We start from the raw sequence: 226,135 nt of genomic DNA, 5'->3' as shown, positions 1-226,135 counted from the left end.
GCCAACCCGCGCTCGGTGCGGGGCAGCGGAGTACGCCGCAGCACGGCTTCCAGGAAGAGGCGGCTCTGCCGGAACCGCGACGAGGTGTCCTGGACGAGCTCGGTCTCCTCGGGCAGCAGCGGCGTGATGTCTTCGAGATCGGTGAAGAAGGTCGCCTCGACGTCCTGCACGAACTCGGATACGCCGACCGCTTTCACCATCGTGCCGTCCGCGGTGCCGGTCTTCACGCTGCGGATCAGCCACTCCTCGTCGCGTACGACGATGCGGGAGCCTGGGGCGAAGGTCGCGGCCTGGGTGGTGGTCATCGGGTGGTGCCTTCCTACAGGGTCGAGCGGCGGGCGTACTGGCGGCGCATCTTGTCGACGAGCCACGACACGTCGGCAGGCGCTTTGGTAGGCCGCTCAGGGTCGACCTTCGTGGGCGTCGGCTTCAGCACCGGAGGGTTGTCCTCCTCGACGACCGGCGTGCTCTCCGGGTCCTGTCGCGGATCATCCAGGTCCGGAGGGACCAGAAGTTCCGTGCCACCGTCGTAGGTGAGGTCGGCGACTTCCTGGCGCAGGGCGTGGACGCTCTTGCCGCTGGTGGCGGTGGCGACCGCGAGCAGCCGGGCACGCACGTCAGTCAGGCCAGGTCGGGCGGTGGGGTCAAAGGCGAGCATCGTGCCGAGCAACTGCACCAGCTCGGCCGGCACCTCGGAGAGGTCGGGAAGGTCGCTGGGCTCGCTGATGCGCAGCAGCAGATTCCAGGAGTTCGTCGACGGGTAGAGCCCTCGTCCGGTCAATGCGAAGACCAGCGTCGCGCCGAGGCCGTAGATGTCGACCGCCGGGGTGAGGTCCCGCTCCCCCTTGACCTGCTCGGGCGACATGTAGGCGGGAGTACCGACCATGGCGCCAGGCTCGGTCAGATAGTCGTTCCGCTCGATCAGCACTGCCAGACCGAAGTCGATGAGCTTGGGCCCGTCGGGGCCGAGGATGATGTTCTGCGGCTTGAGGTCGCGGTGCAGCAGCTTGACCTGATGCACCTTGGCCAGACCTTCGGCGAGCATCGCGCCGGCCATGGCTGCCAACGGCAGCGGAAGTGGCCCCCGCGCGTCGACGTGCTGGCGCAGCGTGGCCCCGGGAACGTACTCCACGGCGAGCCAGGCCGGGTTCGCGTACGGGTCGGCGCCCTCGAGGCGGGCCACCCGGGAGCCGAAGACCAGCTTGAGGCTGTCGACCTCGGCGGCGAAGCGCTCACGCACCGTTGGTGCCTCGATGAGGTGCTGTTTGATCACCTTGACGGCGACCCGCTCGGCGGTCGGCGACACCGCGAAGAACACGTCGCCCATGCCACCCGAGCCGAGCGGCCGGACCACCTCGTAGCCGCCGATTCTACTCAGCGTCATTCGTCCCCCTCACGATGACACCTGCCCGAACTGCCGGTCCGCCATGTCGGCTCCACGCCTGACGGACGCATGACCGTACAACGTTGAACTTTCAACGAGGAAGTGTCCGAATGGCGGTTCCTGCTGGGCACTGAATTCATACTTCGTTAGGCTCCGGTGTATGAGTCGGCGTGTGACGATCTCCGTTCCTGATGACGTGGCCGAGCAGCTGGACGCGCTCCCGGCTCGTCAGGTTTCCGCGTATGTCACCGAGGCGCTGCGTCGGCGTCGGGTATCCGACGACATGCGCGCCGCTCTGCGGGCTGCGGGCCATCGGGAGTTCCCGTACGACCCGGCGGGCGCGGTGCGACGGCTGGCGACTCGCCAGGTGACGCCGGAGATGCGCGAGGCGGCGATCGCCCGCGCGGCGGAGCTGTTGGATCGCCCGGTCGACGAGGTCCGTGCCGACTTCGACCGACCGAACGCCGCGTGAGCGCACCGGTCTACGTGCTCGACACCGGCGCCCTGATGGCCTACGCCCAAGGCGTCGACGCCGTCGGCGAGGCGGTGGTGGAGGCAGCCGACGCCGGTGCGACGGTGGCGGTACCGCTGGTCTGCCTGCTCGAGGCGTACAGCCTGCTTGACCACGCCGAGCATGAATTCCTGCGGATGTTGCGGCGGAACCCGTCCGTCCAGGTCGTCACGCCTGCCCTGCGCGTCGACCGGGCTGACGACTGCCCGGTCATCGGTGGCATGGCGCGGCAGACCGGCCGGCTGGGTGCCGGTCATGCCGTCTTCGTGGCGATCAGCAGCGCCGCGGGCCTCATCACCTCTCGGGCCGATCAGGTCCGCAAGGTGCTCGGCGACGATTGGCCGATCATCGAGGTCTGACGTCACCGCGTCCTCCGGTCGGGACGGACAATCCCCCGGGCGAGACCGTCGGCGGTGAGCTGGACCAGTTCCGCGCCCAACGAGGCCGCCTGTCGGATTGCCGACTCGAAGGCGTCCAGCCGCCGGAACGCCTCCCCGTGCGACCGCTGCTCGTCCAGCGGCAGCCGCCGCACCTGGGCCCGCCGAATGTCGAAGCGCAGCGTGCCAGACAGACTCGACGCCTGCTTCTCGTTGGCCGACGTGCGCAACTGCCCCGCAAGGAACCACGGATCGAGCGCAGCCGGGTTGGGGCGCAGCAGGTAGAGGTTGCGGCCGAGCAGCGCTCCCTTGGTGGTGATCACTCGGGCGGTGAGCGTCCGCGCGATCATCGGCACCACCACATCGCCGACGGCGAGTGGGATCTCCTGGCCGAGCCGCTCGTCGACCTGCCCTGAGGCGTCCACGCCGGCCAGCACGTCCGGCACGGTGAGCACGGGCGGCCCGCCGGTTGACCCGCCACCGTCTGAGGATGAGCCGGCCCGGACCGGGCCGATGAGCTGCAACGCTCCGCTGCGGGCCAGCTCAGCGACCGTCAGGACAAGTGTTGTCGCCCCGTCGGGCGTGGGTGTGACCTGCGGCATCAGCGCCGGCAGGTCACCGACGATGGCGGCCAGCCGCTCGCGGGTGCGTACCAGATGCTCGCCGCTCTGCTCGCCCCCGACGGCGGGTTGCCGGCGCGCGGGGGTGAGGTCGATTTCCTCGTCCAGCAGTTCGATGACCGGCACCGCCCGAGCGAAGCCGATCTCCTCGACCTCGGCGTCGGGCGCGGCGGCAAAGGCCCGCCAGGTCGCCAGCACCCGCGCCGCCACCTCGGATAGCTCGCCCTCGGCGGCGTCCACCAGCAGCGCCCGCGCGGGTGCTGGCGCGTCGGCGGCAGGCCGCCGCAGCACCCACAGGTGCAGCGGTACGCCGTGCGGCGCGGCCACCCCGCTGGGCAGCGCGATGACAGCCCGCAGCGCGCCACCGCGCAACAGTTGGGCACGGATCCGCCGGCCCGCGCGTCGACCGGCCGCCGCTGGCGGCATCAGCAGTACGGCGAGCCCGCCGGTGCGCAGGTGAGCCAGGGCGTGCTGCACCCAGGCCAGCTCCGGTTCGGTACGCGGTGGTGCGCCGTACTCCCAGCGCGGGTCGTAGCCGAGTTCCTCGTTGCCCCAGTTCGTGACGCCGAACGGGGGGTGGCAGATGACGGCGTCGACAGAGCGGCCGGCAAAGGCGTCGGCGCGTAGTGAGTCGCCCGGGCAGACCTCGCCGGGCACCTCGCGCAGGGCGAGCCAGAGCCCGGCCAGCCTCGCGAGGTCCTCGTCGAGCTCCTGCCCGTACGCCGAAGTGCAGCCGGCGCGGACGGCGGCCCGCAACGTGGCGCCGGAGCCGGTGGCCGGGTCGAGGACGGACCCGCCGCCAACGCCGGCGAGCCCGACCATCAGGTCGGCCAGCTCGTCCGGAGTGGCCCAGGGGCGACCCGGGCCGGGCGCGGAGAAGCGTAGCCAGAGTTCGTCGAAAGCGGCCTGCGGCCCCAGTTCGTCGGCGAGCGCCTCGATCTCCGGTCGCAGGTCGGCGACGGATGTGTCGACGCCGCGTGGTCGTTCGCCGCGTTGACGGGCGAGGAGCAGCGCGCCGACGGCCGCCAGGCCGGTCGCCGGTGTTTCCCCGGCAGCGGCGAGGTGGCGCCAGAGGCGGTCGGCCCGGGACAGCTCGGGGAGCTTGCCCTGGCCGCGTAACCACTGCTCGACCTCGACGAGGTCGAACTCGGGGCTGGCGGTGGTGCCGCCCACCGGGGTCGGGAAGTCGGGATGGCGTTTGCGCCAGTTACTGACGGCCGCGCGACCGACCCCGGCGAGCCGGGCGATCTCCGCTGCCGTGATGGTCGGGTTCACCTGCACCTCCGAAGTGTGTCACACCCGTCAAGCATCATGTGTGTTGACAGAGTTCACAGACAATGCTCTTATTGACGCCGCCACGTTCACAGCAGGAGGAAAACGATGCGCAAGACCACGACCCTCGCCCTGATCGCCACCGGCCTCGTCGCCCTGGGCTGCGGCTCCGGTGCCACCGACGACACCACCGGCAGCAAGGCCAGCGCCGGCAGCAAGGCAGAGGCCGGCGGCGCCAAGGGCGAGGACAAGCCGGCGAAGACCGCGAAGATCGGCCAGGCGGCCCGGGACGGGAAGTTCGAGTTCACGGTCAAGTCGTCGAAGTGCGGCGTCGCGAAGGTCGGCACCTCGATGATCGGCGACAAGGCCCAGGGCCAGTTCTGCCTGGTCACGATCAACGTCAAGAACATCGGCAAGGAGCCGCAGACCCTCGACGGCAGCAGCCAGAAGGCCTACGCCGCTGACGGCACCGAGTACTCGTCCGACACCGAGGCTGGCCTCTACGCCAACAAGGAGGCGAGCACCTTCTTCGAGGAGATCAACCCCGGCAACCAGGTGACCGGCGTGTTCGTCTTCGACATCCCGAAGAACGTGAAGCTCACCAAGCTCGAGCTCCACGACTCGATGTTCTCCGGCGGCGTGACCGTCTCCCTCGCCTGATCCACCGCTCGGCCCGGGGCGGGCGCCACCGCCCGCCCCGCTCTCCCCCCGCCCTCAAGCCTGTTCACCGAGGAGATCGCCATGACGGACCCGACAAACCCGTCGCCGCCCGACCAGACACATCTGCCGCAGCCGATCACGACGAGCGACAGGGACTTGGCCGACGTGCCTCCCATCGCGCAGCCCGCCAAGCGTCGCAAGGCCCTGCTCGTCGCCGTGGGAGCCGCCACTGCCGTGCTGCTCCTCGGCGTCGGGATCGTTGCCGCGCTGGGTGGTGACGAATCGCCGGCCGCTGGCCCCGGCCAGAAGGACCAGACCCGTCTCGCCGCCGCCCGCCAGCAGTGCAGTTCCTCTGCGTCTGCTCGCCTGGGTGACGACGACCGGACGTTGACTCTCCACGGTGACGGCAAGGAGAGTGCCGGGCTCGATTACAACGTGTTGGAGTGCTTCTGGCGTGCACTCGACGTTCCCGATTCGGTCGTTGCCGAGATCGAGGCGACCCGGGCCCTGGACGGACGGCAGACCGGCGACTGGGACGGCATGCACGGCTCCTGGAGCTACCACCCGGACAGTGGCCTCCAGATGGTGATCACCCTCACCGACTGAAACCGGCGCCCTACCAGGCGCCGATCCTCCGCCTAATTGCCCGATATCGCCTCCACTCGATCAACCACTGATTCGTCTGCAACATCAGCTCGCAAGCGTCCTTGTGGCTACTCCACCGCCCCGACTCCGCTTCCTCACGCGGGACGGCACACCTGTTCCAGCCAGCTCTTCATCCCGGAGATCTCCATGGCTCGCTCCGACCACCATCACCCGGCCGCTTCGACGGTCACCCGATCCACCAGCCCGATCGATCCTGCCCTGCGCGTCAGCCGTTCGGCCCGGATCCTCTTGGGCACCCTTCTGCTCACGGCTCTCACCCTGACCGGTTGTGGGGACGGTCGGAAGGCCGCCGGGAGTCCAGTGACGCCTTCGACCAGTCCGTCTGCCTCGGCAAGCCCGTCCCCGACGCCGAGCCCGACGCCTCCCGCCGACCGGGACGGCGACGGCATCCCCGACAGCAGCGACACCTATCCCGAGGACCCGAAGAACGTCCCGCAGCAGGCGCCGGTCAACCTGACGTGTGAGACCGACAACGAGTTGAGCGGCTCGCTCTTCGCTGTGCATGGCGGCAAGGACGGCCGGCCGGACTTCGCGGAGGTCTGGGCGGCCAAGCCGAGTTCGTGTGAGTTCGTCGGCAGCTTGAACATCGTCACGGCCATTGAGAAGCAGGCCTACAAGGTCTCCAAGTACGACGACCAGGACATCTCGACGCTGTACGAGATGTGCGCCGCGGTCGACCCGGACGACGTCTACGCCGAGGCTGGGTTCGCCGCCAGCAGCGAGCAGATCCCCGAGATCAACGGAGCACTCACCCTCTGCCCCACCCACCCATACGCGAAGAGGTGGCGGCAGGCGGTGCAGCGCGGCCAGGCCGACGCGGACCTGGAGGCCCAGGGGCGGCTGTTCGGCTCCGGGACCTACCGGGTCGGCAAGGAGATCAAGCCCGGCACGTACGTCGCCACTGACGTGGACGGCTGCTACTGGGCGCGGCAGAACAGCTCCGGCGAGATCATCGACAACTACTTCACCAACGGTGCCCGCCGTGTGCAGGTCACCATCCGCTCCTCCGACTACGCCTTCAACTCCGAGCGTTGCGGCGAATGGCGCCCGGCCCGCTGAGGCGAGTCCCCAAACGAGACGTCAGGAGGCGTCGTGCGTCCCGATGAGTTTCTCCGCGCCCTGGACCGGCTTCCCGCTCCCCTGTACGACCGCGCGCTCGCCCTCCGGGGCTACGTCAAGCCCCGGAACTGCGAGACCTGCCAGGCCGTCGGCGACGCCGTCCGGGTGGCGCTGACCGCCGCCGACTACGACCAGGTCAGCTCGGCGGCGGAACTGCTCGACACCGCCGAGCAACTCGCCGCCGAGCACAACCTCGCCTGCCGGCCGGAACACCAGCCGGGACGCGGCCAGGTCCGCCGCTGGGCAGAGGCGTCGGCGCCGCTGATCGCCGCGACCGACGCCAGCTGGAAGGGGCGCGCCGGCGGCATCGGATACGTCGCCAGCGATGGCCGCTACGGACTGCGCAGCCGTCGCCCGGGCCGTGTCGACCCGACCGGTTCCTCCCGGGTGCTGGTCAGCGAGCTGCGGGCGGTCGAGTTCCTGTTGACCGCATACGACACCCCGCCGGTCGGCATGACAGTTCTGGTAGACAGCCTTCCGGCCCTGAACTACCTGCACTGCTGGCAGGGCGGCGAGAACAGGCAGATGCCCGCCCGCTACGACCTGCGCCCTCGTCACGGGGGCAGGCAGCCCACCCTGGTCCGGCTCGCCGAGCTGGTCGCCGGGCGCCCGGACCTGACGTTCGCGCACGTCAAGGCACACGCGCACCACGCCCTGAACGAGGCGGCCGACAGCCTGGCGCACATGGCGCGCCGCCGGGTCGAGGAGCCGTTCGACGTACGCCCCCGGGCGCACGACCTGGTCGTGGCGTTCCTGCGCGAATGGCATGTTGCGCTGCCGGTCTGACCGTCGATTTATCAACGACAGCAACTTCTCAAGCCTTGCCGCATCACCACCGCCGACGAGCCGGCACAAGCCGCAACCGTCGGCCCCGCACGCCCTCCCCCATTCCGCATCAGCACCCGTCGGAGGTCGCCTGATGAACCGCACCGAACCCCTGGTCGAGCTGATCTTCGAGCGGCTCGCCGTCGACCGCGTACCCGATGACACCGCCGAGGTGGTCCTCGCTGCACTCAGCGACGAGGCCGACCTGGACGCGGCACTCGCCGGCGAGCCGACCACGCTGGAGCCGCAGGTCCCGGCGGCGGACGAGCCGCCGGAGCGGATTTGGCTCTCCTCGATCACCGTGGCCGGCTTCCGTGGCGTCGGCCCCGAGCGCACTCTCGAGATCGGCCCCGGCCCCGGCATCACCCTGGTCGTCGGCCGCAACGGCTCCGGCAAGTCGAGCTTCGCCGAGGCGGTGGAGCTGGCGCTGACCGGCGACAGCGCCCGCTGGGCCGACCGCAACAGCGTCTGGCGTACGGGCTGGCGCAACCTGCACCACCCCGATCCGTGCTGGATCGTGGCGAAGCTGCGGATCGACGGCGTGGCGAAGCCGGTGACGGTGACCCGGTCATGGCCGCTCGGCGCGGGACTGGCCGACGCGGAGGTGACCGTCGCCAGCGAGCGGGGGCGGCACGGCGGCCTCGCCGAGCTGGGGTTGGCGCGTCCGTTGGAGCTGTACCGGCCGTTCCTCACCGCCGCGGAGCTGGGTCGGCTCACCGCCGGCACGCAGAGCCAGCTCTTCGACGCGATCTCCGCGATCCTCGGCCTGGAGGCGATCACCGACGCCGACCAGCGGCTGTTGGCCGCCGCCCGGCCCGTCGACGCGGCCATCAAGGAGGTACGCGCGCAGCGCGCCGCCCTCGCCGCCGGCCTGGCCGAGGTGGACGACGACCGGGCCCGGCGGGCCACGGCACTGTTGCAGGGCCGTGGCGCGGTCGATCTCGCCGCGCTGACCGCGATCCTCGACGAGCCGGACGAGGTCACCGCCGACGGGTCGCTCCTGCTGTGCCGGCAGTTGGTCGAGCTGACCCTGCCCGCGTCGGAGGAGGTGACGCGGCTCGCCGCGCAGCTGGTGGAGGCCGCTGCCGAGGCGCAGCGGTACGACGGGGGCCGTTCACGGGCGGCGCTGCGCAGCGCGGAGCTGTTGCGTCTGGCCATCGAGCACCACGAGGACGCCGGCGACGTCCCCTGCCCGGTCTGCGCCGCGGGCAGCCTGAACGGCAACTGGCGGACGGCTGCCGGCGCGTCGCTGGCGCAGTTGCGGGACCGCAGTCTCGCCGCGCAGGCGGCCACCGCCCGGCTGACCGCGCTGCTGCGGCAGGCGCACCACCTGGTCGACGACGTCGCTGTGCCGGAGGGTGACGCGGCGGAGGTGCCGCTGGACGCGCTGCGCGCGGCGGTGGGCGAGCTGCGGCGCGTACCTGGTGATCCGACGGACCTGGCGGCGCACCTCACCGCGCGGTACCCGGCGGTCGTGGCGGCGGCGCGGGCCGCGCGGGCGTACGCCGAAGGGTTTCTGCGGCAGCGGGACACCGGATGGCGGTGGGCGGCGGCCGAGCTGCGGGCCTGGGTCGACGCCGCGCACCGGCTGCCGGAGCGGGAGGCGACGCTGGCTCGGGTGAAGGCGGCGCGGAGCTGGTTGAAGACCACCGCGGTGGAGCTGCGCAACGAGCGGGTGGCGCCGTTCGCGGAGCACTCGCAGCGGATCTGGGCGCAGCTGCGGCAGGAGAGCAACGTCGAGCTGGGTGCGATGACGCTGGAGGGCACGAACACCCGTCGTCGGGTGGTGTTCCCGGTCAGCGTGGACGGCGCCGACAACGGTACCGCCCTCGGGGTGATGAGCCAGGGTGAGATGCACGCGCTGGGGTTGGCGACGTTCCTGCCGCGCGGGTGCGCCCCGGAGAGCCCGTTCCGGTTCATCGTGGTCGACGATCCGGTGCAGAGCATGGACCCGGCCAAGGTGGACGGGCTGGCCCGGGTGCTCGCCGAGTTGGCCGAGGATCGGCAGGTGGTGGTCTTCACCCACGACACCCGGCTGCCCGACGCGGTCACCCGGCTCGGCCTCGGTGACGCCCGCATCGTCGAGGTGCACCGCGCGGAGCAGTCGGTGGTGACGCTGCGGGCCGGCTCGGATCCGGTGACCCGCTACCTGGACGACGCGCACGCGCTGGCGCGTAACGAGGAGATCCCGGCCGAGGTGCGCGGGCCGGTGGTGGCGGAGCTGTGCCGCTCGGCGGTGGAGGCGGCGTGCCACCGGGTGGTCTGGCGGGTACGCGTCGCCCGAGGTGTCCCGCATGACGACATCGAGAAGGCGATCGAGGCGGCGTCGCGGCGGCTGGCCACCATCGTCGCGTTGGCGCTGTTCGACGACGCCGATCGGGGCGGTGACGTGCTCGGTCAGCTGAGTCGTCGGCACGGGCGGCGGGCGGTGGACGCGTACCAGGCGTGCCGGGAGGGCGTGCACGGGGCGTACCGGATGGACCTGCCCGGCCTGGTCGCCGATGCCCGCCACCTCGCGGCGGTCCTGCCGTGACCGCCAATGGACGTGCCGGGGCGGCCACGCCGACGCCACAGCGCTGCCTCGCGGCGGCCGACCAGCTGCTGCGCGGCGCCGGCGCCCTCGGCTCGGCCGCGGTGACCGCCGGCTGGTGGCCGCGGGCGTGCGCCTGCCTGATCCGGCTCGCGCTCGAGGGCGGCGTCGACGCCTACTGGCGGCGGGTCAAGCCGACGGTTGCCTCGTGCCGGCAGGGCCGGGCGAAGCAGCTGATGCTGCGCGGCCGGCTCGGGCCCGGCGGCGGCGTCGCCCGCCGCGTCGCCTTCACGTGGGCGACCCTGTCGACCGCCGCCCACCACCACTGCTACGAGCTGGCGCCGACCGCCGCCGAGCTGCGTCGCCTGCACACCGAGGTGAGCATCCTGCTCACCCAGCTCAACGGAAGAACGGACCCCGAACGATGACGTACCCGCAGCCCGGACCCGACCCCACCCGCCCGTACCCGCCGGTGTCCGGCGTCCCGGGGCCGTACCCCCCGCCGGTCTCCGGCGTCCCGGCTCCGTACCCGCCGGTGTCCGGCGTTGCCCGCCCGTACCCGCCGGTCTCGGCCGTGTCCTATCAGCCGGGCGGGTACGGGCCGCCGGTGCAGCGGATCGCCGTGCAGGCGCCGCTCATGTCGGGCATGGCGACGGCGTCGCTGGTGCTCGGGATTCTCGGAGTGCTCGGCGGCTGGTGCCTGTTCGGGCTGCCCTGCGTCCTGGCGGTCATTCTCGGCCACGTCGCCCTGCGGGAGACCCGGGACGGCACGAGGTCGGGGCACGGCATGGCGGTCGCCGGTCTCGTCCTGGGCTACGTCTTCGTCGGTCCGATGATCGCCTTCACGGTCATGGTCTTCTTCGGCAGCATCGTGGGCGCGGCCACCCCGACGCCGACTCCCTGATCCCTGCCGTAAACCGGGCTGAGCAGAGGAACACCCGCCGCTGCGGCCAGGCAACAGGTGCCCCCGAGGTGCCGGAAGGACAGACACGCATGTTCCAGGAGAACCACCCTCATCCAGCGCCCGGCCGGGCCGTTGAGCTGTCGCGCCCGGACGAGGGCTACGTCATCACGGCGCGGTGGCACACCGACGTCGAATCCACCGCCATCATCGGGCCGGACGAGGTGGTCATCCGCGTCGCCGATGACGTGTCGCCCGAGGTCCGGGAACGTGGGGTCACGTCGGCGGACCTGCAGCGGATCAGCCGGCAGGTCGACGACATGGTGGCCGAGTTTCACCTCCTGCCGAGCGTCGGGGCGTACCAGGTGATGGTGCGGCGCTACATCGAGGGACGCCTCATCGAGCTCGCCCAGGCACGGGGTGCTGCGGCGGATGGCTTCGAGTCGGATCTGCTCGCCGTCTTTGTCGACCTGGCCGGGCGCGGGGATGCGGATCCTCTCGGAGTGCTCGCCACGGCTACCGGCCGGTCGCGGGAAGACCTCGGTCGTCTGCTCGACGTGGCCCGCCTGCGGACCGATCATGACGGGCACCCCGCGTGAAGGGCCCGACCACGGGTTCGGATACTTCCCGCGTGACATCTTCGAAGCCGCGCCGGGCCTGGTCGGAGGTCTTTCGCCGCAGCCGCATCTCGCCCTACGTGTTCGTCGTCGCTGAGGACGCCGCGAAGGAGGTCGACCGGGTCGTCGCCGGGCTCGGGCTGCCTGAGGCGTCCTCGAACAGCCTGTTCGACAACGCCCACCGGGTTACGCCGTTGCTCGACGGCGCCGTGGCGCGGCTGCTCACCTACGGTTGGTCCACCCTGCCGAGCGGCACCCGGGTGTACGGGCATGGGCCGTTGCGGCTGCTCTGCCACCTCATGGACCTCCGGCCACCCGCCCGCGCGCTGTCCGGGGAGCGGTCGGTGCCGGAGGTGGACCAGTTGCTGGCCGACCTCGACCGGCAGCGGCAGGCGGATAGCGCGGCGCTGCTCGCCCAGGCGGGTACGGCGATGGCCAACGATCCGCAGGAGGTCCTGGCGGCGGTTCGGGCGCTCCTCGGCGACGAGGCGGTCGACACCGTCGCCGAGGCTGGCGCCTAGCGCCGCAGGAGCACCTGCGGAGCAGTGCGTGTCCGCGCCCGGTAAGGGGTGGTGACGGCGTCGCCCTCAAGACGGGGCTCCGGCCCGGCGGAGATCCGCCGGGCCGGAGCCGTCATGCTGTTGACCAGCCGTGCTTCAGCTCGTCGTCACCGAACCATTGACCTTGCTGTCCCGCACGGTGCCGCCGAGGGCGTGCACCGAGCCGTTCACACGGCTCTCCACGATCGACACCACCGAGGCGTCGGTCGCGGTGACCGAGCCGTTGAGGGTCGAGTTGAAGGCGATCAGCCCGGCGCCCGGAGCGACCTTGGTCTTGCCGTTGACGGTCGCACCGTCCAGGCAGGTGATGCCGGACGTGACGGTGAGGTCGCCGTTCTGCCGCTCGCGCATGACGGTGGTGCAGGCCGGGTAGCTGGGCTGGGTCTGCACGTTCAGCTCGGCGAAGGAGACCGCCCGGGCGTTGTTCGTTCGCGGGTCGTCGAGCTTGAGGACGTCCAGGCCCTTCTGGATGTCGTTGGAGTAGATGTATCCGTTGTGGTAGTACGTCGACCACGCCCCACCGAGGATGCGGCGGGTGTCGGAGAGCGGGCCCCGCTCCCAGTAGGCGATCTCGACCGGGTTGGCCGAGTCGGTGAAGTCAATCACCGAGATGCCGCCCTGGTACCAGGCCTGGACCATGACGTCGCGACCCATGGCGGGGATCAGCGAGCCGTTGTGCGCGACGCAGTTCTCCAGGGTCGTGTTCAACCGCGGGATCTTGAAGTAGCTCTTGAAGACCAGCTCACGGTCGGCACCGGAACCCACGATGTCGTAGATCGCGTCCGCGCCCTGGTTGGCCCGGTAGGTGCTGGTGCAGATCGCGCTGCTGCCGCCGCCGAGCTCGTCGGTGAAGACCACCTTGGTGCCGGCGTTGTTGAACGTGGCCGAGTGCCAGAACGCGAAGTTCGTGTCCCGGACCTGGCTGATTACCACCGGGTTCTCCCGGTCGGAGATGTCGAACAGGACGCCGTCACCCATGCAGGCGCCGGCGGCCAGGTCCAGCTCCGGGTAGGCGGTGATGTCGTGGCAGCCGCTGGTGGAGCCGGCGCCGCTGGTTCCCGGGAAGAGAACCGGGGTGGCGACCACGGAAGCGTCGGCCGGGTTGTCCACCGGCACCTTGATGATCGAGATCTTGTCGTGCGGCGGCTTGCAGTAGAAGGCGCCGCTCGACGGGCCGTAAGACTGGACGTAGACGTAGACGCTCTTCCCGTCCTTGCTCGGCACCAGCGTCTGGGTGTGTGAACCGCAGTCGGTCCGGACCGACTTCACGTACCGCGGATTCGCCTTGTCGCTGATGTCGAAGATCCGGACGCCCTCCCACGAGCTCTGCTGGGTGGAGGAGCCGCTCGTGCTGTTGCACGAGTCGTTGCTGCGGGGCGCGTCGACCGCGAGGAACAGCAGGTTGCCCATGACGGACGGGTCGCCCTGCGAGCCCGAGCAGACCACCTGGCTGACCACCTGAGGCGAGCTGGGGTTGCTGACGTCGAAGACGTTGAAGCCTTCGTAGTTGCCGGCGAAGACGTAATTGCCCTGGAAGGCCAGGTCCGAGTTGTACGCCCCCTCGCTGGCGAACCCGCCGAACTTGGGGATGTTGGCGATCTGCCGGATGTTGGTGGTGCTGGCGATCTCGTCGACGCCCGGAGTGGTGTTCGCCGCGGCCACGTCGTTGGCGGCCTCCTCGGCGATGCAGTACTCGGCGAAGTTGTCGCCGGCGGCCTCGAACGATTCGCAGATGCCTGTGCTACCGCTCGAATCGGTGGCGCCGCTCGCTGGCGCCGCGGCCACGACGGCCGTGAGGAGAAGGGCGCCCGTGGCGGCCAGACCGATGGCCAGCCTCCGGCTCTCTTGTGGAGTTCGTCTTAACATTGTGGACACCCCTCGTTCATCCGGTCGATACAGTAACGGGACGATAACCCGGTGTCCGGCGCGAAGTTGTGACCGCTCTCACATATTGGCCGGGCTTCTGATCACGGTTACGCAAACCTGGTACGCGTGGGGCGGCACGAATGACCGCAGGTGGGACCAATAGAACCTTTTCGCTGCCGTGATCTTCCCGGTGCAGGTCACGTTCGCGCTAACATCCCGGCCAACCTCGGTCGGATGGCGGGAGTCGAGTTGTGCTAGTTGTGCGGATCCGAGCGCTTATCAGACGCTCGCGGGCGATTCTCCTCGTCGAGTTGGCGGTGCTCGCCGTGCTGGCCGTCGGGACCGCGGTGGTCGTCTGGTGGCCCGAGGGACCCCCGAAATCGCCGGCGACGGCCAACCCCCAGGCAACTCTCGACCTGCCCGGTCTGCCGGACGCGACCGCGCCGGTGCTGATGCCCGCGGCGCCCGGTGAGCCGGCGAAGACCGTCCGGGCGAACGAGAAGTCGCCCGCGCCGCGCCCGACGCACAACAACGCCGACATCCGGTTCGTCACAATGATGATTCCGCACCACGAGCAGGCGCTCGTGATGGCCCGACTGGTGGCGGAGCGGGCAGCGAACCCGCAACTCAAGATCATTGCCGACCGGATCCTGGCGGCCCAGGAACCGGAGATCAAGACGCTGGAGACCTGGTTGACGGACCGGGGCCTGGACCGGAACTCCGGCGGCGGCCACCAGCACAGCATGGCCGGCATGCAGACGGCAGAGGCGCTGGAACTCCTCACCGCCGCCCGAGGCGCCGAGTTCGACCGGATGTTCGTCGACATGATGGTCGAGCACCACCAGGGCGCGATCGACATGGCGGGCGAGGTGCTGGCGCTCGGCGTCGACATCATCGTCAACGAGACAGCCAGCAGCGTCGTCGTCGAGCAGGGTGCCGAGATCAACCGGATGCGGCAGGCACTCACCGGCGCGAAGTAGCCCCTTCTCCGACACCGATTTATCGCTGATACATCACCGGTCGCGCCCTCGGCGACGGCGGGGCCTGCATCGGCCCTTTCCTTCCACGCGTCTCACCAGGTGTGTCATGTTCGCCCATCCCTGGGCGTCGCCTCGTCCGCCGGCTCCGGCGGCGTCGGGCCGTCCATCCGTTCCCGCTCCCGGCGGTCGCGCCGTTTCTCCACAAGGGCGGCGAGCAGCAGCGACCCGATGGCCGTCGCCCGGCCCCAACGGCGCAGGGCGGCGCGGATCGGCCCGGGCGGTGGCGCCGGCGGCCGTCCGGGCACCACCACCCGGTCGACCCCCGGGTACGCGAGCCGGGAGGCTGAGATCGCTTCCTCCTCCGAGCGCAGGGCCCGGTTCCCGCCGATGACGAGGTTCCGGGCCTCGTCGCGGTAACGCCAACGCCACAGGTCGCCCTCCGGCCACAGCTCGATCCGCTCCCCCGGCTTGTCCAGGGCGGGTGTTTCCGGTTCACCCTCGCCCTTGGACGGGTGAGGCGGGCGGTGGGCGCCCCGCCGCAGGTCCGCGCGGGTGAGTTCGCCGACGCCGGCTGCGCCGCCGCGGTGCAGCGCCCGCGCGGTCAGGAAGGCGAGCGCCCCGGCCAGGATCGGCAGGACGAACGCCAGCACCTGGAACAGCGACAGCAGGTCGAAGATCGGCACCCGCAGCAGGCGGGCGATGATGTCATCGCCGGCCGCCACCGTGAGTACCGCGTAGAAGGTCAGCGCGGCCACACCGATGCCCATCCGGACGGGATGGTCGCGGGGCCGGTCGAGCAGGTGGTGCTGCCTGCGATCGCCGGTACACATCCGTTCGACGAACGGCCACGCGTAGAGGGCGAGGAAGGTCAGCCCGCCGAGCACCACGCCGGGGAAGAACGGTGCGGGCACCAGATGTCCGGCGACGCGGAACTCCAGCGGCGGGAACAGCCGCAGGGCCCCATCACCCCAGGCGACGTACCAGTCGGGCTGGGCCGGCGCGGTGGACTGGGCCGGTTCGAAGGGCCCGTACAGCCAGACCGGGTTGATCTGGATCAGGCCGCCGAGGGCGAACAGTACCGCCAGCACCCAGGCGAACAGGGCGAGTGTGCGCAGGGTGTAGCTCGGCCACAGCCGGGAGCCGACGACGTTGTGCTCGGTCCGCCCCGGTCCGGGGAACTGGCTGTGCTTCTGCCGCACCAGGATGCCCATGTGCAGCGACACGAGGGCGACGAGGATTGCCGGCACCAGCAGCACGTGGGCGACGAACATCCGGGGGATCATCTCGTCGGAGGGGAACTCCCCGCCCAGGGCCAGGGAAACCAGCCAATCCCCGACCAGGGGGATCGACGCCACCACCGAGGTGATGATCCGCAGGCCCAGCCCGGAGAGCAGGTCGTCCGGCAGGGAGTAGCCGGTGAAGCCGTTGGCCAGGGCGAGGGTCAGCATGGTCACGCCGATCAGCCAGTTGAGCTCGCGGGGTTTGCGGAACGCCCCGGTGAAGAAGATCCGCGCCAGGTGCAGCACGATGGCCGCGACGAAGACCAGCGCGGCCCAGTGGTGGGTCTGCCGGATCAGCAGGCCGGCCCGGACGTCCCAGCTGAGCCGCATCGTCGAGGCGTACGCCGCGGAGGTGGTGGCGCCGTCCATCGGGGCGTACGCACCGCGGTAGACCGTGTCGGCGGAGCTGGCGTCGAAGAAGAAGGTCAGGTAGACGCCGGTGAGGATCAGCGCGATGAACGAGTAGAGCGCGATCTCGCCGAGCATGAACGACCAGTGGTCGGGAAAGACCTTCACCAGCGCCCGGCGGGAGATCGGCGAGAGCCGTAGCCGGTCGTCCAGGGCCCGGGCCAGCCGGTCGGTGATCATGGCGAGTCCCAGGAGCCCGCGCCGGGCGGCGCGGTGAAGTCACCGGTCGCGCGGAGGAAGCCGTCCGATCCGACGTCGATCGGCAGCCCTGGCAGCGCCCGGGCCGCCGGACCGGCCACCGGCCGGGCATCCGCCAACAGGTCGAAGGAGGACTGGTGGCAGGGGCAGAGCAGCTGCCCGGTGCCCTTGAGGTAGATCCGGACCGGGCACCCGGCGTGCGTGCAGAGCAGCGAGTAGACGACCAGCCCGTTCAGGTGACCGCCGGAGGGCGGGCGGGAGAAGCGTTCCGGATCAAGGCGGACCGCGAAGGCGGGGCCGTCCCCGGTGTCGAGGTGGCCCTCGGGAAAGATCCCGACCGCGGTGCCGGCGGGCACGTCCTGCGGCCGCAGTGGTCGTCCGTCCGCGGTGACCAGCCGCACGCCGGGTCCCCACGGGGTGTCTCTGCGTGCCTTGAGCGGGTTGGCCCGTCCGGAGGGCAGCAGGGAGCGCAGTGGGAACAGCGCGGCGGCGCCGAGCGCGCTCAGCGCGAGCCCGAGCGCGGCGAGCAGGCCCCGCCGCCGCACCGGGCTGTCCGGCGCGGCGAGCACCGCGGCGGTCATCGCCTGCTCGGCCGGAGGCGGCGCGAAGCCCTCGTGCTCCTCGACGTACCCGCCGACCGGCACGAGCCGCCGACCCCAGATGGCGAGGCCCACGGCCAGCCCGGCGAAGGCCACCGCGAGACAGACCCCCTCCCAGCGGGTGTCACCGCCCACCGCGTACGTCACCGCGAAGCCCACCGCCCCGGCGGCACTGACCAGACAGGCGGCGGTGATCCGGCGACTGGCCGCCCGCTCGCTCGCCGAGGGACGCCGCGCGCTCACTCCCCCGCCCTCCTGCCCAGCCACCGCGCGGCGGCCACCAGCAGAGCCAGGACGGCCACCCAGGCGACCAGTCCCTCGGCCATCGGGCCAAGCCGGCCGAGGGGGTTGCCGCCCCGGTCCAGCCGCTCGCCGCGGAGCCGCTGCACGTAGGCGGTGAGGTCGTTGACCTGCTGGTCATCGAGCACCTGGCTGGGGAAGACCGGCATCAGCCCGGGGCCGACCCGGACCGCCTCGGCGACCTGCGTCGCTGTGGCGTCGTACAGCGGCGGGGCGGTCCAGCCGTCGATCAGCGCGGCGCCCGCGCCGGTGGCCCCATGGCAGGGTGCGCAGTTGGCGGCGAAGATCTCCTGACCGGAGGCCAGGTTGCCCGGGGCGACCCGGGGTATCTGCGGACCACCCCCGCCGAAGCTGCCAACGTGGCCCACCAGTGCCGCGACATCGTCGGCCGAGAACACCGGTTCCCCGCGCCGGGCCTGCTGCTCCTCCCGCGACAGCGGCATCCGTCCGGTGGAGACCTGGAAGTCGACCGAGGCGGGGCCGACGCCGATCAGCGACGGGCCCCGCTGCGTGCCCCGCCCCTGCTCACCGTGGCAGCTCGCGCACTGCTGCAGGTAGAGCTCGGTGCCCCGGTGCGCCGGGTCGGACGACGGCGCGGACGCGGCCGGGGTCACCGCCCCGGGGATCGGCTCGGGGGCGAGCGCCACCGGACCGGCGGCGAGCACCAGCACGGCTGCGACCGCGAGCATCCGGCGGGGATGCAGGGTGAGCCGCCGGGCCGCGGCTCGTGAGTGCCGCATCGGTCAGTCCAGCGTGTAGAGGTAGGCGGCGATGTCCTGGGCGTCAATGGCACTGACACCGAGGTTCGGCATGGCGGTCCCGGGCTCCACGGCCTGCGGATCGGCGATCCAGCGTCGGAGGTTGTCGGCGTTGTTGGGCAGTTGACCGGCGATGTAGGAGCGGGCGCCGAACCGGGTCAGGGGCGGGCCGACCAGGCCGTCGGCGCGGTTGATGCCGGGGATGGTGTGGCACGACCCGCAGCCGTACTGGGCGATCAGCCCCGCGCCCCGGTCGGGCCGTCCGTTGCGCGACTCCGGTGGTGGCGGTGGGGCCGTCGAGGCGCAGGCGGTGACCGCGATCATCGGCAGGATCATGAGGGCCGCACCGAGTGCCCCGAGCCGGTGGGGCAGCATCATGGCACCATCCCTTCCGCTTCAGCTGTGGTCGCCATCGGGCGGGTCCCTCCGGGTGGCGGGCCCCCGCGCAGGCCGTCGGGCCGGTCGCGGTCCATCTGCAGCAGCCAGCCCAGGAACACGGTCAGCGCCACGGCCAGCACGGCCAGGTCCATCGGCGCCCACATCAACACGCCGGCGAGTTGCTGGTCGGCCAGCGGGTCGGCGCCGAACACCCGCCGCGGATAGATCGGTTGCGGGGCGAAGGTGAGCACGGCGCCGAGGGCCGAGGCGGGCAGCATGGTGCCGGCCAGCAGCAGCACCGTCACCGGGGCGGGGGCGCGGTGCCGTGGCGAGCCGAGCACCGGCGCCCAGAACAGCCAGGCCGTGGCCAGGAAGCACAGATGCTCGGTGGCGTGCACGGCGGGACGGTCGACCGCGGCGGCGTACGGCCCGGGCAGGTGCCAGAACCAGAGCACGACGGTCTGCCCGCCACCGGCCAGCAGGGCGTACGTGCCCGGGTGGCGCAGCCGGCGCATCGGCGGCGCCACCCGGCAGCGGGCGAGCAGCCGGCGCAGCGGAAGCGGCACGGCCATGCTCAGCGGCAGCCCCGCCGCGCCGGCCGCGAGCAACGGGCCGGCCACCAGCAGAAGCAGCATGTGCTGAGCCATGTGCCCGGCCAAGGAGGACTCCGCCATCTCGTGCGCCGGCCCGTGCTCAGTGCCGAGCACCACCAGCAGTCCGGCGCCGAACGTGGCCACCCGCCAGCGGGGGACCACGTGCCCGGCGCCGCGGCGCGACCACAGCTCCTGGACGCCCCGCCCGTAGCCGGCTGCCAGCAGGCAGACCGTGACGACGATGAGCATCGCCAGCAGGCTCTCGGCCAGCGGGCTCTGGCCGGGCCCGTGTGCCTGGTGGACGCTCAGAGCTGACATGGCGGCAGCACCAGCACGGCGACCCCGCCGAGCACGATGATCGTCAGGAACAGCAGGTTGGTCCAGACGCCCACCACGGCGAGCATCCGGGACCGGCCGTACGCCCGGTCCTGGGTGCCCGTGGCCTGCGCGCGGGCGGTGCGTCGCCACGCCAGGACGGCGACCGCCAGCGAGCCCGCGGTGACCAGGGCCGGGACGATCACCGCGAGCCCGACGACCCGCCCGAGCGGCATGGCGAGGACGCGGTCGGAGCCGGCGGCGCAGGCGAGTTCGTCGAGGCCCCAGGCAGCGACCACGTGTACGGCCCAGGCGACGGCGCCGCCGAGGACGCCGTACCAGAGCAGCAGCCCGCCGGTCAGACGGGTTCGTGGCCCGGGTGGTGTGGTGGTCATAGTCGTGGGGAGAGGTAGATGGTGAACAGGATGGCGGCCCACACCGCGTCGACGAAGTGCCAGTAGATGGCGGTGTTGCGGACCCGCTCGCGCCGGTGGGCGTCGATGGTGCCGCCGCTCAGGGCGGCGGCGAGCAGCCAGCCGATCATGGTCAGGCCGACCAGGACGTGCAGCCCGTGGAAACCGGTGATCAGGTAGAACAGCGACCCGTACACGTCGGTGGTCAGGGTGAAGTGCCGGAGTTTCTCGGCGTACTCGGCGGCCTGCAGGCTCAGGAAGGTCAGCCCGAGCACCATGGTGGCGCCCAGGCCGCAGCGCAGCTGCCACCGCCGGCCGTGCCGGCTGCCGCGTTCGGCCCACACCATGGGCAGGCTGCTGGGCAGCAGCACGGCGGTCATGATCAACGGCTTGAGCAGCTCCGGGGCCCCGATGGCGCCCGGCGGCCACTGGGCGCCGTACTGGAAGCGGAGGTAGAAGTAGCTGCCGAGCAGGCAGGCGAAGAGGGTGGCCTCGGTGGCCACGAACATCACCATGCCCCACCAGCCGGTCGATCGACCGGCTGGCAGCTCGGTGCTCAGCGCCTCGGCGCCGGTGGCCGCCATGATCCCGCCCCGATCCGTCATGGTGTCGCCACCCCGCTCGTCCGGCTCGGTCCAGCTGGCCAGAGCCAGACCGCGATCGTCAGGGCCACCACCACCGCGGCGACGGCCGCCACCGGGTACCAGGCGACGAGCAGAGCGGCGAAGAAGACCAGCAACGCGGCGGCGAGCACGAGGGGCTTGAGCGTTGACTCCGGCATCGGCACCGGGCGTTCGACGCGGGCGTCCAGTTCGCTGGTGAGCAGTGTGTCGCGTCCCTCGCTGAGGATGCGGTCCGCGGTCGCCCCCTCGCTGGTCGACTCGGCGGTCCGTTCGTCCCACACCGGGTGCAGGCTGTGCACCCGAGGCAGGACGGGGAAGTTGTACGGCTCGGGCGGTGACGTGGTGGCCCACTCCAGGGTGTCGGCGTGCCAGGGGTCCGGCGGGGCGGGCCGACCCCGGCGGACGGCGTGCACCACGCCGACGAGCACGAGCAGCAGTCCGAGAGCGAGCACGTAGGAGCCGATGGTGCTCACCAGGTTCCATCCGCCCCAGCCCGGCTCGCTGGCGTAGGTGTAGACCCGGCGGGGCATCCCGAACAGGCCGTAGAGGTGCATGGGGAAGAAGGTGACGTGCATGCCCGCGAAGACCAGCCAGAACGCCCAGCGCCCCAGCCCTTCGTGGTACATCCGCCCGGTGATCTTGGGCAGCCAGTAGTAGATGCCGGCGAGCATCGGGAAGACCGCGCCGCCGATCAGCACGTAGTGGAAGTGCGCCACCACGAAGTAGGTGTCGGTGACCTGCTGGTCGAACGCGGTCAGGGCGAACATCGTGCCGGTGACGCCGCCGAGCACGAAGGTCACGATGAAGCCGACGACGAACAGTAGCGGCACCCGGATGACCAGCCGGCCGAGCAGCATGGTGGCCAGCCAGGCGAAGATCTGCAACCCGGACGGAATGGTGATGATCGTGCTGGCCGCGCTGAAGAAGCTGTAGGACAGTTGCGGCAGCCCGGTGGCGAACATGTGGTGCACCCAGACCCCGAACGAGATGATCGCGATCGCGACGATGGACAGCACGACCAGCAGGTAGCCGACCACGCCCCGCCGGGTGAAGGCGGGTAGCACCGCCGAGACGATGCCCAGCGCCGGCATGACGATGATGTACACGTCGGGGTGTCCGAAGATCCAGAACAGGTGCTGCCAGAGCAGGACGTTTCCGCCGGCCGACGGGTCGAAGAAGTGGGTGCCGAACCGGCGGTCGAAAAACAGCAGCGCGTTGTCGAGGTTCAGCGCCGGCAGCGCGAAGATCACCATGAACGCAGTAGCGACGATCGCCCAGACGAACAGCGGTACCCGGTTGAGCGACATTCCCGGTGCGCGCAGCTTGAGCGCGGTGACGATGAAGTTGATCGAGGCGGCGGTCGTGGATATGCCGAGGAAGAGCAGACCGAGGGCGTAGACGTCCATGTGCAGGCCGGGGTTGTGCTGCGCGGAGTTCAACGGCGCGTACGCGAACCAGCCGTTGTTGGGGGCGGCGCCGAAGGGCAGGCTCGCCCACATGAACAGGCCGGCGAACAAGAAGACCCAGTAGCCGAAGGCGTTCAGTCTCGGGAACGCCATGTCCCGGGCGCCGATCATCAGGGGTACGAGGTAGTTCCCGAAGCCGAAGAGCATCGGTGTGGCGAACAGGAAGATCATCGCCGTGCCGTGCATGGTGAAGAGCTGGTTGTACTCCTCGGGCGACAGCAGTCCCGCCTCGGGTCGGGCGAGCTGGGTGCGCATGGCCAGGGCGCTGAGTCCGGCGAGGACGAAGAAGACCCCGGCGGTGACCAGGTAGCGCCGGCCGATCCTCTTGTGGTCGACCGTGCTGAACCAGCCGCGTAGCGAGCGCGGCTCCGCCCAGTGTTCCGTCAGCCGGGCCAGGTCCACCCGGCTGACGCCGGGCGGCGTGGTGGTCGCGGACATGGTTCCCCTCTCCCCGACCTACTCCAGCGACCGCAGGTACGTGATCAGATCGGGCAGCACGGCCGCGCTGACCGGCTGTGGGGGCATCGCGTTGCCGGGCTTGACCGTCTGGGAGTTGACGATCCAGCCGCCGAGGTGTCCGGCGTCATTCGGTACCGCCCCGGCGCCGAGGCTCCATCGGGAGCCCACGTTCGACAGGTCGGGCCCCACCTGCCCCTGTGCGCCCGTGCCCCGCACCGCGTGGCAGGCGGCGCAGGTGCCCTGCAGGAACGCCTGCTGGCCGCGGCGCTCGGCCTCCGTGCGCGGCTGACGGGCCGGGGCGTTCAGGCGGGTCAGCCACGCGTCGAAGTCGGCGCGGGGTTCCGCCACGACCAGGAAGGCCATGTGAGCGTGCTGGGTGCCGCAGTACTCGGCGCACTGGCCGCGGTAGCGGCCGGCCCGCTCCGCCCGCAACCAGGTCTCGCGGGTCTCACCGGCGATCAGGTCCGTCTTCGGCATGAGCTGCGGGACCCAGAAGCTGTGCAGCACGTCGTCCGTGCGCAGCCGGACCTTCACCCGCTCCCCCACCGGAATGTGGATCTCGTTCGCGGTCGCCCCGGACGCCCCCGCATAGCGCACCTCCCACCACCACTTGTGGCCGGTCACCTCCACCGTCGGGGCGTCGGGGTCGGGATCGGCGGCGAGCGCGGCGAGGTCCCGCAGCCCCACCCCGTAGACGGCGACGAGAATGACGAACGGCAGCCCAGCTCCGGCGATCGCGACGAAGCGGAGCGGCTGCCCGTGGCGCACCCGGACGTTGCCCCGCCGGAACACCAGCGCCCAGACCAGCAGCGCCATGACCTCGGCGACCACCGCCAGCGAGATCCAGAAGAGCAACCACCACAGGTTGGCGACCCGGGCGGCGCCCGTGCCGGCGGGGTTGAGGGCGGAAGGCGGGTCACCACCGCATCCGGCGAGCAGGGCCAGGCCGCACAGGGCCGTCAGCACCGGGAGCGGACGCGGTTGCCGGCGCCACCCGGCGGGCCGGGCGGCGCTCATGGTCATCCCTGCTGTCGTGTCCACCGAGAGCGACACTAGGCCCTTGCGAACCCCGTTCGTCCCTGTTTGCGGCTGATAACCCGACGAGCGCGACCGGACCGATTTATGGTGATACCGCAACTCGATCCGCAAAGCGCCCCGGGGGCGCGGACAGGGAGATCATGCGAGCTTCCACCGTGGACCTTGTCGCGGACACCGGCAGAGCGGCCGCCGGCCGCCGGACCATGGCGTGGCTCGCCGGCGGGCTCACCGCGGCGGCGACGGTGGCCGGCGGATGGCTGGCACCCCCCGACGAGGTGCAGGGTCAGGCGCAGCGGCTGATGTATCTCCACGTCCCCGCGGCCTGGGTTGCCTACTGCGCGTTCGCCGTCGTGCTGACCGCCAGCGGCGCGTACCTGATCGGGGGCGACCTTCGCTGGGACCGGTTCGCGAGGGCGGGCGCGGAGGTCGGTGCGGCCCTGACCGCTTTCGCGATCGCCACCGGGTCACTCTGGGGGAACCTGGTCTGGGGTTCCTGGTGGGCGTGGGACCCCCGGCTGGTCAGCACCGTCCTGCTGCTGCTCGCGTACGCCGGCTACCTGGCCCTGCGCCGCTCGCTGGCAGAGCGGACCGGCGCGCGAGACGGAGGCGACCACCGGGTGGCGCGGCCCGCCGCGGTCGTCGGGATGGCCAGCTTCCTGCTCGTCCCGGTGGTGCACTTCTCCGTCGTCTGGTGGCGGTCGCTGCACCAGCAGGCGACCGTGCTCGCCCCGCACCGCCCGACGATCGATCCGCGGATGGGCGCCGCCCTGCTGCTCGCCGTGGCCGCCGCGACCCTTGCCGCGCTCTGCGTCCTGCTCTACCGGGTGGTCCGGCTGGAACGCCGGCTGACCCCCGAGACGGCCCCCGACCGCGTCCCGGTCCGGGTCGGATGATCCGTCGCCGTGCGGGCCGCACCGCCGTTGCCGCCGTGCTCCTCGCCGTCGGCGCGCTGCTGGTCACCAGCGCGCTCCGGGAGACCCTGACCTATTACCGCACGCCCGGCGAGGTGCTCGGCGATCCGGACGCGACCCGGGAACGGGTACGCCTCGGCGGCGACGTGGTGCCCGGGTCGCTGCGCCGCAGTGGAGAGCTCGTGGTGTTCAGCCTCGCCGAGGGCGGCCACGAGATCACCGTCGAGCAGCGGGGCGTGCCGCCGGAGACGTTCCGGGAGGGCGAGGGGGCGGTCGTCGAGGGCACGCTCTCGGCGGACGGGGTGTTCCGCTCGGATTACGTCGTGGTCCGGCACGGCAACGAGTACGGCCCGTCCACCTCGCCGACAGGGCCGGTCGATGCTCGGTGACCTCGGCACCGCCAGCCTCACGGTCGGGCTGCTCTGCGCCACCCTGACCGCCCTGCTCTGGCTGCGGGTGGCCCTGTTCGCCACACCCACCCGAGCGGCCCGCCTCGGCACCGCCGCGACCCTGGCAACCGCCGCCGCCGCCGGTGGCCTGCTCGAGGCCGCCCTGCTCCGGCATGACTTCAGCGTCCGCTTCGTGGCGGAGAACGGCGGACGCCAGGTGCCGTTGTACTACACGCTGACGAGCCTCTGGTCCGCACTTGACGGGTCGCTGCTGCTCTGGCTGCTGATCCTCGGCGGGTACGCTGCGCTGCTGTCGCGTCGCCGGTACCCGGCCCGGCTGCACGCGTACGCGATGGTGGTCGTCAGCACGGTGACCATGTTCTTCTTCGCGCTGTCCACCTTCGCCACGAACCCGTTCCGAGAGGTGAACCCGGTACCCGCCGACGGCCCGGGTCCGAACCCGCTGCTGCAGCAGCACCCGGCGATGGGCGTGCACCCGCCCCTGCTCTACGCCGGCTACATAGGCCTGGTCGTGCCGTTCGCCTTCGCGATCGCCGCACCACTGGCCGGCCAGCAGGGGCGGGGCTGGCTGCGGGCCGCCCGACCCTGGGCCCTGGCGGCGTGGGCGGCGCTGACCGCCGGCATCGGGCTCGGGGCCTGGTGGTCGTACGCGGTGCTGGGCTGGGGCGGCTACTGGGCGTGGGACCCGGTGGAGAACGCCTCCCTGCTGCCCTGGCTGACCGCCACCGCCTTCCTGCACGCCACCCTGGGCCGCGCCGCCGGCCGGGCCGGCTGGACCCTGGCCCTGGCGTGCGCGAGCTTCGTGCTGGTGCTGCTCGGCACGTTCCTTACCCGGTCCGGCGCGGTGGCCAGCGTGCACGCCTTCACCGACTCACCGTTGGGGCCGATGTTGCTCGGCTTCGTGCTGCTGACGGTCGTCGTGTCGGCGGTCCTGACCGGATGGCGCGAGCCCGAATCCACCCACGGCAGGAGCACACCGCTGCTGTCCCGGACCACGGCCGTGCTGGTCAACGGCGTGCTTCTGGTGACGATCGCGGCGGTGGTGCTGATCGGCACGATCTTCCCGTTGCTCTCCGAACCGCTCGGCGGTGTGCGCACCTCGGTCGGACCCGGCTACTACCAGCAGACGGCGGTACCGCTGGCGATCGTGGTGCTGCTGATGATGGGCGTGACGCCCGCCCTGCGGGTCCGCGACCGGACGCAGGCGCTGCGGCGTCTCGCCCTACCCGGCGCCGTGGCGCTCGCCACCGTCGCCGTGGTGGGGCTGCTCAGCCGGCCCGGCGTGCCCGCACTCACCGCGTTCGGCGCCGCTGCGTTCGTGCTCACCGGCGTGGCCGCAGACCTGGCCGGCCGTCTGTCGCGCTCCGGCAGGAACCGGAGACCGGGCCGGGCCGCCGGACTGGTCGCGCACGCCGGGATCGCCTTGGTTGCGGTGGGCGTGGCGGGATCCTCCGCGTACGGGCGCGACACCGAACGAACCATCCGCACCGGTCAGGCGCTGCGGGTGGGCGACGTGTCCGTGCGCCTGGTCGGCGTGGACCGCAGCGGCGGCAGCGGGGGTATGACGGTACGGGCGCGGCTCCAGCTCACCGAGGCGGGCGGCGGGGAACGAACGGTCCGGCCCGCCCTGCGCTACCACCCCGCCCGGGACACCGCTGTCACGGTGCCGGCGATCCAGACCGGACTGCTGCGGGACACGTACGTCACCCTGATCGCGGTCGCCCCGGACAGCGGCAGCGCAACCGTACGGCTCGCGGTGAATCCGCTCGTCGGGCTGCTCTGGGCCGGCGGCACGCTGACGGCCGCGGGGGGCCTCCTGGCGGCGATCCGCACCGCCCGTCCGCGACGCCCGGACGTCGTCGCGGCGTCGCCTGACCCGGTCGCCGCCGGGGCCCGGTGATGACCGCCCGCCGCCTGCTGCGACCTGGGCCGGCGCTGGCGCTGGTGCTCACCGTCGCCGTTGGCACCGTGGTCGCCCTCGGCCTGCGCTCACCGTCGACGCCGCTCGACGCCGGCGCCGCCAGCGGCGTCACCCCCGCGCCGGCCCCGGCGCTCACGGGCACCACCCTGGATGGTGGCCGGTTCGACCTGACCGACGCCCGTGGCCACGTGCTGCTGGTCAACGTGTTCGCCTCCTGGTGCGGCCCGTGCCGCGACGAGCTGCCGCTGATGGTCGAGACGGAACGGCAGTGGTCGCCCCGTGGGCTGCGGCTGGTGGGGCTGAACGTCCGGGACGGCGCCGAGGCGGTCCGGGCGCTACTTGACGAGACCGGCGCACGGGAGTTGACCGTGCTGCCCGACCCGGAGGGCACCCGGGCGGTCGACTGGGGCGTCCGGGGAGTGCCGGAGACGTTCGTGGTGGACCGGGACGGCCGGATCGTCGACCGGCAGCGGGGTGTGGTCACCCGGCAGTGGCTTGAGCAGCGGGTGGCGCCGTTGCTGGCTCGATGAGGTGGCGCGCGGCCGTCGTCGGGGCACTCGTCCTCACGGCGCTGATCGCCGCAGCGGGCGCCGGGCTGGCCCGGTCGGCCACCGGCACCGGTCCGGACGACCCGGTGCGCACCGTGGCCGCCGGTCTGCGCTGCCCGGCCTGCCAGGGTGAGTCGGTGGCGGACTCCCGGTCGCCGATCGCGGCGGCCATGCGGCAGGTGGTGGCGGACCAGCTGGCCCAGGGGCGCGACCGCGACGAGATCCGCCGCTGGTTCGTCCAGCGCTATGGCCCGCAGGTGCTGACCGACCCGCCGACCCGCGGGGCGGAGCTGCTGCTCTGGGCCGTACCCGCGCTGACCTTGCTGGCCGGCGGCTACGCGGCCCTGCGCACGCTGCGTCCCCGCCCGACCCCGTCCGCGCGGGCCACGGCGGTGCGGGCGGCGCCCACCGGTCGGGCCGCGCGCCGGGCGTGGCGGGCGGTGTCGGTGGGAATGGTCACCCTCGTCGTGTCGGTCGCGGTGGCCACCAGCCGCCTGGACCGGCCGGCCCCGCGTCCCGAACCGGCCGACCCCGTGACGGTCGCCGTGCAGTTGGCCCGCGACCTCGAGGGGCAGGCCCGCTACGACGCCGCGGCGCGGATGTACCGGGAGGCGCTGCGGGAGCACCCCGACGACACGATCCAGCTGCGGCTCGCCTTCTCGCTGCTGCGGGCCGGCGACAGCGCCGGCGCGGAGCAGTCGGCCCGGGAGGTGCTGAGCCGATCCCCGGACGCCCCGGACGGCCTGCTCGTGCTCGGGCTGGCGCAGCGCGACAGACGGTCCGCCGAGGCGGCGCGCACCCTGCGACGATTCCTGACCATCGCTCCGGAGCATCCGGCCGCCGGAGAGATCAGCCGGCTGCTGGCCACCGGCCCGTGACACCCCACCCGAACCCCATGAATCCACGTTGAGCCGGGTCCCGCAAGCATGGGTGCTGGCCCGCACCGATCGCGACCGATCCTTCGAGATGCTGCTGACCGCACTCGGCACCGACCTCGCGGATCCGGAGCACAGCTCGACGCGGAACGCCAAACTCTCATGCTCTGCCCCGGTACGACCGTAACCGTCGCGCTGCACGGCCGTGGCGAGCCGGCGAGTCGACCGGATCAGGGCAGTGCACCGCCCGACGCGGCGAAATCGTGACGAGACCTGGCACGGGCAGCAGGCCGCCCGGTGTCGGCGGGATGGCGCTTCCCGGACGCAGTTGATTTGGGCCGATGCTCAGGTGTTCTGGGGGAATCCGAGGTTCACGCCACCGTGGGACGGGTCGAGCCACCGGCTGGTGACGACCTTGGACCTGACGAAGAAGCTCACTCCCTCCGGCCCGTACGCGTGAGCGTCACCGAACAGTGAGTCCTTCCAACCCCCGAAGGAGTAGTACGACACCGGGACCGGGATCGCGACGTTCACCCCGACCATGCCGATCTCGACCTCGTTCTGGAACCGGCGAGCCGCGCCACCGTCGTTGGTGAAGATCGCCGTACCGTTGCCGTAGCGGTTGGTGTTGACGAGTTCGACGGCGGCGTCGTAGCTGGGCAGCCGGAGCACCGAGAGGACCGGTCCGAAGATCTCGTCGGTGTAGATGGACATGTCGCTGTCGACATGGTCGAAGAGGGTCGGTCCGAGCCAGAAGCCGGCTTGTTCACCGTCGATCGGGTGGCTGCGCCCGTCGACCACCAGCTGCGCTCCCGCGGAGCGACCCGCGTCCAGGTATGACATCACCCGGTCGCGGTGAGCGCCGGTGACCAGCGGCCCCATCTCGCAGCCCGGGCGACGGCCGTCGCCGACGTGCAGTGCGGCGATCCGTTCGCTGATCTTGCCGACGAGCTCGTCACCGACCGGGTCGACGGCCACGACGACGGAGATGGCCATGCAGCGCTCGCCGGCGGAGCCGAAGCCGGCCGAGACGGCGGCGTCGGCGGCGAGGTCGAGGTCGGCGTCGGGCAGGACGACCATGTGGTTCTTCGCGCCGCCGAGCGCCTGCACCCGCTTGCCGTTACGGGTGCCCGTTTCGTAGACGTAGCGGGCGATCGGAGTGGAGCCGACGAACGAGATGGCTTTGACCATCGGGTGTTCGAGAATCCGATCGACCGCCTCTTTGTCGCCGTGCACGACGTTGAGGACGCCGTCGGGCAGCCCGGCCTCCGCGAACAGCTCCGCCAGGAAGTTCGACGCGGACGGGTCCTTCTCGCTCGGCTTGAGCACCACCGTGTTGCCGCACGCGATGGCGTTCGGCACGAACCACAACGGCACCATGGCCGGGAAGTTGAAGGGGGTGATCACCCCGACCACGCCGAGCGGCTGCCGGATGGAGTACACGTCCACCTGGGTCGAGGCGTTCTCGCTGAACCCGCCCTTGAGCAGTTGCGGGATCCCGCAGGCGAACTCGACCGCCTCCAGCGCACGCTGGATCTCCCCCGCGGCGTCGGAGAGCACCTTGCCATGCTCGGCGGTGATGATCTGGGCGAGGTCGGACTTTCGGGCGTTGAGCAGTTCCCGGAAGGAGAACATGACGCTCATCCGCGCAGCGAGGGAGGCGGTACGCCATCGGGCGAACGCCTCGTCGGCGGCGGCGACGGCCTCGTCGACGACCGGGGCGGTCGCGAAGTCGACCTGTCCGCAGACCTGGCCGGTGGCGGGGTCGTAGATGTCGCCGGTGCGCTCGGCGACGCCGTTCCAGGGCTTGCCGCCGATCCAGTGCGTGGTCCTCATCGCTGCTGCACCTCCTTGGTCACGGCCTCGATCGACTGGGTGAGGATCTCGAGGGCTTCCTCGGCCTCGGCCTGGGTCAGGGTCATCGGCGGCGCCAGGCGGATGACGTTGCCGTACAGGCCGCCCTTGCCGACGAGCAACCCACGTTCCCGCGTCTCCTCCAACAGCGCCGCGGCGGCCGCCGGGTCGGGTGCGCCGTCGGGTCCGACGAGCTCCAGCGCGATCATCAGGCCCTTGCCGCGGACGTCGCCGACCACGGGGTGCGCCGCGGCGACCGCGCGCAGACCGTCGAGCAGGCGGCCGCCCAGCTTCGCGGCGTTGGCCTGGAGGTCGTGCTCCAGCAGATAGTTCAGCGAGGCGAGAGCGCCGGCGGTGGCGAGCGGGTTGCCACCGAACGTGGAGATCGAGTTGGCCCGCAGGCAGTCCATGAGGTCAGGGCGGGCGACCACGCCCCCGATCGCCAGGCCGTTGCCCAGGCCCTTGGCGAAGGTGATCGCATCGGGCACGACGTCGTGCGCCTGGATGCCCCAGAAGTGCTCGCCGGTGCGGCCCCAGCCGGTCTGCACCTCGTCGGAGACGAGGAGGATGCCGTACTCGTCGAGCACCTTCTTGAACTCGCCGAACAGCCCGTTGGGTGGGGTGGTGAAGCCACCGACGCCTTGGATCGGCTCAACGATCATGCACGCGACGTCTCCCGCCGTCGTCGTCTCGATGATCTCGCGCAGGTCGGCGACGCAGGCCTTGATGTAGTCCGGGTCGGACAGATCCCGGAACGGGCTGCGGTAGCGGTAGCCGCCGTGCACCCAGCTCACCTTGATCGGGCTGAGGGCGCTGGCCGACCAGCCGCGGATGCCGGTGATCGCGACGGTGGCGAATGCGCGACCGTGGTAGGAGTTGCGCAGGGCGAGCACCTGCTCGCTACGGCGGTACTGGGTGGTGAGCATCAGGGCGGTCTCGTTCGCCTCGGTGCCCGAGTTGGTGAAGAACACCCTGGCGTCCGGGATGCCGGACAGGTGCGCGATCTTCTCGGCGAGCTCGACCTGCGACTTGATCAGGTACAGCGTGGAGGAGTGCAGCACGCCGGTGTCGAGCTGTGCGCGGATGGCGTCGCTGATCTCGGCTATGTCGTAGCCGATCGCGTTGGTGAGGATGCCGGCGAAGAAGTCGAGGTAGGTCCGTCCCTCGCGATCGGTCACCCGGCGGCCCTGCGCGGTGGCGATCTCGATCGGCTGCTCGTAGTACAGCGCCAGCCATGTCGGCATCACGGACCGGTGTCTGGCCAGCAACTCGCGGTGCGCCATCGCGTCCCCCAATCCCGTTCCTACGGCGAGTGTGGACGCATTCGTTGTCCAACCGCTATGCACAACCTGTGCCGCTCTGCGAGCAATGCCATTACGTTGTGTACATTCCCGCCAATGGGGAGGCAGCGATGTACCCCTCCGTCGCAGACGCCATCGCGCTGCCGGTGATCCGGCACGCGAAGCCGCAGGTGGTGGCCGGGTCGGCCGGCATGCAGGGCCGCGTCCGCTGGGTCCACGTGGCGGAGGTCGCCGACATCGCGAACCTGCTCCGCGGCGGAGAGCTGGTGCTGACCACCGGAATCGCGCTGCCGGACGAGGCGGCGGCCCTCACGAGGTACGTCGACGACCTGGCCGCGGTGCACGCGGCGGGACTGGTGATCGAGTTGGTCCGGCGGTGGCGTGACCACCTACCGGAGGCGCTGGTGGCTGCGGCGAACCGGCACCGGCTCCCACTGATCACGCTGGCGGAGGAGACGCGGTTCGTGTCCGTGACCGAGGCGGTGGTGGCGCTGATCGTCGACGCGCAGCTCGCCGAGCTACGGGCTGCCGAGCAGGTGCACGAGACGTTCACCTCGCTCACCGTGGCCGGAGCGGAGCCGGCGGAAGTGCTGCGCGAGGTGGCCAGGATCTCCGGACTGCCGGTCGTTCTCGAAACGCTGGGGCACGAGGTGCTCGCCTACGACGCGGCCGGGCAGGATCCCGCCGAGCTGCTGGCCGACTGGGGTCAGCGGTCCCGGTCCGTGGCGGCGCCCGAGCGGACCGCCCACGACGAGGAGGCCGGCTGGTTGGTCACGATGGTCGGCGCGCAGGGCGCCGACTGGGGACGCCTGGTCCTGCTCTCACCGGATCCTCCGCCGCACCGGCACGTGGTGGTTGCCGAGCGGGCCGCGTCGGCACTGGCGGTGCACCGGCTCGTGGCGCGCGATCGCGAGAGCCTGGAGCGGCAGACGCACCGCATGTTGCTCGCGCAACTGCTCGGTCAGGCAGTACCGCCCCCGGATCTCGCCGCCCGGACGGCCGCGCTGGGCGTCGGCCTCGACCGGCGGCAGCTGGTCGGGGTCGCGATCCGGCCCGCGACCGTGACGCCACGCGCCCCCGCACTGGCCACGCAGGAGGTGTTGCGCGACCTTGCGGAGGCGACCGCGTTGGCCGCGCGGCGGGTGGCCGTGCCCGCCCTGGTGGGCATCGTGGACGACACGAGCGTTCGCGCGTTGTTGTCGCTGCCCACGCAGGCTGGAGTGGACGGGGTACTGCGCCGGCTGGCCAGAGAGGTACACCGCTCCGCGTCCGGTCCGGTGCTGGTGGCGGTCGGCACCACAGTTTCACACGTCGCCGAGGTGCGCCGCAGCCTGAGCGAGGCCGCCCACGTGGCGGGGGCGGCCCTACGCTCCCCCGGCACCCAGCTCTACCACAAGCTGGACAATGTGCGCCTGCGCGGCCTGCTGCATCTGTTGCGGGAGGACGAGCGGGTCCGGGCGTTCGCGAACCGCGAGCTGGGTCCGCTGTTGGCGCGCGACGCCAACCAGCGCACCCGGCTCGTGGAGCTGCTGCGCTGCTTCTGCGAGCAGGGCGGGAACAAGTCGGCGGCGGCCGCCGCCGCGCACCTGTCGCGTACGGCCTACTACCAGCAGCTGTCGCGGATCGCGCAGGTGCTCGGGGTGTCGCTGGAGGACCCGGAGTCGATGCTGTCGCTGTACGTCGCGCTTCTGGTGCACGAACTCGACGACGCCTGACCGGTCAAGGGGCCAGCAGGAGGCCCCAATCCATCCGCCGCGCCGATTGACAGCCCGGTGCGGGCGTGCCGTGGACAGAGTGTGCCCCGATCATGCCAAGCGTGGACACTTTGCCGCTGCCCGTGGCGGGTCCGTGACACCCACCATTCCGAGATAAAGATCGAGCTGATCCGCCCCCACCCGCAGCACCCGCGCCGGTCGGCCGGCCACTGTTGCGGCAGCGTAACCGCGAGGTGAGCGATGGCCGTTGAACCCCTGCCCCCCGCCGAAACCACCGCGGTCCAGCCGGGCACACAGATCACGCATCCGGATGGCCGAGTCGAGCTGCGTGACTTCTCCACGATCGCCGACAGCCCGTACTTCAACGACGAGCTCGCCCCGGTACCCATCGAGAAGCGCACCTGGACCACATACAACTTCGCGGCGCTGTGGATCGGGATGGCGCACAACATCCCCACCTATCTGCTCGCCGCCGGGCTCATCCAGCTCGGCATGAACTGGGTGCAGGCCTTCCTCACCATCACCCTCGGCAACCTGCTCGTCCTGATCCCGATGCTGTTGAACAGCCACGCGGGCACGAAGTACGGCATCCCGTTCCCGGTCTTCGCCCGCGCGTTCTACGGAGTCCGCGGCGCGAACTTCCCGGCCCTGCTGCGCGCCTTCATCGCGTGCGGCTGGTTCGGCATCCAGACCTGGATCGGCGGCGAGGCGATCTACGCCATCGCCGGCAAGCTGCTGGGCTCCTGGTGGGTCGACGCGGCGACGGTGATGGACTACCCGTGGACGCTGTGGGCCTCGTTCTTCCTGTTCTGGGCGATCGAGATGGCGATCATCTGGCGGGGCATGGACACGCTTCGTCGCTTCGAGAACTGGGCGGCGCCGTTCGTCATCGTGGTCGCCGTCGCCCTGCTGATCTGGGTCCTGGTCGAGGCGGGCGGGCTCGGCCCCATCCTGTCCGAGCCGTCGAAGCTGGGCTGGGGCGCCGACTTCTGGAAGTTGTTCGCGCCGTCACTGATGGGCATGATCGCCTTCTGGGCGACGCTGTCGCTGAATATCCCCGACTTCACCCGGTTCGGCGGCAGCCAGCGCCAGCAGGCCTACGGCCAGGTCCTCGGCCTGCCGACCACGATGTCGTTCTTCGCCATCCTGTCGATCATGATCACCTCGGGCACGGCCGTGATCTACGGCGAAGCGATCTGGGACCCCATCCAACTCGCGGCCAAGTTCGAGAACCCGCTGGTCGTCGCGCTCGGCCTGTTCACCGTCGTGGTCGCCACGCTGTCGGTGAACGTCGCGGCAAACACGGTCAGCCCGGCGTACGACTTCTCCAACGCCGCGCCCCGACTGGTGAGTTTCCGGACCGGGGGCCTGATCACCGGCGTGCTCGGCATCCTGATCCAGCCGTGGCGCCTGGTGCAGGACCCCAACATCTACATCTTCGTCTGGCTCGGGTTCTACGGCGGCCTGCTCGGTGCGGTCGCCGGCGTCCTCATCGCCGGGTACTGGATCCGCTACCGCACCAGCCTCCAACTGCCGGCCCTCTACCGCCCCGAGGGCAGGTACTGGTTCTCCGGCGGGTGGAACTGGGCCGCCATCATCGCCACCGTCGTCGGCGCGGTCCTCGCGGTGGGTGGCGCCTACTCCGCACCCGGCAAGGGGCCGTTCCCGTCCGACGGGCTCATCCCGTTCCTCAAGCCGCTCTACGACTACAGCTGGGTGGTCGGTCTGATCGGCGGGTTCCTCGTCTACCTGGCGCTGTCGATGCCGCGCACCGCGCACGCGAAGGGGGAGCAATGAGCAACATCATCCGAGCCGGGCTGGTGCAGCAGAAGTGGACCGGCGACAAGGAGTCGATGATCGCCAACGCGGTCGAGGCCATCCGCAGCGCCGCCTCGCAGGGCGCACAGGTGGTCTGCCTGCAGGAGTTGTTCTACGGCCCGTACTTCTGCCAGATCCAGGACGCGGACTACTACTCGTACACCGAGGCGATCCCGGACGGGCCCACGACCGCGCTGATGTGCGAGGTCGCCGAGCAGCACGGCGTGGTGCTGATCGTGCCGATGTACGAGCAGGAACAGCCGGGCGTCTACTACAACACCGCTGCCGTGATCGACGCCGACGGCACCTACCTCGGTAAGCACCGCAAGAACCACATTCCGCAGGTGAAGGGGTTCTGGGAAAAGTTCTACTTCCGGCCGGGAAACCTCGGCTACCCGGTGTTCGACACCGCGGTGGGCCGCATCGGCGTCTACATCTGCTACGAGCGCCATTTTCCCGAGGGCTGGCGGGCGCTCGGCCTGGCCGGTGCAAAGATCGTCTTCAACCCCTCTGCCACCAGCCGCGGCCTGTCTGAGTACCTCTGGCGGCTTGAGCAGCCCGCGGCCGCGGTCGCCAACGAGTACTACGTCGGCACGATCAACCGCGTTGGTGTGGAGCCGTTGGGCGACAACGACTTCTACGGCCAGTCGTACTTTGTCGACCCGCGGGGGCAGATGGTCGGCGACGCCGCGTCCGACACGGAGGAAGAGGTCGTCGTCCGCGACCTCGACATGGACAAGCTGGCCGAGGTCCGCGACCTCTGGGCGTTCTACCGCGACCGCCGGCCCGACACGTACGAATCCCTGGTGAAGCCGTGAGCATCGTCATCCGCAACGGAACAGTGGTCAACGCCACCGGGGCGTCCCCGGCGGACGTGCTGGTGGAGGGCGAGCGGATCGCCGCGCTCGCCGCGCCCGACTCGGGTCTGGCCGAGCAGTGGGCGGCTGGTGCCGAACGCGTCATCGACGCCGCCGGGAAGTACGTGGTGCCCGGCGGCATCGACGGCCACACCCACATGGAGATGCCGTTCGGCGGCACGTTCTCGGCGGACAATTTCGAGACCGGGACGATCGCCGCAGCCTGGGGCGGCACGACGACCATCGTCGACTTCGCCGTACAGGCCAAGGGCACGTCACTGCTGTCCGCGCTGGACAAGTGGCACAGCAAGGCCGACGGCAACTGTGCGATCGACTACGCCTTCCACATGATCGTCTCCGACGTCAACGACACGTCTCTGAAGGAGATGGAGGCCTGCATCGACGCGGGCGTCAACACGTTCAAGATGTTCATGGCCTATCCGGGGGTCTTCTACGCCACGGACGGCGAGATCCTGCGGGCCATGCAGAAGGCCCGGGACACCGGGTCGATGATCATGATGCACGCCGAGAACGGCATCGCCATCGACCAGCTCGTCGCGCAGGCACTCGCGAGCCAGCGCACCGACCCGGTGCAGCACGGCCTGACCCGGCCGCCCGAGTTGGAGGGCGAGGCCACCTCGCGGGCGATCGCGCTGGCCAAGGTCACCGGCTCGCCGCTATACATCGTGCACCTGTCCGCCGCGCACGCCCTGGACGCGGTCACCCAGGCCCGTGACACCGGGCAGAACGTGTTCGCCGAGACCTGCCCCCAGTACCTGTTCCTGTCGTTGGAGGATCTGGCCAGGCCGGACTTCGAGGGCGCGAAGTACGTCGCCTCTCCCCCGCTGCGCCCCAAGGAGCACCAGGCCGAGCTGTGGCGGGGCCTGCGCACCAACGACCTGTCGCTGGTGTCCACCGACCACTGCCCCTTCTGCTTCAAGGACCAGAAGGAGCTGGGCCGGGGAGACTTCTCCAAGATCCCGAACGGGATGCCCGGCGTCGAGCACCGGATGGACCTGCTCCACCAGGGCGTCGTGCGAGGCGAGATCACTCTGCCGCGCTGGGTGGAGATCAGCTCGACCACGCCCGCGAGGATGTTCGGCCTCTACCCGCGCAAGGGGGTGATCGCGCCGGGCGCCGACGCGGACATCACGGTGTACGACCCCACGGCCCAGCAGACCATCTCGGCCAGCACCCACCACATGAACGTGGACTACTCCGCGTACGAGGGCATGGAGCTGACCGGAAAGGTCTCCACCGTGCTGTCCCGTGGTCGGGTCGTGGTCGACGACAACGCCTTCCACGGCGCAGCCGGGCACGGCAGGTTCCTCAAGCGCGATCTCAGTCAATACCTGGTTTGACAAGGAGGAGCCGTGGACTTCGGTGTCGTACTCCAGACCGACCCGCCGGCTCGCGACGTGGTCGCGGGCCTCACCGCCGCCGAGGACAACGGGTTCCGCTACGGATGGACGTTCGACTCCTGCGTGCTGTGGCAGGAGCCGTTCGTCATCTACTCGCAGGTCCTCGCCGCGACCAAGCACCTGATCGTCGGGCCGATGGTGACCAACCCGAGCACCCGCGACTGGTCGGTCACCGCGTCGCTCTTCGCCACGCTCAACGACATGTTCGGCAACCGCACGGTGTGCGGGATCGGCCGCGGCGACTCGGCCCGGCGGGTCATCGGCCAGCCGCCGGCGAGCCTGGCCACGCTGAAGGAAGCGATGCACGTGATCAAAGAGCTGGCCGAGGGCAACGAGGTCGAACACCACGGCACGGCGGTGCGCATTCCGTGGGTGCGCGACGGCAGGCTGGAGATCTGGATGGCCGCCTACGGCCCGAAGGCGCTGCGGCTGGTCGGCGAGCAGGCCGACGGCTTCATCCTGCAGACGGCCGATCCCGACATCGCCCGTTGGACGATCGGCTCGGTACGCGACGCGGCCACCGCCGCAGGCCGAGATCCCGATTCGATCACCATGTGTGTCGCCGCACCCGCCTACGTGGGGACGAATCTCGCGCACCAACGGGATCAGCTGCGCTGGTTCGGCGGCATGGTCGGCAACCACGTGGCCGACCTGGTCGCCCGCTACGGCGACTCAGGAGTCGTGCCGACGGCGCTCACCGACTACATCAGGGGCCGCGAGGGCTACGACTACGCCCACCACGGCCGCGCCGGCAATCCGTCCACCGACTTCGTGCCCGATGCGATCGTCGACCGGTTCTGCCTCGTCGGCCCTGAGTCAGCCCATGTCGACCGGCTGCAGGAGCTCAAGGAGATCGGGGTCCACAACTTCGCCCTCTACCTCATGCATGACGACAAGGAGAAGACCCTCTCCTCGTACGGCAAGGACGTGATCACCAACGTCTGATCCCGACGCGTCTGCTGCCCGACCAAGTGGACAGGGCCCAGCCTGCCCACGATCCGTGTCAGCGGTGTGGCAGCTACGCGGCTGAACCGTGGCCTGGCGGACGCACGAGACGAATCCGCTGGTGCACTCGTTCGTCGAGGCGTGCCGCGGCGCGGCGAAGGCGCTGGTCCCGTCCCACGCTGACATCTGGTCGCCGGTCTGACCCCCGCCCGCCGCCAACGGGCGGCGATCAGTAGGAGTCGGCCAGCTGCGTGCGGAGCTTGGCCAGCGCGCGGGTCAGCAGCCGGGACACGTGCATCTGGGACACGCCGACCTGCTCGGCGATCTCGCTCTGCGTCTGGTTCCCGTAGAAGCGCAGGGTCAGGATCTTCTGCTCCCGCTCGTCGAGGGTGGCCAGCGCCGGGCCGAGCGCGACCCGCAGCTCGGCCAGCTCGAACTCGCTGTCCTCGCCGCCGAGCATGTCGCCCAGCTCGGTGGCCCGCTCACCGTCACCGACCGGGGTGGACAGCGACACCGCGTTGTACGCGCGGGCGCCTTCCAGGCCTTCGAGGACCTCTTCCTCGGTGAGCTTGAGGTGGGCGGCGATGTCGGCGACCGTCGGCGAGCGGCCGAGGGTCTGCAGCAGCGAGCTGTTGGCGTCCGAGATGGCCAGGCGCAGCTCCTGCAGCCGGCGGGGCACCCGGATGTCCCAGGTGCGGTCGCGGAAGTGCCGCTTCAGCTCACCCACGATGGTGGGGATCGCGTAGCCGGCGAAGTCGACGCCGCGCGACGGGTCGAACTTGTCGATCGCCTTGATCAGGCCGACCGCCGCCGTCTGGATCAGATCGCCGGTCGGCTCGCCGCGGCCGCTGTAGCGCCGGGCCAGGTGGTTGGCCAGCGGCAGCCACGCCTCGATCGCCCGGTCCCGAGCGGCGGCACGCGACGGGTGGCCTGCGGGCAGCGCCGCCATCGCGAGGAGGGCCTGCGTGGCCGGGGAGTCCGCCGACGCATGGTGCTCAGCGCGATCGTCTGTCCGAACAGGCCGGTCAGTGGTCGTGGTGATCATGGCGTTTCCTCCGCATCGCACCGGCCGCGCTCCACCTTGCCGGCGCCAACCGTATGAGCCGAGACTAGGCCATTGGTCGCCGAAAACCTAACCGAAAGGCTGATTTTCACCAGGTGTCGGTGGCTCCACCTCCCGCACCGTGATGCAGCGCTGCGGGTAGGTCACGGGCGGCGACGGAATCACTCGGGCGGCTGCGTCCCCCGCTGCCTCTCGTTCTGTCGAAGGGCTTCCTCGAGCTGGTCTTCGAGGATGATGATCCGGCAGGCGGCCTCCAGGGCGGTGCCCTGATCGACCATCTCCCGGGCCCGGGCGGCCAGGCGCAGTTGGTAGCGGGAGTAGCGGCGGTGCCCGCCGGCGGAGCGGTGCGGGTGGATCAGTTTCGCCTCGTCCAGGCGGCGCAGGAACTCCTGCGACGTGCCGAGCATGTCGGCGGCCTGGCCAATGGTGTAGGCGGGGTAGTCCTCGTCGCCGAACATGTCATCGGGGTTTCGCCCCATGTCACCTCCACGTCGAGGGCCCCGGCGCTCGCGCGCCGGGGCCCAGGGTTACGGGGTCAGAACACCATCTGCCGACAGGAGCGTCGGCTTGTCGTATCCGCACCAGCCATTCGTGAAGGCTGCGGGTGCGGGGATCGCGTATGCGTGACCGAAGACCACCTCTCGTTCGATGGAAGCTACGGTGTCCGCCCGGCCAGCGTCGACGGCCGGCGGCGGGCGATCCAACGGTGTACGGCCCTCCCCTTCCTCTTCCTTCTCTGGCATTGCTGACGTACGGCTCACCGGTGCCGGAGCCCCACTCAACCTCATGGCCCCACACACGTACGGCGAGCATCAGCTGGAGCCCCGAACGCGCCCTGGCCCCACCTGCGGCGCCCCGTCGCGCATCACTTCGGGGCTGACGTGCTTCTTCTCTTCCGCGCCCGTCGTGACCTCACGGCCGGACGGTTCGTCTGCGTCTTTTGGGACTCTCTGCTCTCGACGTGAAGAAGGCTACCTCCTGAGTTCGAGGATATCTAGTTCTTCGGCCATAGATTTCCTGGTCGGTTCGGAACAGGGTCAGCGGGTCAGCGCCAATGACCGCTCAGGCCTTCAGCCAACGCTGGAGGCACTGCGGGAGGTCGTGGGCGTCCTCCGGCAGCCGTGTGCCGAGGTTACCGCCGGGCACAGCCCTGCCTTAATGGGCTGTTTACGCCAATAAGGCCCGTTTGTACGGTCGGGCATGGAAAAGTCCGATTAAGTACACCTGCAATCTGATGTGGCCTCAACCGTCGCGCTCTCGGCGCTGGTGAGACGCATTCGCGAAAGGGCATGTCGTGACAGTTAATCCATTCCGCCATCCTCGACGGGCGGTCCTGGCGGCGTTGACGGCCGTCGCCGCCAGCGGCACGGCCGCCGCCGTGCTGATCTTCAGCGGCACCGGCGCGAGCGCCGCCGAAGCACCGGTCGCTCTGGGGACGGCAGCGGACTTCTCCGTGCTGGCCGGCTCCACCGTGACCAACACCGGCCCGAGCTTCCTGGCACAGAGCCTCGGTGTCCATCCCGGCAACACCGCGCCCGGCTTCCCACCCGGAATCGTCGGCGGGGAGATCCACCTCGCCGACGGCGTCGCCCTTCAGGCCAAGAACGACCTGACCACCGCCTACAACGACGCGGCCGGTCGGACTCCGACCGCCAACCTTCCCGCTGAACTGGGCGGCCGGACGCTGACTCCGGGGGTGTACCGGATCGGCGACGCGCAACTGACCGGAACCCTGACGCTCAACAGCCAGGGCGACCCGGCGGCGGTCTTCATCTTCCAGATCGCGTCGACGCTGATCACCGCGTCCAACAGCAGCGTCGTCTTCATCAACGGCGCCTCGCCCTGCAACGTCTACTGGCAGGTGGGCAGCTCGGCCACGCTCGGCACCGGTACCCGGTTCATGGGCAACATCCTGGCCCAGACGTCGATCAGCATGAACACCGGCGCCACTCTCCAGGGCCGCGCGCTGGCGCAGACCGGCGCCGTCACCCTCGACACCAACACCATCAACGCGCCCGTCTGCCTGCAGCCGACGGGAACACCCACCGCGACCCCCACCGGCACGCCGACCGGCCAGCCCACGGGCGGCCCGACCGGCGGTCCCACGGGCGGCCCCACGGGCGGCCCCACCGGCGGCCCCACGGGCGGCCCGACCGGCGGCCCCACGGGCGGCCCCACCGGCGGCCCCACCGGCGGCCCCACCGGCGGCCCCACGGGCGGCCCCACGGGCGGCCCCACGGGCGGCCCCACGGGCGGCCCCACGGGCGGCCCCACGGGCGGCCCCACCGGCGGCCCCACCGGCGGCCCCACCGGCGGCCCCACGGGCCAGCCCACCGGTTTCCCGACTCCCACCCGCACCCAGCTACCCGTCACGGGCGGCAGCGGCGGTAGTGCGCTCATCCCCGTCCTGACCGGAGTCGGCAGCATCGCCGTCTCCATTGGCGCAGCCCTGCTGCTCCTCTACCGACGCCGAACGACCGAGTCCTGATCGACAGGCCCCGGCGGTCGGTGACGGCCGCCGGGGCCACCGGGCGGGCGCGCGCTGGTGATCAGTCGCGCCCGTCCGGCGATGGGGATTCGGCCATCGCTGCGATGAGGGCGGCCACCGGCACGGTGGCGAAGCCGACCCGGGCGTCGCTGGCCCCGTACGGTAGCCACAGCTCACCGGCGTGAACGAGTCCGCCGCAGGAGTAGACGACATTGGGTACGTAGCCGTCCCGGCCCACGTCGTCCGGTGTGAGCAGCACACCGGGAAGCTGCGCGATGACCCGCTCCGGTCTGCGCAGGTCGAGCAGCAGGGCGCCGATGGCGTACCGGCGCATCGGGCCGACCCCGTGGGTGAGCACGAGCCAGCCGTCGTCGGTCTCGATCGGGGATCCGCAGTTGCCGACCTGGATCAACTCCCAGCCGTCGGTAGGGGCGTGCAGCGGCACCGGCTCCAGCCACCGGTTCTCGCCGTCCAGACAGGTCAGACCCATGGTCTCGCCGTCGGCGCGGCACAGTGCCAGGTGACGACCGCCGACGGTACGCGGGAACAGCGCGACGCCCTTGTTGCGGGCGCCCGGTCCACGCATCGGGGTGATCTCGAAGCGGCGCAGGTCGCTGCTGACCAGCGCGCGGGTCGCGATGCGCCGTCCGTCGTAGGCGGTGTAGGTGGCCCGGTACACCGGCCCGGACTCGTCGGTGAACCTGACGAACCGGGCGTCCTCCATGCCGTTGCTCTCCGCCGGGGTGGCGGGCCAGAGCACCCGCTGGTGCAGAGCGGTGTCGGCGGGGAAGGTCGTGGCGTAACTGGCGGCACTGGCGCGGCGCAGGTGTGCGAGGGTGTCCGGGCTGGTGCTGCGGGACAGCAGGTCCAGTGGCAGGTTGGCGAGCACCCGCTCGAAGGTGGCCTCGTCGTACCGGTCGGGCAGGGCGTCCAGCACGGTCGCGGTGACCTCGTTGTCGCAGTCCTCCTCGACCAGGCCGGCAGCGAGCAAGTCCCGACGGTGCCGTACGCCCACCCGCTGCCCGACGACCAGGGGACCGGACCGGTCGGCGACGGTGAGCCGGCGCCCCGGACCGAGGACCGCGGTGGCGAACCCGATGGACGACAGGTGCCCCTCGCCGATCTGGCGCAGGCTGACCGCGACGCGCAACTGCCCGGCGCCCAGAGCGCTCTGGTCGGGATGGACCACCAACGACGGGTTGCACAGCGCGGCGGCCTCGACGGCGTACTCGTGGCTGAAGTAGGCGCCGAGCAGGAGTTGGGTGGTGAAGGAGAGGTCCCGGGCCCGGGCGATGCGGTGCCGGACGAGGTCGTAGTGGTGGTGGAACGTGCCGTCCAGGTCGCGATGCCGGGATCCGAAGCGGTCGAAGGTCTCCCTCAGCAGCCTGCCGGTCTCCTCGTCGTCGAGGTGCGCCACGCGGTCGATGAGCGCCCGCGCGCGGGTGCGGACCACGGCGGCGTCCTCACCCGGGACGAAGAGCTTGACGATGACCCGGCTCGGGTCCGGGGCGAGGGTGAGGTCCTGCCGGACGGCCAGGGTCACCGTCACCACCACGGCCGAGCGTGCTGCAGCGTGGAGATGAGGGCGAGGGTGGATTCGGCGCCCTGGTTGAGGTTGGGTCCGTGCGGGGTCAACCCGTCGTAGCCGCCGCCGGTCGCGGGATCCCACATCCGGGTGCCGACGTCGTTGTCGCCGAGGAACCACCCGACCGCCTGCCGTACGCCGGTTTCCCAGCTCGGGTCCCCGGTGACGGTGGCGGCGGTGGCGCAGGCGTCGGCGAAGGCGGCGACCTCGATCGGCTGTTGGTCGTGGCGGGGCCGTGCCGCGCCGCGCCGCCACCCCCCGGCCGGTACGACCGACAGCCGTCCGTCGAGGAGTTGGATGTCCCGCAGCCAGGCCAGCATCCGCAGACCGTCGTCGAGGGCCGAGCCGTCGTGGCGTAGCTGGCTGGCGGCGATGACCACCTCGGCGAGAGCCGCGTTGGCGTAGGTCAACTGCTGCCGTGGCCAGGGCCAGTCCGGGTCTGTTCCGGGGGCGCCGACCGTGGTGGCGGCGTCGGCCAGCAGCGCGGCCGCGGCGGCATGGGCCGGGTGGCGGCGTAGCACCTCGGCGGCGCCGAGCCCGGCGAAGGCCATCGCGTGCGGGGCCGGAGAGCGCCGCGCGGCGGCCCTGCCGAAGGCGACCAGCGCCTCCTCCCGGATCCAGCTGGCCGGACTGCGGGCAGCGGCGGTGCCCAGCCCCCACAGCGCCCGGCCCCACCAGTCGCCGAGACCGGGCTCGTCGCTCCAGCGCCGGTCGTGGCCCAGCCGGTTGTGGAAGGCGCCGCGGGCGTCCTGCGCGTGGGTGAGGAAGGCGAGGTAGCGCTCGGCGAGCCGGAGCACCTCCTCGGTCGGCTCCGGCTGGCGGCTGATGACGACCAGGCCGCGCGCGACGTCGTCGGTGCAGTATCCGTGCTCGCGGCGGACGATGGCGTGCCGGGCGTGCTCGAACAGGCCCGTGTCGTCGCTCAGCCGCGCGAGGTGCGCGAAGCTCGGCTCGGGCGCGGCGAGCTGCCGTCCGCCGTCCGCCGTGGATGGGCGACCGGTGGTCGCGGTCACGCCGACGCCGCGCTGGCCGTGAGCGGGCGGGCGGCGATGAGCCGCTCGGCGAGAGTGCCGTAGCGCGCCGCCACCGCCGGCCACCGCAGGTCCGCGGCGAGCGGCCGGACGCGGCCGGCCAACCGGTGGGCCAGGCCCGGTTCGATCAGGATCCGCCGGACCGCCGTGGCCAGCGCCGTGGGATTCTGATGGGGTACGACCAGGCCGGGGCCGCCGGTGAGCAGCTCGACGGCGTGCGGGAACGCCGTGGCCACGACGGGCACCCCCGCGGCCACCGCCTCGATGAGCACGCCGGAGGTGACCTGTTCGCGGGAGTCGTAGGGCAGGACGACCACGTCCGCGGAGCGGATCAGCCGGCCCAGGGTGGGCTGGTCGTGGTAGATGTCCTGGTAGTCCACGGCGTGCGCGACGCCCAACTGCGCGCCGAGCCGGTGCAGTCCGGACCGGTACGCCTCACCCTGCTGCTCGATCACCTTCGGGTGGGTCCGGCCCGCGACGGTGTAGGTGGGTGTCGGTTCGAGGTCCTGCAACCGCGCGAGGGCCCGCAACGACCACTCGATGCCCTTGCCGGGGCCGAGCAGCCCCCAGGTCAGCAGGTGTGGGCGGGTACGGCGGTCGGCGGGTGCACCGACGTGGTCGGCGGCGCCGTGCGGGATGACTGTGACCTTCTCCGGGGGGACGTCGTAGCCGATGAGCAGCCGGTCGCGGGCCGTGTCGGTCATCGTGACGACCATCGTGGCGGTGGCGACGATCTGTTCCAGCAGGGACTTCTGCCGGGCGGAGGGCTGGCGGAGCACAGTGTGCAGGACCACGATGCTCGGCACGGTGAGCCGGCGCAGCAACGGCAGGACGTCCTCGCCGTCGGCGCCGGGGTAGATGCCGTACTCGTGCTGGATGACAGCCACGTCGAAGCTGTTCAGCACGGTCGCGGCGTCCCGCCAGCCCGCCGGTGTGCGCGCCGACCAGGTGTGCACGACCCCGGGCGCGGGCCGCTGGTCGTCGCCGTGGTCGGTCATTCGCACGATTCCGCCGCGCGTCCCGTCGGCGGTCAGGTGGGCGGCGAGGGCGGAGTTGAAGGTGGCCAGTCCGCACCGGGTCGGTGGGTGGGAGCTGAGGAATCCGTAGCTGGGCATGTGGTGCCTTCCGGTTGTCGATCGCTCGACGGGTTCAGCGTCGACGGATCAGCTGGTCGTAGACGGACAGGTAGTCGGTGACCATCCGGTCCGCGCCGAAGCGTTGCCGTGCCCGCTCCCGGCAGCCCGCCCGATCGAGCTCGGCGGCCCGGGTGACGGCGTCGACGGCCTGCTCGACGGTGTGCACGAGATAGCCCGTCACCCCATCGTCGACGACCTCTGGCATGGAGCCCCGCGCGTACGCCACGACCGGCGTGCCGCAGACCATCGACTCCACCACCGACAGTCCGAACGGCTCGTCGAAGGCGATCGGGTGCAGCAGGGCGGTGTTGGAGCCCAGGACCTCCGCGCGTCGTCGCGGACCCACCGATCCGAGGAAGACGACCTGTTCGCCGTCGATGTGGGGGGCCACCTGTTCGGCGAAGTACTGCTCGTCCTGCACGATGCCGCAGATGGTCAGGGGCCGGCCGGCACGGCGGGCGATCTCGATGGCGGTGTGGGTGCCCTTGTCGGGATGGATCCGGCCGAAGGCGGCGAGCCCGGGGCCGGCGTCACGCGTGAACGGCAGCCCGGTGAGGTCGACGCCGTGGTGCACCGTGGCCACGTAGTCGAGCCCGGCGGCCCGGTCCGCGTCCGAGATCGACACGTAGGACGAGCGCGCCCGGGCGTAGGCGGGGAGGATCCCTGCGCCGGAGAAGCCGTGGACGGTGGTGAGCAGCGGAGCGCGGCAGTGCTCGGCGAAGGCGAGCGGCAGCCAGTCGAGGTGGCTGTGTACGAGGTCGAACTCCCCCGAGCGGGCCATCGCGTGGGAGATGTGCATGGCCTCCCACACCCGCCCGTCCAGGTCCGGATCGTCGGCGTACCCCCGGGGGCACACGCCGTCGAGGGTGGCGGAGGTGACGGAATCCAGCGTGGCGAAGAGTGTCACGTCCACGCCACGGGTGGTCAGCCCTTCGGCGAGCAGGCCGGTCACCTGCTCCCAGGGGCCGTAGTGGTGCGGTGGTGTGCGCCAGGCGACCGGTCCGAGCAGAGCCACCCTCACGGGGATGGCGCGCGGGCGAGGTCGGCCGGATCGAGGTGCAGGGTGGCGAGGAGCCCGGTGTGCTTGTCGGCGTCCACCCGCTCCGGTAGCTCGCGCTCGACCCAGTCGGCCCTGGCCTGCTGGCCGCGTTCGCGTAGAGCGTCGACGATCCTGTGCCTGGCGATCTTCATTCGGTACTCCCTGGTTGAGCCGGCCGGAGCGGTCGTGCTCCTGGCTGGCGGTATGGACGCGCGGGTCGGATTCCCCCACCGGCCGTCGGGGCGGGCCCGAACGTGCGGTGATCGGCGGATGCAGCGGCCGGAAGGTGATCGGTGATAGATCAACACGACGAGCACACTGCGGCGATGGGGATGGTCACGCCCCTTGCGGGCTGGTGGCGACGGCATCTGGCGGCCACCGGGGACCCGGGCGACATGCTCACCGTACGCCCTCACGCTGTGGAACCGCGCCGCACCGGCGGCGGGGCTGGCCGAAAACTGCCCGCACGGCGTTGTGGGCTCAGGAGGCGTACGCTTGCGGCGTCGCACGGGACCCGGGTGACGGACGGTCCGCTTCCGGCGGACGCGCCGCACCGGTCGGGGTCACCGCCTCGTCCACCGCCGCACGTCCATCGGCCAGGTCGCCCCCTCTCCGTCGCGCCCCGGCCGGCCCCTCCCCCACACCGGTACGCCCCCATCGACGACGGGCCTCGCCCAGGCTTCGCCACCGCCCCGACAGGAAGGCTGAGCCCAGCCATGTCCGTCACCCGGCAAGACGCCACCACGATCACCGCTTCGACACCGGCCGCACCTCGGCTCGTTCTCGCCACCACCGGGAAAGGGGCGGTGCTGGACGGCGGCTGGTGGCCGCGGTCCTGGGATCCGGCCGCCGAACTCCCTGACCTGCTCCTCGCCCTGGCCGAACGACATGGTCGGATCCGGCACGTCATGCTCAACATCCGCGCCTGGGACAGCCGGTTGCGCCGGTTGACCGTCGGACCGGACGTGGTACGGCTCGGCTGGTTCGACACCCTCGACCCTGCCGTGCTGGTCGCCACCACCGGCAAGGACGCCCAGGTGGACCTGCTCGTGGTGCCGCCCGCCACCCCACCGGCGGCGGCCGAGTGGGCGATGGCGACCGCCGCCGACCCGGCGAATCTCAGGCGCGCGCCCGAGATCCTGGCCGCTGCCCGGGCCATGGGTGATCGGCGCCGGCCGGAACAGGACAGATAGCGCTTTTGCCCTCATCGCCCATGAACCTTCCCTAACATCGGCCAGGGGCCCCGGAGTCAGCAGACGGGCATCTGATGACGACCGACGAAGCGGTGGGGCTGACCCGCGAGGGCGAGGGCCCCCAGCGGGCAACCCTGCTGGAGCTGTTCCTCGATCTGGTGTTCGTCGCCGCGCTCGCCCTGGCGTCACGAAACCTGGCGCAGCGTCTCGAGTGGGCCGGGGTGTTCGAGACCGTGGTGCTGCTGACGGCGGTCTGGTGGGTCTGGTCCGTCACCGCGCTGGCAACCGACCTCTACCACGCGCAGCGGCCTCCCATCTTCGTCATGACGCTCTGGGTGATGCTCGGGACCATCCTGATGGCCGGCTCGCTGCCCGAAGCCTTCTCCGACCGCGCCCTGGTGTTCGCCGGCGCATACGTGGCGATCCACCTGGGACGTGGCATCTTTCTCGTTGCCGCGCTGCCCGACCGCACGACCCAACTGTCCGCCTGCCGGTTGATCTTCTGGTTCGTCGTGTCCGCCTTACCGTGGCTCGTCGGCGGCCTCGTGGCCGGCCCGGCGCGGGGCCTGCTGTGGACCACGGCGCTCGCCATCGACTACGGCTCGGCCTGGCTCCGCTACCCCACGCCCCGGCTCCGCCGGGTACCCACGTCCCAGTACGCCGTGGCGGCCGACCATCTGGCGGAGCGGTACCAGCAGTTCTTCACGCTCGCCCTCGGTGATCTCATCCTCGTCACCACTCTGACCTACGCCGACAACGACGTGACGATCGACCGGACAGTGGCGATCCTGGTCGCCTTCGCCGCCACGGTGCTGCTGTGGCAGATCTACGTCCACCGCGCCGGGGCGCTGCTGCAAGCCGCCATCGAGGCGTCGCGGGATCCGGGCGGATTCGTACGGTCCGCGCCCAACACCCACCTGCTCATGGTGGCTGGCGTGGTCGCCGCCGCCGCGGGTTTCGAGGTCGTCATCGCCGACCCCACCGAGCACACCACGCCCTGGCTGGCCGGCGTCATTCTCGGCGGACCCGCGCTGTTCCTGGTCGGACGAGCCCGATTCGAGTACGAGGTGTTCAGCCGCGTATCGCCGTCCCGACTGGTCGCCCTGCTCGTGCTGGTCGTCGTGGGACCCGCTCTGCTGCTCACGCCCGCACTGGTGGCCGGCCTCGCCGCCACCCTCGTCCTGGCCGGGGTTGCCGTCTTGGACGGCATCCGGGCCCGCGGAAACCCACCCGAGCCACCGGCGCCCAGCCTGTAGCTGGAGTTGGCGGACTGGCGATCAGCCCCAGCCCCGCGCGTGCGCCGTCAGCTGAGCGGTGATGGGGACTCGGCGCCGGGCATCAGCAGGCTCGGCGCACCGGACCCGTCCGCCCGGACGGTCCACACGTCGGGGTGACCGTCGCTCTGGCGCAGCGTGTAGGCCAGCGTCCGGCCGTCCAGCCAGGCCGCCTGGTCGTCGACGCTGGTGGTCTCCGCCGTCGCGGTCACCCGCATCGTCGCCAGGTCGAGGACCGACAGTCTCCAGCCCTTCGCGGGGTGGGCGTCGAGCGCTTCCTTGAAGGCGATCCGGGTGCCGTCGGGCGACAGCGACGGGCACTCGACGTTCTCCCTGACCGTCTCCACGCTCCGGGCGGCGAGGTCGCCGCGGACGAGGTACCGCTTGCCGGCCGTGGACATGGTCGCGTAGAAGACGTTGTCGTCGGCGGTGAAGGTGACGCCCCAGTAGTTGACGTCGGGGTTGCGGTAGGCCCGGCCGTCCCGCCTGACCGCGAACTCCTCCAGCGAGGTCACGGTCGCGCCGGTGGTGGTGTCGAGAATTCCGGTACGGGTGGAGAAGCCGCTGCCGACGTAGGAGTCGCCGCCGACGAACGTGGTCCAGGAGACCATCCGGCCCGACGCCGAAACCCGGGCCCGGTTGGGCAGGCCCGGCACGGCGAGCTTGCGCGTCGGGCGCAGTGCGGCGTCCAGCACGACGACCTGGTAACTCCAGGCCGTCTGCGGGGCGAGGCAGACGCCGGTGCCGGCCGCCGCGTACACCCGCAGGCATTCCAGGCCGGACACCGCGCGCGGCCCGGCGGGGTCGGTCGCGGTCACGGAGGAGACGTGCCGGTCGGTGATGGCCAACAGGCGTGGCCCGGGCGCCAGGGTGACCGCCTGCTCGCCGCCGGCGGCGCGCGGCGTGCTGCGGTCCGGTCGCGCGGCGGTGGCGGCGTAACCGGCTGCCCCGGCGGTGAGCAGCACCGCCGAAGCGGCCACCACGCCGAGCTTGGCTCGCGTCGACATCGCGGTCATCGGGACATCCTCCGGGGTACGAGGCGGGAGGCGGGAACGAGCAGGAGCACCGTGCCGACGAGGACGGCGACGACGGCCACGGCCGCGGCCCGGACCGCGCTGGCCGGCCCCCACGCCTGCCAGGCGAGGCCGAACAGGATCGAGGAGACGAGGTACGCCAGCGCCTGCCCGGTCTGGACGAGCGCGATACCGGTGGTCCGCAGCCGCTCCGGCAGCACCGGGCCGGCGAGCGCGATGAGCACCCCGTCGGTGGCCGCGTAGAACGTGCCGTACAGCGCCAGCGTCAGCGCGAGGGACGGCCAGCCGTGGACCGGCCTGCACAGCAGCAGGTACGTCACGCCGAGGGCCACGTATCCGCCCACCACCACCGGCAGCCGACCGATGCGGTCGGCGAGCACCCCGAGCGGGGCGGCGAGCAGCAGGTAGGCCAGGCTGGTCCCCACCGCCAGCAACGGGAACCACCGCAGGTCGAGGTCCTCCCGGCGCTGCAGCAGCAGGTAGACGAAGCCGTCGCCGATCGTGGCCAGCCCGAGCAGCGCCGCGGCCAGGACCAGTCGGCGGGCCGGCCGGTTCCGCAGCAGACCGAGCGCCTCGCGGACGGAGACCTTCGGCTCGCCCGCACCGTCCGGTGCTGCGGTCGGTTGGCGTTCGCGGACGAAGAGCACGAGCACGACGACGGCGAGCGCGGCGACGCAGAAGCTGGTGACGAAGACCGCGTCGTAGGACTGCCCGACGGCCAGCAGGACCGCGAGCGCGGCCAGCGGCCCGAGGAATGCGCCCACGCTGTCCATCGCCCGGTGCACCCCGAACGCCCGGCCCAGCGACTCCGGTGGGGTGGAGAGCGTGATCAGCGCGTCCCGTGGTGCGCTGCGGACGCCCTTGCCGAGCCGGTCGACGGCGATGACAGCCCCGATCGCCGGCACCGAACGGCCGGCCAGCAGCAGGCCGAGTTTGGCGACCGCCGAGAGCGTGTAGCCGACCCCCGCGATCAGCTTGCGCCGCCGGAACCGGTCCGCGGCGAAGCCGCCGACGACCCGCAGGACGGCGGTCGCGCCCGTGTGGACGCCGTCGAGCACGCCGAAGGCCAGCGGGCTGAGGTGCAGGCCCAGCACCAGGTACAGCGGCAGCACGGCGGTGACCATCTCGGCGGAGACGTCGGTGATCAGGCTGACCGTGCCGAGGGCGACGACGTTGCCGCTGACGAGGGCGAAGCGTCGGCCGGGCCGACCGGGTGGGTCGGCGGTCGGCCGGGAGACGGTCGACAGGTACACGAGCATCTCCTCGACATCGGCGGCTGACGGTCAGCCATCGTCCGTGCTCATCGGACGGGACACAACGGACTGCGGGTGGCGGCCGGTCGTGCGGCGGATGAACAGCACGAGGATATCGAGATGTTTCGCTGTCTGGGCGTACTGTTCATAGAGCCGTAGCCCGCCGTCTGGTCGGCCTTCCTACATTCCTTGCGCTTCACCCACGCAGAGAAGGGTTCCCGGATGGACTTTCGATTCCCCCGCCCGCCGGTGACGTTGGGGGCGGTCGCGGTGCTGGTCGCCGCCACCGCCGCTGTCGTCGTGACCGGGGCGGGCACGGCGTCGGCGGCGAGCGTGACGTTCACGCCGGTCGCCGACACCTACGTGCAGAGTGACACCGCGTCCACCAACTACGGCACGTCGGCGCAGATCGTGGTCGACAACGCGCCCGTACGGCGCACGTTCCTGCGCTTCACCGTGAGTGGCGTCAGCGGCACGGTGACCAGCGCCAAGTTGCGGCTGCGCACGATCAGCGGCAACAGCGGCAGCGATGCCGGCGGCACCTTCCGGAAGATGTCCAACACGACCTGGTCGGAGACCGGCACCACCTGGAGCAACCAGCCGGCCATCGACGGGGCAACGCTCGGCTCGCTCGGAGCGGTCAGCGGCAACACCTGGTACGAGATCGACGTGACGTCCGCGGTCGCCGGCAACGGCACGTACAGCTTCGGCGCGACCTCGGCCAGCGGCGACGGCGCGTACTACGACTCGCGCGAGAGCGGCGCCGACGCACCGCAACTGGTGCTCACCACCGGGACCACGCCGCCGCCGTCCGGGGACCCGGTCTTCGTCGGCGCCGGCGACATCGCCAACTCCGGCTCCGGCGACAGCGCCACCGCGGCGCTGCTCGACGGCATCCCCGGGACGGTCTTCACCACCGGCGACAACGTCTACGACAACGGCACCGCGGCCGAGTTCAGCAGCTGGTACGAGCCGACCTGGGGCCGGCACAAGGCGCGGACCCGCCCGACGCCGGGCAACCACGACTACAACACCTCCGGGGCCACCCCCTACTACAGCTACTTCGGGGCACAGGCCGGCCCGAGTGGCCGCGGCTATTACTCCTTCGACCTGGGCAACTGGCACATCGTGTCGCTGAACTCGAACATCACCATGTCGGCCGGCTCGACGCAGGAGCAGTGGCTGCGCGCGGACCTGGCGGCCAGCACCAAGCCGTGCACGCTGGCCTACTGGCACCACCCGTTGTTCACGTCCAGTTCCAACCACGCGCCCTCGACGGCGACGCGTCCGCTGTACCAGGCGCTCTACGACCACAACGCCGACGTGGTGGTCTGGGGGCACAACCACGTGTACGAGCGGTTCGGCCCGATGAACCCCTCCGGCGGCTACGACGCCAGCCGGGGCATGCGCAGCTTCGTCGCGGGGATGGGCGGTGCCGGCCACTACAGCTTCGGCACCATCCAGCCCAACAGCGAGGCGCGCAACAGCACGGCGTACGGCGTCCTGAAGTTCACGCTGCACGCCGGCAGCTACGACTGGCAGTTCGTGCCGGTCGCCGGGCAGACCTACAACGACAGCGGCACCGGCACCTGCCACTGATCCACCGGATCGCCTCCCCCGTGCCCGGCACGGGGGAGGCGGACCCTCGTCAGGTGCGCGCGGGTGACCACCCGTCGGCGACGAGTCGGGAGGCGTCGCTGCCCTCGCCGCCGAAGAGCACGCCGTCCCGGTCGGCCGCGACGACCCGGTCGACGTAGACGCCGCGCCCCTGGCCCGAGCCGTCGGTGCTGCTGCTCCACCGCAGGTGGGTGGCATGGTCGGGCAGCGCCACCGAGACCTGCCACCAGACCCGGCCCCCGTAGCCGGTGACCGTGCCGTCGGCGGTCCACCGCCGATCGGCGTGGTGCAGCAGCATGCGTCCCGGTGCCCAGGTCTGCCCGCCGTCGGTGGAGACCTCGAACCCCGCGCTGTCGTAGCGGGGCTCGGTGTCGTACCAGAGCAGGAAGCTCGCCGTGCCGCCCCGGGCGGCCCGGCGCAGCGGGGCGGTGAGCGTGCCGGTTGCGAGGTCGCGCGGGTCGGCCCGCCAGGCACTGTCGGAGCGCGGCCGCACCGGTATCGCCTCGGCGAGGTCGCGCGCGACCGCGCGCCGTGCCACGTTGTTGCTGCCCCAGCCACGATCGGGGTGTACGCGGTTGCTGAGCAGGATGACGAACGAGTGGGAGAGCGGGTCGACCACGATCGATGTGCCGGTGAAGCCGGTGTGCCCGAAGCCCACCGGGGAGGAGAGCCCCATCATGTACCAGTGCTTGTTGAGCTCGAAGCCGAGCCCGCGGTCGCTCTCCGGGTAGTCCGACTCCAGCGGCGCGTTGTGGTTGACCAGCATCGCGCGCACCGTGTCCGACCGCAAAATCCGTCGCCCCCGGTACTCGCCGCCGTTGAGCAGCGACTGGCAGAGGACGGCCAGGTCCGCCGCGGTGGAGAAGACCCCGGCGTGCCCGGCCACCCCGCCGAGGGACCAGGCGTTCTCGTCGTGCACCTCGCCCCAGACCATGCCGCGCCCGGCGTACGGCTGGTACTCGGTCGCGGCGATCCGGGACCGCTGCTCCGGGGCCGGGTTGTAGCCGGTGTCGGTCATGCCCAGCGGCCCGGTCACCCCGTCGCGGACCAGTTCGGCGAGCGGGCGGCCGGTGACCCGTTCCACCAGCACGCCCAGCGCGATCAGTCCGAGGTCGGAGTAGACGTACCGGGCACCGGGTGTCGACCCGGCCGCCAGCGGCGTGGCGAGCGCGGCGGCGAACCGCTCGGCCGGCGTCGGGTACCTGCTCCACAGCGGCGTGAAGGCGGGCAGCCCCGAGGTGTGCGTGAGCAGCATCCGGACGGTGACCGCCGCCTTGCCGCCGGCGGCGAACTCCGGGACGTACCGGGCGACCGGCGCGTCCAGCTCCACCCGTCCGCGTTCCACCTGCTGCACGGTGACGATCGTGGTGAACAGCTTCGACACCGACGCCAGGTCGAAGATGGTGTCGGGCCGGGTCGGAAGCTGCTGGTCGGCGGGGAGTTCCACGCCGACCAGCCCGGGCGGTGGACCGACGGCGGCGTACCGCACCGCCGTGCCCACCGCCGCGTGCTGGACGATCACGCCGTCCTTGGCGGCCAGGACCACTGCGCCCGCGTACGCCGGGTGACCGGGGTGATCCGGCGTCGGCTGGAGATACCCGGCCAGGTCGACCGGCAGGCGGTCCACCTGCTCGGGGAGCAGGCCGACCTCACTGGCGCTGCCGGTGCGCAGCGTATCGTCGCGGAACCGGATGTCGGCGGGGGTGACGCTCGGCGGCCCGGATCCGCTCGGGCCGGCGGTCGCGGCGGTGGCCGGCGCCGCCGCGCCCAGGACCACCAGGGCCAGGCCGAGGGTGAGAGAGCGGAGCGGACGACGGGACGAACTGGCCATGACTGCGCTCCTCAGTAGAGCAGGTAGGGTTCGCGCTGCCGGTTGAAGGCCGCCAGTTCGTCGGCCCAGGCGCCGACGACATCGTCCACGTCGGCCCCGGCGTCGATCTGGGTACGCAGTCGCGGCGAGCCGGTGAGCTTGTCGATCCAGTACGGGCGCACGGCGTCCCACGAGTCGCGCCGCCAGGCGAACGCCGGGTACTTGTGCGCCTCCACCAGCATCGCCACACCGGTGCGGATCGGGTCGTACACCGCCCGGTCGACGACCTTGACCTCGACGCCGGCGCAGAGCTTGTTGAGCAACGCCGGCTTCTGCCCGGCCGCCGTCGGCGAGAAGTACGCCTCGCGGAACTGGACCCCGGGCAGGTCGCGGGCGTTGAGCCGATCGCCCCAGTGGTGGTCGAAATCGGTCGCCAGCCCGCCGATCAGCTCGAACGGACGGCACGTGCCGCGCCCCTCGGTGATCGACGCGACGCCCTCGAAGAGGCCGGTGCCCGGGTAGACCAGCGCGGTGTCCGGGGTGGGCATGTTCGGGCTGGGCATCACCCACGGCACGTCGGTGTCGGCGGCGAGGTCGTCGCGCTTCCAGTTCCGGCACCGCACCACGTGCAGGTCGACCGGTCGCCCCGCCTCGGCGGGCAGGAACGTGGCGTTGAAGAACTGGGCCAGCTCCCCGACGGTCATCCCGTGCTGCTGGATGATCTCCTTCAGGCCCACACCGGAGGTGTACGGCGTGGTCATCATCGGCCCTCTGGCCCGCCCGCCGATCGGGTTCGGACGGTCCAGCACGACGTAGCGTTTGCCCACCCGGGCCGCGGCGACCATCGAGGTGTACATGGTCCAGATGTAGGTGTAGAAGCGGACCCCGACGTCCTGGATGTCGAAGACCACCGTGTCCACTCCGGCCTCGGTGAACATGCTCTCCCACCGGGCCTGCGAGGCGCCGTACGCGTCGTAGACCGGGATGCCGGTGCGCGCGTCGACGCCGGTGCCCTCGCTGCCGCCGGCCTGTGCCGACCCGCGGAAGCCATGTTCGGGGCCGAAGGCCGCGACCAGCCGGACCTGGCCCGAGCCGTGCATCAGGTCCACCAGGTGCTGGTAGGCCGCGTCCACGCCGGTCGGGTTGGAGACGACGCCGACCCGCTCACCGGCAAGCTCGGCGAAACCGGAGGACACCAGCTCGTCGAGGCCGGTGCGGACCCGACGGACACCGGGGGTCGCCGCCGCGGGCGCTAGGGCCCCGCCGACGCCGAGCGCTCCCGCGCCCGCCCCCAGCACGCCCGTACCGACCGCGCCCGCAAGGAAATTCCTCCGCTGCATTGGGTTGCCTCCTACCAGCTCAGACCGTGGCCGTAGGGGTAGAGCACGGAGCCCGCTCCCTCGGCCGTGGGGATCGTGACGGGCAGCCGCCCGCTCGGGGACAGCTCACCGTGCAGCGCACGGACGAGGGCGTCCATCGCCGCCCGGGTGTACGAGTAGGTCGCCAGGTAGGTGGTCACACCCGGCAGGTACGCGATGTCGTAGGGGTCCCGGACCGCCACGACGACCACGGGCTTGCCGGTGGCGAGCAGCGCCGCGACGAGGCGGCGCTGGGTGGCGCGCGGGTCGGTGATGGTGGTGTCCCACGCCTTGTTCACCAACACGACGGTGAGATCGTGCTCGGCGGCCTGGGTGGCCGTCGCGGCGATCACCGCGTCCGAGGGCAGGGTCGCCGGCCGGGCGGTGGCCCGGGCGCCGCGAGCGGTGAACCCGTCGGCGACCGTCGCGATGGGGGCGAAGGCGGCGGTGTTCCAGCCGGTGACCAGCACCGACCGGTCGGCGCGGGGCAGCGGCAGCAGCCCGGCGTCGTTGCGGACGGCGGTGAGTGTCGGGTCGGTGACCCGGGCGACGGCGGCGAGGTGCTCCGGCGCACCGACCGTCCGTACCGCCGCCTCGACGTCGACCTGCGGTGAGCGGGCCAACCCCTGGCGGTACTTCAGGCCGAGGATGCGCCGGACGGACTCGTCGATCCGTTGCTCGGTGAGCTCGCCGGTGGCGACGGCCCGCAGCACCGCGTCCCGCGCCAGCGCGAGGTCCGGCGGCATCAGCAGCTGGTCGGCGCCGGCCTTGAGGGCCAGCACGGGCACCCGGTCGTCACCGTATTTCACCCGCACGCCGGCCATGTTCAGCGCGTCGGTGACGATGACGCCCCGGAAGCCGAGCTCGCCGCGCAGCACGCCGGTGAGGATCGTCGGCGACAGCGTCGCGGGGTCGCCGGAGGGGTCGAGCGCGGGGACCACGATGTGCGCGGTCATGATCGACTCGACGCCGGCGCTGATCGCCCGGCGGAACGGTGGCGCGTCGATCCGATCCCACTCCGCCCGACTGTGGTCGATCACCGGCAGACCGGTGTGGCTGTCGGTGGCCGTGTCGCCGTGCCCGGGAAAGTGCTTCGCGACCGCGCTGGCACCGGCATCGTCCTGGAAACCGGTGACCTGCGCGGCGGTGAGGTCTGCCACCAGGGTGGGATCGGCGCCGAAGGACCGTACGCCGATCACCGGGTTGCCCGGGTCGACGTTGACGTCCGCGATCGGCGCGTACGGCTGGTGGACGCCGACCGCCCGCAGCTCGCGTCCGGTGACCTCCGCCGCCGTTCGGGCGGTGTCGGTTGACCTCGCGGCACCCAGCGCCATCGCCCCGGGGAACTGCGCGGCGGGGGCGGGCATCCGCAGCACCACGCCCTGCTCCTGGTCGGTGGAGATGAGCAGGGGGACCCGGCCCTTCGCGCCGTCACCGAGGGCGGCGCGCTGGAGTCCGTTGGAGAGACTGGCGATCTGACGGGGATCGTCCAGGTTGTGCGACCAGGAGAAGTAGCAGACGCCACCGAGGTGGTACCGGTCGATGACCTCGGCCGGCGTCTCGACGCCGAACGCGGCCCGGTTCGCGGCGCGGTCGGCGGCCGTGGGCTCGGTGGCGTCACCGCCGTAGACGTAGGTGGCGAAGAGCTGGCCGACCTTCTGCTCCAGGCTCATGTGCCGCAGCGTCGACATGACCCAGCCGTGCTCGGCCGACGGGGGCTGCACCGATGGGGCGGAGGCCTGGACGGGAAGGGGTGCGAGCGTGGTCGCCAGGGCGGCCACCAGGACAGTAGCGGTGGCGAGTCGGGTCTGCATAGACGACGGCCTCTCAGTCCGGGTGACTGAAACTTAGCTACACGTCTATCGGCAGTCAAGAAGGTTAACTACAAAGCCGCTCATCCCGAACGGTTTGCGATGGCTGCCAGTTGGGCCCGGGAGGTGATACCCAGCTTGGGAAACGCCTTGTAGAGGTGATAGCCGACGGTCCGTGGACTGAGGAAGAGCTGGGCGGCGATATCGCGATTGGAGGCGCCATCGGCCGCCAGCCGTACGATGTGGCGTTCCTGAGCGGTGAGTACGCTCAGCGGGTCGCCGGCCTCGCGGGGCGCCGCCGGAACGTCCCCGGTCGCGCGCAGCTCCGCGCGGGCCCGTTCGGCCCACAGCTTCGCACCGAGTCGATCGAAGATCTCCAGTGCACCGCGCAGCTGCGCGCGCGCATCTGCCCGTCTGCGCGCCCGTCGCAGCCACTCACCGTAGGCAAGCTGCGTCCTCGCCTGCTCGTACGGCTGAGCACCCTCCTCGTGGAGGTGCACGGCATGCGCGAAGTGCGTCTCGCCCTCGCCGACGAGGGCGCGGCAGCGCTGGGCGATCGCGTCCGACGACGGCTGACCGACGTGCCGCGCCCAGGCCAGGTAGCGGGCAAGCGGCTCCTTCGCCCGCTCCGGCCGGCCGCTGCGGATGGCTGCCTCGACCTGGTCTGCGGCGGACAGGACGGCGATGCCCGTCGGCGAAATGGCCTCCAACTGCTCAAGGGCCGCAGCCGGACGGCCCAGGCCGAGTTCGAGCAGGCCGAGCGCCCAGCGGCCGATGACCGCCGCAGGAGCCAGTCCTCGACCGTCGGCTCTCGCTACACCTTCCTCGGCCTTCGCACGGCACTCCCCCACATCTCCTTGATGAGCGAGCACCCAAGCGAGTACGCAGGTGAGGTGGCTGACCCGGTGCTCGTGACCCAGGTCCGTCGCCAGCCGCAGCCCTGCGTTCAGGGACACCGTGGCCTCGCCGTACCGGCAGAGCAACCCCTGCGCGAGTCCATGGTCTTCGAGCGCGAAGGCGAGCCAACCGATCATCCCGCTGTTCCGGCAGTCCGCCACGACGCCTCCGGTGATCTCCTCGCAGAGGTCGGGACGGCCCAGCGGGAGGCAGAGAGAGGCGGCGAAGGTGCGTCCAGGCACCCCCAGCCCGGCAAGCGCGTCACCGTCGCCCGCCGCACCCATGGACGTGATCCCACCGCCGATGTCACCGCTCAACAGACGGGTCAACCCGAGCGCCCCGCTGATCAGCGGTGAGCCGATCTCGGGGAGCGCGTGAAGGCTCGCGGCGGCCTCCTCTGCCAGCCGCCCGTCACCGGCGAACCAGGAGCAACGGATGGCTTCCACCAGCAGCCAGGTGGCCCGCTCGACGGAGTGGACGGCCACACGATGGACGTTGTCCAGGATGATCCGGCCCGCCGCATGCGGTGTACCCAACTCAAATTCGCGGTGGGCGCGAACCTGGATCAGCGCGGCGATCATGTCAGGGTCGTCCGTGTCGGGCGTGGCGCTGTCGGCGAGCGCGGCGGCACGACCTATCAGGCCGGCGTCACTGGCTGCCAGCGCGGCAGCGGCCAGCCGTCCGGATCGTCGTACCGGATCGGCGGCGAGTTCGGCGGCCCGTTCGTACGCGGCCGCGATCGCGGCGTGACCGCCCCGGGTACGTGCCCGTTCGGCCGTTTGCTCCAACTCCCGTGCGACGTCCTCGTCAGGGCCGAGCGTGGCGGCAGCCAGGTGCCACGCCCGCCGGTCGGCCGCATTCGCGGCGGCCGAGCGAGTGAGCGCGTCGGCGAGGGCTCGATGTACGGCAAGGCGAAGGGTGACCGGCGCGCTCTGGTAGGCGACGGCCCTGATCAGGGGATGACGGAAGCCGACAACGGTTCCCCTTATCTCGATCAGCCGGCTCCGCTCGGCTGCTTCCAGACCGTGCAGAGACGCCCCCGCATCCACCAGCGTCTGAAGCTCACCCGTGCCGTCCGCCGCAGCGATCAGCAGTGCGGCCCGCGCCGGCTCGGGCAGCGCGGCTATCTGTGCTTGGAACGCCTCCTGGACTCGCTCGGCGACGGGCATCGCGCCCACCGGTGACAACCGTCCCGCCCGCTGTTCGGCGGTGAGCGCGGCGGGCAGTTCGATGAGCGCCAGCGGGTTGCCGTCCGACTCCTCGATGAGGCGCTCTCGCACCTGAGGTGCAAGATCGGCGGGGAGCAGGGCGGCGGCGGCCGCATCGTCCAGCCCGCGCAGCCGGAGCTCGGGCAGCCCTGCGGCACCAAGACCCGCGCGGGCGGCGAAGATCATCGCGACGCCTTCGGCCTCGAGGCGGCGGGCGGCGAACACCAGCGCGTCCATGGACGCCTGGTCGAACCACTGCGCGTCGTCGATCAGGCAGAGCAGCGAGCCATCCCCTGCGACCTCGGCGAGAAGGCTCAGCGTGGCCAGCCCGACCAGGAACCGGCTTTCTGGCGCGATGTCGCCCAGTCCCAGGGCGCCGCTGAGCGCGTCGGCCTGCGCGGCGGGCAGTGCGTGGATGCGGTCCAGCCCCGGGCGCAGGAGCAGGTGGAGTGCGGCGAAGGGCAGGGTGGCCTCGGACTCGACACCGGCGCCGCGCAACACTCGCATGCCCTCTGCTCGCCCGGCGGCGTAGTCCAGAAGAGCGGACTTGCCGATTCCCGCCGGGCCCCGGAGAACCAAGGTGCCGCTCTGGCCGGTCCGGGCCTGCGCCAGGATCCGATCGATGTGGGCTTGTTCCCCCGCTCGTCCGTGCAGCACGGTCAGGAACCTACCGTCACGACGACTGATTCGGCCCGGTGCAGACGTCCGTAGCTTCGTGATCACAGGCACGTCAGGTACTGCGAAGGGACCTCCGAGATGACCGCCGTCGCCAGCACCGCCAACACCACCGCCGACGCCAAGCTGCTCCGCTTCGCCCTCAAGCAGGACGCGATGGGCTCCGGCGCCAATGGAGTCGTCTACGTCCTCGCGGCGGTGATCTTCGGCGAGATGTTCGGCCTTCCCGCCGCCTTCCTCTACCCGACCGGGGCGTTCCTGGTCGTCTTCGCAGCCGCCCTGCTCTTCCTCGCGTCGCAGCCGACGGTGAGCAGGGCCGCTGTGGGCCTCGTGATGGCGGTCAACATCGCGTGGGTGGCCGCGAGCGCGGAACTGCTCCTCGCCGGTTGGTTCGCACTGACCGGCCTCGGCACCGCCCTGGTGATCGCACAGGCGGTGGTGGTCGCCGGCTTCACCGGCCTGCAGTTCGCCGGTCTTCGCAAGACCGGGTGAACTCGCGGCAAGCCAGCGGTGCCCGTCTCCTGCGGAGGAGACGGGCACCGAATCACGTCGGCCGACGCCGTGGCCGCCCGAGCCGCCGATGAACTCGCCGAAGCTGGACACCGTCGCGCCGGACCACCAGCCGGCACCGCCTGTGGCGGGCCGTGATCACGGCCCGCCCCAGGCGGCTCTGCCAGCCCCGACTCAGTCCGAGCCGGTGACGGTGAAGGGCAGCACAACCCGCGTCTGCGAATTGACACCAGCCAGCGTGACGCTGGTCGCGCCCTCGCCCGCCGCTTCGGGAACGCTGACGGTCACGCCGGAGATGACGCCGTCACCGTTCGCGCGCACGGTGCTGGATGCGCGGCCGTCACCGACGCTGATCGTGAAGGCCTCGTCCGGCGCGAATCCGGAGCCGTCGACCGTGATCGGCGTACCGGGCGGTCCCGCCGTGGTCGACAGCGCCACCTGCGGTTGGCGTGTCGGCACTTCCGCCTGCCCGGTCACCTGGACGGTCGCCGTCGCCGGTGTCCGTGAGGACGCGCCGGTGGCGGTCACCGCGTACCGGCCCGGCTGCGCGTCACCGGACGTCGCGATCGAGGCGTGCAGCGCTCCCGCTGCCGAGGCCGCGACCGTCGTGCTCCGCGCCGGGTTGGTGCCGACCGTCACGGTCACCTGCTCGCCGGCGGCGAACCCGCTGCCGTCGACGGTGATCGCGGCGCCGGCGGCGACGGTGGCCGACGCGGAGACCGCGATCGTCGGCTGGGCCCCGCCACGCTGCACGGTCACGGTGAAGGTCCCGGTGCTGCTCGACAGCGTGTCCCAGGCGGTGACGTGCACCGTGTACGTGCCCTCCTGCGCGTACGTGTGCTGTCCACTCAGGGCGCCGGCCGGGCCGACCGTGACGTCCTCCGGAACCGTGCCGTCACCCCACTGGACACGCGCGTGGTAGCCCGCCGTGCCCGGAACGCCGCCGGTCACCGAACCGAGGTTCGCCGTGAGCACCTGCCCGGCGGTGGCCGCCTGGTCCTGCGGGGCGCGGGTCACCAGTGCGGCGGCCGGCGTGCCGTCGTCGGCGATGGCGAACACGTGGATCCTGCCCGCCGAGCCGGGGTCCCCGGTCTGCGTCGGCAGGGTCACCGAGACGAGCGTCTTGCCGGCCGGGATCTGGTACGGAGCGGTGGCGAAGAGGAACGGCTGTGCGCCGTCCCGGCTCGTGCCGCTCAGCCGGTACGCGGCCTTGGCGACGACGATGTTGCCGTACGACGGGGTGCCGTTGGCGTTGCCACCCAGCGTCCAGTCACTCATCTGGATCGGGATGCTGGCGGTGCTGCCGTCGCTGAACGTCGCCGTGCCGGTGGTGCTCTGGTTGCCCTGCGTGCCGGCGCCGATGAACGAGATGCTCCTGGCGTCGGCCGGCAGGTTGAGTACGACCGTCTTCCCGTTGCCGGTCGCGTCGTCCGGCTGACCCGCCGGGACCTTCGGCAGCGTGAAGTGCAGCGCCGTTCCGGGTACCTGGTGCTGCTGGCCCTGGGTCAGACCGGCTGCCGCGAGCGCGGCACGCGAGTACGCCCACGACTTCGCGTCGCAGTTCGCCGCGAGCACGCCCTCGTCGCCGATGCAGACGGTGTCGTACGCCGCGGTGAGGCTGGAACTCGGCACGTAGGCCACGTCGACGCCGACCGTCGTCGAACCCTGACTGGTACCGTCGGTCACCGTGACGCTCGCCTGGTGGTGACCCGGCGTGGAATAGGTGTGCGAGCCGGTGACGCTGTAGACGGCCCGCGAGCTGAGCGTCAGGGTGCCCGTGGTGACCGGTGAGCCGTCACCCCAGTCGATGGTGGCCTGGTAGCCGCCGGCGGTGCCTCCGGTGACGGAGGCCAGCGGCACCGACACGGGCGCGCCGGACGTCGCGTGCACGCTGCCCGCGGCGGTCACCGTGATGGCGCCGCCGCCGAGCTCGAGGTCGCCTCCGGCGAGCAACTCGATCTCGGCGAGGTTCGTCTGCGCGGCGCCGACGGTCTTCGTCACGACGAGGCGGAACCGCGCGAACCGCCCCGGGTCGCTGATCATGAACGGACGGGTCTGGTTGCGCCACCGGAACGCCTCGCCCTCGCGCGAGTCGACGGTGCTCCAGGTGATGCCGTCGTCGGTGCCCTCCAGCCGCCAGTCCGCCGGATCCCCCGCGCCTGCCCCGGAGGTGACGGTGTAGTACATCGGCGTCTGCGCACCACCACGGAAGGCCCAGGTGATCTGCGGCGTCGCGGAGGTGAAGGTCATCTGCGTGGTCGACGAGTCGTCGAACAGCTTCGACGCGTCCTGCCCGCCACTCGCGGTCGCGGTGCCGAGACCGGGGCCGGTGGTGTCCTGCAACGGCTTGGGCACCTCGTCGCCCTTGGTCAACGACGGCGGCGCGTCGTTCCTGCCGGTGCCCCAGGACGACGGCTCGGGGCCCATCTCGAAGTCGATCGTGCCGCCGTCAGCCAGGGCGGACGAGTCGATGGAGACCCCACGCTGGGTCTTCCCGTTGACCGTCACGCTCTGCACGTAGACGTTCCTCGTGCTGTTGTCCGGCGCGTTGACGACGATGTCGCCGCCCGTGCGGTGCACGGTCATCCGGGTGAACTGCGGCGATCCGATGGCCCAGTTGGACGACCCGGCCTGCAGCGGATAGAGGCCCAGCGAGCTGAGGACGTACCAGGACGACATCTCGCCGTTGTCCTCGTCACCCAGGTAACCCTGGCCGATCTCGCTGCCCACATAGAGGCGCTGCAGGATCTCACGCACGATCGCCTGCGTCTTCGCCGGAGCCCCGACGTAGTCGTACATGTACGGGATGTGGTGTGACGGCTGGTTGCTCATGCCGAGCTGGCCCATGCGCACGGCACGCGCCTCGAGCATCTCGTGGATCGTGCCGCCGTACCCGCCGGGGTGATCGGCGTTCTCCGGGGTGACGAAGAACTCGTCGAGCTTCTGCTCCAACGCCTTTGGCCCCCCGTACAGGTTGGCCAGCCCGCGGCCGTCCTGCTGCGCGGTGAAGGCGAAGTTCCATCCGTTGGTCTCGGTGTAGACGCCACCCCAGTCCAGCGGGTCGCCGGTGAGGAAGGTGCCGCGGGAGTCGCGGCCCTGGAAGAACTTCTGGTTCTTGTCGAACAGGTTGACGTAGTTGCGGGCGCGCTGGAGGAAGTACCGCGACTCCTCCTTGAGCCGGTTGCGCTCCGACTTCGGCGTGGCCGGGTCCTTGGCCAGGGCGGCGGCCATGTTGCCGATGCCGTAGTCGTTGATGAAGCCTTCCAGCGCCCACGACACCGACTCACCCGTGGAGGTCGGCGTGTACCCGAGGAACAATCCGGTCTCGATGCCCTTGCGGCCGACCTCACTGCGACCGGACGCGACGGTCGCATCCTTGACCGCCGCGTCGTAGGCGCCCAGTGGATCGGGCAGCTTGACGCCGTCGAGATAGGCGCCGGCCAGCGCGACGTTCGCGCTGGTGCCGGTCATCAGGTCGGCGTAGCCGGGCGACGACCAGCGGGCGATCCACCCGCCGTCGCGGTACTGCTGGACGAAACCGTCGGCGATCCGGGCTGCGACGTCGGGATACAACAGCGAGTACGCGGGCCACACGGTGCGGTAGGTGTCCCAGAACCCGTTGTTGACGTAGATCTGCCCGTCGACGATCTTCGCGCCGGTGCGCGTGGCGGTCGACGTGCCGGTCGGCGCGGACACCGGGCTCGCGTACTGCCAGTGCGGGGCGGTGGCGGTGCCGGTGTTCTCCGACTGCGAGTTCGGATACAGGTTCAGTCGGTACAGGTTCGAGTACAGCGTCACCAGCTGCGTCTCGGTCGCGCCCTGGACGTCGATCCGGCCGAGCCGGTCCTCCCAGGCCGCGGTGGCGGCGGCGTGGACCTCGTCGAGGCTCTTGCCGGCGACCTCCAGGTCGAGGTTCCGGCGTGCCTGGTCCACCGAGATGAACGACGTGGCCAGCCGCAGCGTCACCGTCCGGTTCCCGGCGGTGTCGAAGGTCGCGGACGTGGCGGCGGACGCCGTCGGCGCCCGGTCGAAGGTGCCGGACACGAACATCCGGCTGCGTCCGGCCGACAGGCCGCTGCCGTTGTCGACCCAGCCGGTGAACGTTCCGTCCGTACCGATGGTGAACGTGCCGTTGTGGAAGACGAGGCTTCCGCTGGCCTGACCGGACGGGAAGGTGAAGCTCATGATGCCGCCGTGGTCGGTGGGCGACACCTGCGCGACCAGGCCGTTCTGCAGCGTGACCCGGTAGAGGTCCGGCCGCGCGATCTCGTCGTCGTGGCTGAAGGCGAGTGCCCGGCCGCCAGGTGCTCCGGTGAGTGGCCCGCCGGCCGGCACCGGCATGACCGACATCTGGTTGCGGTCACCCATCCACGGGCTGGGCTCGTGCGAGATCGCGAGTCCCTCCAGCGTGGGCAGGTTGGCCGCGTTGTTGTCCCGCTGGTAGTCGTACTCCCAGGAGTTCGAGGTCGCATCGGTGACGGGCGTGAAGAAGTTGAAGCCGTTCGGCACCGCCGCGATCGGCAGGTTGTTGCCGCGCGAGAAGGAGCCCGACGAGTTGGTTCCGCGTCGGGTGTCGACATAACCGGTCCGGCTGGAGGCGTCGATCGGCGTCGGGGTGCCCGACAGCGTGATGTCGTCGAGCCATCCCTGGAAGCGGGTCGAGGCTTTCGCTTGCGGGTTGTCGTAGGCGAGCAGGATGCGGTCGATCGTCCTGCCGTTCGCGACGGCGCCGATGTCCGACTGCACCGCGTTCCACTCGTCGGCGTAGAGCACCTTCGACGAGCCCTGCCCGGCGGCCGTCAGCGGGTATCCGTGCTGGTCGACCGGCGATAGCAGGCTGAGGTAGCCGCCGTCGGTGAAGTGCAGGTCGACGGCCGCGTAGGTGGACGGGTACCGGGTGTCCTGGCCGGTGAGTTCGGGGAAGATCTTGTAGGACAACCGGGTCTTCGGGCCGACCGGGATGTCGACGTCGAACAACCGGTTGGTCGCGTACGAGCGCCCGTCGGCCTCGGCGCCGGCCGAGTACCGCAGCGCGGCCAGCCCGGTGAAGCCCGCGCGGGGCTTCATGTTGTGGCCGCTGACCGGACCGGCACCGACGACGCTGCGCATCGGGGTGGCCGGCGGCCGGACGTCCGAGCCGTCGCTGATGTCCCAGTCGGCGAGCTGGACCAGGGAGTCACCGGAGTTCGCGGAGACGTTCAGGCGGTAGTAGCCGTAGGCGGTGGTATTGGTGAAGCTGTAGGTCTTCGTGGCGAACCGCCCGCCGAAGCTCTGCCCGGTCTGTCGGTTCAGGTCGGTCCAGGTGCTGCCGTCGTTGGACCCCTGCACCGTGAAGTCCCTGGGGTCACGGGTCGGAGCGTCGTTCGCGGAGGTCAGCGCGTACCGCACCACGGCCGCCGGTTTGGCCAGCCGGTAGGTCACCCAACCGGTGGGGTTGAACGCCAGCCACTTGGTCGAGGGATTGCCATCGATAAGGCTGGTGGCGGTCTCGTTCGGCGCGTTCTCGGCGCTCGCGGTCACCGCGGTGACCTGACCGAGCAGGCTGCCGGGCAGGCCGGTGGGGCTCGAGCCGCTCAGGTTCGCCTGGACCGGCTTACCGCTCGCGTCGACCTCGACGGTGCTCTCGGCGGGTCGCGGGCCGGCCGACTCGAACGATGAACTGAAATTGCCGGCTGGTGCCGCGGCGGGCGCGGCGTTGGCCAGTGGTGCGGCGACGAGCAGCGCCGCCGGCAGCAGGACCGCGGCTGTCGCGGCGATCAGTCGGGGGGAAAGGGCTCGCGCAAGGGGGCGGAACGACATGGGGGCAGGGCCTTTCGACTCGGTCCTGGTCGAGCAGGTCGAACTTCTGGGCAGGGAGGACCGGGCTAGTGGTCGATCGGCCGCCCCTCTGGAGTAGCTGGCCTGACATCGTTGTCATGACGACGAGTGACGACGACGGTCGGACCAGTTGGACTGTCGCTGATAGTTCCGGCCAGACAGCGGCGATGTCAATGGGTTGATCACGGCGAAACAAGCCGTCGCCGAGGGTGACGGCCGTGCCGCAACGCCGAGGAGCCCGCCGTCGACTGCGCACAGTCGACAGCGGGCTCGTCCGCGTTCCGTGGATGGTGAGCGGGGCCGTACCTAGCTCAGGCGAAGTCGAACACGAGCGGGAAGACGAGGACGACCGCCCAGGCCCAGACGGCGTACACCATCAGGTAACGGGTCTGCCAGCGTTCCAGTCGGGCGAAAGGCGTGCGGCCACGCACGAAGCCGAGGAACAGCCATGCCGACCACGCCAGGTTGGTGAGCAGGATGACGTTCTCGCCCAGCGCCGCCGTCCTGTTGGGGCTGAAGCCCCATTCCGTGATTCGGCCGGTGATCGCTGCCAGCACCAGGACGTCGATGACCAGGGCGCTGACGACGAGCGCGAACTGCAGGCGGTCGAAGAGCCCGGACCGGGCCGCGAGGTCACGGGCGGAGATGGCATACAGCAGCAGGCCCAGTACGACGACCAGCAGCAGGTCGAAGAGGATGAGCACGTCGCGCTCGACGTCGATGCCGTTGTTGGTCCAGATGACCGCGACCAGGAAGGCCAGCAGGGTGGCCGTGAACAGCGGCGTGAAGACGCGCGTCAGCACCGGCGCCATGTTCTCGATGACGCTCTGCTTGGCCTCCACCAACCACGCCGACACGATGACCGCACCCATGGCGCCGCAGGGCAGCAGCCACGATTCGAGGAATCCCTCAGCGTCGATGCCGATGGCACGGAAGGTGCCGGCCGTGAAGGCCATGAGCACGCCACCGCCGAGCCCGATGAGGGCGAAGTAGATCAGCCACTCCCCCGTGAACCGGATGAAGTCCATCCGCCGCCGACCGGAGCGCCAGTCACCACCCACGTAGGCGACGCCGACAACCAGCCACAGCGCGATCGGCAGGTGGATCGCCGTGAGCACGAAGGTCTGCGAGTCATCGGCCAGCGGGTAGGCGTTCGCGGCGACGGCGCCGAGAACGAACAGCGACGCGAGCACCCCGATGACGCGGGGACCGACCCGGCGTTGCCAGGCGAAGTAGGCGGCCAACGCCGGCAGCGCGAAGAGGCTGACGTTTCGCGCGTAGAAGCCGGCATCGTCCTCCGACAGGTCCAGCCCGAACCAGCTCGGCACCTTGATCGCGAGTGCCGCGACGGCCGCGCACAGCACCATGACCGGCAGCTCGCGCCGGGATCGGGCGGCGGCGGACGCGTCCGGCGCCCCGGGCAGCACGAGTTGCTTCCACAAACGCTCGGAATGCTCGCGGGCGAACTCCCTCGACAGCTCATCGAGGCTGCCCATGCGTTTGACGGCGATGAGGAACGACTCGTCGGCCTGCAGCCCCGCCTCGGTCAGCTCGGTGATCCGGCTGCGGAGGTGGTCCTCCAGCTCCTCGGCATCCGTGTGGTGCAACTCCCGGCGGCGCTGCACGTAGGCGCGCCACTCGGCGATCTGGCCCTCCAGGTCCTTGTCGCCGTCGACGGTCATCGTCCCGCCCCCCACACCGGTGCCGGCACCGGCGTGATGGACTGTGCCGTGCTCCAGACGCCCCGCAGGGCGTCGACGACCGCGGCCCACTGGCGGCGCTGCTCGGCGAGCTCGGCCCGCCCCTGGTCGGTGATGCGGTAGTACTTGCGGCGGCGTCCCCCGGCCGGGGTCTGCCAGGTGGACTCGACGTGGCCGAGCCGCTCCAGGCGGTGCAGCAGCGGGTAGAGCAGGCCGTCGGTCCACTCCAGCTGCCCGCGCGACAGCTCGTTGACCTGCTTGAGGATCGCGTAGCCGTAGCTCTCGCCGTCGGCGAGGATCCCGAGCACCAGCGGTGTCGCCGAGGCCGCGACGAGATCTTTGGTGATGTGCATGTGACCACCTATACCTAGAACTGCTATGCATCGTAGTTCTAGGTATGGAGGTCGCGCAAACCCGGCGGCGCCTCGAAGCGAGAAAGGCCCACAGGGCTATCCGCCCGCCGTTCTCCTGGCCCTATGCAGGCCGAGCAGGGCGATCAGCGCGAGGACAATCACGGCGACGGCGTACTCGTTGGCGGTCCGCAGGAGGCCGCCGGCGTAGACCACCAGGAAACCGGCAATGACGGCAGGCAGGCCAAAGCCGACATAGCAGACGATGTAAAGCAGCGAGAGGACGCTGGAGCGTTCGTGCGCCTCCACGAGTGGCATGACCGTCTTGACGCTGCCCTGGAAACCGCCACCGAAACCGACGCCGCCGAGCGCGAGGCCGACGAAGAAGCCGAAGATGGATTCGGTGGTGACCGACACCACTGTGATGACCATGCCCAGGATGAGTGCGCTGATCGCGGTGTGCATCACGGTCCGCGCGGCAGCGTTGCGCAGCAGGAGAATGGCGCTGACCCCGAAGAGGGAGAAGACGAAGAGGACCAGACCGCCGACCACGATCGAGGTGGCCATGAGCGCGCGCACGAGCGCCGGGCCGAGCGCGACGAAGAATCCGGCCAGCGCCCAGACGGCGAAGACCACCGGCGCGACGGCCAGTAGTGGCGCGCGCACGGCGGGGGGCAGCTTGATCTCCGGCCGCAGACTCCGCAGCGCTCCCTTCATCCGCGTGACCGTCTCCGGCATCAGTACGACCCCGAGGCCTTGAATCAGCAGGACGACGAGCAGGACCACGTAGACCAGTCGCGTCGGCGCGGGCAGGAGCTGGATGAGCAACGCCGAGAGCAGGGTACCGATGCCGGTCCCGATACCCGGGGCGATCGAGTTGGCGAGCGTGCCGCGGGCGCGGTTGATATCGAGCATGGCGGCACCGACGGCGCCGGTCGCGGCGCCAGCCGCGAGCCCCTGCACGACGCGGGCGGCCAACAGTGCGGGTACGCCGTTGGCGAAGATGAAGATGACCAGCGAGAGCATCTGGACCGCGATCGCGACGAGAAGAATCGGTCGTCGCCCGAGGTGGTCGGACAGCTTGCCGAATGTGAGCAGGGACGCCAGCACCGCGAGGGCGTAGATGGCGAACACCACCGTCGTCGTGACCGGCGAGAAGTGCCAGCGCGCCTGGTAGATCCCGTAGAGGGGGGTCGGGGCTGTCGACGCGGCCACGAAGGACACGAGGATCGAGGCGAGCAGAAACAGGGAGGTGTTCGGCGAGATCCGCCCCCGTCCGGCGACAACCATCAGACGCACTCCTCCCGGTGAGCTGCAAGCGGCCGCCCGGCGCGGTCGGCCAGAACGGCCCCTGCTGGCAGGCCGCAGCGGAGTACCCGGTGCGGCCTGTCACAACCAAGCTGAACCGGCTCGGCCGGAGACACTGACCGGGCCGTCGGAAACGGCTACCACGCGGTCATCGAAGGCGGTGCACGCCGGCCTCCGCTGCCCCCGGCATCTGCTCAGGTGGCCACCTTCTCGAGCGCCCTGGCCAGCGCGCCGAGGTCGATGCCCGTGAGGTGGCCGAGGAAGTGCCGGCGTATGGCGGCGAGGTTGGTCGGCCAGGCCTGCTCCAGGCGGGCGAAGCCGGCGTCGGTGAGGACGGCGTTCCAGCCGCGGGCATCCTCCTCGCTGCGGACCCGTTGGATGAGCCCCTCGCCCTCCAGCCGGTGTGCGACGCGTGTCATCCCGCTGAGCGACATCTGGCAGGCGCCGGCGAGTTCGCTCATGCGCAGCCGGCGGTCGGGGGCCTCGGACAGGTGCATCAGGGCCAGGTAGTCGATGGCGGGAAGCCGCTGCTCGCGCAGCATCTCGGCGTCGATGGCGCGGGGCAGGGCGTACATGACGCGGCTGAGTGACCGGACGACGGCCTCTTCGTCTGAGTTGAGGGGTTGGACCCTTTTCGAGCCTGGCGTCGGCTGTGATGTGACGGTGGACATGAGACCCAGTGTACTTGCTTGACGAAGCAATGTCTCGTACAGTTGCTTCGCGAAGCAAGGACACCGAGCAGGTGTCCTTCGCGCGAGGAGGAACCAGAGATGACCAGGATCGGAATCATCATCGGCAGCACCAGGCCGGGACGGAACGGCGCGGCCGTCGGCCAGTGGGTGTACGAGGTCGCCAAACAGCGCACGAACGTCGAGTTCGAGTTGGTCGACCTGCTCGACTACAAGCTGCCGCACCTCGACGAGGTGTACCCGCCGGCGATGGGCCAGTACCAGCAACCCCACACGCTGGAGTGGGCCAGGAAGATCGCGTCGTTCGACGGCTTCGTGATGGTGACGCCGGAGTACAACCACTCCACCTCCGGCGCTCTGAAGAACGCCATCGACTTCCTCTACAGCGAGTGGAACAACAAGGCCGTCGGGTTCGTCAGCTACGGCTCGCGCGGCGGCACCCGGGCGGTGGAGCACCTGCGGCTGATCGCCGGTGAGCTCCAGATGGCCGACGTGCGGTCCCAGGTCGCCCTGTCGCTCTTCACCGACTTCGAGAACTTCAGCGTCTTCAAGCCGAACGAGCGCCAGCAGGACACGCTCAACGCCACCCTCGATCAGGTGGTGGCGTGGAGCGAGGCCCTCGCGCCGCTGCGTAGCAAGTAAGGCTGCGGCGTACCGAGCAGGAGTGGAAGGAACAGAGAATGCGTGGGCTCAAGGACAAGGTCGCCATCGTCGCCGGTGCGGCGCCGGGCAACATCGGCGGCGCGACGGCAGTCCGCCTCGCCGAGGAAGGCATGCTGGTCGTCGCGGCGGACCTGAACCAGGCCGCAGCCCAGACCGTGGTCGACGACATCACCGCCGCGGGCGGTACGGCCGAGGCACGCGGCTTCGACATCACGAGCGAGGACTCCTTCCGAGATTTGATCAACTTCGCCGTCGACCGGTTCGGCGCTCTGCACGGCCTGTTCAACGTGGCCGCGGATCTCTCGCCGCGAAACATCGGCCGCGACACCGACGTCACCTCGGTGCCGGTCGACGTCTGGAAGCACACGATCGACGTCACCCTCACCGGCTACATGTACGGCATCCGCCACGCCCTGCCGATCATGATGGAACAAGGCGGGGGCTCGATCATCAACACCATGTCGAGCGCCGTGTGGCTGGGTGAGCCCGAACGCGTCGCCTACCAGGCGGCCAAGAGCGGGTTGATCGGCCTCACCCGACACACCGCGAGCCTGGGCGGCAAGCACGGTGTCCGTACCAACCTCGTATCACCGGGCGTGATCCTCACGGGCGCCGCGCTCGAGACCACGACCGAGGAGTTCCGCGAGCAGATGCTCGCGACGGTACGTTCGCCGAGGCTGGGCCGGCCGGAGGATCTCGCCGCGATGGTGGCGTTCCTCTTCTCCGACGACGGCGCCTACGTCAACGGCCAGTCGCTCCTGGTCGACGGCGGCGCGAGCTTCACCTGATCCCCGCCGAGGGCGCGTGCTCGCTCTAAGCACGCGCCCCGGGGGACGAAAGTTCGGTGCCGCCCTACCGCCCCCGTGCGGTCGCGACGGCCCTCATAGGGTGAGGGCATGGCTGAGGGATCTCTGACGTTGATGGCGGTGCACGCCCACCCGGACGACGAGGCGACCAGCACCGGTGGTGTCCTCGCCCGCTACGCGGCGGAGGGGATCACGACGGTGCTGGTGACCTGCACCGACGGGCGCTGCGGCGACGGCCCTGGCGGGGTGAAGCCCGGCGATCCGGGGCACGACCCGGACGCCGTGGTGGCGATGCGCCAGAGTGAGTTGGAGGCGAGCTGCGCCGCGCTGAAGGTCAGCCACCTGGAGACGCTCGGCTACGCCGACTCCGGGATGATGGGCTGGCCGACCAACAACCTGCCCGGCGCGTTCTGGACCACGCCGGTGGAAGAGGCAGCGGACCGGCTGGCGGAGCTGATCCGGCAGTACCGGCCGGACGTCGTCGTCACCTACGACGAGAACGGCTTCTACGGCCATCCGGACCACATCCAGGCCCACCGGATCACCATGGCCGCCGTCGCGAAGACGGACATCCCCGCGAAGGTGTACTGGACCACCGTGCCCCGCTCGGCCTTTCAGGAATTCGGCAAGATCATGCAGGAACTCGGCGTTGAGTGGGCGGACCCGGACGCTGCGGCGGAGCCGGGGCCGCAGCTCGGGCTGCCCGACGATGAGATCAGCACCTGGGTTGACACGAGCAGCTACGGCGGGCAGAAGTTCGACGCGTTGGCCACGCACGCCAGTCAGACCGAGAACATCTTCTTCCTGCAACTGGGCAGGGAGCGGTTCACCGAGCTGATGGGCATGGAGACCTTCGTCCGGGTCCGCGACACCACCGGCGCGCCGCTACCCGAGGACGACCTGTTCGCCGGCCTGCGCTGACTGTGCAGTCGCAGGTCGATTTGGCAGCGGTGAGCTGACTGGTCGTCCAGCCGGCACGTGATGGAGTCGGGCCGGCTCTTACCCCGTTGGTCCCTGTCGAGCTGCCCCAGATGTGGGGCACGTCGCGGCTGGCCGATCGAGGCCGGTCAGACCTCTCCGACCGGTCGGTCTGGCCCTCGACTCGTCGCGCCGCCACCTGGTGGCGCCCCGGGTGCGGGGCTGTGCCGGGTGCGGGGCTGCGCCGGGTGCGGGGCCGCGCCGGGTGCGGGGCCGCGCCGGGTGCGGGGCGTCGATCATTCGTGGTCTCAGATCTGGGGCAGCTCGACAGGGGCCACCGAAGGCAGGAACAGGCCCGCGCCCACCGGAGACGACCCGCCCAGCCAACCATTCGACGCAGCACAGGAGCGCCCGGCCTGGCGCCGGGCCGTTCAGCTCCGGTCGGCCAACTGCTCGCGGAGGGCGCGGTTCTCCGCGCGTAGGTGGGCGAGTTCGTCGCGTACCGGTGTGAGCACCTCGGCGAGTTCGGCCTCGCTGAAACGAGGCGTAATGTGTTGTGGGCAGTTCCAGTCGTAGCCGTGGACGTCGACCGTGATCAGCCGTTCGACCGTGCCGGTCTGCCCGGGCGTGCGCAACCTGTCCAGCAGGTCGTCCGGCACGTCGTCGCGTACGTCGATGACGCGGGCGGTCCCGATGATCTTGAGTCGCTGCCGGTGGGCGTAGTCCATGATCAGCAGTGACACCCGCGGCGAGGCAGCGAGGTTGCCGACCGACAGGTACTGCCGGTTGCCGCGCAGATCGGCCCAGCCGAGGACGCTGTGCCCGTCCACGGGGTCGAGGACGTGCAGGAAGCCGGGTGGTCCGCCGCGGTACTGCTGGTAGGGCCAGCCGTTCTCGCTGACGGTGGCGAGGTGGAAGCCGTCACGCTCGGCGATGAAGGCGGCCGCGTCCGCGTCGAGCAGCCCGTCGGTGTCCCAGCCGGCGACCATGCGCTGCATGGCGGCCCGGCTGCCGTAGCGCTGCTGCGCGGCGATCACCGACCCGGTCGTCAGTTCCTGCAGGTAACGGTGTGGCACGGCGAACCCTCTCCGGAGCGTGGACGGGGGCGGGCGCGGCGCTGCCCGTCCCGGCGGCGGATGGGTGGATCGGGACAGGGCGCCGGCACTTCTCACCACTGTAGCGCTTTTTAATGGTGAGAAACCATGTCCCGACGGTAGGGTTGGCCGCATGGCGCAGCGACCGTTGGTGGGTGAGCCCCTCTCCCTAGACCTTGTGAACACGCAGTGGGTCGACCGTGGCCGCACCGTCGACCTGTTCGACGAACCGGACGGACTGCGGGGGTGGCTCACCGAGCACCGGCTTTCCGGCGACCCGGCCTCGGTCGAGCTGCCGCTGCGCCAGACGCGCGCGGCCCTGCGCCGCGTCCTGGAACAGCCGGGCGAGCAGGCCGAACGGGGCGTCAACACGGTCCTGGCCCGCGGTGCCGTGCGCTACTCGCTGCACCAGGGGGCCGTGCGGGAGCACCATGACGTCGACCCTGACTGGCTGCCGGCCTGGCTGGCGGTCAACGACTACCTCGACCTGCTGCGCCAGCGACCCACCCGGATCCGACGCTGCGACCACCCCACCTGCGTCCTGCACTTCTACGACACCTCGCGCAACGGCACCCGACGCTGGTGCTCCATGGACGGCTGCGGCAGCCGCGCCAAGGCCGCCCGCCACTACCAGCGCCAGCGCACACCCAGCGCGTAGCCGGATCGTCCTCAGAGGATCGCGGACTCGCCCGGCCTGAGGTCCACGAGCACGTCGGTCAGCCCCGCGTCGGCGAAGGCCCGTGCGACGTCGTCGGCATTCTCCGTGTAGTGCCCCCAGCCATCCTGGTGGACCGGGACCACCGCGCACACACCGAGCAGAGCTGCCGCCCGGGCCGCCAGTTGCGCGGTCAGGGTGAGGAAGCCCTCGCCGCGTGCCTCGATCCAGGCCGCGCCGAGGTTGAGGATGGCGATCTCGGTCGCGGGGAATCGCTCGGCGATGACGGCCACGACGTCGATCGAGGCGTTGTCGCCGCTGACGTAGATCGTCGGCCACCCGTCGGCTTCGAGGACGAATCCGATCACCGGGCCGTTGACCACACCGATCTCCGGTGTGCCGTGCAGCGCCGGGACGGCCGTGACGTGCACGTCGCCGACCTCGGCGCGCTCGAAGGGCCGCAGCCCGATGGCGTGGGGGCCGAGGTTCGGCGCTCCCGCCGCGGTGGTGAGCACCCGAAGCGCCGCGCGGGCGTACTCCCGTCCGGATCTGTCGAGGTTGTCGCTGTGGTGCTCGTGGGACACGAGCACCGCGTCGACCGGGCCGAGGTCCTCCGGTCGGGCGCTCGGGCCGGTGAGCTTGGTCGTGGTGACCGGTCCGTTCTGGTACGTCCCCGGCTCGTCGAAGGTCGGGTCCAGCACGAAGCGCGCACCGGCGTAGTCGAGGACAGCGGTCGGTCCGCCGATGACCCGTACGGTCGGCCTGCTCATCTCTTCCCCCTGGTGCCGTCGTGGCGTTCGCGGCCGTCGTGGTCGCGGCGCCCCGTGGGTAACCTTACCGCCTTACCAAATATGAGGGGTTAGAATGCCCGGACCGGGCCGGGACGAGCGCCGACGCGGCTGATCTTGTCGGTGGTGCTGGTTAGCGTGTGGTCACTGTCGCCGCGCCGGCCACCTCGGGTCGGTCGCTGACCCCTCGGAGGCCCCCATGTCCCAGGAGACGACCTACCTCGAACTGTCCGAAGTGGACGGTGCGCACAAGTTCTACGAGGTCGTCGTCGACGGCACCACGCTGACCGTGCGCTACGGCCGGATCGGCGACCAGGGTCAGGTCAAGGCGAGCGCCTATCCGGACAACACCCGGGCCCGAGCGGCCGCGGCGAAGAAGATCGGCGAGAAGATCCGCAAGGGGTACGCCCCGGCGGTCCCGGGCGTCCGACAGAAGCGCAGCGTCTCCCGACGGCAGATCGTCAGCACCCGGTCCACCGCCCACACCGCCCCGGTGCTCTGGCGCTACGACTCCGGTGCTCCCGCCTTCGGCATCTTCGTCAACGGGCAGCACTGCATGGTGGGCAACGAACACGGGGTGATCACCACCCTCGGCCACGACGCCCGGGTGCGAAGCCAGGTCCGGCTCCCCGACGGGGTCAAGTGCATCGTGGCCGACGACGCCTGGATCTACGCCGGTTGCGACGACGGCAACGTCTACGACCTCTCCGGCAAGGTGCCCCGGGTCGCGTACGCGATCGCCCCGGAGATCGACATCTACTGGCTGGACATCCACGACGGCGTCCTGGGCGTCTCGGACGCCGACGGCGGGATCGCCGCGATCGACCACGAGGACGAGTTCCTCTGGCGCCGGCCCGGGCGGGGCCGCTCGGCCTGGATGGTGCGCTGCGACACCGACGCGCTCTACCACGGCCATTCCCAGGGCGTGACCGGCTACGACTGGCGTACCGGCCGCGAGCTCTGGCACACCCGCACCGGCTCGGTGCTCTTCGGTTGGCAGGAGCGCGGCAGCGTGTTCGCCGGGACGGGCACCCGCGAGGTGGTGCGACTGGCCAAGGACGGTCGGGTCGAACGCACCTACCGGTGTGACGCCCCGGTCTTCTCCTGCGCCACCGCCGAGGGCGGCCGGTACGTCTTCGCCGGTGACAGCCAGTCCTCGATCTACTGCTTCGACGCGGCCGGCACCCGGCTGTGGAAGCTCGGCACCGGCTGCGGCTCGGCGTACTCCATGCAGTACCACGACGATCGGCTCTACGTCGTCACCACCGGCGGCCACCTGGCCTGTATCGACGCCAGCGAGCCGGCGATCCGGGCGGCCCAGGTCGGGGACGTGCCGCAGGTGCTGGACGTGAAGGCGCCCCGCCAGGCACCGCGGCCCGTGGAGCCGATGGTCGTCGAGATGACCAGCGACGTCGGCGGCGGCGTGGTGGTGCAGTGCCTGGACGACCGGGGGCGGCTGCGGGTCCAGGTGCTGTCCGACGGCTACCGGCCCGACTGGTCCGTGCAGTTTCCCAAGGGCATCCGCGAGCCGGGAGCCCGCTACCTGGTGACCGAGGTCCGCGAGGCCGGCCGTGGCGGGTTCTACCGGGCGTACGGCGACATCCGCCGGCTGCGCTGAGGCGCCGCCCGGCGGACACCGCGGGAGGCCGGGTGCTGGTGTTTCGCCCGGCTCCCCCGGCGGGTCAGGATCCGCTGCCGATCACCACTGTCCGCCCGCTGCTCAGCTCGTCCGCTGGTACTCCTCCCAGGTCAGCTTGGGCGTGACGACGGGGCCGTCGTCGGCGGCCCGGTTGGCGAGTCCGTTGAGGCCGAGGTAGTAGTCCCCGGCCTGGTGCTGCGCGGCAGCCGACTGGTCGGTGTCCGCCAGCGCGATGGCGTGGATGTGGTACGGCCAGTCGCCCTGTGACGGCGTACGCAGCCACGCCGCGAAGCCCACCCGGCGCAGCCGTCCGACCACTGTCGTGCGGTAGGTGGTGGACAGGTCGGTCACCGAGATGTCCAACGCGCCACCGCCGTCGTGCGTGCCGGCGGAGCTCGAGTTGCCGGAGGTGTAGGAGCCCTGCGTGAGGGTCAACTGCCTGCCCAGCAGCCGTTCGGCCTCGAGCAGCATGGCCCGGGTACGCGTGTTCACCGTCACGCCGCGGTAGGCCACGGTGCTGCCCGGTGAGAGCGGGAGGGTCACCATGTACCGCTGGTCGCCGAGCAGGCGCAGCGACGTCAGCCCGGGCAGGCCGGTGGCGTCGAGCCCGGAGTACCCCAGGGACCGCTGGTACGCGGCGTACGCCGAGATGGTGCTGGTGCCGAAGTGGCCGTCGACGTAGGTGGCGGCGAGCAGGCCCCGGGCCTGCAACGCCCGCTCCACCTGGAGCACGCTGTCCCTGCTGCCTGTGGTGATCGCCGTGTCCGCACGCCGCGGGTCGATCTGCGCGGCCTTGATCAGCGCCTCCATGTTGACCTGGGGAAGGGCGGCCTGCGCGGTCGGCCCCGCGACCGCCACCGACGCCGTCGCGGCAGCGGCGGTGAGCAGCAGATTTCTCCTGGTGAGCACTGGTCCTCCAAGGCGATCATCGCAACGACTGCGGACGACGAAAACTTTCAATGCGTCGATGGATGGTGACAGAAAACTGCCCGCACGGGAAGGCTCCCGAGCGCGGCGGGCGACCGGATCCGCGGTGGCGACAGCCCCGGCGACAGTGAGGTTCGGCACGAAACTTGCCATCCTGGAAAGTTTGCAGGTTTGGAAACCTTGGCTAGCGTGGGGCCGTGGCAGACGGACCGGGCCTTCGAGAGCGCAAGAAGCTGGCGACGCGCAGGACGCTGTGCGAGGCCGCCCTGAATCTCGCCCTGACCCGGGGCGCGGAAGGGCTCTCCCCGGAGGGCATCGCCGAAGCCGCGGAGGTCTCACCGCGAACCTTCCGCAACTACTTCTCCAGCCCGGAGGAGGCGGTGATCGCCGGCATCCAGGAGCAGGTCACCCGGGTCGCCGAGGGCCTACGCGGCAGGCCCTCCGGTGAGCCGATCTGGGACTCGCTGCGCATCGTGCTGGTCGAGGAACTCGGCAACAACGGCTGCCCCGAAGATCTGATGCAGCTCGTCGGGCTGGTCCACCGTCACCACGCCCTGCTGGCCGAGCACCTGACCGTTTTCGAGGGGCTGGGTCGGCGGCTCACCGAGGTCATCGCCGAACGCACCGGCACGGACCCCAACACCGACATCTACCCGCAGCTGATGGCCCACGTCGCCGGCATGGCTGTCAAGACCAGCCTGGACCTCTGGTCCCGCGGCTGCACCGGGCGCACCCTCCCCGAGCTCGTCGGCGAGGTCCTCGACCTGTTGAGCCAGGGCGTGCCCATGCCGGCCGCCCCGGCCGAAGCGGTGGCGCGACACAGCTCCGCCTGACCGCCCCGCCACCCTCTTGACCACGGAGCGGTCCCCCGCCGGCGCTTCCGCCGAGCCCGTCACCGCCTGATCGACCCGCCGGGTCGCCGCCTTCCCCAGGGCGGCGTGTCCCGGTACGACCTGGAAAGGACGCCATCCGCATGGCGGGCAACACCTCGGCGACCGGAGCGGCCACGCGGCTCCGGGCACTGCCGGAACTGGCCCTCGTGGTGGCCCTGTTCGCCGCTTACAAGCTGGCACGGGTCCTGATCGAGGGCGACGTCCAGGCCGCCTTCGTCAACGCCTGGCGGATCTGGGACCTGGAACGGGCCCTGCGGCTGCCGCGCGAGGTGAGCGTGCAACAGGCGCTGCTCACCCACGACTCGCTGCTGCACCTGGTCAACAGCTACTACGCGTACGTCCACTTCCCGGCCACCGGTGCGTTGCTGGGCTGGGTCTATCTGCGCCGGCCCGAGTACTACCGCTGGGTCCGACGCACGCTGGCCGCCCTCACCGGCACCGCCCTCGTCATCCACGTCCTGCTGCCGCTGGCGCCACCCCGGATGCTCGCTGCCACCGGCATGGTCGACACCGGGCGGCTGGTCGGCCCGGCCGTCTACGGCGACCCGACCACCGACACCCTCAGCAACCAGTACGCCGCGATGCCGTCGCTGCACGTCGGCTGGGCGCTGGTCGTCGCCGTCGTGCTGATCACCGTCACCCGTGGCCGTTGGCGCTGGGCCTGGGCGCTGCACCCGGCGCTGACCGTCGTCGTGGTGGTGGTCACCGGCAACCACTACTGGCTCGACGGGCTCCTCGCCGCGGCGCTGCTCGGCGTCGTGCTGTTCTGCTGCCCCCAGCCCGACCGACAACCGTACGACCCCCTCGGCGGCCCGGCCCGTCCGGTGGATCCGGTGGTCAGCGAGGAGCAACCGGCATGACACACCACAATGCCCCGCTGGCCGCCGCCGTGGTGCTGTCGGTGCTCTCCGCCGTCGCGTACGCCGTCGCCGCCGTCGTACAGGAACGGCTCGCGGCGCTCCGGCGCGCCCCGGCCGGCCCGGCGCGCCTGCTCACCTCCGGAGCGTGGTCGACCGCTCTCGGACTCAACGGCGCCGGCGCGGCGCTGCACGTCGGGGCACTGGCGTACGGCTCACTGGCGGTGGTGCAGCCGCTCGGGGCGCTGACCCTGGTGGTCGCGTTGCCGATCGGCGCGGTCCTCACCCACCGGACGGTTCGCGGCCGGGAGTGGCGCGGCGCCCTGGCGACCGTGGCCGGCCTGGCCGGACTGCTGCTCGCCACCGACACCGGAGCTCCGAAAGAGGCGCTCGGCGACCGGGAGATCGTCCTGCTGGGGCTGGTCACCGCCGCGATCGTGGCAATCCTGACCGTGCGGCCCGTCCGGACCCCGGTGGCGTACGGCGGGCTGCTGCCGGCGGCGGGAGCCGGCATCGCCTTCGCCGTGTCGACGGCCCTGACCCAGACCGTGCTGCTGCGCCTCGACGCCGCCGGCCCGACCGCGCTGCGCAACCCCGTGCTGGTGGCGGCGGTCGCGGCCATCGTCGCGTTCGCCGCCGCCGGCCTGCTGCTCTCCCAGGTGGCCTACCGCCAGGGCCTGGGTGCGCCGCTCGCCACGCTCACCATCGTCAACCCCGTGGTGGCCGCGGCGATCGGCATCGGGCTGCTGCACGCCGGCGCCGGCCTCACGGTGCCCGCGGTGCTCGCGGCGGCGGCGTCCGGCCTGGTCGCGGTGGCCGGCGTGGTGCTGCTCGCGACCCCGCAGGACACACCGACGAAGCCCCGCTCCTGCCGCCGACGGAACCGACCGGACGGACCGCGCACCGGGACGAAAGCGCCGCGGGTGGACGGTCGACCGCCCCGGCTCCCGAGCGCCCGCCGCGTTCGACCGGTGCGCCGCCTGGCGCGCCTGCGGCGTCGTTCGCGGGCGACGGCCGCGCCCGGATCGCGCGGCCGACCTGACCCGACGCCGTCCACTCGGGGGGCATGACTTCCATCGGCAGGTATCCACACGCGGACACGGGTATAACCGCCCGCCACGGTAGACCGTGGCGGGCGGCGGCACCCGGTGGTCAGTCGTCGTCGCCGGACCCGTCGTCATCGTGATCGTCGTCGCCGGACCGGTCGTCATCGTCGTCACGGTCGTCGTCGTCGACGGGCTCCTGCTCGGCCTTGACCACCGTGCCGTTGTCCCGGTCGACGTCCACCTCGTGCTCAGTGTCGCCGGCGACGATCTCGACGCTCCAGACCGGCCGGCCGTGCTCCTGCTCGGCCTCGACCTCGACGATCCGGCCGCCGCCGGCCCTGGCGAGCGCGATCTCCCCGGCGCGCTGCTGGTCGACCGCCCCGCCGGCCGGGGAACTGCCGCCCGACGGCGTACCGCTGGTGGTGCCGCTCGACGGCGTACCGCTGGTGGTGCCGCCCGACGGCGGACCGCTGGTGGTGCTGTCGTCCGGCGCGTCCGTGGCCGTCGGGTCGGCGGTGGCGGCGGCGAGTGCCGTTCCGCCGGCCCGCGGGGCCTCGGCGGCGCTGACGCCGATGGCTACCCCGGCCACCGCCAGCACCGCCGCCCCGCCGACCGATGCCATAAGCAGAGAGTTGCGCTTCATCGTGGTGTCCACCTTTCCTCGGTTGTCGACTTCGAGGATCGGCCGAATCGGGATAGCGCCGCGCTGTCCGGACGCTAAGGCCGGGTTAAGCCCTTCTCGGCGGACCCGAACCCCGACGCGGACCCGCCGCTGGCCACCGGCCGCCCCGGCTGCGCAGCTCCGAGTCGGAGCAGCACCTGCGCGCCGCCTCCCGGGCCGGAACCCAGCTCCAACCGACCGCCGCCGGCCTGCGCGGCGCGTCGGGCGATGTCCAGGCCGAGACCGGTCGACCCGGTCGGGCTGGCGCCGCGCTGGACCGCGCCGGCCGGTAGCCCCGGGCCCTCGTCGGCGACGGTGAGCAGCACCTGCCCCGCCTCCGGTACGAGCCGGACGGCGAAGGGCGTGCCGTCGGGGGTGTGCGCGAAGACATTGCCGAGCAGGGCGTCCACGGCCGCCGCCAGGTCGTCGGCCGGCACGCCGACGGGCAGCGGGCCGGGCGCCAGGTCGACGGTGACCGCCCGGCCGGTGTCCTCGGCCAGCACCGACCAGAACGCGACCCGGTCGCCGACGATCGCCGCCGCGTCCGAGGCGGCCGTCTCCGCCGCTGGCGACCGCCGCCACCGGGCCTGTCGGATCAGTCCGGTGACCGCCCGTTCGAGGCCGTCGGCGGCGGCGGTGATCCGGGCCGCGTCGTCCGGATCGCGCAGCGACTCCGCCTCGAGCCGCAGCGCCGTCAACGGCGTACGCAGCCGGTGCGACAGGTCGGCGACCTGCTCGCGCTCCTGCACCAGGAGCACCTGGATCCGGCCGGCCAGGTGGTTGAGCGCGCCGGCCACCTCGCGCAGCTCCGCCGGGCCGGCCGGCACCACCCGGGCGTCCAGCTCGGCGTTGGCCAGCCGGTTCGACACCGCGGAGAGCTCGCTGATCGGCCGGACCAGGGTCCGCGCCAGCCGGTCGGCGACGGCCAGCCCGATCAGCACCAGGACCACGCCGAGCAGCGCGAGCACCAGCCACGCCCGGGCCACCCCCGCGTTCAGCTCGTCCCGGGGCACCACGATGCGGATCACGCCGGTGCCGTCCGCCCGGCCCTGCACGGCGATGACCACCTCGCGACCCGCCGCCGACTCCCCGGTGAGGCTCTGCCCCCGCTCGGCCAGCGCCACCGCCGGCGTACGCGGCGCCGGGGCGCCGAGCACCGTGCCGTCGGGCAGGAAGACGCTCACCGCCCGATCGGACTCCGCGGCGAGCTGCTCGACGGTGAGCCGGATGGTCGCGGCGTCGGCGGTGCCGACCACCGGCACCAGGCTCTGCGCGTCGGCGGTGGCCCGGACGGTGGCCCGGTCCTCGGCGACGGTGCGTACCAGCAGCGCGAGCGGCACCAGGAACGCGATCAGGGTGAGGACGCTGACCGCGGCGACCAGCAGCGCGAGCCGAGCCCTCACCGCCGCACCCCGGGCGCCTCCAGCCGCACCCCGACGCCGCGCACGGTGTGCAGGTAGCGGGGCTCCTGGGCGCTCTCCCCCAGCTTGCGGCGCAGCCAGGACAGGTGCACGTCGACGGTCTTGTCGGCGCCGCCGTACGGGATCTGCCAGACCTCGGTGAGCAGTTCGCGTTTCGTGACCACCTGGCCCGGCCGTCCGGCGAGGTGGTGCAGCAGGTCGAACTCGCGGGGCGTCAGCTCGACCGGCGTCCCCGCCAGGGTGACCTGGCGGGCCCGGGGGTCGATCCGCAGCTCACCGACGACGAGCGACCGGTCCTGCGCGCCGGCACCGGAGGCGCCCCGCCGCAGCACCGCCCGGGCGCGGGCGTCGAGCTGCGCCGCGGTGAACGGCTTGACCACGTAGTCGTCGGCGCCCGCGTCGAGGACCCGGACGATCTCGGCCTCGTCGTCGCGGGCGGTGGCCACGATGACCGGCACCGAGCTGACCGCGCGCAGCATCCGCAGCAGCTCGCGTCCGTCCAGATCGGGCAGTCCCAGGTCGAGCACCACGAGATCGGGCCGGTCGTCCAGCGCGTCGCGCAGCCCGGCCATCGCGGTCGAGGCGGCGGCCACCGCGTGACCGCGTTCCCGCAACGCCCGGATCAGCGGCGTACGGATCGTCAGATCGTCCTCGATGAGCAGCAGGCGGGCCACAGCTGGCAGGCTAACCGGTGCGGCGCGACGCGGGGCCCGCGTTAACCGTGCCTTAGCGTCGGCATGTGCCGGCGACAACCATGGATCGGGGATAGTCGGGGAATGAGTCGCCGTTCGATCCTCGTCGCCACCGGATGGTTGGCCACCGCCGCCGTGGCCACCCTGATCGGCTTGGCCGCGATCCGGCTGGTGGGCGAGAGCATCACCGGCACCCCGGGTGGGGTACGCAGCGAGGCGGAGATCGAGCGGGCGCTCGCCTCACCCGAACCGGCGCCCGCCGGCACGACGGCCGCCGCGCCGGCCACCGGCGCCGGTACGCCGAGCGTCACCCCGACCACCCGCTCCGGGGCCCGCCGGGTGTTCGCCACAGTGGGCGGCACCGCCGTGGCCGAGTGCGGCACCGCGGGAGTACGCCTCGTCTCGTGGGCACCCGCGCAGGGCTACCGCGTCCGCGACGTGGACCGGGGCCCGGACGACGACGTCGAGGTCACGTTCAAGGGATCGGGCGGCGAGTACGAGCTGAAGCTGCGCTGCGTGGGATCGGAACCGGTGGCGGTCGCCGACGACTGACCGTCCGAATCCGGCCCTGGGCCTCCCGGGTACTGCGAGAGTGGTCCGGTGCGGGGCAACGGGTGGAGGGGACGGCTGGGACCGGCCGTCGGGATGGCCCCCGGCGCCCGGGTGGACCGCTTCGAGGTCTTCTTCGACCTGGTGTTCGTCTTCTCGTTCTTCATCATCACCCGGGCCACCGCCGCCAACATCACCGGCCGGCAACTGCTGCACGCCATGCTCGTCCTCGCCGTGCTGTGGTGGTGCTGGGTGGTGCACAGCGTGGTGGCCACCCGGGTCCGGCTGGGCGAGGGCTTCGTTCCCGTGCTCATGGTCGTCGGGATGGCCGCGCTGTTCTGCTTCGCGCTGTCACTGCCCCAGGCGTTTGGCGATCCGATGCAGACGGCCGCCGGGCCGATCGTGGTGGCGGCCAGCTATCTGGTGATCCGCGGGGTGCACCTGGTGCTGTACTGGCACGTCGCCCAGGAGAGACCGGGCGAGCGGCGACTGCTGCTGAAGTACTCCCCGGAGCTGGTCGCCAGCACGGTCCTGCTGCTGGGCGCCGCGTTGATTCCCCCACACATCGAGCACCCGGCCATGGCCGCGATGGTGCGGGACGGGCTCTGGGTCGGCGTCGTCCTCTTCCAGTACAGCAGTGGCCTGGTCGCCGGTGCGTGGGGCTGGATGGTGACCTCCGCCGAGCACTGGACCGAGCGGTACGACCTCATCCTCATCATCGCCCTGGGCGAGTCGATCATCTCCGTCGGCGTCGGCGGCAACCTGCTCGGCCAGCCGGTCACCTGGCCGGCGATCACGGCGGCCGTGCTGGGCATCGTCTTCACCGCCGCGCTGTGGTGGACCCACTACGACGTGATCGCGCCGGCCGCCCGGATCGCGCAACACGCGGCGCTGGGGCGCGCGCGGGTGGCGATGGCCCGGGACGCGTACGCCTACCTGCACCTGGTGATGATCGCCGGGGTGATCCTGTTCGCGCTGGGCGCCGAGGAGATCGTCCGCCAGGTGGCCGACCCCTCGATCAGCCTCGCCGAGCCAGCGCACGGCCCCGGCGTACCGCTGCTGTTCGGCGGCGTGATCTGCTACCTGTGCGGGGGCATGCTGTTCCAGCTACGCACGCTGCACACCCTGTCCTGGAGCCGGGTCGGCGCGGTGCTCCTTCTCGCCGCCGCCATCCCGGTCGCCGCGCACCTGCCGGGGCTCGGCGCCTTCACCCTGTTGACAGCGATCTGCGTGGCACTGGTGGCCGTCGAGATGGTGATCATGGCCGACGCCCGGCGGGCGCTGCGTGAAGCCGCCCTGAAGGAACGAACGATCTACGAGAAGTACGAGGCGGCCTGGCGTGCCCGCTGGCACGAGGATGCCCCCGACGACGACGAGCCACTGCCGTGATCGGGGCTCAAGCGGTCATCCGCGCGGGGTGGGAACACCGAAGAGGTCGGTGATGCCGCCGGGAAGCTGGGCGAGCAGGTCGTGAAGCTCGTCGTCGTCGAGCGCCTCGGCCACGGTACGCAGCACCGCCTGGGCGTGCTGGCGCACCTGGTCCGCGTCCGCGCACTTTTCGCGCTCACCGACCTGGCGCAGGAACTCACCGACGTCCCACCGCCGGCCCTGCGGATTGCGGGTGACGGAGCCGTTCAGTCGCTCCGGCAACTGGGCCGCGAGGTGGTCGGCCTCCCGTCCGGCGAGCCGTTCACCGAGCGCCGACAGGACGGCGCCCACGGACCGCACGGCCTCCTCCTCGTTGAGGTCTGCGCGCCGCCGTACCGTGGCGATCAACTGCTCGTACTTCATGACCCGCTCCTTCCCCCACCCTCCCGGCACCTCCGGTCGGGGCCCTGTACCCGCGCGCGACATCGGCCACGGGGTGCGACCGTCAGGCCTGCCGGCGCACGAACGGCGCGGTCTGGTCGACGACGTCCCCGTACTCCGCCGGCAGTTGGGTGACCACCTGTTCGTAGCCGGTCGGACCGAGGGCGTCCCGCAGGACGTCGAAGACGGCCGTCACCCCGTCCCTCGACCGCTCCAGGTCGAGGTTCGCGCGACCACTGACCCGGTCGACGAACACGTCGAGCCCGAACCGTTCCGCGGTCTCGCTGCTGGCGGAGGCGTACGCCCGCAGCCCGGCGGGAAGCTGGCCGGCAAGGTCGCGCGCCTCCCCGCCGTCGATCCGTTCGGCCAGGGTGGTGAGCGTGGCCTGTGTGACGGCGGTGGCCTGCTCCGACGACATCCCGGACCGTGTCGCCACCAGTGCGAGGAAATCGTTGTCGTTCACCATGCGGCCTTCCTCTCGCCGTTGGGTCAGGCGAGTTCCCCACCGTCATGTCCGCAAACGAGGTCACGCTCCGACGCCTGCGCCGCGGTCGCCGCACCGGCCGCCAGCAGTCTCCCGGCCAGCGCGCGGCAGCGCTCCCGAAGCTCCGGAGGGTCGAGTACCTCGAAGGCGTGCCCCAGCAGGAGCACGTGCATGAGGACGAAGTCGAGGCTGCCGGCGCCACTGCGCACCTCGCAGAGCCCGCTCCCGCGCGGTCGTACGACGGCCGCGGACGCCGGGACCTGCGTGCGTACCGTGTCGGCCGGGGCGTGCACGAGGAAGCACGCCTGATGCGGGTAGGCCCCACTGGCCACGCTCTGCTGCACGTACGTCGCCGCGTCGGGCGCCGCGCGCGGACGGAAGCGCCAGGTCCGCGCGGACACCTCGGTCATCCGGTCGACGCGGAAGCTGCGCCAGCCGTCGCGGTCGAGGTCGTAGGCGAGCAGGTACCAGCGCCGGTCGGAGGCGACCAGGCGGTACGGCTCGACCCGCCGCCGTCGCACCCGCGTGCCGGACGGGTAGTCGAAGCCGGCCTCGACCTCGTCGCGGCAGGCTCGGGCCAGCGTCATGAGCACCTCGGGGTCGACCGGCGTACGGCCACCGTCGAAGGACTCCACCGAGCCGGCGAGCGCGCGCACCTCGTGCCGCAGCCGGGTGGGCAGCACCCGGTCGAGCTTCGTCAGCGCCCGCAGTGCGGCGTCGCCGGCGCTCGCGACCCCGCCACCCGCGCCGGCGAGCAGCGAGACCGCGGTGGCGATCGCCTCCTCGTCGTCGAGGAGCAGCGGCGGCAGCTCCTGACCCGGGCCGAGCTGGTAGCCCCCGCCGACACCCTGGCTGGCGTGCACCGGATAGCCGAGCGTGCGCAGCCGCTCGACGTCGCGCCGGACCGTACGGGGCGTGACCCCGAGCCGGTCGGCGAGTGCCGGGCCGGTCCAGACCCGGCGTTGCTGCAGCAGCCCGAGCAGGGTGAGCACCCGCTCCGTCGTACCCCGCACCTCGCCGCCCGCCACGTCCATGTCGCCACCCTGCCAGAGATAGCGGACCGATCCTGTCCGCCAGGGATGTCAGGGTGTCCCCATGGACGCAGATGACCTCGACTGGAACCGGACGCTGCGCGAGCAGTTGGAGTTCCACTGGCACCATCAGCTTCGGGCCCGGCTCGACGGCCTCACCGACGACGAGTACTTCTGGTCGCCGGTGCCGGACGCCTGGAGCGTGCGGCCCCGCGGCAGCTCGACGGCCCCGGCGCAGGTCGGCGCCGGTGCCTTCACGATCGACTACGCCTTCCCCGAGCCGACCCCCGCGGCCTTCACCACCATCGCCTGGCGGCTCGGTCACGTCATCGTCGGCGTGCTCGCCGCGCGCAACGCGGCCCACTTCGGGGCGCCGGCGGCCTCCTACGAGAGCTGGGAGTACGCCGGCAGCGCGGCCACCGCGCTCGACCAGCTCGAGACCCAGCTCGACGTCTGGCTCACCGGGGTACGCGGCCTTGGCGAGGCCGGGCTCCGGGTGCCGGTCGGCGCGAAGGAGCCCTATCCCGAGGCGTCGATGGCCGATCTGATCCTGCACATCCACCGCGAACTGATCCACCACCTGTCCGAGGTCTGCCTGCTGCGCGACCTGCACCTGCACACGACGTCCGCTACGAACGGAGCAACCCGATGAGCCGCCACATCCAGGTCACCTTCGACGCCCACGACCCGCGGGCGCTGTCGTCCTTCTGGCGCGACGCGCTGGGCTACGTCCACCCCGCCCCGCCCGGAGTGGACCTGCCCGCGGGCGCCGACCCGCTGGCCGCGTGGGACGACTTCCTGGCGCGGATCGGCGTACCGGAGGAGCAGCGCAACTCGAACTCGGCCATCGAGGACCCGGACGGGCACGGCCCACGGGTGTTCTTCCAGCAGGTGCCGGAGGACAAGGTCGCCAAGAACCGCGTCCACCTCGACGTTCGGGCGGCGCCCGGGCTGGAGGGCGGCGAGCGGATGGCGGCGCTGGAGGCCGAGTGCGACCGGCTGGTCGCGCTGGGAGCGACGCGGGTACGCCGCGCCGAGCCCGCTCCCCCGCTGAGCGCCGGCTTCATCGTGCTGACCGATCCCGAGGGCAACGAGTTCTGCCTGGACTGAGGGGGTCAGCTGGTGAGGATGACGAGTTGCTGGGTGGCTCGGGTCATCGCGACATAGCGGTCGACCGCTCCTTCGATGCCGTCGCCGAAGCCATCGGGGTCGACGAGGACGACCAGGTCGAACTCCAGACCCTTCGTCAGCTCCGGTGCCAGCGACCGGACGCGGGACGTCGACGGGAAGGTCGGATCGCCGATGACGCAGGCGATCCCGTCGGCGTGCGCGGCGAGCCAGGTGTCGAGGATCGAGCTCAGGTCGGAAACGGATCCGTGTACGACGGGGAGGCCGTTGCTGCGGATCGAGGTCGGCACGTTGGCGTCCGGGAGCACGGCCCGGATCACCGGCTCGGCCTCCGCCATGACCTCCTGCGGCGTCCGGTAGTTGATGCTCAGCGACGCCAGGGTGACCCGGTCGAGCCCGATCCGGGCGAGCCGTTCCTGCCAGGATTCGGTGAACCCGTGCCGGGCCTGGGCGCGGTCCCCGACGATGGTGAAGCTGCGCGACGGGCAGCGCAGCAGCAACATCTGCCACTGCGCGTCGGTCAGTTCCTGGGCCTCGTCCACGACGATGTGCGCGAACGGGCCGGCGAGCAGGTCCGGCTCGGTGCCGGGCAGGACGGTCTGGTCGACCAGGGCATCCTGGAGATCGAGTTGGCGCAGGCTCGACAGCACACCCTCCCCGTCGTCGTAGGCGTGGGCCTCGATCAACTCGTCGACGACCGTGGCCATGCGTTCGCGCTCGACGGCGACCGCGGCCTCGTGTCGGCGGTTGCGTCGGGACGCCTCCGGGTCGCCGAGCCGCTGTCGTGCCGCGTCCAGGTACGGCAGGTCCGACACCGTCCAGGCCTGGGCGTCGCCACGCTGGAGCTTGCGGACCTCGTCGGGAGCGAGCCAGGGCGCGCAACGGCGTAGATAGGCGGGCACCGACCACAGGTCGCCGACGAGGTCGGTCGCCTCCAGCAGCGGCCACGCGCGGTTGAAGGTCGTACGCAGCTCCCGGTTCTGCGACAGCGACCTGCGGACCAGGTCGTCCGGCTCGTCGCCGTCGTACTTCTCCAGCAGGATCGTCAGCAGTTCCTCCCAGATCTCGTCCCGCGCCTCGTTGTGCGGCGTGCCCGGCCCCGGCGCCTGGAACGCCTCGGCCCAGTCGTCGGCGCTCAGCCGGATCTCCGACTCGCCGGTCGTGACCGTCATCGGCCGGTCCGGCGGCTCCTCGTAGAAGCGGACCGCCGCCTCGATCGCCTGCACCAGGGTCGCGGACGACTTCAGGCGGGCCACCTCGGGGTCGGCCTCGATCGTCGCTGCGGCTCCCTCGGCGACGAGGTCCCGCAGGGTGCAGGTCTGCACCTCCTCCTCGCCGAGGCTGGGCAGGACGTCGGAGACGTAGGCCAGGTAGGGCTGATGCGGACCGACGAAGAGCACGCCGCCCCGGCGGTGACCGAGGCGGGGGTCGGAGTAGAGCAGGTAGGCGGTGCGGTGCAGGGCGACGACGGTCTTGCCCGTACCCGGACCACCGTCGACGACGAGCGCGCCGGTGGATCCCGCCCGGATGATGGCGTCCTGGTCGGCCTGGATGGTGCCGAGCACGTCGCGCATCCGGGCCGACCGGTTGCCGCCCAGGCTGGCGATGAAGGCGGACTGGTCGTCGAGTGCGGCGTGCCCCTCGAACCCGTCGGCGGTGAACACCTCGTCCCAGTAGTCGCTGACCCGGCCCCGGGTCCAGCGGTACCTGCGGCGGCTGGCCAGACCCATCGGGTTGGCGTGGGTCGCTGCGAAGAACGGCTCGGCCGCCGGGGACCGCCAGTCGACCAGCAGCCGGCGACCCGCGCTGTCGGTGAGGCCGAACCGTCCGATGTACACGGGCTCGGGGTCGTCCACGCCGACGATGCGGCCCAGGCACAGGTCCACGCCGAAGCGACGCAGCGCGCGCAAGCGAGCGGTCAGCCGGCGGACCTCCTGGTCCCGGACCACCGCCTGCCGGCCCTTGCCGGCGGGCGCCCTGCGCTCTGCGTCGAGACGGTCGGACAGGTCGGCGATCGACTGCTCCAGGCTCTCCGCGATCGCCACGAAGTGCCGCTCGTCCCGGGCGATGAGCGCCGGGTCGGCCTTGGCGGCGAGATTGTCGGGGAGATCGAACACGGCGGTCAGGGGATTCACTGTTTGTTCCCGTTTCTGCAGGTCCTGGCCTTGGCCGGGTGATTCTGCGGCACCACCGGGGTCTTGCCGCAAGCCCCCCGGTGCGCTATACGTTAGGAGTGGAAGGGAGTGGGCAGTTCCCATTCCCTTGATCGTCCGCCGGACGGACATCCCCCTCACGCAGTCGAACCTCTCCTGGTGGCATCCCCAGGCCCGGTCGTCGGTGCCCCCGGTCAAGGTCTTCGTCAGGCGCAAGCTGCCGCATCGCGACATCAGCACGCAACCCGTTCGACACATTGACGCATGTCGTCGTACCGGATTACCGTGGCCGATGAGAGAGCGCTCTCTCACTGCATCCTCTCCCCCAATCCGGACACGACGTGCCGACCGGCAGGCTGGCATCCCGATGGAGGCACCATGAAACCTCCCGTCCCACTCCACCACTGGGCCCTGGCCGCCACCACCGCGCTGACCCTGGTCGTCGGCGGCCTCGCGATCGCCGTCACCCGCCCCGCGCAGGCCGCCCCGGTCGGCGCCGGCAGCTACACCACCACCCCGGTCGGCGCGCTCCCCAGCGGCTGCGGCGCGATGTCCAGCAACCCCCGGCAGTTCGCCACCGCCAACGCGCCCGCCGGCGCGATACCCACCAACGACTGGTGGTCCTCGCTGCTCTGGAAGCGCACCGACTGCGCCTTCAGCGAGCCACTGCACGCCCACCCGGTCTCGTACGACACGTTCACCGACGGCCTCGGCTTCTCGGCCAACTCCACGCCCGCCATCAGCGGCACCGCCACCGGCGTCGGGGAGTACCACTACCCGTACGTCCAGGACATCCGGGTCGGCGTGGCCGGGCTCGGCGCGCCGCTGGTCAAGGTCGACGGCTGGACCGACTGGACGGTCAGCCCGTACTGGAGCGACGGCGCGCGGACCATGCGCGCCACCATCGGCCACGGCCTGCCGTTGGCGTACTTCCAGACCAGCGGCGGGGACGCGGTGATCAGCACCGCCGGCACCGCCGAGGTCTGGTCCAACGGCGGCGCCACCGTGGGCTTCCGGGTCAACGGCCACGACTACGTGGGGTACGCACCCAGCGGCGCCACCTGGACCGTCGGTGCCGGCCGCATCTCCTCCACCCTGGCCGGGCGGGGCTACTTCTCCGTCGCCCTGCTGCCGCCGACCGCGAGCGCGACGGAGCGGGCCGACCTGGCCGCCACCTACGGCCGGTACGCGCACGCCCACGTCACCGGCACCCGGGTCTCCTACGCCTACGACCCGTCCACCAGCGGGCTGACCACCACGTACGCGTTCACCACCACCGCCCGGGAGGGCACCGCCACGCAGACCGTGGTCAGCCTCTACCCGCACCAGTGGAAGTCGCTGAGCGGATCCAGCGCGATCACGCCGACCTACCCGTCGGCGCGCGGCCGGATGAGGGTGCTCACCGGCGTCAACCAGTTCCGTACCGCCATGAAGTTCCAGGGCGTCCTGCCGGAACTGCCGGCCGTGGGCGACGGCAGCGGCGCCGACCTGGCCACCCTCACCGGTCACCTGGCCGCCGCCCGGTCCAACCCGATGGACCAGCGCGGCGCCGACACGTACTGGACGGGCAAGGGGCTCGGCCGGGCGGCCCGACTCGCCGAGGTCGCCGACCTGGTCAACGACACCGCGACGCGAGACAGCGCGCTGAACGCGATCCGCAGCACCCTCACCGACTGGCTGACCGCGTCCAGCGGCGAGACCGGCAAGGTCTTCCACTACGACGGCAACTGGGGCACCCTGATCGGCTACCCGGCGTCGTACGGCTCCGACCAGGAACTCAACGACCACCACTTCCACTACGGCTACTTCATCGCCGCCGCCGCGACGCTGGCCAAGTTCGACCCGGCGTGGGCCGCCACGAGCCGCTACGGCGGCATGGTGGACCTGCTGATCCGCGACGCCAACAACTACCGCCGCGACGACACCCGCTTTCCCTACCTGCGCGACTTCGACATCTACGCCGGCCACGACTGGGCCTCCGGGCACGGCTCGTTCGGCGCCGGCAACAACCAGGAGTCCTCGTCGGAGGGGATGAACTTCGCCAACGCCCTGATCCAGTGGGGGCAGGTCACCGGCGACAGCGCCGTCCGCGACGCCGGCATCTTCCTCTACACCACCCAGGCCGCGGCCATCCAGGAGTACTGGTTCGACGTCGGCGACCAGAACTTCCCCGCCGCCTTCGGGCACTCGACGGTCGGCATGGTCTGGGGCGACGGCGGCGCGTACGCCACCTGGTTCAGCGCCGAGCCGGAGATGATCCAGGGCATCAACCTGCTGCCGGTCACCGGCGGGCACCTCTACCTGGGCTACCACCCGGCGTACGTGCGGACCAACTACGCCGAACTGGTGCGCAACAACGGCGGGCAACCGACGGTGTGGCAGGACATCCTCTGGCAGTTCCAGGCCCTCGGCGACGGCGCGGCGGCGCTGGCGAACCTGCGCGCGAACCCCGGCTACACCCCGGAGGAGGGAGAGAGCCGGGCGCACACCTTCCACTGGGTCCGCAACCTCGCGGCGCTCGGCACCGTCGACACGACGGTGACCGCCAACCATCCGCTCGCGGCGGTCTTCTCGCGCAACGGGGCACGCACCTACGTGGCCTCGAACCCGACCGCCAACCCGATCACGGTGACGTTCTCCAACGGCACCACGCTCGCCGTGCCCGCCGGCCGAACGGCCACCACCGGGGCGTACACCTGGAGCGGCGGCAGCGCGGCGGGCGGCGTACCCCCGGGGCCGACCCCCACCGACCCGCCGCCGACCACCCCGCCCCCGGGCTCGCCGACGCGGTACCTGCTGCCCGGTGGTGGGCTCGGCGCCGCCGGCGGCGCGGCCACGACCACGGTCGCGGCGGCCAACGGAAACCACGACGGTACGCCGACCAACCCGCAGGTCTTCACGGCGACCGGCCTGAACCTCGCCTACACCGGCGGGCAGACCGGGTTCGACCTGTTCGTGGACGCCGGCACGGCCGTCGGGAACGGCGTGCAGGTGCGGGTCTCCTACGACCTGACCGGCAACGGCGGCTGGGAGCGGGTGGAGACCTCGCGCTACTTCGCCACCGACCCGGTCCCGGGCTATGAGCACTACACCCAGAACGCCGGCCTGGCCTCGGCCACCGGCACGCTGGGCGCGCTGAGCAACGGCACGGTCCGGGTGGAGATCTGGTCGGCGATCGGCAACAACCCCACCACCCTGGGCATCGGCAACCAGTCGGTGCTGCGCCTGCCGTACTCCTGATCGACCCGCCCACGCCGCCGCCGGTCCAGACAGGCCGGCGGCGGCGCCGGGCAGCAACCGGGTCAGCGACCAGTGCTCAGGGCGCGATGCCGAACGGGCCCATGCTGCCGTAGTCCAAGCGCAGGGCCTCTGCCATCGTCCACGCGTTCGCCAGTGTGAACAGGTCGGCGCCGCCCAGGCGCTCTGTCCATCGAGGTACCAGGTCGTCGGCGGCCGTGGCGGCCACGGCGTCGAGGTAGGCCTTGAAGACGGCCCAGGCGTTGGCGGTGTCGACCGGGGCCATGATCTCGTTCAGGTCGACCGAGGAGAGCGCTGCCTCGGTGGTGGCCCGCAGGTCGTTCACGTACTCGACCTGGATCCGCACGTCCTCCGGGGTGCCGGGTCGGTTGACGTGTCCGCCGATCAGCTTCTCGAACGGATAGCTGAGTGCCTGCTCGTGGGCGGTGACGAAGCCGGGGATGTTCGCCGAGACCGCCAGGTTCGAGAAGGGAACCCAGCCTGGGAAGATCACGTCTACGAGCATCAGGACGCGTTGCGTCGGCGCGAAGATGAAGATGTTCCCTTCGGCGTGGTTGGGGCCCTTGTAGTCCAGTTGCAGGCTGTGGTCTCCCGCGTCGATCGTCAGGGTGTCGTCGAACACGTGCGTCGGCATGGGGCGGTTCGGGTCGCCGAGCAGCGCGAGCCGTTCCGCGGTGATGCGGTGGGCGTAGCGGGGCACGTCGTCGGGGTAGACCGAGATCGCACCGACATGGTCGGAGTGCTGGTGGCTGTAGACGACGTGGGTGATGGTGCGGCTGGTCACACCGCGAACCGCGCGGAGGATGTTGTGGCCGAGGGTGGGTGGCGCGTCGACGACGATGACGCCCTCGTCCGTGACCACGAACATCATGTTGTACATGCCCTCACCGAGGAAGAAGACGCGGTCGGCGATCTCCTCCAGCACGTAGCCGGCCTTGGGGATCTCGGGCCCCTGGGCCGCCTGTGGCACGGGGGCATTCGGCATCTTTCGCGCCCGTTCAGCGGCATCGGTGTACGGGGTCGCCGACATGTCTGATCCACTCCCTGACCATCGCCACCGGGTCCGCCGCGGACCGGCGTTCCGGGCCCGCTGGAGTACGGGCCACGATCGTCGATCATCCGGGCAGGCGTCGCGCTTTTCGGTCGTTCGGCCCCGACCTCACCCTCGTGAGGGACCATGGGCCTGTTCCCGGGCGTGCGCGCCCGGTCTCCAGCAGCAGGACCGCATCGCCAGCGAACAGAGGACGGGGCCCGGAGACATGACGAGTGATCCGCTGGAAGACGTGTTGGACCGCTGGAAGGCGGCGTTCGACGGTCACCGGGTGCAGGCCATGGCCGACCTGTTCACTCCGGATGCCCTCTTTCAGGGTTTCGGCCCCGAGGTCATGGTCGGGCGGGACGCGGTGCGCGACTACTACGAGGCGGTGCCCGACAACCGCAACGCCGAGGTGACCCTGCTGCACAGCTACACGATCGGCCGCGAAGTGGCCGGGGGGTTCGCGGACGTCACCTTCCGGGACCCGACAGGTTGGGAAGCTCCGGTGCACCTCTCGCTGGTGCTGCAGCTCAGCGAGGGTACCTGGCGGATCCGCCAGTACCACGTCTCCCGGATCAGCGGGGAGCACTGACCCTCACCTGGGCGCTTGCGGTCACGGGGTCGCGTCGGCCGTGCCCGGGTCGTTGGGGTGGGGCTCCACCGCGGTGACGACGGGCGTCATCCACGGGCGCAGCGGCAGGGTGCCGAGTACCTTTTCGTGCAGCTCGGCCTCGTTGGCGGCGCGCCACAGCCCGATGCTGCGCAACTCCCCGACGGGGCGCCACAGCCGCACCAGGTGACCGGCGGCCGCCAGTTCGCCGGCACGGACCCTCTCGGCGGCACGGCGTCGATCGACCTCGGCCGGGTCGGTGCCCTCCGGGACCGTGGTGACGAGCTCCACCAGGAACTCCTTCATAACCACACACTCCGTCTGGTGAAGGCGCCGGGCGGTTGCCGGGAGCCGAGCGGGTATCGAGGACGGGACAGCCAGCCGCCTGTCGCGGCGGGTTACCCGCAGGATACGGGCGGCGGCACGGGAGAGGACCCGTCCTGCGCGTACCCGGTTCCCCGAAGCGGACTGACCTCCTCGGCCAGGCCGAAGAGGTCAGTCCGCGGGAGGGCGTCAGCCCTCGATGTCTCGTGGATCGCGGCTGCGGGGGTAGGTGTTCTTCTCCCCGATCTTGCCGTCCTGCTTCTTGACCACGTGTTCGACGCCGCGGTCGGCCGCCATCTCGCGACCACGGTCCTGCGCATCGGCCTTGGTGTCATGCGTGCTGCTGGCCCGGTCGTTGCCCTCCGGGCGGTTCTTCCACTGCCCGTCCTCGTGGTATGTGTCGATGTCGCCCTTGACCATCGTCGGCTCCTCCCTGCGTCTGCACTGTCCACCTCATACGTTGCCTGCAGCCCTGGTGGGCAAACCGCTCTCCAGGAGGCGCTTGAGGTTGCGGTAGCTGGAGTGCCAGCGTTGGGCTCGTCGACGGTGCTCCGGCAGTCGTGGTGGTTGCTCGCGGACACCTCGTCACGGTCATGACCTTCGCCGTCACCGCGAACAGGATCGTGGCCATCGACATCATCGCCGACCCGCGACGGCTGACCCAACTGGTCATCGAGCCGCCTGGGTACGAGTGATCATTCCTCGTGGTGCGTGTCGAGATGCGACCGAAGCGCCGCCGCGATCTCGCCCGCCGCGAGGAGTTGCTCCGGCGTGAGAGCGTCGACGAACAGTTCGCGGATGGCGCGCAGGTGCGGGACCGTGGACCGTCGGAACGCCTCGGCTCCGCTCGGCGTGAGCAGCACCTCCGCTCCCCGGGGAACCGTCGCGCACTCCTGGCGGCGGATGAGTCCGCGCCGCTCCATGCGCCCCAGGTGGTGCGAGAGCCGGCTCCGCTCCCAGCCGATGTGCGCCGCGAGTTCCGAGGAGCGCATCTGCCGGTCCTGCGCCTCGCTGAGCGCGAGCAACACGGAGTAGTCCCCCGGTGAGAGCGAGGACTCCGCCTGCAGGCGCGACGCGAGCTGCGACCTGAGACCTTCCGTCGTCTCGATGAAGTCCCGCCAGATCCGTAGCTCCTCGGCGGCCGGCAGCCGGCGGCCCCTGCGCCGCTCGGGTGTGGCGTTGGTCATCCAGATCTCCCGAGAGTTGACGTGTCAATTGCCAGGCTAGCATTGTTGACACGTCAACCGCGAGGCCTCCGTTCCGGGGCCGCCGGCTGGCCCATGTGAAGGAGGGGACGATGACGGCTCAAGGCTTCGAACTGGGGCTCAACTCGTTCGGCGAGGTGGCCACCGACGGCGGCCGGATCCTGAGCGACGCGGAGACCGTACGGCTGCTCGTCGACGAGGCACGGCTCGCGGAGTCGGTCGGACTCGACGTGTTCAGCCTCGGCGAGCACTACCGGGAGGGCCACAACGACTCGGCGACACCCGTGCTGCTCGCGGCGATCGCCACGGCGACCGATCGGATCCGCCTCGGCACCTCCGTCACGGTGCTGAGCACGAACGACCCGGTACGGCTCTACCACGAGTTCGCCACCCTCGACGCCGTGTCCAACGGCCGGGCCCAGATGGTGCTCGGGCGGGCGTCGGCGACCGAGTCGTTTCCCCTGTTCGGCTACGACCTGGCCGACTACGAGCGGTTGTTCGAGGAGAAGCTCGACCTCTTCGTACGGCTCCAGCGGGACGAACCGGTCACCTGGTCGGGAACCGTACGCAGCCCCCTGGTCTCGCAGTGGCTGCACCCGCGGATGCGCGCGGGCGGCATCCCGACGTGGATCGGCGTCGGCGGAAGCCCGGACTCGGTGGTCCGCGCCGCCCGCTACGGACTCCCGCTCATGATGGCGATCATCGGCGGCCGTCCGCAGCGCTTCGCCGGTCACGTCGAGCTCTACCTGCGGGCGCTCGAACAGGCCGGGCATACTGTCCAGCCGATCGGGCAACACTCGCTCGGCCTCGTCGCGGACACCGACGAGGAGGCGGTGGAGACGTGGTGGCGGTACTGGCAGCCGGTCGTGGCGGCGGTCGCCGAGGAGCGCGGCTTCTACAAGCCGGACCGTAAGCGCTACGAGGCCGAAATCGACCGCGGCGCGCTGTTCGTCGGGTCACCCGAGACGGTCGCGCAGAAGATCGCCACGATGGCCCGTGACCTGCGGCTGAGCCGTTTCGACCTCAAGTACGACATCATGCACCTGCCTCGCGAGGCACGCGCGCGCACCATCGAACTGCTCGGCAGTGAGGTCGCGCCGCGGGTCCGCGAGCTGCTGGCGAAGGAGCCCACCCATGTCTGACCTCGAATTCGGCCTCGACACCTTCGGCGACGTGCCGCAGGACGACTCCGGTAAGCCCGTCTCCTACGCGGCGGCGATCCGGCAGGTCGTCGACGAGGCGGTCCTGGCGGACGAACTCGGCGTCGACGTCATCGCCCTCGGCGAGCACCACCGCCCCGAATATTCGGTGTCGACGCCGGAGACCGTGCTGGCCGGTATCGCCACCCGTACGTCGCGGATCCGGCTCGCCTCCGGGGTGACCGTGCTCAGTTCGGACGACCCGGTCCGGGTGTTCCAGCGCTTCGCGACGGTCGACGCGCTGTCGAACGGCCGTGCCGAGGTCATCCTCGGGCGTGGCTCGTTCACCGAGTCCTTCCCGCTGTTCGGCTACGACCTGAGCGACTACGACGTGCTGTTCGAGGAGAAGATCGAGCTGTTCGTCAAGCTGCTGGACGAGAAGCCGGTGACCTGGAGCGGCACGACACGGGCTGCCCTGGAGAACGCGGACGTCTTCCCGAAGACCGAGTCGGGCCGCCTCAACACGTGGGTCGGCGTCGGCGGCTCGCCGCAGTCGGTCGTGCGTACCGCCCGGTACGGCCTACCGCTCATGCTCGCCATCATCGGCGGCGCACCCGAACGCTTCGGGCCCTACATCGACCTGTACCGCCGGGCCGCCGAGCAGCTGGGCACGACGGCGCACCCGGTCGGGATGCACTCCCCCGGCTTCATCGCCGACACCGACGACGAGGCGAAGCAACTGTTCTGGCCGCACTACCGGGTCATGCGGGACCGGATCGGCAGGCTGCGCGGCTGGCCGCCGATCCGTCGCCAGGAGTTCGACGCCGAGGTGGAGCACGGATCCCTCTACATCGGCTCGCCGGAGACCGTGGCCCGCCGGATCGCCGGCGCGATCCGCAGTCTCGGCGTCGGCCGCTTCGACCTCATCTACACCGCCGGCGCCCAGTCGGTGAGCGCCCGTATGCGCGCCGTGGAGCTGTACGGCACCAAGGTGATCCCCCTGGTCCGGGACATCCTCGCCAGTTGACCAGGGCCACGGACGCCCGATCGGAGAACGGAAGGACGACATGAACGACAGCGCCCGGAGCGGGCCACAGACGTTGGGCATCCTCGGTGCCGGCAAGGTGGGCACGGTGCTCGCTCGACTCGCCCTCGCCGCCGGCTACCGGGTGCTGGTCGCCGGCTCCGGCGACCCGCAGAAGATCGCCCTCACCGTCGAGGTACTCACGCCCGGAGCGGTCGCCACCACCGCGGTCGACGCCGTTGCGAGCGCCGACATCGTGATCCTCGCCCTCCCTCTGGGCAAGTACCGCACCATCCCCGCCGAGGCGCTGCGCGGCAAGCTCGTCGTCGACGCGATGAACTACTGGTGGGAGATCGACGGCATCCGCGCCGACCTCACCGACCCACGCACCTCGTCGAGCGAGACCGTCCAGGCGTTCCTGTCCGATTCCCGGGTCGTCAAGGCCTTCAACCACATGGGGTACCACGATCTCGAGGATGGGGCACGGCCGGCTGGCACGGCTGGCCGCAAGGCAATCGCGATCGCTGGTGACGATGCCACTGATCTCAGCGTGATCGCGTCGCTCGTCGACGCGCTGGGCTTCGACCCGGTCGTGGCCGGTCCCCTCGCCGAGGGCGTGCGGCTCGAACCAGGCAGCGAGTTGTTCGGCGCCAACGTGAGCGCGGACGAGGTGCGCGCCATGCTCGACCGCTTCCCTGAGTCGGAGCGCGGACGGGTTGTCGCCTCCGCGCGCTCGGCCACCTGACAGCAGGCGGACGACCGTCACCCGACCGGGTTCCGGATCAATGTGCCGAACATCGGAATGGCGGAATGGGAGAAGGCCTACTGGGGGCGCAACTTCGACCGACTGCGCAAGATCAAGGAGAAGTACGACCTCCACAACGTCTTCCAGTACGCATCCCACCCACGACCTGCTGACGGTGGAGGCGCCGGGCCAGCGGCTGTCGGGGTGTCCGGCGTGGTCGCACGCGACGCGAACCCGCCGCCGCGGCCCGGCTCCCCGGCGGGATCCGGGCCGCGGCAGCGCCTCCGGCACCGCACCCGCAGGAGTCATCCCGCCGGTGTCACCGCTGACAGAAGGTCGATCAGACCACGTGGGTACAGGACTGCCTCGCCGCTGGTGAAGCGGCTCAGCGGCTGCCAGGTGACGGGGCTGCCCTCGTCCGCGACGTGACCGACGGCATCTCGTTCATACATCGAACGGTCGGCCAGGGCGGCTGAGTGGACGAACACAATCTCGTGGCCCACTCGACCGTAGGCAGTGAATATGTTCTCCAGAACGCCGAGCAGTTCCACATCGGACAGCTCGGCGGCAAGCTCCTCCCGCAACTCCCGTCGCACCGCCTCGGCGGCCGACTCGCCGAACTCGATGCCGCCACCCAGGGGCCGATAGAAGGTCTCCTGCTTCGTCGCATCGTGCCCCTCGAAGACCAGGAGGTCGTCTCCGCGTCGTACGGCGGCGAGGGCGATGGGACGAATCTGCGGCATCCTGCTCATGACGCGACCCTAGGGGCGACTCGCGTGGCCGTGCCGCTGAATTGTGCGCTCGTCAGCACCACCACCCCAAGCAAGCTGGACGGTGCCGCCCAGCTCGCCGGGCCGTGCGCGGGCGTGTGGCTCAACGTCCGAGCAGTGGATGATCACATTGGTGGTTTCCCCAGCTGACCGGCTCAGACGACGGGACGCCCGGGGGACTGTGCCGGCGCGAACGCCGTGACAACGTTGCCAGCATCGCGCTCGTTACGGGGAAGCGCGAATCCAGACCTGGGAGACCACCACTCGATGACGAACCCCTACGACCCTGCCCAGAACCAGCCGCCGGCGCCGGGCCAGCAGCCGATGCCGCCGACCGCGCAGTTCCCGCAGGTGCCCGCCGGGCAGTACGCTCCGCCCCCCGGCCAGCCTCCCCAGTACCCGACGCCACCCGGCGGATGGCAGCAGCCCGGCGCGCTCGCGGCGCCTGCCGCCCGCAAGCGGCCGTGGCTGATCCCCACCCTCATCGGTGTCGGCGCGTTCGTCGTGCTGTGCTGCGGCGGATCGCTGGTCATCGGCCTGACCAGCGACGACGGCAAGAAGAACGACGTGTCTGCCAGCCGGGACATTCCAGCCGTCACCACCAGCACCTCCGCCCCGCCGGCGGCGGCCCAGAACACCTCGGCCCCGGCGCCCGCGCCGTCGAAGTCGGTCGCGCCCCCGACGACCGCAGCCCCGGCCCCGGCCCCGGCCAAGCCTAAGACCTTCGGCATCGGCGACAAGGTGCGCGGCGGCGATTTCGAGTTCACCGTCAACAGCGTCAAGTGCGGGATCTCCCAGGTCGGCAGCAGCTACTTCAACCACAAGGCGCAGGGCACCTTCTGCCGTCTCAGCGTGACCGCCAAGAACGTCACCAAGAGCTCCCACCTGTTCCACGCCGACGGCACCATCACCGCCCAGGACGCCTCCGGCCGGGAGTACGACGTCGACGGGGAAGCCGCCATCTACGGCAACGACGACGCCAAGGGCTTTCTCGACGAGATCAACCCGGGCAACGCGGTGAAGGCGAACGTCTACTTCGACGTGCCCAAGGGCACGAAGCTGAAGACCATCACCTTTGACGCCGGCCTGTTCACTCTCGCCGAGGACGCCGTCGTCACCCTCTGACCGGCCGGCGATCGCCACCCCGGTCACCGCGTCGTGGCCGGGGTGAACCGACCGGCCGCTGGTGCCGCGCCCACCGGGAGCGCGGACGCCGATACCGGTGATGACCACACGGCGGTTCATGAGCGGGCTCCCGAAGCGGTCCGGCCGGCCCGGGGCGGGGCGGCCGGACCTGGAGTCGGCGGACGGACTGAGCGATGCATCACCGCTGGGTTCCCTTCGCCGGACGTGCACGGACGACGGCCACCGGGGTTGCCGCCCGGCGACGCAGTCAGCCTCGGCAACGGCGCTCGAACCGCGCTCGAAGCTCGATGGGCCCGCGGGCCGACCGTCCGACGGCCGGCCCCGGCGCCGAGTCGGCCGTGGCCCGTCGGAGCGAGGAGAGCCGGTCTCCGTACGGCGATCGTCCGCTGACAGCGGCGTGCCAGCGGGATGTGCGCACGCTGCCAGCGCGGCGCGCGAGTCTGCACGTCGAGGGCCCGGCCTGCGCGGTCGCGGCCCGCGACGGAAGAACGGAGAACACCATGAACGATCTTGTGGTCCGGGCGGAGGGCCTCCGCAAGCGGTTCGGAAAGACCCAGGCGCTCGACGGGGTGGACCTGGCGATGCGCCGGGGCACCGTGCTCGGCGTGCTGGGACCCAACGGCGCCGGCAAGACCACCGCGGTACGGGTGCTCGCCACCCTGTTGCGCCCCGACTCCGGGACCGCCGAGGTCGCGGGCATCGACGTGCTGCGTCAGCCGCAGCGGGTACGCCGGCGGATCGGCCTCACCGGGCAGTACGCGAGCGTCGACGAGGACCTCACCGGCACGCAGAACCTGGTGCTCATCGGGCAACTGCTCGACCTCACCACCCGCGACGCCCGGCGACGCGCCGCCGAACTGCTCGACTGGTTCGACCTCGCGGAGGCCGCCGGGCGCCCGGCCAAGACGTACTCGGGTGGCATGCGCCGCCGCCTCGACCTCGCCGCGAGCCTGGTCGGACACCCGGAGGTGATCTTCCTCGACGAGCCGACCACCGGCCTCGACCCGGCCAAGCGCGAGGACATGTGGGGCGTCGTCCGCAACCAGGTCACCCAGGGCGCCAGCGTCCTGCTCACCACGCAGTACCTGGAGGAGGCCGACGCGCTCGCCGACGAGATCGTGGTGATCAACCAGGGTCGGGTGATCGCCCACGACACGCCGGACGGACTCAAGCGCCGCGTCGGCGGGCTGACCCTGCGGGTACGGCCGGCCGACCCGGCCCGGGTGCCGGACGCGCTACGGGTGCTCGACGCGGTCGCCGCCCCGGGAACCAACGCCTCCGCCGACACGGCCGCGGGCGCCCGCCCCGGCGCGGTCAGTGTGCCCGTCGGTGGCGACACCGCCCTCGACGAGGCGGTGCCGGCGCTGCGCCGGGCCGGCGTCGAGGTCACCGAACTGGCTCTGCACCTGCCCAGCCTCGACGAGGTGTTCCACGCCCTGACCGTCGGTTCGCCCGCGAAGAAGGAGGAGCTCGTATGACCGCGCTCGACGTCACCGCCCCCAGCGGAGTCGACCGGCCGCGGGGCGGCCCGCTCGCCGCGCTCGTGCGGCACAGCGTTGCGCTCGCGCGCCGCAGCCTGATCAAGACGGTGCGGACGCCGGAGGCTCTGATCGACGTGACCCTGCAACCGGTGATCTTCCTGCTGCTGTTCACCTACCTGTTCGGCGGGGCCATCGCGAGCGGTGACCGGCACGCGTACCTGCAGTTCCTGCTGCCCGGCATGCTCGCGCAGTCGCTGGCGATGGGCGGCATCGCCCTGGGCCAGAACCTCAACGCCGACATCGAGAAGGGTGTCTTCGACCGCTTCCGGTCACTGCCGGTGGCCCGCTCCGCGCCGCTGGTCGGCGCGGTCGCCGCCGACGTCGTGCGCTACCTGACGGTGTGCGTGGTGATGCTGGGCTTCGGCACGGCGATGGGGTTCCGCGTGGAGACCGGGCTCCTTCCGGCGGTCGCCGCGGTCGCCCTGTCCATCGGGTTCGGGCTGTGCTTCTGCTGGATCTCGGTCTGGGTCGGCATGCTGGTACGCACCCCCGGCGCCGTGCAGGGGGTCATGTTCCTGTTGGTCTTCCCGCTCTCCTTCGGTAGCAACGTCTTCGTCCCGGTGCACACGCTGCCCGGCTGGTTGCAGGCGTTCGTGCACGTCAACCCGATCACGCCGCTGGTCGGCACGATCCGCGGGCTGCTCGTCGGTGGCCCGGTGGCCCACGACCTGACGTTCACGCTGGCCTGGATGGCCGGCCTGCTGGTGGTGTTCGTGCCGCTGGCGCTGCGCGCCTACGCCCGCCGCGCCTGAACCGGGCCGGGCAGTTCGCGGCGCAACCGCGCCGGATCGACCTGGGCCGAGGCCGCCTTCCCGTCCAGTTGCCACCCTGACTGGTACGCGTCGGCGAAGGCCGCCTCGCCCAGTGCGGTCCGGCTGCGGGCGGCCATCGCGGCGATCTTCGGATCGGTACGGTCGTGGGTCCCCCGCAACCGGGCAGCCGCTCCGAGCAGGTGAGCCACCTCGCGGTGCCGCCCGTACCACTCGGCCAGCCGGGCCGCGCTCACCGCGACCACCGACAGGATCGGCAGGTCGCGGGTCTGCACGCCCGCCGTGTACGCGTCGGCCAGCGCCGCCTCGGCGCCGGCGGCGTCGCCGCGCTCGATGCAGAGCGCCGCCCGGAAGGAGCCCACCAGCGCTCGGCCGTGGTCGCCACGGGTCGACGGATCACGCGCCATTCCGGCCTCGGCCGCCTCGATCAACTCCTGCGCGCGGTCCAGGTCGCCGATCCGGATCCAGGTGCCGGCCTCCAGTATGTCGACCAGGCGGCTCAGCTCCCGAGATTCCGACCGCAGCGCCCGCTCCCGGGCCGACTGAAGCATGGCGACCGCATCGGCGGTGTCGCCGCGCCGCAGGTGCAGGTCGACCCACCGCATGTCGATGAAGACCTCGTCGCCGATGCTCAGCGACCCGAAGTCGCGGGCCCGCGCCTTCGCCTCGCGCAGGTCGGCGAGCGCGCCGTCGAGGTCGCCGTCGTACTGCCGCAGCAGCGCGCGCATCGGCAGGACCGTTGCCATTCCCCAACGGTCGCCGACCCGGCCGAAGGCCTCCAACGCAGCGTCCACGTCGACGCGTACCTGATCGAGGTTGCCCCCGTTCTCGCAGATCTGCATGCGAAACGTCCGCGCCACCGCGGCCAGCCACGGATCGGGACCGTCGATGAGGCCCTGAATGAGGGCGAGTGCCCGTTCGGGCTGCCCGGAGAAGAAGAGCGTCAACGCGGCCAGCGCACCGGCCAGACCCGGCAGCGCCGGATGGGCGACCAGGTTGTCGGCGACCTCGCGCAACTGGGTCTCGCGGTCCCGGACCGTGTCGAAGCCGGGCTGGCTGCCGATGCGGTTAAGCAGCAGGAAGGCCTCGGCGCAGTCCCGAGTCAGCGTGTGCGCGCCGGACGGCACGGCGAGCGCCTCGCCCAGCCAGTACGCGGCCTCGGTGTGCCGGCCGAACATCTGCCAGAACCAGGCCAGGTCCAGCGCCAGCGCGACCGCGCCGTCGGCGTCGCCGCAGTCGCAGAGGTGGCGCAGGGCGGCGAGGGCGTTGTCGTACTCCGCTCTGAGCACCTGCAGCGCCGCGAGCTGGCCGGGGCCTCGCAGCTGGGCGTCGTGGCGAGCCACGAGGACGGCGAGATGACGGGCGGCGAGATCGCGGACGGTGTCGAGCGTGCCCTGCTCGGCCAGCCGCTCGATGCCGTACTCGCGCAGCGTCTCGAGCATCCGGTAGCGGCCGGCGTCCGGCGCGAGGTGCAGCAGCGACCGGTCGACGAGGGCAGCGAGCAGTTCCGGGATCTCGGCCGCCGGCACGGCGGTGCCGGCGCAGACCGCGGTGGCCGAGCCCGGCGTCACGCCGCCGGGCAGGACCGAGACCCGTTCCGCCACCGTGCGCTCGTGGTCGCCGAGCAGGTCCCAGCTCCACGCGATGACCGCGCGCAGCGTGCGGTGCCGCGGCGACGCCGTGCGGCTGCCCGTGGTCAGCACCGCGAACCGGTCGGACAGCCCGGCGGCCAGTTCGGCCAGCGACAGCGTCCGCAGCCGCGCCGCGGCCAGTTCCAGCGCCAGCGGCATGCCGTCCAGGCCGCGCACCACCCGGAGGGTGTCGCCGAGGGTGTCCTCGTCGACGTCGAAACCGGGTCGTACGGCCGCAGCCCGGTCGACGAACAGGCGCACGGCCGCGGCACGGCGGACCTGCTCGACTCCGCTGCCCGGCTCGGGCAGTGTGAGCGGACCGAGCGGGACCAGCGCCTCACCGTCGACCGCCAGCGGCTCGCGACTGGTCGCCAGCACCCGCAGCCCGACGCAGCGCGGCAGCAGTGCCGCGACCAGGTGCGCGACCGCGTCGATCAGGTGCTCGCAGTTGTCCAGCAGGAGCAGGCTCTCCCGGCCGTTGAGCTGATCGGTGAGCACGTCGAGTTCCCCACCGTCGACGCGTATCCGCCCGGAGCCCTCGAAGAGCGTGGCGCCGCGCAGCCCGATCGCAGCCAGCACGGCCGCGCCGACCTTCGCCGGCTCGGTCACCGAGGCGAGGTCGACCAGCCAGGTCCCGTCCCGGTACTCGTGCCGGTGCCGGCGCCCCGCCTCGATCGCCAGCCGGGTCTTCCCGGCGCCGCCCGGCCCGAGCACCGTCACCAGACGTCCCCGGGCCAGCAGCGCGTCGATCCGGGTGAGATCCTCGTCCCGCCCGATGAAGCTGGTCAGCGGGGCCGGCAGGTTGCTCGGTGCCTCGGCGCGCGGACTGTCGGCGAAGCGCAGCAGACGCAGATGGCGCTCGCGCAGGGCAGCACCCGGGTCAGCGCCCAGCAGGTCGGCCAGGGTCGCCCGGACGCGCTCGTAGAGCTGCAGGGCCTCGGCCTGCCGTCCCTGCGCCGCGAGTGCGTCCATCAGCAGCGCCGCCACCCGCTCGTCGGCCGGATGCTCGCTAAGCAGGGCGGTCAGGCGGCCGGCCGCCTCGTCCGGGCGGCCCAGGGCCAGCCGCGCCTCGGCCAGATCCATCTCGGCCTCCACGAACGACCGGGCCAACCGCGTGGCGACCGACGGAGCGACCGCCTCGACCGCGGCCAGCTCGCCCAGCAGCGCCACCGCCTCGTCGAGCAGCGCCGCCGCGGACCCGGGATCGCCGGTTCGCAGCCGCTCGCGGCCGGCCGCGGCCAGCCGCTCGAAGCGCAGCACGTCGACGTCGTCGCAGGCGACATCGAGTCGGTAGCCGCCCTCGACCTGCGCCACCGCACCCGTGGCACCGAGCATCCGGCGCAGCCGGGACACCAGAGTCTGCAGGGCGTTCGCCGGGTCGGCCGGCCCGTCCTCCGGCCAGAGCGCCTGGACCAGGACTCCCGAATCGACCGCTCGGCCGCCGGCGAGCGCCAACCGGACGAGCAGACCGCGCAGCCGGGCTCCGGAGACGGGGAGGCTGGTGTCGCCGCGGCGCACCTCGACAGCGCCGAGCAGCGTCACGCGCAGCCGCGCAGCCCCGTCCTCGCTCACCGGTCAATCCTCCCGCGCGCGGCCCGTGCGGTGACCAGCGGGAGGGACACCAGCCCCGCGCGGCGGCGCGACCGCGACCGGCGGGGCCGCGATGAGCAAGTTGACAGGGTTTCTACGACTTCCTGCGCAGCGCATGCGTGAAGCGCAGAATGTCGGTAACCAGCCCTTCCCGCCCTAATCGTCCCAACAGGTCGCGGGTTGCGCGAGAACCGGACCGGGCCGCGAATGCCGAAGGATGTCGGATGACCTCGTTGATGCCGCTGTCGGTGACCGTGGCGGAGCCGGAGGCGCTGTCCACGCTTCCGACACCCGCGCGTCCGCGTGTCGATCCGGCCGACGTCGTGGTGCCCGACGGGTACCACGTCGAGGCGGTGCTCGTCGGCCTGTCGATGCCGTGCGGGATGGGTTTCGCCGGCGACGGAACCCTCTACGTCCTGGAAGGCGGCAGCACCTGGCCCACCCGCCCCTACGTCCCGGCCCGGATCCTGCGACTGGATCCCGACGGCCACCTCGGCGTGGTCACCGAGGAGGCGCTGGGCGGGCCGCGACACGTGGCGGTGCACGACGACGCCCTGCTGGTGTCCTGCAAGGGTGGCCGACACGCCCGGATAGACCGCATCGACCCTGCCAGCGGGCGCAGCGAGGTGCTGATCGACGGGCTGCCCAACGGTGGCTGGCACGAACCGGGCGGGCCGGTATTCGGTCCCGACGGGCTGATGTACTTCGCCCAGGGTTCGGTGTCACAGCAGGGCGTGGTGCTGCCGCAGGGGTTCCAGGTCGACGTCGCTCGACACATCGACGTCCACGACGTACCCGGTGAAGATGTCGTCCTGACCGGCAACAACGTGCAGACGTACGACCCGACCGCCCCCTACCCGTACCTGGTGGAGACCGGGCCCTTCAAGCCGTTCGGCACGCCGGCCCAGCGCGGCGAGGTCGTGCGGGGCGCGCTCAAGTGCAGTTCGGGCCTGTGGCGCGCCCAGCCCGACGGCAGCGAGATGGAGCTGGTGGCCTGGGGCCTGCGCAACCCGTACGGGATGGCCTTCGGCGAGGACGGCGACCTCTACGTCACCGACAACGACTTCGAGGAGACCGGGGACCGGGCGATCCGGGCCGACCCGGACCGGATCTGGCGCATCGACGCCGCTCGGACTCCGCACGGCTCGATCGACCGGCCCGCCTGGTACGGCTTCCCCGACATCTGCGGTGACGGCCTGCCCGCCTGGCACGACTCCCACCTGCCCCGCCGGGGACGACGGGCCGAACCGCTGATCGAGGATCCGCCGCCGTGGGCCGGCCCCGCGGTGTTCCTCGAGAAGCCGCACTCGGCGATGGCCGGTCTCGACGTCTCACGCAGCGACGCCTTCGGGTACCGGGGGCGGCTTTTCGCCTGTGAGTGGGGAACGCTCGCCCCGATGAACTCGCCCGACCCGACCGACCTGGAGCACGGCTTCCAGGTGGTGGCGGTGGACCCGACCGACGGCACGTGCGAGCCGTTCATGCGCAACTCGCGACCGGGACCGGCCTCGGCGCTGGGCACGGGCGGGCTGGAGCGCCCGGTCGACGCCAAGTTCGCCCCGGACGGCAGCCTGTACGTGCTCGACTTCGGTGTGTCCCGGGTGGTGGAGGCGACGCAGATGTCCTACGGGCACACCGGCGTGCTGTGGCGTGTCGTCCGGGACGGGAGCCGGGGGTGAACCCGCCGCTGCTCGTGGAGGTCGATCACGACACCGTCACCGCTCAGCTCGACCGGGTCGTACCGTGGCTGGTGGCCACCCGCACGCTGCAGTCCGCGTACCGCAAGATCCTGGAGGACACCGCGGACGAGGTCGGTGAGCCGCACATCCGCGCCTGGCTGCACGAGATCGCCGAGCCCGCGCGGCGCCACGAGGAAGCGGTGGCCGACCTGCACCGCGCGTTCGGCCACCAACCGGAGACCGGGACCGGTGCGGCCGCCGCCCCGGCTGTCGCCGCCGCCCTGGGTACGCTCCGCGAACTGGTCGGCGAAGCGCAGGGTGTGGTCGCCGGCGCACGAGGACGGGCCTGGCGGCACATGCGCATGCTGCTGCTGAGCAACCTCGACGCGATCAGCGGCTTCGCGGTCGCCGAGCAACTGGCCCTGGCGCTGGGCAGGCCGGCCGTCGTGGACATCACCTGTCCCATCGTGGCCGACAAGACCCGGCACCAGCTGTTGATCCGCGAGTGCTTCCTGGAGATGGCCTCGAACGCGATCCTCTACCGGCGCGACGTGTGAGCCAGCCTCGGCGCTGGGGATATCCCGTCCTGCTCACCGGCCTGCCGGCGGCGCTGCTGGCGGTCTTCGGCGCGGTGCAGGCACTGGATGCGCCACTGCTGACCGACCCCTCTCCCCTGCTGGGCGAGGCGGGCCCTGCCGCAGCAGCGACCGGCGTGCTCCTGCTCCTGGCCGACGTGGCAGTCCCCGTGCCGTCCAGTCTGGTGATGATCGCCAACGGAGCCCTGTTCGGGGTACTCGCCGGAACGCTGCTGTCGCTGCTCGGCGGGCTGGGGGCCACGCTCGTCGCCTTCGGCCTCGGCAGGCGCAGCCGGGGCCTGCTCGCCCGCACCACCACACCGGCGCAGCGGGCACGCGCCGACCGGCTGCTCACCCGGTACGGTCTGCTCGCCGTACTGGTCACCCGTCCGGTACCGGTGCTGGCCGAGACCGTCGCCCTGCTCGCCGGCACCACCGCGTTGGGGTGGTGGCACGTCACGGTGGCGAGCGCCGCGGGAGTCCTGCCGGCCGCACTGATCTACGCGGCCGTGGGCGCCACCGCTCAGAGCGGGCTGTCCTGAATCCTGGTTCCGGCCCGTGGCGTGATCGGGGGTGAATCCGCTCCCGGCACGGCGGCGTGGACCTATCGTGTCGTACGTGCAGGCAGCGACCGTGGGTCCGGGCGGCGCCCGGATGCGCTGGGTGGAGACCTGCGGCGTCGAACCGACGCGGGTGTACGTGCACGGGCTCGGCGCCGCCTCGGCGGCGTACTTCGTCCCGGTGGCCACCCGCCCCGAACTGGCCGGGCACCGGTCGCTCTTCGTCGACCTGCTGGGCTTCGGGTTGAGCGACCGGCCGGCCGACTTCGGCTACACGGTGGAGGAACACGCCGCGACCCTGGCCACGGCGTTCGACGCCGCCGGTGTGCGAGGAGCGGACGTGATCGGGCACAGCATGGGCGGTGCGGTGGCGATCGTCCTCGCCCACCAGCGACCGGACCTCGTCGGCCAACTGGTGCTCGTCGAGGCGAACCTGGACCCGAGCCCGGCGCCGAAGGTCGGCGGAAGCGGCATCAACGCGTACACCGAGGCCGATTTTCTCGCCGGCGGTTTCGCCGAGACGCTCGACCGGGTCGGGCCGCTGTGGGCCGCCACCATGCGGCTCGCTGATCCGGTCGGCCTCTACCGCAGCGCCGTGCACCTGGTGGCGGCGACCCGGCCCACCATGCGCCACATGCTGGTGCGCCTGCCGATACCGCGGACGTTCATCCAGGGCGCGCAGGGCGCCCCGGTCCAGGACCCCGACGACCTCACCGCCTCCGGGGTACGGGTGGTGATCGTGCCGGACGCCAGCCACAACGTCATGCTGGACAGCCCGGAGGAGTTCGCTCGGGTGACCGCCACCGCCCTCAGCGGTCGTCGCGCGTGAGACAGTGCGTCCATGGACACCGACGTTGCCCTCGATGTGAGCGCCCTGGCGATCAACGTCACGATCCCGGAGGGGCTCCGCTGGACCGACACCCGACGCGGTGAGGAGTTCACGCTGACCACGATCAACGTCCGGCTCCTCCGGGACGGGAGCCTCGCGGCCAAGGCCTACGGCCGACCGACCGCCGGCGGCCGCGGCACGTACGTCTCGTTCCCCGTGCCCGACAGGCCCGAGCTGGTGGCCCTGATCGACAAGGCCGCCCACCGCGCCGGCGCCTTGTGGGCTGCCCACCGCGGTCTGGAAGGCGCGGAGGCTGCGGCAGACACCGTCTGATCTCGCAGACGACACCTCGCGATGGCTCGACGCATGAGGAAGACTGGCGGGCATGGCTGACCTGGGCGACGCGAAGGCTGCACTGCACCACTACCTTCGGGCGAATCGCGAGGACCTGATCTGGAAGCTCGACGGGTTGAGCGAACGCGAGGCCAGACTGCCGCGCACGGCGACCGGCAACAACCTGCTGGGAGTCCTCAAGCACTGCCTCAATGTCGAGGCCGGCTATTTCGGGCCGACCTTCGGGCGCGAATTCCCGACGCCTGAGGAGCTGGTCCCCCTGCAGGCGTTCGAGGACGACCCGCAGGCGGACTGGTACGCGCGGGAGGACGAGACGAAGGATGGGCTGATCGACCTGTATCGCCGTGTCGGGGTGTTCGCGGATCAGACCATCGAGAAGCTGCCGCTCGACGCGCCGGGGCAGGTGCCGTGGTGGCAGCCAGGTCGTCAGGCCGTGACGCTGCACCGGATCATCATCCACGTCACGTGCGACATCGCTCGTCACGCCGGTCACGCGGACATCATGCGCGAGCAGCACGACGGAGCGATCGGCTGGCAGCGGGAGAGCAGCAACATCCCCGACGACCATGACTGGCCCGCGTACGTCGCCAAGCTGACGAAGCTGGCCGACCGCTTCGGATGACCCGGTACGGTCGGTGAGCTCAGCACCCGCTCTTCGGCAGATCGGTCGTCGCCACGACCGCGTCGACCTCGAACTCCACCAACCACAGTGGATCGATGAAACGCGACACCTCCACGAAGGTGCACGCCGGTCGTACCTGGGCGAACCGTTCGCCGTGTGCGCGCGCCGCGTCGCGCCAGCGGGCGATGTCGACAAGCATGACCCTGGTTCGGATGACGTCGGTCAGCGCTGCGCCGGCCTCGCGCAGCGCTTGCTCGGCGATGTCCAGGCAACGCACGGATTGCGCGTAGACGTCCCCCGGACCGACGGTGGCGCCGTCGTCCGCGATCGGCGCGGTGCCGGCCACGGATACGTACGGCCCTATCCGCACGGCGCGGGAGAAACCGATCTCCGGTTCCAGCGGGGATCCTGACGTCACCAGGTGGCGAGAAGTAGTCACGGTACGAGAGCATCGCAGGGCAACGGCCGCGCTGGGCGGGTCGGAGGGATCGGCTGCGTCGCGGCGAGAGATTTCTCCGGGGCCGTGTCGATCCGCGGGCCGCTCGTTCGACGTGTGGGTGCGAGGGACGAGAGACGGTCCCGCCGGATGAGGAGAACGCGATGCCGCAGTACATGCTGATCATGCGGGGCACCGATGAGACGAACGCGGCCATGATGGCCAACATCGACGAGATGATGGCGGCGACCCGCCTGTTCATTGAGGAGACGGCCAAGGCTGGCGTCTACGTCGCGGCCGAAGGCCTGGACGATCCGGGCCAGGGCGTCGTGGTGCACTTCAGCGACGAGGCCCCGGTGGTCACGGACGGGCCGTACGGAGAGACCAAGGAATTGTTCGGGGGCTTCTTCCTGCTCGATGTCGCCTCGAAACAGGAGGCGGTCGAGTGGGCCAAGCGGGTCCCGGCGGTCCCCGGGTCCAAGATCGAGGTCCGGCGGGTGCCCGGGGAGGATGAGGTCCCGCAGGACGGCGGGAAGTTCGTCGTGGAAGGGGCCTTGCGCGAGAGCAGCGGCCAGGTCTGATGGGTACGGCCGACGTCGAGGCCGTCTGGCGGATCGAGTCGGCCCGGATCGTCGCCGCGCTGACCCGGTTCACCGGCGATTTCGGGCTGGCCGAGGACGCCGCCCAGGAAGCGGTGGCCGAGGCGCTGGTGTCGTGGCCGCGTGCCGCTCCGGCCAATCCGGCCGGCTGGCTGATGGCTACGGCCCGGCGACGGGCGATCGACGCGATCCGCCGCCGGACCGCCCTGCAGGACCGGTATGCCCTGCTGGCGGCCGACCCGGCGGTCGACGAAGAGATCGACCCCGACCGGATCGACGACGACGTCCTGGCGCTGATGTTCGTCAGCTGCCACCCGGTGCTCTCCCCGCCGGCCCGGGTGGCGCTGACCCTGCGTGTGGTCGGCGGCCTGTCCAGCGAGGAGATCGCCCGCGCGTTCCTCGTACCCGTGCCGACCGTGCAGGCCCGCATCACCCGGGCCAAGAAGACGATCGCGGCGGCCGGGGTGCCGTTCGAACTGCCGGCGGCCGGCGAGCGCCGGGAACGGCTGGGCGGCGTGCTCAGCGTCCTCTACGTGATCTTCACCGAGGGGTCGACGGCCACGTCGGGCGACCGGCTGCTGCGCCCCGACCTCGCGTACGAGGCGATCCGGCTGGCCCGCACGCTGGCCGCGCTGCAGCCCGACGAGCCGGAGGTGCACGGCCTGCTCGCGTTGTGCGAGCTGACGGCCGCGCGCTTCCCGGCCCGGACCGGCCCAGACGGTTCACCGGTCCTACTCGAGGACCAGGACCGGCGGCTGTGGGACCTCTCGGCGATCCGTCGTGGGCTGGCCGCGCTGGCCACGGCATCGACTCGCGGCCTCGGCCCCTACGGCCTGCAGGCCGCGATCGCCGCCGCCCACGCGTCGGCGCCCTCCGTCGAGGCGACCGACTGGGACCGGATCGTGGTGCTCTACGAGGCGCTCGGCCGGATCGCGCCCTCGCCGGTGGTCGAACTCAACCGGGCCGTCGCCGTGGCCATGGCCTCGGGTCCGGCGCAAGCCCTGGCCATGGTGGACGAGCTGATCGCTATGGACCGGCTCCCCGGTTCGCATCTGGTTCCGACCGTACGTGGTGAGCTGCTGGCCCGGCTCGGACGGCGACCGGAAGCACGCGCCGAGCTGGAGCTGGCGGCCCGGCTCTGCGCCAACCAGCGCGAACGCTCAGTGCTGCTGCGCAAGGCGGCCGCGCTGCAGGATCATGAAGATGCCGATGACGGCGACTTCGGAGGCTTGGCCTTCTGCGGGTAGATCGTCTCGTGACGGGCCAGCATGGCAACGAACTCGGCGATCTTCCGCTCCCGGGTCTGCGCCCGTTTGACGGCGTTGACGCGGTGGATGAGAGCGAACCGGTTGGTCTTGGTGAGCACGTCGAACATGGCCTGTGCGGCGGGTTCGGCAGCGATGGCGGCGAGGAGGTCGGCCGGCACCTCGGCCTCCGACGGCGGGGCGTAGGCGGCCGCCCACCGCCCGTCCGCCTTCGCGGCTTCCACCGCGGCGCGGCCCGGGGGCAGCATCCGCCCCTCCGCCTCCAGCCGGGCCACGTGGGCGACGTTGCGCTGTGACCAGGAACTGCGGGCCCTGCGCGGGGTGAACCGGATCCAGGAGGTTTCCTCATCCCGTTTACGGGCCTGCCCGTCGATCCAGCCGAAACACAGGGCCTCGTCGACCGCCTGCTGCCAGGTCAGCGTCGTGACCGTGCCGCCCTTCCGGGTCAGTGCGAGCCAGACACCGGGCGACGTGTCGTGGTGGGCCGACAACCACGCGCGCAGCGCGTCGGCGTCCGCGACGATCAACTCATCCAGTTCAGCGCTCGCCATGACGGCAGGCTATCGCCGCGCCGGTGCCGCGGCCTCAGCGTGGGGCCCGTACGAGCCGGCGACGCCCGGCGATCCAGCCGCGCACCTCCGTACCCGGACACATTGCGCGTGATCATCGCCGGGTGCAAGGCTGGACCGATGGGTTGGTGGAATCGATTCCGGCGCGGATCCCGTCCCCCGCTGCGCCGGCCACCCCGGGGCGCCCTGCCGGCCCCCTGGCCGCCCGGCCTACTGGACCTGATCGGGGAGCGGTCGTCAGCCGGGCCCGTGCGCCAGGCCGAGGTGCTGGCCCTGCTGCGGCGCCTGGCGTCGGCGAGGCCGGCCCACGCACCCGAACCGGTGCAGGCGATCGGAGAGATAGTCCGGCGGCACGCGCCGGTGCCGGACGACGCGACCGCTGCGGCCTGGGCGGTCTGGCATGCCGTGCCGGAGCTGGACCTGATGGCGAACGCCCGGCAGCGCTGCCAGCACGCCGAGAGTCTGCTCGGCACACTGCGCGACATGGAGCTGCACGACCCCACGAACCCGGCGTTGGAGATCGGCGAACCGGACACCACCATCGCCGACGCCCTCCGCCTCGAGGCGGAGCGGGTCGGTCACGTCCTGGTGACCGGCGAGGGTGAACACCAGGTCGGCTACCGGGCCGCGTACGCCGGGTTCCTCAAGCAGATGGCGCATCGGGCGAGGGAGCTCGAGGGGACGCCGGAGCGCAACCCCCGCCGCGGCGTCATGGCCACGGCTGCTCCGTCCGCAGACCTGGCTGATTCGCCCACCCCGGTGCTGGCAGCCCTACGCGACGCGGTGGCGGCACTCCCCCACCAGCGGGACGCTCGACGCGAGCAGTGGACGGCGCAAGTGACAGGGGCCATCGAGCCGTTACATGCCGGCGGCCCGAGCGTCGACCCGACCGCTGTCGGGCGGGCGATCGTGGCCGACCTGCCGGAGCTCGACCGTCTCGACGAGACGCTGGACCGTCTCGAACGGATCGAGGAGCAACTGGCCGCGACGCAGCGCCGGCTGGCGGCTCAGCGGGCGCACCTGACCGAGGAAATGATCCGCTGGCGCAACACGCTCGCCCACGAGCTGCGCCAGCAGGCCGACCACCACGTTGCCGCGACCGGCATCTCCCTCGACGCCGATTTCACGGCAGGCTTCACCCTGGCCAGCGACCAGATCGCCCGCCACCTACGCGAGCGCGCCGACCGGCTCGCCGTCCCGGACCTACCCAAACCTTCTTTTCCGTTGGTCCGGGCCAGAGACGACATCTGACCGAAGACCACCGTCAGCTCAGCGGCGATGGAGACCCGCTGACCGTGACCGGCGCGAGCGCGGGTCAGCGGCAGTGAGCGGGTGCGTCGTCTCATCCACTACCGTCCGGGGTTGTGGCAGCCAGAGCAGCGGGAGCGTTTCGTCGGACGCCGATCGAGCGATCAGACCAGCGGGTTGCGTGGGAACGGACGGACCAGGCCTTCTTCGCCGCCGGAGCGTGTCACATCCTCGCCTGGGTCTGCCGGGATTCCTATCCAGACCGGCCCATCGAGATAGCCGGGGTGCGCTACCCAGGCGAGCCGCAGGTCTTCCACACCTACGCAACCTGGGATGGCTGGGCGTTCGACCACTCAGGTTGGAATCCCGAGCCACAACTGCTGGCGGTCAACACAGGCTTCGAAGGCCAGCCGCTGGAGCGCCTCAAGATCACCGACAGTCTCGCCGCGTTCTGCGAGAAGCACCACCACCGCGGGCCGGACCAGTATTGGCGTGACCCGCTCCCTCGTGCTCGCCGCTACGTCGGCCGGCACATCCCGCCCTGGGCATAGCCACTCACCCGGGCACGCACACCGGCACCGCACATCTGCCGCGCGCGTAGCCGCGCGCGGCGATGGCCGCACCAGCCGCCCACGCGTTCGATCCGGAGCAGGAGCGGGTGTACGTCGGGTCGATCGCGTCTCAAGAGCTACGCCATGGCTGCCTTGGAAAAACGGTCTGGGATGGTGTCGTATCAAGGCGCGGCCGCTCGTGGAACCAGTGCCGCGGCCGGCCGGGCCGCCGCCCACGAGGAGTCCGGAAGGCCCTCGTCCGGGGACTGGGAGGAGACCACCATGACCGAGTACCTGATCGCCTTCAACGACGAGTGGGTGCCCGACCACACGGCGGAGGAGATTCGCGAGAAGGGCGTGGCCGGACGGGCCGTGATCGAGGAGATGCGGACCGCCGATGTCCTGATCTTCAGCAACGGCGGACTCGACCGGTCCACCGCGGTGTGCAGTGTCGAGGCGGTTGACGGCAAGCCCATCTTCACCGACGGTCCGTACGTCGAGACCAAGGAACACCTCGGCGGCTTCGCCGTCGTGGACGTGGCCGACGACGCGGCGGCGCGATACTGGGCCGGCAGGCTCGCGACCGCGCTCGACTGGCCGCAGGAGGTGCACCGGTTCCGAGGCCCCGGGGAGGCCCGGCGGAACGGCTCCGGGGAGAACTGAGCGCGGTGCCCAGGTACCTGCTGTCCGTCTACGGACCGGCCGAGCGCACCCGTGACTGATCCCACCGTCGAGCAGGCGCTCACCCGCGCCCACCACGAGGAGTGGGCGCGGGTGGTCGCCGGCCTCGCGCGCCGTTTCGGCGACCTCGACGTCGCCGAGGAAGCGACGGCCGAGGCGTTCGTAGCGGCGGCGGAGCGGTGGCCGCGCGAGGGCGTACCGCCAAGCCCCGGTGGTTGGCTCGCCACCACCGCGAACCGCAAGGCGATCGATCGGCTCCGTCGCGAGTCGCAGCGCGACGCCAAGCATCAGGCGGCCCGCATCGTGTATGACGGCACCCCTCCCGAGCCGACCGGCCCGGTCGAGGACGACCGGCTCAGGCTGGTCTTCACCTGCTGTCACCCCGCGCTCGCGTTGGAGGCCCGGGTGGCGCTCACCCTGCGCCTGCTCGGCGGCCTCACCGTCGCCGAGATCGCCCGCGCCTTCCTGGTACGGGAGACAACGATGGCGCGGCGGATCACCCGCGCCAAGGCAAAGATCAAGGCGGCCCGCATTCCCTACCGGGTGCCCCGGGCCGACGACATTCGCGAGCGGCTGGCCGGCGTGCTCGCGGTCGTCTACCTCGTCTTCAACGAGGGCTATCTCGCCAGCGAGGGCGACGACTCGGTGCGCGTCGACCTCACCGACGAGGCGATCCGACTCGGCCGCCTGCTCCGGAGTCTCCTCCCGGACGACGGCGAGGTAGCCGGCCTGCTCGCCCTGATGCTCCTCACCGACGCCCGGCGGCCGGCGCGCGTGTCCGGCACCGGGGAGCTGGTGACCCTCGACGAGCAGGACCGCGGCGCCTGGGACCGCACCCTCATCGCCGAGGGCGATGCCCTGGTCCGGGAGCGGATCGAGGCGGTGGCGGCCGGCGGCGACCCACCCGGGCGCTACCAGCTGCAGGCCGCGATCAACGTGGTCCACACGGCTGCCCCGTCCGCCCGAGACACCGACTGGTCCACCATCGTCGCCCTCTACGGCCGCATGGTGCTGCTCGACCCCTCGCCTATCGTGCGGCTCAACCGGGCGGTCGCGGTCGCCGAGGTCGACGGTCCCGGGGTCGGGCTCGCCGAGATCGACCGGCTCGCCGAAGTCCTCGACGGCTACCACGCCTTCCACGCGGCGCGCGCCGACCTGCTGCGGCGACTCGGGCGCGGTGGTGAGTCGCGGGCGGCGTACGACCGGGCCATCGGGCTCGCCGGCAACCCCGCGGAACGGGCCTACCTCACCCGCCGTCGCAGCCAACTCGCCAGCTGACCGACACGTGGAGCCAGCCGGATCCAGCACCCACCACGGCACTGTTGAGCGTGGTCGTGACGATCCGTTGGCACCATGGCTGCTCATTGGCCGTACGGCGGCATCGAGTTCGGATTCCAACGTCTTCGCATCGTGGATGCTAGTTTCGCCGGCATGACCGTCCAGATCACGGCCGGGCAGTTCCACGCGGCCGACGGTGTGGAGGACTGGCGCTGCCTCTACCACGTGGTTTCGACCTGTTTCCGGACCGGCACGTTGGCTCGCGGCATCGCGCTGGTGGATGAGATCGGGCGACTCGCCAGCGGCGCGGAGCAGCAGTACGTCACCATCGACCTGCGCCATGCCGGTGTCACGGTGTCGCTGTCGTTGCGCGACATCGCGCTGGCCCGCCGAATCTCCGCAGCGGCCAAGGACCTGGGCATTCCCGCCGACCCACGTGGGGTACAGCTCATCAATGTCACTCTCGACACACTCGTCGGCGCCGACGTGCTGCCGTTCTGGCGGGCGCTGCTCGGCTATCGGCAGATCGGTGACGATTATCTGGCCGACCCGGCGCGCCGAGGCCCGGGCTTCGGGCTGCAGCCAATGGACGCGGCGCGCCCACAACGCAACCGCATGCACCTCGATATCGCCGTCCCGCATGACCAGGCCGAAGCTCGCATCACCGCAGCCCTGGCGGCGGGCGGCCAGCTGATCTCCGACGCGCACGCGCCGAAGTGGTGGGTCCTGGCCGACGCCGAGGGCAATGAGGCCTGCGTAGCCACCTGGATCGGCCGCGAATAGCGACCTCCTCCGGACGTACGCCATCACGCGCGATCTGCTGTCCCGCCCGGAAAGGCATTGAGTTCACCGGAGTCAGAGCAGCCCACGTCTGGTCATGAACTCTCGCAACGTCTCGGCATCCGCGGCGGACATCAACCGGCGTGGGATCACGGTGGCCGGCTTCCGGCCGACGTACACGATCCAGAATTCAGGGGTGTCCCTCACCTGGGCGACCCCGTCCCAGGCGATGCCGCCGGACTCCGAGCCGCTGCGCATCATGATGTTGTCATCGGTGATGTCGTAGGCGCCCTCCACCGCGTAGCGACTGGAGCGGCGCCGGGCGCGCAACCGCACCCACGGCCAGTACAGCGTCGACAGCAGGCCGCCCACGACCATCGCGATCCACAGCGGCGAAGCCTGCTCGCCCCACCCGAAGCCCCGCGAGACGGCCAATCCGATCGCCCCGACCGCCGCCAGCACCGCGCCGATGTAGCCGTACTTGCGCAGCCGAACGCTGCCGAGCGCAGTGGCCACGCGGCCCGGATAGGCGGGATCGGCTGGGACGTCGAAACGGATGTGCACGCCAGAACGATAGTGCTCCCCGCCCGACCAGGGGCACCTCGGCCCGGTCGTCCTCGCGTCACGGCACACGGTGGCTCTGGCGGTACCGGCCCGGGCTCGTACCGGCGTGGCGCTTGAACGCCCTGCCGAACGCGATGTGTCGTCTCCTTCGCCAAGGACCAGGCGACGGTCTGGCACGCCGGCTGACAACTTCCCACTCGGCTCACCCTGCCGAAGCCGCGGTCACGGGCTGACGTGCGTCTGCGAAAATCGGTGCCCCTGCGTCCAGAACGAACCGATCGGCCGTATTTCCCGTGTTGAGGGTCAGGGTCGCAGAGCAGAGTCACGGAGGCACGATGCCCACGGTTCGGACTGGTCCGGTAGTCGGACTGATCGTGCAGACAGTCCTACTGGCGATGCTCGCCGGAACAGTCGGCCTCGGCGCCGCGGGGTGGTTGGCGGGGCTGGGGTACGGGGTGGTCCTGTGCGCCCTGCTCGACCGGGGGTTGCGCCGTTCGGGGGCGCGCGGGCTGGGTCCGGCCGACCGGGTGACCCTGGGCCGGGCGCTCCTCGTGGGCGCCGTGACGGCGTTGGCCGTCCAGTCGTTCGACCGGGCGGCGCCGGTCGCGCTGATGGCGGTCCTCACCGCGGTGGCGCTGGCGCTCGACGGGGTGGACGGCTACACGGCCCGGCGTACCGGAACGACCAGCGAGCTGGGCGCGCGCTTCGACATGGAGGTCGACTCCTTCCTGGTGCTGGTCCTCTGCGTCCAGGTGGCACCGTCGGCGGGCGCCTGGGTGCTCGCGATCGGCGGGATGCGGTACGCCTTCGTCGCCGCGAGCTGGGTGCTGCCCTGGATGCGGGGATCGCTGCCGCCGCGCTACTGGCGCAAGGTCGTGGCGGCGATCCAGGGCGTGGCGCTGACGGTGGCGATGGCGGGGGTGCTGCCGGGGTCGTTGACGATCGTCGTGCTGGCGGTCTCGCTCGCGCTGCTCGTCGAGTCGTTCGGCCGCGACGTCGGGTGGCTCTGGGAGACCCGCCGCGCTCGCCGCGCCCCGAGGGACCGGGACGTCCCGCGCACCCCGCACACTCCCGACCACCCGACGATCGCGGGACACGCGGCCACGCTGCCCCACCGCGACGGTCTGGTGGCCGTGGCCCGGGACCGGGTCGTCCGGCTCTGAGCCGGCGTCGATCCGCACCATCAGGGATCACCGAACGAGGAGGTCAGGTCAGTTGTCGCTCTTGACGCGGGTCCGTCGGCTACCGCCGTGGGGACCGGAGGCGGTGCGCAACGACCCGCCGGCGAGCGGGCACACCGATCGGACGACGAGCGAGGACGCCGGCACCGCACCTCGCAGGGCGCCGGCGATCCGGGCCGGACTGGCCACCGCCCTGGCGGCGGCGGTCGTGCTGCTCGTGCTCACCGCGCCGTACGACTTCGGCCGTCTCACACCGGGAGCGTTCGTACGGATCCCGCTGGAGGCCCTGCTGGTCGTGGCCCTGCTGCTCGCCCTGCCGCGCCGCGGCGGGCGGTTGGTCGCGCTGCTCGCCGGTGTGGTCCTCGGCCTGCTCGGCCTGCTGAAGCTGCTCGACCTGGGGTTCTCCGCGTCGCTGGGCCGGGCGTTCGACCTGGTGCTCGACTGGGCCCTGCTCGACGAGGGGTTCGCCTTCCTCAGCGAGTCGTACGGCCGGCCCGCTGCGATCGGCGCCGCTGTCGCGCTGGCGCTGATCGTCGCCCTGCCTCTCCTGGTCACGCTGGCGGTGCTGCGGCTGAGCCGCCTGCTGGTCCGGCACCACACCGGCACCACGCGGGTCGTGGCGGCGCTGGTGGTGGTCTGGGTGGTCTGCGCCGTGTCCGGGCTACGGGTGGCGCCGGGCGTACCGGTCGCCGACACGTCCGCGACCACTCTGGCCAACGGCCACGGCTTCCAGGTCCGCCTGCGACTCGACGACCGCAGGACGTTCGGCGCCACGATCGGGGCCGACGCGTTCCGCGACAAGCCGGGCGACCAGCTCCTGACGGCGCTGCGCGGCAAGAACGTGGTCGTCGCCTTCGTCGAGAGCTACGGCCGCGACGCCGTCGAGGACCCCGAGTTCGCGCCGCAGGTCGGGGCGGTCCTCGACAGCGGGACCGAGCGGCTGCGGGCGGCCGGCTTCGCCGCCCGCAGTGGCTTTCTCACCTCACCCACGTTCGGCGGGGGCAGCTGGCTGGCCCACGCGACACTGCTCTCCGGGCTCTGGATCGACAACGACCAACGCCACCGCACGCTGCTGGCGAGCGACCGGATGACCCTCAACCGTGCCTTCCAGCGGGCGAACTGGCAGACCGTGGGCGTGATGCCCGCCGTCAGCAGGGCGTGGCCGGAGGGGGCATTCTTCGGCTACGACCGGTTCTACGACGCCCACAAGCTCGCCTACCGTGGCCCGAAGTTCAGCTTCGGCACGATGCCCGACCAGTACACCCTGACCAGTTGGCAGCGCCTGGAACAGGGGAAGCGAGGCGGTGCCCCGACGATGACGGAGCTGGCGCTGGTCTCCAGTCACGCGCCCTGGACGCCCGTTCCCCCGATGATGGACTGGACCGACGTCGGTGACGGCGCGATCTTCGGCGCCGGCGGCGACCCCGCGACGAACGACGGCCGGCGCAGCACCACCCGGATCCGGGCCGACTACCGGCACTCCATCGAGTACACGCTGGGGACGCTCATCTCCTACGTGCAGACGTACGGCGACGACGATCTCGTGTTCGTCTTCCTCGGTGACCACCAGCCCGCCACGGTCGTCACCGGCGAGAACGCCAGCCACGACGTACCGATCACGATCATCGCCCGCGACCCGGCGGTACTGGACCGGATCTCCGGTTGGGGCTGGCAGGACGGGCTGAGGCCCGGACCGCAGGCCCCGGTCTGGCGGATGGACGCCTTCCGCGACCGGTTCCTGACCGCCTTCGGACCGTAGGCTCACGCGCCCCCCACCCACCGCACGGACGGGACCACAGATGACAGACTCCGTCGCCACCAGGATCGCGGCGCTCCGCGACGATCCGGCCACCGCTCCCCTGCGCCGGTCGCTCGAGGTCTACTACGGCGACCGCGAGCGCGACGCGCGGATGGATGCCTTCTACTCCCGTTTCGTCGGGAGTGGGGACCTGGTCTTCGACATCGGCTCCCACGTGGGCGACCACGTGGGCAGCTTCCGCCGCCTCGGCGCCCGGGTCGTCGCCGTGGAGCCCCAACCGCTCTGCCTGCGCGCCCTGCGGACGATCTACGCCGGCGACGACCAGGTGACGGTGGTCGAGGCGGCCTGCGGTTCGACGCCTGGGAGGCTGCGGTTCCACGTCAACTCCGCCAACCCCACCGTGTCGACCGCCTCTCATCGGTTCGTGCGGGCGGCGCAGGGCGCGGGCGGCTGGGAGGACGAGGTGTGGGACTCCGAGATCGAGGTCCCGGTCGTCACCCTCGACGCGCTGCTGGAAACCCACGGCGTGCCGACCTTCGTCAAGATCGACGTGGAGGGCTTCGAGGACGAGGTCCTGGCGGGCCTGAGCCGGCCCCTGCCCGCCCTCTCCTTCGAGTTCACCACGATCGCGCGCGCGGTCGCCCACCGGTGTCTCGGTCGCCTGACCGCGCTCGGCTTCGACGGCTTCGACGTCGCGCTCGGCGACGACAAGTCGATGACCTTCCAGCGCTGGACGTCGGCGAACGAGATGGCGGCACACCTGCGGGCGCTGCCGCACGAGGCCAACGCCGGCGACGTGTACTGCGTGTCCGGCGCCGTCCCCGCCCCCTGAGGCAGCACCGCTACGACGGCCCGCCTGCACCGACGCCGGACCGACAGTCTGATACCCCCCGGCGTGGCGGCGCGGTCGGGACCTGGGCCTGTGCCGGGAACGCCCATTCCATCGAGCACCTTGATGCTGAGCGCCCCGGCTCAGGCCAAGCCCGGCGGCCGGTGTGGACGGCCAACGGGGCGTCCGCCATCACCGGCAAGAACGAGGAAGGGGCTACTGATGTTGGGCGAAGTCCCAAGATCGGCATAGGTTTCTGGCTTGTCGAAGGTCAGGCACCGAAGATCGGGTCTGTCGAGAAAACGGGTAACACGGGTTGTTGAGGACTACTGACGGGCTGCGGCGAGCCGGCCTTCGAAGGCCATCTCGAAGGCGATCAACGCTGGCTTCCGGCGCATCGTCCAGTGTTTGCGGCCCGGCCACGCAAGGGCGCCATGCGCCGGTGCGGGCGCTGCTCGGATGAGGGGCAACAGCGCTCTGTGCGCGGTCGGCGTCAGCGTGATCCGTCGGCGGAGGGCGGGACGCGGAATGAAGCGGGATCGACGGGACGGCTCTGCTTCGGCAGGCCGGCGACGACGAGGAGGTACGACTCGGTCAGGAGATTGTCGACAAGCGCGGGCTCGACGTCCGCACCCGCCCGCACCGTGATCCAGTGCTTCTTGTTCATGTGGTAGCCGGGCGAGATGCTCGCGTGAGCTGCGCGGAGCGCCTCCGCGTCGGATGGATCCGCTTTCAGGATCACGACGGGCTCGCCGGGCATGGACGTCTGCAGCATGAACACCTTGCCGCCGACTTTCCATACCTCCCAGTCGCCGGTGAACTGGTGTGTGTGCTCGGAGCCAGGAAGCTCGGCGGCGCGGGCGGCGGCTCGATCCTGCACTGCCTTATCAATCTGCATCTTGACCTCCTCGAAGTCCTTAGGGGGTCGATTGCCCGGCGTCCGTCGAGGAGGTGCGGACGCCGGGCAACCGAGTCGAAGTGAACGGGGCCGGCACCGCGGTCCGATGGCCGCCCCGTCCGTCACATGTGCGTGAAGATCTTCTCCGCGTCGAACCGCGAGACCGGCTGGCGGGAGACCCGAGCCTCGTCGGGGTAGCCGAGCACCAGAAGCAGCGTGGTCGTGTAGTCGGTGTCGGTCAGGTCGAAGGCCGCGTCCACGGTCGCGCGGTCGAAGCCCTCCATCGGCGTCGCGTCCACCCCGAGGGATGCGGCGGCCATCATCGTGGCGCCGACGACGAGGTAGGTGTTCTTCTCAAGCCAGTGGAGCACGTCCCCGCCATAGTTCTTCGTCTGGATCTCCACGAAGTTGGAGGCGCCCGCCTCCCATCCCTTCTGGATCTCCGGGTCGGCGAAGCGCCCATCGGCGCGCTCCTTCTCGAAGATCTCCTGCAGGTGCGTGTCGGGGATGTCCTTGCGCGTCGTGAAGATGATGGCGTGCGACGCGTTGCGTACCTTCTCCGCGTTGTCCGCGAAGCGGCCGACCAGTGCGTCCGCGAGCTTGTCCTTGCCATCCTGCGTCTCCAACACGTGGAAACGGTTCGGCTGGATGTTGATCGTCGTCGGCGAGGTGCGCAGGTAACGCAGCAGCTGCTGGAACGTCTCCTCCGGGATCCTCTTGCTCGGGTCGAAGTAGCGGGTGAGGTGCTTCGTCATCAGCTTGTCGAGATTCAAAATCGTGCTTTCTGTCGTTTGAACGGCGGGTGGAGAGGAAAGTCAGGCCGACTGGTGGTCGGCGCCGGGGACGTCGACGACGGTGTCGCTGACGTTGTTGAGGTAGTTCGTGAGCAGGGTGACGACCACGACCGTGACGATCGCCTGGATCTCCGGGTCGATATATCCGACCTCGCGGATCGCTGCGAGGTCCTCGTCGCTGACCTGGCCGCGCGTCTCGATCACGTGCTGCGCGAACTTCGCGACGGCGGCGCGCTTCGGGTCGCTGGACGTGCCCGTGCGGGCGAGCTCAATCTCCTCCGCCGACATACCGCCGAGGTTCGACGAGATGAAACCGTGGAGTGCCTGGCAGTAGTGGCAGCCGTTCGACTGAGAGACCGCGAGGGCGATCGTGTGGCGCGTCTTCGCGTCCAGGAGCTTCGCGATGCTGCCCTGCAGGCCCATCACGATCTCGAGCACGGTCGGGTTCGCGGCGAGCGTGGTGAACATGTTGGGCGCGAAGCCGAACTGCTTCGCGATGGCGTCGAGGGTGCCCTGCGTCTTCGCGTCCATGTCGGCGCGCGCGGGAGCGGTCAGGCGAGACATGGCGATGAACCTCCGTGTGACGTTGCTGGACGATTTCGTCCACTCGCTTGAGTGAACACCATCGGAAGTGGGCTGTCAAGCCCAGTCTGTGTTCACGTCGACAACGTGCAGGTGAGCAGCGGGGATCTCGGCGGACGCGGGAGCGGTCAGGCGAGACGTGGTGATGAACTTCCGTGTGACGTTGCTGGACGATTTCGTCCACTCGCTTGAGTGAACACCATCGAAAGTGGGCTGCCAAGCCCAGTCTGTGTTATGTTGATGACATGCAGGTGAACAACGGTGCGGATGCAGCCCAGAAGCTCACTCCCAAGGGCCAGGCCACGCGCGAGCGAATACTGGAGCACGCGGCCGCGTTGATCTACGGCAGAGGGGTCCACGCAACCAACAACGAGCTCGTCCGCCGCGCTGCCGGGGTGAGTGGATCGCAGCTGAGCCACTACTTCCCCACCAAGGAGAGCCTCGTCCTGGCGGTCATCGACTGGCATGCCGACAGCGTCCTCGGCTTCCATCGCAGCGAACGGTTTGCCAGCTTCGACACCGTCGAGGCGTTCCAGGACTGGGCGGACTTCTACGTCCTCTCAGGGCGTCCGTTCGAGGACGGCTGCAGCCTCGGCTCGCTCGCGAGCGAGATCGTCAAGACCGATCTCGACGTGCACGACCGGCTCGCGGAGGTGTTCGCGCAGTGGCGCGAGATCTTCCGCGTCGGGCTCGATCGCATGCGGCAACTCGGTCGCATCGACGCGTCCGCCGACCCCGCGCGGCTCGCCGACATGTTCCTCGCGGCGTATCAAGGCGGCATGCTCCTCGCTCAGGTCGCCCGGGACATCGGCCCCCTGCAGGACGCGCTCTCTGCGGCGGTTGACCATCTGCGGACGTTCGTGACGTCTGACGACCAGCACATGGGCTGACGCGGCGCATCCGAGCCTCGTGTGTCGGAGCGCGGAAGAAGGTCTGGCGAGCTGGTAAGACGACCACGTCGGGACCGGGTCCGCGAGGCGGCGCATGCGCTGGCGGCCCAGGTAGCGGACGAGGTCGGGCTCCACCACCTGATCGAGCAGGCCCCGCAGCGGCCCGTCGAGCAGGACCAGCGAGGCCAGTTCGTGCCGGAACGCCTGACCGCGCGGGAAGCTCAGGGATCGTGGGCTGCCGGACTTGGCCCAGGGCCGTCCGGCTTCGACCCGTTGGCGATCACCGTCGTCCGCGAGTGCGCAGAGCGCGCCTGCCAAGCGGGGTGCGCTTTGCCGAGGTCGTGCAGGTGACCCCGGCGACGACGACGGCCTCGCGTAGCTCCTCGGGAAGCGCGGGCTGAAGCGCGTCGATCAAAGCCCGCGCCTGGTCGCGCACATCCTCGCTGTGTTGGTCCAGAGACAACCAGCCCGGCTGCATGGTGCTGTTCGCTTCCTGCTCGTACGCCTCTTCGCCACCGGATGCCGGATCGGTGCCGAGCGCCGGATCGGGACGCACTGGCATGGCCGGGCATCCCGGACGACCCGTCTGCTCGACGGATCGAGTCCCACCTCCGGGTCGTAGCCGCCCGCCTCAGGCGCGGTCACGAGCACCTGTTAGGAACTCTTAGTCGAAGCGCAGGCTGCCCGTCCGTTCCCGCTTCAGCTCGAAGAAGTCCGGGTGTGCCGAGAGGGTCCGCACTGCGTCGAAGAGCCGCGCCGCCTCCTCGCCCCGCGGGATGCTGTTCATCACTGGGCCGAAGAAGACCGTTCCGTCGATGTGCATCGTGGGCGTGCCCACATAACTGCCCGCCGCAGGATCCTTGCCCGCGTCGTGGCTGCGTTGGAGGGCGGCGTCGTACTCGGCCGAATGCGCCGCCTCCGCGAGGTTCGCGGGGAGCCCGAGCTCGGCCAGGGACTCGACAGCGACCGCGTCGAAGTCCTCCATGCCCTTATCGTGAATGCGGGTGCCGAAGGCGGTGTAGAGGCCGCGGAGTACGTCCTCGGAGTGGTGCTCGGCCGCGGCCGTGGCGACGCGGACCAGGCCGAGGGAGCGATCGACAAGATCGCGATACCAGCCGGGCAGCTCGTTGCCCTCGTTGTGCAGATACAGGCTCATGACGTGAAACCGGACGTCAAGGTCGCGCAGCGGCTCCACCTCGAGGATCCACCGCGAGGTGATCCAGGAAAAAGGGCAGGCGGAGTCGAAGTAGAAGTCGACTCGGGTCTGCGGTGCGGCTGCTTCACCTGTCATGGCAGCGATGTTACGCACGGATTGGAATGCTCAAGGTCCAATACCATGACGAAATCCTGGCCCACTTCGGCAGCCCTGGGCGTGGATCTCCATCTGGACCCGGCCCCCGGCGAGCGGTCGCCGGTCCGGGCTCGAACAGGCACTCCGGGTGCCATCCGCACCGGACGGCTCGCCCCGCACACCCCGGATGCCCGCCACCCGCAAACTGGATGCTGAACTCGGCCTTCCCCGGTGGCCGCCGGCCACCGGGAATGCCGCGAAGACCATGCCCGCCGGCACCGTACCCGCCGGCTGTCCGCCCTCAGCTGTGGTCGCGCAGGTAGCGGACCAGCCCGGCCACGTCTTCCGGAACCAGGCGGCCGATGGCGCCGCTGGAGTAGACGGCCGTGATCACGGTGCCGTCCGGAGCGAGGACGAACCCTGTCGACTGGAGGTAGCGCCGCTGGTCGGCGGGCGACGGCTCGTTGACGTAGGCCCCCGTCGCTTCGACCACCGCGTCGATGTCGGCGCTGTGCCCGACGGGGAACCCGAGGTGATGCTTCTCGACGAGGTTGCGGCTGGTCGCCTCGTCATCGACGGAGAGCGCGGCGACGCGGACATCGAGCGCCCCGAGGGTGTCGCTGGCCCGCTGGAAGGCCGCGAGTTGTGCGTTGCAGTACGGGCACCACGAGCCCCGGTAGATCAGCACCACCCCGAAGCCACCCGCGAGGTCGTCGGGCAGAGAGAGCGAACCTCCCCCCACGGCGGGAACCTGAAGCTTGGGAAAGTGCTGGCCGTTGTTGAGCCGACCCATAGCGGTTTCTCCTTATGCACCAACGCGCCGTAGGCGGCCCAGCCGAGATCCAGTGGACCGCTCGGTCCAACGTATGTCTTCATAACTGGACTAGCAAGTCCAGTTACTGTTAGCATCGACGCTGTGACATCTGTGCAGCAGGCGGCGAAGTTGACGGCTCGGGGCGTGACGACCAAGGCCCGCATCGTGACGGCCGCAGCCGACCTGATGCTCGAGCGCGGCGCCACTGGCACGACGCTGGACGACGTCCTAACGGCGAGCGGGACCAGCAAGTCACAGCTGTACCACTATTTTGGCAACAAGGATGATCTGATCCGGGCGGTCGTGCGGCATCAGGCGCAGCGAATCCAGCAGAACCAGCGTCCCGAGCTGGACGCGCTGGACTCCCTCGCCGGCCTGGCCCGATGGCGGGACAAGATCGTCGCAGCTCAGGCCGCGCATGATCAGATGGGCGGATGTCCGCTCGGCTCGCTGGCCAACGAGCTTGCCGGTGGTGACCCACAAACCCGCGGCGTACTGCAGGAGTGCTTCGCCGAATGGGAGGCTCCGCTACGGGCCGGGCTCACCGCCATGCGTGACCGAGGAAGCCTGTCGCCGGAAGCCGATCCGGCCGCCCTCGCCGAAGCGATCATGGCCGCGCTCCAGGGCGGGTTTCTGCTGGCCAAGACGCACCGCAGCAGTCGTCCGCTCGCTCGCGCCCTGGACATGGCCATCGCCCATGTCCACAGCCTCGCCACCGCATCTCCGGCATGACCGGTTAACGGCCGGACCCGGCGAACCCAAGTTCTTGGGCGGCACTCCGAAGACGGAGGTCGCCGCCCGGTATGGAGTGTGGCGGCAGATGCTTCCACAACTGGCTGGCCCGATATGCCCCCGAGGGCGTCAGGCGGGGCCGGCAACGCTATGGCCTTCGCGCCTGGCCGCCGTGCCGCACCTGGCGGTGGCGCGCTAGCTGGTCGTCCCCCGGTCGCGGTCGGCCCGCTCAGTCCCTGGCAAATCGGCGGTTACCGGGTAATGCGGGTCTTTCCTGACTACGGTAGCTGCGGAGGCGATACCGGTGACGATGGAAGCAGAACGCACTCTGCGCGCGGAGGAGCTGACCCGGCTGGGTGAGCTCGCCGCCCAGCTCCGGGTGGACGCGATCCGGTGCAGCACCAGGGCGGGATCGGGGCATCCGACCTCGAGTCTGTCCGCCGCGGACCTGCTCGCGGTGCTGATCTCCCGGCACCTGCGTTACCAGTGGACGGACCCGCGCGGTCGGACCAACGACCACCTGATCTTCTCCAAGGGCCACGCCTCACCGCTGTTGTATGCGGTCTTCAAGGCGGTGGGCGCGATCACCGATCAGGAGTTGGTCGAGACCTACCGCCAGTTCGGGTCGCGCCTGCAGGGACACCCAACGCCGGCCCTGCCCTGGGTCGACGTGGCCACCGGGTCGCTCGGTCAGGGACTGCCCGTCGGGGTCGGGATCGCGCTCGCCGGCCGGTACCTCGACCACCTGCCGTTCCATGTGTGGGCGCTGTGCGGCGACAGCGAGATGGCCGAGGGCTCCATCTGGGAGGCGCTGGACAAGGCCGGCCACTACGGGCTGCGCAACCTCACCGCGATCATCGACATCAACCGGTTCGGGCAGCGGGGTCCGACGGAGTTGGAATGGGACTTGGACACCTACCGCCGCCGGGTCGAGGCGTTCGGCTGCCAGGCGCTCGTCATTGACGGCCACGACCTGGCCGCGATCGACGAGGCGTTCGGCCGGGCGCGGCAGGCGACGGGTCCGACCGTGGTGCTCGCCCGGACGGTCAAGGGCAAGGGGGTGCCGGAGGTCGAGAATCAGCCCGGGTGGCACGGCAAGCCGCTGAAACCCGACATGGCCGAGCGGGCCGTGGAGGCTCTCGGCGGGGTACGCCAGATCCGCGTCACCGGGCCGCAACCCGAGTCCGCCCCGCCCGCCGGCGCCCCCGTCGGCGAGCCGCCCACGCTGCCCCGGTACGAGAAGGGGGCGAAGGTGGCCACCCGGAACGCGTACGGTGACGCGCTGCGCGCGCTGGGCTCGCGGCCGGACGTGGTCGCCCTGGACGGTGAGGTCAGCGACTCCACCCGCGCCGACAAGTTCGGCGAGGCGTATCCCGACCGGTTCTTCGAGATGTTCATCTCCGAACAGCAACTGGTCGCCGCCGCGGTCGGGCTGCAGGTACGCGGCTATCGGCCCTTCGCCGCGACCTTTGCGGCGTTCTTCTCCCGCGCCTACGACTTCGTGCGGATGGCCGGCGTCTCCCGGGCCGACATCGCCCTGTCCGGGTCGCACTGCGGGGTGGAGATCGGGGCGGACGGTCCCTCGCAGATGGGACTGGAGGACCTGGCGGCTATGCGCGCCGTGCAGGGGTCGACGGTGCTGTATCCCAGCGACGCCGTGTCCTGCGCGGCCCTCGTCGCGCAGATGGTTGACCGCAAGGGCGTCAACTACCTGCGCACCACGCGAGGCAAGTACCCGGTGCTCTACGACAACGAGGACGCCTTCCCGGTCGGCGGCAGCAAACTGCTCCGCGGCGGCGGCGGAGACGACGACGTCGCGCTGATCGGCGCCGGGGTGACAGTGCACAACTGCCTCGCCGCCGCCGACGAGCTGGCGCGCGAGGGGATCAAGGCCCGGGTCATCGACCTGTATTCGGTCAAGCCGCTGGACCGGGACCGGTTGCTCGACGCCGTCCGGGCCACCGGCGGTCGGCTGCTGGTGGTCGAGGATCACTACCCGGAGGGTGGCGTGGGGTCGGCGGTCCTCGAGTCCCTGGCCGACATCGCCGAGCCGGTGCGGGTGAAGCACCTGGCGGTGCGGGGCCTCCCCACCTCCGGTACCCCGACCCAGCTGATGGACCAGGCCGGGATCGGCGTGAGCGCCATCGTCGCGGCGGCACGCGCCGCCGAGGCTGCCGGCCACTGACGCGGCGGGCGCCGTTTCACCCTTGGACGCGCGGGTAGACGCAGCATTCGCGGCAGGAGGGGGTTCGAGGTGCAGTACGAGGAGTTCATCCAGTCGGTGGCGACGCGACCGAGGATGTCACCGACCCTGGCCGAGCCGATCACCCGTGCCACGCTCGCGACGTTGGCGGAGCGGCTCAGCGGTGGTCAGGCACGGGATCTCGCCGTGCAGCTCCCCGAGGGGCTGCGGGGAGACCTACGCAAGCCTGACGAGGAGGCCGAACCGTTCGAGCTTCCCGAGTTCTTCGAGCGGGTGCAGCAACGCGCCGCGGTGGAGTTCCAGACGGCGACCGACGGGGTGCGCGCCGTGCTGGACACGCTGCGGGACGCGGTCAGCGCGAAGGAGTACGAGGACTCCATCGCCCAGTTGCCGAAGGAGTTCTGGCAGCTGACGGGGCCGGCGGCCACCCGGCTCGAACCCCGCCGGATTGGCACGTAGGCCCGGCGGGGCCGTTGCGTTGAGGGATCGGCGGACGTGTTGAATCGAGCCGTCTTTCTCCTGTTCTGAACCATGCCGGCGCTTTTGAAGGTTTCGGGGTGCGCACGTCTACGTGCCAGGCCACCCCTCGCCTCGTTTCGGTCTCCTCATTCCCTCCGGGCGAGTGTCACGAACCGCGCCGCGACCGCGGCGAGCACGGCGCCGGTAAGGACGATGAAGCCCGCCGTGAGGAACACCCTCTGCAAGGTTGTCGACGAAACAAGGACCGCGCCGAGGCCAGACCCTGCCGCCAGGGCTATCTGAAGGTTCGTCACATTCACCGCCGACGCGGCCTCCGGGGTTTCCGGGGCAGCGTCGAGTATCCAGACCAACGTTCCTGGGTTCACGATTCCCCAAAACAGGCCCCACAGCACGAGCAACAGGCCAGCCAGCCAGGGTAAGGAGCCCGCGCACGCCAGCCCGATGAGTAATGCGGCCACCACCGTCGCCGCCCCGGCGAAGCTGCCGATCACTCCGCGCTTGAACAGCGATCCGGCGACGATTGAGCCGACGATGCCACCGCAGCCGTAGATGACGTAGAGCAGGGAGATCACGCCGCTGGACAGTTGTGTGTGGTCCATCAGGAACGGGGTGATGTACGTCCAGGCGGTGAACTGTCCGATGAACACCACCGCGCCCGCTGCCATCCCAAACCGGGCGGCCCGTCGCGTCACGACTCCCACGAGATCACGCAGGTGCGTACGCCCGTCCGGGGGAATACCCGGCAGCACGACCGTCTGCGCAACCACGACAAGCAGTGTCGCCGCCGCCGCAATGGCGAAAGCGAGACGCCAGCCGACGATGTTGCCAAGGAACTGTCCCGCAGGCAGCCCCACCACCGTCCCACCCGAAATGCCCGCCGCGATGATGGTGATGGCGCGAGTGCCACCGGCCCGGCCGACCAGCTTGGGGCCGACCGGTGAGACCACGGTCCAGAAGGCTCCGAGGGTGGCGCCGAAGAGCATACGGGCGATCAGCACCAGGACGAAGTTCGGCGCCACCGCGACGACCGCGTTCGACACAAGCACCATCAGACCCAGGACAAGGATGACCGAGCGCCGGTCAAAGCGGGCGGAACCGAGGAAGAACAGCGGCGCTGACACCGCGGCGCTGAAACCCGGCACGAGCACCATCAGCCCTGCAAGGCCGAGCGAGACATCCAGTCCGTCGGCAATCTGCGGCAGCAGCCCCACCGGAATCGTCTCCGTCATGACGATGACGAACGCGCCGAGCGCGAGCGCACCGACGGACGCCCAGCCCCGCCTGCTACCGGGCTCCGCAGCAGCGCGGATAGCTGCAGGCTCGATCGGGACGGCCGCGCTGCACGACGATGCCGTGACCACGCGCACCTGCGACGCGTGATGTGCCGGCGTCGCCTGTTCGGATTCGATCATATGTTCTCCTCACTCATCGCATGCTCCTGGAAGGGCTCCGCTCTTTAAGCACCCGAGGATGTTCCGCGCGAGTCACGCGGGCATTCAAGACAACTCACGTTGCGATCCAGCCGCATGAGACCAGTGCGCGGCTGCCACGTCGCAATCTCGGTCGGGCCTCGACGCCCGCCGACCGCAGTCGGTTCCGCGGCCGATGACTCCCGCATGCTCGGTCCACGAGTAGCGGCAGGTGGTTGGCCCGATGAGTTCGGTCGCTCCGTTCGACCATGAGACTACATGGACGACTTAGTCCAGTATAAGACGTCGCGACACCGCTCGCAAACGTGTGCGCCTGACCCTGCCGGGTCTGCGGCTTGCTTCGATCATGAGCAGGTCAGAGTGGATGCCTGATGGCCTGGCTTGCTGATGCACACGATCATCCGACTTTCTCCATCAGCGCTTCCGGGGACCCATGTCTGGACTCTAGCGTCCAGTTGTGGGTTAGAATGTAGCAGTGAGTTCCCCCGCTTTGATGGAGCGGTGGTTACCTGCCGCCGGATGGCGAAGGGGCAGCGATAGTTGGTTCGGCTGGTTTCTTCTGGCGGGTGTGCCAGGCGGTTTCGTACTCGTCGGGGCTGAGGTAGCCGAGTCCCCCTTTGGATGCGGCCGGTGTTGTACCAGCCGTAATGGCAACCGAGGACGCCCGTACCAGCCGATGGCCGTTGAGCCGGGCAATCGAGAGCGGCGCCTCGTTGAGAATCGTGGCCGCTGCTGACGCCTGTAGAAGCGGCGGGGCATTGACCCTGGATATCGAGAGGGGCGCGTGGCGGTCGCGGCGATCGACGAGGATGATCGTTTCGTGGTTCGTCGGCGGGCTCAGCCTTGGTCAGTCGCAGGCCTGTCCGCCTTCGATGTCAGAGGCGGAGTCGCCTACGAGGACGCACCTGGTCGGGTCGGCGATGACCCGGCCCGGCTTGGTCCTCGGCTGTCCGGATATCGGGAATTGACCGGTTCATGGTGCCCACCGCACTGTTCACGCACAGCTGCGGAGGGTGAGGTCGTTGGTCAAGCTCAGCCGGCGGTTGATGGTCCAGGCACCGTGTGCCTGTCGGTTTGTCCGCCCGGTCGACACCCGGTCCATAGCCTGGCTTCATGACCGAATCGGACGGGCAGTCGCAGAGCGTCCGCACGGTGATCGTGGCCGGTTGCGTCAACGTCGCTGTCGCCGTGGCCAAGGTGGTTGCGGGTCTGCTCTCGGGTTCGGCGGCCATGCTGTCGGAAGCCGCGCATTCGTTCGCCGACACCACGACCGAGGTGCTGCTGTTCGTGGCGCTGAGTCGTGGCGGCCGCCCGGCCGACCCCGGGCACCCTTTCGGCTACGGTCGGGAGAGCTACATCTGGGCTCTCCTCGCGGCGGTTTTCACCTTCGTCAGCGGCGCCGGCTTCTCCATTACCCACGGCGTGCACGTCATCGCATCGGCCCAGGAGACTGGAGATTACGCCGTCTCGTACGCGGTGCTGGTCGTCTCCTTCGTCCTGGAGTCGGTGTCTCTGATCCGGACGGTGCGGCAGGTACGGCGCCGGGCCAAGCGCTGGGGCATCAGTCCGGCCAGGGTCCTGCGGCGCACACCCAACACCGCCATCAAGGCGGTGTTCCTGGAGGACAGCGCCGCCCTGATCGGCCTGGGGTTGGCCGGTGCAGGCCTGGGGGTCGCCGAGCTGACCGGTGACCCGGTTTGGGATGGCATCTCATCGGTCGCCATCGGTGTTCTGCTGCTGGTGGTGGCCACGGTTCTGGCCCGCAACAACCTCGCCCTGCTCGTTGGGCGGGCAGCCAGGGAGCCCGTGCAGGACGAGATTCGCCGCGAATTGGCCGCTCTGCCAAACGTGCGAGGCATCGTGGAACTGCTGACCCTGCAGCTCGGTCCCGACGACATTCTCGTTGTCGCGAAGATTGACTTTGCCGACCAGGTCAGGGGCGCCGACGTCGAGGACGTGGCCGACGAGGCCAGACGACGGCTCACCGCGCGCAACCCGGCAGTCCGGTTCGTCTTCCTCAGCCCGACGGGCGCCGGCCCCTACCCCGCGGGCAGCTGATGACGGCTGAATCCACCATCAGCACGGGCTCGAGGCCCGCCTGACCGTCGCCGATCACCACAACGTCACACGACTCAGGCATGCGCGGCACGGTCTTGTGTCTGCCGGTCATCCTGCGTGAAGCCGCGAGACGAACTGATCTCGGCCTCTTGATTGGGTCTCAGGAGCTGGAGATGGGCAGTCCAGCGACAATCCGCTGGCGGACTGGGGCGTCGTAGGGTCGGCACCATGTCGTGGAGCAACTATGGATCGTTCCTGGTCTTCGCAATGGTGTTGATCGTGATCTCTGGCCCGGACTTCGCCGTGGTCACCCGCAACACTTTGGCCGCGGGTCGGCGGCGCGGCTGGTGGAGCGCGCTCGGGGTGACCGGCTCAAATGTCGTTCAGGGCGTGGCCGCGGCGGCCGGGGTGGGGCGCTGATCGTCCGCTCCCAGCCGCTGTTCGAGACGATCCGCTGGGCGGGCGTCGCCTACCTGGCGTACCTGGGCGGGCGTGCAGGCGTGGCGCTCGGCCTGGCACGGCCGGTACGCGCCCCTGGCCGACGTCAGTGCCTGTCCGCCCGGGGAGGCCATCGCCGGCCTCCGGCAAGGCTTCCTGTCCAACATCACCAACCCGAAGGTGCTGGCCTTCTACTGGCCGTGCTGCCACAGTTCGTCGGCGACTCTGGGCCCCTTTCGGTACTGCTGGTCTTCGCGCTCAGCCACGCGGTACTGGGGCTGGCGTACCTGCTGGTACTCGTCCGGGTGATGAGCCGCGCCCGCGCGATGCTGTCCCACCGCCAGGTGCGGCGCTGCCTCGACGGGCTGACCGGGGTCGCCCTGCTCGGCTTCAGCGCCCGCCTCGCCACCGAACGCGGGTGACCTCAGCCCCCACCCGCGGTCCGAGAATCCCTCACGCAGCCGTCACCAGCCGCGACCGGATCGCGGTGCAGTGAGGAACAGCGTCACGCCGCACACACCGTCCGGACGCCACGGTTCGCACCATCCGACGGCCGTGTCTACCCTGCCAGAGCCGAGGTGGCGAGCCTCGGTGCGCCGCTCAACTCGTCATCGGCGCGCAGGCGGTACGTGCAGGGCCAGTACGCCTGACAGTCGCGACACCGGCGAGGATCGTCGTTGCAGTGCCGGTGCCTGCCGGCGATCGTCTGCCAGTTCTCCATGATCGAGTCCATGGGCTACAGGTACCCGGGAATGTCAGGGCCCACCCTTCCCTGGCCAGAGCGCTCACCTCGGACGGGTTCACGTTCCATGCCGGAGGAGGTGCAGCCACCCCGTTGCGACCGGGCCAGCGCGGCGGGGGGTTGCGCGATGTCGAGTCAGCCATCGTGCAATGCCTCCGCGTGGTGATGCGCTGTTCGGCTGTCATCCGGGCGGGACTGCGGGGGTCGAGCGGTCCCGCCCGGTCGAAAGGTCACGCACCTCGGCCTTCCACCACCACAGGCGCTGCCCGTTTGCGCGCCGTTACATCCGCGCCGCGGCCATCGTCCCTAAACCTTCCATGGCGGCGCACATGTCCGAGCTCAACGCCGTGACGGCGACGGCACCCCGATCGCTCGAGTCGAAGGTGAAGGCCGCGACGGTCGGCGCTGGCGGCAGCGCGGCCGTCATCACCCCGGCGGTGGGCAGGCGCCGGTGAGGCTCGGCGTGGACGCCGCGGACGCCGCCGACAGGGACGGGGCGGCGGACGGCTCTACAGCCGCCAACCACTCGGTGCACCGTGGCGGGCGGCGGCACTAGGACGTTTTCAGACAGTCGCGACGCGCTCCTTCGGGACCGGCGGCCCATCCTGGTCGAACTGGGTGCGGTACAACTCCCGGTACCGGCCGCCAGCGGCGAGCAGGTCGCTGTGTCGCCCGCGTTCGACGACGCGTCCGTCCTCGATGACGAGGATCTGGTCGGCCGCGCGGATGGTGGAGAGCCGGTGCGCGATGACCACACTCGTCCGACCGGCCAGGGCCTCGGCGAGGGCGTCCTGCACCGCGGCTTCCGACGTGGAGTCGAGATGCGCCGTGGCCTCGTCGAGGATGACCACACGAGGACGGGCCAGCAGGAGCCGCGCGATGGTGAGCCGTTGCCGTTCGCCGCCCGACAGGCGGTACCCGCGTTCACCGACGATGGTGTCGAGGCCGTCCGGGAGTGAGCGGACCAGGGCGTCGAGTCGACTCCGCCGCAGTACGTCCCACATCTCGTCCTCGGTGGCGTCCGGCCGGGCGAACGCCAGGTTGGCGCGGATGCTCTCGTGGAACAGGTGCCCGTCCTGGGTCACCACGCCGAGTGCCGTCCGGATCGACTCGGCCGACAGGTCGCGTACGTCGACGTCGGCGAGCTTCACCGCGCCGTCCTCGACGTCGTACAGGCGCGGCACGAGCTGGGCGATGGTGGACTTGCCCGCTCCGGAGGACCCGACCAGGGCAACCATCTGCCCCGCCTCGGCGCGGAAGGACACGCCGTGCAGCACCTCCTCGCCGCCGCGTGTATCGAGCTTCGCGACATCCTCCAAGGACGCGAGCGACACCTTGTCAGCCGACGGGTAGCCGAACCGTACGGCGTCGAACTCCACGGCGAGCGGTCCGTCGGGAAGCGGGCGTGCGTCGGGCTTGTCGAGGATCAGCGGCTTGAGGTCGAGGATCTCGAACACCCGCTCGAAGCTCACCAGGGCGCTCATCACCTCGACCCGGGCGCTGGCCAGCGACGTCAACGGCGCGTAGAGGCGCGACAGGAGCAGCGCGAGCGCGACCACGGTGCCGGCGTCGAGGCTGCCCCGCAGGGCGTAGAGACCACCCAGCCCGTAGACCAGGGCCAAGGCCAGCGAGCCGACGACGGTGAGCGCGGTGATGAAGACCCACTGGAGCATGGCGGCACGGATGCCGATGTCGCGAACACGTCGTGCCCGCGCCGCGAACTCGGCCGACTCCTCGGCCGGACGCCCGTACAGCTTGACCAGAGTCGCTCCGGGCGCGGAGAACCGTTCGGTCATCCGGGTGCTCATGGCCGCGTTGTGCTCGGCCGCTTCGCGCTGCAACTGGGCGAGCCTCGAACCCATCCGACGGGCCGGGAGGACGAAGATCGGCAGCAGCACCAGTGCCAGCAACGTGATCTGCCACGAGAAGCTCAGCATGACCGCCAGGGTCAGGATCAGTGTGACGGCGTTGCCGACCACACTCGACAGGGTGTCGCTGAAGGCCCGCTGCGCGCCGATCACGTCGTTGTTCAAGCGGCTGACCAGCGCGCCCGTGCGGGTCCGGGTGAAGAACGCGACCGGCATGCGCTGGACGTGGTCGAAGACGGCCGTCCGCAACTGGACGATGAGTCCCTCACCGATGCTCGCGGACAGGAACCGCGTCACCAGACCCAGGCCGGCCTCGGCCAGGGCGATCAGGGCGATCAGCACCGCCAACCGGATCACGACGCCGCTGTCGGCGCCGTCGACGATGGCGTCGACCACCCGACCGGCGAGCACCGGCGCCGCCACCGTGAGGACCGCCGTCACCACGCTCAACAGCAGGAACCTCATGATCAAGGTACGGTGCGGCCGCGCGAACCGCGCGATGCGCGTCAACGTCGCCCGCGACAGTGGTCGTTCGTCCTGGGCGTTCATCGCGTGGCGCAGCGACATCCACGCGGTCACTTCCATGCTCATGCCGTACCTCCGGGAAGCAGGCTAGAACCTCGCGTGAGGTTGAAGTCAAGCCGGCGCGCGGGAGGCACAGGCGGTGCGATCCGGGCTGCGTCATGCCGTGATCACGCCACCGGCCGAAGCTTTGGACCGCACGGCCTTGGCCTTGAGACGGGTGACTGCGTGGCGTCCGGCCGCGGAGGCTCCGCGAAAACCCGTTGGCGGACCACGGCGACCACTGCTACTTTGCCGGCGACCGTGCGAGAGAACGAGGAGGTGGTACCCGTGAACGCAGTATCGACATGGGTGCTCCCCTCCGGGGTCACGGTCGGGCGATAGGTCGTCCGGGAGCGCCGTCCACGAGCACTCCCGAAAGGCACGACCATGCGATTCACTTCTGAGCAGCGCCTCGCCGACGGCGTCCTCGAACGCGAGTTCACCCTCGGCGAGATCCCCGGCATCCTGTGGACGCCCGGATTCGCGTCCGCACCGGCCCCGCTGATCCTGATCGGCCACCCCGGCGGACTGCACAGGATGTACCCCCGACTGGTGACCCGGGCCCGGCACGCCGCGGCGGAGGGCTTCGCGGCGGCCACCATCGAGCTCCCCTGGAGCGGTGACCGGCCCCGGTCCGCCGCCGCCGAGGAGGCCCGCGCCGACCTGCGCCGGGCGCTGGAGGCTGGCGAGCCGGTCGACGACGAGATCGTCGACCGGCTCGTCCTCCCGCTGGTCGAGAAGGCGGTCCCGGAATGGCGGGCCGCCCTGGACGCCCTCCTTGCGCTGCCCGAGATCACCGGCCCGGTCGGGTACTCGGGAGGGGTGATCGCCATCGGCGTCCGGCTGGCGGTGGTCGAGCCACGCATCTCGGCCGGCCTTCTGTTCGCCGGGAGTTTCGTGCCCCGCACCCTGTTCGAGGAGGCCCGGCAGGTCACCATTCCGCTGCAGGTCCTGCTGCAGTGGGACGACGAAGGAAACGACCGGCAGATGGCCCTGGACCTGTTCGACGCCTTCGGCTCCAAGGAGAAGACGCTGCACGCCAACATGGGCGGGCACACCGGCGTCCCGCAGTTCGAGGGGGACGACGGGAACCGGTTCTTCGCCCGGCACCTGAAGTGAGGCCGGGCCGTCAGGCCGGCAGCAGACGATAAGAGCTGTCGGCCAGGATGCCGCTCATCGAGGACCGGTCCAGGCCACCCGCGTTGGCGATGACCAGCAGATGCACGAACGCCCCGACCGCGGGCGGTACCAGCCATCGGCGGTACCGCCCGGTCGGGGCGGTGTGGGCGGCGGATGTCGGTTTGGCGGCCCGACTCGACATCGGCCAGGAGGGCTATCTGGCGTTGCGGGGCATGCCCGACCCGGCGCCGTACCCGGCCAGCGGAGTCACTCCCTCTGAAGCGCACCGGTCCGCCGCGGGACCGGTCGACGACGAGAACGATCGAGCCGACCAGCGTCCGTTCTACAGCTCTGAGAGCTTGACACCACACGATCCGTCGCAGTACGGCGCGAGCGCGGTGGCGCCGCAGGCGCAGGCCGCCATCCGGGTCTCGCGGCGCATCCCGGCACCGACACCCGGCTGATCGGCCCACACCCGCAGGTCCCCCCGCAGTAGGAGGGGGCCACCGGGCACCGCGCGTACGGTCGTCACCGGATCAGGTTGCTCGGTGTCGACACCGGTCGTCGGGCGATACTGCAGGGCCCCGGTGGGGCATCGCCTGATGACGGTGGCAACCTCGTCTCCCGGTGCGGCCCCGGGCAGGATCCATGGGCGTCGTCCGACGTCGAACACGTCCGGTAGACCCCGGACACACTCGCCGGCGTGCCGGCACCGGCGAGCGTCGTAGCTGACCAGGATCTCCGGGCCGGAATACCGCTTCCCGTCATCGAAGGGATCGTGCGCGGCCGGCTCGGTCACGGATGCCGCACCAGGTCGGCGTACTCGGCATGTCGGCGGATGTAGGAAACGACGAACTGGCAGAGCGGGGTGACGAACAGACCCTGCCGTCGTACGTCGTCCAGCGCCTCCCCGACCAGCCGCGAGCCCAGCCCGCGCCCGTTGTGGGCGACGTCCACCTCGGTGTGCGTGAATACCACACGGTCGTCGTGGAGGCGGTAGTCGGCGAAGCCGGCGAGAGCGCCGTCGACCAGGACCTCGTACCGCTTCATGTCCGGGTTGTTCCGGACGACGATCATGTCCCCGTCACTCACTGTCCGCCTCCCTGGTCGATCGGACCCGCTGCGGGCACCCGGAGCGTGCGCCCATGGTCCTCCACGCATCGCTGACCTGGCCACGTGCCGGTGGGGGCTGTTCCCGTCATCACACTCCGCTGACGTCGGGCTGCACCCATCACCCTGGCGTCGCCACCCGCCAGGTTCGCCGCCCAGCCCGTCGAGCGGCCGACGAGCCGCGAGCCGACGAGTAGGTGAGGTCGGGCAGGGTAGGCATCTCGCGAACGGAAATGACATCCTCGTCGCCTGGCTGCCCGTGAACGAACCGGACCTGACGGTGGGGCCGGTCCTCTTCGGCGACCGGCGGATCCTGGCGGTGTCGACCGACCACGAGCTGGCCCGACGACCATCCGTGTCGCTGGAGATGCTCGCCGACTTTCCGAACGGGGCAACGCCTGCCGGACTACTGGGAAGACGCGTACCTGCCGTTCCAGAGCCCACGCGGCCAGACGATCGAGCGTGGCGCATTCGTCACCAACAGCGAGGAGCTCATCCACCTCGTCGCCCTCGGCGACACGGTCCAGGTCTTCCCCGTCCACGTGACCGACCACTGGGCCATGCCGGACGTGCGGTGGCTGCCCATCACCGACCTGCCCCGTCTGAACTACGCCCTGGTCTGGCGCACCGAGACGGAAACCGAGATCATCCGGGCGATGGCACAGGTCGTCGACGACCTGTGCCCGCTGATGCGCTAGCCGAGAGCCAGGAAGACGGACGACGTCGGTGTCGCGTGGGAGACGGAGTGCGCGCCCGGCCGTACGGACCGGACGCCACTCCGCTCAGCCCCGCCTGCCTCCCGCAACGAGCAACGCCGCCTGGTCGCTCGTCGTTGGACGCAGCAAGAGCCGCAGCGAGAGCCGCAGCGTCTCGGTCAGCACACCGTCACTCACCGGCCAGACCATTGTCGGCGAGCCACTGCGGGTCCGGTGCCACCATCTGCAGAACCTCCACCAGTAGCCCGTCGGGACCGGCAACCTGGAATCGGCGCTGTCCCCACGGCTCGGTCACGAGCGGCAGGAGCACCTCCAACTCGGCAGAGCGCAGCCGTTCGAACTCGGCGTCGACGTCGGCGACCAGGAACGCCAGCAGCGTGCCGACCACCGCCTTGCCCCGGGTCGCCCGCGGCCACGATCCGTGGTCGCGCTGCACGAAGTCCAGGCTGACGTTCGGGTGATCGGCGTGCTGCGTGCTCACGTACCAGCCCAGGTCGATCCCGACCTTGAACCCGAAATGCTCAACGAACCACGCCGCGCTCGCGGTCGGGTTACCCGCCGCGATCGCCATCCCCATCAACGAGAACTGCATACGTGCCTCTCCCCTGTTCCACGGACGGTACGTCCCTGATCTGCCCAGCGCGTGGCCAGAGACCGGCCGGTGATCTTCGCGCTCGATGGCCACCAGCGTCCGGCACCCGCCGGTCCCGGATCAACGACGACCTCGCACACGTACCGTTAAGCCGCAGTTGACAATCGATCCGTGGCGTACCTCCGTGGGCCCTGGCGCGGCCACCGGCGCCCGGGCCTATGCAGGCGCTCCGCGGTCTCACGATCAGTCCACACCAGTCTCTCCGGCGGACGGCAGGTCACGAGGAGGTCACAACGTCGGGGCATCGGTCGACACCGCCTACCAACACCGCAAAGGATGCGCTCACGCGCGCCCTGTCATCTCAGGGCCCTGTTCTCTGGAGGAAAGAGAACGTGAGTACACCCCGCAACCTGAGCAGGCGTACCTCCGCCGCGCTCTTCGCGTCGGTCCTGGCGGCCGGTGCCATGACCGTGACGGGTGGTGCCGCCACCGCGAGCGCCGCCCCCTCCACACCCGACGCTGGGCAGGCCACCCCCGCCGAGGCGCTGGGCTCGCACGACGCCAAACTGCTCGCGCAGGCCGAGGCGAAGCACGCGCCGACGGTCACCCTGATCGTCGCCACCGAGAAGGGCGAGAGCAACGACGTCGCCAACGGCGTCAAGGCCCTCGGCGGTGCGGTCAACCGGCGTTTCGACCAGATCGGCTACGTCCTCGCCACCGTGCCGACCAGCAAGGTGCTCAAGGCCGCCACGCTGCCGGGTGTCGCCGCCGTCGACCTGGACGAGACGATTCAGCTTCCGGACCCGACCGCCGGCACCGCGCCCTCCGGGGCGAAGGCCGCCGGGCAGGGCGCGACGTTGGCCGGTCCTGGTGCGGGCACCGGCGCGGTGAACCCCTACATGCCGACCAACGAGACCGGCGCGGAGTCCTTCAAGGCCGCCCACCCGCAGTGGGACGGCCGCGGAGTGACCATCGGCATCATGGACTCCGGCGTCGACCTGGACCAGCCGGCGCTGCAGAAAACCACGACCGGTGAGCGGAAGATCGTCGACTGGGTCACGGCCACCGACCCGGTCACCGAGAACGACGGCACCTGGCGGCGGATGGCCACCGAGGTGACCGGCCCTTCGTTCAGCGCTGGCGGCGCGACGTGGACCGCGCCGGCGGGGACCTACAAGTTCAACCTGTTCCGAGAGTCGATCACCGCCCCCAGCGACCCGGCAGGTGACGTCAACCGCGACGGCGACACCACCGACGCGTGGGGCATCCTCTACAACCCGCAGACCCACGACATCTGGGTCGACGTCGACCAGGACAACAGCTTCACCGACGAGACCCTGATGCGCCCGTACCGTGAGCGCTTCGACGTCGGGCACTTCGGCACCGACAACCCGGCCACCGCCGTGCGGGACCAGATGCCGTTCGTGGTGGAGTACCGCGAGGACGTGGACACCAGCCCCCTGGGCATCCCGGGCACCGCCGACTACGTCAACATCGGCATCATCGAGGCCACCCACGGCACTCACGTCGCCGGCATCACCGCCGCCAACGACATGCTGGGCAACACCGCCTTCGACGGCGCCGCCCCCGGCGCCAAGCTCGTCTCCGCCCGGGCCTGCTCCTGGGGCGGTGGCTGCACCGCCGCCGCGCTGACCACCGGCATGGCCGACCTGGTCATCAACCGTCACGTCGACGTGGTCAACATGTCCATCGGTGGCCTGCCGACGCTCAACGACGGCGCGAACGCCCGTGCGCAGCTCTACAACGACCTGATCAGCACCTACGGTGTGCAGATGTTCATCTCCGCCGGCAACTCCGGTCCCGGGTTGAACACCGTCGGCGACCCGTCCGTCGCCGAGAACGTCGTCAGCGTCGCGGCCAGCATCAGCAAGGACACCTGGCTGGCCAACTACGGCTCGGTGGTCACGAAGAACAACGCGCTGTTCAACTTCTCCTCCCGGGGCCCGCGTGAGGACGGCGGCTTCAAGCCCAACATCACCGCTCCGGGATCGGCGATCTCCACCGCGCCGACCTGGCAGCCGGGCAACCCCGTTCCTGAGGCCGGCTACGCTCTGCCGCCGGGCTACCAGATGCTCAACGGCACCTCGATGGCCTCCCCGCAGGCCGCTGGCGCCGCCGCTCTGCTGCTCTCGGCCGCGAAGGCCACCGACGAGGGCGTCACCCCGGCCGCGCTGCGTCGGGCCATCTACACCTCCGCCAAGCCCATCGCGGGCGTGGCGACGTACGCGCAGGGCTACGGCATGTTCAACGTTCCCGGCGCGTGGAAGCTGCTCGCGAAGAGCGTCGAGACCCGCTCGTACGTCTCGGACGCCCCGGTCTGCACCGAGCTGTCGGAGAACCTCACCCGCTACGACCGCGAGCTGAGCCGGTTCGTCCCGAACCCGAACCGCGGCGCCGGCGTCTACAACCGCTGCACCTCCGCCGAGGGCGGGCACAAGGTCAACCAGAGCCGCACCTACCCGGTCAAGATCACCCGGACCAGCGGCCCAGCCGGCACGATCAGCCACAAGCTGGCCCTGCGCGGCAACGACGGCACCTTCACCGCACCCAAGACGGTCGGACTTCCGCTGAACAAGGCCGTCACGGTCCCGGTCAGCGCCAAGCCGACGTCCACCGGCGCGCACGGCACGATCCTGACCGTGGACGACCCGAAGACCTCAGTGGTCGACTTCGAGGTCTCCGCCGTCGTGGTGGCTGCCAATGACACCACCAAACCGAGCTACTCGTTCTCCGCCGAGGGATCGGTGCAGCGCAACAGCTTCACCTCGTACTTCGTCACCGTGCCGCCCGGCGCGGGCGCGCTGCAGGTGAACCTGTCCGGCATCGCCACCGGGTCGCAGACCCGGTTCATCGCCATCAACCCCTACGGCGTGCCGGTAGAAAGCACGGCGAGCACCGCCTGCTACACCAACTTCTCCGACGCCGCGGCCTGCAAGCCGCAGGAGCGCGACTACCAGAACCCCGTCGCCGGGGTCTGGGAGATCGAGGTGGAGTCGCGGCGGACCTCCCCGGCGCTGAACAACCCGTTCCAGCTTCAGGCGCGGGTGCAGGGCGTCGCGGTGGAGCCGGCCGTGATCGAGCTGCCGTCGGTCACCGCCGGTGAGCCGACCTCGGCGACCTGGACGCTGACCAACACCTTCGGTCCGGTCGCGGTGACCGGTCAGGGCGGCCCGCTGTCCAGCGTGCACGCCGAGCGGCCGACCATCGCCGAGGGCGCCCAGCACGAGTACACCGTCGAGGTGCCCGCGGGCGCGAGCCGGTTCACCGCCCGGATCGGCAACACCGCCAACCTGGGCGCGGACCTGGACCTGACGGTGTTCCGCGGCGATCTCCAGGTCGGCCAGTCGGCCGACGGTGACTCCGAGGAGACCGTCACCGTCGCGAACCCGCCGGCGGGCACCTACCGGGTCGTCGTCGACGGGTACGCCGTCGACGGGCCGGGCACCAGCACCGCCTACGACTACCGGGACTCGTTCTCGGCCTCGTCGCTGGGCACGCTGGCCACTCCGGCGACCCCGCTGGCCCTGCCCAACGGCACCACCGCCACGCTCACCGGTACGGTGACCGCCCAGTCCGCTCCGGGCGCCGGGCGTGAGCTGTTCGGCGAGCTGGCGGTCGTGACCACCGAGGGCGCGGTCGTCGGCCGTGGTGCCGTCTCCATCGGCACCGTCAACTAACCCACCACAACCGAGCAGGAGCCCATCCCCGATCTTTCGGGGGTGGGCTCCTGTTCATCTGCCCTCAGGTCCCGGCCACCATGACGGCCTCCTGTGCCCGCATCCCCCACGCCGGTTCGCGTTAACGGGAGCGGCGAATACCGACGCCGTCTGTGGAGCAGACCGCTCCTGCTCGTTGAGCACATCAGGTCTTCAGGAGTCGGTGCGTCAGCGGCTGACCGCCATGGAGTTGGACCACGAGGATGCCTTGGCACGGATGCGACGAGGCACCGGATCCCTGCCGCTGCGCCAAGTTCGGGCGGTGGCGTTTCCCTAGCCGATCAGAGCGCCCCACTCGCAGCCGCAATCGCTTCTGCGTTGGTGGCTCCTGCCCGTCGCCAGCCGTGTTTCCTGGCGCGTATCGATCAGGGGTGTGCCGCCTCAGCCGATATCGCGTCCGCCCTCGCCGCTGCTCGGTCAGCGATTCTTCTTCGTCGACCGCTTGCGGGGTGGCGTCAGCAGGTCAGCGATCGCGCCGATCGCGGACGGCACCAGCCGGTAGTACGCCCAGACGCCGCGCTTGTCGCGCTCAAGCAGTCCGGCCTCGGTGAGAATCCGAAGGTGATGACTCACGGTGGGCTGGGAGAGACCGAGCGGCGCGGTGAGGTCAGTCACCGACGCTTCTCCGTCCGGAGACGACTGGATCAGGCTGAGCAGTCGCAGCCGGGCCGGGTCGGCGAATGCCTTCAGCACCGCGGCGAGCCGCTCAGCATCGGCACGCTCGATCGGCTCACCAGCAAGGGGCGAGATAGCAGGCATAGTCGTTTTCGCGGTTGCCACGTCCTGCATCGTTGCAGCAAGACCCCCCGGAGGTGGGTGGAACGAGGGGCGGATCACGGTAAGGCGCCGTTGGGATGCACCCAACGCGACAGACGTGTCGCATGCGTGGGGCTACTTGGAGATGCCGAGCAACGATCTGTCGACGCCGGCTGACCTCTGACCCCTCTGTTCCGGCCGAATGTTGACCCCCTCGCTGGTTGTTGATGTTCAGTCGTTGGTCTTGGTGGCTGCGGGGACGCGGCCGAGGTCGCGGTCTTTGAGCCGGTGCTGTCGCCCTTCATGGAGATCACTTCGGCGTGGTGGACGAGGCGGTCGATCATGGCTGCGGCGACGACGTCGTCGCCGAAGACTTCGCCCCAGCGGCCGAAGGGCTTGTTGCTGGTGACGATGAGGCTGGCTCGTTCGTAGCGGTTGGACACCAGTTGGAAGAACAGGTTCGCCGCTTCGGCTTCGAAGGGGATGTAGCCGACCTCGTCGACGATCAGCAGTGGGATCCGGCCGAGTTTGACCAGCTCGTCTTGAAGGCGTCCGGCGTGGTGGGCGTCGGCGAGGCGGGACACCCATTGGGCGGCGGTGGCGAACGCGATTCGGTGTCCGGCCTGGCAGGCCCGGATCCCGAGGCCGATGGACAGGTGGGTCTTGCCGGTTCCTGGCGGGCCCAGGAAGACGACGTTCTCTTTCGACGCCACAAAGTCGAGGGTGCCGAGGTGGGCGATCGTTTCCCGCTTCAACGAGCGTTGGTGGTCGAAGTCGAACTCCTCCAGGCTCTTGCGGGCCGGGAACCTCGCTGCTCGGATGCGTCCCTCTCCGCCGTGGGCCTCGCGGGCGGCGACTTTGCGTTGCAGGCAGGCGGCGAGGAACTCTTCATGCGTCCAGGACTCCGCGCGGGCCCGTTCCGCCAGCCTCTCGACTGAGGCGGCCAGGGACGGCGCCTTCAGGGCGCGGGTGAGGAACGCGATCTCCGAGGCGACGTTGCTGGTCTTGGCGGCCATCACGCAGCCACCTCATCGAGGCCGAACATGCGGTCGTAGTCGCTTAGCAGCCGTCGTTGGACCTGGGCGTCGACGGCGGTTGTCGGGGTGCGTTGGGCAGCGATGCGCAGGTCCACGGCGGCTTGGCGGTGGGCGGGGTCGGTGATGCTCTGATGCGATGCCCAGCACCGGTCGTGCCGGGCCACCGGCCGGCCGTCGCAGAGCACCTGCACCTGGTTGCAGTCAGCGGTGACCTCGACTCGCCGGCCGACCACCGACGGGTGCACCGAGTAGTCGTTGCCGTCCAGACGCACGTAGTGATCGCGGGGCAGCCAGGTGGTCTGCCGCCAGCCGACCACCGGCGCGACCGGTGGCAGTGGCAGCATTGCGGCCCGGTCGGCGTCCCACCGGTCCAGCGGGCGGCAGCGCAGCATCCGGTGCTGGCGGCTGTTGGCCCGCACCAGCCAGTCGCTGAGCTGGGCGTTGAAGTCCGCCGGTGAGCTGAACCGGCGACCGGGCAGGAACGAGGTCTCCAGATAGCCGTTGGCCCGCTCCACCGGGCCCTTGGCCTCCGGGTCCGCCGGCCGGCACTGGATCACCTTGATGCCCAGGCTGCCGCGGAAGGCGTTCATCGCCTCCGTCAGCTGCGGCCTGCCGGCCCGCCACTGCCCGACTGCGGACTCGTTGTCCCACACCAGAGCCTTGGGCACCCGCCCCCAGCTGGAGATCAGCGTCCAGTGCAAGCCGCCCTCGATGTCGGCGGAGGCCGGGACGGGGACGGGGACGGCTGGGACGATCCTCGCCAGGGCGGCGAACATCTCGTCGGGCGGGGTCGAGCCGTCCCGGTAGCCGAGCGAGGCGGCGATCCCGGCGCTCGGGGTGGCCAACGCGGGGTAGCCGGCGTCGGCGACGACCCCGTGCGCCGGTGGCGTTCCACGGTCTGGGCAGGACGAGCGGGTCGCCGCTGGTGCGGTTCTGGGACAGGGCGCGGAAGGCCGAGGCGGTCACCTTCGCCGCGCCCGGAGGGTCGGCAGGGCCGCGGAGCGTAGGAGACGCTAAGTGCCGTCGTTGATCGTCATGCCAGCAACTCTACGCGGCCGGTGGTACTGGGATACGGTCCACTTCCGTGACAGATTCGCGGACCAACTTGGGGGCCGTCCCGTCGGTGTTCGGCGCCGACCTGCATCTGGACCTGATCGGCCCCGGGCTACGGGCCGGGCTTACGGACGCCCTGCGGGAGGCCATCCGCACCGGACGTCTGGTGCCCGGCACCCGGCTGCCGTCGTCCCGTTCACTCGCCGCTGATCTCGGCGTCGCCCGCAACACCGTTGCCGACACCTACGCCGAACTGGTCGCCGAGGGCTGGCTCACCGCCCAACAGGGCTCCGGAACGCGGGTGGCCAAGCGGGCCGAACCACGCAGCGAGGCGCCCGCCGCCGTTCGCGCAAGGCCCGCCCAACGCCGTCCCACGTACGGCCTGCTGCCTGGTGCGCCGACCCTCGCGGAGTTTCCCCGCACGCAGTGGCTCAAAGCCGCTCGCCGGGCGCTGACGGCGGCCCCGAACGATGCCTTCGGCTACGGCGACGCTCTCGGCCGGGTGGAGCTACGTACCGCCCTCGCCGACTATCTGGCGCGGGCTCGCGGGGTGCACGCCGAACCGGACCGGATCGTGATCTGTGCCGGTTTCCACCATGGTCTGACCCTGATGGCGCAGGTCCTGCGGGCGCGGCGGGTCGCGGCGCTGGCTGTCGAGTCGTACGGCCTCGACGTCTATCGTGATCTGCTGACCAGCGCCGGCCTGCGCATTCCGCCCGTCTATGTCGACGAACACGGCGCGCGCACCGATGATCTGACGGGGTTGAGCGCGGTGGGCGCGGCGCTGTTGACACCGGCGCATCAGTACCCGACGGGGGTCGCGTTGACCCCGCAGCGGCGCACGGCGGCAGTGGACTGGGCCCGCGCCACCGGCGGGCTGATCCTGGAGGACGACTACGACGGGGAGTTCCGATACGACCGCCAGCCGGTGGGCGCGCTGCAGGGCCTCGACCCGGAGCGGGTGGTGTACTTCGGCACGGCGAGCAAGTCACTCGCGCCCGGACTGCGCCTCGGTTGGATGGTGCTGCCGAAGGAGCTGGTCCCGGAGGTCGTGGCGGCCAAGGGAGACATCGACTACATGTCGAGCGCGCTGGAACAGCTGACGCTCGCCGAGTTCATCGCCTCTGGGGCGTACGACCGTCAGGTACGCACGATGCGCGTGCGCTACCGGCGCCGCCGGGACGAGCTGGTCGCGGCGCTGGCCCGGCGTGCGCCCGCCGTCCGCGTGACCGGGATGGCCGCCGGGCTGCAGTTGGTCCTCGAGCTCCCGCCCGGCACCGAAAACGCGGTCGTCCAGGCGGCGGCCCGCCGGGGCCTGGCGGTGGCCCCGATGGCCGATTTCCGTCACGAGCTGGCCGATGCGGGCTGGCGGTCGGCCGAGCCGGACGGGCTGGTGGTCAACTACGCGGCTCCCTCGGACAGCGCGTGGGCGGGAGCGTTGGACGCCCTGTGCGGGGTCATGCCGTAGGCCGGCCCAGTCAGAGGCTTGCCGTGTCGCCGGGCCTGGCCAGCGGCGGCAGACGTTGGACCTCCCGTGGGTCGGTGCTGTTAGCGGCAGGTCAGCCGACCGCCCGCCGCCCAGTCGGCGCACCCCGAGTTTCTCCACGGGTAGCTCTAGTGGAGTGCCAGATTCTTTGCCGAATTGGCCCATGAATCTGTCGGGTAACTGGACCAAATCACAGCGCCACTCAGCGCGTAACTTTGCGGCCGTGACCGCAGGACCAAGCGCCCGCGAAACGGATACCCGACGCCAAAGTACGCATGCGTGCAGCGGACGGGATCTGCCGCTGGCCGGGCGTGGTTCGGCGGTGACAGTAAAGAGCCAGACCTACCGAACTATGAAAAGTGGGAGAAATGATGCGGGTATTTCTCGCCGGTGCGTCCGGCGTGATCGGGCGGCGGCTGATCCCCCGGCTGGTGCAGGCGGGGCACGTGGTCGGTGGCATGACGCGATCGTCCGACAAGACGGAGTTGCTGGCGCAGCTCGGCGCCGAGCCGATCCTGTGTGACGTCTTCGACCGGGGCGCCCTGATCAAGGCGGTTCGAGAATTCGAACCGGAGGTCATCCTGAACGAGCTCACCGATCTGCCCGATGAGGTGGAGAAGATTGGTGATCATGCGGAGCTGAACGCGCGCATCCGGACTGAGGGCAACCAGAACCTGATCGAGGCGGCACGCCAGAGCGGATCACCTAAGATCCTGGCCCAGACCGTCGCCTGGCAGTTGCCGGACGGACCCGACGCCCGCGCCGTCGCCGAGTTGGAGCGCGCCGTTCTCGCCGAGGGTGGCGTGGTGCTGAGCTATGGGCAGTTCTACGGGCCCGGCACCTACAACGAACAGCAGATCCCCGCCGAGCCCCGGGTCCAGATCGATCGGGCGGCCGAACGCACGGTGGAGCTGCTTGATGCGCCGTCGGGCGTCGTCGTCATCACTGACTAGCGATCACGATCTGGCCGCCGAGCCGGACCGAACTCGGCCGTGGACCAGATCCCGGCCGACGGCGGTCCGGCCCGGCGGCGGATCCCCTTTCCACCTTCACCGACTCTTTCGGCCTGCGCATCGCTGCGTGCGGGCCGCCCCAGGGAGCTGTCATGTCCTCAATTCCGGGAACCATCGACGCGCCCGCGACCCGCCGGCGGCGTACTCTCCCCGCCGGACTGGCGTTGACGGGCGCGGCGCTCGCGTTCACCAGCCTGTATCTCGCGGCGGGTGTGCTGACGCCCCTGCTGGTGCTCTATCGCCAGCAGTGGAACTTCGCACCGTCACTGCTCACGCTGGCGTTCGCGGTCTACGCTGTCGGCTTCCTCGCCGCCGTCCTGACGCTGGGGTCGCTGTCCGACCATGTCGGACGGCGACCGGTGCTGATCGGCGCGCTGATGATCCAGCTCGCGTCGAACGTCCTGTTCCTCGTCGCACCCGATGTGGGCTGGGTGATCGCCGGGCGCATCGTGCAAGGTGTCGCCAGCGGCGCGGCGACGGCCGCCTTCACCGCCGCGCTCGTCGAGCTCGCTCCGCCGAACAAGAAGAGACTGGGCACCATCCTCGGCAGTGTCGGCCTGACCGGTGGGCTGGGTGCCGGCTCTCTGCTGGCCGGTCTCGCCATCCGGCTCACGTCCACGGCGAACACCGTCGTCTTCGTCGGCCTCATCGCCCTCACGGTTCTCGGGGCCGTCGTCATCGCCCTGTCCCCGGAGACCATGGCCCGCACCTCGGGCGCGCTCCGCTCGATGATTCCGCGCGTCGCGATCCCGCCCGCTGCCCGTACGGAGTTCGCCGCCGCAGCGCCGGTGGTCGCCGCGGTCTGGATGCTCGCAGGTCTCTCCGGCGGGCTGGCCCCGAGCATGGTCCGCAGCGTGTTCCACCTCGACAGCGGCCTGCTCAATGGCGTGGCCGGGTTCATCGCGCCGGCGGTGTCGGCCGTCGTCGGACTGACCTTCGCCCGCATCGACCCGCGGCGCGCGATGATCGTCGGGATCCACGCGTCCCTCGTCGGGGCCGTCGGCATCATCGGCGGGGTGTTCGCCGGGAGCCTGGCCGCCATGATCATCGGGCAGGCCATCGCCGGCGTCGGTTTCGGCGCGTCCTTCACCGCCGCCCTGCGCCTCATCTTCCCGCTCGCGGCCGCACACCAGCGCGCGGGAGTCGTCGGCGGGATCTACGTCGTCTCCTACGTCGCCTTCGGCCTACCCATCGTCGTCGAGGGGCAGCTCACCGGCCCGCTCGGCGAGGTGCCGGCCGTCGTTTGCTACACGGCGCTGACCGTTCTCCTCACGCTCATCAGCCTCGTCGCCCAGATCCGCATCACACGGCGTATCCGTGGCTGACGGACGCGACGTAGGCAACTCACGAAGGAACCGCCGGTCTCCGCCGTGGGCGCGCCCGGTGTGGGGACCGAGCAGCTCTGCCGGCTATACGCCGACCTGCTCGACCAGCCCGGCGTCAGCGCTGACGACAGCTTCGTCGACCTTGGCGGCGATTCCCTGTCGTACGTCGAGATGTCGGTCCGTCTCGAACAGCTCCTCGGTGACCTGCCCGCCGACTGGCACATCACGCCGATCCAGGAGCTGGCCCGAACCGCGCCGGCCCACCCGACCCGACGCCGCGTGCTGGAGACCAGCGTGGCCCTGCGGGCGCTGGCGATCGTGGTCGTCGTCGGCTCGCACATTCCCGTCTTCACCGTCAAGGGCGGGGCGCACCTGCTGCTCGCCGTAGCGGGGTTCAACTTCGCCCGGATCCAGCTCACCACCGTAGCCCGACGGGAGCGGGTACGGGCCTCCGTACGTGCGGTCGGCCGGATCGTGCTGCCGTCGGTGGCCTTCATCGCCGTGGCCGGGGCGGTCACCGGCGACTACACGCTGACCAACGTGCTGCTGCTCAACAGCGTCCTCGGCCCGCACGACGGCGCCACGGAGTGGCAGTTCTGGTTCATCGAGGCGCTGGTCCACATCCTGCTGGCGACGACCGCGCTGATCGCCGTGCCGGCGGTGGACCGGATCGAACGGCGGTACCCGTTCGGCCTGCCGCTGGCGCTCGCTGCCCTCGGCCTGGTCACCCGGTACGACCTACCCGGCCTCGCCACGTTCGGCTACGTCCCGTCGGCCCTGGTGGTGTGCTGGCTTTTCGCGCTCGGCTGGGCCGCGGCCCGCGCCGCCCGTACCGCTCAGCGGGTGGCCGTCACCGCCGCGGCGGCGCTCACGGTGCCGGGCCTGTTCGGCGAACCGTTCCGCGAGGCGTTCATCGTCGCCGGCTTCGCCCTGCTGGTCTGGGTGCCGCGGCTGCCGAGCCGGCCGGCCATCAATCGGGCCGCCGCCGTACTGGCCGCCAGCTCGCTCTGGATCTACCTCACCCACTGGCAGGTGATGCCGGTCGTCGGCCCCTGGTCGCGGTCGGCGGCGCTGGCCGCATCCCTGGCCGTTGGCATCGCGTGCGCGGTACTCGCCCGGCGGCTGCCGCCGTTCGTAACGGCGGCGAAGTTCAGTGCGCAGAAGGGTGAGGAGCACCCCTCAAGCCGCCTTGGCGGCAGCCCCGATCACGTGACGCGATAGCAACAGGCGGAGGACTGTCCTGCCATGCGCTGGTCAGCCTCGTCCGCCTGCTCGCCGAGTCCCACCAAAGTAGGGGCCGGCCGGGATGCACGGCCTGAGCTACTCACCGTAGTGCACGGAGCCGGCGTGGGCGTCCTCGGGTTGTCCGTATCTGGGGGCGAGCGCGGCGAGGAATCTGTCACAGGAGGCTAGCCTGGAGCGGCGAACGACCTTGGGGGAGACAGTGGTGGGGGATCTCGACGAGGCGGCGGCGATCTTCACGGGCGTGCGGCCACGTCTGTTCGGGATCGCGTACCGCATGTTGGGCAGCGCCAGCGAGGCCGAGGACCTGGTGCAGGACGTTTGGCTGCGCTGGCAGGCGACCGACCGGAGCGTGGTGAAGAATCCGGGCGCGTTTCTGGCGACGACCACGACGCGGCTCGCGATCAATGAGCTGCAGTCGGCGCGGGCGCGCCGCGAGACGTACGTCGGTCCGTGGCTGCCGGAGCCGGTCGACACCAGCGCGGACCCGTTCCTGGGCGCCGAGCGCGGGGAGGCGCTCGAGCTCGCGGTCCTGATGCTGATGGAGAAGCTCACCCCGCAGGAGCGGGCGGCGTACGTGTTGCGGGAGGCGTTCGACTACCCGTACCCGCAGATCGCCGCGATCCTGCAGTCCACCGAGCCGGCCGTGCGGCAGCTGGTCAGCCGGGCGCGTAAGCACGTCGCCAGCGAGCGGAAGATCCCGGTGCCCGAGTCCGCGCAGCGCCGGCTGCTGGCAACCTTCCTCGATGCCGCCCGCAGCGGTGATCTCGAAGCATTGGAGAAGTTGTTCGCGGCCGACGTGGCGAGCGTCTCCGACGGCAACGGCGCGCGGCAGGTCTCCCGCAAGGTGGTCGTGGGCGCGGCCCGGGTGGCGAAGTACATCGCCGCGTTCTCGACCGAGTACTGGGAGGGCATGGACCTGCGGTGGGTCACCACGAACGGGCAGACCAGCGCGATCATGCGCCGCGGTGACACGGTCCTCGGGATCGTCACGGTCGTCGCCTCTTCGGAGGGTATCGACCAGGTGCTGTGGATGATGAGTTCGGAGAAGATCGCCGCAATGGCCGACGTCACAAACTAGGGGGCAGGCCGGTCTCTACTGGCGAAGGCGAGAGACAGGGGACGAAGGTGCGGACCATCCTGGTGGTCGGCGGCGGGTACGCCGGCTTCTACACGGCCTGGAAACTGGAGAAGAAGCTGCGCCGGGGCGAGGCGCGGGTCATCGTCGTTGACCCCCGGCCGTACATGACCTATCAGCCGTTCCTGCCCGAGGTGGTGGCCGGCTCGGTCGAGGCGCGCCACGCCGCCGTCTCACTGCGCCGGCACCTGCGGAAGACGGAGATCATCGCGGGCCGGGTGACGGCGGTCGACCACGCGCGCAAGACGGTCATGGTACGCCCGGCCGTGGGCCGGGAATACCCGCTCGCGTACGACATCATCGTCGTGACCGCCGGTGCGGTGACCCGCACCCTGGCCATTCCCGGTGTGAGCGACCACGCGATCGGCATGAAGCACGTTGAGGAGGCCGTCGCGATCCGCGACCGGTTGCTGACCGCCTTCGACCAGGCCGCGACGCTGCCGCCCGGGCCGGAGCGCCGGCGGCTGCTCACCGTGACGTTCGTCGGCGGTGGCTTCTCCGGGGTCGAGGGCTTCGGTGAGCTGCTGTCGCTGGCGACGGCGCTGATCCGGCGCTATCCCGAGCTGAACCTGGACGAGCTGAGCTTCCACCTGGTGGAGGCACGCGACCGGATCCTGCCCGAGGTGACCGACGGGCCCGGGGAGTGGGTCGTGCGCTCGCTGACGAAGCGCGGCGCGCGCGTTCACCTGAACGCGCAACTGCTCTCCGTGCACGACGGTCACGTGGTGCTGTCCACCGGTGAGGAGTTCGATTCTGAGCTGATCGTCTGGACGGTCGGCAACGCTGCGAATCCGATGGTGCACAACCACAGCGACCTGCCCGTCAACGGGCGCGGGATGCTGGTGGTCCGCGCCGACCTGCGGGTCGGCACCGAGGACGCGCCGGTGCCGGACGCGTGGGGCGCCGGCGACGACGCGGCCGTCCCCGACCTCGCGGCGGAGCGGACCGGCGTCTCGACAGTGCCCAATGCCCAGCACGCGGTGCGCCAGGGCAAGCTGCTGGCCCGCAACATCATCGCCACGCTGCGCGGGCGGGAGCCGAAGCGGTACGTGCACCACAGTCTCGGCACGGTCGCCACGCTGGGCCTCGGCCGCGGCATCTTCCAGTTCCACCGCCTGGTCATCAAGGGCTTCCCGGCCTGGCTCATGCACCGCGGCTACCACGTGCTGGCGGTGCCGACGTGGGAGCGCAAGGTCCGGGTGCTCGCGGTCTGGGCGACCGCCGCGCTGTTCGGCCGGGACATCGTCTCGCTGACCTCGGTGCAGCACCCCCGGGAGGCGTTTCTGGCCGGCGCGCAAGCACCGGCACCCGCGGAGGCGAGTGCTCCGCCGGCGGGTGTCACGGCGGGCGATGCCGCGCGTTCATGACGACGTCGTACGCCGGCTTGCGGCTGCCTGCCAGTTGGGCGACGTCACCGCGATCGAGGCCGTCCTCGGCGCGGACGCCGTTGCGGTGTGCGACAGCGGCGGCAGCGTGCCCGCTCCGATCCGTCCGGTGCACGGAGCAGCCGAGGTCGCCCGGCTGCTATGTGCCCTGCTGCCCGGAGCGGACCTGACCGTTGAGAGCGTCAACGGGCACACCGGACTGGTGATCTGCCAGACCGGGCGTGCCGTCGCCGTGATCGCCGTGGGCTGCGACGAGGACCGGGCCGCAGCCCTTTGGATCGTGCTGAATCCCGCCAAGCTGCGGGACTGGCACCGCAGCTGAACCAAACCATCGCCGCAGGACGTTATCGTCGAGCACTACGGCCCCTTTTGGTCACATCGGCTTCCCTGCGCACAGATAGACGCAGGCATCGGCCCCTGGACATGGCGGTCAACGCGAGCCCGAGGCCGCCGACGTCGGACACCAGATGCTCGTTGTACGCAGGGTCGAGTCGCACCGTCGGGAAGTCGTCGTAGAACGATCGGGGAAACACGTACTGCCACACGGAGGCAACCGTCTGCAGCGCGGCCAGGGTGATCAGCCCGCCACGCAGCCACTTCTTCATCATCGGTACAGCGGTGTCGGTGGATTGAGGTGTCATGGCTGGAAGACTCTCGGCTCGGCGGATTGGTGACAGGTCCCAGCCACGGAAAGCGGCAGCGACCAGCAAGGATCACCCCCGTCCCGGGCTCGATCCATCACTGTGCGGCGTCGGTCTTCGCCGCCTCAGTCAGCCATTGACCGAACCGCAAAGTGCCACGGGGACCCGGCCCGGCGGGAAGGAGGCCACCGTTGGCCATCGACCGCCCCGCAGCTGACGGCCACGGCACGCTCACTACGAATTTGCGCGGGCCCCGAACCCTGGCTACCCGGCGTACGGCCGACGACATCATCAACACCTCAGGCCCTGCCATCTCCGGAACACGCCCCAACGCGGGTCCTTCGGCCAGACGCACCAACTCGGTGGCCACCTCAGCCGCCGCCACCGGTTGGGTACGCATCCGCGGGACAACGGCCACGGGTCCCGGGAAGAGGGTGAGTGACTGAACGGCGAACTCGAAGAACTGGGTGGCCCGCAGGATGGTCGCCGGCACCGGGCCGGCAAGCACGAGTCCTTCCTGACGACGCTTACCGTGGTAGTAGCCCCAGTTCACCCGGTCGATACCGACAATCGAGAGCAGTACGTGGTGATTGACACCGCACCGTTGTTCCGCCTTCAACAGGTTCCGCGTGGTCGTCTCGAAGAACCGAGTCGACGCGCGCTTACTGATTGTCTGGATGTTCGACACGTCGACGACGGTCGCCACGTTCCTGAGTGCGTCGTCCAAACCCACTCCGTTGGTCAGATCGACTCCGTGAGACCGGGAGATCACCACGACGCGATGGCCCGCCGCGCGCGCCCGCTCGACGACCAACTTGCCGACCCAGCCCGTACCTCCAGCCACCGCGATCCGCATCGCGTCACCTTCCTCTCAGCACGGTCCAAAGGGCTACGACCCCGTCCTCGTCGCAGCTCACGGCGATCACGGCGACCGGCGTCACGGCCGCCTGAGTTCCGGCGGTACGTACTCGAATGTCGGGCCGGCTGTTGTGCTTCCTCCATCGGACATCTCCATCAGTCCCTGCGCCTGGGCCTTGAGGGCGTACATGGTGCCGGTTGCGACGCCGAGCATCCCCGGGCTGCCGTTGAACGCCTGCTCCAACAGATTCAGCACGGCGCAGTAGGTGTGGTTGAAGTCATTCTGGGCGGCGCGGATCGGACTACCTGGAGCGTGGTCGGCCAGACGTGGGTTGGGCCGCATCGGGTAGACGCCGCCGAGGTCGACCGAGAGAGCTTCGCCGGTGGGCCCGGATCGCGAGGTGTCACCGCGCCGGTATCGCCGGCCCAGCTTGAGTTCCAGGAACCGGTAGTAGTGCGCGACCTCGTCCCGGTCGGGGTGGAGGATGTCCTGGTCACCGTCCCAGACCTCGCCTCGTCCTGTGCCTTCGCCCTGCTCGACGATCTCTTCCAACGCTGCCATTGCGGAGTTGAGATCGCTGACCGCGATCAGCCGTCCGCCGCTGCGATGGAATGGGCCCCCGGTGACCTGACGAGCCGGGTCGCCGCAGAAGACCGTCCGCTCGCCGAGTTCAGCGCACAGATGGCTCACTCCTTGTTCGATCGCGCTGTAGAACTGCCCGATCGTTTCGTAGCTGTCGCCCTCGGGCGGGGCACCAGGCGGCGCCGGCCGTTCGAGTCGGAGGAACATCTCAATTGCTTCCGCCCCGAACGGAACCAGCGACAGCTCCAGAGAGCGGTCGCCGTGGGGCAGAAGCCTGGGATAGTGCGGCAGCATCTTCGGCGTGTCCAGCCGAGGGTGCCCGCCGACGGCGTTGAGCAGGTTCGCGGCCAGCGCCAGGTGGATCATCTCTTCGACGAAGACGCTGCCGACCACCTGAACGGCTTCGGGGTTGCAAGATGGGTCGAGCGAGTAGAGCGCGCAGAGGTACGACGGCAGGGTGGCGTGTTCCAACTCGATCGCCCATTGCAGGTGCTTGCGAAGATCTTCGAGCGTCTCAATCCGCATCGTCGATGTGGCTGCCACTGTCCGTTGCGGTTCGGAGTGAGTCGTGGTCGGGTTGGTCATTTCTCCTCCGTGTGCTGCCTGTTCGGCGCCTGTCCGGGGCTGGGCGGGCAACCGCAGGATCAACTGCATCGAGACCGCGGCCCGGCGAGGCATCGGGCATCAGTAGCCGATGGATCTCGCCGAGCACGGCGGCTTTGTCTCGATGGTGCAGAGCCCCAGGCACCAGGCGGCGTCACCGGCTCCGTCCGCAGTGGAATCCGAGCTCGGTCGTGGCAGATGCCCTCTTACCGCATGGTGGTGGTCGCTACGCCGGCGGCGCGCCGCTTCGTCGCGTACGCCGATCTCGGCGACTAGCGGGTCAGCCAGTCGCGGTAGGTGGTCGTCGCGAGGACTGCGCCCTCCGGGGCGATCAGGACATCGCCGGGCACCGCGCCGAACATGCCGGCGGCCGGGTCGAGGACGACGATGCGCTTGTCGCCCTTGGCGGCCAGCGCGACCCGACCCCACTCGTCGAGCATGAAGACCTCGGGACCGGCCACGTTCCGGATGCCCTGCAGCGGCGCGCCCACGGCGACCTCGGCCACCGCCTTCGCGACGTCGGCCGACGCCATCGGCTGCACCGGCGTACCGGGCAGCCGCACCGTGTCGCCGTCGGCGGTCCAGGACAGGATCGCGTCGGCGAACTCGAAGAACTGGGTGGCGCGGACGATCGAGTATGGCACCGGGCCAGCCTTCAGAATCTCCTCCTGCAGCACCTTGGCGCGGTAGTAAGCGAGGTCCGGCACCCGGTCGACGCCGACGATCGACAGGATCACGGCGTGGCCGACGCCCGCGCGCTGCGCGGCCGCCAGCAGATTTTCCATCGTCGACCGGAAGAAGTCGGCCGAGGCCTCGTCGAACGTCGGCGAGTTCGTCAGATTCAGCACGACGTCGGCGCCCTTGAGCCCGGTGTCGAGGCCCTCGCCGGTGAGCAGGTCCACGCCGTTCGACAGAGACAGCGGCACCGCCTCGTGCCCCTCGGCCTGAAGGATCTTGACGACCTGCGACCCGATGAGCCCGGTACCACCCAGTACGGCGATTTTCATTTCTCTCACACCTCTGTCTTGGTCGGGAGGCCGGGCGTTCACCCGGCTACGCCAGTTATGACCGGACAGCACCGCCGGTTGTGACTACGATGCATGTCACACACAGGACGCATGCCGCTGAAGGGCGAGCAGGTCGGTCAGGCCGAAGCGTGCTCCCGCGGCAGGCAGGGTCGGCTCCCAGTCCGGTTCCAGGCTCAGGTAGCTTGCCGGGTCGGCGCGGAGCAGTCCGATCAGGACCTCCGCCACGATCCGGCCGCCGACTGGGCCGAGCCGGTCGCCACCGCCGCGGTGCTCGGCCTCCTTGAGGATGTAGAACCACAGCGGAGTGCCGTGCGGCCAGGCCTGCCCCAACTCGTCGGGGGTCAGCGGCGCCGCGCCAACCAGCCGGGCGACTGCCTCGCCGCTGGGCAGCCCGGTGGTTCCGCCGCGCAGTAGGTCGCGTACCGCCAGCGAGCGATAGGCGGCAGTGTCGACCACGCCGGTGACTCGCTCGGGCAGGCCGATGAGGCTGGCAGCGAGCCGGCCGTCGAGGCGTTTGGCGCGCTGCGCCGGTGGGTACCCGGGAACATCGAAGATCTGCGCCAGATCCAGGCGCCGACCGGCGGGCAGCGGGCCGAACCCGACCAGATCGGGGAAGAGCGGCACCGCGGGACCGCCGTCGACGAGCCGGTAGGTGTGCCGGATCTGGCCGTGGCCGTAGCGGAAGGCCGCGTCGGCGAACTCCAGCGGAATGTACGCCTGCCCCGGCGGCGGCGCGAACCACCGGCCGCCCTCGGCGAGCACCTGCTCGACCAGGCTCGCCCCGACAAGCCTGGGCAGGAAGTCATGGACCACGATCCACTGGTAGTGCCAGGTGAGTGTGACCCGCGCCCGGTCGAAGACGTCGGCCTCGGGCACCCCGCTCTCGCGCAGCAGGTCGACCACGTGGTTGTGCGCGTGCAGCAGCGCGACGTGCAGACTTAGCGCGAACAGATGCACGTCGTTGCGCGGATCGCCAATCAGGGCCACGCCCTGCCGGTTGCGCGGCACGTCGCCGCCGTCCTCGCCGAGCAGGAACTTCGCTGGGTCGCCCCCGTCGAACAGGTACGGCGAACCGATCGGGCCGTCCGAGTACATGATCTCCAGGTTGAGCTTCGGGGAGCGCGCGTTGCGCAGCACCTCGGGGTCGACGCCGCCGGTGATGGATGAGCGGTCAGCGGTGATGTCGTGGGCGATCAGTTGGCCGAAGAAGGGCCACCCGGCGGCCTCGGTGGCGTCGTCGGCGTCCCGGTTCAACTGATCCAGGACCGGGGCGGCGTCGCAGATCCCGCCGTCGCCACCCGCGCGCATCAGCAGCCCGGGGTCGGTGCCCAGCGGGCCCAGGCCTGGGAACATACGTCCGTAGCGGGCCGCCCCGGTGGGCCGGTCCACGGCGCGCACCAGGCTGAGGCAATGGTCGCGGGCGGCCACGCGGCTACCGCTTTCAGGCATCTCGATCTCCGTATCGTTCGGCCGGCCGTGAGCCGTCCGTCCTCCAGGGCCGCGCCAGCGCCGGAAAGGCTGTGGAGGCCCGCCTCCTCGCGCTAGGCATCCGCCGGATCGAACAACCCGTCGATCGATACAGCGAGGGCGACGTCCGTCAACTCTCCCCTGACGTTGCGCTCGAGCCTGGACAAGAAGGCGTCATCGCTGGACCGGGAATTTCCTCTTCTCCACCCGGTACGCGGGTGAACACCAGCAAAGACAAGGCAGCCCCGCGACCTGTGACACGCCGGCCGAGGTGTCTCAGGACACGTACGGGAGATGCGCTGTCACCACCCGCCCCGATGTACGGCCTCACGAAGTGAGCGGCTTCCGGCACACGGCGCCCACGCATCGGTCCGAACTCGTGTCGACGGGTTCGGGCAGCCACAGCCCAATCTCGGTCTGGCAACGCTGCCGCCGCCTGTCACAGATTCCACGGCTGCCCGGTCTTGGACGGTGACGACACAGAACCGCAGCCGCGGTCCTCCGCCGGCAACCACCAACAAGGACAGAATATGACAGCGTCGGATAAAGGGACCACTAGCGGGGAAGGGACGACAGAGCGGTGAGGACAGGTCGACTCGAAGCCTTCAGCGATGGCGTGCTCGCCATCATCATCACGATCATGGTGCTCGAACTGAAGGTGCCGGAGGACCACAGCCTCAGCGGCCTTCTTCACACGACCGGCGTCGGGCTGCTGACCTATCTCCTCAGCTTCGTCTATGTGGGCATCTATTGGAACAACCACCATCACATGTTCCATCTGGTGAGGCAGGTCAGCGGCGGGGTGCTGTGGGCGAACTCGGCACTGCTGTTCTGCCTGTCGCTGTTCCCGTTCACGACAGCCTGGATGGACGAGTCGAGGTTCGAGCCGACCCCGGTCGTCATTTACGGCCTGAATCTGCTCGCCGCGGCCATCGCATACCGCGTGCTCCAAGCCGTGATCATCCGGCGGCAGGGACCGGACTCGCCGCTGAGGCGGGCCGTCGGCAGTGACCTCAAGGGCAAGCTCTCCGCCGCGCTCAACCTCGTCGGGATACTCAGCGCCCTAGCGATCGACCGGGGCCGCATCGGCGTCTGGACTGCCCTGACGTGCTTCGTCGCCACGGCGATCATCTGGATCATTCCCGACCGCCGCATTGACCGGGTAGTCCGCCAGCACGAGACCGCGGACTGAGGCGAGAGATTGACCGGGTCTGTCGCACTGCCCGGACTCGTGGTCCGGTTTCCAGGAGGCGTGATGGCTGTCGAACGGGCAGACGCTCCCGCTCGCAACCGCCAAGCGATCCTGCGGGCAACGGAGGAACTGCTCGCCGAGCACGCAACCCGCATCCACGTCGCGATCGACAACGGTCCGCCGCCCCTCGGCCCTGGCGCACCACCTCGCGACCGGTTGCTCGGGTTTGTCGACGAACTAGGACCGCCCGCCCAACGGCGGGCGGTCCCGTCCGTCGAACTGCCCAATCGGAATTGGCTATCAATCTGGGTCCACGGCACGCATGGGGCACGCTACGGCTTCAGCACGATCTTTCCCCGCGCGTGGCGGGACTCACTCAACTCGTGGGCAACGGCCGCCTCTTCCAGGGAAAATACGGCAGCGACCGGCACCGTGAAGCAGCCCCGCTCGGCGAGGTCGCCCGCGGCGGCGATTCCTTCGAGAGACGGTGAGTCCGCGCCGGGACCAGAGCCGCGCGATAGGTGCACGCCGTACGCCGCGGCGTTGATGTCTGCGATGCTCACCACCCTGTCCGGACCTGCGACCAGGCGGACCAGGTCGGGTATGGAGCCAGAGCCGGCACAATCGAGTACGACATCTACTCCGCCGGGCATCAGAGCGTCGACCCGCTCGGCCAGCCCGGGGCCGTACGTGGTCGGGATCGCCCCGAGCGAGGCGACGAAGCCATGGTTGCGGTCGCTGGCCGTGCCGATGACGGCCGCGCCGCGAGCGACCGCGAGTTGGATCGCCGTCGTACCGACCCCGCCAGCCGCACCCTCGATCAACAACGTGGTGCCATCTTTCACGCCCAGTCGGTCGAGCACGCGCGTGGCCGTCTCGATGTTGCCGGCCGCACCGCCGGCCTGTTCCCAGCTCAGGGCGGCCGGCTTCGGTGCCCACGCGGCCAGGACGGCGTATTCGGCGTTCGCTCCGCCCATCTGGGCGTAGTCCGTGATCCCGAAAACCTCATCACCTACCCGAACCGTGGTCACTCCGCCACCGACCTCATCCACCACGCCGGCTGCGTCGACGCCGGGCACGTGCGGCAGGCGGAGCGGAATCCATTCCTGGAATCGGCCGGCGCGGACGTACGTGTCGGCCGGATTGACACCCGAGGCCCGAACCGCCACCCGGATCTGTCCCGGTCCGGCGTGCGGTTCCGGTGCCTCCGAGACCTCAAGCACACTCGCGGGACCATACTTGGAAAATTGCAGAGCCCTCATGCGCAGGGACGCTAACGCACCCTGCTGTCCACCTCGCTGAAGTGAGAGCAGTGACCGATCCTTTGCCTCACACCCTTCGCTCCGACGCCCTGGACAACCGCGAGCGCATCCTCGATGCCGCCCGCACGGTCTTCGCCGTTGAAGGTCTTGACGCGCCGATGCGGGAGGTCGCACGCCGCGCCAGGGTTGCACCGGCCACCCTGTACCGCCGATTTCCGACCAAGGAGATGTTGGTCACCGAGGCATTCGCAGAGCAGATGTACGCGTGTCGCGCCGTCGTCGACGAGGGCCTCGCCGATCCGGATCCGTGGCACGGCTTCTGTCTCGTCATTGAGAAAATGTGTGAACTGAACGCCCGCGATGGGGGCTTTACCGCAGCTCTCACGTCGACGTTTCCCAATGCCGTGGATTTCGACGCGCGCCGCGAATACGCTCTCAGGTCGATCGCCGAATTGGCCCGCCGCGCCAAGGAAGCCGGCCGTCTGCGCCCCGACTTCGCCTTGGACGACGTCATCCTCGTGCTCATGGCCAACAGCGGTATCCACGCGTCCTCGCCGACTGCCAAGGTCACCGCCTCCCGGCGCTTCGCCGCGCTCGCCATCCAGGCATTCCAGGCCAGCCCGGATGCCTCGCCGCTCCCGCCCGTGGCGCGGCTGGCGCCCCCGGCATCAGTATCCCGCGACCAAGCGGGCTAAGGGACGTCTCGTAACTGGGTGAAGGCGTTGCCCGGCAGCGGGCTGGCGGTCACCCGGCCAGGATGATGTTGTGGGTCCGGCTCAAGCGGCAACTGCGTCGAGGTTGCCACACCGCCCCAGGTGGTCATGGTCCGCGACAGCAAGGACCGGCAGGGCCTGGCCCTGTCGTTCAACCCCTGCCAGTGGGTCAGCTCTATAGCGGGCATCAAGGCCGGCAAGTTCGAAGCGTGAGAGCGGATCCGCCCCGTAGGCAGATGAACGTCTATGCGCTGCGAGGTCGATCCGAAGAGCGCACCTCTGTCGCGCTCGGTTCGTGGGCGTCCCGCCGGATACCAGCAGTTCCGGGCTGTGCACTCATCTGCAACGATGGCTCCGAGTTGCCCTGAAGAGACCCAAGTCCAGTCAGGTACCGGCACGTCCACGCCCGTTCGCCGACGTCCGATCACCACAGGAGCACCAATCGATCCCCGGGCTCTGCCTACCCCACCGACTGGCTCGTACCCTGGCCGCCGCTGCGCTGCACGGACAAGGGCCGAATGCCGTGATGGCACTAGAAGCGCCCCACCGGTCTCGACCGGTACGAGCCGCTTGAGCTCGGACGCAGCCGTACCAGAAGCCACCGCCGCTGACGGTCAGCGTCGCGCTCGGCACCTTCCGCCCGCTGATCGGCTGACGGCGGCACCCGCTACCGCCGGAGCTGGGCCACCCCGGTCTGGTACGCCAGCACGACCGCCTGCACCCGGTCCCGCACCCCGAGCTTGGCGAAGATGCGGTTCACGTGCGTCTTCACGGTCGCCTCTCCGACGAAGAGCTCGCTGGCGATCTCGCCGTTGGACAGGCCGAGGGCCATCATCCGCAGTACCTCGGTTTCCCGGACGGTCAGCTCCGCCAGGCCCGGGTTGCCGGCCACCGAAGCCGTCGCGGTGTAGTGGTCGATCAGCCGGCGGGTGATCGACGGGGAGAGCAGTGCGTCGCCCCGGGCCGCTGTCCGCACCGCCTCGGCCAGCTCCCGAGGCGGTGTGGTCTTGAGCATGAACCCGGAGGCGCCGGCCCGGAGCGCCCGGTAGACGTACTCGTCGAGGTCGAAGGTGGTCAGCATGATGATCCGGGTCTCATTACGCACGGCCAGGATCCGCTCGGTGGCGGCGATCCCGTCGGTGGGTGCCATGTGGATGTCCATCAACACCACGTCGGGCACGCACCGGGCCGCGAGCAGCACGGCCTCGTCGCCGTCGGCCGCGTCGGCGACGACCTCGATGTCGGGCTGTGCCGTGAGGATCATGCGAAGGCCGCCGCGCACCAGCGCCTCGTCGTCGGCGATGAGGATGCGGGTCACCCGGCGACTCCCGTCGGGGAGAGCGGGGCGGCGGACGCCACGGCGTCGAAGGGCAGCTCGACCCGTACTTCGAAGCCGCCGTGCGGACCCGGACCAACGCTGACCGTGCCGCCGAACAGCTCTGCCCGCTCCCGGATGCCGGTCAGACCGTGGCCGGTGCCGGTGTTCCGCCGAGCCGGCCGCGCTCCGTCGTCGACCACGTGCAGCCGAAGGACGTCGCCGGCCACCTCGATCGAGACGCGGACGGTCGAGCCTGGCGCGTGCCGGGCGGCGTTGGTCAGCGCCTCTTGAAGGATCCGGTACCCGCTGACCTCGGCTGCGGCGGGCACCGTGCTGAGGTCGCCGGCGACGGTCACCTCGACCCGTCCGCCGGCGCGACGCACCCCGGCGGTCAACGCGTCGATCCGCCGCAGCGACGGCAGTCCTTCCGGGGCCGACTCAGCGCCGCGGAGGATCACGAGCAGCCGCCGCAGCTCGGTGACCACCTCGCGTCCGACGTCCTGGACCGCGTTGAGCGACGCGCGTGCCTGCGCCGCGTCCGAGTCGAGCACGGCCTGCGCCGCTGCGGCCTGCAGCACCATCACCGAGACCCCGTGCGAGACGATGTCGTGCAGTTCCCGGGCCACCCGCAGCCGCTCGTCCGTCCGGGCGGCGGCCTCCCGCTCGGCGGCCAGCGCGACCAGCCGGGCCGCCTGGGCCCGCCGCATCCGTACGGCGTACCCAGGGCCGAACACGGCGAGCCCGACGAACAGGATGAACGCCCAGTCGGAGTCGCCGGCCATGGCGTTCTCGATACCGAGCGGGACGAAGTAGCTGACCGCGGCGACCGTTGGCGCGGCCCGGCCGCCGACGGCGACACAGCCGAAGCAGGCGGCGAGCAGCGCCAGCAGCGGCGCGACCGGCCACTCCGGCAGCACGGGCGTGAAGCTCTGCGCGGTGAAGCAGGCGCCGGCGAGGACGGCGGCCGCCCGGGGGTACGACGTGCAGCCTGCCACCGCGAGGGCGTAGCCCGCCAGCAGCACGGTGAGCACGGCGAGCCAGCCGGCGGAGAGCGCGGCGAGGTCCGGCCCCTGCCCCTCCACGTAGCCGGCCAGCGGGACGTAAAGCTCGGCCAGGCCGGAACGCGAGCAGCGCGACACCGGCGAGCGTGGTGGCCACCTCCCGCCACCGGGCCCGAAGGTGGAGGGCGGGTGACATGCCGGAAGGGTATCCACGGCGAGCGGAGTTCCGCGTCCACCCACGGGTGTAGCGGCGACGGCCGGAACTCCACCCGGGGATCAACTTCGCGGCCGACGACCTGGCCGGGCCCGGCTCCTAGCGTCCCTCGCACAGCTTCTTGGAGGGAGATTCTGATGGATGACGGGACCGGACGGCGGATGGATCGGCGTCTCACGGCGGCCGCCCTGCTCACAGGCGGACTGCTCTACGGCGCCGCGAACGCCATTTACTGGGTGATGTTCCCGGACGCCGTGTCGGACAGCGCCGGCAACGTGGCGGTGGCCGCCGGTAATGCGGGCGCGTGGCGGGTGGAGACCGTCCTGTTCGCCCTGGCCCACCTGGTGTTGCTGCCGGCGACGCTCGGGCTGGCTGCCGTGCTGGGCGGACGGAAGCCGGTCGCGGCCACCATCGGCGGCGCGCTCGCCCTGCTCGGGCTCTACTTCTCCACCGTCCACCTCTGGCACTACAACGCCTTCTTCGGGGCCCTGGCCGGCGGCGGGGTCGACGCCGACGCCGCCCGGCCGGTGACGAACGCTCTCGACGGGGACCCGTTCGTGATGGCCTCGTTCGCGGTGTGGCTGCTCGGCTGGCTCGTCGGCCTCCTGGTACTCGCCTTCGGCGCGTGGCGGGCCCGGCTGGTGGCGCTCTGGGTGCCGCTGGTCCTCACCGCCGGGCAGGTGCTGGACCTGGTCACCGAGGGGGTCCCGCTCAAGGTCGCGGTGAGCGTGCTGATGGTGGCCGGGTTCACCGGCCTGGCGCTCGGCGTCGAGCGGTCGCGCCCGGTCTCCGCGCCGGCAGGGACGGCAACCCGGGCGACCGCCGACGCCTGACTCGGAGGGTCACGCCGGGGAGCGACATGTCTGCCAGACATACGTATGTCTCACAGACATGTCGCTCAGCCGAGCGTCCGCAACAAGGCAGCCGGCCAGCCGGACCCCGAGCCTAGGGCCTGGGCCGGTCAGCTGCGACGGAAGGCGTCCCGGCGGGTCTGGCCGGCCCGCTGGCCGCGACCGGCGAAACGGGCGTCGCGACCGGCTGGCAGCGGGCCAGCCTTCGGGGGTGCAGACGGCGTCGCCCCCGGCAGGGTCGACATCGGCCCAGTGACCGGCGCCACCAGCAGGGCGTCGAGGTCCCGCGGGGTCACATCCATCAGGGACGACGATAGCCGCGTCCTGCTCGTCGTGGCTGCGGTGGTCGGTGCTCCGTAGGCAGATAGTCGTCTATGCATTGCAAGCTCGACCCGAAGAGCCCACCCCGTCGCGCTCGGTTCGCGCCCGTCCTTACCGATACCAGCAGTTCCGGGCAATGAGGTGATCTGGTGCCGTTGCGTTGTGGGATCGACGGACACGTTGAACCCGTGTCGGTCCGAGGTCAGATCGCCAGGGCGAGGGCGGCGAACGCCGCAGGCACCCGCGTTGCCGGCGGGGTTTCAACGGCGAGTTCGTAGTGTCCGCGACGCAGGTTCTGCATGAACGCGTGTCCGGCGATGATGACCTGTGCTGTCCTGTCGGTTCGTAGCCCGCGCATCGGTCTCAATCGCTGTTTGAGCTGGCTGTGATCGGCTTCTATCGGGTTGTTCGCGTGTTGCTCGACGTGGTGCCATGCCTGCGGGATCAGCTCATCCAGCACGCCGGGGTAGACCGGCGCGGCATCCGTGACCACCTCGTTGGGCGTCACCTTCAGCGTGGACAGCGCGCGTCGGAAGAACCGCCGGGCCGCGTCGGCGTCGCGGCGGGCCGAGACCAGCACGTCGATGGCCTGCCCGTACTGGTCGACCGCCCGATACACGTACCGCCACACCCCGTTCACCTTGACGTACGTCTCATCAACGTGCCACCGGTCGCCCGGTGAATGGCGGCAGAATCGGGCGGCGTCAGCCAGCAGCGGGGTGAACCGCTGGACCCACCGGAACACGGTGACGTGATCGACCTCCACGCCGCGCTCGACGAGCAGCTCCTCAACGTCCCGGTAGGACAGGTTGAAGCGCAGATACCAGCGCACCGCGACCACGATCACCTCCGGCGGGATCCGGAACCCGGCGAACGCCGACTTCGGAGGCAGCCACGGCCGAGAGCGGGTCAACGACTTCACTGCTCAAGCCTGCCTCGATCATGCCAACACTCAACGCAACGGAGCCGCCTCCACAGACGCCATTCCCGAGTGAGCGCCGGGCCCGGACCGACGCCCGAGCCGGGTGGCCCTACCGGCTGCCGGCCGCGGCTCGGGCCGGCAGTCCGAGACGGTCGATCGCAGCGGTGACCAGTTCCTCCGGCGGCAGCGTGATCTCCAGGACGACGCCGGACTCGTCCGGACCCAGGTGTTCCAAGATCGCCCGCTGGGAGTCGAGCAGGCTGGCCGGCATGTAGTGCCCGGCGCGCCGGCTCATCCGGTCCCGGATGAGCTCCGTCGCGCCGGCCAGGTGGACGAACTCCACGTCCGGCGGACCTTCCCGCAACACGTCCCGGTAGGACCGCTTCAGCGCCGAGCAGGCCAGCACCGTGGACACCCCCTCGGCGTGCCGGGCGGCCATCCACTCGGCGAGGTCGCGCAGCCACGGCCAGCGGGCGTCGTCGTCCAGCGGTACGCCCGACCGCATCCGCGTCACGTTGGCCTCCGAGTGGAACTCGTCCGCCTCGGCGAAGCGCAGCCCGGTCAGCTCGCTGATCCCCTGGGCCACCGTTGTCTTGCCCGCCCCGGACACCCCCATCACCACGACGTGCCGGGTGAGCGGTCGGTCACCAGTCATGGACGGTGCCGTCCTTGAGCCGGTTGAAGGGCAGGTACGCGGGCTGGTACGGGAACCGGGCGGCGGCCTCCTCGTCGAGTTCCACGCCGAGACCGGGCTGTTCCCCGGGGTGCAGGTAGCCGTCGGTGAAGCTGAACGACTGCCGGAACACCTCGTTGGTCAGCGCGCCGTGCTGCATGTACTCCTGAATGCCGAAGTTGTGGATGGCCAGGTCGAGGTGGAGCGCGGCGGCCATACCCACTGGCGAGATGTCGGTCGGGCCGTGGATGCCGGACTTGATCTGGTACTGCGCGGCGAAGTCGAGCAGCTTGCGCATGGCCGTGATGCCACCGGTGTGGGTGACCGCGGACCGGACGTAGTCGATGAGCTGTTCCCGGATCAGCGTTTGGTAGTCCCAGACGGTGTTGAAGACCTCGCCGATGGCCAGCGGGGTGGTGGTGTGCTGGCGAACCAGGCGCAGCGCCTCCTGGTTCTCCGCCGGGGTGCAGTCTTCCAGCCAGAACAAGTCGTAGGGCTCCAGAGCCTTGCCGAGCTTCGCGGCCTGGATGGGGGTCATGCGGTGGTGCCCGTCGTGCAGCAGCGGCAGCTCCGGGCCGAACTCGTTCCGGACCGCCTCGAAGACGTCGGGCAGGTGCCGCAGGTACGCGCGAGTGTCCCAGTCCTCCTCGGCGGGCAGCGGCGTGCGCTGCGCCGGCTCGTAGTCGTAGCGCTTGCCGTCGGCGCCGGGCTGGGCGGCGACGCCGTAGACGGCGTTGATGCCGGGCACCGACGTCTGCACCCGGATCGACCGGTAGCCGAGGTCGAGGTGCAGGCGGATCGAGTCGAACAGCTCCGGCAGTTCCCGCCCGGAGGCGTGGCCGTACGCCATGATCCCGGTCCGGGACGCGCCGCCGAGCAGCTGGTAGAGCGGCATCCGGGCGGCCTTGGCCTTGATGTCCCACAGCGCGACGTCCACGGCCGCGATGGCGGCCATGGTGACCGGTCCCCGCCGCCAGTACGCCGACCGGTAGAGGAACTGCCAGGTGTCCTCGATGCGGTGCGGGTCCCGGCCGATCAGCAAGGGGACGACGTGGTCGGTCAGGTAGGAGGCGACGGCCAGCTCCCGCCCGTTGAGGGTGCCGTCACCCAGTCCCGTCAGCCCCTCGTCTGTGGTGATCTTCAGGGTGACGAAGTTGCGGTCGGGGCTGGAGACGATGACGTCCGCCGCGATGATCTTCACGCAGGTGCCTTTCTCGGGTGATGCTCAGCGAAGGGTGCTGCCGGGCTGCAGGTCGTCCAGGAGGGACAGTTCGTCGCGGCGCGGCAGGGCCTCCCAGTCGCCGTGACCGGCGACGGCGAAGGCGCCGAGGGTTACCGCGCGGCGCAGCCGCCCGGCCAGGTCGAGGCCGTCGAGGTGCCCGGAGAGGTAGCCGGCGGTGAAGGCGTCACCGGCGCCGACGGTGTCCACCGCGGTGACCGGCAACGCCGGCGCGTGCCGGACCCCGTCGCCGGTGTACGCCCGGGCGCCCTCGCCGCCGAGCTTCACCAGCACGGTCGTCACGCCCCGCGCCAGCAGCCCGGCCACCACGGTTCGCTCCGCCGCGCCGGGTTCGCCGACGAGGTCCAGCTCGTCGGCGGAGGCGACGACGACCGAGGCGTACCCGGCGAGTCGGGTGAGCACCGCGCGGGCGTCCTCGCGGCTCCACAGCTTCGCCCGGTAGTTGACGTCGAGGCAGACCAGCGCCTCGGACCGGGACGCCGTTTCGGCCGCCCACCGGGTGGCCTCGTGGGCGCTGTCGGACAGCGCCGGGGTGATGCCGGTCAGGTGCAGCATGCGGGTGCCTGCGGCCAGGGCCGGACGCAGGTCCTCGACGTCCAGCGCGGACCCGGCCGAGCCGGCCCGGTGGTAGCGCACCCGGGTCAGGTCGGCCGTACGGCGTTCCAGGAACATCAGCCCGGCCGGACGCTGCGGGTCGCGGGTGACGTGGTCGACGGCGACGCCCTCGGCGCGCAGTTGGCGCAGCACGTACCCGCCGAGCTCGTCGTCGCTGACCCGGCCGGCCCAGGCTGCCCGGTGGCCGAGCCGGGCCAGCCCGATGGCCACGTTGGCCTCGGCTCCGGCGAGGTGCATGGTCAGCGCCCCGCCGGTGGCCAGCGGTCCGGACGACCGCAGCGATACCAGGGACTCGCCGAAGGTGAGCAGGTCGACGGCGGTCATGACGTGGCGGCGACGTAGGCCCGGGCCCGATCCTGCAGCGCGTCGAGGTCGCCGCCGGAGGCGGCGTCGCCGACCAGCGGGCCGCCGACGCCGACGGCGATCGCGCCGGCCGCGAGGTAGCCGGGCAGCTCGGCGAGGCCCACCCCGCCGACCGCGACGAACGGGATGTCCGGGAACGGGTCGCGCAGCGCCTTCAGGTACGCCGGCCCGCCCACCGACGCCGGGAAGAGCTTGACGACGGAGGCTCCCGCCCGGACGGCCGCGTACGCCTCGGTCGGGGTGAGCGCGCCGACGGCGACCGGTAGGTCGCGGCGGACCGCCTCGGGGATGGAGTCCACGACGGCCGGTGTGACCACGAACTGCGCGCCGGCGGCGACGACGTCCGCGACGTCGGCCGGGGTGAGCACCGTCCCGGCGCCGACCACCGACCCGGGCGGGGCGGTCGCCCGGATCACCGCGATGGCGTCGAGGGCGCCCGGCGTGGTCAGGGCCACCTCCACCACCCGTACGCCCTCGGCCAGCAGGGCGGTGCCGGTGGCGATGGCGGCGGCGGTGTCGGTGCCGCGAATGACCGCCAGCAGGCGGGTCGCGGCGAGTTCGGCGGTGAGGTCGAGGGTCATCGTCACCATTCCGCGTAGGAGCCGTCGAGGTGCCGGAACATCGGGGTGCGCCAGGCGTGACCGCGCTTGTCCGCGACGCGGACCGCCGCCTCGTCGACCTCGATGCCCAGGCCGGGCGCGGTGAGCCGCTCGACGTACCCGTCGACGAAGGTCAGTGGGGTCTTGTCGAGGCAGTAGTCGAGCACCTCGGCGCCGAGGTTGTAGTGGATGCCGATGCTCTGCTCCTGAATCAGGTAGTTCGGCGTGGCGAAGCCGACCTGGAGGCAGGCCGCGAGGGCGATCGGCCCGAGCGGGCAGTGCGGGGCGAGCTGCACGTCGTACACCTCGGCGAGCGACGCGATCTTGCGTACCTCGGTGATGCCGCCGGCGTGCGAGAGGTCCGGCTGCGCGACCGCGATGCCGGCCTGGAACACTGGCAGGAACTCCTGCCGGCTGTAGAGCCGTTCCCCCGTGGACACCGGCGTGGTGGTCGACCGGACGAAATCGCCGATCAGGTGGGAGTTCTCCGGGACGACCGGCTCCTCCAGGAACAACGGCCGGTACGGCTCCAGCAGCGGCGCCACCCGACGGGCGTTGGCCAGGGTGAAGCGGCCGTGGAAGTCGACGGCCACGTCGCGGTCGTCGCCGAGCACCTCGCGGGCCGCGGCCACCCGGGCGATCACGCCGTCGAGCTCGGCCACCGAGGCGATCGGGCTCATCCGGCCGGAGGCGTTCATCTTGACCGCGGTCAACCCCGCCTCGACCTGGGCGGCGATGTGGTCGCGGACCTCACTGGGCTCGTCGCCGCCGACCCAGCCGTACACCCGGATCCGGTCCCGGACCGGACCGCCGAGCAGCTGGTGCACGGGGGCGCCGAAGTGCTTACCGGCGATGTCCCACAGCGCTTGGTCGAGGCCGGACACAGCGCTGGCCAGGATCGGGCCACCCCGGTAGAACGAGCCCTTCGTCATGACCTGCCAGTGGTCCTCGATCCGCAGCGCGTCGCGGCCGATCAGCAGCTCGCCGAGCTGCTCGACGGCGGCCTGAACGGTCTCGGATCGCCCTTCGCAGGTGGCCTCGCCCCAGCCGACGATCCCGCTCTCCGTCTCGACGCGGACGAAGAGCCACCGGGGGGCGACGAGGAAGGTCTCGATGCGGGTGACTGTCGTCATGGTGGCTCAGCCCTTCGTTGCGCCGGCGGTGAGCCCGGAGACCACGTACTTCTGCACGAACAGGGCGATCAGCATGATCGGCAGGGTGACCACGGTGGCCGCGGCCATCAGCCCGCCCCAGTCGATGCTGGCGTAGCCGACGAAGTCGAAGATCGCCACGGGCAGCGTCTTGGTGTCGGCGCCGGAGAGCACCAGTGCGAACAGGAAGTTGTTCCAGGAGAAGATGAAAGACAGGATTCCGGCGGTGGCGATCCCCGGCACGGACAGCGGCAGGGTGATCCGGCGAAACGCGCCGATGTGGGTCAGCCCGTCGACCAGCGCAGCCTCCTCGAGCTCCTCCGGCAGGCTGTCGAAGTAGCCCATCATGATGTAGACCACCAGCGGCAGCGAGACGAACATGTGGCTGAGGATCAGGACGCCGAAGCCGCCGACCATCTTCAGGTTGGAGAAGACGTAGTACCAGGGCACCAGCAGCGAGACGCCGGGGATGACCCGGGCCATCAGCACCACCAGCGCGGATTTCCTCATGTTGAACCGGCTCATCGAGTACGCGGCCGGCACGCCGAGGATCAGCGACGCCACGGTCGCGGCGAAGGCCACCCAGAGGCTGTTGCCGATGAACTGGGTGTAGTTCGCCTGCTTGAGCACGTTGGCGTAGTTGTCCACGGTGGGCGAGAAGACCAGCGCCTTGCCGGTGTCGTAGATGTCGACGTTGGTCTTGAACGAAGCCGCGATCATCCAGAGCAGCGGCGCGAGCAGCGACAGCACCACGACGGCGAGCGCCACCACCCGGAACACCCGGTACGCGGGACGGGGCTTCATCGCTGTGACTCCTTGCGCCGGGCGGTCAGGGCCCACATCGACCCGATGATGATCAGGAAGAAGATGATGAGGACAGTCGAGGAGACGCCGTACTCGTTGTAGTCGAAGCTGAGGCCGTAGGCGTAGACGTTGAGGGTCTCCACCTCGTGGAACGAACCGCCGCCGCGGCCCTTGGTGGCGTAGAGGATGTCGAAGGTCTTCAGCGCGTCGATGCCGCGCAGCAGGATTGCCACGATCACCGTGGGCATCAGCAGCGGCAGGGTGACGTGCCGGAAGCGCTGCCAGGTGCTGGCGCCGTCGATGCGCGCTGCCTCCTGCGGCTCCTCCGACAGTGCGGTCAGCCCGGCGAGCAGGATCAGCACTACCATCGGCGTCCACTGCCAGACGTCGATGAAGATGGTGGTGGGCAGCGCCGAGTGCTGGCCGGCGAGCCACGGCTGCGGTCCGATGCCGACCCAGCCGAGCAGCTGGTTGGCCAGGCCGATGTTCGGGTCGAAGATGAGCCGCCACATCATGCCGACAGCGACCGGGGTGGCGACCAGCGGCATCAGGATGGCCACCCGGAGCCACTTCTGCCCCTTGAACGGCCGCCACAGCAGCAGCGCGATCGCCATCCCGAGGGCCACCTCGAAGAGCAGCGCGACGACGGTGAACGCAGCGGTCCGTCCGACGGCGGGCCAGAACCGGTCGGTGTCCGACAGCACGTCGATGTAGTTCCGGACGCCGACGAACTCGCTCTCGGCGCGGACGGAGCCCTCGGCGTCGGTGAGGCTGAGGTAGCCGGTCCAGGCCAGCGGGAAGACGATCAGCACGGCGACGAAGGCCATCGCCGGGGCCGCGAAGAGCCACTTGCGGTGGTCGTTGGCCCAGCGCGCCCAGCCGGGCGTGTCGGGCGTGGCCGAGACGCCGCCGGGCGCTCGGGCGGGGGTGGTGACTGTTGCCATGGGATCTCCGGGGGTGGGCGGGCCGGCGGGGAGACGTGGGTGGTGGGACCGGCCGGCCCCACCACCCACGCGCGGCTTACTTGGCCTCGTCGTCCAGGAACTTCTGGAAGGCGGTGTTCGCCGTGTCGGCCGAGGCCGCGGCGTCCTTGCCGGCGATCGCGTCGACGATCGGCTGGCCGACGATCTCGCGGGCCTGGGCGACCTTCACGACCAGCGGCCGGTCGTGGCCCACGCCGTCCTTGGTGCTGGCGGCGATGGCCTCGACCAGGTCCTTCGGGTAGGTCGCGGTGCCCTCCGGGTTGGCCCAGACGGAGGTACGGGCACTCGGCACGCCGGACTTCTGCTGGGCGAGCGTCTGCTGCTTGCCGGTCGCCCACTCGATGAACTTCCAGGCGTTGCTCTTGTTCTCCGAGCTGTCGTTGATGCCCAGCGCCCAGGAGGGGATGTTGTACGGCTTCGAGCCGGCCGGGCCGGCGGGGAACGGCGCGAAGCCGACGGTGTCGGCCACCTTGGACTTGGCCGGGTCGGTGGCGTTCTTGTAGAGCGAGTTGGCCTCGGTGTAGAAGGCAGCCTTGCCCTGGGTGAAGATGGCCATCGCCTCGGGCCAGCTCATGTCGGTGCTGACATTCGCCGGGCCGTGCTCGGAGATGAGCCCGCCGTAGTAGGCGTACGCCTGCTTGGCGGCGTCGCTGTTGACGGTGGCCTTGCCGCTGCCGTCGACGAAGTCGCCGCCGAAGCTGTACAGGAAGCTGGAGAACTGGGTGACGGCCGGCGACTTGCCGGTCCGGGCGACGAAGCCGGCGACCCCCGGCTGGGCGGCCTTGACCTTGGCGGCGGCGGCCTTGAGCTCGTCGAGCGTCTTCGGCGGGGCGCTCAGGCCGGCCTTGGCGAGCAGGTCCTTGCGGTAGTAGAGGACCTCCTGCTCGGTGATGATCGGGACGCCGACCGGCTTGCCCTCGTACGAGGTGGCCTCCACCGGGCCGGCCTGGAAGTCGGCGAAGTCCCAGTCCTTGTTGGACTTCACGTGGTCCGACAGGTCGGCGAGGTACTTGTTCTTAGCGAACAGCCTCCCCTCCTGCAGGGGGCGGTACATCATCACGTCGATGTCGGACGAGCCGGCGTTCAGCTTGACGTTGTACTGGTCGGAGAGCTGGTCCTCGCCGAGCTGCGTGATCTCGACCTTGAGCCCGGTCTGCTTCTCGAACTCGGGCAGGGCCTGCTTGATGTTCTCCGTCCAGACGTGGTTCGCCAGGGTCACCCGGACCGTCTTGGACGCGCCGCTGTCGTCGCCACCGCCGCCGCAGGCGGCCAGGCCCATGGCGGCAACCACAGCCAGAGAAGTACCGAATATCGATCGACGCCGCACGTCCATCTCTCCTTCTGTCGTGGCCGCCGCCCAGCGGGAGGAGCGCCACACCGTTGTAACGTCCGCTTAACGAGGGGATGCTAGGCCGAAAAAGCCGACTTATTCAAGGGATGATCTTCAACTGATATGCTCCGAGCCGTGGACAAGTCCTCTTCAGGGGTCGCACCCGCCCAGCCCGCCCCTGCCGAGGCCGGGCTGCATGCCCGTGTTCTCGACCACCTCGGCACCGCCATCTGCGGCGGCGAGGTGGCTGCCGGCTCCGTCCTCAACATCGACGACCTGGTCGAGCGGTACGCGGTCTCCCGCTCGGTGATCCGCGAGGTGCTGCGGGTGCTGGCGTCCATGGGATTCATCGAGACCCGGCGCCGGGTCGGCGTGCTGATCCAACCAGCCGAGGCGTGGAACGTCTTCGATCCACAAGTGATCCGCTGGCGGCTCGCCTCCGCCGGCCGGATGGGGCAGCTCCGCTCGATCACCGAGCTGCGGACCGCGGTCGAGCCGCACGCCGCATGGCTGGCCGCCCGCCGGGTCGACCACGACGAGGCGAGCGATCTGGTCGGGCTCGCCGCCAAGATGTGGGCCGCCGGGAAGGCCGGCGACGAGGAACGCTTCCTCAGCCTGGACATCGAGTTCCACCGGCGGGTGCTCGCCGCGTCCGGCAACGAGATGTTCGGAAAGCTCCAGGAACTGGTCGCCGAGGTGCTCACCGGCCGGCATCACTACAACCTGATGCCGCACTACCCCGACGAGCAGGCCCTGCAACTGCACGCCGACGTCGCCCAGGCGATCCAGCGACGGGACGGCGAGCGGGCCAGGGAGGCCATGGTGCGGATCATGGAGCAGGCGTTCGACGAGATGAAGTCGATGTGGGACCAGACGGGCGAGCCCGGCCGGTGAACTGACCTCCGCCACTGGTTGCCGAGCGTTCCTAGATTCTGTGGAAGCTGCGCACGGACGCGCCCTGGCGTGACCTGCCGGAACGCTTTGGGCCGTGGAAGACCTGCCACGAGCGGCTGCGCCGTTGGACGGCCGATGGAACGTGGGATCGGATCCTGGCTGCGGCACAGGTCCACGACGACGGCTGCGGTTGTTGACCTCTTCGATCCGCCGAAGATGTCACCGAGCAGAGAGCCCTGCTCTTTCCAGCGCTGGTGAACCGCCCCGGATTTTGTAGAGACTTTGATGTTCCCCGGGTTCGGTGGAGTCGGGTTGGTTGACTCGTCAGGCTCGTCGCTCGTTGAGGAGAGACGTGCCGAGAAGATATCCGCCCGAGTTTCGTCGCAAGGTCCTCGATCTGCTCAAGGCCGGCCGATCGGTCGCGGAGTTGGTCCGGGACTTGGAGATCAGCGATCAGACGATCTACAACTGGCGCCGCCAAGACCTGATCGACACCGGCCAGGTTCCAGGTGTCACCTCCACCGACCAGGCAGAGCTGGTCGCGGCTCGACGGCGTATCACCGAGCTGGAGACCGAACTGGCGGCGCATCGCCGCGCGGCCGAACTGCTCAAGGGGGTGGTGCCCCCAAAAGACCGGTACGCGGTCATCCAACGGATGGCCGCTGAGGGGTCGCCCGTCGACGTCTGCTGCCGCGTACTCGACGTCTCAGCGTCCGGGTACTACGCCTGGCGCAACCGACCGCTCTCGCAGCGGGCGCTGCGCCACGCTTGGCTGACCGAGCAGATCCGCGCGGTGCATCTGGCGTCGCGAGGCACGTACGGTTCCCGGCGAGTGCACGCCGAATTGCGGCTGGGCCGCGGCCTCGTCGTGGGCTATCACGCGGTGGAGATGCTGATGCGCCGTGCCGGCATCCGCGGTCTGCCTGGTAGTCGCCGGCCCCGGCCGAAGCACCAGACCCCCACGGCCAGCGACCTGGTCAACCACGACTTCACCCGATCGGCGCCGAACCAGCTGTGGGTCACCGACATCACCGAGCACCCGACCCGCGAGGGCAAGGTGTACTGCGCGGTCGAGCTGGACACCTTCTCCCGCAGAGTGGTCGGCTGGTCCATCGACGCCACCCAGACGGCCACGCTGGTCACCAACGCCCTGAGCATGGCCATCAGCAACCGCCAACCCACCGGGACCGTGATCCACTCCGATCACGGCGTGCAATTCAGCTCATGGGCCTTCACCCGCCGAGTTCAGGAAGCCGGCCTGGCGCCGTCGATGGGATCGATCGGTGACTGTTACGACAACGGCATGATCGAGTCGTTCTGGGGCCGCATGCAGACCGAACTGCTCAACCGCCGGCGCTGGCGCACCCGCATCGAACTGGCCAACGCGATCTTCGAGTACCTGGAGATCTTCCACAACCGGCAACGCCGCCACAGTTCGCTGGGCATGCTCACCCCGGTCGAGTATGAAAGGCTCCGCCCGATCGCCCTATCCGTTGCCTGACGCCAACCAACAGGGCTCCGCGAAACCCAGGGAACATCAGGTCCGATCCGACAGCCGGCGCGGACCGACGAGGCGGTCGGATCCATAGGGCCTGCGGCTTGACCACTTCGGTGCTTCTGGGAGGTCACGCCGGACCGCTCGCCCACATCACCAAGGTCAAAGCCCTCGGCCCTGTCCAACGTCGGTGAGCACTTCGGGCGCGGTGACCACTTCGCCAACCCGCACCCAATCTGCTCCCACTTGCAGGGCATGGCCATCTAGCAGCTCCTTACCGCCGCGGCCTGTGCATACACCGTTGCCAGGGGACATAGAGCGCTGTCGACCGCTGCGCAAAACCGCGGAGCACTCCGCGGTGAATTCCTGCTCCCCCAATCTCGGCACGAGACCGCCGGCGGCTGGCCGGAGGTAACGGTGCTGCCGCGCGGGCCGTGCCCGTGTGGTTGCCGGACGTCTGGTGTCGCACCCTCAGCTGCGACGTGGTCGCTGCCTCGGCGTCACCGCAACCCCGAGCTCCCAAACCGCTCCCTCCGGGCCTCCGTCAGCCAGTACCCAAGCTGACCGCGGGCGAGTCCAGCGATGGCTGCACGGGGCCTCATGGCGACCTGCTCAAGTCACTGCCTTTAAGAGCCGCGCGACCTGCGGCAGACCCTCGCACGTGATCAACGCCCTCTGCGGTTGACCCGGACGCCCGCAGCAACACAATCCGCAGCCCGAGTCACCCCAGCCCATCGCGGGAGACCGTCAACACGCGGTCGAAGTCGATCACTGGGCAACTCTGGACCGAGACAAAGAAGGGTGTGTAGCGTGTACCCATGACCCAGCCTGATCTTAGGTACCTCATGGACCTCCTCACCCCACGCCACGCCGCGACGGTCGACGACCCGGCCGAACGGAACCGCCTTGCCGGCCTGGTCGACACCGGCACAGCCGAATACATCGCCGGCTTCATCTCTCAAGCCGGCCGGGTGCTCGGTGAAGCGGTGAAATCGGGTGAGACCGTCCTATACGAGAGCGACATCACGCTGGACACTGACGGTGACTGGGAGCCCGGAACCCCGTCCCGAATGTGGATGGTGACATCGGGCACTCGTCGGGAGGACGTATTCGACGACGCCGCCCGCGTCTTCCTGGCTCAAAGCCTGCGCGCTGGGGCCGCCAGTCAGTTTTGTGGATGGCGGGACCGGGTTGTGGCAATCGTGCCCGAGGAAGTCGGCCCCAAGGAGTCGAAGATCATTCGTACCCTGGCTGGCGGGGGTATCGAGGTCTTGCACACGTACAACGTTCTTGATGCGTACGGCACCTACGCCCGATGGGTCACCGACCTTGCCCTGGAGTATGGAAGCGGTGACGAGGCAATTGCTTCCGACACACCCCGACCGCCCGGCATCGCGCGATCGGTCGTGAGCGCATGGCTGATGCGCGAGGCGGGCGAGGCACAGCTCCAGCAAGCCCGCCACTCCCTGAAGTTCGGCTTAGCGGGGTACGCGCGGATGCCGAGTGAGGAGTTGCCGATCGCCGAACTCGCCCGTTCCCTCTACACCGACCGCGCGAACTTGACGAAGGTCATTAAGGCGGCCGAAAAAGATGCCAGGATCACCGGGATCCTCGACGCGATCGCGTCCGGGGACACCGACCGGATCATGACGACCCTTCGCAACGGGTAGAACGGCTGGGCCTCCGCCTACCTCGGATGGTAGCCCGAGCCGGAAAGCCGCCATGGGCGGACCTGTGTGGAGCGGCCACAGCCGTCGTGTACATGGCGGTCGAGCTGCTAACGGCCGTGCCCGCGCTCGACCAGGCACCGTCGCGCCGACGGCCGGACTGGCCGTCGATGCTGTAGGTGCACGATTTGGGAGGTCGCGCGATTTGGTGGCTGGGATAGGGCCGGTGCGTCGTGGCATCTCTAAGCGCAACGGAGATGGCGCGCTTCGCGGCCGACTACTGCGACCTCGTCTCCCGCCTACCGCCTGCTGCGATGCGGCTCAGCGGCGGGCGCCGGAGAGTCGGCACAAGCTGCTAGGCCTTCCCGATGCCCGGGCCGCTACAACCTCGCCGTCCGCGACCTCGTACGGCTCGCCACCCGGATTTGGCCGCTGCGCCCAGATTCACGTACGAGCTTCCTCGAAGGCTACGGCGAGCTCACAGCCACCGACCAGGCTGCAATACGCCATTGGGTCCACATCGACGTCCTAACGAAGCTGCCACTGCAGCACGACTTATTTCGGGGCCCCCGCGTGTCGGTCTAGAGCAGCTGAGTTGTTTCCGCCTGGCACCAGCCGTGTTGGTGATCGACTTCCAACCGGTGACACGAGCCGGACGGTTGCCATGCCGGCTTGCCGTCGGCCCGCCAAGGAACTGCCTGCTCCCAATCTGCTCCAACTTAAGGGGCAACAGCGGGGAAGCCCGTTACCGGTGATTCCGGTGACGGGGTTCCTACCTGCACATATTCATGGTGGGCGATGCTTGGATCGAACCAGTGACCTCTTCGGTGTGAAGAAGGTGCTCTTCAAAGCAATGCTGGTCCATCCGGACGCGCAGCAAGCAGCGCCATCACGCGCTTGCCCATCTCAAAGGCTGCCAACCGACCTGACAACCGCAGAGACGTAACGCCCGCACTGCTCAACGAGCGGCCGGTGCCTGACGGCACCGGCCGCTTCTTCATGCCCGCCGGAGCAACCGGCACACGACCAAGCCCGAAGGACATCTCCCATGACAACCCACCCATCCGCCACCGCGCGAGTTACCGGCGTATCGAGCTACAACGCCACGATCCCGCCGACCCATGAAGCCGATGCTGGCATCGCCCTACACTCCGCCCCCTCTCACATCACGGGGACGGAGGCCAAGGAGCGAACGATGCACGCCCACCGCCGCGTGTTCCGGCCGGGGCGACCGCCGGACGGAGGCGCATGACGCGGCCGCCCGACGACAGTTTCTACAACGCAAGGAGCCCTCTTCGATCGGGCCATCCGACGAGCGACTTGACCAGCACAGCGAAGACAGCGGTTCAGGGACGGTCGAGACCGCCGACGGCCGCGCAACGTCCGGAGTCACGAGCGTGGCGGCGCCCGGTCAGCCACCCGAGCTGCACCCCGGCGCTGCGGCCGCCCTACTGAAGCTACTCAGACACGTGAACGACAGCCGCACGGACAACTCGAACCAGGAGAACCAATGATCACCCCTCAACCGAAACCCTTCGCCTTCTACGGCCGTGTGTCGACAGAGGATAATCAGGACCCCGAATCGTCCCGGAGCTGGCAACTCACCCGGGCAACCACACTCATTCAGCCCCACGGTGGACGGGTCGTCACGGAGTACTTCGACGTCGGCCAGAGCCGCTCCCTCCCCTGGCAACGCAGGGTCCAGGCCAGCCTCCTTCTCGCGGCGCCGCGCGATCCACGGCGCGGGTTCTCCGCCGTCGTGATCGGCGAACCCCACCGCGCCTTTTATGGCAACCAGTTCGGCCTCACGGTGCCGCTGTTCGCCCACTACGGCGTCGAACTCTGGGTTCCCGAGATCGGCGGCCCCATCGACCCCGACAACGAGGCACACGAACTGGTCATGTCCGTCTTCGGCGGCATGAGCAAGGGCGAACGCAACCGGATCAAGCTCCGCGTCGCACCGCCATGGCCGCCCAGACCCTCCTCAAGGGCCGCTACCTCGGCAGACGCCCGCCCTACGGCTACACACTCCGCGACCTCGGACCCCACCCCAACCCCGCCAAGGCCGCCGACGGCAAACGCCTCAAGGGCCTCACTCCGGACGAGCAGACCGCGCCGATCGTTCGGCAGTTCCTCGCCGGTATCGGCCTGTTCGCCATCGCCGAGGGACTCACCGCCAATCACGTGCCCTGCCCATCAGCCCACGACCGCGCCCGCAACCGCCACCGCAGCGGCATCGCCTGGTCCAAGAGCGCCGTCCGCGTCATCCTCACCAACCCCGCTACATCGGTCGGCAGGTCTGGAACAAGCAACGCACCGACGAGGTGCTACTCGACGTCGACGACGTGGCAATGGGCCACACCGGCGTCATGCGCTGAAACCCCCGCGACAAGTGGGTGGTCTCCAAGGAGATCATCCACGAACCACTCATCGACGACGCGACCTTCGAGCAGGCCCAAGCGATACTGCGGCGTCGCGGACGGGGAACCGGCGGACAACACGTCCGGCAACGCACCCGCAACCCGTACGTCTTCCGGGGCCTCATCTACTGCGCCGCCTGCGACCGACGCATGCAGGGCCAGTACAACCACGGCGACGCCTACTACCGCTGCCGCTTCCCACAGGATTAGCCCTCGCCAACCAGGTCCCACACCCCCGCAACGTGTACCTGCGCGAGACGCCCTCACCGACCCGCTCGACACGTGGCTGGCCTCCGCCTTCGCGCCCCACCGCATCGAACAAACGATCGCCGCGATGACCGACGCCCAACCCCTAGATTATCCGCCCCCAACGGGCACAGCAGCCCAGACAATCATCACCGAGTGCGACACCAAGTTGGAGCGCTACCGCGCCGCCCTCGACGCTGGCGCCGACCCAGCGGTGGTCACCGGCTGGATCGCGCAGACCCAGGCCGATCGTCCTCTTGCGGAAGCAGATCCACGCACGATCGCGGGCACCACCCCGCGCCGGATGAGCCGAGCCGAAATCACGGCCCTAGTGACCGCGCTCAGCGACATCACCACCGTGCTCCGCGACGCCGACCCAGCCGACAATGCCGAGGTCTACCGACAACTCGGCCTCCGGCTGAATTACCAGCCTGAAACGCAAACGGTGCGCGCTGAAGTGGATCTCAGCGCGCACCGTAGGGCAATGGGTTGTGTCCGAGGGGGGACTTGAACCCCCACGTCCAGCATCCATGCACCAAATAGGTGCCCATGCACTTAGCCTAGCAGCCACGAGGGCCGCCGACACGCCACGAATCAGGCCTGCTCACCTGCCCGGCATGCACGTAGGCGGCAGATAACACCACTTGCAGATGCAACGGCACTCTGCCGCCGCAAGCTCGGAGCAGCGAGCAGGCTATCGTGGGTTCGCTCGATGTCCGGTTGGTCGTCGCTCGATTCCGTGGCGGAGCAGTGCGCTCTTCACCGTGCCGGCGGCAACACCGTAGCGTCTGCCAAGTTCGACAAGTCCGGCGGCCGCATACTCGGCAGCCAACTGCTCCTTGGTGAGCGACCAGACCTTGAGAGTATGACCTCGGCGGCCTGCACCACGAAGATCGACGCCCGCAGCAGCGAGTGCGTCCCGCACATGCTGCTCGCCGACGTCGTAATGTGCTGCGAGTTCTGGCACCGACTTTCCTAGTTCATACGCATGCGAAAGTTCTGACGCTGGTAGGCGGTCGGCAGAGCGGTCACGGGCCCGCTCTGGAGTACCAGCCTTTATGAGTAGCTCGCGGACTCTGGCCGGGGTCAGATGCAGACGCAACGCAATGCTGACAGCGGACAGCCCGTCCTGACGCAGCTTCCCGACCTCCTTCATGGTGCGCTGCTCCGGGTCCCCGCTCTCGGCATCCAGGGATCCCGAGGTGTAAGTCGCGGTCGTCCTGCCTGTGACCGCACGCCTCGCCAACGAGTCCCGTTCGCATCGGCTCGCCTGCAGTGTCCGAGCGTCGACTGCGACGCCATTGACTGCGAGCCAGCGGGCTGCGCTCAGCAGCTGGACGTCAACCAGCTGGACCGTGCACGGCTGCACCGACTTGACCTTGTCCACCGGGCTCTTGCGATAGGTCGTCATTCCCTCGGTCAGGCGTTCATACTTAGCTGCCTTGGCCGTGTCCACAAAACCTGCAATGCGGGTGAGCCGCCGCGCATCAGAGCTACCGACTAGAAGCCGCGACCATCCTTGCGTGTCATAGAGGCGTAGACCCCCATGCCCGTCGGGCATCAGCCTGGCACCCGCCGCTCGACCGGCGTGTACCGTCGATCGGATACCGAGCCAGCCGAGCATGCGTTGCACACGGTGCAGCAGGTCGGTGTTAGCTTGGCTGAGGCGGATCGTGACACCTTTCGCCGCCTTGCCCTCAACGTGCCCATCGGTGTCCAGCAGCCCCGAGATGACGCCGCAGATGAAGTTTGAGCTGCCGCGCTCAATCTGGTCGTTGACAGTCTTGCAGCCGGGGAACAGTCCCCACTCCGTCATGAGCTCGAGGAGTGACACGCCGCTCATCTGCTGCTTGCCGTGCCGCTCGATCTTTCTGAACCCTGCCCAGTCCGCGCGGTGCGGAAGGTGTGAGGCGGCTGCGGTAAGCCTTTGGCGCACTGCTTCTACCCCGGGCGCCTCCCACACATCCAGGTGCACGGTGGTGCCCGAAAAGTGACCATCTCCGATAAAGTGGCCTACCAAATAGCCTTCATCGCTGTTGCCGCGCCCGCGCCATTGCCACCCAGGCAATGCCAAGCCGACCTCTGATTTGGCCTCCAACGCGTGCACGGGTGTGGACTCCTCTGTGCACCTCAGCGAACGCAGAGCGCGCTGAGCAGGAACTCGGCCGTTCACTCGCCTGGCAGGTGCAGGTGCGGGTTGCACCACCGGCCCATCGGCAAGACCTACATCTACTGATGTCGTTATGGAGAGCCCGGATGCCAGCGTAACCCGCCGGGCCGGACCAACCCGCGGAGTACCAACGCGAACCTCGACGGGGTCTCCGCCAGCAGAAGCGACGACACCAAATGAGCCGGCGAGCTCGATGAGGGTACGGGGGCCCTCATCCGTCACCAGCCAGGCCGAAGCGTCCAGCCCTCTCCAACTGGTCCCTGTGTGCGCATCGTTCACGGTCGGGACCTTATTGGCGAGGACCGACAACCTTGCCATCGAGAACGGGCCGCTAGCGCGGCGTGGACTATCGGGACCGATTGGGACGCCTCGGTCCGGCATTTCTTGCTGTCGGCGACGGCACCAAGGGATGCGGCTCGTTTGTCAGAGCCATGAGAGCTTGAGCGACTTCGTAGACGTCAGCACGCACATAAGTACTGGTGGTGCCTGCGTCAGACCTGCCGTTGTGGCCTGCAAAGGCTCGGGCTACGGCATATCCGAAGTTGCGCTCCACCCAGGTCAACGTCGTATGGCGTAGCCAGTGTGTGCTGACCTGCTGGGTTGCCACCCAGGGCAGGTGTCTACCCAGGCGCTGCCACAGGTGGTCGTGGCGCCGGCTGGTGATTGGCCGACCGTTCCGATACCTGAGCAGCCGATCGCCCGGGGCGCCGCCACCTCGGTCCTCGAAATGCTGCGTTAGCTGGCCCGCCAAGGTAGGAGATACAGGCTGCCAGCGCACGGTCTCGCCCTTCTCGTGCAGCCGAACCATGCACTGCTCCGTGTCCAGGTCCGCGCGGCGTAGGGCGAGGCCTCCGCCCCTTCTACACGCAGTCTCGATGTGAAGTCGCAATATCAGAGTGTCCAACTCGGGGTCGTTGCCGGTGGAAGCAGCGACCTCGTTGATCGAGGAGAGCTGCCCCTCGGACAGGGCCCGCCTCGTGCTGGCGAGCCGTCGAGGTTTCGGCACGCGCTTCGCCGGGTTGGCGGACTCGGTGATGAGGCCGTCGGCTTCGGCGTAGCTGAAGAGGCACCTGAGCGAGGAAATGAGGTGCTCCGCGGCCGTTCGACCACCGCGAGAGTTCCGCCGCACGACGAGCTGATCCTTCATCCGCTCGGCAAGCTGCCGGATCTCCAGCGGGGTCGGCTCGTTCAGGCGCCTGCTTCCCCACACTTCTCGCACCCTGTTCCAGTAGGTGCCGTAGACCCGCCCCGTGCCCGCCGTTACTGCCTCAGACACGCGGTCGATGTACTCGTCGAAAGTGGGAACGGCTCGCGGTGCGCTCGGTGCCGTCACGAGCTGCTCAGGCGTTACCCCTAACCGAGCCAGGAGGAGCCGCGCCGCTGCCAGTTCGTCGCCTCCGCCGAAGCCCGTGCCCATCACGCTGCCTCCTGCGCGCCGTACCGCGAGACCACTAGCTCCAGCGCGCTCATCGTGTACGCCATCACAAGGAGCGGTCCGGGTATGCCAATACCAGGAGACGATGGCCGGAGCCGACGCTGCGGCTTCGCCGTACCGAGGACGGCAGTACCAGGTAGCCCTGCTGGTTGATCGTCCATCGTCCACGAGGTTGCGCGGTCACCGTGATCGCGTTGTCCCCACCGGTGATATCGACCGAGCGGCCGGCGAACCACCCCAGAGCTTGTAGCGGTCTACGGTCGGTCAAGCGACCGTTTGCATCGACTGATGTGACTACGCATTGCGCCGCCTGGGGTTTGAGGTCCCGGGCAAAACGTGGCAGCGGCAAGCCGCGGGCGAGAGGGGTGTAGTGGTCATGGGGAACGGCTCCCAGGTGAACGTCTTCGAGTGCCCTGCTTGCCGATCCCGCCATAACGCCCTCTTCCCGAAGCATGCGACCATCTCCGTCAACCGTTTTCGGTCAGGCGCCGCTCCTCGGCCTTCCCCATGCCCTGGCATCGGTACTCGCCCGGTGTCAGCCCCGAGCATCCCGACTGTCAGCTACCGTGCCGCTACCTCTGGAGGCCGCTCCGTTCGTGGAAGCGGTAACGCACCGCTCACCAAAGTCGTTACCGTCCTGTCTGCCGTCGACCCGCCCATTGGGGAGCGGGCCGGCGGCCGGCCCGCCACGGCCCGCGGACCTCTACGCTCCATCCGTACGCTGGCGGGCCGGGCGGTGGTCTGCTCGGCTTGCCCGGGTCGATGGCTGACAGGACGAACCGACCGCCACCAGAGACGGAGCTCGCTGCCGCAGACGGTCCCGGGCGTCCTGGAGCCGGAGCGCCTCCGCCGGAGGCGCCCTAGCCGCAACCCGCCGCAGCCGCGCAACTCGCTCGCGCAGGCGCGGTTCCCCTGCGTCGCGCCCAGCCATCTCCGTCATCGCTTTAGCCGGCGCAGCTGCTGGGCGTGCCCCACGTGGCCCGGGGGCGCACAGCGCCGCCGCACCCCCACGTGCGTGGAGGGGACGGTGAGGGTGGCGAGGAACGTCGCCGCGGCGGAGGAGCACCCCCACCTGCGTGGGGAGGACATAGTCTTCAACTCCTCCGGACCGGCGGGCAGCGGAGCACCCCCACGTGCGTGGGGAGGACATCAGACCAGCGTTCCGGGCGCGGGTGAGCACCGGAGCACCCCCACGTGCGTGGGGAGGACCCAGTGCGGTACCAGCGCCGGCCCTGCGGGTCCGGAGCACCCCCACGTGCGTGGGGAGGACAGGGCGCCGAGATCCTCGCCGTGCGGGCACGGCGGAGCACCCCCACGTGCGTGGGGAGGACCAAGGGCGGCGACGGCGCCGTCTTCGTGATCACGGAGCACCCCCACGTGCGTGGGGAGGACGAGGGCTACGCCGGCGCGCTGGAGCAGATGGGCGGAGCACCCCCACGTGCGTGGGGAGGACGCGACCAGTGCCTCGCCGCCGACGTGCCGTACCGGAGCACCCCCACGTGCGTGGGGAGGACTCCGCGCCCTGGGGCTACTCAACAACAAGCACAGGAGCACCCCCACGTGCGTGGGGAGGACACCGCCGGCCCGTTCGCCGTGTCCTCCACCAACGGAGCACCCCCACGTGCGTGGGGAGGACTTCGGCTGGACGACCACCTGCCGGTCGAGGGCCGGAGCACCCCCACGTGCGTGGGGAGGACAACAGCTGTTGCAGGGTGCCCACGGCGGGGGCCGGAGCACCCCCACGTGCGTGGGGAGGACGCCTGCTCGGTGCGCAGCAGCGTGGCTGCGGCCGGAGCACCCCCACGTGCGCGGGGAGGACGTCGCCGGCGTGCTCTGCGCGCCCGGGGACGACGGAGCACCCCCACGTGCGTGGGGAGGACAGCCCGGCCTGCTCGAAGGCAGCGGCCAGCGGCGGAGCACCCCCACGTGCGTGGGGAGGACGCGGCCGGCGCGTACGTCCTGCTGGCCGGCGACGGAGCACCCCCACGTGCGTGGGGAGGACTTCGTCGACGGGCTCAACGTCGCCGGCCCGATCGGAGCACCCCCACGTGCGTGGGGAGGACAGGAGCCGCAGACACTCGTGGTCGGTGAGCTTCGGAGCACCCCCACGTGCGTGGGGAGGACATCCGGTACCGCTCCGGCAGCATCATCTGCGACGGAGCACCCCCACGTGCGTGGGGAGGACTGGCCCACCAGCGGCGGAACGTAGGTGCTCAGCGGAGCACCCCCACGTGCGTGGGGAGGACTGGCCCACCAGCGGCGGAACGTAGGTGCTCAGCGGAGCACCCCCACGTGCGTGGGGAGGACGCCGGCCGGTACGCCGCCCTGCTGGGCGACGACGGAGCACCCCCACGTGCGTGGGGAGGACGCCCATGTCGTCGGCGTCGGTCTTCTCGTGGTGGGAGCACCCCCACGTGCGTGGGGAGGACGGCAACACGATTTCGGGAAGTTGCGGGGAATCCGGAGCACCCCCACGTGCGTGGGGAGGACGAGGGGAGGGTCGACTGTTGGCAACGTGCCACCGGAGCACCCCCACGTGCGTGGGGAGGACGTGCACGCCGACGGGGAGCTGGTGCGCTACCGCGGAGCACCCCCACGTGCGTGGGGAGGACGGCGGCAGCAGGTACGCCGGTCACGATTTCCACGGAGCACCCCCACGTGCGTGGGGAGGACATCTTCGGGTCTAGGTCAACCTGACGCGGCCGCGGAGCACCCCCACGTGCGTGGGGAGGACAGCTGCGCCAGCGGCAGCGACGCAGCGCACTCCGGAGCACCCCCACGTGCGTGGGGAGGACGTCCACGCGCTCACGCATCCCCGTTCACCTCCGGAGCACCCCCACGTGCGTGGGGAGGACTCTACGTCTGACCTGGAGGCTGCCCCGTGGCGCGGAGCACCCCCACGTGCGTGGGGAGGACTCCGGGGTGCGGTCGATGTCCAGCGGCATCCACGGAGCACCCCCACGTGCGTGGGGAGGACGACGCGATCCCGGCGGCCATCCGCCCGCCGAACGGAGCACCCCCACGTGCGTGGGGAGGACGGCTTGCGGGTGGCGGTGCGGCTCGGCGTCGGCGGAGCACCCCCACGTGCGTGGGGAGGACCCAGTCGCGGATGGACTCAGAGTCCGGCCGGACGGAGCACCCCCACGTGCGTGGGGAGGACCCGTCCACGTACCACGCCTCAATGGCCTGGTCCGGAGCACCCCCACGTGCGTGGGGAGGACTCCGCCGAGGTCGAAGAGAAGGACACGACCAACGGAGCACCCCCACGTGCGTGGGAAGGACGGCGGCGCCGCGTTCGCCGCCTACGACGACGGCGGAGCACCCCCACGTGCGTGGGGAGGACACTTCGCGACCTGCGGTTTTACCAGCCCTCTGGCCAGATGGTCTCGGGGGTGGGGGCGGCAGCGTCTGGGTGTTCCATGGGGCTCATTGCCACCAGGGTGAGGCCGTCGAAGTCGATCGGGCGGCGTCTGCGTTCCCCTGCGGTCCGTAGAGAGAAGCCTTGCTCGGTGTCGTCTGGGTGGATGAGGACGGCGGCACCGTCACCGACGACCGCGCTCGCGGCGTTCCACAGTTCGTCGCGGACCTTGGCCGAGAGGGTGCCGACGAACATGCCGGGGGTGACTTCGATCATCCAGCGGCTGAGTGCGCCTCTCAAGTGGTCGGGTACGGCGGTGGTGGCGAGGACGACCATGGAGGCCATGTCAGTCCCAAAGGTCTGTGCCGTAGTTGACACCGGACGGCATGGCGCCCACTTCCGGGTCCCAGAGGGAGGTGATCTCGGCTGCGGGCTGCCGCTGTTTGGGTGTGCTGTCGGGGTCGAGCAGGCTTTGGATGTCGGTGACGATTGTCGGCATCAGCTTCAGCAGCCGGAATTCGTCCCGTAGCTTGCGGCGTACGTCGCGTTCGGGTTGCGCGGAGGTGCTCATGGAGAAGGCGAGCGGCACGGTGACCTTTGCTTTGTAGAGGTCGGCGACGTCGTAGACGAAGGCGTGTTGGGTGCCGCTGTGTACGAAGCCGAGCGCCGGTGAGCAGCCCAGGGCGAGGATGACGGCGTGAACCACCCCGTACAGGCAGGTGCTGGCGGCTGACAGTGCCAGGTTGACGGGGTCCTGGGTGTCCCAGGCGTCGGGGTCGTAGTTGCGACGGAATTTGCCGGTTCGGTATTTCTGGGCGAGCAGCCGGTAGAGCGTCTTCATGCGTTGGCCCTCCATGCCGCGGAGCTGGGCCAGTGTGGTGCCTTCGGGTACGGACTCGCCGAAGCGGTGTTCGTACATGCGTACCGCCACCTGCAGTCGGCTGTTGTCGTCGGCCCGGCATCGGGCCTGCTTCTCAAGCCAGTTGGTGGTCAGGGAGGTGGGGGTTATGCCGGCGTAGCAGCGGACGACGCCGGAGCCGACGCAGATGACGGTGGTGCCGTGTCGGGCCAGGGTGGACAGGGCACGGTGAGTGATTGAGGTGCCGGGGCCGAGGAGAAGGCAGCTGACTGCGGCGGTGGGCAGGTAGACGCGTTCGGTTCCTTTCGGGGTGTCAACCTGGGCGAGGACGCCGGTGTCGTCTTGGACGATGCGGACGATGTCGACGTACAGGAAACTCAGCGAGTCCGCCACGCGCGGGAGCATGGCCAGGGTCGGTGCGGTGAGACGCCGTCGGGCGTTGGCGCTCACCGCATCGGAGCGAGGCTGAGCAGTCCGCAGCCGAACGAGCGTCCCCGGCCGATACCGGCCAGTACAGCGGCTCGGACCTGGTCGGCGTCGGAGATCACCGCATGACCTTCGAAGAGCGTGATGGCGTGGCGTACCGGGACGGCGCGACCACGTGCGGACGGTTGCGGCTGGGCAAGTAGCTGGCGTAGGTCGAGGCCGTGGGCATCGGCCTTTCGCTGCCACCACTGCTCGGCCTGCTGGCCAGACAACGCGACGATCTTGCCGGCGTTGTCGCCCTGCCAGGCTCGTTTGGAGGCGTTGGCGGCGATCCGGTAATGCACCGCCATGCCTATGGTGAGCGTCTTGAGCAGCGGGCTGACATCGCGGGTGTCGATGGTGCCGTAACCGTCGGGCAGCCGGGCCGGATCCGGTGGCAGCGCGGTCTGGACCAGCAGCACCGGACCGGCGGTGGTGTGGTCGAGCCGAAAGAGCACACCCGCGTGCTGTCGTGGCTGCTCGCCCAGATCATCAGGTACCAAGGACATCACCCTGCGGTGCACGGCGATGATGTCCCGTAGGTCCCGTCGTGCCGCCGGGTGGCGCAGATCGGGTGTGATTCGGGTCAGCCAGGCGGTCACGTTCGGGCTCCTCGCAGATGCTCTTCCAGTGCGTCCAGGTACGTCATGCCGATACCGGCGCACAGGTGGACCGGCAGGCTGCGGGTGGTGACGTGGACGTGACGGGTCAGATAGCGCCGCCGGCGCGGGTGTGGGTCCCCGGGCGCCGGTTCCATGTCCACGGGTACGTCATTGAGCGTCAGCCGGCTGGCGGCGCCGTCGCCACTCGGTTCTCCGGTTGCGAAGTCCACCGTGACGGTGTCTGATCCGTCAGCGGGTCGGCGTCGGTTGAGCGGCAGGTGTTCCAGCTGGGCGACGGCGTCGGTGATCGGGCCGGACAGCAGGAACGGATGCTCCACTGGGCAGGAGCGGCGTCCGAGGTACGGGCCCCAGACAGGCTTCGTCAGGGCCTCGTGCACCTGGCTTACAAGGCGGTCCGGGCCGGTGACCGCGACGGTGAACACGGCGTCGGCCAGGTAGAATCGACGCGAGACGATGGTGCCGGAGCCCGCCGGCCTCCGCTTGCCTTCGGCCGTCGGCACGGTCCGCTCCGGTGGCAGGCCACCGCCGACGGTGTGGAAGTCGTACATGACCGCCCCGGGCCGGTCGACGCGGACGGTGAACTGCAGTTCCGCGAGGTCTGCCAGCGGTTCGCCGCGGCGCCGGCCCTGGGCTGCGGCGATGATGCCGATCATCGCCGAGCGGGTCGGGACGGTCGCGGTGTCACGGACGCTGAAGGTGCTGTGGTCGCCCCACGACTGCATCGGCCCGGCCAACCGCAGCAGTAGGCCCGTCATTCCGCCCTCGCGCGGTCGACGGCGGCAGCGATGAGGGCGTCGAAGCTCGGGCGGTTCTCACCGAGCTGCTCCAAGCCCTTGTCGTCGACGCTGGCGTGCCCGTGGTAGATCAACCCACGGTCGCCGAGCAGCCGGTAGATCCGGCCGGCGTAGTCGGCGAGCTGCCGACGTGACGGATCGGCGTATCCGCTGTCGAGCGGTGCTCGTACCGGGGTTTCGAAGGCGCTGGCCAGTGACACGGGCCGATCACCGCGCACCGCGATGTAGGCCAGGTCGGGCACGGTGAACGGTGCGGTGGAGTTCTTCTTCGCCTGCGGCATGGCGGTGATGAACGCCGACAGGAACGCCGAGGCCAGCTCGACCGCCGTGGCGGCGTCACCGAGGTTGTCGACGAGGTCTGGCAGGTTGACGCTGGCGTACCGGTAGAACGTGCCGGTGCTGAACTCGGCGCTGTTCATGTGCCCGCTGCCGGCCTGGTCGGCGTCCTGCTTCAGGTCGTCCACCGCAGTGAAGAAGTCGACCTGCGGATCCGTGCCGTGGGTGGTGAACGCATGGGCGACTTGGACCGCACCGTCGACGTTGGTGCCCGGCAGCTCCGCCAGCATCCGCCCGAACAGGTTGATCACGTCGTTGCGGCGGGACATCGCCCCACGCAGCGCGTCGGCCGGCAGTGGCGGCTCACCCTTCTTGGCCTTGACCGCACCGGACTGCAGACCGATGAGCCGATCGCGCTGCTGCACGCAGATGTCCGCCAACTCATCGAAGGCCCGCTCCGGCAGGTAGAACAGCACCTGCGCCTCACCGGACTCCTTGTCCACCTTGAAGCCGTCGGCCTTGACGGCGATCGTGGCGAGCGTGGCCATGACCTGCGCGGCGGCGAAGGTCGCCAGCTCCGGTTCCCAGCCCCGCCTGGTCAGGCGCCCCTGGACGGCTTGCGGCAGCTGCCGGGTCCGCTTGGCCGCGTCGCCGGACGACGCTTCCAACTCCTGCCGTACGGCACGCTTCCAGCACTGGCTGGATACCCGCGTGCGGTCGGCGTAGCCGAAGCGCACGGACTTGGGTGTACCCAGGTCGTCGCGGTTGAGGTTGGCGTACGGGACGGTCTGCAGCAGGTGAATGTCGATGTAGCGGGCGATCATGCTGATTCCTCCAGGCTCAAGTGGTGCTGCTCGGCGCGGCGGTCGGCTTCGTGCAGGGTGCGGTAGTACGACTGGAGCCACCGCTTGGCGACGTGGTCGCGGCGGTACCGCCACTGGCAGAGGTCGTCGAGGAGTTGCCCCCAGTTCACCTGGACCTCGACCGCGCCGAGGTGTCGGACGACGCCGGCCAGGTGCTGATAGACGCCCGGGTAGCCCTGCCGCACCAGGAGATGCAACCGCTTCTCGGCGGTGGCCCGGTTCATCGCCCGACGCCCCGACCCCGGCCGGCACACCGCCCAGGCCAACGACTGCCCCAGGTCGGGGCGGTTACCCGGCCCGGCGTCGACATCCGCGGCGGCCACCACCTCGACGTCGTCGACGTCGGAGGTCTCCTCCTTGGCGGAGCCGGCGTTCGACCCGTCCCGAACGGAAGCCGCGATCATCGCCGCGACGGCGTAGTAGGCGTACTCGTGGTCCTGTCTCACCGACGGCGGCAACAGCGGGGCGACGACGGCGTGCATGGTGTGCGCCTGCTCGGGAGGACGACGCAAACCACGGCGCAGGGCCGCACGCTGGCCACGATCACGGAGGCACTGCTCGGTGACCCGCCTCACGAACCTGTCGGAGCGCCTTTCTTCGGTGTCCGCAGACATCACGCGGCGGATCCCTTCTTCGATGGAGTTAACAGCAGCCGGTGCGCCGTCTGCACGGCCCGCACCATCCGCGGTGAGCTGGCGTCGCTGTCCGCGGCGTGGTCGATGGCCTCATGCCCCAGGCGGGCGAAAGCCCGGCCGCCCACGGTGAACTCGCCGTCCTGCACGTGTTTCCAGAACACCGCCTCGGCCCGCCTCCAGTAGTACGCCTCGCCAACGCGAGCCCATGGACCTTCCCGGTCCTTGACGTTGGCGACCTCCCGCCAGGCTTGCCGCAGCACCACGCCGACCCGCCGGCCGATCGACTCGGCCGCTCGGGTCAGCACGGCCACACCGTCGGCGGTCTCCGGGTCGCGCTCTCGCAGCCAGCCCAGGATCGGTGGGGTCACCGCGGTGAACCACTGCCGGTCCTTGGCCTGCCCGTCCTGATCGAACCCGTACGCGCGGACCCGCCCGTCGAGACCGAGATCAGCTGCGGCGGTCATGATGTCGGGACGGTGAGTCTTGACCTCGCTGGTGCCGCCCAGCAGGGCGTCGACGTCCCGCCACAGCGCCCGGGAGCCGTCGGCCGGTAGCTGATACCAGCCGCCTTCCTTGTTCTGCCGCCGCACCACGTACGGGTCGGCAGCCGCCGCACCGGACAGCCGCCATGCCCAGGTGACGTAGGCGTCCGTCACGGCCTCACCGGCGGCGTCCGGGACCAGCAGCACGGCGTGCCTAGCGCGCCCGGTCAATGCGCCGCACGGCCACGACACGGACCCCGGCACGCCGAGCGGATCCGGCAGATCTTCGCGTTCCCACGGGCACAGGTCGGGTCCCTCGTCCTGTCCTGACATCCTCTGTGGCACGCCCACGACCAGCGACTCGAACAGGTTCTCTCCGAGCGGGTGGTACGACATGGTGCCACGCAGGGGGCCGGCGGTGCTGTTGGCGAACTTCTGCCCGGCCACCTCGCGGCTGCTACACCGCCCGGACGCGCCGTAGTACAGCTGCGCGATCAGATACCACGCGGCTTCATCGGATGACAGAGCCACCGGGTTGGCGTCCATGTGGTGGCCGAACCAGACCTGCGTGTTGCCAGCCGGCCGGTCGAACACCAGCTTGTTGACGCCCGATGACTTGGGACACTCGACGGTCAGCCGCGGATCCTGCATCCATGGGCGATGGGGATCGAACAGGTCGAAGCGGTCCGGGTACTTCGCGAGGTACGCGTCGACCTCGTCCGGGGCGAACCCGCCCTGGTCGAGAACCTGTTCCTGCCGCTGCCGCCACTGTTCGCCGTGCAGGGCATCCAGACCGGTCACGCGTGCGGTGATCGCGTACAAAATCCGCCAGAGCCCCGCTGCGGCCGGCGGAACCGGCAGGGCGAGATCGTCGAACTCCGCCGCCCGCACGAACAACTCGCGTAGGCCGACCAGCTTGGACTCACGCCCGGCCACCACCGGTATCCACGGCCGAGTAACCAGGTCGAAAGATTTCGTCATAAGTGTGACTCCCTGCGGACAGACCGCCTGAGGTTGCCGAACCGATGGCCAGACGCGAAGCCTCGTGTCGGATGAATGACTAACAGCGGGCTCTCACCCCGCCCCGGCGGCCGCAATGACGAGGCCGAGGTCCGGGTCGAGGTGCGCCAGCCGGCGGCCCCAGACGGCGGGTGCTGGGCCTGCAGCGAGGATCGAAAACCACAATGGTCGGAGTTCCTTGAGCCAGCTGTTGTCGCCCCAGCTCGCCGGTAATGCGGCGGGAGCCTCGTATCCCTCGAGAAGGCCGGCCCGAACCGGGATCGTCTCCTGGAGGATCGTCCGTACTTCGTCGTTCTTGAACCGGCCGCCCGGTCCAGAACCGGTTTGAGGGAGTGGGGTGCGGTGCTGCGGGTCGAGCCACTGGCCGCCGTCACCGTCGAGGTAGCAGCAGAGCAATCGGTCCGACTCCGCTCCCAGGCGGGTGGACGCACGCCACTCCGGTGTCTCGGTGTGACTCAACGATTGCAGGTCGGTCACGTCAATGGGATCGGGTATGACACCTAATTCGGCAGTTCCGCGGACCGCCATTCCCTCGGCCCGGTATCTGTCATACTCCGCGCTCAGCGTCGGATCGTGGCGGATCGGCTGGGGCACATACACCGCCTCCACGTGGTCCTGCACCGCGTGCGGTACAACGATCGTGTCAACCCCCGCCAGCCGAAGGTGCGTGGCGCGCAGCAGGTACGGCGCGTACACGTCGCCCCATGCAGCGGGCATGACATGTTCGATACCGCTCGGCCCGCGCGGATCAAGAACCACCACTCGCGGCTGCTCGGCCCAGGGCGGCCTCGGCCTGAGGTGTCGATGGCACCGGCCGGCCCGCTGCAACAGCTGTGCCATCGGCGCTAGATCCGTCACCAGGAGGTCGAAATCCAGGTCGAGTGACTGTTCGATCACCTGGGTGGCGACGACGATCGTCGACCGTGAACGGTCACCGTCCCTGCCCAACCGGCCGGTGATCTCTGCCGTGATCTCCTCCCGGCGGCGAGCCGGAAACCGGGAATGCAGCAGCATCACGTCCACCCCGTGGGGCGCCCAGTCACGGAGCACCCGGTAGGTCTGCTGGGCATCGTTGACCGTGTTGCAGACCACGGCCGCACACCCGCCACGTTCCGCAACCGGCGTCAGCACGTGCCGTACGACAGCCCTGCGGTCGGCGGGATCGCCTACTGGCCTCTCGAGGTGACGAACTGGGCGTACGTCGAGCGTGAACTCCACCGTCCTGCCCGACACCAGCGCCTCCCGCGACGGCGGTGAGATCGAAGCCGGCTCGCGATCCCGGCTCGCCGGCACGAACGTCCAACCCGGATACGGCACGGACGCCGTGGTCGACCCAGCGCGAGCGCCTTCCTCGTACGCCCGAACGAGGGTAGCCGCCTGCGACGACGGCAACGTCGCCGACAGCAGGACGACCGGGCATCCGTACGCTCCCAGCCAGTTCAACAGGCGACACAGGAGGGTGGTCATGTAGTCGTCGTAGGCGTGCGCCTCGTCGACCACGAACACTTTGCCTGAGAGGCCGAGTAGACGCAGCGCGTTGTGCTTCGTGGTCAGCGAGGCCAGCAGGGCCTGGTCAACGGTGCCAACCGCCATTGGGGCCAACAGTCCACGCTTGCGGCCACGCAGCCAATCCGTCGCCGCCACATCACGGCTTGGGTCGTCGGACACCACCACACCGGAATCACCGAGGTCGGCAGCGGCACGTGCCTCGTACTCGGCGTTCAGCCAGGACATGCTGTGCAGCAGCGTGACCGGCGCCGGACCCGCGGCCAGCTTGGCGGCGAATGCCCGCACCCGGCGATACATCTCGTCAGAGGTCGCCATGGTTGGCAAGGCGAAGAAGAACCCGTGGGCCCCGCACACCTCGGCCAACCTGCGAGCAGCCACCAACGCGGCTTCGGTCTTTCCGTCCCCCGTCGCCGCCGTTACGACCACCAGCCCCGGACCGTCGACTATCGGCAGCAGCTCATCAATGATCGACCGTTGAAGCGCGTTCGGGCGGTGCGGAAACAAGTCCTCGAAGTCCGCGGCCCGAAACGAGGGCGCCCCCAGGCCAGCGTTGTCGAGCAGGACGGCGACGGGCGCGGCTAGGGCCGCGAGGTGAGCCGAGACGACGGTGATGTCTGTGCGCTGCGGCACCCGTGGCAACTGCTGGCCCAAGAAGTGTTCTTGGCTGGCCAGCCAATCGGCGAGGATCACGAGCCCCGTGACCAGCACGCTGGCCGGCGCGCTCATGGCCGGCGGGGGCTTCGGCGAGTTCACCGCCTCATGCACCACCCGCACCAGGGCCGCACGTTGTCGCGCCCAGCCGCCGTCACCCAGGTGCAACCGGCCGCCATGCGGGCCGCTGGTCTGCTGGAAACGGCCGTGGTGGCCGCCGACGACTTGAGCGACGCGGTATGCCAAGCGGCCGCTGGCTCGCCTGGCTGACTGCGGATATCCCAGGGGGTCGAGAAGGCTAGGCATGGCAAGTTGGCCAGCGGTGTCGTGCCTCAGCGAGCCGTCACCTGCCGTGTCCTCGTAGGAACCGCTGCTCCGCAGCGCGCTGAACGCGGTCTCGTTCTGCTTCTGGAAGCCAGGCGTGGCCTTGCCGACGTCGTGCAGCCCTGCCCAGAACATCATCAGCGACCTGGCGTGCGCATCGTCGGTACCCAGCCCTTCCGCGATGATCCTCCGCTGGTTCGGGGCCAGGTAACGATCCCACAGCGCCCCGGCAACGGCAGCGGTGTCGATCAAGTGCCAGAGCAGCGGGTACGGCACCTCAAGATGTTTAGACTTGCCCCAGATCCCGGCATCGATCTCCTCGTGGTCGAAACCCAACCTGATTGCCTCCGTCCACATCCGCTCGTAAGGGCGTCTGCATGCAACCACGGCCATACGACACATCCGTCCGCTCAATGGAGAACCGGGCATCGGGCGGATAAAACCGCAGGTCGCAAAGTGTCCTCCCCACGCACGTGGGGGTGCTCCGAACGACGCCATGCGGGCTAAGGGTGTGTTTGCGTCCTCCCCACGCACGTGGGCGTGCTCCGTGCTCCGGGTCGAGCAGCAGACCATCGGGCCGGTCCTCCCCACGCACGTGGGGGTGCTCCGAGACATGGACGCGCCGAGAATGTCGCCGGCGTGTCCTCCCCACGCACGTGGGGGTGCTCCGCTGAACGATCCGCCCGTGGCACCGGCACCGGTGTCCTCCCCACGCACGTGGGGGTGCTCCGTCGCGGCAGAACGTCTCCGGGTAGACGCCGTAGTCCTCGCCACGCACGTGGGGGTGCTCCGAGTGCGCCGTCACGGCCGCGCCGATCGCCGCCGTCCTCCCCACGCACGTGGGGGTGCTCCGTCGGCGGGGCCCTGCTTATTGACGCTGGCCGGGTCCTCCCCACGCACGTGGGGGTGCTCCGGAACTGATCAAGGGTGCGCGGCTGCCGGAGGCGTCCTCCCCACGCACGTGGGGGTGCTCCGTCATGGTTGAGGTTCGCGGACCGTTCAGCCGCGTCCTCCCCACGCACGTGGGGGTGCTCCGACGGGCGACGGCCGGACCGTGACCGCGTACGCGTCCTCCCCACGCACGTGGGGGTGCTCCGATGCGCCACGAGGGTGCGGCGTTCGCCACCGCGTCCTCCCCACGCACGTGGGGGTGCTCCGCTCGCGCTGCGGCCGGCGAACGTCGGGTTGCGGTCCTCCCCACGCACGTGGGGGTGCTCCGCGGTCGCCGACGAACTGGCCCGCCGGCTGGCGGTCCTCCCCACGCACGTGGGGGTGCTCCGGTCGCCGGGTCGGGCTGGAGCTCGACGGCGTCGTCCTCCCCACGCACGTGGGGGTGCTCCGAGGGCTGTTCGGCGCTCGCGCCGATCGCAGACGTCCTCCCCACGCACGTGGGGGTGCTCCGAAGGCCGCCGCCAAGCCGCCGCAGCGGACGACGTCCTCCCCACGCACGTGGGGGTGCTCCGCCCAACGGGCAGCTACAGGTACCGCTGGGCACGTCCTCCCCACGCACGTGGGGGTGCTCCGATGCCGTGCGCCGGGCCGAGCAGCACCACCCCGTCCTCCCCACGCACGTGGGGGTGCTCCGCAGGCCCGCGACGCCATCGCACGGGTCGTCGCGTCCTCCCCACGCACGTGGGGGTGCTCCGCTCTCCGACCGGCTGACGCTCCCCCAGGAACGGTCCTCCCCACGCACGTGGGGGTGCTCCGACGCTCATTGCGTCGACCCAGGATCTGCGCACGTCCTCCCCACGCACGTGGGGGTGCTCCGTTGGTCGCCGGCCTGGCCGACGCCGTTGATGCGTCCTCCCCACGCACGTGGGGGTGCTCCGTCCTTGGTCCCGGTCTGATTCCAGCCGCGCGAGTCCTCCCCACGCACGTGGGGGTGCTCCGCTGCTGGTCCACAACGGCTCGTCGTGGGCGACGTCCTCCCCACGCACGTGGGGGTGCTCCGCTCTCGGGGTAGACGCCGTAGTCACGCGCGCCGTCCACCCCTTGACACGCTGGCCGCCAGGCTGGAGTACCTGTTCGACAAGATCCGTCCGACCGCGGAGGAGCTCAACGACTCCGATGAGCTCGGCCGCAGATACACCAACAAGGAGATCGCCGACAAGATCAACGCAACGGCGGCCGACACTGGCGTGACGATCAGCGCCGCCTACATCGGAGAGTTGCGCCGCGGTGTGGCCAGCGATCCCCGCACCTCACACGTGCGCGCCCTGGCCTCCGCGTTTGGAGTGAACTCGGGCTACTTCGTGGACGATGCGGCGGCGCGACGGATACAGGACCAGATCACGCTGCTCAGCGAGTTGCGCCGGATGGACGTCAAGCAGGTGGCGCTGCGCCAGGTGCTTGCCGACAACGGGCTGTCCGCGACAGATACGAAGCTGATTGAGCAGATGGTGGCCCGATTGCGGGCCGTGGCCGAGGGCTCCAGCCCGGGCGCAACGAGTGCCGTGCAGGGCGATCGCAGTTAGCTGTGCTGGTCCTTCGGTGGAGGTACGCCGACGAGCGGGGGAACGCTGACGTGAAGTTGCACCGACTACGCAAACGCTGCGAGCAGATCGCCGCCGATGTGGAGATACCGGAGCCATTCGACATCCAAAGACTGTGCGACCTGCTCGGTGAACGGCGTGGCCGGCCCATCCACCTCGTGCCGATCAAGCTCCCGGCGCACACGGTCTGCGGGATGTGCGTGCCGACCGGCGAGTTCGACGCGATCTTCTTCGAGCAGGACACCTCGCCCCTACATCAACTGCTGATCATCGGTCACGAGCTGGGCCACCTGCTCGCCGGCCACCGGGCCACCCAAGTCCTGGACCCGGACGCCTCCCGCCTGCTGCTGCCCGACCTCGACCCGCAGCTGGTCCAGCGCAGCCTCGGCCGCAGCAACTACGCAGCCGTCGAGGAGCGCGAGGCCGAGATGATCGGCTCGCTGCTGCTACGGCGGGCACGCGCCGGCCGCGACGATGAGCAGGACTCGCCGCTGGACAGCCGACAGGCCGAGTTGTACGGCCGTCTGCGGCACTCACTGGAACACCCCAACTGATAGTTGAGATGGACACCACCCTGTACGCCGTCTGTGCGGTCGCCGGCTGGTTTGCCTTCGGCTACATGCTGCGACTCCAGCGCCGGCAGCCCGGCCAGGTCCGTGGCGCGATCTGTGTGGCACTCGGCGCCTTCGCCGCCGGTATCACCCTCGCCATTCCACCGTTGGCAACCGGCATCGACGAAGCGTCCGAGCTACCCAACCTGGCCAAAGTCATCTCCCACGCCTGCGCCATGACGATCGCTGCGAGCGCCGAGATCATGCTCCTCCACCTGGCCCTCCCCCCGGCGATGGCGGCAGCGCGGAGCCGGCTCTGGGTATGGGTCACCAGCGGCGCCTTCCTCGCCATGGCCGGCCTCTTCGCCTACACGCTGACCTATGACACTCCGGTGCTCCTGACCGTCGAGTACGCGAAGGATCCCGTCGTCTCGACCTACCTGCTGATCTTCATGCTGGTCGGCTTCTTCGCCTACTGCACCGACATCACCCGGCTGTGCTGGCGCTTCGCTCGTGTCTGCGGCCGCCCGTGGCTGCGTCGTAGTCTGCGCATCACCGCCGTCGGTGCGGCCTTCGCACTGCTCTACAGCACCAACAAGATCGTGTATCTCACCGCCTACTGGAGCGGCTACCGGCCTGCCGGCGAGGGGGAAATCGCCGCGGTTTTGGTGACCATCGGTGCCGTGCTCATGATGATCGGTCTGACCATGCCGGCGTGGGGCCCGATCCTCGCGATCACCCGACGGTGGGAAGACTTCCGCTCCTACCAGCGACTCGAACGGCTCTGGCGGGACCTCGTCGCTGCCCTGCCCGAACTTGAACTCGACGCAAGCCTGCGTCAACCGCTCGCGGCGGTCCGCGACATCGACTATGCACTGACCCGCCGAGTGGCCGAGATCCGAGACGGCCGCCTCGCCCTTCGCCCGTACATGGACGTCAAGGTGACGCAGCTGGCCGAGCAATTCGCCGAACAGGCAGGGCTGACCGCTGACGAGCAGCGGTCGAACGTCGAGGCGGCGCACCTGGCCTGCGCCTTGCAACGGCACCGCACCGGCGTTGCCGCCAGGAACCCCCAGTCGGCGGACGATCTGCACCGCCCGGACGGTGGCTACGCTGGCGAGATCGCATGGCTGACGCGAGTCACCGCCGCCTATGCCCGGTCGCCTGTGGTAGCCCGGACGCTCGTCGCGGCCCGGCACGCTGCCGCCCAGGACATCCCACACCGCAAGGTTGGAGACGCCCAACGATGAGAGATCGCTACGCCAACTTGGCCCGCATCCGCGCTCTGGACCCCGAGCGCGACTACCTGGCCATCTACCAGACCATGCTGCGCTACGAGTTCCCGTGGGACATGAAGCTGGGGCTGAACCTCGCCTTCAACCGGTCCTTCTCCATCCCCTCCATCGCCGCGGTGCACACCGCCACCGGTGAGCTGACGGAGCGCACCCAGAAGCGCCTCGACGACACCGGCCTCCTGATGTACGAGATGGTGCTCAACGGCTTCGACCAGCCACGGGGCCGCGACGCGCTGCGGCGCGTCAACCAGATCCACCGCCCGTACGACATCCCCAACGACGACCACCTCTACGTCCTCGGCTGCCTCGTGGTCATCCCAACTCGGTGGCTGCAGCAGTACGGCTGGCGCCAACCCTGCTGCCACGAGCGACAGGCCACCTACCTGTTCTATCGGGAGCTCGGCCGGCGGATGGGCATCACGGATATCCCCGGGTCCTATGAGGAGTTCGAGACCTGGTTCGACGCCCACGACGCCGCTCACCTGCAACCCAACGACGACGCGGCCGCCATCGAGCGGGCCACCCGGATGCTGATGCTCACCCGGCTCCCCCGGTTGCTTGCACCGCTGGGGAACGCGCTGGTCAGCGCCATGTACGACGCACCGCTCCGGTGCGCGATGCGCGTTCATGCGCCGGCGTGGCCGGTCAGGGCCGGCCTGCACGTCGCGTTGAAGATGCGCTCGCGACTTCAGCGCTGGTTCGGGGCGCCAGAGACCGCGCCGTTGTTCGCCGACGGGACCAAAACCAAAAGCTATCCCGACGGGTACGAGATCAGCCAGCTCGGTCCGCAGCAAGACCAGGTGCCTTATTGACCCGGCATATGAGCAGCCGGCCAGCGCTGCTACCGGCGGCACAGCGCCTCGGGGCGCCGCGGGCGCCCAGCAGGGCTGAGCTGATCCTGCTCGCTCTTTCTGTCACGCCACTGCTGCGGTGGTTGGTTGTTTGCCTGGCCGTCCCAGCGGGCCAGATCAGCCGGCGGTCGTGCGAAGGCTGCGGCGTGGAAGTAAGTCCGGTTGGGCCGGGCTGGGCCGCGCTGCTGCCGACCGGTCGATGCGGCCGGTGTTGGCAAGGGGTGGGCGCCCCTCCGTACCTCGCGGAGCTTTGCACTGCGGCCGCGGTGACCATCGTGGTCCTCGCCGCTCCCACCATTCCGGTGTTGCTGGCCGGCCTGTTGTGGGCCGGCTGCGCGGTCCCGCTCGTCTTCATCGACGCTCAGGTCCATCGCCTGCCCAATGTCCTCACCCTGCCGGCGGCGGCCGGCGTCTTCGCTCTGCTCGCCGTCGACGCAGCCGTCACCGGTCAGTGGGAGCACGTGATCAGCGCGGCGATCTGCGCGGCCGTCGCCACCACGGTGTTCGTCAGCATGGGTCTGGTCCTGGGGAGTCGCGGCTTGGGCTTGGGCGACGCCAAGCTGATCCTCTCGGTGACCGCCCTGCTGGGATGGTGGGGCTGGGGCGCGGCGTTTGGCGCGGTGTTCTTGGGCTTCCTGGTCGCGGGACTCGTGGGTGTCGCGCTGTTGGCGACTGGACGTGCACGTCGCGGGGCCCACATCCCGATGGGCCCGTTCTTCATCGCTGGCGCGGTGGTGATGCTCGCGCTCATGGCTTGAGCAACGCCCGGGTAACTGCTGGATCGACGCGGGTCGGTCGGGAAGATGCAGAGGGCGGCGAGCTTGACCCCATCGCCATGATGGTCGTGGTGGGACTCTCGCGGCCGGAACTGGTGGGGACGATGAGGCTTTGCTCCTGCAAGAGCCGCCGACGTCTCGTACCGCTCCGCTCGGGCCCCGAGCCGCTGATCATCGACGCAAAGCTGGGTTGTCCGCCTGCGTCCGCGGACGGTTCGTCATCGGTCGGCATCAAGCCACCTTTGGTTCCTCACCCAGATCCTGCTCCAGCTTTACCACCTCCAGGCCGGCCGCTTTCGCGCGCATCGCCATTCCGGTGTCGTAGGTGACCATGGTGACCTGTCGGCCGGCGAGGGGCTCGACGGACAGCGCCCGGTCGATGATCTCGTCGTCGTTGATGGGAAGCCGGACATGGCCCGGCGGGTCGAACATGATCTGGATGGTGACCCGCCCGTGGGCCACCCCGTCGGAGACCAGACGGCTGAAGTCCTCAGGTCTCAGCACGCCGAAGCCGTCAGGCATGTAGACATGGCTGTCCAGGACGGCCGTGGTGTAGCCGGCCCGCCACCGGTTGTGGGCCTTGCTGTGCTGTTTCAGGGCGTCGAGTTCGTCCACGACAACCATCGGCACGAGGATGTGAATGGGGTTGTGGCGGGTGCCGAGCGCCGGGGCGAGGTCCACCTCCTCCAGCTTCTGCGGGTGGTGGAGGTAGACGTTGCTGTCGAGCACGACCAGCCGGCCGGCGACCTCGAACTGCTTGACCTGCGCGTCCAGTCCGGCGAGGGCGTCCTTGAACGCGCGTATCCGTTCATCGAGCTCCACCGCGAGCAGGCCGTTGAGGACCATCTCGGCGCCCTGCGGTTTGCCGTACAGCGATGCCGCGGTGGAGATGAGGAGCTGGTATCGGTCGGGCGGCACGAGCGTGTTGAGGCTTGCGGCGCTGATCTGGGTGCGGAGCTGGCGTCGGACCTCGTTGACCCAGTCGAGGTAGGTGAACACTCGATGCATTGCCGGGTGGGTGGCGCCGCCTCGGATGTTGACGACGGCCTGCTGCAGGTTGGTGAGCGACTGGCAGAGGCTCTTCTGGTGTACGCCGGGCAGCGGGGTGATCAGCACGGGGGCGATCCTCCCCCGATGGCCATCCGAGCGCCAGGGCGACGCTCTGCATTCGTTGTTGCGGATCTTTCCCCCTGCTGGCCGCGGTCTCCCCCACGATGACGTGGGGGGCGGAAGATGAAGCGCGTTCACAATCGGCCCGCGCGGTGAGTTCGGGCCGGCGCCGGGCCAGCGCGGCGGCAGACCCGGTGCTGCGTCGGCCGGTTACGCCCATGCTCGCCACGCCGGTCGACGCGGTCCCGGACGCTCCGGGCCTGACCCATGAGCCAAAGTGGGACGGGTGGAGGTGCATCGCCTTCCGTGAGGACGACGGGGTGTACCTGCAGTCGCGGGCCGGCCGGAACCTCACCACCTACTTCCCCGACATCACCCGGGCCGTCCGGACGCTCCCGCCCGGGGTGGTGCTGGACGGTGAGCTGATCGTGTGGCAGCGCGGCCGGACGAACTTCGCGCTGCTCCAACGGAGGATCACCGCCGGCCGCGGCCTCCTGCGCCTGGCCCACGACTGCCCCGCCCACTACGTGCTGTTCGATCTGCTCGCCGACGCCGGCGGCGAGGTGATCCTGAGCCTGCCGCTGTCGCAGCGGCGGGCCCGGCTAAAGCAGCTGCTCGTCGACGCGCCGACGCAGCTCACCCTGACCCCGCAGACGACCGACACGCAGCAGGTCTCGGACTGGCTGGTGAACTGGACCGTCGCGGCCGGCATCGAGGGCGTGGTCAGCAAGCGGCTGGCCTCCAGGTACGAGCCGGGCCGGCGCGGCTGGTGGAAGTTCCGGACCAGGCTCGTGACCGAGGCGATCATCGGCGGAGTGACCGGCAGCATCCGCACCCCCGTCACCGTGCTGCTCGGGCGGTTCGATCGGCGGGGCCGGCTGCGGTACACCGGCCGCACCCACCCGCTGGCCGGCGCCCAGCGGGAGCAGCTCGCCGGGATGCTGTCTCCTCCGAACCCTCTGCAGCACCGCCGCGCCACCGTGGTTCACCCGTGGCCGGAGCCGCTCCCAGCGTCCTGGTCGGGGCAGCTCGAGCGGCCGGAGCCGCTGCGGTACGTGCAGGTGGAACCGACGGTGGTGGCGGAGATCGACGCCGACGTCGCGTTCGAGCACGGGCGCTGGCGGCACCGAGTGCGGTACGCGCGGGCCCGGCCGGACATGTCGGTCTACGACGTGCCGCTGCTACTCGGCGAGGAGGAGGGCTACTTCGGCGAGGCGTAGCCGGGCGCACGTCTGGCGCGCCGGCCCTGAACTCTGACCCTCAAGGTCGGCGCCTGGTGGCGCCGCGCCAGCGGCCGGCCGCGTCGCGGTGCCGGCGGTAACTGGATCGCCCACGCCGGCGGGATGTTGGGCACTGGTACGGTCCCGGCCATGACTCGCCTCCACCACTACGCTGCTGCTTTCGCCCTGGTGACCGTGCTTGCCGGATGCGGCGGTGGGGCGGAGACGCCCGCTACGGCCAGCGCCACCGCCGGGCCCACGTCCGCGACCCCGGCCTCGTCGACGCCGACGGCATCGCCGTCGCCCAGCCCAAGCCAGGACGGCATGCTCGCCTTGGGTAAGACCTTCACGTTCAAGGACAGCACCATGACCACCACCGTGCTGCGGTACAAGCAGCCGATCAGCGATGACGGTCCTGACCTGAAGAAGGGTGAGGCGCTCGGTGGGCTCGAGGTGAATACCTGCAACCTGGCCAGTGCGAGCCAGCCGGAGCAGGTGAGCGTCGCCCCTTGGTCGCTGGAGTGGTCGGACGGTACGACCACCAAAGACGTCTGGTCCGGCGTCGTGTCTGCCGAGTACCCGTACAACTTGAAGACCCTCAAGCCGGGCCGGTGCGTGAAGGGGTGGATCGTCTTCACGGTGCCCGTGAAGGGCAAGCCGTCCGTGGCGGTGTACGAGGGGCAGTCCAACGAGGGTCAACCGGCTGAGTGGAAGCTGAGCTGACGCGGGCACGATGAAGCCCCGCCCACTTCTCGGTGGGCGTTGCCGGCGTACGCTGCCCGCCGGCCATCAGCGCCGCTCCAGCTGCCCCGACCAGGACGCCGGCAGCGGCTCCGCCGTGGCCGGAGCCGCTGCGGTACGTGCAGGTGGAACCGACGGTGGTGGCGGAGATCGACGCCGACTTCGCGTTCGAGCACGGCGGTGGCGGCACCGGGTGCGGTACGCGCGGGCCCGGCCGGACATGTCGGTGTACGACGTGCCGGCTGCTGCTCGGCGAGGAGGAGGGCTACTTCGGGGAGCCGTAGGGGCCTGGTCAGGGCCTGTGGTCGTCGCAGCCCCAGCCGCCCGGGTAGAGGCGCGCCTTCTTGGTGCAGCCGTTCGCCCTGCCGCACACCCCCGGGCGAGCGACCACGATCGGCGGCGGGGTGAGCAGCTGCGGCGCCGGCGGGTTGGCCAAGGTGGCGAAGACCTGCTCGCCGGTGTCCCGGATCGTGCTCGTCGAGCGGACGTCGGACTCCTTGAGGTAGCCGCACATCCGGTTGAAGGCCCGCCGGTGTGCGCGCGTCTTCTCGTCGACGACCTCGCCGTCCGTCTGCGGCTCGTCGTGCAGGTGACCGCCGAGCTGGACGCCCAGCTGCAGCCGACGGGGCTGTACACGGTGGAGTACCTGTACGGGCGCGACGCCCGGGAGGCCGAATACGCGCCGATCCGGCGGTGGATCGTCGCGGCGGCCGCGTACGCGCACCCGGTGGTGCGGCGGCTGGCCAAGCAGGGCGGCGCCCGCCGGCGGGTGAAGTCTGTGTCGGCGGAGGGCCAGTCCGTCAGCTACGACAACGGGCCCGCCACGGCAGACGCGCCGACGACCGGGGTGCCGCCGCAGTCGTCCATGGACCGGTGGCGGCTGGCCGGCCGGCGGGCCTACACCCGGCCGGGCTGGGCGATCCCCCGCCCGTACTGAGCGGCGCACCGCACGCTGCGTGGGTCATCCTAGGAAAACACCTGTACGAGGGGCCCCGGAAATGACCTCGCGTGATGGCGTGACCACCCACGGGATTCGGCCGTTTGGCCTAGTGACGGGGTCACCCATGCGGGTCTGTGTCACAAAAAGCTGCGGATTCTGCGGACACCGTTACAGTGGAAGTAACCGCACGTCACAGGGCGGGGAGTGTACGACACAAGAGTCGGAACTGAAAATATTTGTGGTCCCGGTCACGTGTTGCTTCCTGCTTAGGTATGTCAGACTGCGGAGGTCGCGGGCTTTACACCCCGCAAAAATAGAAGAACGCCCCGCCCCCGGCCGCGAAACCATAGGAGCGGAGCGCCCTTCACCTGCTGGATGTGGCCCTGTCTTTAGACGGGGCTACATCCGTTTAGGGCCCCGTAGAGCCCCACCGCGGCGGTCGCCACCTTGAGGATGGTGAACGCCACGTCGCCAGCCTTCACCCACCACGGGGTGGGTTTTGGCCGGTTGCCCTTCCGGCGCGGGCGCCGGCGGGGCGGAGGTGAATCACTCGACATCGGGCCGAGCTCCCTTCCCGGGGGGACGTTCGCCCCCCGAGCTCTCGGGGGCGATGTCGCATTCCCTCGAGGTCGGGATAACTGCGCCGATGCCAATGCAGAACTCTACCGGGCCGGGGGGACCGGGCGCGCGAAACCTTGGCTTGATCGGCAAACTTTGCCCTCCAATTTAGTGGGTTATGCCCCTTATATGCGCGAAGAAACCACCGCCGGTGGGCCGACTCGCGGTCACGGTGTGTCGCCGGGGGCCTCGAACTGGGCCCATGCGATTAGCTTGACCTGGTCTCCGAGATCAAGGCCGGCACGCTCGCGCAGCACCCGTTCGCGCCCACCGTGGTGCAGCGGTCCACCATGGCCACGACGGCCCCGCCGTCGTGCGCGAGACACAACCCGGGCGGCTCCCCTACTGTTCGCGCGGACCCGGGGGGTCGAGTCCGTAAGCCGCCTTCGGCAGGTGAGCGAGCGGGCAAACCGGGGCGGCAGGAAATCACGGGGCCTGCCGCCCCGGTTCACCCGGGACAGGGGGTGCGGCATGGCGGTCCTGCTGGCAGACGGCCTCTACCAGGTGCGCAAGCGGCAGCACCCCGCCGAGCGGGACGCCCACGGCGCACCGATCCCCGGCCCCGACAACGCCACCGCCACCGACCCGGTGCCAGGCGCCGCGGTGGAGCAGCCCGACGGGTCGTGGAAGTTGCGACTCGACCCGGTGTGGCCCGTCCGGGCCCAGGACACCATCACCACCAACGACGGCATCCGCACGTGGACGGTGACCGGCATCCCCCGGCTGCATGAAGTCCCCGGTGTGCCCGACGTCGACCACGTCGCGGTCCAGGCCGTTCTCGTCCCGCCGGAGGTGGATCGTGGCTACCCGGTCCGACCGCGTAACGGGCTCGAGCAGATCGTCGCCGCGATGGTCGCCCGCAAGGTGCAGGCCATCACCGACGAGGTCGCCGACGTCGCCCGGGACAATGCCCCGCCGACGAAGACGTGGCACACCGCCAACGACAAGGACGTCCGGCCGGAGCACCGCGACGCGAACGGCCAGGAGGTCCCGGCGAACCTGCGGTTCGTGGTGGACAGCCCCGACTACGACCAGGCGCACTACGGCGCCCCGCCGAAGCAGCAGCTGCGGAACCCGCGCGACCGGGACGCCACCCCCGGCCTAACCGAGAACTGCCGGTGCGAGGCGATTGAAGACCCGGCCGGCCTGGCCCGTGGGATCGAGGCGCACCCGGTGGAGGTGCGCGGCGCGAAGGTGGTCGGGCGCGTCACCTCGGTCGGCCCGCGCGTGAGCGACGCCGAGTTCGGCACCGCGCAGGACGACGCCGCCCGGTACATGGGCAGGGCGGTGCAGGAGGTCGCCGCCCGGCACCGCGCCCGGTAAGGGGCAGGTGCTGACGTCGGCCCGGACCGCTATCGTCCCGGCATGACCTCCGACCAGAGGTTCCGCGCGCTGATCCTGCTCTTCTGCTTCGTGGCCATGCTGAGCACCTCGACGGGGTTCTTCATCTCGCGCGACCGGTGGCGGGCGTCCTGGTGGATGACCGGCGTGCTGGTGCCGGCCACCGTGGGAGAGCTGGTGCTCGTCGCCGGGACGGTGTGGACCGGCGAATGGTTCCTGCTGGTCTGCGCCGCCGGGCTGGCCTTCATGCTGGCCGTCGGATGGGACATGAACCTGGGCGCCCGGCGCGGGGACGGCGGCCGGTTCCTGACGTTCATCGCCCGCCGAATGATCAACCGCAAGAGGTGGTCGCCGCGCGCCGGCGGGCGGCCGCTGCAGTCCATGGACAATCTGCGCGCCGAGTACGGGCAGGGCGTCCTCGACGACGCGCGCCGTGACCCGAGGCTCGCGCACATCCTCGGCCAGACCGCCGGGTCGCTCGAGGAGCGGCTCTTCGGCGGTGGCCGGTCGAGGGAGCTGCCGCTCATCCAGATCACGGCGTACGCCAACGGGCTCGTCGAGGGAATCAGCGAGCCGGGCCGCAGTGGCCCGCCGCGGGTCTACGGGGGCTACTCGTCGGACATGATCCTGCTCGCGGCGCTGTGCCAGCTGCACGACCGGTACGAGCGGAGGGCAGCGGCCGGAAGCGCGGCCGCCAGTGGGGGTGCGGCGGCCGGAGGTGGCATGGCGGCGGCCGGAGCCGCGACCGGACCGGCGGCACCGATCGTTATCGGCGCCGCTCTGGTGGCCTAGGCCGGTGTCAGCGCGGCGAAGGCAGGCGCGAACACCGCAGGCTCCGCTATGCAGGAAGGGAATTCCCCGTCGTGAGCAGCGAGCAGGCGCAGGTGCGCACCTACGGGGGCTGGCGGCGGGCGCGGGGCATGGGCCTGTTCGGCCTTGGACCGACGCAGACCTTCGTCGTCCTCGCGGCGATCACCGTGCTGATCATCTCCGGATCGATGGGCCTACGGGCGCTGGCCGTCTCCGCCGGACCGTGCGCGCTGCTTGTGGCGCTGCTGGTGTTGCGGTGGGACGGGGTGCCGGTGTCAGCCGGAATCGCGCAGCGGGTGCGGTGGTTGATCGGCACCAGCCGCGGCTACACCTCGTACCGCTCGGGGGTGATGGTCGCCGGCCAGCACGCCTGGCAGCTGCCGGGTGTGCTGGCGCCCACCACTTTGCTGACGATCGACGACGAGAGCGGCGGGGAGTACGGGGTGGTGTACAACCAGCGGCTGGGCACCATGACGGTGACGCTGCGCTGTGCGGCCACCTCCACGTGGCTGGCCGATCCGGACGCGAGCGCGGCGTGGGTGGCCAACTGGGGCGGGTGGCTGGCGAACCTGGGCTACCTGCCGATCGTCGACCACGTCGCCGTCACCGTGGACACCGCGCCGGACCCCGGCTCACGGCTGGCCGATCACGTCAGCCGGCGGATCGTGCCGCACGGGCCGGCATCCGCTCGGCGGGTGCTGCAATGGCTGGTGGAGGTGTCTCCGGCGGCCGCCGCCGATGTGGAGACCCGGGTGTCGGTGACCTTCAAGCCGGGCTCCTCCCCCAGCAAGCCCAAGAATCTTGACGAGGCCCTGGAAGAGATCAGCCGAACCCTCCCGGGCCTGCAGGACTCCCTGGGCAGCTGCGGCCTGACCGTCCTTGGCCGGGCCAGCGCGGAGAACATCTCGGCGATCGTCCGTACGGCGTTCGACCCGGCCAGCCGGGGTAACGTCGCCCGCCTGGCGGCGACCCCCGGCCTGGACCTGGCCCGGTGGGTGGACTGGGACAGCGCCGGGCCCGTGATGGCCGAGGAGCATCTCGACCGGTACGTGCACGACTCCGGCACGTCAGTGTCATGGGCTTGGCACGAAGCACCGCGCCAGCACGTGCACGCCGATGTCCTCGCGCGGCTACTCGCCCCCGGGCCGTACCCGAAGCGGGTGTCGCTGCTCTACCGGCCCTTCCCCGCCGGCGAAGCCGCGCGGATCGTCGAGAGCGAGGTCAACGCCGCAGCGTTCCGAGCGGCGTACAACCGGGCGCAGAAGCGCGACGAGTCCGCCCGGGACCACGCCGACCGGGAACGAGCCCTGCAGACCGCGCGGGAAGAGGCGACCGGCTCCGGAGTCGGTCTGATGTCGCTGTTCGTCACCACCACCGTGGTCTCCACCGAGGACCTGGGCCGGGCCGTCGCCGACGTGGAGTCCCGCGCCGACGTAGCCAAGATCCGGCTACGCCAGCTACGCGCCAGTCAGGCCGCCGGCTTCGCCACCACCCTGCCCTGCGGTGTGTGCCCGCCGCAGCTGGCCCGCCACTGGCCCCGCTGACCTCACCACCAGGAGCACTCAATGAAGAGCACCGTTACTGCCCCTGCCTGGGGCGTGCGAACGCCCGGCGCCGGCCGGGCCAGCCACGTCTCCCCCGGCATGGAGTACCAGGGCACCACCGTGCAGCTGTATGGGTTGTTCCCCTTCGTCGCCGGGTCCGGGGCGCCCACGATCGGGGTACCGATCGGACGGCACATGCTGTGGGGCGAGGTCGTCTGCCTGGACCCCCTCGAATGGCTGCGCGAGGGCCTGATCACCAACCCCGGTGTGTTCGTCCTCGGCCAGCCCGGCGTCGGCAAGTCCACCGTGGTCAAACGCCTCATCACCGGGATGACCGGGTTCGGCACCAGCACGCTGATCCTCGGCGACACCAAGCCCGACTACACCCGGCTCGTCGAACACCTCGGCGGCCAGGTCATCCGGGTCGGACGCGGCCTGGACCGGCTCAACCCGCTGGACTCCGGCCCACTCGGCAGCGCGCTCGCCCGAATGGGCGCCGCCGACGCCCGGCAGCTGCGGCTGGAGATCCGGGGCCGGCGGATGTCGCTGCTGCTGGCGCTGTGCGCCCTGGTACGCGGACAGGCGCTGAACAACACCGAGGAAATCATCCTCGGCCGCGCGATCGACGTACTCGCCGAAAGTCTTGACCGCGACCCGACGGTGCCCGACGTGCTGAGCCTCGTCGAAGCCGGCGCCGACGAGCTGCTCACCGCGGCCCGGGCGCGCACCGACGGCGAGTACCGCCGCCGCGTCGACCAGCTGGTACCCACCCTGGCGCTGTTGTGCGAGGGCAGCCTGCGCGGAGTGTTCGACGGCCCCACCACCACGCCCCTGGACCTGGATGCCCCGGCCGTCAGCGTCGACATCTCCCAGGTCGCCGCCGCCGGCGACCAGCTCGTGGCCGCCGCCATGCTGTCCACCTGGGCGTACGGCTTCGGCATGGTCGACGCCGCGTCCGTGCTCGCCGACCAGGGCCTGGCGCCGCGCCGGCAGTACCTCGGCGTCATGGACGAGCTGTGGCGGGCGCTGCGGGGCGCGACCGGGCTGGTCGAACACGCCGACGCGCTTACGAGGCTCAACCGGCAGCGGGGCATGGCCAGCGTGATGGTCACTCACTCCCTCGCCGATCTCGACGCCCTGCCCACGCCCGAGGACCGGGCCAAGGCGCAGGGCTTCATCGAGCGGTCTGCCATCAAGATCCTCGCCGGTCTGCCGCCGCGCGAGCTGAATCGCGTCAACGACGTCATCAAGCTGTCCGGGCCCGAGCGCGAACTGGTGGCGTCCTGGGCCGCACCCGAGGCCTGGTTCGCCGGCTCCGTGCATCCCGGCAGAGGGAAGTACCTGATCAAGACGGGTGAGCGCAACGGACTGCCGGTGTCGCTGACCCTGGTCGGCGAGGAGTGGGAGCTCTACGACACCGACGCGGCGATCCGGCAGACGCAGTCATGAACAGCCGGCCCGTCGAGCCGCGCGGCACCGCCGGCGGACCACTCACCCCGTTCCTGCTACTCGGGCTGGCGTGGGCGGTGGTCGCCCTGATATGGCTGTCCTGGCTGGCCGGACGAATCGCCGCCGCCGCGAGCGGGAGTCCCGCCACTGGTCCTGGCTTCGGGTCCGCGTACCTACAACACCTGCTGCGTACCGACTGGGCCGCTCTGTGGCCCGGAGTCACCCCCACCGCCGTGGGTGTCGTCTACGCGGTGCTGCTCCTGGTCCTGGTGGGCCTGGGCACCCTCGGGGCGGTGTGGTGGCAGGAGCGTAAGCCCGACGCCGAGGATCCGCTGCCGTCGCTGGCCGGACCGGCCGAGGTACGGGCCATGACACTACCCGCAGTGGCCGCCAAGGCCCGCCGCCTGCGGCCCGGCCTGGCCGACATGCCGGCGAAGGGCATCTCCGCCGAGTCGGCAGGGGTCGTCTTCGGGGCGCACTGGCGGCGGCGCAGCTCGGGACCTCGGCTCTACTCCTCCTGGGAGGACGTGATCCTCGCGGTGATGGCACCCCGCACCGGAAAGACGACCGCGCTGGCCGTGCAGTCGATCCTAAACGCGCCGGGAGCGGCACTGGCCACCAGCAACAAGCCGGATCTGTGGGCCACCACCGCGGCCGCTCGGACGGAGCGCGGCACCGTGTGGGTGTTCGACCCGCAGTCCATCGCCCACGTGCCGCAGGACTGGTGGTGGAACCCCCTGGCCGCCGTCGAGGACGTCGAGGACGCCCACCGACTGGCCAACCACTTCGTCCAGCAGGTCCGCAACTCCCACGGCAGCGACGACTTTTGGATCCAGGGCGCGCTGGACCTGCTCACCTCCCTGATCCTCGCCGCCGCGATCGAGGGCCGCACGCCTGACCTCGGTCCAGGCGTGGCTATCGGACTCCACCTCCCGCGAGCCGGCAACGATCCTCAAGAGCCACGGCTTCGGCGCCTCCGCCCGAGCCATGTCCGGCCGGCAGGCCGGGGCTCCCGAAACCCGTGAGGGGCTCTACGAGACTGCCCGTACGGCTGCGGCCTGCCTGGCCAATCCGACCATCATGGCCTGGGTCACCCCACCGGACCGGCCGCTGCCGGCACTGGAGGTCGAGGCGTTCGTCGAGAGCGCCGACACGCTCTACCTGCTGTCGAAGGACGGCGCGGGCGCGGCCGCACCGCTCGTCGCCGGCCTGACCGACCAGGTACTCCGGGCTGCGGTGACGGTCGCCGAAGCGCACGGTGGCCGGCTCGACCCGCCGCTGGTCGCCTGCCTCGACGAAGCCGCAAACATTTGCAAGATCAGGGACCTGCCGGAGCTGTACAGCCACTTCGGCAGCCGCGGCATCATCCCGCTGACCATCCTGCAGTCCTACCGGCAAGGCACCAGGGTCTGGGGCGAGCAGGGCATGGACGCGCTCTGGTCGGCCGCCACGATCAAGCTGGTTGGGGCGGGCATCGACGACGCCCGGTTCGCCGAAGACCTGTCCCGGCTCATTGGCGAACACGACGTCGCCGTCGCCTCCCGTACGCGCGACGGACAGGGCCGTACGTCGTACCAGACGTCAGTGCGTCGGCAGCGGATCCTCGACCCGGCGCAGATCCGGGCGCTGCCGAAGGGGTCAGCGCTGCTGTTCGCCACCGGCGTCAAGGTGGCCATGCTCAACCTGCTGCCCTGGTACGACGAACCGAACGCCGAGCGGCTGACCAGCGCCGTCGCCGCCTCCACCGCTGCGATGACCCGCCACGCGCAGCGCACCCGTGCCGCACGCCGGATTCGGATGGCGCAACGCTCCTGGCGAGGTCCGGCCGACTGGAGCTAGCTTGAGTATCGGAGGTAGCCAATGGATGCACCTCGACTCACTCCCCCAACATCCTCGACACGCGGTCTCGGGCTCGACCCCGCACGGCTGATCGCGGCCGTCGAGGCCGCGGTGACGTACTACCGCGGCCAGCTCCCCCACGCCGACGGCCCTCGCGTCTACCTGGTGGGTCGAGGTCTCGGTGTTCTCGTTGAGCGAAAGTGGCCGTGGCGGGTCGGGTACGCCCCACCCGGCTGGAGTTCGCTGACGCGTCACCTGGGCGCCGCGGGCTTCACTGACGACGAACTGGTAGGTGCGGGCCTGTCAACCCGCACCCGTGCGGGGCGGCTTATCGACGTTTTTCGGGACCGGGTCGTGTTTCCGGTGCGCGATCCGGTTGGGCATGCGGTGGCGTTTCTGGGTTGCGCCGGACCTGGCGCCGGTCACGGTGTACCGAAGTACATCAACAGTCCTGAGACTGGGATCTACAACAAGGGGCAGCTGCTGTTCGGGGTTGCGGAGCAGCAGGACCGCCTCGATGCCCGGTGGATGCCGGTCCTGGTTGAAGGGCCGGCGGATGTTCTCGCGGTGTGGCTGTCCTACTCACAGTCGGGCCGGCCAGGAGCGGTGGCCCTCGCGCCGTGCGGCACCATGCTGACCGACCACCAGGCCGTGATACTCCGGGAGCTGCCCGGCGCCGCAAATGGCATCGTGGCGGCATTCGACGCGGATGCGGGCGGCCGAGACGCAGTGGACAGGGCCTGGCAGCTACTCAGGCAGCCTCGGTCGCCTGGACCGTTACTGGTAGCCGAGTTCAGTGCAAGCGCTGACCCGGCGGACCTGCTGCGGCGGCCGAGCGGGAGGGCCCAGTTGCGGACCACATTGCAGCGGCGGGCACGGCCAATGCTCGACGCGGTGGTCGACCAGCGCCTCGCTCGGCTCGTTGAGCGGCATCCCCGCCTGCTGGAGGACATCGACGGTAGGTGCGCCGCGGTACGCGCCTTGGTACCGCTGCTGTACGAGGCGGCAAGTCCAGACGAGGCAGTCCGCGTCGGGCGACGCATGGTTGCTCTCACTGGAGCCGGGGTCGACACCGTCGCAATCGCCGCGCTCGCGCACCTCGAGGACGCGCTACACCACCCCTAATTCCCTTCCGAGACTGCGACCGAAATCCGGTAGGACCGAAAGGCATAGCAAAAGGCAGGTCGGCTCGACCGCATCCGTTCCCGACGGTGGCAGGGCGGTCGAGCTGTGGTGGCCTGTTAAACAGAGGGTTCGGCCGTGACCTCTCCTGCCGATGTCAGTACGTCGGAGGCTGACCTTCACTGGAACGATTCAGCTTTGGCTCGCACGGCTCACCGAGCCGTTCTTGCGCCGATGGCCACGGATAAGCCACCAAAGAATCCCGAGCAAAGCCAGCAGTGGGATGATGGACGGGGACGGCTCAGCGTTAGACAGGACGCTCACACGGTCGGTGCCATCACTCCAAGCCCTCTCGCACGCGCCTAGCTTCTCCGGCAACTTCCCAGACTCTGGGGCCGAGCCTCATGAGCACATCTTCCATATTCTTTGCGTCGAGGCTCCTGCCTGTGCGCTCTAGAGCGACCTGCAGCTCGTGAAGCTCACGGGAGCCTACCATCGAGAAGAACTGACGCGCCACCTCATCGAATTGTCGGCACAATTCCTCTAGATATTCTGGGTCAGAATCTGGGGAGAGGAGCCAGTTCATCGTCGCTTCCCGTAAGGATTCCACCGCCGCTCGCACGCCCTCAAGCAAAAGAGTCAGCCGGAATTTACGGTCGCCGAACCGATATCTCGTGCGCAAATCCGGGAAGCGTGGAAACGCGTCTAGATACTGTCGTATATCTATGAAGAGTCTGTCCACTTCAGGGAAGTGAGACGATGATGCGCGCCCGCCCGCAAGAGTCGCGAATACGGAGGTTAGGCCACGCTCGACAGCCAACTGCATCGCATTCTGCCCCAGTAGCCGCTCGGCGAGATGATCAACTGTGCGGAGCAACTGACTGTTCTGCCGGACGCTCTGGTCTAGCTTCGCAAAGAGCGTCTCAAAGGAGGCCGCACTGGCGTCCTTCTCAAGCCGGGCTACCGCGCCTTGAAGTGCCGCATCAAGGTCGTCACCAAACGTGCGTAAATTGTGGATGACGATGGCGTCGAATTGCCCTTCGAGAGCTGGTCGAAACTCCTCGCCGAGATACCCATTGACGATCAACAAAGTTTTAATCGGCAAGGGACTCTGGTCCTTTTCCGCCCTGGACAACACTGGGACGAGGCTCGCCACATCAGCCTTTTGGAGGATAGACTGAGCCAGGAAGATCGCACAACCTCCGTGCCCCACGGGAATCCAATAATCGACCTTTTTCTTACTCTTTCCAAAAGCCAACGCGCTGTTGGTTTCGAAGCGCCAGCCATTTCGGTTCAGGACACGGACGATGTCGCCGCGAAGATCGTCTTGACTGACCAGCTCGAACTGCTCGCGCGCAACCTCCCGTACGATAGCGCGGGTGACCGTCTTTCCTGCCGCGTCCGCATATGCGTAGAAGCAAAGTCGGACCAGTCGTCGGGCGTTACCGCCGGAAAGATCGGCCAGATAGGCAGCCACGTCCGTAGAGAACGGCTTCAGGCTACGCTCACCCGTGCTCCGTTCGTTGGCATCCTCGATGTAACGGACCGCATCCTCTTCCCTCAACCGGTCCGGCTTGATTACCACAGAGATTCGCTGACGGGAGTCATCCGGCAGAGCCTCCAGGAAATCGGGTAGTCCGCAGAGGATCAACAGCGCCCCGGTCTTGGAGAAGATTTCCAGCATGCGCTTGAATGCAGCGAGGACTCCCTCGGCCTGCTCCGCAGGGGAGCTGTCGCTCAGGATTTTTTCCATTTCGTCGATGACTACGACGAAACGCCGCCGCTGGCCGCCGTAAAGCAGAGCGATGACACCCATTGCTTGCAACGCACTGGCGTCCGTGTCAAGTGTGCTCACTACGCCACGTTCGATCAGGGCGGAGTCGGCGGCATTTCCACAGAGCCACTCCCACACCGCGGCCTCGAATTCTGGCCTGAGGAACAGCGATAGCGCCACCCCGAACGAAGGATCTTCGGTTATTTCTCGGAGCCGCTCGGTAAGAAGCTCCTGGTACTTGGCCTCCATCAATCCGATCCGACGCACCAACGCCAGCGGCTCCACTGCCCGGGCGCGCAGTTCGTTGGCCATAGGCCGGGTCAGGTCCGAGTCGTCGAGGTCCTCCGCTACGATATCGGCGTAGTAATCCTCGATTGTCCGTCGCACCTCGGTGCGACTAAGCCGGGGGATAAACCGCTCCCGGTACAGCGCCAAGAAACTGTCGGCCGGAGCATCGAGATACAGGCTCTTAACCTCTCCTGCAAGACCAAGCCGTCGCAGCATCGTCAAGGCGAGGTGCGTCTTCCCTGTGCCGTATTCGCCGACGATGGCGACGACGCCGCCTTTGCCAGTCTCCCCTTCAATCGCACCCTCAACGAGATATTGATCGAGTAGCGAAGTCGCACGCCGGACGGCGTCCGTCGAGACCGTGGGCAAGGGCTCGGCGTCGAGCGATGAGAATCGGGCAACTGCCGACGATGGGAACGGGTTTGTCGCGCTTGGATGACTCATAGTGCACCGTTCCTCAGGTAGTAGGCCGAGAAGTCACCGAATTCGATGGCCTGGCGAGAGTTGGTCTGTGCATCGGCAAAGACCGCGGCGCAGATGAGATTAAGTTCCCGGATCGTCGTCGTCCCCCGGCCGTTTATCCGTTCGGCCATGTAGCGCCGTACCGTTGCCTCGTCGATCGTGGGGGCCGTCGCAGCTAGGGCCGCCGCTGCCAGCCGGCTCTCAACGAAGATCCACCCGTCATCCACGCTGAGCACCCCGACTTCCAGCTCGACAACTGAGTCGAGGCCTGGCGTTCCTGGTACCTTTAGCGCTCGCCGCAGGTCGTCGCTCGCGCATTCGGTGTAGAGGTTGAGGTAAGGCCGGGCCAAGCTCGCGAGGACGGTGGCCTCGTTCAGGAATTCAATGCCCGGCAGGATGACGTGGAGGACCTTTGGGATGCTCTCAAGCAGGTCACCAAGAAACGGCAGCGTGCTCCGCGGGTCGCCCTTGCGATCGGACAACTGCTTCTGCAGCGCCGGCCTCAGCACGTTCTTGATCGCGAGCCGGTCGACGAGCCGTTCGGTCCAGTGCACCAGCCTTACGTCTGACGCCAGACCGAGGCCGGTCTCATCGGTCAGGTCGACGATTAGGCTGTCGATTTTGCAGCTCCGCAACTCCGCATCGAGCCAGTGCGCACAGCGATGCAGCAGGGCGGTCTTGCCGCAGCCCTCGCCGCCCACGGCTACGACCATCGTCGGCCGATTGACCGACGTCGCCGGATCGCCGACCTTATTGCAGAAGTCCCGGAACGCCTCCTCGGTGTGGTCGACTGGCACATAGTAGGAGCTGTGTTCCGCGTGCTTCCACGGACACAGCGGCCGCCGGTCGTCCCAGTTCCGCTGTGGTACGACGAAGGGGTTCACGGTCACGATCCAATCCTCATCTCGCTCATCTGCCTAGGCACCGAGCTGCATGGCCCGCGCGGTGGACTGCGGGCCATACCACGGCCAAGGGCGCTGCACGGCCGCCGCAACGCGCATCGCGTCGATCTCGACAGCGGTCAACCACCGCGCCGCCTCTTGCTGTCTAGCCCTTCTAGCAGCGGCGTCATCCGGCCACCTGGCAACAACCGCAGTGGCTTTGATGCTGAGTATCTCCTCGAGCAGCGTCGTGCCTAGGACGGAGCCACGCAGGGCCGCCGCCTCGTGCAGCTTGCTGGCGAGCCCATCCCTCGCGGCGTAGTACGTGCTGTCATCCGCTTCTGCCATCGGCGCCGCCAACGCTCGAACCATCGCGTTGCCTTCCCGGGCGTAGGCCGCAGCCGCACTCCGCAGCGCCTGCGCAGCCTGCACCTGCCGGTCGCGGCGCGATTTCCACTCGCCGCCGAGCATGGTGAGGAACGCTCCGACGACTGCGGAAATTAGAATCGTCCACAGGTTCGCGCTTGTGCCGGTCGGCGGCCTGACGGGAGAGGTGCCGGACTCGATGCGGTTCGCCACGATTAGGGCGTCGCAAGCGCGATCGAAGTCCTGCGGGTAGGTCCGGCGCCAGTCCTCGAACGACATCAGCCCTGCACTCGGCACGAGGAAACTCGGCGTTGGCCCCAGGGACGTCAGTGGCGTAGGCCCCGATGACGTCAGTCCCAGCGCCGTCGCAGCGTCGGCCAAGGCCTGCCGGTTGGCAAGGAAAGCGCAGTAGGCCTTCCGGCCATCGTTGGCGGTAGCTGCGGGGGCTGGGGCGGTGGGTCCGGCAAGCAGAGTCACGGACGCCGCGGCGCTGGCAACGATCGTGAGCAAGAGGCCCTCTGGTTGTCTCGGTCGCTAAGGTGTCCTGCTTATCGGGTGTTCACGATCCGCGTCAACCGCCGAACGGAAAGTAGCTTGACCGATCTGGTTCGACCTCTGGGAACGGCAAGGCCTGAGACATCGACCTTCAGTCGGCTGAAGCGATCGACTGATGCCCTCCCGGGTACGGTGCTGGTTAGGCCACCCATCCTCTGGTTACCGCTAGACAACCGCCAGAACCCAATGGTTCTTCACATCACGTTGCGATCTAGACACAGGCAGGCACCCCTCTGGGTCAAGAGGCCGCAGCGAGGGTTGTTCTAGGCTGGGGTGTGGCGGGTCCGGGAAGTGACTTTCCGAAGTGTCAATCTCGGGGCTCAGGTCGGTCGCGCTGGATTGCAGAGTCGCCCCCAAGTGTCCTCCCGGACCCGTTCTCATCAGCTTCGCGTCGGCGACCATCTGCCGGTAGACGATGTCGGACAGGCGCCGTTTCGGTGCCCGTAGGGCCTCCATCGGGGTCTTGCCCGCGGCCAATCTGCGCGGTAGTAGCGACGTCCTTCGGTGTCACGGCGTAGCTGGACGATGGCCATGATGTGCAGCGCGCGGTTGATGCCCCGGTTCCGGCTCTGGAGAGCCGGTGCCGGTTCTGGTCGCCGGATGAGGCGTCGATCGGTGCCGTTCCACGAGGCGAAGTGGACGCGGCTGGGAAACGGGGCGATGTCTCCGATCAGGCGGGCGGCGCCGGACGGTCCGATGCCGGTCAGGTCCATCAGCCGGCTGCCGGTGCTGTTGACCAGGTCGGTGAGTTCCTGTTTCGCGGTTTTGATCTTCTTGTCGATGACGACGAGTTCGCCGATCAGCTCGGAGGCCAGGCGGCGGGTTCTGCCGACCACGCCGCGTGGGCGCACGGTGCCCAGCAGGGCGCGGGCCTGCTGGGCGGACAGGTCCTTTTTCGCGCCGCCGGGCACCAGTTCGAGTAGTGGGTGGTGCATCCGGGAGACCGGGTCGGTGCGGGGGCGGTCGAGCTGGTCACGGCGATCGACGCGCAGCCGTAACGCGACGGTGGTGTCGTCGGTGAAGACCTGCCGCAGGCCTTCGGTGCGCAGGGCGACCACGGCGACGCTGCGGGCGTCGACGGGGGTCGGTCTTGCGGCCCTGGCCGGTGGCGAACACGCGGGCCCGGGCGGACAGCTTCGCGGGAACGTCCACGGCGGTCTCGCCGTCAGCGACCAGACGTTGGGCGATGTGGCGGCCGATGCCGTTGCAGCCCTCGACCGCCCACACGCGGTCTTTGTGCTTGCGACCGGCGGCGAGCATGGCCTGGTAGCCGTCGCGGTCGGTGCCGAACCCGGCCCTGCCCGAGCGCCTTCTCTCGGGCGTTGATGATTCCGATGGTGGCGGAACGCTTGTGCGGGTCCACGCCGATGATGACCTGGGCCATCGTGTCCTCCCTGGATCCGACGGTGTTCGTCGGCGCGAGAGCAGCGCTACCTTGAGCCGCGCAGTCCCCTCTTGAGCCTCTCTCCGCCGCGGTGACCGGCGGGGCGCACGCCAAATGAGAGCCACACCAACCTTGCGGTGGGCAGCCGCGATGAGAGCGACCCCCACCGGTCACCTCGACCAACCTGGCCGAGCTGCGGTCGTACCACCAGCTAACAGGTAGCCGCTGTCCGCGCGTTGGCTGCGCCCAGCCCACTGCGCTGCGCGGTCATGGCGCCCCTTATGTATGTCAAGGCGCCGCTGATACCAGGGGTTTAGGGTGGTTGGTGGCGGGTCCGGGAAGTGGCTTGTCCGAAGGGCCGATGTCCGGGATCAGGTCGGTCACGCTGGATTGCAGAGTCGTCCCCGAGTGCCCTCCCGGATCCGCCGCCTGCCGGCGTTTCTGGTCGGCGACCATGCGGGCGTAGACGACGTTGAACAGCCGTCGTTTCAGCGCGCGTATGGCTTCCATGGAGGTCTTCCCGGCGGCCTTCTTCGCGTCGAAGTAGGCGCGGCCTTCGGTGCGGTTGCGCAGCTGGACCACGGCCATAATGTGCAGTGTGAGGTTGATCCGCCGGTTGCCGGCGCGGGAGATCCGGTGACGCTCCTGGTCGCCCGAGGAGGCGTCCAGGGGTGCGGTGCCGTTCCATGAGGCGAACCGGTCGCGGTCGGCGAACCGGCTGATGTCTCCGACGTCTGCCAGTAGGCGGGGCGCGCCTGAGAGAGTGTTGTGATACCTCGGCGTGATCATCGCTGACTCTGTCAGCGATGATCACG

The 226,135-nt window shown here is 70.2% G+C and carries 207 protein-coding genes, 7 pseudogenes and 2 CRISPR repeat arrays (1 of these 216 cut by a window edge); of the genes and pseudogenes, 110 read left to right on the top strand and 104 right to left on the bottom strand.

Annotated elements, in window-relative coordinates:
- Both ACFOW4_RS14515 and ACFOW4_RS14510 read right to left on the bottom strand, forming a co-directional pair.
- On the bottom strand, positions 1 to 305 hold the start of the coding sequence (locus ACFOW4_RS14515) for a helicase-related protein (protein ID WP_377527849.1). 2,497 nt of this gene lie to the left of the window's left edge; only the first 305 of its 2,802 coding nucleotides appear in the window; its start codon is at positions 303 to 305; the stop codon falls past the left edge of the window.
- Positions 306 to 319: 14 nt separating this feature from the next.
- Complete coding sequence (locus ACFOW4_RS14510) at positions 320 to 1,384, bottom strand: serine/threonine protein kinase (RefSeq protein ID WP_377527847.1); 1,065 nt, start codon at positions 1,382 to 1,384, stop codon at positions 320 to 322.
- Positions 1,385 to 1,544: 160 nt separating this feature from the next.
- Here ACFOW4_RS14510 and ACFOW4_RS14505 point away from each other — a divergent pair, with 160 nt between their 5' ends.
- Both ACFOW4_RS14505 and ACFOW4_RS14500 read left to right on the top strand, forming a co-directional pair.
- Positions 1,545 to 1,856: a hypothetical protein gene (locus tag ACFOW4_RS14505; protein WP_377527846.1), complete on the top strand. Its 312-nt coding sequence runs from the start codon at positions 1,545 to 1,547 to the stop codon at positions 1,854 to 1,856.
- Positions 1,857 to 1,870: 14 nt separating this feature from the next.
- Positions 1,871 to 2,254: a hypothetical protein gene (locus tag ACFOW4_RS14500; RefSeq protein WP_377527845.1), complete on the top strand. Its 384-nt coding sequence runs from the start codon at positions 1,871 to 1,873 to the stop codon at positions 2,252 to 2,254.
- Between the two features lie 2 nt (positions 2,255 to 2,256).
- Here ACFOW4_RS14500 and ACFOW4_RS14495 read toward each other — a convergent pair whose 3' ends face one another.
- A complete protein-coding gene (locus tag ACFOW4_RS14495) occupies positions 2,257 to 4,173 on the bottom strand; it encodes an N-6 DNA methylase (RefSeq protein WP_377527843.1) in 1,917 nt (638 codons plus the stop codon).
- Between the two features lie 99 nt (positions 4,174 to 4,272).
- Between ACFOW4_RS14495 and ACFOW4_RS14490 the strand changes: the two genes are divergently transcribed.
- The 9 genes from ACFOW4_RS14490 (at position 4,273) to ACFOW4_RS14450 (ending at position 12,003) form a co-directional block, all read left to right on the top strand.
- A complete protein-coding gene (locus tag ACFOW4_RS14490) occupies positions 4,273 to 4,824 on the top strand; it encodes a DUF4352 domain-containing protein (RefSeq protein ID WP_377527842.1) in 552 nt (183 codons plus the stop codon).
- 81 nt (positions 4,825 to 4,905) lie between these two features.
- On the top strand, positions 4,906 to 5,430 hold the full coding sequence (locus ACFOW4_RS14485) for a hypothetical protein (RefSeq protein WP_377527840.1): 525 nt from the start codon (positions 4,906 to 4,908) through the stop codon (positions 5,428 to 5,430).
- A 360-nt stretch (positions 5,431 to 5,790) separates the two neighbouring features.
- A complete protein-coding gene (locus ACFOW4_RS14480; RefSeq protein WP_377527839.1) occupies positions 5,791 to 6,549 on the top strand; it encodes a hypothetical protein in 759 nt (252 codons plus the stop codon).
- 33 nt (positions 6,550 to 6,582) lie between these two features.
- Positions 6,583 to 7,395 (top strand): hypothetical protein, encoded by an 813-nt coding sequence (locus ACFOW4_RS14475; RefSeq protein ID WP_377527838.1) that lies wholly within the window; start codon positions 6,583 to 6,585, stop codon positions 7,393 to 7,395.
- Between the two features lie 133 nt (positions 7,396 to 7,528).
- Positions 7,529 to 9,967 carry an AAA family ATPase gene (locus tag ACFOW4_RS14470; RefSeq protein ID WP_377527836.1) on the top strand — a complete coding sequence of 813 codons (2,439 nt, stop codon included), beginning with the start codon at positions 7,529 to 7,531 and terminating at the stop codon, positions 9,965 to 9,967.
- Positions 9,964 to 10,392 (top strand): hypothetical protein, encoded by a 429-nt coding sequence (locus ACFOW4_RS14465; RefSeq protein ID WP_377527835.1) that lies wholly within the window; start codon positions 9,964 to 9,966, stop codon positions 10,390 to 10,392. Before ACFOW4_RS14470 ends, ACFOW4_RS14465 begins: the two co-directional genes overlap by 4 nt.
- Complete coding sequence (locus tag ACFOW4_RS14460; RefSeq protein ID WP_377527833.1) at positions 10,389 to 10,868, top strand: DUF4190 domain-containing protein; 480 nt, start codon at positions 10,389 to 10,391, stop codon at positions 10,866 to 10,868. Before ACFOW4_RS14465 ends, ACFOW4_RS14460 begins: the two co-directional genes overlap by 4 nt.
- An 89-nt stretch (positions 10,869 to 10,957) precedes the next feature.
- A complete protein-coding gene (locus tag ACFOW4_RS14455; RefSeq protein ID WP_377527832.1) occupies positions 10,958 to 11,464 on the top strand; it encodes a hypothetical protein in 507 nt (168 codons plus the stop codon).
- Between the two features lie 32 nt (positions 11,465 to 11,496).
- Positions 11,497 to 12,003, top strand: a complete 507-nt coding sequence (locus ACFOW4_RS14450; RefSeq protein ID WP_377527830.1) for a hypothetical protein — start codon at positions 11,497 to 11,499, stop codon at positions 12,001 to 12,003.
- Between the two features lie 135 nt (positions 12,004 to 12,138).
- Here the strand turns inward: ACFOW4_RS14450 and ACFOW4_RS14445 are convergent, their stop codons facing one another.
- Positions 12,139 to 13,908: an LVIVD repeat-containing protein gene (locus tag ACFOW4_RS14445; RefSeq protein ID WP_377527829.1), complete on the bottom strand. Its 1,770-nt coding sequence runs from the start codon at positions 13,906 to 13,908 to the stop codon at positions 12,139 to 12,141.
- 317 nt (positions 13,909 to 14,225) lie between these two features.
- Between ACFOW4_RS14445 and ACFOW4_RS14440 the strand changes: the two genes are divergently transcribed.
- Positions 14,226 to 14,888 (top strand): DUF305 domain-containing protein, encoded by a 663-nt coding sequence (locus ACFOW4_RS14440; protein ID WP_377528174.1) that lies wholly within the window; start codon positions 14,226 to 14,228, stop codon positions 14,886 to 14,888.
- 104 nt (positions 14,889 to 14,992) lie between these two features.
- On the opposite strand, the gene ACFOW4_RS14435 is transcribed toward ACFOW4_RS14440, so the two are convergent.
- From ACFOW4_RS14435 to coxB, 9 genes are read right to left on the bottom strand one after another with little or no spacing between them, the layout of a single operon-like run.
- Positions 14,993 to 16,756: a cytochrome bc complex cytochrome b subunit gene (locus tag ACFOW4_RS14435; RefSeq protein ID WP_377527827.1), complete on the bottom strand. Its 1,764-nt coding sequence runs from the start codon at positions 16,754 to 16,756 to the stop codon at positions 14,993 to 14,995.
- A complete protein-coding gene (locus ACFOW4_RS14430; protein ID WP_377527826.1) occupies positions 16,753 to 17,616 on the bottom strand; it encodes a ubiquinol-cytochrome c reductase iron-sulfur subunit in 864 nt (287 codons plus the stop codon). Before ACFOW4_RS14430 ends, ACFOW4_RS14435 begins: the two co-directional genes overlap by 4 nt.
- Positions 17,613 to 18,413, bottom strand: coding sequence for a c-type cytochrome (locus ACFOW4_RS14425; RefSeq protein WP_377527824.1), 801 nt, complete (start codon positions 18,411 to 18,413; stop codon positions 17,613 to 17,615). Before ACFOW4_RS14425 ends, ACFOW4_RS14430 begins: the two co-directional genes overlap by 4 nt.
- Positions 18,414 to 18,416: 3 nt before the next feature.
- Positions 18,417 to 18,809 carry a c-type cytochrome gene (locus ACFOW4_RS14420; protein ID WP_377527822.1) on the bottom strand — a complete coding sequence of 131 codons (393 nt, stop codon included), beginning with the start codon at positions 18,807 to 18,809 and terminating at the stop codon, positions 18,417 to 18,419.
- Entirely contained in the window at positions 18,806 to 19,720 is a 915-nt protein-coding gene (locus ACFOW4_RS14415; protein WP_377527820.1) for a cytochrome c oxidase assembly protein, read from the bottom strand. Before ACFOW4_RS14415 ends, ACFOW4_RS14420 begins: the two co-directional genes overlap by 4 nt.
- On the bottom strand, positions 19,708 to 20,112 hold the full coding sequence (locus ACFOW4_RS14410; protein ID WP_377527818.1) for a hypothetical protein: 405 nt from the start codon (positions 20,110 to 20,112) through the stop codon (positions 19,708 to 19,710). Before ACFOW4_RS14410 ends, ACFOW4_RS14415 begins: the two co-directional genes overlap by 13 nt.
- Positions 20,109 to 20,735, bottom strand: coding sequence for a heme-copper oxidase subunit III (locus tag ACFOW4_RS14405; protein ID WP_377527816.1), 627 nt, complete (start codon positions 20,733 to 20,735; stop codon positions 20,109 to 20,111). The genes ACFOW4_RS14410 and ACFOW4_RS14405 overlap by 4 nt, the downstream gene beginning before the upstream one ends.
- A complete protein-coding gene (gene ctaD, locus ACFOW4_RS14400) occupies positions 20,732 to 22,657 on the bottom strand; it encodes a cytochrome c oxidase subunit I (protein WP_377527815.1) in 1,926 nt (641 codons plus the stop codon). The genes ACFOW4_RS14405 and ctaD overlap by 4 nt, the downstream gene beginning before the upstream one ends.
- An 18-nt stretch (positions 22,658 to 22,675) precedes the next feature.
- Entirely contained in the window at positions 22,676 to 23,719 is a 1,044-nt protein-coding gene (gene coxB, locus ACFOW4_RS14395; protein WP_377527813.1) for a cytochrome c oxidase subunit II, read from the bottom strand.
- 137 nt (positions 23,720 to 23,856) lie between these two features.
- Here coxB and ccsA point away from each other — a divergent pair, with 137 nt between their 5' ends.
- From ccsA to ACFOW4_RS14370, 5 genes are read left to right on the top strand one after another with little or no spacing between them, the layout of a single operon-like run.
- Positions 23,857 to 24,609, top strand: a complete 753-nt coding sequence (gene ccsA / locus ACFOW4_RS14390; RefSeq protein WP_377527812.1) for a cytochrome c biogenesis protein CcsA — start codon at positions 23,857 to 23,859, stop codon at positions 24,607 to 24,609.
- Positions 24,606 to 25,016, top strand: coding sequence for a cytochrome c maturation protein CcmE (locus ACFOW4_RS14385; protein ID WP_377527810.1), 411 nt, complete (start codon positions 24,606 to 24,608; stop codon positions 25,014 to 25,016). The genes ccsA and ACFOW4_RS14385 overlap by 4 nt, the downstream gene beginning before the upstream one ends.
- Positions 25,006 to 26,937: a heme lyase CcmF/NrfE family subunit gene (locus ACFOW4_RS14380; protein ID WP_377527809.1), complete on the top strand. Its 1,932-nt coding sequence runs from the start codon at positions 25,006 to 25,008 to the stop codon at positions 26,935 to 26,937. Before ACFOW4_RS14385 ends, ACFOW4_RS14380 begins: the two co-directional genes overlap by 11 nt.
- A complete protein-coding gene (locus tag ACFOW4_RS14375) occupies positions 26,937 to 27,488 on the top strand; it encodes a TlpA family protein disulfide reductase (RefSeq protein ID WP_377527808.1) in 552 nt (183 codons plus the stop codon). The genes ACFOW4_RS14380 and ACFOW4_RS14375 overlap by 1 nt, the downstream gene beginning before the upstream one ends.
- On the top strand, positions 27,485 to 28,384 hold the full coding sequence (locus tag ACFOW4_RS14370; RefSeq protein ID WP_377527806.1) for a cytochrome c-type biogenesis protein CcmH: 900 nt from the start codon (positions 27,485 to 27,487) through the stop codon (positions 28,382 to 28,384). Before ACFOW4_RS14375 ends, ACFOW4_RS14370 begins: the two co-directional genes overlap by 4 nt.
- Positions 28,385 to 28,726: 342 nt before the next feature.
- On the opposite strand, the gene ACFOW4_RS14365 is transcribed toward ACFOW4_RS14370, so the two are convergent.
- Both ACFOW4_RS14365 and ACFOW4_RS14360 read right to left on the bottom strand, forming a co-directional pair.
- Complete coding sequence (locus ACFOW4_RS14365) at positions 28,727 to 30,217, bottom strand: CoA-acylating methylmalonate-semialdehyde dehydrogenase (protein ID WP_377527805.1); 1,491 nt, start codon at positions 30,215 to 30,217, stop codon at positions 28,727 to 28,729.
- The gene (locus ACFOW4_RS14360) at positions 30,214 to 31,518 is read right to left on the bottom strand and encodes an aspartate aminotransferase family protein (protein WP_377528172.1); all 1,305 of its coding nucleotides are present in this window, start codon (positions 31,516 to 31,518) and stop codon (positions 30,214 to 30,216) included. Before ACFOW4_RS14360 ends, ACFOW4_RS14365 begins: the two co-directional genes overlap by 4 nt.
- Before the next feature lie 128 nt (positions 31,519 to 31,646).
- Between ACFOW4_RS14360 and ACFOW4_RS14355 the strand changes: the two genes are divergently transcribed.
- From ACFOW4_RS14355 to ACFOW4_RS14335, 5 genes are all read left to right on the top strand, one after another.
- Positions 31,647 to 33,251: a PucR family transcriptional regulator gene (locus ACFOW4_RS14355; protein WP_377527803.1), complete on the top strand. Its 1,605-nt coding sequence runs from the start codon at positions 31,647 to 31,649 to the stop codon at positions 33,249 to 33,251.
- 240 nt (positions 33,252 to 33,491) lie between these two features.
- The gene (locus tag ACFOW4_RS14350) at positions 33,492 to 35,048 is read left to right on the top strand and encodes an NCS1 family nucleobase:cation symporter-1 (protein ID WP_377527802.1); all 1,557 of its coding nucleotides are present in this window, start codon (positions 33,492 to 33,494) and stop codon (positions 35,046 to 35,048) included.
- Positions 35,045 to 35,887, top strand: coding sequence for a nitrilase-related carbon-nitrogen hydrolase (locus tag ACFOW4_RS14345; protein ID WP_377527801.1), 843 nt, complete (start codon positions 35,045 to 35,047; stop codon positions 35,885 to 35,887). The genes ACFOW4_RS14350 and ACFOW4_RS14345 overlap by 4 nt, the downstream gene beginning before the upstream one ends.
- On the top strand, positions 35,884 to 37,287 hold the full coding sequence (hydA, locus tag ACFOW4_RS14340; protein WP_377527799.1) for a dihydropyrimidinase: 1,404 nt from the start codon (positions 35,884 to 35,886) through the stop codon (positions 37,285 to 37,287). The genes ACFOW4_RS14345 and hydA overlap by 4 nt, the downstream gene beginning before the upstream one ends.
- Positions 37,288 to 37,299: 12 nt before the next feature.
- Entirely contained in the window at positions 37,300 to 38,292 is a 993-nt protein-coding gene (locus tag ACFOW4_RS14335; protein ID WP_377527798.1) for a TIGR03842 family LLM class F420-dependent oxidoreductase, read from the top strand.
- Between the two features lie 229 nt (positions 38,293 to 38,521).
- Here the strand turns inward: ACFOW4_RS14335 and ACFOW4_RS14330 are convergent, their stop codons facing one another.
- Together ACFOW4_RS14330 and ACFOW4_RS14325 are read right to left on the bottom strand one after the other, a co-directional pair.
- Positions 38,522 to 39,241: a SigB/SigF/SigG family RNA polymerase sigma factor gene (locus ACFOW4_RS14330; RefSeq protein ID WP_377527796.1), complete on the bottom strand. Its 720-nt coding sequence runs from the start codon at positions 39,239 to 39,241 to the stop codon at positions 38,522 to 38,524.
- A gap of 275 nt (positions 39,242 to 39,516) precedes the next feature.
- The gene (locus ACFOW4_RS14325) at positions 39,517 to 39,834 is read right to left on the bottom strand and encodes a MerR family transcriptional regulator (RefSeq protein ID WP_377527794.1); all 318 of its coding nucleotides are present in this window, start codon (positions 39,832 to 39,834) and stop codon (positions 39,517 to 39,519) included.
- Between the two features lie 815 nt (positions 39,835 to 40,649).
- On the opposite strand from ACFOW4_RS14325, the gene ACFOW4_RS14320 reads away from it, so the two are divergent.
- The gene (locus tag ACFOW4_RS14320) at positions 40,650 to 41,843 is read left to right on the top strand and encodes an ice-binding family protein (protein ID WP_377527793.1); all 1,194 of its coding nucleotides are present in this window, start codon (positions 40,650 to 40,652) and stop codon (positions 41,841 to 41,843) included.
- 61 nt (positions 41,844 to 41,904) lie between these two features.
- On the opposite strand, the gene ACFOW4_RS14315 is transcribed toward ACFOW4_RS14320, so the two are convergent.
- From ACFOW4_RS14315 to ACFOW4_RS14295, 5 genes are read right to left on the bottom strand one after another with little or no spacing between them, the layout of a single operon-like run.
- The gene (locus ACFOW4_RS14315) at positions 41,905 to 43,395 is read right to left on the bottom strand and encodes a glycosylase (RefSeq protein ID WP_377527792.1); all 1,491 of its coding nucleotides are present in this window, start codon (positions 43,393 to 43,395) and stop codon (positions 41,905 to 41,907) included.
- The gene (locus ACFOW4_RS14310) at positions 43,389 to 44,441 is read right to left on the bottom strand and encodes a glycosyltransferase (protein WP_377527790.1); all 1,053 of its coding nucleotides are present in this window, start codon (positions 44,439 to 44,441) and stop codon (positions 43,389 to 43,391) included. Before ACFOW4_RS14310 ends, ACFOW4_RS14315 begins: the two co-directional genes overlap by 7 nt.
- Positions 44,438 to 45,574, bottom strand: a complete 1,137-nt coding sequence (locus tag ACFOW4_RS14305; protein ID WP_377527789.1) for a glycosyltransferase — start codon at positions 45,572 to 45,574, stop codon at positions 44,438 to 44,440. Before ACFOW4_RS14305 ends, ACFOW4_RS14310 begins: the two co-directional genes overlap by 4 nt.
- A gap of 34 nt (positions 45,575 to 45,608) precedes the next feature.
- Positions 45,609 to 46,616, bottom strand: coding sequence for a glycosyltransferase family 4 protein (locus ACFOW4_RS14300; protein WP_377527787.1), 1,008 nt, complete (start codon positions 46,614 to 46,616; stop codon positions 45,609 to 45,611).
- Positions 46,613 to 46,786 carry a hypothetical protein gene (locus tag ACFOW4_RS14295; protein WP_377527786.1) on the bottom strand — a complete coding sequence of 58 codons (174 nt, stop codon included), beginning with the start codon at positions 46,784 to 46,786 and terminating at the stop codon, positions 46,613 to 46,615. The genes ACFOW4_RS14300 and ACFOW4_RS14295 overlap by 4 nt, the downstream gene beginning before the upstream one ends.
- A 564-nt stretch (positions 46,787 to 47,350) precedes the next feature.
- Between ACFOW4_RS14295 and ACFOW4_RS14290 the strand changes: the two genes are divergently transcribed.
- Both ACFOW4_RS14290 and ACFOW4_RS14285 read left to right on the top strand, forming a co-directional pair.
- The gene (locus tag ACFOW4_RS14290) at positions 47,351 to 47,827 is read left to right on the top strand and encodes a DUF5994 family protein (RefSeq protein ID WP_377527784.1); all 477 of its coding nucleotides are present in this window, start codon (positions 47,351 to 47,353) and stop codon (positions 47,825 to 47,827) included.
- A 74-nt stretch (positions 47,828 to 47,901) separates the two neighbouring features.
- Positions 47,902 to 49,083 (top strand): low temperature requirement protein A, encoded by a 1,182-nt coding sequence (locus ACFOW4_RS14285; RefSeq protein WP_377527783.1) that lies wholly within the window; start codon positions 47,902 to 47,904, stop codon positions 49,081 to 49,083.
- Between the two features lie 47 nt (positions 49,084 to 49,130).
- Here the strand turns inward: ACFOW4_RS14285 and ACFOW4_RS14280 are convergent, their stop codons facing one another.
- Complete coding sequence (locus tag ACFOW4_RS14280; protein ID WP_377527782.1) at positions 49,131 to 50,117, bottom strand: TolB family protein; 987 nt, start codon at positions 50,115 to 50,117, stop codon at positions 49,131 to 49,133.
- A complete protein-coding gene (locus ACFOW4_RS14275) occupies positions 50,114 to 51,388 on the bottom strand; it encodes an MFS transporter (protein ID WP_377527780.1) in 1,275 nt (424 codons plus the stop codon). Before ACFOW4_RS14275 ends, ACFOW4_RS14280 begins: the two co-directional genes overlap by 4 nt.
- Positions 51,389 to 51,610: 222 nt before the next feature.
- On the opposite strand from ACFOW4_RS14275, the gene ACFOW4_RS14270 reads away from it, so the two are divergent.
- Entirely contained in the window at positions 51,611 to 52,987 is a 1,377-nt protein-coding gene (locus ACFOW4_RS14270) for a DNRLRE domain-containing protein (protein ID WP_377527779.1), read from the top strand.
- A 49-nt stretch (positions 52,988 to 53,036) separates the two neighbouring features.
- Here the strand turns inward: ACFOW4_RS14270 and ACFOW4_RS14265 are convergent, their stop codons facing one another.
- The 4 genes from ACFOW4_RS14265 to ACFOW4_RS14250 form a co-directional block, all read right to left on the bottom strand.
- The gene (locus ACFOW4_RS14265; RefSeq protein ID WP_377527777.1) at positions 53,037 to 54,836 is read right to left on the bottom strand and encodes a serine hydrolase; all 1,800 of its coding nucleotides are present in this window, start codon (positions 54,834 to 54,836) and stop codon (positions 53,037 to 53,039) included.
- A gap of 11 nt (positions 54,837 to 54,847) precedes the next feature.
- Positions 54,848 to 56,155, bottom strand: coding sequence for an exo-beta-N-acetylmuramidase NamZ domain-containing protein (locus tag ACFOW4_RS14260; RefSeq protein WP_377527775.1), 1,308 nt, complete (start codon positions 56,153 to 56,155; stop codon positions 54,848 to 54,850).
- An 11-nt stretch (positions 56,156 to 56,166) separates the two neighbouring features.
- Positions 56,167 to 57,987, bottom strand: a complete 1,821-nt coding sequence (locus ACFOW4_RS14255; RefSeq protein WP_377527774.1) for a glycoside hydrolase family 3 protein — start codon at positions 57,985 to 57,987, stop codon at positions 56,167 to 56,169.
- 80 nt (positions 57,988 to 58,067) lie between these two features.
- Positions 58,068 to 60,746 carry an AAA family ATPase gene (locus ACFOW4_RS14250; RefSeq protein WP_377527772.1) on the bottom strand — a complete coding sequence of 893 codons (2,679 nt, stop codon included), beginning with the start codon at positions 60,744 to 60,746 and terminating at the stop codon, positions 58,068 to 58,070.
- Between the two features lie 99 nt (positions 60,747 to 60,845).
- Between ACFOW4_RS14250 and ACFOW4_RS14245 the strand changes: the two genes are divergently transcribed.
- A complete protein-coding gene (locus tag ACFOW4_RS14245) occupies positions 60,846 to 61,256 on the top strand; it encodes a hypothetical protein (RefSeq protein WP_377527771.1) in 411 nt (136 codons plus the stop codon).
- A 192-nt stretch (positions 61,257 to 61,448) separates the two neighbouring features.
- Here the strand turns inward: ACFOW4_RS14245 and ACFOW4_RS14240 are convergent, their stop codons facing one another.
- From ACFOW4_RS14240 to ACFOW4_RS14220, 5 genes are all read right to left on the bottom strand, one after another.
- Positions 61,449 to 67,073 carry a GH92 family glycosyl hydrolase gene (locus tag ACFOW4_RS14240; RefSeq protein ID WP_377527769.1) on the bottom strand — a complete coding sequence of 1,875 codons (5,625 nt, stop codon included), beginning with the start codon at positions 67,071 to 67,073 and terminating at the stop codon, positions 61,449 to 61,451.
- Positions 67,074 to 67,402: 329 nt separating this feature from the next.
- A complete protein-coding gene (locus tag ACFOW4_RS14235) occupies positions 67,403 to 68,773 on the bottom strand; it encodes a permease prefix domain 1-containing protein (protein WP_377527768.1) in 1,371 nt (456 codons plus the stop codon).
- The gene (locus ACFOW4_RS14230; RefSeq protein ID WP_377527766.1) at positions 68,770 to 69,144 is read right to left on the bottom strand and encodes a PadR family transcriptional regulator; all 375 of its coding nucleotides are present in this window, start codon (positions 69,142 to 69,144) and stop codon (positions 68,770 to 68,772) included. Before ACFOW4_RS14230 ends, ACFOW4_RS14235 begins: the two co-directional genes overlap by 4 nt.
- A gap of 96 nt (positions 69,145 to 69,240) precedes the next feature.
- The gene (locus ACFOW4_RS14225) at positions 69,241 to 70,431 is read right to left on the bottom strand and encodes an MFS transporter (protein WP_377527765.1); all 1,191 of its coding nucleotides are present in this window, start codon (positions 70,429 to 70,431) and stop codon (positions 69,241 to 69,243) included.
- Between the two features lie 212 nt (positions 70,432 to 70,643).
- Entirely contained in the window at positions 70,644 to 71,024 is a 381-nt protein-coding gene (locus ACFOW4_RS14220) for a MarR family winged helix-turn-helix transcriptional regulator (RefSeq protein WP_377527763.1), read from the bottom strand.
- Positions 71,025 to 71,219: 195 nt separating this feature from the next.
- On the opposite strand from ACFOW4_RS14220, the gene ACFOW4_RS14215 reads away from it, so the two are divergent.
- From ACFOW4_RS14215 to ACFOW4_RS14205, 3 genes are all read left to right on the top strand, one after another.
- On the top strand, positions 71,220 to 71,780 hold the full coding sequence (locus tag ACFOW4_RS14215; protein WP_377527762.1) for an NADPH-dependent FMN reductase: 561 nt from the start codon (positions 71,220 to 71,222) through the stop codon (positions 71,778 to 71,780).
- Positions 71,781 to 71,818: 38 nt separating this feature from the next.
- The gene (locus ACFOW4_RS14210; protein WP_377527760.1) at positions 71,819 to 72,589 is read left to right on the top strand and encodes an SDR family NAD(P)-dependent oxidoreductase; all 771 of its coding nucleotides are present in this window, start codon (positions 71,819 to 71,821) and stop codon (positions 72,587 to 72,589) included.
- A 108-nt stretch (positions 72,590 to 72,697) separates the two neighbouring features.
- Positions 72,698 to 73,528: a PIG-L family deacetylase gene (locus tag ACFOW4_RS14205; protein WP_377527759.1), complete on the top strand. Its 831-nt coding sequence runs from the start codon at positions 72,698 to 72,700 to the stop codon at positions 73,526 to 73,528.
- A gap of 428 nt (positions 73,529 to 73,956) precedes the next feature.
- Here the strand turns inward: ACFOW4_RS14205 and ACFOW4_RS14200 are convergent, their stop codons facing one another.
- A complete protein-coding gene (locus ACFOW4_RS14200; RefSeq protein WP_377527757.1) occupies positions 73,957 to 74,601 on the bottom strand; it encodes a pyridoxamine 5'-phosphate oxidase family protein in 645 nt (214 codons plus the stop codon).
- A 151-nt stretch (positions 74,602 to 74,752) separates the two neighbouring features.
- On the opposite strand from ACFOW4_RS14200, the gene ACFOW4_RS14195 reads away from it, so the two are divergent.
- Positions 74,753 to 75,277 (top strand): CGNR zinc finger domain-containing protein, encoded by a 525-nt coding sequence (locus ACFOW4_RS14195; RefSeq protein ID WP_377527755.1) that lies wholly within the window; start codon positions 74,753 to 74,755, stop codon positions 75,275 to 75,277.
- 11 nt (positions 75,278 to 75,288) lie between these two features.
- Here the strand turns inward: ACFOW4_RS14195 and ACFOW4_RS14190 are convergent, their stop codons facing one another.
- A complete protein-coding gene (locus ACFOW4_RS14190) occupies positions 75,289 to 76,044 on the bottom strand; it encodes an MBL fold metallo-hydrolase (RefSeq protein WP_377527754.1) in 756 nt (251 codons plus the stop codon).
- 217 nt (positions 76,045 to 76,261) lie between these two features.
- Here ACFOW4_RS14190 and ACFOW4_RS14185 point away from each other — a divergent pair, with 217 nt between their 5' ends.
- Positions 76,262 to 77,680 carry a WGR domain-containing protein gene (locus ACFOW4_RS14185; protein ID WP_377527752.1) on the top strand — a complete coding sequence of 473 codons (1,419 nt, stop codon included), beginning with the start codon at positions 76,262 to 76,264 and terminating at the stop codon, positions 77,678 to 77,680.
- 102 nt (positions 77,681 to 77,782) lie between these two features.
- Here the strand turns inward: ACFOW4_RS14185 and ACFOW4_RS14180 are convergent, their stop codons facing one another.
- Positions 77,783 to 78,610 carry a peptidoglycan-binding protein gene (locus tag ACFOW4_RS14180; RefSeq protein ID WP_377527751.1) on the bottom strand — a complete coding sequence of 276 codons (828 nt, stop codon included), beginning with the start codon at positions 78,608 to 78,610 and terminating at the stop codon, positions 77,783 to 77,785.
- A gap of 215 nt (positions 78,611 to 78,825) precedes the next feature.
- On the opposite strand from ACFOW4_RS14180, the gene ACFOW4_RS14175 reads away from it, so the two are divergent.
- From ACFOW4_RS14175 to ACFOW4_RS14165, 3 genes are all read left to right on the top strand, one after another.
- Complete coding sequence (locus tag ACFOW4_RS14175) at positions 78,826 to 79,461, top strand: TetR/AcrR family transcriptional regulator (protein ID WP_377527750.1); 636 nt, start codon at positions 78,826 to 78,828, stop codon at positions 79,459 to 79,461.
- Between the two features lie 140 nt (positions 79,462 to 79,601).
- Entirely contained in the window at positions 79,602 to 80,381 is a 780-nt protein-coding gene (locus ACFOW4_RS14170) for a phosphatase PAP2 family protein (RefSeq protein WP_377527748.1), read from the top strand.
- Positions 80,378 to 81,448, top strand: coding sequence for a DMT family transporter (locus tag ACFOW4_RS14165; protein WP_377527747.1), 1,071 nt, complete (start codon positions 80,378 to 80,380; stop codon positions 81,446 to 81,448). The genes ACFOW4_RS14170 and ACFOW4_RS14165 overlap by 4 nt, the downstream gene beginning before the upstream one ends.
- Positions 81,449 to 81,530: 82 nt before the next feature.
- Here ACFOW4_RS14165 and ACFOW4_RS14160 read toward each other — a convergent pair whose 3' ends face one another.
- The 3 genes from ACFOW4_RS14160 to ACFOW4_RS14150 all read right to left on the bottom strand — a co-directional run bounded on the left by ACFOW4_RS14160 (position 81,531) and on the right by ACFOW4_RS14150 (position 84,180).
- Positions 81,531 to 82,067, bottom strand: a complete 537-nt coding sequence (locus tag ACFOW4_RS14160; RefSeq protein ID WP_377527745.1) for a PepSY domain-containing protein — start codon at positions 82,065 to 82,067, stop codon at positions 81,531 to 81,533.
- A gap of 74 nt (positions 82,068 to 82,141) precedes the next feature.
- Positions 82,142 to 83,488: an ATP-binding protein gene (locus ACFOW4_RS14155; protein WP_377527744.1), complete on the bottom strand. Its 1,347-nt coding sequence runs from the start codon at positions 83,486 to 83,488 to the stop codon at positions 82,142 to 82,144.
- Positions 83,485 to 84,180 carry a response regulator transcription factor gene (locus ACFOW4_RS14150; RefSeq protein ID WP_377527742.1) on the bottom strand — a complete coding sequence of 232 codons (696 nt, stop codon included), beginning with the start codon at positions 84,178 to 84,180 and terminating at the stop codon, positions 83,485 to 83,487. Before ACFOW4_RS14150 ends, ACFOW4_RS14155 begins: the two co-directional genes overlap by 4 nt.
- Positions 84,181 to 84,282: 102 nt before the next feature.
- On the opposite strand from ACFOW4_RS14150, the gene ACFOW4_RS14145 reads away from it, so the two are divergent.
- Together ACFOW4_RS14145 and ACFOW4_RS14140 are read left to right on the top strand one after the other, a co-directional pair.
- Entirely contained in the window at positions 84,283 to 84,750 is a 468-nt protein-coding gene (locus tag ACFOW4_RS14145) for a septum formation initiator (protein WP_377527741.1), read from the top strand.
- 48 nt (positions 84,751 to 84,798) lie between these two features.
- Positions 84,799 to 86,136 (top strand): low temperature requirement protein A, encoded by a 1,338-nt coding sequence (locus tag ACFOW4_RS14140; protein WP_377527739.1) that lies wholly within the window; start codon positions 84,799 to 84,801, stop codon positions 86,134 to 86,136.
- Positions 86,137 to 86,151: 15 nt separating this feature from the next.
- On the opposite strand, the gene ACFOW4_RS14135 is transcribed toward ACFOW4_RS14140, so the two are convergent.
- From ACFOW4_RS14135 to ACFOW4_RS14125, 3 genes are all read right to left on the bottom strand, one after another.
- Positions 86,152 to 86,538, bottom strand: coding sequence for a DUF2267 domain-containing protein (locus ACFOW4_RS14135; protein WP_377527738.1), 387 nt, complete (start codon positions 86,536 to 86,538; stop codon positions 86,152 to 86,154).
- An 82-nt stretch (positions 86,539 to 86,620) separates the two neighbouring features.
- Positions 86,621 to 87,022 (bottom strand): DUF2267 domain-containing protein, encoded by a 402-nt coding sequence (locus ACFOW4_RS14130; protein WP_377527737.1) that lies wholly within the window; start codon positions 87,020 to 87,022, stop codon positions 86,621 to 86,623.
- Between the two features lie 23 nt (positions 87,023 to 87,045).
- Positions 87,046 to 88,074: a helix-turn-helix transcriptional regulator gene (locus ACFOW4_RS14125; RefSeq protein ID WP_377527735.1), complete on the bottom strand. Its 1,029-nt coding sequence runs from the start codon at positions 88,072 to 88,074 to the stop codon at positions 87,046 to 87,048.
- Positions 88,075 to 88,135: 61 nt separating this feature from the next.
- On the opposite strand from ACFOW4_RS14125, the gene ACFOW4_RS14120 reads away from it, so the two are divergent.
- Both ACFOW4_RS14120 and ACFOW4_RS14115 read left to right on the top strand, forming a co-directional pair.
- On the top strand, positions 88,136 to 88,723 hold the full coding sequence (locus tag ACFOW4_RS14120; protein WP_377527734.1) for a DinB family protein: 588 nt from the start codon (positions 88,136 to 88,138) through the stop codon (positions 88,721 to 88,723).
- The gene (locus ACFOW4_RS14115) at positions 88,720 to 89,181 is read left to right on the top strand and encodes a VOC family protein (protein WP_377527732.1); all 462 of its coding nucleotides are present in this window, start codon (positions 88,720 to 88,722) and stop codon (positions 89,179 to 89,181) included. Before ACFOW4_RS14120 ends, ACFOW4_RS14115 begins: the two co-directional genes overlap by 4 nt.
- A 5-nt stretch (positions 89,182 to 89,186) precedes the next feature.
- On the opposite strand, the gene helR is transcribed toward ACFOW4_RS14115, so the two are convergent.
- Positions 89,187 to 91,316: an RNA polymerase recycling motor ATPase HelR gene (helR, locus tag ACFOW4_RS14110; RefSeq protein ID WP_377527731.1), complete on the bottom strand. Its 2,130-nt coding sequence runs from the start codon at positions 91,314 to 91,316 to the stop codon at positions 89,187 to 89,189.
- A gap of 414 nt (positions 91,317 to 91,730) precedes the next feature.
- On the opposite strand from helR, the gene ACFOW4_RS14105 reads away from it, so the two are divergent.
- Positions 91,731 to 94,592 (top strand): glycosyl hydrolase, encoded by a 2,862-nt coding sequence (locus tag ACFOW4_RS14105; protein ID WP_377527729.1) that lies wholly within the window; start codon positions 91,731 to 91,733, stop codon positions 94,590 to 94,592.
- Positions 94,593 to 94,668: 76 nt separating this feature from the next.
- Here ACFOW4_RS14105 and ACFOW4_RS14100 read toward each other — a convergent pair whose 3' ends face one another.
- Complete coding sequence (locus ACFOW4_RS14100) at positions 94,669 to 95,580, bottom strand: MBL fold metallo-hydrolase (RefSeq protein ID WP_377527728.1); 912 nt, start codon at positions 95,578 to 95,580, stop codon at positions 94,669 to 94,671.
- Positions 95,581 to 95,869: 289 nt separating this feature from the next.
- Here ACFOW4_RS14100 and ACFOW4_RS14095 point away from each other — a divergent pair, with 289 nt between their 5' ends.
- Complete coding sequence (locus ACFOW4_RS14095; protein ID WP_377527726.1) at positions 95,870 to 96,238, top strand: YybH family protein; 369 nt, start codon at positions 95,870 to 95,872, stop codon at positions 96,236 to 96,238.
- 21 nt (positions 96,239 to 96,259) lie between these two features.
- On the opposite strand, the gene ACFOW4_RS14090 is transcribed toward ACFOW4_RS14095, so the two are convergent.
- From ACFOW4_RS14090 to ACFOW4_RS14080, 3 genes are all read right to left on the bottom strand, one after another.
- Entirely contained in the window at positions 96,260 to 96,547 is a 288-nt protein-coding gene (locus ACFOW4_RS14090) for a muconolactone Delta-isomerase family protein (protein WP_377527725.1), read from the bottom strand.
- A 222-nt stretch (positions 96,548 to 96,769) separates the two neighbouring features.
- Positions 96,770 to 97,000 carry a DUF2188 domain-containing protein gene (locus ACFOW4_RS14085; protein ID WP_377527723.1) on the bottom strand — a complete coding sequence of 77 codons (231 nt, stop codon included), beginning with the start codon at positions 96,998 to 97,000 and terminating at the stop codon, positions 96,770 to 96,772.
- A 275-nt stretch (positions 97,001 to 97,275) separates the two neighbouring features.
- Complete coding sequence (locus ACFOW4_RS14080; RefSeq protein ID WP_377527722.1) at positions 97,276 to 97,767, bottom strand: MarR family winged helix-turn-helix transcriptional regulator; 492 nt, start codon at positions 97,765 to 97,767, stop codon at positions 97,276 to 97,278.
- Between the two features lie 110 nt (positions 97,768 to 97,877).
- Between ACFOW4_RS14080 and ACFOW4_RS14075 the strand changes: the two genes are divergently transcribed.
- From ACFOW4_RS14075 to ACFOW4_RS14060, 4 genes and pseudogenes are all read left to right on the top strand, one after another.
- Positions 97,878 to 98,927: an LLM class flavin-dependent oxidoreductase gene (locus ACFOW4_RS14075; RefSeq protein WP_377527720.1), complete on the top strand. Its 1,050-nt coding sequence runs from the start codon at positions 97,878 to 97,880 to the stop codon at positions 98,925 to 98,927.
- Positions 98,920 to 99,951: an LLM class flavin-dependent oxidoreductase gene (locus tag ACFOW4_RS14070; RefSeq protein ID WP_377527719.1), complete on the top strand. Its 1,032-nt coding sequence runs from the start codon at positions 98,920 to 98,922 to the stop codon at positions 99,949 to 99,951. Before ACFOW4_RS14075 ends, ACFOW4_RS14070 begins: the two co-directional genes overlap by 8 nt.
- Before the next feature lie 40 nt (positions 99,952 to 99,991).
- A complete protein-coding gene (locus ACFOW4_RS14065; RefSeq protein WP_377527717.1) occupies positions 99,992 to 100,693 on the top strand; it encodes an NADPH-dependent F420 reductase in 702 nt (233 codons plus the stop codon).
- Between the two features lie 42 nt (positions 100,694 to 100,735).
- Positions 100,736 to 100,831: pseudogene (locus ACFOW4_RS14060) on the top strand (BBE domain-containing protein); the annotation flags it as partial.
- Positions 100,832 to 100,998: 167 nt separating this feature from the next.
- Here ACFOW4_RS14060 and ACFOW4_RS14055 read toward each other — a convergent pair.
- Positions 100,999 to 101,445, bottom strand: a complete 447-nt coding sequence (locus ACFOW4_RS14055) for an NUDIX hydrolase (protein ID WP_377527716.1) — start codon at positions 101,443 to 101,445, stop codon at positions 100,999 to 101,001.
- 285 nt (positions 101,446 to 101,730) lie between these two features.
- Here ACFOW4_RS14055 and ACFOW4_RS14050 point away from each other — a divergent pair, with 285 nt between their 5' ends.
- From ACFOW4_RS14050 to ACFOW4_RS14040, 3 genes are all read left to right on the top strand, one after another.
- Entirely contained in the window at positions 101,731 to 102,588 is an 858-nt protein-coding gene (locus tag ACFOW4_RS14050; RefSeq protein ID WP_377527714.1) for a DUF4352 domain-containing protein, read from the top strand.
- Positions 102,589 to 103,109: 521 nt separating this feature from the next.
- Positions 103,110 to 104,087 (top strand): ATP-binding cassette domain-containing protein, encoded by a 978-nt coding sequence (locus ACFOW4_RS14045; protein ID WP_377527713.1) that lies wholly within the window; start codon positions 103,110 to 103,112, stop codon positions 104,085 to 104,087.
- Entirely contained in the window at positions 104,084 to 104,902 is an 819-nt protein-coding gene (locus tag ACFOW4_RS14040) for an ABC transporter permease (protein WP_377527711.1), read from the top strand. The genes ACFOW4_RS14045 and ACFOW4_RS14040 overlap by 4 nt, the downstream gene beginning before the upstream one ends.
- Here ACFOW4_RS14040 and ACFOW4_RS14035 read toward each other — a convergent pair.
- A complete protein-coding gene (locus ACFOW4_RS14035; RefSeq protein ID WP_377527710.1) occupies positions 104,884 to 108,123 on the bottom strand; it encodes a BTAD domain-containing putative transcriptional regulator in 3,240 nt (1,079 codons plus the stop codon). The genes ACFOW4_RS14040 and ACFOW4_RS14035 overlap by 19 nt on opposite strands.
- Positions 108,124 to 108,365: 242 nt before the next feature.
- Here ACFOW4_RS14035 and ACFOW4_RS14030 point away from each other — a divergent pair, with 242 nt between their 5' ends.
- The 6 genes from ACFOW4_RS14030 to ACFOW4_RS14005 all read left to right on the top strand — a co-directional run bounded on the left by ACFOW4_RS14030 (position 108,366) and on the right by ACFOW4_RS14005 (position 112,760).
- On the top strand, positions 108,366 to 109,820 hold the full coding sequence (locus tag ACFOW4_RS14030) for a PQQ-dependent sugar dehydrogenase (protein ID WP_377527708.1): 1,455 nt from the start codon (positions 108,366 to 108,368) through the stop codon (positions 109,818 to 109,820).
- Positions 109,817 to 110,377, top strand: coding sequence for a hypothetical protein (locus ACFOW4_RS14025; RefSeq protein WP_377527707.1), 561 nt, complete (start codon positions 109,817 to 109,819; stop codon positions 110,375 to 110,377). Before ACFOW4_RS14030 ends, ACFOW4_RS14025 begins: the two co-directional genes overlap by 4 nt.
- Complete coding sequence (locus ACFOW4_RS14020; protein ID WP_377527705.1) at positions 110,374 to 110,937, top strand: TVP38/TMEM64 family protein; 564 nt, start codon at positions 110,374 to 110,376, stop codon at positions 110,935 to 110,937. The genes ACFOW4_RS14025 and ACFOW4_RS14020 overlap by 4 nt, the downstream gene beginning before the upstream one ends.
- Before the next feature lie 76 nt (positions 110,938 to 111,013).
- The gene (locus ACFOW4_RS14015; protein WP_377527704.1) at positions 111,014 to 111,784 is read left to right on the top strand and encodes an alpha/beta fold hydrolase; all 771 of its coding nucleotides are present in this window, start codon (positions 111,014 to 111,016) and stop codon (positions 111,782 to 111,784) included.
- 12 nt (positions 111,785 to 111,796) lie between these two features.
- Positions 111,797 to 112,117, top strand: a complete 321-nt coding sequence (locus ACFOW4_RS14010; RefSeq protein WP_377527702.1) for a hypothetical protein — start codon at positions 111,797 to 111,799, stop codon at positions 112,115 to 112,117.
- Between the two features lie 52 nt (positions 112,118 to 112,169).
- A complete protein-coding gene (locus ACFOW4_RS14005) occupies positions 112,170 to 112,760 on the top strand; it encodes a DinB family protein (protein WP_377527701.1) in 591 nt (196 codons plus the stop codon).
- Between the two features lie 19 nt (positions 112,761 to 112,779).
- Here ACFOW4_RS14005 and ACFOW4_RS14000 read toward each other — a convergent pair whose 3' ends face one another.
- Complete coding sequence (locus ACFOW4_RS14000) at positions 112,780 to 113,178, bottom strand: RidA family protein (RefSeq protein ID WP_377528170.1); 399 nt, start codon at positions 113,176 to 113,178, stop codon at positions 112,780 to 112,782.
- A gap of 182 nt (positions 113,179 to 113,360) precedes the next feature.
- Here ACFOW4_RS14000 and ACFOW4_RS13995 point away from each other — a divergent pair, with 182 nt between their 5' ends.
- Both ACFOW4_RS13995 and ACFOW4_RS13990 read left to right on the top strand, forming a co-directional pair.
- On the top strand, positions 113,361 to 113,777 hold the full coding sequence (locus tag ACFOW4_RS13995; RefSeq protein ID WP_377527700.1) for a YciI family protein: 417 nt from the start codon (positions 113,361 to 113,363) through the stop codon (positions 113,775 to 113,777).
- Positions 113,777 to 115,042 carry an RNA polymerase sigma factor gene (locus ACFOW4_RS13990; protein WP_377527698.1) on the top strand — a complete coding sequence of 422 codons (1,266 nt, stop codon included), beginning with the start codon at positions 113,777 to 113,779 and terminating at the stop codon, positions 115,040 to 115,042. The genes ACFOW4_RS13995 and ACFOW4_RS13990 overlap by 1 nt, the downstream gene beginning before the upstream one ends.
- Here the strand turns inward: ACFOW4_RS13990 and ACFOW4_RS13985 are convergent.
- Positions 114,991 to 115,611 (bottom strand): YdeI family protein, encoded by a 621-nt coding sequence (locus tag ACFOW4_RS13985; protein ID WP_377527697.1) that lies wholly within the window; start codon positions 115,609 to 115,611, stop codon positions 114,991 to 114,993. The two genes, ACFOW4_RS13990 and ACFOW4_RS13985, sit on opposite strands and share 52 nt — an antisense overlap.
- Positions 115,612 to 115,878: 267 nt before the next feature.
- Here ACFOW4_RS13985 and ACFOW4_RS13980 point away from each other — a divergent pair, with 267 nt between their 5' ends.
- The 5 genes from ACFOW4_RS13980 (at position 115,879) to ACFOW4_RS13960 (ending at position 120,170) form a co-directional block, all read left to right on the top strand.
- The gene (locus tag ACFOW4_RS13980; RefSeq protein WP_377527695.1) at positions 115,879 to 116,880 is read left to right on the top strand and encodes a hypothetical protein; all 1,002 of its coding nucleotides are present in this window, start codon (positions 115,879 to 115,881) and stop codon (positions 116,878 to 116,880) included.
- Positions 116,881 to 116,993: 113 nt separating this feature from the next.
- The gene (locus tag ACFOW4_RS13975; protein WP_377527694.1) at positions 116,994 to 117,428 is read left to right on the top strand and encodes a hypothetical protein; all 435 of its coding nucleotides are present in this window, start codon (positions 116,994 to 116,996) and stop codon (positions 117,426 to 117,428) included.
- Positions 117,429 to 117,710: 282 nt separating this feature from the next.
- Positions 117,711 to 118,091, top strand: a complete 381-nt coding sequence (locus ACFOW4_RS13970; RefSeq protein WP_377527692.1) for a YciI family protein — start codon at positions 117,711 to 117,713, stop codon at positions 118,089 to 118,091.
- A 51-nt stretch (positions 118,092 to 118,142) separates the two neighbouring features.
- Complete coding sequence (locus tag ACFOW4_RS13965) at positions 118,143 to 119,387, top strand: RNA polymerase sigma factor (RefSeq protein ID WP_377527691.1); 1,245 nt, start codon at positions 118,143 to 118,145, stop codon at positions 119,385 to 119,387.
- A 153-nt stretch (positions 119,388 to 119,540) separates the two neighbouring features.
- Positions 119,541 to 120,170: a VOC family protein gene (locus tag ACFOW4_RS13960; RefSeq protein ID WP_377527689.1), complete on the top strand. Its 630-nt coding sequence runs from the start codon at positions 119,541 to 119,543 to the stop codon at positions 120,168 to 120,170.
- A 72-nt stretch (positions 120,171 to 120,242) separates the two neighbouring features.
- Here ACFOW4_RS13960 and ACFOW4_RS13955 read toward each other — a convergent pair whose 3' ends face one another.
- Positions 120,243 to 120,731 (bottom strand): YcxB family protein, encoded by a 489-nt coding sequence (locus ACFOW4_RS13955; protein WP_377527688.1) that lies wholly within the window; start codon positions 120,729 to 120,731, stop codon positions 120,243 to 120,245.
- Between the two features lie 374 nt (positions 120,732 to 121,105).
- Between ACFOW4_RS13955 and ACFOW4_RS13950 the strand changes: the two genes are divergently transcribed.
- From ACFOW4_RS13950 to ACFOW4_RS13940, 3 genes are read left to right on the top strand one after another with little or no spacing between them, the layout of a single operon-like run.
- Entirely contained in the window at positions 121,106 to 121,894 is a 789-nt protein-coding gene (locus tag ACFOW4_RS13950; RefSeq protein ID WP_377527687.1) for a CDP-alcohol phosphatidyltransferase family protein, read from the top strand.
- A 52-nt stretch (positions 121,895 to 121,946) separates the two neighbouring features.
- Entirely contained in the window at positions 121,947 to 123,671 is a 1,725-nt protein-coding gene (locus tag ACFOW4_RS13945; RefSeq protein WP_377527685.1) for a sulfatase-like hydrolase/transferase, read from the top strand.
- 40 nt (positions 123,672 to 123,711) lie between these two features.
- The gene (locus ACFOW4_RS13940; protein ID WP_377527684.1) at positions 123,712 to 124,503 is read left to right on the top strand and encodes an FkbM family methyltransferase; all 792 of its coding nucleotides are present in this window, start codon (positions 123,712 to 123,714) and stop codon (positions 124,501 to 124,503) included.
- Between the two features lie 490 nt (positions 124,504 to 124,993).
- Here the strand turns inward: ACFOW4_RS13940 and ACFOW4_RS13935 are convergent, their stop codons facing one another.
- The 3 genes from ACFOW4_RS13935 to ACFOW4_RS13925 all read right to left on the bottom strand — a co-directional run bounded on the left by ACFOW4_RS13935 (position 124,994) and on the right by ACFOW4_RS13925 (position 126,756).
- Positions 124,994 to 125,398, bottom strand: a complete 405-nt coding sequence (locus tag ACFOW4_RS13935; protein ID WP_377527682.1) for an MmcQ/YjbR family DNA-binding protein — start codon at positions 125,396 to 125,398, stop codon at positions 124,994 to 124,996.
- Between the two features lie 122 nt (positions 125,399 to 125,520).
- Positions 125,521 to 126,153: a nitroreductase family protein gene (locus ACFOW4_RS13930; protein WP_377527681.1), complete on the bottom strand. Its 633-nt coding sequence runs from the start codon at positions 126,151 to 126,153 to the stop codon at positions 125,521 to 125,523.
- 60 nt (positions 126,154 to 126,213) lie between these two features.
- Positions 126,214 to 126,756 carry a carboxymuconolactone decarboxylase family protein gene (locus tag ACFOW4_RS13925; protein WP_377527679.1) on the bottom strand — a complete coding sequence of 181 codons (543 nt, stop codon included), beginning with the start codon at positions 126,754 to 126,756 and terminating at the stop codon, positions 126,214 to 126,216.
- Between the two features lie 263 nt (positions 126,757 to 127,019).
- Between ACFOW4_RS13925 and ACFOW4_RS13920 the strand changes: the two genes are divergently transcribed.
- On the top strand, positions 127,020 to 127,664 hold the full coding sequence (locus tag ACFOW4_RS13920; protein WP_377527678.1) for a TetR/AcrR family transcriptional regulator: 645 nt from the start codon (positions 127,020 to 127,022) through the stop codon (positions 127,662 to 127,664).
- 280 nt (positions 127,665 to 127,944) lie between these two features.
- Here the strand turns inward: ACFOW4_RS13920 and ACFOW4_RS13915 are convergent, their stop codons facing one another.
- The 3 genes from ACFOW4_RS13915 to ACFOW4_RS13905 all read right to left on the bottom strand — a co-directional run bounded on the left by ACFOW4_RS13915 (position 127,945) and on the right by ACFOW4_RS13905 (position 129,748).
- Positions 127,945 to 128,226, bottom strand: a complete 282-nt coding sequence (locus ACFOW4_RS13915) for a hypothetical protein (protein WP_377527676.1) — start codon at positions 128,224 to 128,226, stop codon at positions 127,945 to 127,947.
- 102 nt (positions 128,227 to 128,328) lie between these two features.
- A complete protein-coding gene (locus ACFOW4_RS13910; protein WP_377527675.1) occupies positions 128,329 to 128,973 on the bottom strand; it encodes a DsbA family protein in 645 nt (214 codons plus the stop codon).
- A 283-nt stretch (positions 128,974 to 129,256) separates the two neighbouring features.
- Positions 129,257 to 129,748 carry a redoxin domain-containing protein gene (locus ACFOW4_RS13905; protein WP_377527673.1) on the bottom strand — a complete coding sequence of 164 codons (492 nt, stop codon included), beginning with the start codon at positions 129,746 to 129,748 and terminating at the stop codon, positions 129,257 to 129,259.
- Positions 129,749 to 129,871: 123 nt separating this feature from the next.
- On the opposite strand from ACFOW4_RS13905, the gene ACFOW4_RS13900 reads away from it, so the two are divergent.
- The 3 genes from ACFOW4_RS13900 to ACFOW4_RS13890 all read left to right on the top strand — a co-directional run bounded on the left by ACFOW4_RS13900 (position 129,872) and on the right by ACFOW4_RS13890 (position 133,163).
- Positions 129,872 to 130,501: a TetR/AcrR family transcriptional regulator gene (locus ACFOW4_RS13900; RefSeq protein WP_377527672.1), complete on the top strand. Its 630-nt coding sequence runs from the start codon at positions 129,872 to 129,874 to the stop codon at positions 130,499 to 130,501.
- 310 nt (positions 130,502 to 130,811) lie between these two features.
- Entirely contained in the window at positions 130,812 to 132,686 is a 1,875-nt protein-coding gene (locus ACFOW4_RS13895) for a transketolase (RefSeq protein WP_377528168.1), read from the top strand.
- 69 nt (positions 132,687 to 132,755) lie between these two features.
- Positions 132,756 to 133,163 (top strand): DUF2267 domain-containing protein, encoded by a 408-nt coding sequence (locus tag ACFOW4_RS13890; RefSeq protein WP_377527671.1) that lies wholly within the window; start codon positions 132,756 to 132,758, stop codon positions 133,161 to 133,163.
- A gap of 146 nt (positions 133,164 to 133,309) precedes the next feature.
- On the opposite strand, the gene ACFOW4_RS13885 is transcribed toward ACFOW4_RS13890, so the two are convergent.
- A complete protein-coding gene (locus ACFOW4_RS13885; RefSeq protein WP_377527669.1) occupies positions 133,310 to 134,596 on the bottom strand; it encodes an MFS transporter in 1,287 nt (428 codons plus the stop codon).
- Positions 134,597 to 135,727: 1,131 nt separating this feature from the next.
- Between ACFOW4_RS13885 and ACFOW4_RS13880 the strand changes: the two genes are divergently transcribed.
- The 4 genes from ACFOW4_RS13880 (at position 135,728) to ACFOW4_RS13865 (ending at position 138,307) form a co-directional block, all read left to right on the top strand.
- A complete protein-coding gene (locus ACFOW4_RS13880) occupies positions 135,728 to 136,672 on the top strand; it encodes a cation diffusion facilitator family transporter (protein ID WP_377527668.1) in 945 nt (314 codons plus the stop codon).
- 228 nt (positions 136,673 to 136,900) lie between these two features.
- Positions 136,901 to 137,092 (top strand): hypothetical protein, encoded by a 192-nt coding sequence (locus ACFOW4_RS13875; RefSeq protein WP_377528192.1) that lies wholly within the window; start codon positions 136,901 to 136,903, stop codon positions 137,090 to 137,092.
- Positions 137,020 to 137,532, top strand: coding sequence for a LysE family translocator (locus ACFOW4_RS13870; protein ID WP_377528166.1), 513 nt, complete (start codon positions 137,020 to 137,022; stop codon positions 137,530 to 137,532). Before ACFOW4_RS13875 ends, ACFOW4_RS13870 begins: the two co-directional genes overlap by 73 nt.
- A gap of 649 nt (positions 137,533 to 138,181) precedes the next feature.
- Positions 138,182 to 138,307 carry a hypothetical protein gene (locus tag ACFOW4_RS13865; protein ID WP_377527666.1) on the top strand — a complete coding sequence of 42 codons (126 nt, stop codon included), beginning with the start codon at positions 138,182 to 138,184 and terminating at the stop codon, positions 138,305 to 138,307.
- Between the two features lie 108 nt (positions 138,308 to 138,415).
- Here the strand turns inward: ACFOW4_RS13865 and ACFOW4_RS13860 are convergent, their stop codons facing one another.
- Positions 138,416 to 140,311, bottom strand: coding sequence for an ABC transporter ATP-binding protein (locus ACFOW4_RS13860; RefSeq protein WP_377527665.1), 1,896 nt, complete (start codon positions 140,309 to 140,311; stop codon positions 138,416 to 138,418).
- A 360-nt stretch (positions 140,312 to 140,671) separates the two neighbouring features.
- Here ACFOW4_RS13860 and ACFOW4_RS13855 point away from each other — a divergent pair, with 360 nt between their 5' ends.
- On the top strand, positions 140,672 to 141,403 hold the full coding sequence (locus ACFOW4_RS13855) for an alpha/beta hydrolase (protein ID WP_377527663.1): 732 nt from the start codon (positions 140,672 to 140,674) through the stop codon (positions 141,401 to 141,403).
- A 10-nt stretch (positions 141,404 to 141,413) separates the two neighbouring features.
- Here ACFOW4_RS13855 and ACFOW4_RS13850 read toward each other — a convergent pair whose 3' ends face one another.
- The 4 genes and pseudogenes from ACFOW4_RS13850 to ACFOW4_RS13835 all read right to left on the bottom strand — a co-directional run bounded on the left by ACFOW4_RS13850 (position 141,414) and on the right by ACFOW4_RS13835 (position 142,495).
- Positions 141,414 to 141,605, bottom strand: coding sequence for a hypothetical protein (locus ACFOW4_RS13850; protein WP_377527662.1), 192 nt, complete (start codon positions 141,603 to 141,605; stop codon positions 141,414 to 141,416).
- 141 nt (positions 141,606 to 141,746) lie between these two features.
- Positions 141,747 to 141,935: a CDGSH iron-sulfur domain-containing protein gene (locus ACFOW4_RS13845; protein WP_377528164.1), complete on the bottom strand. Its 189-nt coding sequence runs from the start codon at positions 141,933 to 141,935 to the stop codon at positions 141,747 to 141,749.
- Between the two features lie 48 nt (positions 141,936 to 141,983).
- Positions 141,984 to 142,202: pseudogene (locus tag ACFOW4_RS13840) on the bottom strand ((4Fe-4S)-binding protein); the annotation flags it as partial.
- Complete coding sequence (locus ACFOW4_RS13835; RefSeq protein ID WP_377527660.1) at positions 142,199 to 142,495, bottom strand: GNAT family N-acetyltransferase; 297 nt, start codon at positions 142,493 to 142,495, stop codon at positions 142,199 to 142,201. The gene ACFOW4_RS13835 and the pseudogene ACFOW4_RS13840, both read right to left, overlap by 4 nt.
- 560 nt (positions 142,496 to 143,055) lie before the next feature.
- On the opposite strand from ACFOW4_RS13835, the gene ACFOW4_RS13830 reads away from it, so the two are divergent.
- The gene (locus ACFOW4_RS13830; RefSeq protein WP_377527659.1) at positions 143,056 to 143,211 is read left to right on the top strand and encodes a hypothetical protein; all 156 of its coding nucleotides are present in this window, start codon (positions 143,056 to 143,058) and stop codon (positions 143,209 to 143,211) included.
- A 187-nt stretch (positions 143,212 to 143,398) separates the two neighbouring features.
- Here ACFOW4_RS13830 and ACFOW4_RS13825 read toward each other — a convergent pair whose 3' ends face one another.
- Positions 143,399 to 143,914, bottom strand: a complete 516-nt coding sequence (locus tag ACFOW4_RS13825) for a VOC family protein (RefSeq protein WP_377527658.1) — start codon at positions 143,912 to 143,914, stop codon at positions 143,399 to 143,401.
- Positions 143,915 to 144,213: 299 nt separating this feature from the next.
- Between ACFOW4_RS13825 and ACFOW4_RS13820 the strand changes: the two genes are divergently transcribed.
- The gene (locus ACFOW4_RS13820) at positions 144,214 to 147,519 is read left to right on the top strand and encodes a S8 family serine peptidase (protein WP_377527656.1); all 3,306 of its coding nucleotides are present in this window, start codon (positions 144,214 to 144,216) and stop codon (positions 147,517 to 147,519) included.
- A 456-nt stretch (positions 147,520 to 147,975) separates the two neighbouring features.
- Here the strand turns inward: ACFOW4_RS13820 and ACFOW4_RS13815 are convergent, their stop codons facing one another.
- From ACFOW4_RS13815 to ACFOW4_RS13805, 3 genes and pseudogenes are all read right to left on the bottom strand, one after another.
- Entirely contained in the window at positions 147,976 to 148,317 is a 342-nt protein-coding gene (locus ACFOW4_RS13815) for an ArsR/SmtB family transcription factor (protein ID WP_377528162.1), read from the bottom strand.
- Positions 148,318 to 148,545: 228 nt separating this feature from the next.
- Positions 148,546 to 149,330 (bottom strand): annotated as a pseudogene (gene istB / locus ACFOW4_RS13810) (IS21-like element helper ATPase IstB).
- Entirely contained in the window at positions 149,330 to 150,196 is an 867-nt protein-coding gene (locus ACFOW4_RS13805; protein ID WP_377527655.1) for an isocitrate lyase/phosphoenolpyruvate mutase family protein, read from the bottom strand. The pseudogene istB and the gene ACFOW4_RS13805 overlap by 1 nt, the downstream one beginning before the upstream one ends.
- A 239-nt stretch (positions 150,197 to 150,435) precedes the next feature.
- On the opposite strand from ACFOW4_RS13805, the gene ACFOW4_RS13800 reads away from it, so the two are divergent.
- The 7 genes from ACFOW4_RS13800 to ACFOW4_RS13770 all read left to right on the top strand — a co-directional run bounded on the left by ACFOW4_RS13800 (position 150,436) and on the right by ACFOW4_RS13770 (position 158,315).
- Positions 150,436 to 151,872, top strand: coding sequence for a PLP-dependent aminotransferase family protein (locus ACFOW4_RS13800; RefSeq protein WP_377527654.1), 1,437 nt, complete (start codon positions 150,436 to 150,438; stop codon positions 151,870 to 151,872).
- Between the two features lie 389 nt (positions 151,873 to 152,261).
- Positions 152,262 to 152,843: an NAD-dependent epimerase/dehydratase family protein gene (locus tag ACFOW4_RS13795; RefSeq protein ID WP_377527652.1), complete on the top strand. Its 582-nt coding sequence runs from the start codon at positions 152,262 to 152,264 to the stop codon at positions 152,841 to 152,843.
- Positions 152,844 to 153,067: 224 nt separating this feature from the next.
- Positions 153,068 to 154,228, top strand: coding sequence for an MFS transporter (locus tag ACFOW4_RS13790; protein WP_377527651.1), 1,161 nt, complete (start codon positions 153,068 to 153,070; stop codon positions 154,226 to 154,228).
- A 45-nt stretch (positions 154,229 to 154,273) separates the two neighbouring features.
- Positions 154,274 to 155,449 (top strand): acyl carrier protein, encoded by a 1,176-nt coding sequence (locus tag ACFOW4_RS13785; RefSeq protein ID WP_377527649.1) that lies wholly within the window; start codon positions 154,274 to 154,276, stop codon positions 155,447 to 155,449.
- A 226-nt stretch (positions 155,450 to 155,675) separates the two neighbouring features.
- Positions 155,676 to 156,551: a sigma-70 family RNA polymerase sigma factor gene (locus ACFOW4_RS13780; RefSeq protein ID WP_377527647.1), complete on the top strand. Its 876-nt coding sequence runs from the start codon at positions 155,676 to 155,678 to the stop codon at positions 156,549 to 156,551.
- Positions 156,552 to 156,598: 47 nt separating this feature from the next.
- Positions 156,599 to 157,975 carry an NAD(P)/FAD-dependent oxidoreductase gene (locus tag ACFOW4_RS13775; protein WP_377527646.1) on the top strand — a complete coding sequence of 459 codons (1,377 nt, stop codon included), beginning with the start codon at positions 156,599 to 156,601 and terminating at the stop codon, positions 157,973 to 157,975.
- The gene (locus tag ACFOW4_RS13770; RefSeq protein ID WP_377527644.1) at positions 157,959 to 158,315 is read left to right on the top strand and encodes a siderophore-interacting protein; all 357 of its coding nucleotides are present in this window, start codon (positions 157,959 to 157,961) and stop codon (positions 158,313 to 158,315) included. The genes ACFOW4_RS13775 and ACFOW4_RS13770 overlap by 17 nt, the downstream gene beginning before the upstream one ends.
- Positions 158,316 to 158,337: 22 nt before the next feature.
- Here ACFOW4_RS13770 and ACFOW4_RS13765 read toward each other — a convergent pair whose 3' ends face one another.
- The 5 genes from ACFOW4_RS13765 to ACFOW4_RS13745 form a co-directional block, all read right to left on the bottom strand.
- The gene (locus tag ACFOW4_RS13765; protein WP_377527643.1) at positions 158,338 to 158,634 is read right to left on the bottom strand and encodes a hypothetical protein; all 297 of its coding nucleotides are present in this window, start codon (positions 158,632 to 158,634) and stop codon (positions 158,338 to 158,340) included.
- 97 nt (positions 158,635 to 158,731) lie between these two features.
- Positions 158,732 to 159,490 carry an SDR family oxidoreductase gene (locus ACFOW4_RS13760; RefSeq protein ID WP_377527641.1) on the bottom strand — a complete coding sequence of 253 codons (759 nt, stop codon included), beginning with the start codon at positions 159,488 to 159,490 and terminating at the stop codon, positions 158,732 to 158,734.
- Positions 159,491 to 159,571: 81 nt separating this feature from the next.
- Positions 159,572 to 160,660, bottom strand: a complete 1,089-nt coding sequence (locus ACFOW4_RS13755) for a ferritin-like protein (RefSeq protein ID WP_377527640.1) — start codon at positions 160,658 to 160,660, stop codon at positions 159,572 to 159,574.
- A 290-nt stretch (positions 160,661 to 160,950) separates the two neighbouring features.
- The gene (locus ACFOW4_RS13750) at positions 160,951 to 161,685 is read right to left on the bottom strand and encodes an SDR family oxidoreductase (protein ID WP_377527638.1); all 735 of its coding nucleotides are present in this window, start codon (positions 161,683 to 161,685) and stop codon (positions 160,951 to 160,953) included.
- Between the two features lie 96 nt (positions 161,686 to 161,781).
- Positions 161,782 to 163,155, bottom strand: a complete 1,374-nt coding sequence (locus ACFOW4_RS13745) for a peroxidase family protein (protein WP_377527637.1) — start codon at positions 163,153 to 163,155, stop codon at positions 161,782 to 161,784.
- A 598-nt stretch (positions 163,156 to 163,753) separates the two neighbouring features.
- Between ACFOW4_RS13745 and ACFOW4_RS13740 the strand changes: the two genes are divergently transcribed.
- Entirely contained in the window at positions 163,754 to 164,365 is a 612-nt protein-coding gene (locus ACFOW4_RS13740) for a TMEM175 family protein (RefSeq protein ID WP_377527635.1), read from the top strand.
- A gap of 332 nt (positions 164,366 to 164,697) precedes the next feature.
- Here ACFOW4_RS13740 and ACFOW4_RS13735 read toward each other — a convergent pair whose 3' ends face one another.
- The gene (locus ACFOW4_RS13735; RefSeq protein WP_377527634.1) at positions 164,698 to 165,627 is read right to left on the bottom strand and encodes an NADP-dependent oxidoreductase; all 930 of its coding nucleotides are present in this window, start codon (positions 165,625 to 165,627) and stop codon (positions 164,698 to 164,700) included.
- A gap of 50 nt (positions 165,628 to 165,677) precedes the next feature.
- On the opposite strand from ACFOW4_RS13735, the gene ACFOW4_RS13730 reads away from it, so the two are divergent.
- A complete protein-coding gene (locus ACFOW4_RS13730; protein WP_377527633.1) occupies positions 165,678 to 166,322 on the top strand; it encodes a TetR/AcrR family transcriptional regulator in 645 nt (214 codons plus the stop codon).
- A gap of 87 nt (positions 166,323 to 166,409) precedes the next feature.
- A pseudogene (locus ACFOW4_RS13725) lies at positions 166,410 to 166,553 on the top strand (DUF397 domain-containing protein); the annotation flags it as partial.
- 454 nt (positions 166,554 to 167,007) lie between these two features.
- Here ACFOW4_RS13725 and ACFOW4_RS13720 read toward each other — a convergent pair.
- The gene (locus ACFOW4_RS13720) at positions 167,008 to 167,658 is read right to left on the bottom strand and encodes a response regulator (protein ID WP_377527631.1); all 651 of its coding nucleotides are present in this window, start codon (positions 167,656 to 167,658) and stop codon (positions 167,008 to 167,010) included.
- The gene (locus ACFOW4_RS13715) at positions 167,655 to 168,797 is read right to left on the bottom strand and encodes a sensor histidine kinase (protein ID WP_377527629.1); all 1,143 of its coding nucleotides are present in this window, start codon (positions 168,795 to 168,797) and stop codon (positions 167,655 to 167,657) included. Before ACFOW4_RS13715 ends, ACFOW4_RS13720 begins: the two co-directional genes overlap by 4 nt.
- Before the next feature lie 213 nt (positions 168,798 to 169,010).
- On the opposite strand from ACFOW4_RS13715, the gene ACFOW4_RS13710 reads away from it, so the two are divergent.
- Complete coding sequence (locus ACFOW4_RS13710) at positions 169,011 to 169,706, top strand: hypothetical protein (protein ID WP_377527627.1); 696 nt, start codon at positions 169,011 to 169,013, stop codon at positions 169,704 to 169,706.
- A 128-nt stretch (positions 169,707 to 169,834) separates the two neighbouring features.
- Here the strand turns inward: ACFOW4_RS13710 and ACFOW4_RS13705 are convergent, their stop codons facing one another.
- From ACFOW4_RS13705 to ACFOW4_RS13660, 10 genes are all read right to left on the bottom strand, one after another.
- Positions 169,835 to 170,026, bottom strand: coding sequence for a hypothetical protein (locus ACFOW4_RS13705; protein ID WP_377527625.1), 192 nt, complete (start codon positions 170,024 to 170,026; stop codon positions 169,835 to 169,837).
- Between the two features lie 221 nt (positions 170,027 to 170,247).
- On the bottom strand, positions 170,248 to 170,937 hold the full coding sequence (locus ACFOW4_RS13700; RefSeq protein ID WP_377528160.1) for an IS6 family transposase: 690 nt from the start codon (positions 170,935 to 170,937) through the stop codon (positions 170,248 to 170,250).
- Positions 170,938 to 171,076: 139 nt separating this feature from the next.
- On the bottom strand, positions 171,077 to 171,622 hold the full coding sequence (locus tag ACFOW4_RS13695) for a gluconokinase (RefSeq protein ID WP_377527623.1): 546 nt from the start codon (positions 171,620 to 171,622) through the stop codon (positions 171,077 to 171,079).
- A complete protein-coding gene (gene manD / locus ACFOW4_RS13690) occupies positions 171,612 to 172,841 on the bottom strand; it encodes a D-mannonate dehydratase ManD (RefSeq protein ID WP_377527621.1) in 1,230 nt (409 codons plus the stop codon). The genes ACFOW4_RS13695 and manD overlap by 11 nt, the downstream gene beginning before the upstream one ends.
- A gap of 24 nt (positions 172,842 to 172,865) precedes the next feature.
- Positions 172,866 to 173,819 carry a sugar kinase gene (locus ACFOW4_RS13685; RefSeq protein ID WP_377527619.1) on the bottom strand — a complete coding sequence of 318 codons (954 nt, stop codon included), beginning with the start codon at positions 173,817 to 173,819 and terminating at the stop codon, positions 172,866 to 172,868.
- Positions 173,816 to 174,448, bottom strand: a complete 633-nt coding sequence (locus ACFOW4_RS13680; RefSeq protein WP_377527617.1) for a bifunctional 4-hydroxy-2-oxoglutarate aldolase/2-dehydro-3-deoxy-phosphogluconate aldolase — start codon at positions 174,446 to 174,448, stop codon at positions 173,816 to 173,818. The genes ACFOW4_RS13685 and ACFOW4_RS13680 overlap by 4 nt, the downstream gene beginning before the upstream one ends.
- Positions 174,442 to 175,590 carry a galactonate dehydratase gene (dgoD, locus tag ACFOW4_RS13675; RefSeq protein WP_377527616.1) on the bottom strand — a complete coding sequence of 383 codons (1,149 nt, stop codon included), beginning with the start codon at positions 175,588 to 175,590 and terminating at the stop codon, positions 174,442 to 174,444. Before dgoD ends, ACFOW4_RS13680 begins: the two co-directional genes overlap by 7 nt.
- Before the next feature lie 6 nt (positions 175,591 to 175,596).
- On the bottom strand, positions 175,597 to 176,412 hold the full coding sequence (locus ACFOW4_RS13670; RefSeq protein WP_334616602.1) for a carbohydrate ABC transporter permease: 816 nt from the start codon (positions 176,410 to 176,412) through the stop codon (positions 175,597 to 175,599).
- A complete protein-coding gene (locus tag ACFOW4_RS13665; RefSeq protein ID WP_377527614.1) occupies positions 176,409 to 177,356 on the bottom strand; it encodes a carbohydrate ABC transporter permease in 948 nt (315 codons plus the stop codon). The genes ACFOW4_RS13670 and ACFOW4_RS13665 overlap by 4 nt, the downstream gene beginning before the upstream one ends.
- Positions 177,357 to 177,432: 76 nt before the next feature.
- Positions 177,433 to 178,674: an ABC transporter substrate-binding protein gene (locus ACFOW4_RS13660; RefSeq protein WP_377527613.1), complete on the bottom strand. Its 1,242-nt coding sequence runs from the start codon at positions 178,672 to 178,674 to the stop codon at positions 177,433 to 177,435.
- A 186-nt stretch (positions 178,675 to 178,860) separates the two neighbouring features.
- On the opposite strand from ACFOW4_RS13660, the gene ACFOW4_RS13655 reads away from it, so the two are divergent.
- The 8 genes and pseudogenes from ACFOW4_RS13655 (at position 178,861) to ACFOW4_RS13620 (ending at position 185,958) form a co-directional block, all read left to right on the top strand.
- Entirely contained in the window at positions 178,861 to 179,619 is a 759-nt protein-coding gene (locus tag ACFOW4_RS13655; protein WP_377527611.1) for a FadR/GntR family transcriptional regulator, read from the top strand.
- 35 nt (positions 179,620 to 179,654) lie between these two features.
- A pseudogene (locus tag ACFOW4_RS13650) lies at positions 179,655 to 179,804 on the top strand (transposase); the annotation flags it as partial.
- Between the two features lie 167 nt (positions 179,805 to 179,971).
- A complete protein-coding gene (locus tag ACFOW4_RS13645; RefSeq protein WP_377527610.1) occupies positions 179,972 to 181,120 on the top strand; it encodes an IS3 family transposase in 1,149 nt (382 codons plus the stop codon).
- 812 nt (positions 181,121 to 181,932) lie between these two features.
- Complete coding sequence (locus ACFOW4_RS13640; protein WP_377527609.1) at positions 181,933 to 182,784, top strand: hypothetical protein; 852 nt, start codon at positions 181,933 to 181,935, stop codon at positions 182,782 to 182,784.
- A gap of 1,507 nt (positions 182,785 to 184,291) precedes the next feature.
- Positions 184,292 to 184,678: pseudogene (locus tag ACFOW4_RS13635) on the top strand (recombinase family protein); the annotation flags it as partial.
- Positions 184,679 to 184,746: 68 nt separating this feature from the next.
- Positions 184,747 to 185,007, top strand: a pseudogene (locus ACFOW4_RS13630) (recombinase family protein); the annotation flags it as partial.
- 170 nt (positions 185,008 to 185,177) lie between these two features.
- Positions 185,178 to 185,411: a zinc ribbon domain-containing protein gene (locus tag ACFOW4_RS13625; RefSeq protein ID WP_377527607.1), complete on the top strand. Its 234-nt coding sequence runs from the start codon at positions 185,178 to 185,180 to the stop codon at positions 185,409 to 185,411.
- A 124-nt stretch (positions 185,412 to 185,535) separates the two neighbouring features.
- The gene (locus ACFOW4_RS13620) at positions 185,536 to 185,958 is read left to right on the top strand and encodes a hypothetical protein (RefSeq protein WP_377528190.1); all 423 of its coding nucleotides are present in this window, start codon (positions 185,536 to 185,538) and stop codon (positions 185,956 to 185,958) included.
- Positions 185,959 to 186,141: 183 nt separating this feature from the next.
- Here ACFOW4_RS13620 and ACFOW4_RS13615 read toward each other — a convergent pair whose 3' ends face one another.
- The 10 genes from ACFOW4_RS13615 to cas3 form a co-directional block, all read right to left on the bottom strand.
- Positions 186,142 to 187,554, bottom strand: a complete 1,413-nt coding sequence (locus tag ACFOW4_RS13615; protein WP_377527606.1) for an LAGLIDADG family homing endonuclease — start codon at positions 187,552 to 187,554, stop codon at positions 186,142 to 186,144.
- 409 nt (positions 187,555 to 187,963) lie between these two features.
- The gene (locus ACFOW4_RS13610; protein WP_377527604.1) at positions 187,964 to 189,034 is read right to left on the bottom strand and encodes a tyrosine-type recombinase/integrase; all 1,071 of its coding nucleotides are present in this window, start codon (positions 189,032 to 189,034) and stop codon (positions 187,964 to 187,966) included.
- A 1,015-nt stretch (positions 189,035 to 190,049) separates the two neighbouring features.
- Positions 190,050 to 192,395: a CRISPR direct-repeat array (repeat unit 29 nt; unit sequence CGGAGCACCCCCACGTGCGTGGGGAGGAC).
- A gap of 18 nt (positions 192,396 to 192,413) precedes the next feature.
- Positions 192,414 to 192,746: a type I-E CRISPR-associated endoribonuclease Cas2e gene (gene cas2e / locus ACFOW4_RS13605; protein ID WP_377527603.1), complete on the bottom strand. Its 333-nt coding sequence runs from the start codon at positions 192,744 to 192,746 to the stop codon at positions 192,414 to 192,416.
- A 10-nt stretch (positions 192,747 to 192,756) separates the two neighbouring features.
- Positions 192,757 to 193,719 carry a type I-E CRISPR-associated endonuclease Cas1e gene (gene cas1e, locus ACFOW4_RS13600; protein ID WP_377527601.1) on the bottom strand — a complete coding sequence of 321 codons (963 nt, stop codon included), beginning with the start codon at positions 193,717 to 193,719 and terminating at the stop codon, positions 192,757 to 192,759.
- Positions 193,716 to 194,336, bottom strand: coding sequence for a type I-E CRISPR-associated protein Cas6/Cse3/CasE (cas6e, locus tag ACFOW4_RS13595; RefSeq protein WP_377527600.1), 621 nt, complete (start codon positions 194,334 to 194,336; stop codon positions 193,716 to 193,718). The genes cas1e and cas6e overlap by 4 nt, the downstream gene beginning before the upstream one ends.
- Positions 194,333 to 195,112, bottom strand: coding sequence for a type I-E CRISPR-associated protein Cas5/CasD (cas5e, locus tag ACFOW4_RS13590; RefSeq protein ID WP_377527598.1), 780 nt, complete (start codon positions 195,110 to 195,112; stop codon positions 194,333 to 194,335). Before cas5e ends, cas6e begins: the two co-directional genes overlap by 4 nt.
- Positions 195,109 to 196,251 carry a type I-E CRISPR-associated protein Cas7/Cse4/CasC gene (cas7e, locus tag ACFOW4_RS13585; RefSeq protein ID WP_377527597.1) on the bottom strand — a complete coding sequence of 381 codons (1,143 nt, stop codon included), beginning with the start codon at positions 196,249 to 196,251 and terminating at the stop codon, positions 195,109 to 195,111. The genes cas5e and cas7e overlap by 4 nt, the downstream gene beginning before the upstream one ends.
- Complete coding sequence (gene casB / locus ACFOW4_RS13580; protein WP_377527595.1) at positions 196,248 to 196,907, bottom strand: type I-E CRISPR-associated protein Cse2/CasB; 660 nt, start codon at positions 196,905 to 196,907, stop codon at positions 196,248 to 196,250. Before casB ends, cas7e begins: the two co-directional genes overlap by 4 nt.
- Positions 196,904 to 198,388: a type I-E CRISPR-associated protein Cse1/CasA gene (gene casA / locus ACFOW4_RS13575; RefSeq protein ID WP_377527594.1), complete on the bottom strand. Its 1,485-nt coding sequence runs from the start codon at positions 198,386 to 198,388 to the stop codon at positions 196,904 to 196,906. Before casA ends, casB begins: the two co-directional genes overlap by 4 nt.
- Before the next feature lie 93 nt (positions 198,389 to 198,481).
- A complete protein-coding gene (gene cas3, locus ACFOW4_RS13570; protein WP_377527592.1) occupies positions 198,482 to 201,247 on the bottom strand; it encodes a CRISPR-associated helicase Cas3' in 2,766 nt (921 codons plus the stop codon).
- A 122-nt stretch (positions 201,248 to 201,369) separates the two neighbouring features.
- Positions 201,370 to 202,862: direct repeats of the CRISPR family, unit length 29 nt; unit sequence GTCCTCCCCACGCACGTGGGGGTGCTCCG.
- Between the two features lie 49 nt (positions 202,863 to 202,911).
- Here cas3 and ACFOW4_RS13565 point away from each other — a divergent pair.
- From ACFOW4_RS13565 to ACFOW4_RS13545, 5 genes are all read left to right on the top strand, one after another.
- Positions 202,912 to 203,385, top strand: a complete 474-nt coding sequence (locus ACFOW4_RS13565; RefSeq protein ID WP_377528158.1) for a hypothetical protein — start codon at positions 202,912 to 202,914, stop codon at positions 203,383 to 203,385.
- A gap of 50 nt (positions 203,386 to 203,435) precedes the next feature.
- On the top strand, positions 203,436 to 203,957 hold the full coding sequence (locus ACFOW4_RS13560; RefSeq protein WP_377527591.1) for a hypothetical protein: 522 nt from the start codon (positions 203,436 to 203,438) through the stop codon (positions 203,955 to 203,957).
- Between the two features lie 8 nt (positions 203,958 to 203,965).
- The gene (locus ACFOW4_RS13555) at positions 203,966 to 205,204 is read left to right on the top strand and encodes an MAB_1171c family putative transporter (protein WP_377527589.1); all 1,239 of its coding nucleotides are present in this window, start codon (positions 203,966 to 203,968) and stop codon (positions 205,202 to 205,204) included.
- Positions 205,201 to 206,061, top strand: a complete 861-nt coding sequence (locus ACFOW4_RS13550; RefSeq protein ID WP_377527588.1) for an oxygenase MpaB family protein — start codon at positions 205,201 to 205,203, stop codon at positions 206,059 to 206,061. The genes ACFOW4_RS13555 and ACFOW4_RS13550 overlap by 4 nt, the downstream gene beginning before the upstream one ends.
- Before the next feature lie 305 nt (positions 206,062 to 206,366).
- Positions 206,367 to 206,858: a prepilin peptidase gene (locus ACFOW4_RS13545; RefSeq protein ID WP_377527586.1), complete on the top strand. Its 492-nt coding sequence runs from the start codon at positions 206,367 to 206,369 to the stop codon at positions 206,856 to 206,858.
- Positions 206,859 to 207,107: 249 nt separating this feature from the next.
- On the opposite strand, the gene ACFOW4_RS13540 is transcribed toward ACFOW4_RS13545, so the two are convergent.
- Positions 207,108 to 207,992: a PIN domain-containing protein gene (locus ACFOW4_RS13540; RefSeq protein WP_377527585.1), complete on the bottom strand. Its 885-nt coding sequence runs from the start codon at positions 207,990 to 207,992 to the stop codon at positions 207,108 to 207,110.
- 212 nt (positions 207,993 to 208,204) lie between these two features.
- Between ACFOW4_RS13540 and ACFOW4_RS13535 the strand changes: the two genes are divergently transcribed.
- Positions 208,205 to 209,206 carry an ATP-dependent DNA ligase gene (locus ACFOW4_RS13535; RefSeq protein ID WP_377527583.1) on the top strand — a complete coding sequence of 334 codons (1,002 nt, stop codon included), beginning with the start codon at positions 208,205 to 208,207 and terminating at the stop codon, positions 209,204 to 209,206.
- 167 nt (positions 209,207 to 209,373) lie between these two features.
- Here ACFOW4_RS13535 and ACFOW4_RS13530 read toward each other — a convergent pair whose 3' ends face one another.
- Positions 209,374 to 209,574: a hypothetical protein gene (locus ACFOW4_RS13530; protein ID WP_377527582.1), complete on the bottom strand. Its 201-nt coding sequence runs from the start codon at positions 209,572 to 209,574 to the stop codon at positions 209,374 to 209,376.
- Here ACFOW4_RS13530 and ACFOW4_RS13525 point away from each other — a divergent pair.
- A complete protein-coding gene (locus ACFOW4_RS13525) occupies positions 209,573 to 209,929 on the top strand; it encodes a hypothetical protein (protein WP_377527580.1) in 357 nt (118 codons plus the stop codon). The genes ACFOW4_RS13530 and ACFOW4_RS13525 overlap by 2 nt on opposite strands.
- A 137-nt stretch (positions 209,930 to 210,066) precedes the next feature.
- Entirely contained in the window at positions 210,067 to 210,231 is a 165-nt protein-coding gene (locus ACFOW4_RS13520) for a hypothetical protein (protein WP_377527579.1), read from the top strand.
- An 8-nt stretch (positions 210,232 to 210,239) separates the two neighbouring features.
- On the opposite strand, the gene ACFOW4_RS13515 is transcribed toward ACFOW4_RS13520, so the two are convergent.
- Positions 210,240 to 210,461 carry a hypothetical protein gene (locus tag ACFOW4_RS13515; protein WP_377527578.1) on the bottom strand — a complete coding sequence of 74 codons (222 nt, stop codon included), beginning with the start codon at positions 210,459 to 210,461 and terminating at the stop codon, positions 210,240 to 210,242.
- A gap of 18 nt (positions 210,462 to 210,479) precedes the next feature.
- On the opposite strand from ACFOW4_RS13515, the gene ACFOW4_RS13510 reads away from it, so the two are divergent.
- The 8 genes from ACFOW4_RS13510 to ACFOW4_RS13475 all read left to right on the top strand — a co-directional run bounded on the left by ACFOW4_RS13510 (position 210,480) and on the right by ACFOW4_RS13475 (position 219,613).
- Entirely contained in the window at positions 210,480 to 210,884 is a 405-nt protein-coding gene (locus tag ACFOW4_RS13510) for a hypothetical protein (protein ID WP_377527576.1), read from the top strand.
- Between the two features lie 1,092 nt (positions 210,885 to 211,976).
- Complete coding sequence (locus tag ACFOW4_RS13505; RefSeq protein ID WP_377527575.1) at positions 211,977 to 212,828, top strand: hypothetical protein; 852 nt, start codon at positions 211,977 to 211,979, stop codon at positions 212,826 to 212,828.
- Between the two features lie 42 nt (positions 212,829 to 212,870).
- Positions 212,871 to 213,638 (top strand): DUF6401 family natural product biosynthesis protein, encoded by a 768-nt coding sequence (locus ACFOW4_RS13500; protein ID WP_377527573.1) that lies wholly within the window; start codon positions 212,871 to 212,873, stop codon positions 213,636 to 213,638.
- Between the two features lie 71 nt (positions 213,639 to 213,709).
- Positions 213,710 to 215,200, top strand: coding sequence for an SCO6880 family protein (locus tag ACFOW4_RS13495; protein ID WP_377527572.1), 1,491 nt, complete (start codon positions 213,710 to 213,712; stop codon positions 215,198 to 215,200).
- 21 nt (positions 215,201 to 215,221) lie between these two features.
- Complete coding sequence (locus ACFOW4_RS13490; RefSeq protein WP_377527571.1) at positions 215,222 to 216,649, top strand: hypothetical protein; 1,428 nt, start codon at positions 215,222 to 215,224, stop codon at positions 216,647 to 216,649.
- Positions 216,646 to 217,674 (top strand): type IV secretory system conjugative DNA transfer family protein, encoded by a 1,029-nt coding sequence (locus tag ACFOW4_RS13485; RefSeq protein ID WP_377527569.1) that lies wholly within the window; start codon positions 216,646 to 216,648, stop codon positions 217,672 to 217,674. The genes ACFOW4_RS13490 and ACFOW4_RS13485 overlap by 4 nt, the downstream gene beginning before the upstream one ends.
- Positions 217,637 to 218,488, top strand: coding sequence for a type IV secretory system conjugative DNA transfer family protein (locus ACFOW4_RS13480; protein WP_377527568.1), 852 nt, complete (start codon positions 217,637 to 217,639; stop codon positions 218,486 to 218,488). Before ACFOW4_RS13485 ends, ACFOW4_RS13480 begins: the two co-directional genes overlap by 38 nt.
- A gap of 111 nt (positions 218,489 to 218,599) precedes the next feature.
- Complete coding sequence (locus ACFOW4_RS13475; protein WP_377527567.1) at positions 218,600 to 219,613, top strand: toprim domain-containing protein; 1,014 nt, start codon at positions 218,600 to 218,602, stop codon at positions 219,611 to 219,613.
- Positions 219,614 to 219,947: 334 nt separating this feature from the next.
- On the opposite strand, the gene ACFOW4_RS13470 is transcribed toward ACFOW4_RS13475, so the two are convergent.
- From ACFOW4_RS13470 to ACFOW4_RS13450, 5 genes are all read right to left on the bottom strand, one after another.
- A complete protein-coding gene (locus ACFOW4_RS13470) occupies positions 219,948 to 222,116 on the bottom strand; it encodes a hypothetical protein (RefSeq protein ID WP_377527565.1) in 2,169 nt (722 codons plus the stop codon).
- Entirely contained in the window at positions 222,113 to 223,024 is a 912-nt protein-coding gene (locus tag ACFOW4_RS13465) for a hypothetical protein (protein ID WP_377527564.1), read from the bottom strand. The genes ACFOW4_RS13470 and ACFOW4_RS13465 overlap by 4 nt, the downstream gene beginning before the upstream one ends.
- Before the next feature lie 27 nt (positions 223,025 to 223,051).
- Positions 223,052 to 223,660 carry a hypothetical protein gene (locus ACFOW4_RS13460; RefSeq protein WP_377527562.1) on the bottom strand — a complete coding sequence of 203 codons (609 nt, stop codon included), beginning with the start codon at positions 223,658 to 223,660 and terminating at the stop codon, positions 223,052 to 223,054.
- Positions 223,661 to 224,316: 656 nt separating this feature from the next.
- The gene (locus ACFOW4_RS13455) at positions 224,317 to 224,994 is read right to left on the bottom strand and encodes a transposase (protein WP_377527561.1); all 678 of its coding nucleotides are present in this window, start codon (positions 224,992 to 224,994) and stop codon (positions 224,317 to 224,319) included.
- A 614-nt stretch (positions 224,995 to 225,608) separates the two neighbouring features.
- On the bottom strand, positions 225,609 to 226,109 hold the full coding sequence (locus ACFOW4_RS13450; protein ID WP_377527560.1) for a transposase: 501 nt from the start codon (positions 226,107 to 226,109) through the stop codon (positions 225,609 to 225,611).
- Between the last annotated feature and the right edge of the window lie 26 nt (positions 226,110 to 226,135).

The sequence above is a fragment of the Micromonospora sp. GCM10011542 genome, from assembly GCF_042650685.1.
In the GTDB taxonomy this organism is placed as follows: Bacteria; Actinomycetota; Actinomycetes; order Mycobacteriales; family Micromonosporaceae; genus Micromonospora.
The sequence above is the reverse complement of the archived record's forward strand: the minus strand, read 5'-3'. Positions and strand labels throughout refer to the sequence as shown.

Excerpts from the sequence above, each read along its gene's own strand:
- ACFOW4_RS14510 (WP_377527847.1), bottom strand. The coding sequence starts at position 1,384 with ATGACGCTGAGTAGAATCGGCGGCTACGAGGTGGTCCGGCCGCTCGGC.
- ACFOW4_RS14505 (WP_377527846.1), top strand. The coding sequence starts at position 1,545 with ATGAGTCGGCGTGTGACGATCTCCGTTCCTGATGACGTGGCCGAGCAG.
- ACFOW4_RS14490 (WP_377527842.1), top strand. The coding sequence starts at position 4,273 with ATGCGCAAGACCACGACCCTCGCCCTGATCGCCACCGGCCTCGTCGCC.
- ACFOW4_RS14485 (WP_377527840.1), top strand. The coding sequence starts at position 4,906 with ATGACGGACCCGACAAACCCGTCGCCGCCCGACCAGACACATCTGCCG.
- ACFOW4_RS14470 (WP_377527836.1), top strand. The coding sequence starts at position 7,529 with ATGAACCGCACCGAACCCCTGGTCGAGCTGATCTTCGAGCGGCTCGCC.
- ACFOW4_RS14460 (WP_377527833.1), top strand. The coding sequence starts at position 10,389 with ATGACGTACCCGCAGCCCGGACCCGACCCCACCCGCCCGTACCCGCCG.
- ACFOW4_RS14455 (WP_377527832.1), top strand. The coding sequence starts at position 10,958 with ATGTTCCAGGAGAACCACCCTCATCCAGCGCCCGGCCGGGCCGTTGAG.
- ACFOW4_RS14445 (WP_377527829.1), bottom strand. The coding sequence starts at position 13,908 with ATGTTAAGACGAACTCCACAAGAGAGCCGGAGGCTGGCCATCGGTCTG.
- ACFOW4_RS14435 (WP_377527827.1), bottom strand. The coding sequence starts at position 16,756 with ATGATCACCGACCGGCTGGCCCGGGCCCTGGACGACCGGCTACGGCTC.
- ACFOW4_RS14425 (WP_377527824.1), bottom strand. The coding sequence starts at position 18,413 with ATGCGGCACTCACGAGCCGCGGCCCGGCGGCTCACCCTGCATCCCCGC.
- ACFOW4_RS14420 (WP_377527822.1), bottom strand. The coding sequence starts at position 18,809 with ATGATGCTGCCCCACCGGCTCGGGGCACTCGGTGCGGCCCTCATGATC.
- ACFOW4_RS14415 (WP_377527820.1), bottom strand. The coding sequence starts at position 19,720 with ATGTCAGCTCTGAGCGTCCACCAGGCACACGGGCCCGGCCAGAGCCCG.
- ACFOW4_RS14410 (WP_377527818.1), bottom strand. The coding sequence starts at position 20,112 with ATGACCACCACACCACCCGGGCCACGAACCCGTCTGACCGGCGGGCTG.
- ACFOW4_RS14405 (WP_377527816.1), bottom strand. The coding sequence starts at position 20,735 with ATGACGGATCGGGGCGGGATCATGGCGGCCACCGGCGCCGAGGCGCTG.
- ctaD (WP_377527815.1), bottom strand. The coding sequence starts at position 22,657 with ATGTCCGCGACCACCACGCCGCCCGGCGTCAGCCGGGTGGACCTGGCC.
- ccsA (WP_377527812.1), top strand. The coding sequence starts at position 23,857 with ATGCGAGCTTCCACCGTGGACCTTGTCGCGGACACCGGCAGAGCGGCC.
- ACFOW4_RS14385 (WP_377527810.1), top strand. The coding sequence starts at position 24,606 with ATGATCCGTCGCCGTGCGGGCCGCACCGCCGTTGCCGCCGTGCTCCTC.
- ACFOW4_RS14380 (WP_377527809.1), top strand. The coding sequence starts at position 25,006 with ATGCTCGGTGACCTCGGCACCGCCAGCCTCACGGTCGGGCTGCTCTGC.
- ACFOW4_RS14375 (WP_377527808.1), top strand. The coding sequence starts at position 26,937 with ATGACCGCCCGCCGCCTGCTGCGACCTGGGCCGGCGCTGGCGCTGGTG.
- ACFOW4_RS14370 (WP_377527806.1), top strand. The coding sequence starts at position 27,485 with ATGAGGTGGCGCGCGGCCGTCGTCGGGGCACTCGTCCTCACGGCGCTG.
- ACFOW4_RS14365 (WP_377527805.1), bottom strand. The coding sequence starts at position 30,217 with ATGAGGACCACGCACTGGATCGGCGGCAAGCCCTGGAACGGCGTCGCC.
- ACFOW4_RS14360 (WP_377528172.1), bottom strand. The coding sequence starts at position 31,518 with ATGGCGCACCGCGAGTTGCTGGCCAGACACCGGTCCGTGATGCCGACA.
- ACFOW4_RS14355 (WP_377527803.1), top strand. The coding sequence starts at position 31,647 with ATGTACCCCTCCGTCGCAGACGCCATCGCGCTGCCGGTGATCCGGCAC.
- ACFOW4_RS14350 (WP_377527802.1), top strand. The coding sequence starts at position 33,492 with ATGGCCGTTGAACCCCTGCCCCCCGCCGAAACCACCGCGGTCCAGCCG.
- ACFOW4_RS14345 (WP_377527801.1), top strand. The coding sequence starts at position 35,045 with ATGAGCAACATCATCCGAGCCGGGCTGGTGCAGCAGAAGTGGACCGGC.
- ACFOW4_RS14330 (WP_377527796.1), bottom strand. The coding sequence starts at position 39,241 with ATGGCGGCGCTGCCCGCAGGCCACCCGTCGCGTGCCGCCGCTCGGGAC.
- ACFOW4_RS14325 (WP_377527794.1), bottom strand. The coding sequence starts at position 39,834 with ATGGGGCGAAACCCCGATGACATGTTCGGCGACGAGGACTACCCCGCC.
- ACFOW4_RS14305 (WP_377527789.1), bottom strand. The coding sequence starts at position 45,574 with ATGCCCAGCTACGGATTCCTCAGCTCCCACCCACCGACCCGGTGCGGA.
- ACFOW4_RS14295 (WP_377527786.1), bottom strand. The coding sequence starts at position 46,786 with ATGAAGATCGCCAGGCACAGGATCGTCGACGCTCTACGCGAACGCGGC.
- ACFOW4_RS14290 (WP_377527784.1), top strand. The coding sequence starts at position 47,351 with ATGTCCGTCACCCGGCAAGACGCCACCACGATCACCGCTTCGACACCG.
- ACFOW4_RS14285 (WP_377527783.1), top strand. The coding sequence starts at position 47,902 with ATGACGACCGACGAAGCGGTGGGGCTGACCCGCGAGGGCGAGGGCCCC.
- ACFOW4_RS14280 (WP_377527782.1), bottom strand. The coding sequence starts at position 50,117 with ATGACCGCGATGTCGACGCGAGCCAAGCTCGGCGTGGTGGCCGCTTCG.
- ACFOW4_RS14270 (WP_377527779.1), top strand. The coding sequence starts at position 51,611 with ATGGACTTTCGATTCCCCCGCCCGCCGGTGACGTTGGGGGCGGTCGCG.
- ACFOW4_RS14265 (WP_377527777.1), bottom strand. The coding sequence starts at position 54,836 with ATGGCCAGTTCGTCCCGTCGTCCGCTCCGCTCTCTCACCCTCGGCCTG.
- ACFOW4_RS14260 (WP_377527775.1), bottom strand. The coding sequence starts at position 56,155 with ATGCAGCGGAGGAATTTCCTTGCGGGCGCGGTCGGTACGGGCGTGCTG.
- ACFOW4_RS14255 (WP_377527774.1), bottom strand. The coding sequence starts at position 57,987 with ATGCAGACCCGACTCGCCACCGCTACTGTCCTGGTGGCCGCCCTGGCG.
- ACFOW4_RS14245 (WP_377527771.1), top strand. The coding sequence starts at position 60,846 with ATGACCGCCGTCGCCAGCACCGCCAACACCACCGCCGACGCCAAGCTG.
- ACFOW4_RS14240 (WP_377527769.1), bottom strand. The coding sequence starts at position 67,073 with ATGTCGTTCCGCCCCCTTGCGCGAGCCCTTTCCCCCCGACTGATCGCC.
- ACFOW4_RS14235 (WP_377527768.1), bottom strand. The coding sequence starts at position 68,773 with ATGACCGTCGACGGCGACAAGGACCTGGAGGGCCAGATCGCCGAGTGG.
- ACFOW4_RS14230 (WP_377527766.1), bottom strand. The coding sequence starts at position 69,144 with ATGCACATCACCAAAGATCTCGTCGCGGCCTCGGCGACACCGCTGGTG.
- ACFOW4_RS14225 (WP_377527765.1), bottom strand. The coding sequence starts at position 70,431 with ATGGTTGTCGCCGGACGGGGGCGGATCTCGCCGAACACCTCCCTGTTT.
- ACFOW4_RS14220 (WP_377527763.1), bottom strand. The coding sequence starts at position 71,024 with ATGTACGCCCTGCCCCGCGCCATCGACGCCGAGATGCTGCGCGAGCAG.
- ACFOW4_RS14215 (WP_377527762.1), top strand. The coding sequence starts at position 71,220 with ATGACCAGGATCGGAATCATCATCGGCAGCACCAGGCCGGGACGGAAC.
- ACFOW4_RS14210 (WP_377527760.1), top strand. The coding sequence starts at position 71,819 with ATGCGTGGGCTCAAGGACAAGGTCGCCATCGTCGCCGGTGCGGCGCCG.
- ACFOW4_RS14205 (WP_377527759.1), top strand. The coding sequence starts at position 72,698 with ATGGCTGAGGGATCTCTGACGTTGATGGCGGTGCACGCCCACCCGGAC.
- ACFOW4_RS14195 (WP_377527755.1), top strand. The coding sequence starts at position 74,753 with ATGGCGCAGCGACCGTTGGTGGGTGAGCCCCTCTCCCTAGACCTTGTG.
- ACFOW4_RS14190 (WP_377527754.1), bottom strand. The coding sequence starts at position 76,044 with ATGAGCAGGCCGACCGTACGGGTCATCGGCGGACCGACCGCTGTCCTC.
- ACFOW4_RS14185 (WP_377527752.1), top strand. The coding sequence starts at position 76,262 with ATGTCCCAGGAGACGACCTACCTCGAACTGTCCGAAGTGGACGGTGCG.
- ACFOW4_RS14170 (WP_377527748.1), top strand. The coding sequence starts at position 79,602 with ATGGCGGGCAACACCTCGGCGACCGGAGCGGCCACGCGGCTCCGGGCA.
- ACFOW4_RS14165 (WP_377527747.1), top strand. The coding sequence starts at position 80,378 with ATGACACACCACAATGCCCCGCTGGCCGCCGCCGTGGTGCTGTCGGTG.
- ACFOW4_RS14160 (WP_377527745.1), bottom strand. The coding sequence starts at position 82,067 with ATGAAGCGCAACTCTCTGCTTATGGCATCGGTCGGCGGGGCGGCGGTG.
- ACFOW4_RS14145 (WP_377527741.1), top strand. The coding sequence starts at position 84,283 with ATGAGTCGCCGTTCGATCCTCGTCGCCACCGGATGGTTGGCCACCGCC.
- ACFOW4_RS14135 (WP_377527738.1), bottom strand. The coding sequence starts at position 86,538 with ATGAAGTACGAGCAGTTGATCGCCACGGTACGGCGGCGCGCAGACCTC.
- ACFOW4_RS14130 (WP_377527737.1), bottom strand. The coding sequence starts at position 87,022 with ATGGTGAACGACAACGATTTCCTCGCACTGGTGGCGACACGGTCCGGG.
- ACFOW4_RS14125 (WP_377527735.1), bottom strand. The coding sequence starts at position 88,074 with ATGGACGTGGCGGGCGGCGAGGTGCGGGGTACGACGGAGCGGGTGCTC.
- ACFOW4_RS14120 (WP_377527734.1), top strand. The coding sequence starts at position 88,136 with ATGGACGCAGATGACCTCGACTGGAACCGGACGCTGCGCGAGCAGTTG.
- ACFOW4_RS14115 (WP_377527732.1), top strand. The coding sequence starts at position 88,720 with ATGAGCCGCCACATCCAGGTCACCTTCGACGCCCACGACCCGCGGGCG.
- ACFOW4_RS14105 (WP_377527729.1), top strand. The coding sequence starts at position 91,731 with ATGAAACCTCCCGTCCCACTCCACCACTGGGCCCTGGCCGCCACCACC.
- ACFOW4_RS14095 (WP_377527726.1), top strand. The coding sequence starts at position 95,870 with ATGACGAGTGATCCGCTGGAAGACGTGTTGGACCGCTGGAAGGCGGCG.
- ACFOW4_RS14085 (WP_377527723.1), bottom strand. The coding sequence starts at position 97,000 with ATGGTCAAGGGCGACATCGACACATACCACGAGGACGGGCAGTGGAAG.
- ACFOW4_RS14080 (WP_377527722.1), bottom strand. The coding sequence starts at position 97,767 with ATGACCAACGCCACACCCGAGCGGCGCAGGGGCCGCCGGCTGCCGGCC.
- ACFOW4_RS14075 (WP_377527720.1), top strand. The coding sequence starts at position 97,878 with ATGACGGCTCAAGGCTTCGAACTGGGGCTCAACTCGTTCGGCGAGGTG.
- ACFOW4_RS14070 (WP_377527719.1), top strand. The coding sequence starts at position 98,920 with ATGTCTGACCTCGAATTCGGCCTCGACACCTTCGGCGACGTGCCGCAG.
- ACFOW4_RS14065 (WP_377527717.1), top strand. The coding sequence starts at position 99,992 with ATGAACGACAGCGCCCGGAGCGGGCCACAGACGTTGGGCATCCTCGGT.
- ACFOW4_RS14055 (WP_377527716.1), bottom strand. The coding sequence starts at position 101,445 with ATGAGCAGGATGCCGCAGATTCGTCCCATCGCCCTCGCCGCCGTACGA.
- ACFOW4_RS14050 (WP_377527714.1), top strand. The coding sequence starts at position 101,731 with ATGACGAACCCCTACGACCCTGCCCAGAACCAGCCGCCGGCGCCGGGC.
- ACFOW4_RS14045 (WP_377527713.1), top strand. The coding sequence starts at position 103,110 with ATGAACGATCTTGTGGTCCGGGCGGAGGGCCTCCGCAAGCGGTTCGGA.
- ACFOW4_RS14040 (WP_377527711.1), top strand. The coding sequence starts at position 104,084 with ATGACCGCGCTCGACGTCACCGCCCCCAGCGGAGTCGACCGGCCGCGG.
- ACFOW4_RS14030 (WP_377527708.1), top strand. The coding sequence starts at position 108,366 with ATGACCTCGTTGATGCCGCTGTCGGTGACCGTGGCGGAGCCGGAGGCG.
- ACFOW4_RS14010 (WP_377527702.1), top strand. The coding sequence starts at position 111,797 with ATGGACACCGACGTTGCCCTCGATGTGAGCGCCCTGGCGATCAACGTC.
- ACFOW4_RS14005 (WP_377527701.1), top strand. The coding sequence starts at position 112,170 with ATGGCTGACCTGGGCGACGCGAAGGCTGCACTGCACCACTACCTTCGG.
- ACFOW4_RS13995 (WP_377527700.1), top strand. The coding sequence starts at position 113,361 with ATGCCGCAGTACATGCTGATCATGCGGGGCACCGATGAGACGAACGCG.
- ACFOW4_RS13990 (WP_377527698.1), top strand. The coding sequence starts at position 113,777 with ATGGGTACGGCCGACGTCGAGGCCGTCTGGCGGATCGAGTCGGCCCGG.
- ACFOW4_RS13985 (WP_377527697.1), bottom strand. The coding sequence starts at position 115,611 with ATGGCGAGCGCTGAACTGGATGAGTTGATCGTCGCGGACGCCGACGCG.
- ACFOW4_RS13970 (WP_377527692.1), top strand. The coding sequence starts at position 117,711 with ATGACCGAGTACCTGATCGCCTTCAACGACGAGTGGGTGCCCGACCAC.
- ACFOW4_RS13960 (WP_377527689.1), top strand. The coding sequence starts at position 119,541 with ATGACCGTCCAGATCACGGCCGGGCAGTTCCACGCGGCCGACGGTGTG.
- ACFOW4_RS13940 (WP_377527684.1), top strand. The coding sequence starts at position 123,712 with ATGACAGACTCCGTCGCCACCAGGATCGCGGCGCTCCGCGACGATCCG.
- ACFOW4_RS13935 (WP_377527682.1), bottom strand. The coding sequence starts at position 125,398 with ATGCAGATTGATAAGGCAGTGCAGGATCGAGCCGCCGCCCGCGCCGCC.
- ACFOW4_RS13930 (WP_377527681.1), bottom strand. The coding sequence starts at position 126,153 with ATGACGAAGCACCTCACCCGCTACTTCGACCCGAGCAAGAGGATCCCG.
- ACFOW4_RS13925 (WP_377527679.1), bottom strand. The coding sequence starts at position 126,756 with ATGTCTCGCCTGACCGCTCCCGCGCGCGCCGACATGGACGCGAAGACG.
- ACFOW4_RS13920 (WP_377527678.1), top strand. The coding sequence starts at position 127,020 with ATGCAGGTGAACAACGGTGCGGATGCAGCCCAGAAGCTCACTCCCAAG.
- ACFOW4_RS13915 (WP_377527676.1), bottom strand. The coding sequence starts at position 128,226 with ATGCCAGTGCGTCCCGATCCGGCGCTCGGCACCGATCCGGCATCCGGT.
- ACFOW4_RS13905 (WP_377527673.1), bottom strand. The coding sequence starts at position 129,748 with ATGGGTCGGCTCAACAACGGCCAGCACTTTCCCAAGCTTCAGGTTCCC.
- ACFOW4_RS13895 (WP_377528168.1), top strand. The coding sequence starts at position 130,812 with ATGGAAGCAGAACGCACTCTGCGCGCGGAGGAGCTGACCCGGCTGGGT.
- ACFOW4_RS13885 (WP_377527669.1), bottom strand. The coding sequence starts at position 134,596 with ATGATCGAATCCGAACAGGCGACGCCGGCACATCACGCGTCGCAGGTG.
- ACFOW4_RS13880 (WP_377527668.1), top strand. The coding sequence starts at position 135,728 with ATGACCGAATCGGACGGGCAGTCGCAGAGCGTCCGCACGGTGATCGTG.
- ACFOW4_RS13875 (WP_377528192.1), top strand. The coding sequence starts at position 136,901 with ATGTCGTGGAGCAACTATGGATCGTTCCTGGTCTTCGCAATGGTGTTG.
- ACFOW4_RS13865 (WP_377527666.1), top strand. The coding sequence starts at position 138,182 with ATGTCCGAGCTCAACGCCGTGACGGCGACGGCACCCCGATCGCTCGAG.
- ACFOW4_RS13860 (WP_377527665.1), bottom strand. The coding sequence starts at position 140,311 with ATGAGCATGGAAGTGACCGCGTGGATGTCGCTGCGCCACGCGATGAAC.
- ACFOW4_RS13855 (WP_377527663.1), top strand. The coding sequence starts at position 140,672 with ATGCGATTCACTTCTGAGCAGCGCCTCGCCGACGGCGTCCTCGAACGC.
- ACFOW4_RS13850 (WP_377527662.1), bottom strand. The coding sequence starts at position 141,605 with ATGTCGAGTCGGGCCGCCAAACCGACATCCGCCGCCCACACCGCCCCG.
- ACFOW4_RS13815 (WP_377528162.1), bottom strand. The coding sequence starts at position 148,317 with ATGCCTGCTATCTCGCCCCTTGCTGGTGAGCCGATCGAGCGTGCCGAT.
- ACFOW4_RS13795 (WP_377527652.1), top strand. The coding sequence starts at position 152,262 with ATGCGGGTATTTCTCGCCGGTGCGTCCGGCGTGATCGGGCGGCGGCTG.
- ACFOW4_RS13770 (WP_377527644.1), top strand. The coding sequence starts at position 157,959 with ATGCCGCGCGTTCATGACGACGTCGTACGCCGGCTTGCGGCTGCCTGC.
- ACFOW4_RS13765 (WP_377527643.1), bottom strand. The coding sequence starts at position 158,634 with ATGACACCTCAATCCACCGACACCGCTGTACCGATGATGAAGAAGTGG.
- ACFOW4_RS13760 (WP_377527641.1), bottom strand. The coding sequence starts at position 159,490 with ATGCGGATCGCGGTGGCTGGAGGTACGGGCTGGGTCGGCAAGTTGGTC.
- ACFOW4_RS13755 (WP_377527640.1), bottom strand. The coding sequence starts at position 160,660 with ATGACCAACCCGACCACGACTCACTCCGAACCGCAACGGACAGTGGCA.
- ACFOW4_RS13750 (WP_377527638.1), bottom strand. The coding sequence starts at position 161,685 with ATGAAAATCGCCGTACTGGGTGGTACCGGGCTCATCGGGTCGCAGGTC.
- ACFOW4_RS13745 (WP_377527637.1), bottom strand. The coding sequence starts at position 163,155 with ATGCCTGAAAGCGGTAGCCGCGTGGCCGCCCGCGACCATTGCCTCAGC.
- ACFOW4_RS13735 (WP_377527634.1), bottom strand. The coding sequence starts at position 165,627 with ATGAGGGCTCTGCAATTTTCCAAGTATGGTCCCGCGAGTGTGCTTGAG.
- ACFOW4_RS13710 (WP_377527627.1), top strand. The coding sequence starts at position 169,011 with ATGGATGACGGGACCGGACGGCGGATGGATCGGCGTCTCACGGCGGCC.
- ACFOW4_RS13705 (WP_377527625.1), bottom strand. The coding sequence starts at position 170,026 with ATGGATGTGACCCCGCGGGACCTCGACGCCCTGCTGGTGGCGCCGGTC.
- ACFOW4_RS13695 (WP_377527623.1), bottom strand. The coding sequence starts at position 171,622 with ATGACTGGTGACCGACCGCTCACCCGGCACGTCGTGGTGATGGGGGTG.
- ACFOW4_RS13685 (WP_377527619.1), bottom strand. The coding sequence starts at position 173,819 with ATGACCGCCGTCGACCTGCTCACCTTCGGCGAGTCCCTGGTATCGCTG.
- ACFOW4_RS13680 (WP_377527617.1), bottom strand. The coding sequence starts at position 174,448 with ATGGTGACGATGACCCTCGACCTCACCGCCGAACTCGCCGCGACCCGC.
- dgoD (WP_377527616.1), bottom strand. The coding sequence starts at position 175,590 with ATGACGACAGTCACCCGCATCGAGACCTTCCTCGTCGCCCCCCGGTGG.
- ACFOW4_RS13670 (WP_334616602.1), bottom strand. The coding sequence starts at position 176,412 with ATGAAGCCCCGTCCCGCGTACCGGGTGTTCCGGGTGGTGGCGCTCGCC.
- ACFOW4_RS13665 (WP_377527614.1), bottom strand. The coding sequence starts at position 177,356 with ATGGCAACAGTCACCACCCCCGCCCGAGCGCCCGGCGGCGTCTCGGCC.
- ACFOW4_RS13660 (WP_377527613.1), bottom strand. The coding sequence starts at position 178,674 with ATGGGCCTGGCCGCCTGCGGCGGCGGTGGCGACGACAGCGGCGCGTCC.
- ACFOW4_RS13640 (WP_377527609.1), top strand. The coding sequence starts at position 181,933 with ATGACCCAGCCTGATCTTAGGTACCTCATGGACCTCCTCACCCCACGC.
- ACFOW4_RS13620 (WP_377528190.1), top strand. The coding sequence starts at position 185,536 with ATGACCGACGCCCAACCCCTAGATTATCCGCCCCCAACGGGCACAGCA.
- ACFOW4_RS13610 (WP_377527604.1), bottom strand. The coding sequence starts at position 189,034 with ATGGGCACGGGCTTCGGCGGAGGCGACGAACTGGCAGCGGCGCGGCTC.
- cas2e (WP_377527603.1), bottom strand. The coding sequence starts at position 192,746 with ATGGTCGTCCTCGCCACCACCGCCGTACCCGACCACTTGAGAGGCGCA.
- cas5e (WP_377527598.1), bottom strand. The coding sequence starts at position 195,112 with ATGACGGGCCTACTGCTGCGGTTGGCCGGGCCGATGCAGTCGTGGGGC.
- cas7e (WP_377527597.1), bottom strand. The coding sequence starts at position 196,251 with ATGATCGCCCGCTACATCGACATTCACCTGCTGCAGACCGTCCCGTAC.
- casA (WP_377527594.1), bottom strand. The coding sequence starts at position 198,388 with ATGACGAAATCTTTCGACCTGGTTACTCGGCCGTGGATACCGGTGGTG.
- ACFOW4_RS13555 (WP_377527589.1), top strand. The coding sequence starts at position 203,966 with ATGGACACCACCCTGTACGCCGTCTGTGCGGTCGCCGGCTGGTTTGCC.
- ACFOW4_RS13550 (WP_377527588.1), top strand. The coding sequence starts at position 205,201 with ATGAGAGATCGCTACGCCAACTTGGCCCGCATCCGCGCTCTGGACCCC.
- ACFOW4_RS13535 (WP_377527583.1), top strand. The coding sequence starts at position 208,205 with ATGCTCGCCACGCCGGTCGACGCGGTCCCGGACGCTCCGGGCCTGACC.
- ACFOW4_RS13525 (WP_377527580.1), top strand. The coding sequence starts at position 209,573 with ATGACCACCACCGTGCTGCGGTACAAGCAGCCGATCAGCGATGACGGT.
- ACFOW4_RS13530 (WP_377527582.1), bottom strand. The coding sequence starts at position 209,574 with ATGGTGCTGTCCTTGAACGTGAAGGTCTTACCCAAGGCGAGCATGCCG.
- ACFOW4_RS13515 (WP_377527578.1), bottom strand. The coding sequence starts at position 210,461 with ATGTGCGGCTACCTCAAGGAGTCCGACGTCCGCTCGACGAGCACGATC.
- ACFOW4_RS13505 (WP_377527575.1), top strand. The coding sequence starts at position 211,977 with ATGGCGGTCCTGCTGGCAGACGGCCTCTACCAGGTGCGCAAGCGGCAG.
- ACFOW4_RS13500 (WP_377527573.1), top strand. The coding sequence starts at position 212,871 with ATGACCTCCGACCAGAGGTTCCGCGCGCTGATCCTGCTCTTCTGCTTC.
- ACFOW4_RS13490 (WP_377527571.1), top strand. The coding sequence starts at position 215,222 with ATGAAGAGCACCGTTACTGCCCCTGCCTGGGGCGTGCGAACGCCCGGC.
- ACFOW4_RS13485 (WP_377527569.1), top strand. The coding sequence starts at position 216,646 with ATGAACAGCCGGCCCGTCGAGCCGCGCGGCACCGCCGGCGGACCACTC.
- ACFOW4_RS13480 (WP_377527568.1), top strand. The coding sequence starts at position 217,637 with ATGTCCGGCCGGCAGGCCGGGGCTCCCGAAACCCGTGAGGGGCTCTAC.
- ACFOW4_RS13470 (WP_377527565.1), bottom strand. The coding sequence starts at position 222,116 with ATGAGTCATCCAAGCGCGACAAACCCGTTCCCATCGTCGGCAGTTGCC.
- ACFOW4_RS13460 (WP_377527562.1), bottom strand. The coding sequence starts at position 223,660 with ATGTCGTTCGAGGACTGGCGCCGGACCTACCCGCAGGACTTCGATCGC.
- ACFOW4_RS13450 (WP_377527560.1), bottom strand. The coding sequence starts at position 226,109 with ATGATCACGCCGAGGTATCACAACACTCTCTCAGGCGCGCCCCGCCTA.